Here is a 178,622-nt window from a genome sequence, read left to right as displayed (position 1 = left end):
GGGTCGGCCCCCGGCATCCAACCTCGCGCGTGACCGCCGCCCCGCGCGCTGCGGGTCCATCGGCCTTCCCTCGCTCCACGGGCCGCGCGCCCGTCGCGCCGTTCTTCGTCGACTTGCGCCCAATGCCGGCGACACGCCGAGCGCGAGCGACAAAGGCCGCAAGTCAACGAACGGGGTCGGCCCCCGGCATCCAACCTCGCGCGTGACCGCCGCCCCGCGCGCTGCGGGTCCATCGGCCTTCCCTCGCTCCACGGGCCGCGCGCCCGTCGCTCCGTTCCTTCGTCGACTTGCGCCCAATGCCGGCGACACGCCGCGCGCGAGCGACAAAGGCCGCAAGTCAACGAACGGGGTCGGGCCCCGACGAAACCCGGGCCCGGCGAAACCACGGCCCGACGAAACCACGGAGCGGCGAAGAGCGGATGCCGGGAGGTCAGACCCCGTACACGGTGTGGTCGACGACGTGCATCGCGCGCGCGGCATCCGTGATGCTGCCCGACAGCGACGGGTACACCGTGAACACGCGCGAGACCTGGTCGATCGTCAGGCGGCGCTCGACGGCGATCGCGATCGGGTAGATGAGCTCGGATGCCCGGGGTCCGACGATCACGCCGCCCACCACGCTGCCCGACCCCTGGCGTGCGATGAGCTTGACGAAGCCGTCCTTGATGCCCATCATCTTCGCCCGCGGGTTCGCGGCGAGCGGCAGCTTGTGCACGACGGCGGCGATGCGTCCGTCGATGATGTCCTTCTCCTGCCACCCGACCGTCGCGATCTCGGGCGCGGTGAAGATGTTCGAGGCGATCCGGCGACGCTCCAACGGGATCACGACGTCGCCGAGGGCGTGGAAGACCGCCGTCCGGCCCTGCATCGAGGCGACCGAGGCGAGCGGCACGAACGTCGTGCAGTCCCCCGCGGCGTAGATGTTCGGCACCGAGGTGCGCGCGACGCGGTTGACCTGGATGTGCCCCGAATCGGTCATCTGCACGCCGGCCTGCTCGAGTCCGATGCCCGCGGTGTTGGGCACCGACCCGACCGCCATGAGGCAGTGGCTGCCCTCGACGGTGCGTCCGTCGCTGAGGGTCACGACGACGCGGTCGCCGAGGTTCTCGACCCGGTCGGCGCGGGACTTCGACAGCAGCGTCATTCCGCCCCGCTTGAACACGCGCTCGAGCACCGCCGCGGCATCCGTGTCCTCACCGGGAAGAACCTGGTCGCGACTCGAGACGAGCGTGACCTCGGCCCCGAGGTTCATGTACGCACCGGCGAACTCGGCGCCGGTGACCCCCGAGCCGACGACGATGAGGTGCTCGGGCAGCGCCTTCATGTCGTACAGCTGCGTCCACGTCAGGATCCGCTCGCCATCGGGCTTGGCGTTCGGCAGCTCGCGCGGCGACGCTCCCACCGAGACGACGAGCGTGTCGGCCTCGATGCGGTCGAAGTCGGTGCCGTCGCGATCGGTCGACACGATCACGGCGTTCTCGCCCTCGAGGCGGCCGTGCCCCGAGATGAGGCGCACGCCCGCTTCGACGAGCGCGGCGCGCATGTCGTCGGACTGTTGCCGTGCGAGCGACAGCAACCGCTTGTTGACGGCGCGCATGTTGATCGCGATCTCGGGCTTGAGCGGTCTGCCGTCGCCGCCTTTGGCGAACAGCTGCACCCCGAGGTCGCTCGCTCCGGCGATCGCGACGGCGGCGTCGGCGGTCGCGATGAGCGACTTCGACGGCACGACGTCGGTGATGACGGCCGACCCGCCGATGCCCGCGCGTTCGACGAGGGTCACCTGGGCGCCGAGCTGCGCCGCGGCGAGCGCCGCCTCATATCCCCCGGGGCCGCCGCCGATGATCGCGACGGACTGGGTGCGCTCGAAGCTCAAGGACATGGCATCCATTCTTCCCGACGGATGCCGCCCCCACGACCGGGGCGACACTCCGGCCGCATTCGTGTATGGCGACCACGCGCTCGCGTTCCTAGAGTGGGGGCATGTCAGAGACCACCGCCAATCCCCTCGACGACCCGACGGCCGACCCGTTCGCCGTCGCCGCCGAGGCAGCCGCAGACATCGCCCGGATCACCGGCGTCGAGCGGCACGACATCGCCCTGACGCTCGGAAGCGGCTGGGGCAAGGCCGCCGAACTCATCGGCGAGACGACGGCCACCTTCCCCGCGACCGAGGTGACGGGCTTCAGCAGGCCGGCACTCGAGGGGCACGTGGGCACCCTCCGCAGCGTCCGCACCGCGAAGGGCCGCAACGTGCTCGTGATCGGCGCGCGCACCCATTTCTACGAGGGACACGGCGTGCGCCGCGTCGTGCACAGCGTGCGCACGGCGGCGGCGACGGGCGCGCACACGATGGTGCTCACCAACGGCGCGGGCGGCATCCGCCACACGTGGACCCCGGGCCAGCCCGTGCTCATCAGCGACCACATCAACCTCACGGGCGCCTCGCCGCTCGAGGGGGCGACCTTCATCGACCTGACCGACCTGTATTCGATGCGCCTGCGCGACCTCGCGCTCTCGGTCGACCCGGCGCTCGACGAGGGCGTGTACTGCCAGTTCGGCGGGCCGCAGTACGAGACACCCGCCGAAGTGCGCATGGCCAAGACGATCGGCGGACACATCGTCGGCATGTCGACGGCGCTCGAGGCGATCGCGGCGCGGCAGGCGGGCATGGAGATCCTCGGCCTCTCGCTCATCACGAACATGGCGGCCGGCATCCAGACCACCCCGCTCAGCCATCAGGAGGTCATCGAGGCCGGCCGTGCGGCCGAACCCGTCATCTCGTCGCTGCTGGCCCGTATCGTCGGGGCGCTGTGAGCGGCGCGGAACCCGACCTGGTCGCCTCACAGGCGGCGGGGACGGATGCCGCACCCGGCCTCGACGACGCGCTCCGCGCGCGTGCCGCCTCCTGGCTCGCGCAGGATCCCGACGGCGAGACCCGCGGCGAGCTGCGGGCGCTCCTGGCCGCCGCGGACGAGGGTGACCCGGCCGCCGCGGCGTCGCTCACGGACCGGTTCTCGACGCGCCTGGCCTTCGGCACGGCGGGTCTGCGCGGCCGGCTGGGCGCGGGCAGCAACCGCATGAACCGCGTGCTCGTGGGGCAGGCGGCCGCCGGGTTCGCGGCGTACCTGCGCGAGAAGGCCGGCGCCGACGACACGCCGACGGTCGTCATCGGCTACGACGGGCGGCGCAATTCCGATGTGTTCGCGCGCGATTCCGCCGAGATCTTCGCCGGCGCCGGTCTGCGGGTCATCCTGCTGCCCCGGCTGCTGCCGACCCCCGTGCTGGCGTTCGCCGTGCGGTACTTCGACGCGGCGGCGGGCGTCATGGTGACGGCATCCCACAACCCGCCCGATGACAACGGCTACAAGGTGTACCTCGGCGGTGCTGACGGCGGGTCGCAGATCGTCGCGCCCGCCGACGCCGAGATCGCCGCGCACATCCAGCGCGTCGCCGACGAGGGCGATCTCGCCGCGATCCCCCGCTCGCTCGCCTACGCGACGGCGCCCGAGGCGGTCATCGACGAGTACGTCGCCGCGACGGCGGCGGTCGCCCCCGCGGGGCCGGGCGCCGACGGGTTCTCGTGGGTGTACACCGCGATGCACGGCGTCGGATGGCAGACCTTCGCGCGCGTCCTCGGCGATGCCGGATACCCCCTGCCGACGCTCGTCGAGGCCCAGACCGAGCCCGACGGCGCGTTCCCGACCGTGTCGTTCCCCAACCCCGAAGAGCCCGGCGCGATGGACCTCGCGTTCGAGACCGCCCGCGCTGCGGGTGCCGAGCTCGTGGTCGCGAACGACCCCGACGCCGACCGACTCGCGGTCGCGATCCCGGATGCTGCGGCCGAAGGCGGCTGGCGGCGCTTGAGCGGGAACCAGGTCGGACTGCTGCTGGGGTGGCGCGCCGCGCGGCTCGCGGCGGGCACCGACGGTGCATCCCTCGCCTGCTCGCTCGTGTCGTCGCCCGGGCTCGCGGCGGTCGCCGAGCACTACGGGCTCGACTTTCACGCGACCCTGACGGGGTTCAAGTGGATCTCGCGCGCGCCGGGCATGGTCTTCGGGTTCGAGGAGGCGCTCGGGTACCTCGTCAACCCCGAGACGGTGCGCGACAAGGACGGCATCTCGGCCGCCGTCGCGATCCTGGGGCTCGCGACCGACGCGCGCGAGGAGGGTCGCTCGCTGGTCGACCTGCTCGACGAGTTCGACGCGACCTTCGGGTCGTTCGCGAGCGACCAGATCGCCGTGCGCGTGGACGACGTGTCCACGATCGCGCGCATCATGGGCGCGCTGCGGACGGAGCATCCGGCCGCGATCGGCGACGTCGCCGTGGAGCGCATCGACGACCTGCTCGCGGGCGTGGACGGACTGCCCCCGGGCGACGTGCTGCGCCTGTGGCTGACCGACGGCTCGCGCGTGCTCGTGCGCCCGAGCGGCACCGAGCCCAAGCTCAAGCTCTACCTCGACGTGCGCGGCGATTCGCCCGACGACGCGCGGGCCCGCATCGCGGCCCTCGCCGCGGGCGCGCGCACCCTGCTCGACGCCCTCGACTGATCGCGCGGGTTCTGGGCGCTGCGCGCCGCGCGCCGCGCGCCCGCCGGCGTCAGCGCGGGCGCCTGCGCGCCCGTCGGCGTCAGCGCGGACTCCGGCGCGCCCGTCGGCGTTCGCGCGGGCTTCTGGGCGCCCGTCGGCGCACTCCCCCTTCGTCGACTTGCGCCCAATGCCGACGACACGCCGGGCGCGAGCGACAAACGCCGCAAGTCAACGGAGGGGCTCGGGCCGCGACGACCTTGGATGGGCGAAGAGCGGATGCCGGCACGGCCCACCCCGCGCGGCCCACTTTGACCGCGAGACCGCAACGGCGCGCCGAGACTGTGGGGTTCAACCGCAGTCTCGGCGGTCGGGTGCAGTCTCGCGGCCAAAAGCGGATGCTGCGTGTCCGGAGTGCGTGTTATCGTGCCACCCGGTCTGCACGCGAGGCTGCGACGAGGAGGCACCGGATGAGCGACGACATGACGACGTCGGACGCGCCCGCGGCATCCGATCATCCACGCTGGCTGCGCAACGTCATCCTGTTCCTCGGCGGGCAGACCTTCAGCCTGTTCGGCTCGATGCTCGTGCAGTACACCGTCTTCTGGTACCTGACGATCACATACCAGTCCGGGCTCATCATGACCCTCGCGGCGGTGTTCGGCTTTCTGCCGCAGGCGGTCGTGTCGATCTTCGGCGGCGTCTGGGCCGACCGTCACAACCGCAAGTTCCTCATCATGGGCGCCGACGGCGCCATCGCCCTGTCGACGCTCGCGCTCGCCCTCATCATGTTGAGCGGCTACGACGCGGTGTGGCTGATCTTCCTCACGATGGCGATCCGTTCGGCGGGCGCCGGCATCCAGACGCCGGCCGTGTCGGCGCTGATCCCCCAGATCGTGCCGATGCGCAACCTGATGCGGGTGAACGGCATCAACGGGTCGATCCAGTCGGCGATGGCGCTGCTCGCCCCGGCGGTCGGCGGCGCGCTGTACGCGTGGGCGTCGGTCGTCTACGGAGGCACGGCGGCATCGCTCATCCCGATCTTCTTCATCGACGTCGTGACGGCCGCCCTCGGCATCGGGCTGCTCGCGTTCATCCCGGTGAAGGCCGTGCGCCGCGCCGCCGACGCGAACACCGGATACTTCGCCGATCTCGCCGACGGCGTGCGCTACATCGCGCATCACGCCTTCGTGCGCTGGCTGCTCATCGTCTTCGCGATCATCTTCCTGCTCACCGTCGCTCCCTCCAACCTCACGCCGCTCATGCTCGTGCGCTCGTTCCCCGCGGGCGAAGCGCAGGACGTCGTCAACCTCGCGATCCTCGAAGTGTCGTTCAGCGTGGGGATGGTGCTGGGCGGCATCGTCGTCGCCTCGTTCTTCGCCCACCGCAGTCGGATCGGGATGATCGTCGTCTCGTCGCTCGTCTTCGGGGCGCTGTCGATCGGACTCGGCCTGTCGTTCAACATCTGGCTGTTCTTCGGCTTCATGTTCCTCGTCGGACTCGCCGTGCCGTTCTTCTCGACCCCGTCCATGACGCTGCTGCAAGAGACCGTCGAGCCGGAGCGTCAAGGCCGCGTATTCGGGTTCGTCGGCATCGTCATGGCCGTGGCGATGCCGCTCGGCATGGTCGTGTTCGGCCCCCTGGCCGACATCATGCCGATCGAGACGCTGCTCGTCGTCGCGGGCGTACTGACCTTCATCGTGATCGGGCTCGCGATCGGCCTGCCCGCGGGGCAGCGGGCCATCCAGGCCGCACGCCAAGCGGCCGGCGCCGGCTCTCCCGCCGCGGGGGCCGCCGCTGTCGACGCCGCCATGCACGACGACGAGGGCTGAGCTCGTCCCGTTCCACCCCGGGGTTCGGGGCGGATTCTCTCCGCGACATGCCGACGACGGCGGCGCGTCACGACCGGGATGCGCCCCAAACCGGGGAGCGCCGCCGCGGTGCGGCATCCGGTTATCCACAGGGGATCAGAGACGGACGCGAGTTCGCGCATGCTGATGCGGTGGACGAAGACATCGCACTGATGCGATCCGACGAACTCGCAGCCCAAGGATTCGGGCCCGCGCGGCGCCGAGACCTGCTGCAGGACGACATCATCATGCGCGTGCGCAGCGGGGTCTTCACTTTTACTGAGCAATGGGATGCCGCGTGGCCCGAGCAACGGATCCTGATGCGAGCCCGTGCTCTCGCGCTGACCTCGAAGCGTCCGCCCGTCTTTTCGCATGAGACGGCTGCGGCGATGCACGGTCTTCCGCTGTACTCACCGGATGCAACGCGCGTGCACGTGATCGCGCCGTCCGAGCGACCGGGTGCGGCCCGCGATGTCGTGCGCCATCGCGGTGATCTGCGCGACGACGAGATCGTCGAGGTCGGAGAGTTGCGATGTACTTCGCTGGTGCGGACCGTGGCGGACGTGGCACGCACCGCATCGTTCGAAGCCGCGGTGACCGTCACGGACGCCGCGCTGCGACTGGCGGTCGCCGAGGACCCACTCGCTGAAGCCGAGGCCCGCACGCTCATCCGCGAAACGTTCCGCCGCAGCGCGCACGGGCAATCGCGCGCCGAACGCGTTCTGCGCTTCGCTGATCCGCGCGCTCAGCGCCCCGGCGAGAGCGTCAGCCGCATTCGACTCGTCGAACTCGGATTCGCCGTTCCCGATCTGCAGGTGGCGATACCTGGACCGCACAGCGACAGCACCTACTACGTCGACTTCGGTCTCGATGATGTGAATGCCCTCGGAGAGTTCGACGGGCGGATCAAGTATGTCGATGGGCGTTTCACTCTCGGCCGGAACCCCGCCGAGGTCCTCGAAGAGGAGAAGCAACGCGAGGACTGGATCCGCGGCATCCGGCAGTGTCCCTTCGTGCGCTGGGGCTGGCCACACATCGGCTCGGCCCCGAAGCTCGGGTCGCGGCTCGCTTCGTTCGGCGTTCATCCTCCGCGCTGAGCTCGAGTCGCGGCATCCGTCGGCGCGCTGTCGGGGACAGCGCGGCGGACGCGAGCAGGCGAGGCCTCGGCTGCCCGCGCCGCCGGGCGCGCCGCCGGGCGCGGGTTTGGGGCGCATTCCCACCGCGACACGCCGGACACCCCGGCGTGTCGACACCACAACCCGCCCCAAACCCGACCGACAACGCCGCTGCCGACCGCCCCCGCACCCCCGGCCCCACCCCGCACCACCACCGGGCGCGGGTTTGGGGCGCATTCCCACCGCGACACGCCGGACGCCCCGGCGTGTCGTCACCACAACCCGCCCCAAACCCGAAGTGGCCACGCAAAGGAGCGGGCGCGGGCCCTCACAGCCCGAAGCACGCGCGGGTCACCCGCACACGACGGCGACCAGCTCGTCGAAGAAGGGCCACCCACCCACGACGGCGACCGGCTCGTCGAGGAAGGGTCACCCACCCACGACCGCGAGCAACCCGACGAACCCACCCTCACCCGTCGACGACGGCGACCAGCTCGTCGAGGAACGCGGCGAAGTCGGTGCTGCGGCGCACGATGCGCTGCACCGACTCGCGCTCGCTGAACACCTCGACGAACTGCTCGAACACCGTCTGGAACGCCTCGCGGTCGGTCTCGGAGAACGCCACGAGGGCGACGACCTGCACGCGGCCTTCGCCCCACGGGATCGACGGGTCGGCGATGCCGATCGCGATCGCCGTGCGCGTCGCGGTCATCCCCAGCGCGTGGGGTACCGCGAGTGCGTCGGTGAACGCCGTCGACGAGAGCTCCTCGCGCTGGATCGCCCGCTCGACGTAGTCGTCGTCGATGACGCCCTGGTGCACGAGCAGTGACCCCAGCCGCCGGATCACCGAGTCCGAGGACCCGCCCTCGAGCCCGTGCACGAACGCCTCGGGCGAGAAGTACCGCGACAGCTCCTCCCGCAGCCGGGCGAGCCGGCGCCCCCGCCGGATCCGCCCCGCGGCCGCCTGCACGCGCTCGACGTCGGCGCCCGTGAGGAAGGGCTGGATCCGTACGACGCGGTCCCCCAGGGCCGGCGAGTCGATCGTCGTGAGCACGAGGTCGGTGTCGATCGAGGCCCAATCCGGGTCGACGCGCGTCTCGACGCCGACGACCTCGATCGCCTGCCCCAGGGAGCGGTCCACCGACGAGCGCAGCAGTTCGTGCAGCTCGTAATAGCCGGGGCACACGATCGTCGCCGTCAGCAGCTGATCGGCACGGCGGCTGCGCTCGAGGCGCCCGCCGACGTGCATCGCGATGTAGGCGATCTCGTCGTCGAGCAGCGGGATGTCCAGGCGCTCGTGCAGCCCCGACGCGATGTAGACGGCGACCTCGAAGATCATCGGATACGTCGACTTCAGCGACCGCGTGAGCGGATTGCGCGACCACGCCTGCTCGCGCGCGCGGTGTCGCAGGTTCTGCACGTGCAGCGCGAGCCGCAGGATGAAGTCCTCGTGCGCGATGTCGACGAGGAATTCGGATGCCGCAGCCTCGACCACCGCCCGCACGGCTTCCTCGACCTCGGGCTCGAGGCGCGAGCGCGCCTCCGCACCCGGCTCACCCGCACCGGGCGCGACGACGCGCGTGAGCACGAGGGTCGCGAGGTGCTGCACGTCGCCCGCGCCGAGCGTCACGCCGAGGTGCTGTTCGGACAGCGCCGCCAGGATGTCCGCGACCTCCTGCTGCGCGGGGCGCTCCCCCACCCCGCCCTCGAGTCCGCGGTCGCGCGAGACGCGGTCGGCGGCGATCGCGATGTGCATGACGACGTCGGCGATGCCGAACTCGTTGACGAAGTAGCCCAGCGCGCCGAGCCGCGTGACGAGCTCGGTCTTGAACGGGCCGAACGCGCGCGCGCCGACGGAGCCCTCGCCGAGGGTGCGCCGCAGGGCTTCGAGGTCGAACGACCCCGCCTCCATCTCATCGTGCGCGAGCCGCGACAGCAGGCGCCGCTGCGCCATCTCGGTGCCCCGCAGTCGCGCCTGCGACGCCGAGCGCTCGAGCGTCAGCTCGGTGCCGCCGAGCAGTCCGCGCACGCGCGCGAGGTCGGCATCGAGGGTCGCGGGGCTCACGTGCAGCGCGTCGGCGGTCGCGAAGACCTCGATCCCGTCCGATGAATCCAGCAGCGCCCGCACGAGCGTGTGCAGCCGGTCGCGGGGCGCGTCGACGCCACCCGTCGCGCGCAGTGCGGTTGCGGCATCCGGTCCCGCGCGATACCCGTGCGGCCCCGATTCGACGGCGGCGCCCACGGGCACGCGCGCGTTGAGCGCCGTGACGTACGAACGGATGCTGCGCGGGGTGACCCCGAGCGCATCGGCGAGGCTCGCGGCGGTCGCCCACTCGCCGTCGCGCGCGAGCAGACCGAGCAGGCGATCCTGTCGCGCTCTGGTCACGGTGCTCCTTCGATGGGCGGTCCGCGCCCAGTCAACCACGCGCCCCGTGGCTCGTTTCCGCCCCCGCGGAAGAACGAGTGGTTGTCGCTTCCCAGCGTTTTCACAAGAATGGCGTCAGGGAGGGCGGGTCGATGAGGATCCTCGTGGTCTGCGGTGCGGGTGCGTCGAGCACCTTCGTCGCGCAACGGCTGAGGCACGCCGCACACGACCGCGGCTTCGATTTCACCGCCTTCGCGGGCACCGAGCAATCGCTGCCGATCGATCTCGACGCCGCCGACGTCGTGCTCGTGGGCCCGCACCTCGAGCACGACCTCGATCGCATCGAGATGGATGCCGCCTACCGCGGAACCACCGTCGTGCTGCTGCCGTCGGACATCTTCACCGATCTCGACGGCACACGCACGCTGCAGATCGTCCGTGCCGCGGTCGGAGACTCCGGGGGGAACGTCTCCGACCGCGGGCAGCTGCCCGCACCCATCGCACCGCACGAGAGAGAAGAGAGACAGACCATGCCATCCATCACCAGGACGGTCCGAATCGGGTCGTCGCACGGACTTCACGCTCGTCCGGCGAAGATGTTCGCGCAAGCGGCGAAGGACGCGGGGATCCCCATCACGATCGCGAAGGATGCCGGGGGCCCGGTCAACGCCGCGAGCATCCTCGGCGTCATCGCCCTGGGCATCGAACAGGGCGACTACATCACCCTCACCGCCGACGGCGACAACGCCGAATCCACCCTCGATCGGCTCGCCGAGCTGCTCGCGACCGACCACGACGCGGAGTAGGACCATGGCAGAACTTCGCGGAGTGGGAATCGGGCTGGGCGTCGCCCAGGGGATCGTCGCGCGCATGGCGGAGCCGTCACCCGCGCCGAGCGACGCCCCCAGCGAGCGCAGCACCGAAGAAGAGACGACACGCGTACGAGAAGCCGTCGCGGCCGTCGCGCGCGAGCTCGAGGCACGCGGCGCGCAGGCGGGCGGCGCGGCGCAGGACGTGCTCGAGGCGCAGGCGATGATGGCGGAGGACCCGACGCTCGAGTCCGAGATCGACGCGCGGATCGCCGACGGCAAGACGAGCGAATTCGCCGTGCACGACGCGTTCGCGTCGTTCCGCGACCAGCTCGTCGCGATGGGCGGCTACCTCGGCGAGCGTGCCGCCGACCTCGACGACGTCGCGCAGCGCGTCATCGCGCGGCTGCGCGGCGTGCCCGCGCCGGGTGTGCCCGACCCGGGGCATCCGTTCGTGCTCGTGGCGAAAGACCTCGCGCCGGCCGACACGGCCCTGCTCGACCTCGACAAGGTGCTCGCCCTCATCACGACCGAGGGCGGACCGACCTCGCACACCGCGATCCTCGCCCGCGAGAAGTCGATCGTCGCGATCGTCGGCGCCGTGGGCGCGAAGGACCTCGCCGACGGCGAGACGGTGATCGTGGATGCCGCCGCCGGCGTCGTCACGACGGATCCGACCGGCGACGAGCTCGTGCGGGCGCAGCATCGAGCTGACGCGCGTGCCGCGGCGGCATCCGCCCCCATCACCGACGGAGCCCTCGCCGACGGCACCGCGATCCCACTCCTCGCGAACCTCGGCAACCCCGAGGGCGCGGCCGAGGCCGTCGCGCTCGGCGCCGAGGGCGTGGGACTCTTCCGCACCGAGTTCCTGTTCCTGAGCTCGAACCAGGCGCCGACGGTCGGGCAGCAGCGCGAGGCGTACACGAAGCTCCTGGCGGGCTTCCCGGGCAAGAAGGTCGTCGTCCGCGTGCTCGACGCGGGCGCCGACAAGCCGCTCGCGTTCCTCAACGACGCGCACGAAGACAACCCCGCCCTCGGCCTGCGCGGCATCCGCGCGCTCCGCGCGAGCGAGGACATCCTGCGCGAGCAGCTGACCGCCCTGGCCGAAGCGGATGCCGCCACCGACGCCGACCTGTGGGTCATGGCGCCCATGATCGCGACCGTCGAGGAGACGCGGTACTTCGTCGACGTCGCCCGCGACTACGGCATCAAGACGGCGGGCGTCATGGTCGAGGTGCCGTCGTCGGCGCTGCTGGCCGACCGGGTGCTCGCCCACGCCGACTTCGCCTCGATCGGCACGAACGACCTGACGCAGTACACCCTGGCGGCCGACCGCCTGCTCGGCTCGGTCGCGGCGTTCCAGGACCCGTGGCATCCGGCTGTGCTGCGGCTCATCCGCGAGGTCGGCGACGCCGGCCGGATGACCGGCAAGCCCGTCGGGATCTGCGGCGAGGCCGCCGCCGACCCGCTGCTGGCCGTCGTGCTCGTCGGTCTCGGCGCGACATCGCTGTCGATGGCTCCGACCGCGCTCGCGGATGTGCGCGCGGCGCTGCTGCAGTACACGTCGGACGATGCCCGCGACATCGCCGAATCCGCCCTCGCCGCAAGCGACGCGGCATCCGCACGAACCGCGGCCCAGACGGCCGCGACCCGGAAGAAGGAGACACAGTCATGACAACGGCGTCGACGCCTGCAAAGGCTGCCGGGGGCGCACGCGTAGGCGTGCAGCGCTTCGGCACGTTCCTGTCCGGCATGATCATGCCGAACATCCCGGCCCTGATCGCGTGGGGCATCTTCACGATGTTCTTCATCGAGAAGGGATTCACCCCCAATGCCGACCTGGCGACGATCGTCGGGCCGTTCATCCACTACCTGCTGCCGCTGGTCATCGGCTACACGGGCGGCTACATCGTCTACAAGCAGCGCGGCGGCGTCGTCGGCATCATTGCGACGATGGGTGCGATCGCCGGCTCCGACCTGCTGATCGCCCAGATCAACGCCGACCTTCCCGCCGACAACCAGCTCGGCCAGGTGCACATGTTCATCGGCGCGATGATCATGGGGCCGCTCGCCGCCTTCACGATGCGCTGGCTGGACAGCCTGTGGGACGGCAAGATCCGCTCGGGCTTCGAGATGCTCGTCAACATGTTCTCCGCGGGCATCTGGGGCTTCGTCATGGCCATCGTCGGGTTCTACCCGATCGCGTGGATGGTCAACGGCCTCATGACGGTGCTGAGCAATGCGGTCAACTGGCTCGTCGAACTGAACCTGCTGCCGCTCACGAGCATCCTGATCGAACCGGCGAAGGTGCTGTTCCTCAACAACGCCATCAACCACGGCGTGCTCACCCCGCTCGGCATCACCGAGTCCGAAGCCGACGGCAAGTCGATCCTGTTCCTGCTCGAGGCCAATCCCGGTCCGGGACTCGGACTGCTGCTGGCCTTCGCGTTCTTCGGCCTGGGCGCGGCTCGTGCCTCGGCGCCCGGTGCGGCGATCATCCAGTTCGCCGGTGGCATCCACGAGGTGTACTTCCCGTACGCCCTGATGAAGCCGACCCTCATCCTGGCGCTCATCGCCGGCGGTGCCACGGGTGTCACGACGAACATGCTCCTCGGCGGCGGGTTGGTCTTCCCAGCCGCACCGGGCAGCATCTTCGCCGTCAGCGCGGCCGCCGTCGGTGCGGGCGTGCCGAACCTGCTCGTCGTGCTGCTGTCCGTGCTGCTGGCAGCGACGGTCACCTTCCTCGTGGCATCCGTCATCCTGCGGGCGTCGCGCAAGCGGGACCTGCTCGCCGAGGCGGACCAGTTCTCGACGGCGGTGTCCAAGACGGCGGCGAACAAGGGCAAGTCCTCCGCCGCACTCGATGCCCTGCGCGCATCGGACGGCAAGGACCCCGAGACGATCCGCGACGCGCAGGAAGCCGTGGACAAGCTCGAGACCGAGGCCGAGACGGGCGGACAGCTCGATGGCGGCGTCGTCGCGACGAAGCCGGTCACGAGCATCGTCTTCGCATGCGACGCGGGCATGGGCTCGTCGGCGATGGGCGCGAGCGTACTGCGCAACAAGATGAAGAAGGCCGGGGTCGAGGGCATCACCGTCGTCAACAAGGCGATCGCGAACCTCGACGACAGCGCCGACCTCGTCATCACGCAGAACCAGCTGACCGAGCGTGCGCGCAAGCAGGTGCCGGACGCGATGCACGTGTCGGTCGACAACTTCATGAACTCCCCCAAGTACGACGAAGTCGTGGACCTGGTGCGCGACCAGCATCAGGATGGGGAGTAACCGCTGAGACCGCTGCAGGATCGGGCCGGCGCGATGCCCCCGGTCCTGCAGCCTCGGCGCGCGGCATCCGTCAATCGAAGAAGGGCAAGCGAAATGGCACGTGACGTACTGAGCCTCGGCCAGGTCAGGATCCACACCGGCAGCGCGACGCGCGAAGAGGCGATGAAGGAAGCCGCCGACATCCTCGAGTCGGCGGGTGCCGTCACCGGCGCCTACTTCGACGCGATGCAGCAGCGCGAGCAGACGGTGTCGACCTACATGGGCAACGAGCTCGCGATCCCGCACGGCACGAACGAGACGAAGGACGAGATCCTCGATTCGGCCCTGTCGGTCGTGCGCTACGACGGTGGCGTCGACTGGGGCGGCGAGCCCGTGACGTTCGTCGTGGGCATCGCCGGCAAGGGCGACGAGCACCTCGAGATCCTGTCGCAGATCGCGATCCTGTTCTCCGAAGAGGACGACGTCGCCAAGCTCCGGGCCGCGCAGACACCCGAGGAGCTCTACGCCCTCGTGTCGGCGGCGGGCGTGTGATGAAGGCCGTCCACTTCGGAGCGGGCAACATCGGGCGCGGCTTCATCGGCCTGCTGATGCACGAGGCGGGGTACGAGCTGGTGTTCTCCGACGTCGCCGCGCCGCTCGTCGACGCGATCAACGCCGTCTCGGAGTACACCGTGCACGAGGCCGGCGACGGCGGGCGGGACACCGTCGTGACGGGGTTCCGTGCGGTCAACAGCGCGGAGCACGCCGACGAGGTCATCGAGGAGATCGCCGGTGCGAACATCGTCACGACGGCCGTCGGGCCGAACGTGCTGAAATTCGTCGCGCCGCTCGTGCTGTCCGGACTCGCGCTGCGCGATCCGTCGTCGCCGCCGCTGCAGATCATGGCGTGCGAGAACGCGATCAACGCGACCGACATCCTGCGCGACGAGATCCGCGAGCAGGCGGGCGACGCGTGGGATGCCATCTCCGGCCGCGCCGTGTTCGCCAACACGGCGGTCGACCGCATCGTCCCCGGACAGGCCGCGGGCACCGGCGTCAACGTGACGGTCGAGCCGTTCTTCGAGTGGGCGATCGAGCGTCCGCCGTTCGGTGACGCCGTGCCGGACATCCCGGGGGCGCATTTCGTCGACGACCTCACGCCGTACATCGAGCGCAAGCTGTTCACGGTCAACACCGGGCACGCCACGACGGCGTACTTCGGCGCGCAGGCCGGGGTCGAGAAGATCTCGGACGCCCTGGCCGACCCCGGGATCGCCGCGAAGGTCGAAGCGGCGCTCGAAGAGACGTCGGCGCTCCTGGTCGACAAGCACGGCCTCGATCCGGCGGTGCAGGCCCAGTACCGTGCGACGATCCTCGGGCGGTTCCGCAACCCCGCCCTGCCCGACACCGTGTGGCGCGTCGGCCGCCAGCCGCTGCGCAAGCTGTCCCGGCACGAGCGGTTCGTGGGACCGGCGGCCGAGGCCGCCGAGCGCGGTCTCGCCGTCGACGCGCTGGTCGCCGCGATGGGGGCGGCGCTCGAGTTCGACGATGCCGAAGACGCGCAGTCGGTCGATCTGCAGCGCCGGCTGCGCGAGCAGGATGCCGCGACCGTCACCGCGTCGGTCACGGGCCTCGAGCCGCAGCATCCGCTCTTCGCGCGCGTGCAGGAGGTCGTCGCGGCGCGCCAGGCCGACCTCACCTGACCCGCTCTCTCCTCGCGCGGGCCCGCACGGTCCCCCCGCGCGCGCTGTCGCGCGCCCTCCCCCGCTTCCGTTTCCCGTTTCCGTTTCCCGTTGACGTTTCCCGTTGACTTTTCCCGTTGACTTTTCCCGTTGACGTTTCCCGTTGACTTGCGCCCTCTGCGCGCGGCACGCCGCGCGCTTCGCGCACAAGGCGCAAGTCGGCGGGAAGACGCACGCCACCACCGCGCACGCCACAAGGCGCTAGCGACAACGGCGGACGCCACAGGGCGCTACCACCTCGGCGCACCCCACAGGGCGCCACTTGCGGCCTGTGCACGCGACACGCCGGGCGTTTCGCGCACAAGGCGCAAGTCGGCGGGAGGAGGGCCGAGGCACCGGCGGGAGGAGGGCCGAGGTACCGGCGGGACGACGGCCGAGGGACGGGCGCGGAGCGGCGCGAAGCGGTCACCCGCGGAACGTAGACTTCTCCGCCGTGACCTTCGTCCTCGCGTGCGCCGCGGCATTCGTCGCCGCCGTCATCCAACGCATCACGGGGCTGGGGTTCGTCCTCGTGCTCATCGGTCCCATCGTGCTCGTCTACGGCCCGGTCGAAGGCGTCACGATCGGCGTGCTGCTCGCGCTCGTGGCATCCCTCAGCGCCGTGCCGATCGTGTGGCGGCAGGTGCAGTGGCGACGCACGTGGTGGCTCATCTGGCCGGGCCTTCTCATGGCTCCGCTCGGGGCCTTCCTCGTCCTGGCGCTCCCTGAGCCGGCTCTGCTCCTGCTCATCGCGGCGATGGCGTACTTCGCCCTCATCGCGGGATGGATCCCCGCGCTGTCGGCATCGCTGCGCGGCCGCAGCGGCGCCGCCGTCGCAGGAGCCGCGGGCGGTTTCATGCACGTCGCGAGCGGGCTGTCCGGTCCCGCCCTGGCCGCCTACGCCGTCGGCGACAAATGGCCCCAGCGCAGCTTCTCGGCGAGCGTGCAGGTCGTCTTCGTCGCGTTCAGCGCTGTTTCCGTCATGCTCCGCGGCATCCCGGTCTCTCCTCTTTCCGAGGTCGGGCTGCTCGTCGTGGCGACGGTCGCCGGCATCCTGGCGGGCACCGTGCTCACGCGCTTCGTGCCGCCGCGCCCCGCGCGGATCGCGATGCTCGCGATCGCCTGGGCGGGCGCGACGGTCGTACTGGTTCGCGGGGTGCTGTCGCTCATGAGCGGGATGCCCGGCTGACAGCACCCACCCTTCCTCGCGCGACTTGCGCCCAATGCGCGACGCGCCAGGCGTGTCGCGCGCACAGGGCGCAAGTCAACAGGAGGACGGACGAGCGCGGCGAGAGCGGCGAGAGCGAGAGCGGCGAGAGCGAGAGCGGCGAGAGCGAGAGCGGCGAGAGCGAGAGCGGCGAGAGCGGCGAGAGCGAGAGCGGCGAGCGCGGCGAGCGCGGCGAGCGCGGCGAGCGCGGCGAGAGCGCGGCCTCCTCGCGCGACTTGCGCCCAATGCGCGACGCGCCAGGCGTGTCCCGCGCACAGGGCGCAAGTCAACGGGCGGACGGCGAGCGCGGCGAGAGCACGGGCGGACGGCAAGCGCGGCGAGAGCACGGGCGGACGGATAAGCGCGGGCGGACGGACGAGCCCGACGAGCCCGACGCGACGACCGAGCCCCGTCAGAGGCCCTGCCAGGCGGGCTTGTTCGCCCACGCGGAGCGGTAGTACTCGGCGAAGCGCAACCCGGCCGCGGCGGCCTCGTCGACGATGATCGTCGTGTGACCGTGCACCTGCACGGCAGAGGCGGGGTTGCTCGCCGACACGGGGCCCTCGACGGCACCGGCGACCGCCTCGGCCTTCGCCTCGCCGAACGCGAGCAGGAACAGGTGCCGCGCATCGAGGATCGTGCCGATGCCCTGCGTGATGCAATGAAGGGGCACGTCGTCGGGCGAGTCGAAGAAGCGCGCATTGTCGGCGCGCGTCGCCGCTGTCAGCGTCTTGATGCGGGTGCGGGATGCCAGCGAGCTGCCCGGCTCGTTGAAGCCGATGTGCCCCGTGCGCCCGATGCCGAGGATCTGCACGTCGACGCCCCCGGCCGCCGCGATCGCGGCGTCGTACTCGTGCCCCGCCGCCTGGGTGCTGGACGCACCGTCCCCCGGCACGACGACGAGCTCGGGAGTCAGGCCGAGCGGCCCGACGACCTCGCGCGTGATGACGGCGCGGTAGCTCTCGGGATGCCCTGGCGGCAATCCGACGTACTCGTCCAGCGCGAAACCGCGCACCCGGGTGACGTCGATGCCCTCCTCGGCGATGATCCGTGCCAGCGCCCCGTAGACGGCCAGCGGCGTGGAGCCCGTCGCGAGCCCCAGCACGGCGTCGGGCTTCGACGCGATCAGGTCCGCGATCGCGCGCGCGACGATCTCGCCCGCGTGCTGCTGCGACGGGACGATGAGTACCTCAGCCATGTCAAATCTCCATGTGAGGGCGCGCCACACGCCCGGTCGTCCTCTCGGGCCGAAGCCCGCACCATCCGCGACAGACCGCCTCGAAACCCGAAGAGCGGATGCCGCGGGCCGGTCAGCGGCTGAAGCCCTCGCCGATGATCTCGATGAGCTCCTCGCGCTCTTCGACGGCGAGGAAGGCCGCCGCGGCGGCGTTCAGCTGGAAAGCCTCGACGTCTTCGAGGGAGTACTCGAAGGTCTCTACGAGGTGCGCGAGCTCGCGCGTGAGCGACGTGCCGCTCATCGTGCGGTTGTCGACGTTGACCGTCACGGCGAAGCCGAGCTGGTAGAGCAGATCGAACGGGTGGTCCTCGAGGCTGCGGCCCCACGCCGCGCTCGCCCCCGTCTGCAGGTTCGACGACGGGGACAGTTCGAGCGGGATCTCGCGATCGCGCACCCAGCGCGCGAGGTCGCCGAAGCGCACGAACACCTCGTCGCCCTCGCTCGAGACGAGCTCGAGGTCTTCGGCGATCCGCACGCCGTGGCCGAGCCGCAGCGCCCGTCCGTCGAGCAGCGCACCGCGGATCGAGTCGAGACCTGCCGCTTCGCCCGCGTGCACCGTGACAGGGAAGAACTCCCCCGCGAGATAGTCGAACGCGGCGCGGTGGCCCGATGCCGGGTAGCCGTCTTCGGGGCCGGCCATGTCGAAGCCGACGACTCCGCGCTCGCGCCAGCGCACCGCGAGTTCGGCGGTCTCGAGCGAACGGTCGTTCTGGCGCATCGCGCTGAGCAGCTGGCCGACGCGGATGTCGTGACCGCGGCCCTCGGCGGCATCCTCACCCTCTTCGATGCCCTCCTGCACGGCAGACACGGCCTCGTCGGGCGTGAGCCCACGGGCGAGGTGCTGCTCGGGCGCCCAGCGCATCTCGCCGTACACGACGCCGTCCGAGGCGAGGTCCTCGACGAACTCCCGCGCGACGCGGGTCAGCCCTTCGCGCGTCTGCATGACCGCGGTCGTCACCTCGAACATCTTGAGGTACTCCACGAGCGAACCGGCCTCACTGCGCGCGGCGAACCACTCCGCGAGATCGCCGGCGTCGGTCTCGGGCACGTCGATCCCGTGCTCATCGGCGAGGTCGACGATCGTCGCGGCCCGGACGCCCCCGTCGAGGTGGTCGTGCAGCGACACCTTCGGCAGGCGGCGGATCGAGACGCCCTGGACGACGGCGTCGCCGTTCTGGTCGATGGGCATGGCGTGGACTCCTCGGGTCGTGCGGCGGGTTCGGTTCGGATCGGGATGCCGGTGGCTCACGCCGTGATGCGCTCGAAGACGAGCGGCGTGCGCGCGGGGGGTTCGAGCGCGATCTGCCAGGCTCCGTCGACGGCTTCGAGCGCGCGGTCGAAGCGCGACGCGTCGTGGCCCAGCAGCGTGAAGAGGGGCTGGCCGGCGGCGACCTCATCGCCGGGCTTGACGTGCAGGTCGATGCCCGCCGCGTGCAGCACGGGGTCCTCGGCGCGCGCGCGACCGGCGCCGAGCCGCCACGCGGCGATCCCGAACGGCAGCGCCTCGATGCGCGCGACGAAGCCGGCCTCGGGAGCGGTGACGGTGTGCGTCTCGTTCGGCTGCGGCAGCGCGGCATCCGGATCGCCGTCCTGTGCGCGGATCATGGCGCGCCACGTGTCCATCGCACGGCCGTCCTGCAGCGCCCGCTCGACGTCGGCGTCGGGCTGTCCGGCGAGGGCGAGCATCTCGCGCGCGAGCGCCACCGTGAGCTCGACGACATCGGCGGGACCGCCGCCGGCGAGCACCTCGACCGATTCGCGCACTTCGTTGGCGTTGCCGATCGCGAGGCCGAGGGGCGTGTTCATGTCGGTCAGCAGCGCCGTCGTCGCAACGCCCGAGTCGGTGCCGAGCGCGACCATCGTGCGGGCGAGCTCGCGCGCCCGATCGACGTCGCGCATGAACGCGCCCGAGCCGAACTTGACGTCGAGCACGAGCGAATCGGTGCCCTCGGCGATCTTCTTCGACATGATGCTCGACGCGATGAGCGGGATCGCCTCGACCGTGCCGGTGACATCGCGGAGCGCGTAGAGCTTCTTGTCGGCGGGGGCGAGACCCGACCCGGCGGCGCAGATGACGGCGCCGACGTCGGCGAGCTGCGCGAGCATCTCTTCGTTCGAGAGCGCCGCACGCCATCCCGGAATGGACTCGAGCTTGTCGAGCGTGCCGCCCGTGTGGCCGAGGCCGCGGCCGGACAGCTGCGGGACGGCGACGCCGAACGACGCCACGAGCGGAGCGAGCGGCAGCGTGATCTTGTCGCCGACACCGCCCGTCGAGTGCTTGTCGACCGTGGGCTTTCCGAGGCCCGCGAAGCTCATGCGCTCACCGGAGTCGATCATGGCGTCGGTGAGCACGCGGATCTCGTCGCGCGTCATGCCGTTGAGCAGGATCGCCATCGCGAACGACGCCATCTGCGCATCGGCGACGTAGCCGCGCGTGTACGCGTCGACCATCCAGCGCAGCGCGTCTTCGGGCACAGCGCCGCCGTCGCGCTTGGCCCGGATGACGTCGACCGCGTCGTGCGCCTCGACTGCGGGGCGCGACCCTTCGACAGGCTCAGGGACCGAGGCGGCAGGCTCAGGGACCGAGGCGACAGCCTCAGGGACCGCGGGGGTGGGGGTCATCGGGCCACCGCCTCGAGGTCGCGGGGGCCGAACGCGTCGGGCAGCACTTCGTCGATCGTGCGGATGCCGGACACCGTCTCCAGCAGCATCCCGGGAAGGGCGAATTCGTACAGCAGCTGCCGGCAGCGTCCGCACGGCATGATCGTCTCGCCCTCGCCGTTGACGCACACGAAGGCGACGAGCTGGCCGCCGCCGGACATCTGCAAGTCGCTCACGAGTCCGCACTCGGCGCACAGGCCCACGCCGTACGACGCGTTCTCGACGTTGCATCCCTGCACGATGCGGCCGTCCGACACGAGCGCCGCCGCCCCCACCTTGTAGCGGGAGTAGGGCGCGTAGGCCCGCTGCATCGCCTCGGTCGCGACGGCGCGCAGTTCGTCCCAGTCGATATCGGTCACGTGTGTCTCATCCCTTGATGTACGGTTTGCCCGCCGCGGCGGGGCCTCGGATCTGTCCCGCGAACCCGGCGACCGCGAGGATCGTCACGAGGTAGGGCAGCATGAGCATGAACTCGCTCGGGATCGGGGTCTTCAGCACGGTCAGCAGGTTCTGCAGGTTCGTCGCGAATCCGAACAGCAGCGCGGCGAGCGTCGCGCGGATCGGATCCCACCGTCCGAAGATGACGGCCGCGAGGGCGATGAAGCCCAGGCCCGCCGTCATCTCCTTGCCGAACTGCGGCACCGAGACGAGCGTGAAGTACGCGCCGCCGATGCCGGCGATCGCGCCCGCGAGCGTGAGGTTCCAGAACCGCGACGGGTTGACCTTGATGCCGACCGTGTCGGCCGCCTGCGGGTGCTCGCCGACCGCGCGCAGGCGCAGTCCCCACCGCGTGCGGTACATGGCCCACGCGACGAGGGCGACGACGACGTACATGAGGTAGACGATGAACGTCTGGTTGAACAGGACCGGTCCGATGATGGGGATCTCGCTGAGGAGCGGGATCTCGATGCGTGTGAACCGGATCGGCGTGTTGAGCGCGGCGGTGTTCGGCACGAGCAGGACGCCGTACAGGAACCCGGTCAGTCCCGTCACGAGCACGTTCAGCACGACGCCGACGATGACCTGCTCGACGAGGTACTTGATGGCGAAGGCGCCGAGCACGGCCGCGACGAGCATGCCGCCGATCATCGCGCCGATCAGGCCCACGAAGGGGTTGCCGGTCATGCTCGACAGCAGAGCCGCGCTGAACGCGCCGAGCAGCAGCTGTGCCTCGATCGCGACGTTGACGACGCCGACGCGCTCTCCGATGACGCCGCCGAGGGCGCCGAAGACGAGCGGCACCGAGAGCGACACGGCGCCGAACAGCAGCCCGGTCACGGGCACGAGCCCGCCCGCCGACGCCCAGGTCAGGAAGGCGAACACGGCGAGCACGCCGTAGGCGATGGCCAGCCACACGCTCGAGCGCCGGTAGCCGTAGGCGTCCCAGATCGACCAGAGCGTCAGCAGCACGAGCACGACGAACACGCCCCAGCACGTCGCCGCCGTCGGCACGCCCACGTTGGGCAGCGCGATCGACGAGCCCGGGTCGCCGAGGCGGAAGGTGCTCGTCCCGTCACGGGGAACGAGGAGGAACAGCAGACCGAGCAGCACCGTGACGGTCACGAGTGTGATGGCGAACTTCCGGTGCCGCACGCGCACGCTGGTGAGCTCGATCGTGCCGCCGGCGAGATCCGGCGTCGTCGCGGTCATGCCGTCACCGCCTTCTTGGCCGCCTTGGCTCTCGCCTTCGCGGCCTTTTCGGCGTCGGTCTTGGGGAGGAAGAAGATCGTGCGGATCAGCGGCGGGGCCGCGATGAACAGCACGATGAGCGACTGCACGACCAGCACGATGTCGACGGGGATGCCCTGCGAGGCCTGCATCGTGAAGCTGCCCGCCTTCAGCGCTCCGAACAGGATGCCGGCGGCGAAGACCCCCCACGCACGGCTGCGGCCGAGGAGGGCGACCGTGATGGCGTCGAAGCCGATGCCCGCGTCGATCAGACCGTCGAAGCCGCTCGTCACGGCCCCCTGGATCTGGTTCATGCCGGCAAGGCCCGCGAGACCGCCCGCGAAGAGCATCGCGTAGATGTACATGCGCTGCACCGAGATGCCCGATGCGAGCGCCGCGTGCGGGTTCTCGCCGACGGCGCGCAGGCGGAAGCCGAGCGATGACCGCTCGACGAGCCACCACACGAACGCCGTCGCGGCGATCACGATGACGAAGCCCCAGTCCAGCAGCGGGAACCGCGGCCCGAGCAGTTCGGGGAACTGGGCCGTGACCGGCGTCGGGTCCGAGATCGGCTGATCTCCGGCCGCGCGCTGCAGCACGCCCGGCGTGCGGACCATCCACGTCACGAGATAGAACGCGACGTAGTTGAGCATGATCGTGAGGATGACCTCGTGCGCGCCCGTCTTGGCCTTCAGGATGCCGACGATGCCACCCCAGATCGCGCCACCGGCGATACCCGCCGCGAGCGTCAGCGGGATGTGCACGGCCGCCGGCAGGTCGAGGTGGAAGGTCAGCAGCGCCGCCGTCGCCGCACCGATGAGGATCTGACCGCGGCCGCCGATGTTGAACAGGCCGACCCGGAACGCCAGGGCGACCCCGAGCCCCGCCGCGATGAGCGGCGCGGCGAACCCGAGGGTGTTCGTGAGCGGCCGGATCGCGGTCAGGAAGTCGTCGGCGCGCGCGTTGTAGATCGATCCGCGGAAGAGCGCCTCGTACCCGCCGTACACGGAGTTCCACACCGCGGCGAGCATGTCACCGGGGCGGGCGAAGAAGTAGCCGGCCGTGGCCTGCACCTCGCGGTTCGTGACCGCCATGAGGATGCCGCCGACGATCATCGCGACGACGATCGCGAGGATCGTGGTGACGGCGCTGCCGCGCAGCAGCTCTTTGATGAAGACGTTCTGCCTCGGCGGCGGCTCGATCTCGGGGGTTCCCGTGAGAGGACCGGATGCCGCGGGCAACTGCTCCGCCGGCATCCCCTTGAGCTGCTCGGGGCCCGATCCCGGGGTCTGACCGGTCATGCCGCCACCCCCTCGGGCATCTCGCCCGCCATCATGAGCCCCAGCACGTCGCGCGGTGTGTCACCGGGCACGATGCCGATGATGCGCCCGCGGTACATCACCGCGATGCGGTCGGCGAGGGCTGCGACCTCGTCGAGCTCGGTCGAGACGACGACGACCGGGATCCCGGCATCCCTCGTCTCGACGATGCGCCGGTGGATGAACTCGATCGAGCCGACGTCGACGCCGCGCGTGGGCTGTGCCGCGATCAGCAGCGACAGCTCGCGGCTCATCTCGCGCGCGATGACGACCTTCTGCTGGTTGCCGCCCGAGAGCGTTCCGGCGGGAGTGTGGGTGCCCTGGGTGCGGATGTCGTACTCGGTGATGCGCGCGCGGGCGAAGTCGTCGAGCACCCCCCGGCGGATCGTGCCTGCCGAGACGAACTCGGGATCGCTCGACCGGTCGAGGATGAGGTTCTCGGCGACCGAGAACGTGCCGACGAGGCCGTCTTCCGTGCGATCCTCGGGCACGAAGCCCACACCCTGATCCAGGATGCCGCGCACGCTCTTGCCCGCCAGTTCCGTGCCGTTCAGGGTGATCGAACCGGTCACGCCGGGAGCCAGGCCCACGAGGGCCTCGATCAGCTCGGTCTGGCCGTTGCCCTGCACACCGGCGATCGCGAGGATCTCGCCGGGCCGCGCGTGGAAGCTCACATCGTCGACGACGACGGTGCCGTCTGGCGTCACGACCCGCAGATCCCGCACGTTCAGGCCGCCGTCGCCGATCCGGGGCGGATCCTTCTGGACCGTGAGCTCGACGGCGCGGCCGACCATGAGCGAGGCGAGCTCGGCGTTGGTCGCCGTCGGCGACGCTTCGCCGACGACCTTGCCGAGGCGGATGACGGTGATGCGATCCGCGACGGCGCGCACTTCGCGCAGCTTGTGGGTGATGAACACGATCGACGTGCCCTCGTCGCGCAGCTGCCGCATGATCGCCATGAGCTCGTCGGTCTCCTGCGGCGTGAGCACGGCCGTGGGCTCGTCGAACACGAGTACGCGCGCGTCGCGCGAGAGAGCTTTGATGAGCTCGACACGCTGCTGGACGCCGACCGGCAGGTCGCCCACGAGCGCATCGGGATCGACGTCGAACCCGAAACGCGCGGCGACGTCGCGCACGTGCTGACGAGCCTTGTTCAGATCGAGCGCGCCGACCCTGTTGGTGTTCTCGTGTCCGAGCATGACGTTCTCGGCGACGGTGAAGACGGGGATGAGCATGAAGTGCTGGTGGACCATGCCGATGCCGGCCGCCATCGCGTCGCCCGGTCCCCGGAAGTGCTGCACGACGTCATCGAGCAGGATCTCGCCCTCGTCGGCCTGATAGAGGCCGTACAGCACGTTCATCAGGGTGGACTTGCCGGCCCCGTTCTCACCGAGGAGCGCGTGGATCTCGCCGGGCTCGACCACGAGATCGATGTGGTCGTTCGCGACGAGGCTGCCGAACCGCTTGGTGATGCCGCGGAGTTCGAGCTTCATACTGTGCACCTTATCTAGTCGTCCCGCCGGCCTGGAAGAAGCGCCCGGAAAGAACAGCGGCCGGGTGGACGAAGCATCCACCCGGCCGCTGTGCGGTACTGGCGTGCGCTCAGCCGCCGATGGGCGACGCGGGCGAGGTCACCTCGAGCTCACCCGAGATGATCTGCTCGCGCAGCGCGTCGAGCTCGTCGAGCAGGCCGTCGGGCAGCTGCGACTCGAACGAGCCGAAGCCGGACAGGCCCACGCCCTCGTTCTCGAGCGTTCCCACGTAGGGGGTGGCGTCGAAGTCGCCGGCTGCCGCCTGGATCGTGGCGTCGTACACCGACTGGTCGATGCGCTTGAGGATCGACACGAGCACCATGTCGGCGACGCTCGGGTCGGCGACCGCGAGGTCGGAGTCGACACCGAGCATGACGACGTCGCCGCCGCCGTCGCTGATGGCCGCTGCCGCGCTCTGATAGACGGGGCCGCCGACCGGCAGGATCACATCGACGCCCTGGTCGAGGATGCCCTGAGCGGTCTGCTTCGCGCCGTCGTTCGCGGCGAAGCCGCCCGTGAACGCGCCGTCCTGCGCTGCGACGTCCCACCCGAAGGTCGCGACATCGACGCTCTTGTCCTCGTTGTACTTCTCGACGCCGTCGACGAAGCCGTCCATGAAGATCGTGACGGGCGGGATCGGGATGCCGCCGAACGTGCCGACCTTGTCGACGCCCGCGGCGTTCGACCACGCCGCTGCGGCGTAGCCGCCGAGGTACGCGGCCTGGACCGTGTCGAACAGGAGGGGCTTGATGTTGGGGGCGTCGGTCGTGCCGTCGCCGTCCGCGTCGGCCCAGTCGTCGATGATGGCGTACTCGAGGTCGGGGTTCGCCGTCGCCGAGGCGATCGTGTCGGCCGACAGCTTGAAGCCCACGGACACGATGAAGGTGCAGCCTTCCGCGACGAGGTTCTCGAGGTTCGGGGCGTAGTCGTTGGCGGAGTTGGACTCGACCTCGATCGCCTCGACGCCGAGTTCGGCCGCGGCGCGGTCCATGCCCTCCTTGGCCGACTGGTTGAACGACTTGTCGTTCCAGCCGCCTTCGTCGGAGATGAGGCAGGGCGTGAAGCCCTCGGTGGCCTCGGGGGCTTCCGTGCCGTCTCCCCCGGCTTCGGGCGCGGCGCCGCAACCGGCGAGGACGAGGGCGATGCCGGCTGCTGCAGCGAGGCCGCCCAGCTTCTTGGTGCGTGAGATGGTCAACTCAGCCTCCACATCCTTAGCCCCGCGTCTCTCGCGGGGACGGTAAAGATTACCCACGCCGACAGCGCCCTCGTACACCCCACGAGACGGTTGACGCCGAAAGGTTATGAAGACGCAACCCGGCGAGGTCAGAGGACGTCGCCGCGGCCGGTCAGTTTCAGGGCGTCGACGACACCCTTGACGCGCTGCGCGTGCTCGGTCGTGGTGACCAGGAGCGCGTCTTCGGTGTCGACGATGACGATGTCCTTCACTCCGATCACGCTGATGACACGGGGCGTCTGGCTCACGACGATTCCGCTCGAGGTGTCCGACAGGATCCGCGCGTTCTCGCCGAGGATCGCGAGGTTGTCTTTGCGCCCGCCCGAGTTGAGCTTGGACAGGCTCGCGAAGTCGCCCACGTCATCCCAGTCGAAATGGCCGGGGATGACGGCGAGCCGCCCCTTGGCGGCGGCGGGCTCGGCGACGGCGTAGTCGATCGCGATCTTCTCGAGGGTCGGCCACACGCGGTCGACGACGGGGCCGCGCGCATCGCGGTCGTCCCACGCCTCGGCGAGTTCGAGAAGTCCCGCGTGCAGGGCCGGGCGGTTCGCCTCGATCTCGGCCAGCAGGACATCGGCGCGCGTGATGAACATGCCCGCGTTCCACAGGTACGAGCGCTCGGCGAAGTACTGCTTGGCCGTCTCGAGATCGGGCTTCTCGACGAAGCTGTCCACGAGTGCAGCCTCGGGCGCGCCGTCGATGATGAGCCCGTCGCCCTTCTTTATATAGCCGAAGCCCACCGACGGCTCGCTGGGCTGGATGCCGATCGTCGCGATGTATCCCTCGCGTGCCGTCGCGACCGCCTGGCGCACCGCCCAGTCGAACAGGTGCGGCACTCGGATGACGTGATCGGCGGCGAACGATCCGATCAGCACATCGGGCTCACGGCGGGCCAGCACGGCGGCGGCCAGCCCGATCGCGGCGGTGGAATCGCGCGGCTCGGATTCGAGGAAGACGTTTCGATCCGGGATGCCGGGAAGGTCGGCCTCGACGGCCGCGCGGTGCGCGCGTCCTGTCACGACCGCGATCCGGTCGGCGCCGGCGATCGGCTCGAGCCGGTCCCACGTCGCCCGCAGCAGCGAGTGCCCCGCGCCGGTGAGGTCGTGCAGGAACTTCGGCGCCTCGGCACGAGACAGCGGCCACAGCCTGCTGCCGATGCCGCCGGCGGGGATCACGGCGTAGAAGTCGGCGATGGGCTCCGTCATGCGCTCCAGGCTATCCGGGTCGCGGGCTAAGGGTGTCCTACGTCGCCACCTCCTCTCGAGCGGCAATAGGATGGTCGGAGCGCCCGCGTGACGCCGGTGATCCGTTCGGCAGCGAAGGATCATCCGGGGCATCGATTCCGCCCCCACTCGAGATCGATCCAGGGAGGACGGCCGTGTCGGCACCAGCCCGCGAGACACCGTCGATATCAGAGACGACTTCTCGCGTCCCACGGGGGACGCTCTACCGAGGCAACGAGGGCATGTGGTCCTGGGTGCTTCACCGCATCACCGGCATCGCACTGTTCTTCTTCCTGCTCGTGCACGTGCTCGACACCGCGCTCATCCGCGTGTCGCCCGACGCGTACGACGCCGTCATCGGCACCTATAAGAACCCGGTCATGGCACTCGGCGAGGTCGCCCTCGTCGGCGCCGTCGCCTATCACGCCTACAACGGCCTGCGCATCATCCTCGTCGACTTCTGGTCGTGGGCGACGCGCCACCAGCGTCAGCTGTGGTGGGGCGTCCTCGGGCTCTGGCTCGTCACGATGCTCGGCTTCACACCGCGACACCTCATGCTCGCGTTCGGAGGGGGGCACTGATGACCACCGCAATCGCCGACCCTCGCGCACCGCGCGCCGCCGTCCGCCGCAAGGGGCCGAACCTCGAGAAGGCCGGCTGGATCTACATGCGCGTCTCGGGCGTGCTGCTCGTCGTCCTGATCTTCGGGCACCTGTTCGTCAACCTCATGCTCGGCGAGGGCATCCACGGGCTCGACTTCGCGTTCATCGCGGGCAAGTTCGCCACGCCGTTCTGGCAGTGGTGGGATGTCCTGATGCTGTGGCTCGCGCTCATCCACGGCGCGAACGGCATGCGCACGATCGTCAACGACTACGTGACCCATCAGACGACCCGTCGCGTGCTCGTGTGGGCGCTGTGGCTGTCGGCGGGATTCCTCATCGTCCTCGGCACGCTCGTCGTGTTCACGTTCGACCCGTGCATCCCCAACCTGAGCGACGGAAGCGTGCTCGCAGAGTTCTGCAGCACCCAGCCCTGAGCCGGCTGCACCCGTTCTCCACGCATCCAGACAGCAGAGGCATCCATCACGTGAGTACCCAGACCACTGACAGCTACGTCAAGGACGGCGTCCACTACCACGAGTTCGACATCGTGATCGTGGGCGCGGGCGGCGCCGGCATGCGCGCCGCCATCGAAGCGGGCCCGGGTGCCCGCACGGCGGTCATCACGAAGCTGTACCCGACGCGTTCGCACACCGGCGCGGCGCAGGGCGGCATGGCCGCGGCGCTCGCGAACGTCGAAGAGGACTCGTGGGAGTGGCACACATTCGACACCGTCAAGGGCGGCGACTACCTCGTCGACCAGGACGCCGCCGAGATCCTCGCGAAAGAGGCCATCGACGCCGTCATCGACCTCGAGAACATGGGCCTGCCGTTCAACCGCACCCCCGAGGGCAAGATCGACCAGCGCCGATTCGGCGGTCACACGGCCGACCACGGTAAGACCCCCGTGCGCCGCGCGTGCTACGCCGCCGACCGCACGGGCCACATGATCCTGCAGACGCTCTTCCAGAACTGCGTCAGGCTCGGCATCAACTTCTTCAACGAGTTCTACGTCCTCGACCTGATCACGGTGAAGGATGCCGCCGGCGCGACGCAGATCGCCGGTGTCGTAGCATACGACCTCGCTACGGGTGAACTGCACGTCTTCCACACGAAGGCGGTCATCTTCGCGACGGGCGGCTTCGGCAAGATCTTCAAGACGACCTCCAACGCCCACACCCTCACGGGCGACGGCGTCGGGATCGTCTGGCGCAAGGGCCTCCCGCTGGAGGACATGGAGTTCTTCCAGTTCCACCCGACGGGCCTGGCCGGTCTCGGCATCCTGCTCACCGAGGGCGCGCGCGGCGAGGGCGCGATCCTGCGCAACGCGTCGGGCGAGCGGTTCATGGAGCGCTACGCCCCGACCATCAAGGACCTGGCCCCCCGCGACATCGTCAGCCGCTGCATGGTGCAAGAGGTCGCCGAAGGCCGCGGGGCAGGACCCGAGAAGGATTACGTGCTGCTGGACTGCACGCACCTGGGCGCCGAGGTCCTCGAGACGAAGCTTCCCGACATCACCGAGTTCGCCCGCACCTACCTCGGCGTCGATCCCGTCGTCGAGCCCGTGCCCGTCATGCCGACGGCGCACTACGCGATGGGCGGCATCCCGACGAACGTCGATGCCGAGGTGCTCAGCGACAACACGACGGTCGTCCCCGGCCTCTATGCCGCGGGCGAGTGCGCGTGCGTCTCGGTGCACGGCTCCAACCGTCTCGGGACGAACTCGCTGCTCGACATCAACGTCTTCGGCAAGCGCGCCGGCCGCAACGCCGTCGAGTACGTCAAGTCCGCTGAATTCGTGCCGATGCCCGAGGACCCGGCGAAGGAGGTCCGCGAGATGATCGAGGGCCTGCGCAACAACCCCGGAACCGAGCGCATCGCGGTGCTCCGCCGCACGCTGCAGGAGGAGATGGACCGCAAGGCCCAGGTCTTCCGCACCGAGGAGTCCCTCACCGAGGTTCTCGGCACGATCGAGGAGCTGCGCGAGCGCTACCGGAACATCCACGTCGACGACAAGGGCAAGCGGTTCAACACCGACCTGCTCGAGGCCGTCGAGCTCGGCTTCCTCCTCGACATCGCCGAGGTCGTCGTCGTGACCGCGCGCAACCGCAAGGAGAGCCGCGGCGGACACATGCGCGACGACTACCCGAAGCGCGACGACGAGAACTACATGCAGCACACGATGTCGTACCTGACGGGCGACCCGCACTCGTCGAACGCCGACGACCACATCACGTTGGATTGGAAGCCGGTCGTGATCACCCGGTACCAGCCGATGGAGAGGAAGTACTGACGTGACCAGCGCCACTGACGTCATCGAACGCACCGATGCCGACGCGCAGGAGATCGCGCAGAACGCGGCCGAGGACACCGGCATCCAGTCGTTCCTGGTGACCTTCATCATCCGCCGCTTCGATCCCGAGGTCGACGAAGAGCCGCGCTGGGTGGATTACGACGTCGAGCTGTACTCGACCGACCGCGTGCTCGACGCCCTGCACAAGATCAAGTGGGAGGTCGACGGTTCGCTGACCTTCCGCCGCTCGTGCGCGCACGGGATCTGCGGGTCCGACGCGATGCGCATCAACGGGCGCAACCGGCTCGCGTGCAAGACCCTCATCAAGGACCTCGACATCTCGCAGCCGATCTATGTCGAGGCGATCAAGGGCCTGCCGCTCGAGAAGGACCTCATCGTCGACATGGAGCCGTTCTTCGCGTCGTACCGCGAAGTGCAGCCGTTCCTCATCCCGGGCACGAAGGCCGAGCCCGGCAAGGAGCGCATCCAGTCGATCGTGGACCGTGAAGTGTTCGACGACACCACCAAGTGCATCCTGTGCGCCGCGTGCACGTCCTCGTGCCCCGTCTTCTGGACCGACGGGCAGTACTTCGGGCCGGCTGCGATCGTCAACGCGCACCGCTTCATCTTCGACTCGCGCGACGACGCGGGCGACGTGCGCCTGGACATCCTCAACGACAAGGAGGGCGTGTGGCGGTGCCGCACGACCTTCAACTGCACCGAGGCGTGCCCTCGCGGCATCGAGGTCACCAAGGCGATCGCCGAGGTCAAGCAGGCCGTCCTGCGCGGCGGTTCCTGAGCAGATCCCGCGTGCGACCGCATCGAGAGCGAACCGTAGCCCGCGCATGCCCTCGCTAAGGTGATGAGGGTGTCTTCGAGTCACCCGCAGCCGTCCGCCGACGACGACGTGCGCGCCGCCGAGGAGTCGCTGCGCGAGCGGTGGGAGGCGACGCAGGAGAATCTGCGCGAGCGCTTCGACACGCCGATCAACAAGGCGACGGCGATCACGAGACGCACGCTCGGCTGGTTCCCCGTGCGGGTGTGGCGGCACTTCCTGCAGCACAACGGCTTCGTCCTCGCGGCGGGCGTGAGCTATCAGGCGCTGTTCGCGATCTTCGCCGCGATCTATGTCGCCTTCGCGATCACCGGACTGTGGCTCGGCGCGAGCGAAGCGGCCATCAACGGCCTCATCGCCGTCATCAACGGCTACATCCCCGGTCTCATCTCGGACACCCCGGACCGGGGCCTGTTCACGACCGCTCAGGTCACCGAGATCGCCAGGACGAGCGCGAGCGTGCTCGGCGTCACCGGACTCATCGCCCTCGGCGCCCTCATCTGGACCGCGATCGGCTTCGTCACGTTCGCCCGCCGCGCCGTGCGCGACATCTTCGGCATCCGCCCCGACAGCCGGAACTACGCGCTGCTGAAGGCCCGCGACCTGGTCGCGGCGGTCATCTTCGGGGTGGCGCTCCTGCTCGGATCCGCGGCGACGTCGATCGGCACCTGGGCGCTCAGCCTCGTCTTCGACCTGTTCGGGGTCGGCACCCACACGATCTGGTACCAGCTCGGCGTGCGGCTCGCCTCGATCGTCGTCTCGTTCGTGCTCTACACCGGCGCGCTCGCCGCACTCGTGAAGTTCCTCACGGGGACGTCGCTGCGCTGGCGGCAGATCTGGCCCGGCGCTCTGCTCGGCGGCGGCGCCGTGACGCTGCTCCAGGTGGGCGCCGGACTGCTGCTGAGCTATACGCCGCGCAACCCGCTGCTGGCGACCTTCGCCATCTTCGTGGGTCTGCTGCTGTGGTTCCGCATCATCGGCGCGATCATCCTCGTCGCGTCGGCCTGGATGGCGGTCTCGGCGAAGGACGAGAACGAGCCGCTGCTGCACCAGACCGAGGCGGAGCGCCTCGTCGAGGAGCACCGCGCCCTCCTCATCGCCGCGCGGGTGCAGCTGCGCTCGGCGCGGGAGGCCCGGACGGGAGCTCCCTGGTACCGCGCCTGGATCGCGGACCGCGCCGTGCGCGAGGCGAAGACGAAGCTCGCGGAACTCGAAGCCTCCCCTCCCCCGGCACCGCGACGGGGCTCGCTGTTCGAGTGACGGGCGTGTCCGCGCCCGCGGATAGGCTGGCGGGCGTGCCTCGCCGAATCCGCATCGCCTCTGTCAACGTCAACGGGATCCGCGCGGCGGCGCGCAAGGGGATGCTCGAATGGCTCGATCGGGCCGATGTCGACATCATGGCGCTGCAAGAGGTCCGGGCGCCCCGCGAAGAGCTCGTGAAGGCCTTGCCCGGCTGGCGCATCGTCAACGACGAAGCGCTCGCGAAGGGTCGCGCCGGCGTCGCCGTGGCATCCCGCACCGACGCGGTCGATGTGCGCCGCGTGCTCGGCGACGACCCCTTGCTCGATTCGGCCGGCCGCTGGATCGAGGTCGACTTCGACGTCGACGGCGAGCGCCTCGCCGTCGTGAGCGCCTATGTGCCGACGGGTGAGGCCGAGACCCCGAAGCAGGATGCCAAGTGGGCGTTCCTCGACGCGATGGAACGCCGGCTGCCCCGTCTCGCCGCCGAGACCCCGCTCGCGCTCATCATGGGCGACCTGAACGTCGGCCACCGCGAGTTCGACATCCGCAACTGGCGCGGCAACGTCAAGAAGTCCGGCTTCCTGCCGCGCGAGCGCGCGTACTTCGACCGCTTCCTGGGCGAGGTCGGTGCCGATGTGACCGGCGTGGACGGGTCGGCGGGCACGGGGCTCGGCTGGGTCGACATCGGCCGGCGCGCCGCCGGCGACGTCGACGGGCCGTACACGTGGTGGTCGAACCGCGGCAAGGCCTTCGACAACGACACCGGCTGGCGCATCGACTACCACCTCGCGACGCCGGGCCTCGCCGAACGCGTCAGCGACTATCACGTCGTGCGCGCCCCCTCCTGGGACACGCGCTGGAGCGACCACGCCCCCGTCGTCGCCGACTACGCGCTGGGGCGCTGACCCGCCAGGCGCATCCAGGTCTCGACGACCGTGTCGGGATTGAGCGACATCGACTCGATCCCCTGGTCGAGCAGCCACTCCGCGAGGTCGGGGTGATCCGACGGCCCCTGCCCGCAGATGCCGATGTACTTGCCGCGGCGCGTGCACGCCTCGATCGCCATCGCGAGCATCTTGCGCACGGCCGGGTCGCGCTCGTCGAACGTGCTCGCGATGAGCGACGAGTCGCGGTCGAGCCCCAGCGTGAGCTGCGTCATGTCGTTGGAGCCGATCGAGAAGCCGTCGAAGACGTCGAGGAACTCATCGGCCAGCAGTGCGTTCGACGGAACTTCGCACATCATGACGACCTCGAGGCCGTTCTGCCCCCGCACGAGACCGTTCTCGGCGAGCAGGTCGACGACCGCCTGCCCTTCGGTGACGGTCCGCACGAACGGGATCATGAGCTTGACGTTCGTCAGCCCCATCTCGTCGCGCACGTAGCGCATCGCCTCGCACTCCATGTCGAAGCACTCCCGGAAGTCCGGCGAGACGTAGCGGGACGCCCCGCGCCACCCGAGCATCGGGTTCTCCTCGTGCGGCTCGAAGCGCTCCCCGCCGATGAGGTTGGCGTACTCGTTCGACTTGAAGTCGCTCATCCGCACGATGACCGGTTCGGGAGCGAACGCCGCCGCGATCATCGCGACGCCCTCGGCGACGCGCTCGACGAAGAAGTCCCTCGGTGAGGGGTAGGCCGCGATGCGGTCGCCGATCTCGGTCTTGAGGTCGGCGGGAAGCGACTCGTACTCGAGCAGCGCGCGCGGGTGGATGCCGATCTGCCGGTTGATGATGAACTCGAGCCGGGCGAGCCCGACGCCCCGGTTCGGGAGCTTCGCGAACGAGAACGCCTGATCGGGCGTGCCCACGTTCATCATGATCTTGACGGGCAGCTCGGGCATCGCGTCGAGGTGGGTCTCCTCCTCATCGAACGCGAGAGCACCCTCGTACACGAAGCCGTCGTCGCCCTCGGCGCACGACACCGTGACGGATGCACCGTCGGCGAGCCGCCGTGTCGCATCGCCCGCGCCGACGACGGCGGGGATCCCCAGCTCGCGCGCGATGATCGCGGCGTGGCACGTGCGTCCGCCCCGGTCCGTCACGATCGCCGAGGCCTTCTTCATGATCGGCTCCCAGTCCGGGTCGGTCATGTCTGCCACGAGCACGTCGCCGGCCTGGAACTGCTCCATGTGCGCGATGTCGCGGAGCACCCGCACGGGGCCGGCGCCGATCTTCTGCCCGATCGCGCGACCGGTCACGATCACGTCCGAGCGCTCGCGCAGCACGAATCGGCGCATGACGTTGCCGTCGGCGCGTGAGACGACCGTCTCAGGCCGCGCCTGCACGATGAACAGCTCACCGGTGATGCCGTCCTTGGCCCACTCGATGTCCATCGGACGGCCGTAGTGCTCTTCGATCGTGAGGGCCTGGCGGCCGAGCTCTTCGACCTCGGCGTCGGTGAGGCACAGGCGCCGGCGGTCGGCTTCGGGCACGTTCTCGAAAGCCGTCGTGCCGCCGACCTCGGTGCCCGAGGTGTAGCGCATCGCAATCGCCTTCTCGCCGACCTGTCGCTTGAGGATCGCGGGGCGCCCGGCCCGCAGGGCGGGCTTGTAGACGTAGAACTCGTCGGGGTTGACGGCCCCCTGCACCACGGCCTCGCCGAGCCCGTAGGCGCCCGTGACGAAGACGGCACGGTCGAAGCCCGACTCGGTGTCGACCGTGAACATCACGCCCGACGCCGCGACGTCGGAGCGGACCATGCGCTGCACCCCGGCCGACAGCGCCACGTCGTGATGGTCGAAGCCGTGGTGCACGCGGTACGCGATCGCGCGGTCGTTGTACAGCGACGCGAACACGTGCGAGATGGCCGTGAGCACGTTGTCGATGCCCCCGATGTTGAGGAAGGTCTCCTGCTGGCCCGCGAACGAGGCATCCGGAAGATCCTCGGCCGTCGCACTGGAGCGCACCGCCCACGTGACGCGGTCGGGCTCGGGGTCGCCCGCGAGCAGCTGGTCGTAGGCGGCACGGATGTCGCGCTCGAGGTCGGCCGGGAACGGCTGCGCCTCGATCCAGCTGCGCACCTCGGATCCGACGCGGGAGAGCCCCGCGACATCGTCGACGTCGACCGCCTCGACGGCGGTGCGGATGCGGTCGGCCAGACCGTCGTGCGCGAGGAAGGCGCGATACGCGTCGGAGGTCGTCGCGAACCCGCCGGGAACCTTGACGCCCGCCTCGGACAGGTGCGACACCATCTCGCCGAGCGAGGCGTTCTTGCCGCCGACCTGCGGCAGGTCGGACATGCCGATGTCTTGGAACCAGAGGATGCTGCTCATTCGATGACCTCTCGGGGTTTGTCAGGCACCACGCAGTCTCATGGTCTGCATGATGACGGCGGACATCTCCTCGACGCTCTTCGTCGCGGAGTTGAGGAAGGGGACGCGATTGCGTCGGTACAGGTCTTCGGCGCGGCGCAGCTCGAGCGTGCACTGCTCGAGGCTCGCGTAGTGCGAGCCGGGACGACGCTCGTGCCGCACCTGGCTGAGCCGCAGCGGCGTCGTCGTGAGCCCGAAGCACCGCTCGGCGTAGGGCGCGACGGTGCGCGGAAGGCCCTCGGTCGGGTAGTCGTCGTCGGTGATCGGGTAGTTCGCGACGAGCAGGCCGTACTGCAGCGCGAGGTACATCGTGGTGGGGGTCTTGCCGCACCGGCTGGGCGCGATGAGGATGACGTCGGCCAGATCGAGCGCCCGCATCGACTGCCCGTCGTCGTGCTCGATCGCGTATTCGACGGCGCGCATGCGCGCGAAGTACCGGTGCATGTCGCCGACCGCGTGGTACTGGCCGAGCTGCTCGGACGCCGTCGTTCCCAGGGCGCGCTCGAGCTCGGTCAGATGCCCCGCGAGCAGGTCGATCATGACGGCCCGGGCCTCGGCGAGCACGGCGCGCAGCGGCGCCTGCTTGACCGTCGTGAACAGCAGCGGCGAGGCGCCGCGTTCGGCCGCGGCGTCGATGTCGGCGGCGACGGCGCGGGCGCCCTCGAGGGTGTCGACGAACGGGATGGTGTGCCGCTCGAACTCGACGCCGGGGAAGTTGGCGAGCAGGGCGCTGCCGACCGTCTCGGCCGTGATGCCCGTCGAGTCCGAGACGAAGTAGACGGCGCGCCGCGCGAGCGGCACGGGGCCGGTCGTCGGCGCGATGGACGCTGCCGGGTCGATGATGTCGGGGTCGATCACGCTGCTCCTCTGCGCGCGGACAGGGCCGACGCGGGCGCCGACGGGCCCAGCGTAGGGGTCGGACCAGCGGATTCGGCGGACTTTCCGGCATCCGCTCCGTCAAGAACCTCGCTTCTTTCCTCACCCTCAAGAACCGCTGCCGCTACCCCGCCACCCCTGGCGTTTGGGGCGGATTCCCACGGCGACGCGCCGAAGGGTGCGGCGTGTCTCCAGGGAAATCCGCCCCAAACCCTTCGAGAGCACGACGAGGGGCGGCGCCAAGGAGGGGGCGGCACCAGGGAGGGGGCGGCACCGGGGGTGCAGGGGGTCGGCACCAGGGAGGGGGCGGCGCCGGGCGTGCAGGGGGTCGGCACCAGGGAGAGGGCGGCACCGGGGAGAGCGGCGCCGGGCGTGCAGGGGGTGCCGCCGGGGGCCGGGGGCGCCGAGTGGGCCGGGGGGCCGAGCGTGCACGGGGGGCACCAGGGAGGGGGCGGCACCAGGGAGGGGGCGGCCCCGGGGAGGGGGCGGCGCCGGGCGCCCGGGGGGCACCGCCGCGGGGCCGGGGCGCGGCATCCGTTCGCCGTAGGATCGAGGGATGAGCAAACCGCGCCTGTATTCCGGCATGCAGCCCTCCGCCGACTCCCTGCAGATCGGCAACTACATCGGGGCCCTCATGCAATGGCGCGACCTGCAGGAGTCGTACGACGCGGTGTTCTCGGTCGTCGACCTGCACGCCCTGACGCAGCCCAACGATCCGGCCGAGCTGCGCGAGAAGACCCGGCGCACGGCCGCCCAGTACATCGCCGCCGGTATCGAGCCGTCCAAGTCGACGCTGTATGTGCAGTCGCAGGTCCCGGCGCACGCCGAGCTGCAGTGGGTGCTGTCGACGATCACGGGGTTCGGCGAGGCCGGGCGCATGACGCAGTTCAAGGACAAGACCTCACGCTACGGCTCGGACGCGACCTCGGTCGGACTCTTCACCTACCCCGTGCTGATGGCCGCCGACATCCTGCTCTACCAGACCGACATCGTGCCCGTCGGCGACGACCAGAAGCAGCACGTCGAGCTCACCCGCGACCTCGCCGAGCGATTCAACGCGCGCTTCGGCGAGACCTTCCGCGTGCCGGTGCCGGTCATCCAGCGCGACACCGCGCGGATTTACGACCTGCAGAACCCGACCGCGAAGATGTCCAAGTCGGCCGAGTCGGATGCCGGTGTCCTGTGGCTGCTGGATGACCCGGCGGCATCCGCGAAGAAGATCATGCGGGCGGTGACTGACTCCGAAGGGTCGGTCCGCTACGACCGCGAGAACAAGCCGGGGGTGTCGAATCTGCTCGTCATCTACGCCGCGCTGACGGGCCGTCAGATCCCGGCGATCGAGGACGAGTACGCCGGCCGCGGCTACGGCGACTTCAAGAAAGGCCTCGCCGAGGTCGTCGTCGGTGAGTTCGGCCCCGTGCGGCAGCGTGCGCTCGACCTGCTCGCCGACCCCGCCGAACTCGACCGCGTGCTCGCCGCCAACGCCGCGAAGGCCGAGACCGTCGCGAACGCGACGCTCGACACCGTGTACGACCGCGTGGGCCTGCTCCGCCGCCGCTGAGCGGGTTCGGGGCTGGGCCGCCGCTGCCTGCCGGGGTCTGACCGTGGGGTGGGCCGTGCACAACTCCTCATAGGAAGTGCCGCGAGGCCCCTGAAGCGGCCGAACCGGATTTCCGTGAGGAGTTGTGCACAGTTGGGCGTCCGCTGAGCGCGCCGCGAAGCGCGGACATGACCTCGTCGGGCCGGTACATGATGTCCTCGGCCAGGAGTCGGAGCGTGACGTAGCCGGCCTGAGCCGCCGCGAAGTCGCGGCGGCGGTCATCGCGCTGCTGCTTCCAGCTCGAGTGGAAGGCTTTGCTGTCGCACTCGACGATGAGCCATCCGTCGACGAGCAGATCGACGCGGTGGATCTCGACCTGCGCGACACACGAGCTGCCGAGCCGGCGCAGCATGAGCCGCACGAGTGTCTCCGGCCCCGACTCCGCCAGGGGGTCAAGGAACGGGCGGATCGCGCGATACCGCGCGGGCAGAAGACTGAGCACGTCGGCGATCTCCGCCTCCTCCACGAGGCCGAGGTGCCACGCGCTGTCGAGCGTCGCGATAGCGGCGGGGATGGGCTGGCACCGGCAGGCCTGTGCGAGCGCCCCGACGACGACCGGGTTGGCGACGACATCGTCGTCGAGCGACCGCCAGTGCCGGACAACCCCTTTCGGCACGGTGCCGAGCCGACTGGATCCCACCGGTACGACGATGTGCAGCGCAGGACGCTCGAGCACGAACACACCCAGATCGGCCAGGAGCGAGATGCAGTCGGGCTTTCCGCCCAGGCGTGCGGCGCGGACGACGTCGGATGCGGCGTGCGACTCGAGGTAGCGCCCCTTGCGGACGCGGATCAGGTCACCGGCGCGCACAGCGCGGTCGATGCCGCGTCGGGTCATGCCCGACGCGCGCAGTTCGGCGTAGGTGTGCTGTTGTGGATCCATGCCGACCACCGTCGTCCGTCCGCGGCGCGCCCGAGGCCCGCACCCGGATTCTCTGGACAACCCGAGCGGCAGCGGGCCTGAGGAGGAAGCGTGCACAACTCCTCTTGAGCGAACGACCAGGCAGTCAAACCGAGCATGCCGACGCCGCCGTGAGGAGTTGTGCACGCGGCCGCGCGCGTAGGAAGAACGTGCACGCGGCCGCGCGCGTAGGAACAGCGCGCACGCGGCCGCGCGCGTCGGAAGAACGTGCACGCGGCCGCACGCGTAGGAAGAACGTGCACGCGACCGCGCGCGTCGGAAGAACGTGCACAACTCCTCCTGAGCGGACGACCAGGCAGTCAAACCGGGCAGACCGGCGCCGCCGTGAGGAGTTGTGCACGCGGCCGCGCGGGTAAGGTAACCGGGTGGAACCCGTCGTCCTTCACACCGCGCGGCTCGAGCTGTCGCTGCCGACGCCCGACGACGTCGACGCCATCTACGAGGCCTGCCAGGACCTGGACACGCAGCGGTACACCACGGTTCCCTCTCCGTACGAGCGCCGCCACGCCGAGGAGTTCGTCCCGCGCGTCGCCGCGGACTGGGCCGGCGGCGCGCACGTCACCTGGGCGATGCGCGAGGGTGCGACGCTCGCCGGCATGATCGGGCTCTACCGCCTCGACGGCAAGGGCAACGGTGAGCTCGGCTACTGGGTGTCGCCAGGGTCGCGCGGCCGGGGGCTCCTCACCGAAGCCGCCCGCGCCGTCATCGACTGGGGATTCGCGCCCGGCGGTGCCGGACTCGTGCGCATCGAATGGAACGCCGCCGTCGGCAACATCGGCTCCGCACGCGCGGCCCGCACGCTCGGCTTCCGCTACGAGGGCCTACGCCGACGCGCGCTGGTCAACTCCCTCGGCCGCGACGACGGGTGGATGGCCGGGCTCCTCGTCGACGACGACCGCGCTCCGCAGCCCTGGCGGATCCTCGACGGTGTCGGCGGTGCGTGACAGGATGTCGGCATGCCCGAGATGCCCGAGGTGCAGGGGCTCGTCGACTTTCTGCGCGACCGCCTGACCGGACGCACGATCACGAAGGCCACCGTCGCGAACATCGCGGCGCTCAAAACGTACGATCCGCCGATCACGGCGCTCGTCACCGGCGAAGTGACGGATGCCGCACGTCACGGCAAGTTCATCGATCTGTCGACGTCGGGCCCGCACCTGGTGTTCCATCTCGCGAAGGCCGGCTGGCTGCGCTGGTACGACGCACTGCCGGGCACCGTCGTCCGCCCGGGCAAGACGCCCATCGCGCTGCGCGTCGGGTTCGACGACGGGTCGGGCTTCGACCTCACCGAGGCGGGCACGAAGAAGTCCCTCGCCGTTTACGTCGTGCGCGACCCGGCCGACGTGCCGGGCATCGCACGGCTCGGCCCCGACCCGCTCGATCCCGGCTTCGATCGCGCGACGTTCGGCGCACTGCTCGAGGGGCGCCGCACGCAGATCAAGGGCCTGCTGCGCGACCAGTCGGTCATCGCCGGAGTCGGCAACGCGTACTCCGACGAGATTCTGCACGCGGCGCGCATGTCGCCGTACGCTCTCGCCTCGAACCTCACACCCGATGACATCGACCGTCTTTTCGGCGCGATGCAGTCAACCCTCGCCGACGCGCTGGCCGAAGCGTCGGGCAAGCCGCCCGCCGACCTGAAAGACGCCAAGCGACGCGGGATGCACGTGCACGGCCGCCGCGGAGAGCGCTGCCCCGTCTGCGGCGACGAGGTGCGCAGCGTCTTCTTCGCCGACAACTCGCTCGAATACTGCGCGACGTGTCAGACCGGCGGCAAGATCCTCGCCGACCGTCGGCTCTCCCGCTTGCTGAAGTAGACGCGACCCGGGTCAATGCTGCGCAGCAGCGTTGAGGCGGGTCGCGTCTAGGTCGAGTAGACCGCCGCAGGCGGTCGTATCGAGACCTCAGCCGCCCCGCGTCTCGATACGCCGCTCCGCGGCTACTCGACGAACGGAACGGCACGGCGCTCGCGTCTCGATACGCCGCTCAGCGATTCCTCGACGACCGGGAACGGCGCGGCGACCACGTCTCGATACGCCGCTGCGCGGCTACTCGACGACCGGAAAGGAACGACGCGGCGACCACGTCTCGATACGCCGCTCCGCGGCTACTCGACGACCGGAAAGGAACGACGCGGCGACCACGTCTCGATACGCCGCTCCGCGGCTACTCGACGACCGGAAGGGAACGGCGCTCGCGTCTCGATACGCCGCTCCGCGGCTACTCGACGACCGGAAGGGAACGGCGCTCGCGTCTCGATACGCCGCTTCGCGGCTACTCGACGACCGGAAAGCCACGACGCTCCCCTCGAGATACGCCGCGTCGCGGCTCCTCCACGGCCGGGAAAGGCGGCGCCTCAGCCCGCGGTCGTGCCCATCAGCACGCGCGCGTCGTCGTCGACCCACTCGAGCGACTTCGTCACGGCCTTCTTCCATTGGCGGTAGCGACGGCGGCGTTCGTCCTCGCCCATGCGCGGCTCGAACCGGGCGTCCTCGCGCCAGTGTGCGCGCAGCTCGTCGCGCGACGACCACACGCCCGTCGCGAGGCCTGCCGCGTAGGCAGCGCCGAGCGCGGTCGTCTCGATGACCTCGGGCCTGACCACCGGCATCCCGAGGATGTCGGCCTGGAACTGCATGAGCATGTCGTTTCGGGTCATGCCGCCGTCCACGCGCAACTCCGTCAGCTGTCGTCCTGCATCGGCCACGACCGCCTCGATCACGTCGCGCGACTGGAATGCCGTCGACTCGAGCGCCGCGCGGGCGATGTGGGCCTTGTCGACGTAGCGCGTGAGACCGACGAGGGCCCCGCGCGCATCGGGCCGCCAGTACGGGGCGAACAACCCCGAGAACGCCGGCACGAAATAGGCACCGCCGTTGTCGTCGACCGTGCTCGCGAGCGTCTCGATCTCTTCGGAGCGGCGGATGATCCCGAGGTTGTCGCGCAGCCACTGCACGAGCGACCCGGTCACGGCGATCGATCCCTCGAGTGCGTAGCGCGCCGGCTCGTCGCCGCACCGGTAGGCGACCGTCGTGATCAGGCCATGGCGCGAACGCACGATGTCGGTGCCCGTGCTGACGAGCAGGAAGTTCCCCGTGCCGTACGTGTTCTTCGACTCGCCCGCGTCGAACGCGGTCTGCCCGAACGTCGCCGCCTGCTGGTCGCCGAGGATCCCCGCAATCGGGATGCCGCGGGCCACACCGGGCAGCCGCACCTCGCCGACGACCTCGGACGACGAGCGGATCTCGGGCATCATCGCCCGCGGAATCCCCCACACGGCGAGCATGTCGTCGGACCAGTCCAGGGTGCGCAGGTCCATGAGCAGCGTGCGGCTCGCGTTCGTGACGTCGGTCACGTGGATCGCACCGCCGTCGCTGCCGCCCGTGAGGTTCCAGATGACCCACGTATCGGGGGTGCCGAAGAGCAGATGCCCCGCTTCCGCTGCTTCGCGCGCTCCCGCGACGTTGTCGAGGATCCACGCGATCTTCGACGCCGAGAAGTAGGTCGCCAGCGGCAGTCCCGTGACATCGGAGAACCGATCGATCCCGCCGTCGGCGGCGAAAGCGTCGACGCGCGGCTGCGTGCGGGTGTCCTGCCAGACGAGCGCGTTGTGCACGGGGCGGCCGGTGCGCCGATCCCACACGATCGCCGTCTCACGCTGGTTCGTGACCCCGACCCCCGCGACGTCGACCGCGGCTTCGGCGAGCGCGGCCGAGACCACCCACTCCGTGTTGATCCAGATCTCCACGGGGTCGTGCTCGACGCGGCCCGCGCGCGGCAGGATCTGCTCGTGCTCACGCTGCGCGGTCGAGACGATGCGGCCCTCATCGTCGAACACGATGGCACGCGTCGAGGTCGTGCCCTGATCGATCGCCAGGATGTGGCGGCTCACGTCGTCCTCCTCGTCACGTGCGTCCGCCCGCGGACGCACGGCTCAGGGTATCGCGGCACGCGATCAGGTCCGCGCGGGGGAAGAAGAGGGATGCCACGTCGGATCGGCCGCGTGCACGCGCGCGAGCGCGCGGTCGATCTCGCCACGCCGGGTCGCGGCATCCCACCCGAGAACAGGGGCGATGGCATCGGCGATCTCGGTCGCTGACGCCTCGGTCACCGCGCCCGTGAAGGCGAGGCTCGTGCGGCGCTGCAGCACGTCGTCGAGGTGCGTGACCTGCTCGCTGCGGACGAGGTGCCGCAGCTCGCCCGTGCTGTAGCCCGCGGCGGTCTCGAGGGGCCGGTCATCGGGGTCGGACACGATCGCCTCGATGACGTCGGCGGCGACCGTGCCGTAACGGTCGAGCAGCACGGCGGCTCGGGCTGTGCCGAGCCCCGATTCGTTGAGCTCGATCCACTGGTGCCGCGCGCGTTCGGTCGTCGGGAAGTTGCGTCCGCCGCCGATCGGCCGCCCCTTCGTCGAGCGCCGGCGAGGGTGCGCGAGCAGTTCGAGCGCGCGGTCGGCGAGGTGCTCCGCCGAGGCGCGGAACGTCGTCCACTTTCCGCCGACGAGGCTGAGGACGCGCGGCCCGGCGTCGCCCGCGAGCGGGGCCGACTCGATGCGGTAGTCGCGCGACACGAAGCCGGGAGCGAGGTCGCCGTGCCCGGGCAGCGGTCGCACCCCCGAGAACCGGTACACAATGGCCGACCGGTCGACGGTGACGCCCGGAAGCACGTGTGCGATGAGGTCGAAGAAGTAGTCGACCTCCTCTTCCGTGCACACGATCGGGTCGGCCATGTCGTGCTCGAGGTCGGTCGTGCCGACGAGCACGCGCCCCTTGAGGGGGTAGATGAGCACGATCCGGCCGTCGCTGTGCTCGAAGAAGAGTTCGCGCCCACCGGTCGCGGCGAGCAGCTCCGGGTCGTCGATCACGATGTGCGAGCCCTTCGTGCCGCCCATGTAGGTCGTCGGGTCGCCCAGCGCGAGGTTGGTGATGTCGGTCCACGGTCCGGACGCGTTCACGATGACGGATGCCGCGAACGCGACCTCGTCGCCGGATTCGACGTCGCGCAACACGACCCGCTCACCGTCGGCGCCGACGGCCGCGGTGTAGTTCGCGGAGCGGGCCCGGTCGCCCCCGGCGTCGCGTCCGTCGCGGAGCAGGTCGAGGGCGAGCCGCTCGGGGTCGTGCAGCGACGCGTCCCAGTAGGTCGCCGTGTAGCGCACGTCGGGATTGAGCTGCGGCAGTTCGGCCAGCGAGCGCTTCCGGCCCCGGAAGGTGTGACGCGGGACGCGTCCGCCGCTGCGCGAGAACGAGTCGTAGATGACGAGTCCGATCTTGATGAGCACGGCTCCGCGCTCGCTCGCCTTGCCGGCGCCGTGCCGCAGGAATCGCAGCGGCGCGCTCAGGATGCCGGAGAACGTCGAGTAGATCGGGATCGTGGTCTGCAGCGGTCGGACGTAGTGCGGCGCAATGCGCAGGAGGGCGTTGCGCTCGGTGACGGCTTCGTGCACGAGCCGGAACTCGCCGTTCTCGAGGTACCGGATGCCGCCGTGGATCATGTGCGACGAGGCCGCGGAGGCGCCGCTGACGAAATCGCCGCGGTCGACGAGGGCGACATCGACCCCCTGCAGCGCGAGGTCTCGGAACGTCGCGATCCCGTTCACGCCGCCGCCGATGATGAGGACGTCGGCGTACGGCCGCTCGGCCAGCTCGTCGAATCCGCGCTGCTGCATGATCCCTCCCGTGCCCTGTGTGGCCTCCATCCTCCCACCGCTGAGCGTTGTTGCATCCGGATTGCACACACGTGCACAATCGGGGGATGGACGATCCCGCCGACTCTCGTACGGCGCAGCGCGCGCTCACCGCCGCGCACCTCTACTACGTGCAGCACCGCACCATGGAGGCCATCGCCACGGAGCTGGCGACCTCGCGCTCCACGGTGTCGCGTCTGCTCTCGCACGCGCGCGCGACGGGCATCGTCGACATCCGCATCCGCTCCCCCTTCGCCGCGCCGAGGCTGCTCGAAGAGCACCTCGCCGAGCGCTACGGCATCGTCGCCCACGTCGTGCCGGTTCCCGATGACGCGAGCGACGTCGAGCGGCTCGAGCGGGTCGCGGTCGCCGGCGCGCACCTGGTCGGCGAGCTCGTCCAGCCCGATATGACGATCGGGGTCGCGTGGGGTGCGACGACGGCGGCGATGAGCCGCCGGCTCGTGCGCAAGGGCGTGCACGGCACGACGTTCGTCCAGCTGAACGGGTCGGGCAACACCCACACGACCGGCCTGCTGTACGCGAGCGAGATCCTCAGCCGGTTCGCGGCGGCCTACGGCGGCAACGCCCAGCAGTTCCCCGTGCCGGCGTTCTTCGACGAAGCCGCGACGAAGCGCGCCATGTGGCGAGAGCGCAGCACCCGCCGCATCCTCGCGATCCAAGCCGCCATGGACCTCATCGTCTTCAGCACCGGGTCAGCCGACTCGCGCGTGCCGAGTCACGTGTACTCGGGCGGCTATCTCGAGCCCGACGATCTGACCGAGCTCGAGACGGAGCGGGTGGCCGGCGACGTCGCCACGGTGTTCTTCCGTGCCGACGGCTCGAGCGACCGCATCGCGCTCAACGACCGGGCGACGGGGCCGCCCCTCGACGTGCTGCGGCGCATCAAGCGGCGCCTGTGCGTCGCGTCGGGCGAGTCCAAGCTCGCCAGCATCCGTGGTGCGCTCGCCGCGCACCTCGTGACGGACCTCGTGATCGACGAGGCGACGGCACGGGCGCTCGCGGGCTGATGGAGGCACCGGGAATGGATGGGTGCCCGTGGCGTTGACTACACTCGTGAGCATCGACGTGCTCCGGGGTCGGTGAGAATCCGAACCGGCGGTGACAGTCCGCGAGTCGTGGCTCGCATCCGTGAGGATGCCGCGCCACGGCCGATCCGGTGGAAATCCGGAACCGACGGTGATGCGGGGAAACCCGCTAGTCCGGATGGGAGGCAGCACGTGAGGTGAACCGGTATCCGGTACGCCTCGCCTACCCGTCTATCTGGGACCCGTCGATCAGAAACCCTGACGAGCGGTGGGACGGATGACGGCGAACGACGCGGAGCGCGCGGCCATGAGGCGGGCCCTCGAGCTCGCGCTGCGCGGCCCCCGCGGGATCAACCCGCAGGTGGGGGCCGTGATCCTGTCGCCGGTGGGCGATGTGCTCTCGGAGGGATTCCACGACGGGGCCGGTACGCGTCACGCCGAAGTCGACGCGCTCGCCGCGCTCGCTCCCGGTGCCGCGAGCGGTGCGACCGCCGTCGTGACCCTCGAGCCGTGCAATCACACCGGACGCACCGGACCGTGCGCGCAGGCCCTCATCGACGCCGGTGTCTCACGCGTCGTCTACGCCGTCGCCGATCCGGGCGAGATGTCCGGGGGCGGCGCCGAACGGCTGCGCGCGGCGGGCGTCGACGTCGGCGCGGGGCTGCTCGCCGACGAGGCGACGCGGCTGCTCGAGTCGTGGCTGACGACGCAGCGTCTCGGCCGCCCGCACGTGACGGTGAAGTGGGCGCAGAGCCTCGACGGCCGCGCGGCGGCCGACGACGGCACGAGCCAGTGGATCACGGGCCCGGACGCACGCGCCGACGTGCACGCGCGCCGGTCCCACGCCGACGCGATCGTCGTCGGAACCGGCACGGCCCTCGCCGACGACCCCGCACTCACCGCCCGGCGGCGTGACGGTTCCCTCTACGAACACCAGCCGCGTCCCGTCGTGCTCGGCACGCGCGCCATCCCGGCGCAGGCGGCCGTGCACCGGCATCCGCTCCCGGTCCTGCAGCGCGACGGCCGCGACCTCGGCGACGTGCTCGCCGAACTGCGCGAACTCGGCGTGCACCGTGTCTTCGTCGAGGGCGGCCCCACACTCGCGAGCGCCTTCGTGCGGGCGGGCCTGGCCGACGAGATCCTCGCCTACATCGCGCCGGTGCTGCTGGGCGGCGGGCGACTCGCGCTCGGCGACATCGGCGTTGCGACGATCGCCGACGCGCGACGACTCACGGTCCACTCGGTCGAGACCCTCGGCGACGATCTGCTCGTCGTCGCGGCCCTCCGGCAGGTTCCGGGGCCCACCCCGACAGGAAAGCACGAAGAAGGAGACAGCTGATGTTCACGGGAATCGTCGAAGAGATCGGCGAGGTCACGGCGGTCACGCCCTCGGGAGACGGCGTGCGCCTCACGGTCCGCGGTCCCCAGAGCGTGTCGGATGCCGAGCACGGCGACTCGATCGCGGTGAGCGGCGTATGCCTCACGGTCATCGACCAGGGTGAGGACTGGTTCACGGCGGACGTCATGAAGCAGACGCTCGACATGTCCACGCTCGACGGCGTCGCCCCGGGCAGGACCGTCAACCTCGAGCGCGCGACCGCCGCGGGCGGCCGACTGGGCGGCCACATCGTGCAGGGTCACATCGACGGCACGGGCGACGTGCTCGAGGTGCGGCCGGGCGAGCAGTGGCGCGTCGTGCGGATCGGGCTGCCTGCCCATCTCGCTGCGCTCGTCGTCGACAAGGGGTCGATCGCGGTCGACGGCATCTCGCTCACGGTGAGCGGGGCGTCCGACCCTTCGGCAGGCTCAGGGACCGGTGCGGGCTCAGGGACCGGTGCGGGCTCAGGGACCGGTGCGGGCTCAGGGACCGGGCACTGGTTCGAGGTGTCGCTCATTCCCGAGACGCTCGCGGCGACGACGCTCGGCGAGCGCGTCGCGGGCGACCGCGTCAACCTCGAGACCGACATCCTGGCCCGCCACGTGCAGCGCCTACTCGCTTTCGCCGCTCCGACTCCCGGCGCCGCTCCGACGGAAGGAGGCTCGCTGTGAGCCTGTCCACGATCCCCGACGCCCTCGCCGCTCTCGCGAAGGGCCGCCCCGTCATCGTCGCCGACGATGAGAATCGCGAGAACGAGGGCGACATCGTACTGTCGGCCGAACTGGCCACCCCCGAATGGCTCGCCTGGACGGTGCGCTGGTCGAGCGGGTTCATCTGCGCGCCGATGCCCACCGAGTGGGCCGACCGGCTCGACCTGCCGCCCATGGTCGCCGTGAACGAGGACTCGCGCTCCACGGCCTACACCGTGAGCGTCGACGCCGCCGATCGCGTATCCACCGGGATCAGCGCCACCGACCGCGCGCACACCCTCAATGTGCTCGCCGATCCGGAGTCTCAGCCCTCGAGCGTCATCCGGCCGGGGCACATCCTGCCGCTGCGCGCCGTGGACGGCGGAGTCCGCGAGCGCGCGGGACACACCGAAGCGGCCGTCGAGCTCATGCGGCTCGCCGGTCTGCAGCCGGTCGGAGCGATCGGCGAGGTCGTCGCCGAAGACGGCAGCATGATGCGCCTTCCGGAGCTCATCGAGCTCGGCGCGCGCGACGACGTGCCGGTCGTCACGATCGAGCAGCTCATCGACTATCTGAACGAGCACGAACCGCTCGATCCCGAGGCGCCGGTCGTCCACCGCCGCCGGGTCAGCCTGCGTGCCGAGTCGCACGTGCCGACCTCGCACGGCGACCTGCGCTTCCTCGCATACAAGGACCGGACGACCGGCACCGACCACATCGCGGTCGTCTCGGGCGACCTGACCGAAGCCGCACCGCTCGTGCGCGTGCACTCCGAATGCCTGACCGGTGAGGCGTTCGGCTCGCTCAAGTGCGAATGCGGCCCCCAGCTGTCGGCCGCTCTCGGCATGATCGCGAAGGACGGCGGCGTCGTCGTCTACATGCGCGGGCATGAGGGTCGCGGCATCGGCCTCATCAACAAGCTGCGCGCCTACAGCCTGCAGGAGGGCGGCATGGACACCGTCGACGCCAATCTGGCCCTGGGTCTGCCCGCCGATGCGCGCGACTACGCCGCGGCCGCCGGCATCCTGGCCGACCTGGGGGTCGACAAGGTCCGCCTGCTGACGAACAACATCGACAAGACCGCGCAGCTGCGCGCGCTCGGCCTCGACGTCGTCGAGCAGGTGCCGCTCATCGTCGGCGTCGGACCGAACAACCACCAGTACCTCGAGACGAAACGAGACCGCATGGGTCACATCATCGACGACACCGAACTGCGAGAGGCGCTCGCCGACCTGCACGACGGGTCCGACCGATGAGCCGCGAGGGCGCCCCGCAGACGAGCGAGCCGATCGACGCGCGCGGGCTCGAGGTCGTCGTCGTCGCGGGAACGTGGCATGAGGTCATCAGCGAGGGACTCATCGCCGGTGCGCAGCGTCTGCTCGAGGCATCCGGTGCGACGTGGCGACTCGTGCGGGTGCCGGGCTCGTTCGAACTGCCCGTCACGGCGAAGGCCGCTCTGGACGCCGGCGCCGACGCCGTCGTCGCGCTCGGTGTGATCATCCGCGGGGGCACGCCCCACTTCGAGTACGTCTCGGCTGCGGCGACCGACGGGCTGACGCGCGTCGCGCTGGACACGGGAAAGCCCGTCGGGTTCGGGCTGCTGACCCTCGACGACGAGCAGCAGGGCCTGGATCGCGCGGGGCTCGAGGGCTCGCGAGAGGACAAGGGCCACGAAGCGGCCGACGCGGCCCTGCGCACGGCGCTCGTGCTGCGCGCACTTCGACAGACTCAGTGACCGGAAGCGGCACGGCGACCGACAGCCACGCAGTGACCGGAAGCGGCTCGGCGACCGCCACGAAGTGAGGCCGTCCTTGCTGGCGCGACACGCCCGGGAGCCCTAGCGTGTCGGCATGGAGACCCTCCGCCTCATCGTCTTGTTCCTGCACATCACCGGCTTCGCCCTGATCTTCGGAGGGTGGGCCGTCGAAGCGTTCTCGCGACGTTTCCAGATCAACCGGGTCATGAACATCGGTCTGATCCTGGCCGCCCTCGCGGGCCTCGCCCTCGCCGCCCCGTGGGGCCTCTCGTACGACCTGAACTACACGAAGATCGGCATCAAGCTGGTCGTGCTCCTCGTCGTCGGAGCGCTCATGGGCATCGGTGGCGCCCGGGCGCGCAAGGGCAAGGGCTCGGTTGCGCCCGGCCTGTTCTGGGCGATCGGCATCCTCACTCTCGCGAACGCCGCCATCGCCGTCATCTGGCGCTGACACACCGGACGATTTCGGATGCCGCGGGCTCGAGCCCGCGGCATCCGTCGTTTCCGGCGTGACGCACGGGGCAGAAGCGGCGCGAACCGACCTCGGATGACCGGTCGATCCTGCACACCGCACACGCAGTGACCTGAACCGCCTCTCGCACGAAGTACGGTCGAAGGTGACCGCATCACGAACGAGGTAGACGCATGTCCTCCGACGCACCTTCACGCCGCGCGCGTCCGACGCGCCGCTCACTCCGCGTGAAAGACGACGGCCCGCGCGCCAGCTTCGGGCAGCTGCTCCCCTACCTCTTCGAGCACAAGCACACCCTCATCGTCGTGTCGATCCTGAGCGTCTTCGGCTCGGGCACGATGCTCGTGCAGCCGCTGCTGGTCGGGCAGGTCATCGACCGCGTGCAGCGCAGCCTCGACCTCGGCGTGCTGCTGTGGGCGCTCGTCGGCTTCGTCGTCGTGTCGTCGCTCATCACGGCTTGGCAGCACTACCTGCTGCAGCGCACGGGCACCGCCGTCGTCTACTCCAGTCGACGCAAGCTCATCGCGCGCATCTTCCACCTGCCGATCAGCGAGTTCGACGCCCGTCGCACGGGCGATCTCGTCTCGCGCGTCGGCAGCGACACGACGCTGCTCTACGCCGCGCTCACCCAGGGCCTCGCCGATGCGATCGGCAACGCTCTGCTCTTCGCCGGCGCCCTCATCGCGATGGCCGTCATCGACGTCGTGCTGCTGGCGATCATCGTGGTCGTCATCGGCGTCTCGGTCATCGGCGTCGTGGCCCTCAGCGGCAAGATCCGCACGGCTTCGACCGAGCAGCAGGAGAAGGTCGGCGAGCTCGCATCGGGAGTCGAACGAGCCGTGGGTTCGATCCGCACGGTGCGTGCGTCGGGTGCGACCGACCGCGAGGTGGCATCCGTCTCGGAACGTGCGTCGGACGCCTACCGCGTCGGCGTCCGCATCGCGAAGATCTCCGCCCTCGTCGTGCCGATCGCCGGCATCGCCCTGCAGGTCTCGCTGCTCGTCGTGATCGGGTTCGGCGGGTTCCGTGTCGCGACGGGCGCGATCACCATCGCGAGCCTCGTGATGTTCATCATGTTCCTGTTCATGCTGATCGCTCCGCTCGGGTCGTTCTTCGGCGCGATCACCTCGGTCAACCAGGCCCTGGGCGCGCTCGGTCGCATCCAGGAGGTGCTCGAGCTGCCGATCGAATCGCAGCACGACGCCGAGATCGCGGCGCGAGTGCCCCACACAGCCGCACCCCGCACCTCGGCGGCGATCGAATTCCGCGACGTGCACTTCCGCTACCCCGAGGCCGTCGTCCAGGCCCGGCGCAAGGCCGAGTCCGAGGCCATCGCCGTGCTCGAGAGCGCGCACGTCGACACCTCGGTGCTCGCAGAGTCCGAGACGACGGATGCCGCGGGCGATGTGCTGCGCGGAGTCTCGTTCTCGGTGCCGCGCGGCGCGCGTGTCGCCCTCGTGGGGCCATCGGGTGCAGGCAAGAGCACGACGCTGGCGCTCATCGAGCGGTTCTACGACCCCACCGCCGGCGCCATCCTGCTCGACGGCGTCGACGTGCGCGAGATCGACCGCGACGCCCTGCGCGCGCAGCTCGGCTACGTCGAGCAGGATGCACCGACCCTCGCCGGCACGATCGGCGACAACCTGCGTCTGGCCTCACCCGACGCAACCGACGCGGCGTGCGAAGCGGTGCTGCGCGCCGTGAACCTCGGCGACGTGCTCGACCGCAATCCGCTCGGACTCGACGCGCCCGTTGGCGAAGCGGGCGTCATGCTCTCGGGCGGCGAGCGCCAGCGCCTCGCGATCGCGCGCGCGCTGCTCGCCGCTCCCCCCATCCTGCTGCTCGACGAGTCGACGTCCTCGCTCGACGGGCTCAACGAGCAGCGCATGCGCGAGGCGATCGACGCCGTCGCACAGGACCGCACGCTCATCGTCATCGCCCACCGTCTGTCGACGGTCGTGGACAGCGACCACATCGTCGTGCTCGAGCACGGTCGCGTGGTCGGCCAGGGCACGCACTCCGAGCTCGTCGCCTCGACACCGCTGTACCGCGACCTCGCGAAGCACCAGCTGCTCGTGTGACGCGACGCGCGCTTCTCGGCGCCCGCGTTCAAGCCCAACCGGGGTTTGGGGCGCATTCCGTCAACGACACGCCACGCAGCCCGGCGTGTCGCGGCAGCATCCCGCCCCAAACCGCCGCGGCGAGCTCCCGGCGACGCCCACCAGGGGATTTGGGGCGCATTCCGTCAACGACAAGCCACGCAGCCCGGCGTGTCGCGGCAGCATCCCGCCCCAAACCGCCGCAGTGAGTCCCGCGACGCCCGTCAACGACACGCCACGCAGCCCGGCGTGTCGCGGCAGCATCCCGCCCCAAACCGCCGCGGTGAGTCCCGCGACGCCCACCAGCGGGGTTTGGGGCGCATTCCGTCAACGACACGCCACCCCGCCCGGGGTGTCGCGGCAGCATCCCGCCCCAAACCGCCGCAGTGAGTCCCGCGACGCCCACCAGGGGGTTTGGGGCGTAATCCGTCGACGACACGCCACGCAGCCCGGGGTGTCGCGGCAGCATCCCGCCCCAAACCGCCGCAGTGAGTCCCGCGACGCCCACCAGCGGGGTTTGGGGCGTAATCCGTCGACGACACGCCACGCAGCCCGGGGTGTCGCGAGAGGAATCCGCCCCGAACTCGCAAGAGGCACCTGCACCGAGCGTCGGAGAGCGGATGCCGCGTCCCGATGTCGCGGACACAGAACGCATCGCGCACGGCGGCGCATCGAAACGTCGCCACACCCCGGCCCTGCGCTCGCTCGCCTCATTCTGCTCGGTTCAGCTCGCGCGGCGCGCAGAGTGAGTCACATGAACGAATGACGTCGCCCGCTGAGGCGCGTCACGTCGAGGAGGGGGTCTCCCCGCTCGCCCCGACCAGACATAGACAGACGGATGCCCCGACCCCCGCGGCGCGGGCGTGTCGGGGCATCCGTCAGGTTGGTCAGGCGCGCTGCAGGCGGTAGCGCAGCGCGGCGAGCTCTGCCCACAGCGGCGCGGGCACCCGGCCCTCGAAGGTCTGGTAGAACTCCTCGGTGAGGTCGGCCTCCTTCGCCCACGACGCGCGGTCGATCGCGAAGAGCTCGTCGAGGTCTTCCTGCGGCACGTCGATGCCGTCGAGGTTGAGATCCGACGTGCGCGGAAGGCGCCCGATCGGGCTGTCGACGGCGGGGACGTCGCCTTCGATGCGGCGGATGATCCAGTCGATGACGCGGGAGTTGTCGCCGAAACCGGGCCACAGGAAGCGCCCGTCCGAGCCCTTGCGGAACCAGTTCACCTGGAAGATCCGCGGCGCGCGGTCGAAGCGCAGCTTCTGCCCGACCTTGAGCCAGTGTCCGAAGTAGTCGGCCATGTTGTAGCCGCAGAACGGCAGCATGGCGAACGGGTCGCGGCGCAGCTCGCCGACCGTGCCCTCGGCGGCCGCCGTGCGCTCGGACGACACGTTCGAGCCCATGAAGACGCCGTGCGTCCAGTCGGTCGCCTCGACGACGAGCGGCACGTTCGTCGCGCGGCGCCCGCCGAACAGGATCGCATCCAGCGGCACACCCTCGGGTGCATCCCAGTCCGAGGCGATCTGCGGGCACTGGGCCGCCGCCACGGTGAAGCGCGAGTTGGGGTGGGCGGCGGGACGACCGGATGCCGGTGTCCAGGGCTCGCCCTGCCAGTCGGTCAGCTCGGCGGGAGCCTCGTCGGTCAGACCCTCCCACCAGACGTCGCCGTCGGGCCGCAGCGCGACGTTCGTGAAGATCGTGTTGCCCCACAGCGTCTCGACGGCGGTGACGTTGGTCGACTCGCCCGTGCCCGGTGCGACGCCGAAGAAGCCGGCCTCGGGGTTGATCGCCCACAGACGCCCGTCCTCACCGGGACGCAGCCATGCGATGTCGTCGCCGAGAGTCTCGACGCGCCAGCCCGGGATCGTGGGGCGCAGCATCGCGAGGTTGGTCTTGCCGCACGCCGACGGGAACGCCGCCGCGACGTGGTACGCCTTGCCCTCGGGCGAGATGACGCGGATGAGCAGCATGTGCTCGGCGAGCCAGCCCTCGTCGCGGCCGATGACCGAGGCGATGCGCAGCGCGAAGCACTTCTTCGCCAGGATCGCGTTGCCGCCGTATCCCGAGCCGAACGACCACACCTCGAGCGTGTCGGGGAAGTGCACGATGTACTTCTCGTCGTTGCAGGGCCACGCGACGTCCTGCTCACCCTCCGCGAGCGGGGCGCCGACCGTGTGTACGGTCTTGACCCACGGCGCGCCGTTCGCGATCTCGCGCAGCACGTCGTCGCCGACGCGGGTCATGATCTCGATGGATGCCACGGCATAGGCGCTGTCGGTGACCTGAACGCCGATGTGCGACAGCGGACCGCCGACCGCGCCCATCGAGAACGGCACGACGTACATCGTGCGACCGGTCATCGAGCCGTCGAAGAGGGGGGTGATCGTCGCGCGGATCTCGTCGGGGGCGGCCCAGTTGTTGGTCGGGCCGGCGTCTTCCTCGCGCTCGGAGGCGATGAAGGTGCGCCCCTCGGTGCGGGCGACGTCGCTCGGGTGCGACCGGGCGAGGTACGATCCGGGACGCCATTCCGGGTTGAGCTTGATGAGCTGACCGTCGTCGACCATCTTCCGCAGCAGCGCGTCGTTCTCGGACCGCGAGCCGTCGACCCAGTGGATGCGGTCGGGCTTCGTCAGAGCCGCGATCTCGTCGACCCACGCCTCGAGGTCGGCCATACCCGGTCCGGACACCGCCGGGCGAGCGCCGGAGCCCGATTCGGGGGCGGCGACGGTGCGGATGCTGCCGGTGGCGGGTCGCGTGGAGATGTCGGCCAGAGCCATGGGGAGGTCCTCTCGGTCGGCGGCACGGGAAAACGCGTGCACGACCACTCTCGTCGTATTCGCGCGCACTTTCCGCGTTCCAGGCTGACAAATTCTGCGATTCTTTCGATACCATCAAGGAATGGCGCCCTCCCCTCTCGAACTGTCCACCCTCGGTCATCGCATCCGCCACCAGCGGGTGAGCGAGGGACTCACGCTCGACGAACTGGGCGAGATCGTCGGGATCGCCGGGAGCCAGCTCAGCCTCATCGAGAACGGCAAACGCGAGCCGAAGCTGTCCGTGCTGCAGGCCATCGCATCCGCGACCCAGGTCGAGGTCGCCGACCTGCTCTCGAACGAGCCGCCCAACCGGCGTGCGGCCCTCGAGATCGAGCTCGACCGCGCTCAGTCCAGTTCGGTGTTCCGCCAGCTCGGCGTCGCCCCCGTCAAAGTGACGAAGGGCATGGCCGACGAGACGATCGAATCGGTCCTCGGCCTCCACCGCGAACTGCAGCGTCGTGAGAGCGAGGCGATCGCGACACCCGAAGAGGCCCGACGCGCCAACACCGAACTGCGCTTGAAGATGCGGCGGATCGACAACTACCTGCCCGACATCGAGAAGCTCGCCGAGAAGCAGCTGCGGGCCGCGGGGCACGTCTCCGGCGCCCTGACACACCGCACGGTCAGCCTCATGGCCGAAAGGCTCGGTTTCGAGCTCATCTACGTCAACGATCTGCCGCACTCCGCGCGCTCGGTCACCGATCTCGAGAACGGGCGCATCTACCTGCCGCCCGCATCGATCCCCGGCGGGCACGGCCTGCGCTCGATGGCGCTGCAGGCGATGGCGCATCGACTGCTCGGTCACGTGCGCCCCACCGACTACGCCGACTTCCTGCAGCAGCGACTCGAGATCAACTACTACGCGGCCTGCTGCCTCATGCCCGAAACGGCATCGGTCGCGTTCCTGCAGCAGGCCAAGAAAGACCGAAACCTCGCCGTCGAGGACTTCCGCGACGCGTTCGGTGTGACCCACGAAGCGGCCGGGATGCGGCTCACCAACCTCGCGACCCACCATCTGGGCATCAAGCTGCATTTCCTGCGCGTCGACGGGGTGGGCACGATCTCGCGCGTCTACGAGAACGACGATCTGCCGCTGCCCATGGACGTCACCGGCGCCGTCGACGGCCAGATCGCGTGCCGCAAGTTCTCGGCGCGCGCCGCCTTCTCGGAGCAGAACCGCACGACCGAGCACTACCAGTACACCGACACCCCCGCCGGCACCTACTGGTGCTCGACTCAGATCGGCTCGACGTCCGACGGCGAGTTCTCGATCACGGTCGGCGTGCCCTTCGACGACGCGCGCTGGTTCCGGGGGCGTGAGACCCAGAAGCGTGGTGTGTCGACGTGCCCGGGCGAGTCCTGCTGCCGCCGCGCGCCGGCGGATGTCGCCGAGCGGTGGGCGGGCAAGGCCTGGCCGAGCGCGCGCGTGCACATGCAGATGTTCTCGCCGCTCCCCCGCGGAGCCTTCCCCGGAGTCGACGACAACGAGGTGTACGCCTTCCTCGATCGGCACGCCTGAGCCGCGGCATCCGGCACCGCGCCGCGGCGCGTGCGACGGTGCTCGGATGCGCGGGCGCGCTCAGCTCTCGACGGTGACCTCGACGCGGGGCGGGAGCACCGTGGGGTGGGTTCCGGCCATCTGCTCGACGACGCGCACGACCTGCGTCGAGTAGCCGAACTCGTTGTCGTACCAGACATAGAGGATGAGGTTCGTCTCGTCGGCGATCGTCGCGAGCCCGTCGACGATGCCCGCACGGTGCGACCCGACGAAGTCGGTCGACACGACCTCGGGCGACTCGACGTAGTCGATCTGCTGGCGCAGCTTGGAGTGCAGCGACGCGCGGCGCAGGTAGTCGTTGACCTCGTCCTTGTTCGTGGGGCGCTCGAGCGTCAGGTTGAGCACGGCGAGCGAGACGTTGGGGGTGGGCACGCGGATCGCCGAGCCGGTGAGCTTGCCCTCGAGCTGCGGCAGCGCCTTCGCGACGGCCTTGGCTGCGCCGGTCTCGGTGATGACCATGTTGAGCACGGCCGAGCGTCCGCGGCGGTCGCCCTTGTGGAAGTTGTCGATGAGGTTCTGGTCGTTCGTGAACGAGTGCACCGTCTCGACGTGTCCGCGCACGACGCCGTAGGCCTCATCGATCGCCTTGAGGACGGGGGTGATCGCGTTCGTCGTGCACGACGCGGCCGACAGGATGCGGTCCTCGGCGGTCATCGTGTCGTTGTTGATGCCGTAGACGATGTTCTTGATCGGGGTCTTGCCCGGTGCCGTCAGCAGGACGCGCGCGACGCCGGTCGAGCGCAGGTGCTGCGAGAGGCCCTCTTCGTCGCGCCAGCGTCCGGTGTTGTCGACGACGATCGCGTCACGGATGCCGTACGAGGTGTAGTCGATCGCGGCGGGGTCATCGGCGTAGATGACCTGGATGCGCGTGCCGTTCGCGATGATCTGCTGCGCGTCTTCGTCGACCGTGACGGTGCCGTCGAACGGCCCGTGCACGGAGTCGCGCAGCAGCAGGCTCGCGCGCTTGACGAGGTCATTCGAGCCGCCCTTGCGCACGACGACGGCGCGCAGGCGCAGGCCCCGTCCGCCGCCCTGGTGCGCGACGAGGATGCGCGCGAGCAGGCGCCCGATACGGCCGAACCCGTACAGGACGACGTCGGTGCCGCCGGCCGGGTAGGCATCGGCGTCGAGCACGTCGGCGAGCTCACCGGCCAGGTACTCCTCGAGGTCGACGCCCGATTCGTCGTGTCCGACGATGAGGCGCGCGACGTCGAGCGACGCGGGGCCAGGCGCGACCGCGCGCAGGCCCTCGAGCACGCGCAGCGTCTCGTCGAGGGGGATGGCGGCGTGGCCCAGCTGCTCGACACGCTCGTGCGCCTCGATGATGCCGGTGACCGACAGGTTGATGAGACGGTGTCCGTGCAGAGACGTCACGACGCCTCGATCGCGGTAGAGCGCGCCGATGTGCGGGATCATCCGCTCGGCGACCTGCTCGAGCGCGACCCAGGCCGCGCGGTCTTCGTCGTACGTGGGCATGCGTGCTCCTCTGCGCGCCGGGGCTGTGGCGCCCCGCGGCGCTGCGTCTGGGGGAAGTGGGCGGTCGAGTCGACCGCGACCATTCTAGGAGGCCGCCGTGAAGGAATCCCGGGGCTCGAGCCGTTGCGGCGCGTCAAGATCTGCCCTTCTTTCCGCGCCGTCAACGTCGCGGGATCAGAACGAGCCGACCACCAACGCCACGACGTCAGAACGGGTTGGGCGTCAGCGTGTACTTCGTCTGCAGGTACTCGTGGATGCCCTCGGCACCGCCCTCGCGCCCCAGGCCCGACATCTTCCAGCCTCCGAACGGCGCCGCGGCATTCGACACGACACCGACGTTGAGCCCCATCATGCCGGTCTCCAGACGCTCGATCATGCGCTGGCCGCGGGCGAGATTCTCGGTGAAGACGTACGAGACGAGTCCGTATTCGGTGTCGTTCGCGAGCCGCACGGCGTCGTCCTCCGTGTCGAACGGGATGATCGCGAGCACAGGTCCGAAGATCTCCTCACGCAGGATCTCGCTGCCCGCCTGCACGTCGCTGATGACGGTCGGCTGGTAGAAGGTTCCGTCGCCGTCGATCCGCGCGCCGCCGGTACGCAGCGTCGCTCCTCGGCCGACGGCATCCGTCACGAGCTCTTCCGCCTTCGCGACAGCCTTGTCGTCGATGAGCGGACCGATCTGGACGCCCTCCTCGGTGCCGCGCCCGATCGTCATGCCCTGCACGCGCTCGGTGACCCGCGCGGCGAACTCGTCGGCGATCGAGCGGTGCACGATGAAGCGGTTCGCGGCCGTGCAGGCCTGGCCGATGTTGCGGAACTTCGCCAGGAGCGCTCCTTCGACCGCCTTGTCGAGGTCGGCGTCGTCGAACACGACGAAGGGGGCGTTGCCGCCGAGCTCCATCGACGTGCGCAGCACGCCTTCGGCCGCCTGCTCGAGCAGGCGCTGGCCGACCGGGGTCGATCCCGTGAACGACAGCTTGCGCAAGCGCGGGTCGCGGATGATGGGTTCCGAGACAGCCCCGGACGACGCCGTCGCAATGACGTTGACCACTCCCGCGGGCACGCCGGCGTCTTCGAGCAGCTGCGCGAAGTAGAGGGTCGTGAGCGGCGTGAGCGCGGCGGGCTTGATGACGACGGTGCAGCCGGCGGCGAGCGCGGGCGCGATCTTGCGCGTCGCCATCGCGAGAGGGAAGTTCCACGGCGTGATGAGGTAGCAGGGGCCGACGGGATGCTGCGACACGATCATGCGGCCCGTGCCCTCGGGGTTCGCCCCGTAACGGCCCTGCACGCGCACGGTCTCCTCGCTGAACCAGCGCAGGAACTCACCGCCGTATGCGACCTCTCCGCGGGCCTCGGCGAGCGGCTTGCCCATCTCGATCGTCATGAGCAGCGCGAACTCTTCCTTGCGCTCCTGCAGCAGGTCGAACGCGCGCCGCAGGATCTCGGCGCGTTCCCGCGACGGGGTCGCCGCCCAGGCGGGGAACGCATCGACCGCTGCGTCGAGCGCGGCCATGCCGTCGGCGGCTCCCGCACTCGCGATCGTCTTGACGACGTCGCCGGTCGCGGGGTCGAACACGTCGAGCGTGCGCCCGTCCGCAGCCGCACGCCACTCTCCCCCGATGAACAGTCCGTCCTCGACGGATGCCAGCAGCTCGGTCTCGCGGTTCTCGCTCACGGGGACTCCCTCGTCATGTCCGGGATGCCGCAGCACGCAGCATCCTCAAATCGTATACGATCCTGGGGTTTGCTGTCCTATTGTCACCCGGACGGGTGGGTGAGGGCGATGTCCTGCGTGTACAGAACCCGGAGGAGACCCTCCGCCGGGGCGAATCCGTCAGAAGCTCTCGACGAAGCGCACATCCATGCCGGTGAGCCGGTCGGGGACGCCGTCGAAGGCGGCCGCGCGGGCATCGGAGGCACGGTACTCCGTCTCGAGTGCGAGGAAGGCCGCTTCGTCGCCCTCGGCGCTGACCGCCCAGATGAACTCGTTCGTCTCGCGGATGCCGTAGGCGAACTCGATCGTGAACCCCGCCGCGGGGCGCACGACCTTCATCGTCGCCTGCCACCACGCGACGAAGTCGTCGTACTGTCCGTCGACAAGGGAGTACCGGCGCAACTGGGTCGTCTTCATCCCTCCATCATGCCCGCGCCGTGCCCGCGCGACTGCCGCCATGACCGCACCCTGCCCGCGCGACTGCCGCGATGACCGCGCCATTGGCCGCGAGACTGCAACGGGGCGCCGAAACAGCGGGGTGACCCCGCAGTCTCGGCAAGCCGTTGCAGTCTCGCGGTCGAAGGGTGCGTCGCGCGGTCGAAGGGTGCGTCGCGCGGTCGAAGGGTGCGTCGCGCGGGCGAAGGGTGCGTCGAGCGGGCGGAGGGAGCCGGCGGGAGCGACCTATACTCGAACCGTCCGGCGGCGTCGCAGCCGCCCGGTGCTCGAAAAATGAGCACGCAGCCGTCCCGGCAGGGTCTGGGCGCGCGAGACACATACGGCCTCGATCCGTCGTCCCTGCTCTCGGGAGTTCTCATGCCCACCGTCTCCGCCCATGTCGCCGTGACCCTCGCCCGCCACATCGATCACGTCTTCGGTGTCATGGGCAATGGAAACGCCTGGTTCCTCGACGCCCTCGTGTGCGACACCCCCGCCGGATATACGGCCGTCCGCCACGAAGCGGGTGCGGTCGTCGCCGCGGATGCATTCCACCGCGCGTCCGGTCGCCTCGCCGCCGCGACCGCGACGTACGGCGCCGGCTTCACCAACACGCTGACGGCGCTCGCCGAAGCCGTGCAGGCCCACGTGCCGCTCGTGCTCGTGGTCGGCGACGAGCCGACGTCGGGCCCGCGCCCGTGGGACGTCGACCAGATCGCCCTCGCCTCGGCGGTCGGCGCGCGCACGTACACGGTCGGCAGAGCGGATGCCGCCGCCACGACCGTCATCGCGATCGAGCACGCCCTCACCTATCGCGTGCCGACCGTGCTCGCGATCCCCTACGACGTCGCGACTCTCGACGCGGGGCCTGTGCCCGACACCCTCGATCCGCGCCTGCCCGAGCCCCTGCAGCCGAGCCCTTTCGCGCGCGAGAGCGTCATCGAGCTCGCGCGCGCTCTCGCCGCTGCGCGCCGACCGTTCCTGCTCGCCGGGCGCGGGGCGTGGGTCTCGGGAGCGGGCGACGCCCTCGGCGCGCTCGCCGAGGCCACGGGAGCGATCACGGCCGGCACGGCGCTCGGACGCGGAGTGTTCCCCGCCACGGAGTTCGACCTCGGCGTGACGGGCGGCTTCGGCGCCGAGGGGGCCATGGAGCTCATCCGCGATGCCGACGTCGCCGTCGTGTTCGGTGCATCCCTCAATCAGTTCACGATGCGCTTCGGCGAGCTCTTCTCACCCGCCACGCGCGTCGTGCAGGTCGACGTCGCGCCCACCGCGACGCATCCGCACGTCGGCGGATACATCCGAGGAGACGCCCGCGTCGTCGCCGAGGCGCTCAACACCGAGCTCGCCGCGCTCGCTGCGACGTCGTCGGGGTGGCGCGAATCGGTCGACATCGCCCGGCTGCGCACGCAGGAGCCCGGCGACGGCGTCGCGGCGGACGGCCGCCTCGACCCGCGCAGCGTCGCGGCCCGTATCGGCGAGCTGCTGCCCGAGGATCGGGTCGTCGTCTCGGACGGCGGGCACTTCATCGGGTGGGCGAACATGTACTGGCCCGTCGCCTCACCCGACCGGATGATGATGGTCGGCACGGCGTACCAGTCGATCGGCCTCGGCTTCCCCTCGGTTCCGGGGGCGGCGCTGGCCCGGCCCGAGGCGACCGTCGTGCTCACGACGGGCGACGGAGGCGGGCTCATGGCACTCGCCGACCTCGAGTCGGCCGTGCGCGTCGCGGGCGGGCGCGGCCTCACGGTCGTGTGGAACGACGCCGCGTACGGCGCCGAGGTGAATCTGTACGGCCTCAAGGGGGTCGCGACGGGTCCCATGATGATCCCCGACGTCGACTTCGCCGGTCTGGCCCGCGCCGTCGGCGCCGAGGGCGTCGTGGTGCGCGAACTCGCGGATCTCGACCGCCTCGCCTCGTGGACCGCCGAGGACCCCGCGACCCGCCCCCACCTGCTGCTGGACGTGCGCATCTCGGGCGCCGTCGTCGCCCCGTACCAGCAGGAGATCATCCGCGTGAACTCCTGACCCCCGCGCCGACTCCTGACCCGCGCCGACTCCTGACCCCCGCGTGAACTTGACGCCGCACGGTCATGACCCCCGCGCGGCCATGACCGCGAGACTGCAACGGCACGCCGAGACCGTGGGGTTCGCCCGCTCTTTCGACCTCCCGTTGCAGTCTCGCGGTCAGAGGGAGAGTGAGGCGGATGCCGCGGCGCGGCGCAGATCGCGGATGGCCGAGCGGGTGTCGGTGCGGCGCGTGCAGAGGTACACGTGGCACTCGCCCGCGTCGACGATGGGACGGTACACGACCCCCGGATGCTGCAGGCGAGTCGCCACGGACGCGGCGGTCATCAGCAGGTGCCCCTCGAAAGCGACCTGGTTGAGTGCTTCCTCCATCGTCTCGACCCAGGCGCCGTAGCGCACCGGCACGCCGCTCGGCCGAGGATCGACGACCCAGAACCGCGTCCACTCGCGCGCCGCGCCGGAGGCGCCGAGAAGGGAATAGCCGTCGAGATCGGCGAGGGTGACCTGGGCGAGGTGCGCCAGCGGCGAATCGACGGGAACCCCCACGACGCGCGGCTCGACGTGCACGGGGATCATGTCGAGCCCGTCCGTGCCGGCATACGGCGGACGGGCGAGTGAGGCATCGAGATCGCCCGCGACGAGGCGACTCACCTGCTCGCCCCACCCGACCTGCAGGAGGCGGATGCGGATGTCCGGGCGTGCCCGGCGATACGTCCCGAGGAACCCCGCGTCGGGCCCTGCGGGGTAGCCGTTGATGAAGCCGATGCGCAGCTCGGGATCCACCGTCTCGCCCATCGCGAGGCGAGCATGGGTGAGCGAGACGGAGGCATGCTCCATGAACCGCTCCCCCGCCGCCGTGAGCCGCACGGGCTTCGTGCCGCGCTCGACGAGTACGAGACCGACGGCGCTCTCCAGTCGCTGGATCTGCTGAGTCATCGCGGGCGGCGTGATGTGCAGGCGTTCCGCGGCGCGCGTGAACGTCCCCTCCTCCATCAGCACGGAGAGAGAGTGCACGAGGTTGAGATTCAAGAACTCCGTCATTGCAGCCTTCCGGACCCACGGCATGAAGGTCGGGCTTAATCCGGGGTCGGACTCACCAATGTACAGCTCGGCGCACCTCTGAAAAGGTCGGATTCACGGCGACGATGCCGGGATCTCCCTCGTCGCTTCGTCCAGCGAAAGGGATCAGATGATTTCGTCCACCACGAGGCCTGCAGCGGCTGTCGTCACCGGCGCCGCCTCGGGAATCGGCCGCGCGATCGCCGACCTCGTCATCGAGCGCGGCGGCCGCGTACTCGGCTTCGACACCGATGCGGCCGGGCTCGACGCGGCGGCCGCCGCCCACGGCGACTCCTTCGTGCCGTTCACTGGCAGCGTCGCCTCGGCGGCCGACAGCGAGGCGGCGATCGAGCGGGCCGAAGCCGCCTTCGGCGAGATCGACAGCCTCTTCAACGTCGCCGGCACGATCCGCGCGGCAGCGATCGTCGACCTCGCCGAGCCCGAATGGGACATGACCGTCGACGTCGTCCTGCGCGGCACGTTCCTGTGCACGAAGTTCGCCGCGCGCAGCATGATCAGGGCGGAGCGCGGCGGGGCCATCGTCAACATCTCGTCTGTCAACGCGCACCTGCCGATCTGGGGCGGCAGCGCCTATGCCGCCGCGAAGTCGGGGGTCGAGATGTTCGGGCGCAACGCGGCGCTCGAACTGGGACGTTACGGCATCCGAGTCAACACGATCCTTCCTGGCCTCGTCGATACGCCGATGGCGGCGTTCATCACCCAGAACGAGGGCATCATGACCGAGTTCGATGCGAACGCAATCCTCAAGCGACCCGCCCAGCCGCGCGAGCTCGCCGAGCCCGCCGTCTTCCTCGCGAGCGATGCCGCGAGCTATGTCACCGGTGCGACCCTGACGGTCGACGGCGGCTACGAGATCGGCGGCTATCCCGACCTCAGCGCACACCTGGGCTGAACTTCACCACCCACCCGAAAGGAAACGCAATGACGATCACCACCCCACCCGCCGCCGAACCGCGCACCTCGTACGAATTCGAATTCGCACACCAGATGGATGACATCGACGCGCTCATCGAGACCGAGACGAACCCCGCCCGCCGCCGCATCCTCATCAACTACCGCCGTCACGGGATGCTGGAGGTCTCCGGCCGCTACGACGAGCTGCTCGCCGAGAACATGACCGTCCGCCACCCGAAGTACCGCATCTTCGAAGGCGGTGCGGGCGTCATCCTGGACGGGATGCAGCAGGTGCGCGACTTCTACGCGATGCTCGCCGACATGGACATGCTCGTCATGTGGACCGGCCGGCAGAAGATGGCCGTGGCCGAGTGGGGCTTCGCGGGCGAAGCGGAGTTCAGCCAGTTCGTGCCGGGCAAGCTGCTCGGCGACAACGTGTTCGCCTCGGCCGGCGACGAGTCGGCCGCGAGCTCGGAGTACGACCCCGACGGCTGGTATCTCGTGCGCCGAACGCTCGCATTCGCGTGGATGTACGACGAGAATCAGCTCATGATCGGCGAGCACGTCTACGAGGACACGGAGTCGAAGGTCGTCACCCAGGTGTCGGCCGACGAGGTCATCACGGCCGCGCGCGCCGCCGAACTGCTGGCCGGGATCATCGACAAGTACCCGCTGGGCGGATGACCTCGAACCGGTGGGCCCCGCGGATGACCGGGGTCCACCGGTTTCCTCTGAGAAACGGAACCCGATGTCGACGACGACAACGATGCATCCCGAGACCGACGCCCTCGACCCCGAGGAGCGGATGTCACGGGAGGAGATCCAGGAGCTGCAGCTCGCACGGCTGCAGGAGACCGTGCGCCACGCCTACGCGAACGTCCCCCTCTACACCCGCAAGCTCGACGGAGTGGGGGTGAGCCCCGACGACATCCGGTCGCTCGACGACCTCGCGCGCCTGCCCTTCACGACGAAGGAGGATCTGCGGGAGACCTACCCCTTCGGCATGTTCGCCGTTCCGATGGCCGAGGTGCGCCGCATCCATGCATCATCGGGAACGACGGGGCGGCCGACGGTCGTCGGATACACGCAGCGCGACCTCGACCACTGGGCGACCCTCGTCGCGCGCTCGCTGCGGGCGAGCGGTGTGCGGGCCGGGATGAAGGTGCACAACGCGTACGGGTACGGCCTGTTCACGGGCGGGCTCGGTGCGCATGCCGGCATCGAGCGGCTCGGGGCGACGGTCATCCCGATGTCGGGCGGTCAGACGGCGCGTCAGGTGCAGCTCATCCGCGACTTCGAGCCCGACGCGATCATGTGCACACCGAGCTATCTGCTCACGATCGCCGACGCGATGGAGGCGGCGGGCATCGATCCGCGCGCGACGAGCCTGCGCGTGGCGATCCTCGGCGCCGAGCCGTGGACGAACGAGATGCGTGTCGAGCTCGAACGCCGCCTCGACCTCGACGCGGTCGACATCTACGGACTCAGCGAGGTCATGGGACCGGGTGTCGGCAACGAATGCGTCGAGACGAAGGACGGCCCACACCTGTGGGAGGACCACTTCATCCCCGAGATCATCGACCCGGAGGGTGCGCCGCTCGCCGACGGCGAACGGGGCGAGCTCGTCTTCACGTCGCTCACGAAAGAGGCCTTCCCCGTGCTGCGCTACCGCACGCGCGACCTGACGCGCCTGCTTCCCGGGACGGCCCGGCCCGGAATGCGCCGGATGGAGAAGATCACCGGGCGCAACGACGACATGATCATCCTGCGCGGCGTCAACATCTTCCCGACGCAGATCGAGGAACTCGTGCTCGGCATCGAGACGCTCACGCCGCACTTCATCATCGAACTGACCAGGGAAGGGCGACTCGATGCCATGACGGTGCGCATCGAGCGATCGCCGCACCTGGAGCGGGCCGTCTGCGAAGCGGCGGCGGAAGTTCTCGCGGAGCGCATCAAGATCCACATCGGGTCGAGCGTCGCCGTCCGGCTCGAAGAGCCCGGCGCGTTGCCGCGCAGCGAGGGCAAGTACCAGCGCGTCTACGACAACCGTTGACGCGCCGCCCGCCGGCCGACCCGCGGGTCACGCGCACGGACCGGCGAGACTGCAACGGGAGGCCGAGACAGCGGGGTTAACCCACGGTCTCGGCCTCCCGTTGCAGTCTCGCGGTCAGGAGCGGTCAGGCGCGGTCAGGACATCGAGCGGGCGAAGAACGCGGCGAGCTCGGAGGTCGCGGTGAGCGGAAGCACGGCGGCGACGTACTGGTCGGGGCGCACCACGACCACGACGCCGTCGCGCGAGAGACCGCGCTCGGCGAAGATGTCGACGGTGTTCCACCGGGCGGGCCCGGCGGCGAACACCTTCTCCCAGTCGGTCAGCGCGAGCGGACCCGACTGCGGACGGAAGATCCCCGGCACGGTCGACAGGTCGACCTCGTCGTAGGACTGCGGGTAGATCGCCTTGACGTCGAAGACCGCGTCGAGGTCGGCACCCTCGGGCGTGTGCCGCCGCACGGGCGAGTCCTCGGCCGTGGCCATCCACTCACCCCATTCGGCGAGCGCCGTGCCCGCGGCATCCGCGAAGGCGTACACGCGCCAGCGACCGTCGGCCGTCGCGTGGTGCCCGAGGTGCACGGCGTTGCCGTCGCACACGAGCGTTACGGGAGCGGACTTGAAGCGCTTGCCGAGCGGGAAACCCGTCGCGAGCCCCTGGTGCGCGGCATCCCCGACGATCGAGGACTCGTCGTACTGCGTCATGAACCCCGACGGGAACTCCGCCGTCGCGAGGTAGTGGGTCGCCAGGTCCTGAGGGTCGGAGATCTCCTCGGGCTTGCGCGCCATGAGCGCCGACCACTCGCGGTCGAAGTCGATGAGCTGCTGGGCGACGGGCTGACGCTCGGCCGAGTACGTCGACAGCAGATCGACGCCGCTGCGGCCCGTGAGCACCGAGCCGAGCTTCCAGCCGAGGTTGAAGCCGTCCTGCATCGAGACGTTCATGCCCTGGCCGGCCTTCGCGCTGTGCGTGTGGCACGCGTCGCCCGTGAGGAAGACCCGGGGTGCGCGATCGGAGCCCACCTCGACGTCGTCGAACTTGTCGGTCACGCGGTGCCCGACCTCGTAGACGCTCGACCAGGCGACCTCTTTCACGTCGAGCGTGTAGGGGTGCAGGATGTCGTTCGCCCGCTGGATGACCTCTTCGACGGGCGTCTGGCGCACGCGGTGGTTGTCGTCTTCGGCGACCTCACCGAGGTCGACGTAGATGCGGCTCAGGTAACCGCCCTCGCGCGGGATGTGCAGGATGTTGCCGGCGGCCGAGTTGATCGCGCACTTCGTGCGCCAGTCGGGGAAGTCGGTGTTCACGAGCACATCCATGACACCCCACGCGTGGGCGGAGATGCCGCCGATGTGCTTGCGCCCGATCGCCTCGCGCACCCCGCTGCGCGCGCCGTCGCTGCCGACGACGTATTTCGCACGGATCGTGCGCTCCTGCCCCGCGCGCTCACCCCCGACGAACTTCACGCGCACCTCGACGGGGTACTCCCCCTCGTCGTGCACCGTGAGACCGAGGAACTCGACGCCGTAGTCGGGCACGATGCGCCCTGGACCGTGCGCCGCCGCTTCGGCGAAGTAGTCCAGCACGCGCGCCTGGTTGACGATGAGGTGCGGGAACTCGCTGATGTCGTACGCGTAGTCCTCGGTCCGCGACGTGCGGATGATGTTCTTCGGGTTCTCGGGATCGGCGTTCCAGAAGTTCATGTAGCCGATGTTGTACGCCTCGGCGATGATCCGCTCGGCGAAGCCGAACGCCTGGAACGTCTCGACGCTCCGCGGCTGGATGCCGTCGGCCTGACCGAGCGGCAGCCTCCCTTCGCGGCGCTCGATGATGCGCGTCGCGACGTCGGGGAACTGCGACATCTGCGCCGCCAGGAGCATTCCGGCCGGGCCCGACCCGACGATGAGCACATCCATCTCGTCGGGAAGGTCGGCCGGTCGGTCGAGGCCGATCCCGGCGGCCGGCTGCACGCGCGGATCCTTCGAGACATAGCCGTGGTGATGGAACTGCATGGGTCCTCCTCGCTGTCGTCAGGCTACGGGTCGGCTCACGCCTTGGACAGCCCGTAGATCGGGCTGACCGACTGCTCTTCCTCGTGGTCGGGTCCGAGCGGAATGCCCGAGCGGTCGCGCAGCAGCAGCGTCGCGATGAGCCCGATGACCGTCATGCCGGCCAGGTACCAGGTGACCGAGTCTGTCGTGCCGGTCGTCTGCACGAGCCACTGGGCGATCGTCGGTGCGAAGGCGCCACCGGCGATCGCGCCGATCGCGTACGAGATCGACACACCCGAGAAGCGGATGCTGGCGGGGAAGAGCTCGGAGTAGAGAGCCGCCTGCGGGCCATAGGTGAAGCCGAGGCCGATCGTGAGGATCGCCAGGCCCGCGAAGAGCAGTCCGACGTTGCCCGTGTTGACGAGCGGGAAGAGCGCGAACACGCCGCCCAGCTGCAGGACCCAGCCGATGAGGTACGTCGTGCGGCGGCCGATCTTGTCGGCGATCCAGCCGGCGAACAGCGTCGAGAGCAGCCACGTGACGGCCGAGCCGGTGACAGCCCACAGCACGGGACCGCGCTCGAGCTGCAGCGGACCCTCGGGGTTCGTCGCGTAGCCCTGGATGTAGCCGCCGGTCGTCATGTAGCCGACGGCGTTGTTGCCCGCGAAGACGAGTGCGGCGATGATCACGAGCAGCAGGTGGCGCTTGAACAGCTGCACGATCGGCATCTGCGCCTTCTCCTTGCGCTCGGCGAGCTCGGTGAACACCGGGCTCTCCTCGACCTTGCGACGCACGTAGTAGCCGATGACGATCAGCACGATGCTGAGCAGGAACGGGATGCGCCATCCCCACTCGAGGAACGCGTCACCGGGCGCGATGATCGCCATGAGCGCCATGATGCCCGAGGCCAGCAGGAGGCCGAGCGGCACGCCGATCTGCGGAGCGGCGCCGAAGATGCCACGACGGGTCCGGGGTGCGTGCTCGACCGCCATGAGCACGGCACCGCCCCACTCGCCACCGGCCGAGATTCCCTGCAGGATGCGCAGCAGGATGAGCAGGATCGGAGCGGCGATGCCGATCATCTCGAACGTGGGAAGGACACCGATCAGGGTCGTCGCCGCGCCCATCAGGATGAGGGTGACCATCAGCACGAACTTGCGGCCGTACTTGTCGCCGAAGTGTCCCGCGAGGAACGCGCCGAGCGGGCGGAACAAGAAGCTCACGCCGACGGTCGCGAACGAGATCAGCAGGCTGTTCGCACCGAGGCCCTCGAAGAAGAGCTGGCCGAAGACGAGGCCCGCCGCCGAGGCGTAGACGAAGAAGTCGTACCACTCGACGGTCGTGCCGACGACCGTCGCGAAGACGACGCGTCGGCGGTCTTTGTGTGACGCGATGGTGCCGGTGGGGGTGAAGCCCCCGGCGCGGTCCTGTTCTGGTGTGCTCATCGTCGATGCTCCCGTGTGACGTCGATGTCGGGCAAGGATCCTCGCTTGCCCCTTTCCGACGAATCATATACGATTTCGGATACGACGCAAGAGCGAGGGAGCTCATGACTGACAACATCGCACGCGGAACCCGGAACGAAGACCCCCGGTTCGCCGCGTTGCCCGTCCGCCCGGGCAAGATCATCGCCATTCACCTCAGCTACGCCTCACGCGCGGATCAGCGGGGTCGGCGCCCCGCGCACCCGTCCTATTTCTTCAAGGCGTCCAGCTCGGTCGCCGCGAGCGGCGGCACGGTCGAGCGCCCCGCGGGCACGGAGCTGCTCGCGTTCGAGGCTGAGATCGCGCTCGTGATCGGCGCCCCCGCGCGTCGCGTCTCGATCGACGAGGCCTGGGACCACGTCGCCTTCGTCACGGCGGCCAACGACCTCGGCGTCTACGACCTGCGCGCGAACGACAAGGGCTCCAACGTCCGCTCGAAGGGCGGCGACGGCTTCACGCCCATCGGTCCCGACCGGATCGACGCGCGCGCCGTGACGCCCGATGCCCTCCGTGTCCGCGCGTGGGTCAACGGCGAGATCGCGCAGGATGACACGAGCGCCGGGATGATCTTCCCCCTGACGCAGCTCGTCGCCGACCTGTCGCAGCACTTCACGCTCGAAACGGGCGATGTCATCCTGACCGGAACGCCGGCCGGATCTTCCGTCATCGAGCCCGGCGACGTCGTCGAGATCGAGGTGGACGCGCCCGACGCGGGGCTCACGACCGGTCGCCTGGTCACGACGGTCGTCGCGGGTGACATGCCGTTCGACGCCGAGCTCGGTTCGCTGCCGGCCGTCGACGACACGCAGCGCGCCGAGGCGTGGGGTTCGCGCGAAGCCGCGGGCCTGCCGCCCGCCGATGCCCCCACCCTCTCGCCCGAACTCCGCGCCAAGCTCGAGCGCGTGCCCGTCGCGGGCCTCTCGCAGCAGCTGCGCAAGCGTGGGCTCAACAACGTCACGATCGACGGCGTGCGGCCCCTGCATCCCGAGGCCAAGATCGTCGGCACGGCCAAGACCCTGCGGTTCGTCCCGAGCCGCGAAGACCTCTTCAAGAGCCACGGCGGCGGATACAACGCGCAGAAGCGCACGTTCGACGCCGTCCGTGACGGCGAGGTCATCGTCATCGAGGCGCGCGGCGAGAGCGGCTCGGGCACACTCGGCGACATCCTCGCGATCCGCGCCCATGCCCAAGGGGCAGCCGGCATCGTGACCGACGGCGGCGTGCGCGACATCGACGCCGTCACGGCGGTCGGCATCCCCGTCTACACGACCGGCGCGCACCCGGCCGTGCTCGGCCGCAAGCACGTGCCGTGGGACCACGACATCACGATCGGATGCGGCGGCACGACCGTGCAGCCGGGCGATGTCATCGTCGGCGACGCGGACGGAGTCATCGTGATCCCTCCCGCCCTGGCCGAAGAGGTCGCCGACGCGGCGCTCGCGCAGGAGGACGAAGATGCGTGGGTCGCCGCGCGCGTCGCGGAGGGACACCCCATTGAGGGCCTCTTCCCGATGAACGCCGAGTGGCGCGCACGGTACGACGCGGCGGTGAGCGGATCGTGACGCTCCGAGAGGCGTCGGCGAGCCGTCAGGAGACGACGGGGCTGCAGGAAGCGCAGCCCAGCAAGTCGCAGCTGGCGTACCGGTGGATCAAGGAGCGCATCGCCAGCCAGGAGTTCACGCCCGGCTACCGCCTCGTGCTCAGCACGATCGCCGGTGAGCTGGACATGAGCGTCGTGCCCGTGCGCGAGGCGATCCGCCACCTCGAGGCCGAGGGCCTCGTGATGTTCGAGCGCAACGTCGGCGCACGCGTCTCGATGGTCGACGACTCGCAGTACCGGTACAGCATGCACGCGCTGTCGATCCTCGAGGGTGCGGCGACGGCGTTGTCGGCACGCAGCCTGAGTGTCCAGGACATCCGCCAGGCACGGTCGATCAACGAGCTCATGATCGAGACGCTCGACCATTTCGATCCGCGCGCCTTCACGCGACTCAACCAGGATTTCCACACCGTCCTGTTCTCGACGTGCCCCAATCCGCGCATGACCGATCTCGTGCGCGGCGAATGGGCGCGCCTGGGCCACCTGCGCGATTCGACGTTCAGCTTCGTCCCCGGCCGCGCGGCGCAATCCGTCCGCGAGCACGAGGACATCCTCCACCTCATCGAGACGGGTGCCCCGCTCGACGAGATCGAGAAGACCGCGCGGCGCCACCGCTCGGCCACCCTCGACGCATACATGACACACGAACACCCCGACGAGAGCCTCGGGCTCCCGGCATTCTGACCCCCTCCCGCGAAGGAGCAATCCCATGACCGACACCGTCACGCGCCACGTCCCCACCGACCTGCCCGACCGCATCCAGCACTACATCGACGGCGAGTTCGTCGACTCGGGAGACGGCGACACCTTCGATGTGCTCGACCCCGTCTCGAACGAGGTCTACGTGCAGGCCGCCTCGGGCAAGAAGGCCGACATCGACCGCGCCGTCGCCGCCGCCGACCGCGCATTCCGCGAAGGACCCTGGCCGCGGATGCTGCCGCGCGAGCGGTCGCGGATCCTGCACCGCATCGCCGACCTGGTCGAGTCCCGCGATGCGCGACTCGCCGAGCTGGAATCGTTCGACTCCGGGCTGCCGATCACGCAGGCCCTCGGACAGGCGAGGCGGGCGGCCGAGAACTTCCGGTTCTTCGCCGACCTGATCGTCGCGCAGGCCGACGACACCTACAAAATGCCGGGCCGCCAGATCAACTACGTCAACCGCAAGCCGATCGGCGTCGCGGGGCTCATCACCCCCTGGAACACGCCGTTCATGCTCGAGTCCTGGAAGCTGGGACCCGCTCTCGCCACCGGCAACACCGTCGTGCTGAAGCCCGCGGAGTTCACGCCCCTGTCGGCATCACTGTGGGCCGGAATCTTCGAAGAGGCCGGACTCCCGAAGGGCGTGTTCAACCTCGTCAACGGGCTCGGCGAAGAGGCCGGCGACGCGCTGGTGAAGCACCCCGACGTGCCGCTCATCTCGTTCACGGGCGAGAGCAGCACGGGGCAGCTGATCTTCGGCAACGCCGCGCCGTACCTCAAGGGGCTGTCGATGGAGCTGGGCGGCAAATCCCCCGCCGTGGTCTTCGCCGATGCCGACCTCGACGCCGCGATCGACGCGACGATCTTCGGTGTGTTCTCGCTCAACGGCGAGCGCTGCACGGCAGGCAGCCGCATCCTCGTGCAGCGCGAGGTGTACGACGAGTTCGTCGAGCGGTACGCCGCGCAGGCGAAGCGCGTCGTCGTGGGCTACCCGCACGAGCCCGAGACCGAGGTGGGGGCGCTCGTGCACCCCGAGCACTTCGACAAGGTCATGTCCTACATCGAGATCGGCAAGTCCGAGGGCCGGCTCGTCGCCGGCGGCGGCCGCCCCGAGGGCTTCGACACGGGCAACTTCGTCGCTCCGACGGTGTTCGCCGACGTGGCATCCGATGCCCGCATCTTCCAGGAGGAGATCTTCGGGCCGGTCGTCGCGATCACGCCGTTCGACACCGACGAGGAGGCGCTCGAACTCGCGAACGGTGTGAGGTACGGCCTCGCGGCCTACGTCTGGACGAACGACCTCAAGCGCGCACACAACTTCGCGCAGGCGATCGAGGCCGGCATGGTCTGGCTCAATTCCAACAACGTGCGGGATCTGCGCACGCCGTTCGGCGGCGTCAAAGCCTCGGGCCTCGGCCATGAAGGCGGCTACCGCTCGATCGATTTCTACACCGACCAGCAGGCCGTGCACATCACGCTCGGCAAGGTGCACAACCCGACGTTCGGCAAGCAGTCGCCGAAAGCCGAGATCACCGAGGCGTCCGAAGACGCCGAGTCCTGACATCCGACACGACAAGCAAGGAAGCTGACATGACCCACCGTGACGACATGACCCTGACCTCCTCGGGCTTCTTCGTGAGCCAGGAGGCGCCGATCCACTCCGACGATCCCGTCCCGACCCCCTCCGCGCCGGCGCCCGACATCCTGCGGTGCGCCTACATGGAGCTCGTCGTGACCGACCTCGCCGCTTCGCGCGACTTCTATGTCGACGTGCTCGGCCTCACCGTGACGGCCGAGGACGACGACGCCGTCTACCTGCGCTCGCTCGAGGAGTTCATCCACCACAACCTCGTGCTGCGCCAGGGCCCCGTCGCCGCCGTCGCCGCGTTCTCGTACCGCGTGCGCACGTCGGAGGACCTCGACAAGGCGGTCGCGTTCTACGAAGAGCTCGGCTGCGACGTGCGCCGCAATCCCGAGGGCTTCACGAAGGGCATCGGCGACTCCGTGCGGGTCACCGATCCGCTGGGCTTCCCGTACGAGTTCTTCCACGACGTCGAGCACGTCGAGCGGCTCGCCTGGCGCTACGACCTGTACACGCCCGGTGCGCTCGTGCGGCTGGACCACTTCAACCAGGTGACCCCCGACGTGCCGCGTGCTGTGAAGTTCATGCAGGACCTCGGCTTCCGCGTCACGGAGGACATCCAGGACGAAGAGGGCACGGTCTACGCGGCATGGATGCGTCGCAAGCCGACCGTGCACGACACCGCCATGACCGGCGGAGACGGCCCTCGCATGCACCACGTCGCCTTCTCGACGCACGAGAAGCACAACATCCTCGCCATCTGCGACAAGCTCGGCGCCCTGCGGCAGTCGGATCGCATCGAACGCGGCCCGGGCCGGCACGGAGTCTCGAACGCGTTCTACCTCTACCTGCGCGACCCCGACGGGCACCGCGTCGAGATCTACACGCAGGACTACTACACCGGCGACCCCGACAACCCCGTCGTGACGTGGGACGTGCACGACAACCAGCGTCGCGACTTCTGGGGCAACCCCGTCGTTCCGTCGTGGTACACCGAGGCGTCGCTCGTGCTCGACCTCGACGGCAATCCGCAGCCGCTGGTCGCGCGCGAGGAGGAGAGCGAGATGGCAGCGACGATCGGCGCCGACGGGTTCTCCTACACGCGCCGCGACGAGGGCGAGGAATCGATGCCCGATTACAAGAAGGGCGAGTTCAAGCTGGGCAACCAGCTCTGAGCCCCCACCCGTCCGGTCGCTGAGCTTGCCGAAGCGTCGACCCTTCGGCAAGCTCAGGGACCACCCTTCGGCAAGCTCAGGGACCACCAAGCTCAGGGACCGGTGGAGAGACCAGTGGACGCGATGAACACCAAGGAGGACGGATGCTGGACCCAGAAGTGATCGCCGCGATCGCGGACGAACTCGCCGAAGCAGATCGCACGCACGGCGTGATCCCGCGGATCACGGCGCGCTACCCCGACGCGACGATCGAGGATTCCTACGCGATCCAGGGCGTGTGGCGTGACAAGAGCATCGCGGCCGGGCGCCGCCTCGTGGGCCGCAAGATCGGACTGACGTCGAAGGCCATGCAGGATGCCACCGGCATCACCGAGCCCGATTACGGCGTCATGTTCGACGACACCGTGTATGCGACGGGCGCGGACATCCCCGCTGACCACTTCTCGAACATCCGCATCGAGGTCGAGCTCGCGTTCGTGCTGAAAGAGCCGCTCGCGGGCCCGGACTGCACGCTCGAGGACGCCCTCGCTGCGATCGATTACGCCGTGCCCGCCCTCGAGGTGCTGAACTCGCACATCGAGATGGAGGGGCGCACGATCGTCGATACGATCGCCGACAACGCCGCGTACGGCGCCATGGTGCTCGGCGACGTGCACAAGCGCCCCGACGAGATCGACCTGCGCTGGGTGCCGGGCGTGCTCGCGCGCAACGGCGAGATCATCGAGACGGGTGTCGCGATGGGCGTGCTCGGGCACCCCGCGACGGGCGTCGCGTGGCTCGCGAACAAGTTCCACCAGCACGGCGCGCGTCTCGAGGCGGGCGAGCTTATCCTCGCGGGATCGTTCACGCGCCCGATGTGGGTTTCGCGCGGCGACGAGGTGCGCTGCGACTTCGGACCGATGGGAGTGATCGAATGCCGCTTCGTCTGACGCCGACCTTCCGCGACCGGCTCGGCGAAGCCACGCGCCCGCTCGCGGGCATGTGGATCTGCTCGGGCTCGCCGCTGGTCGCCGAGATCGGCGCCGGCTCTGGCCTGGACTGGCTGCTGATCGACATGGAGCATTCCCCCAACGGGCTCGAATCCGTACTCGCGCAGCTGCATGCCGTGTCGGCGTACCCGGCGACTCCCGTCGTGCGGGTGCCGATCGGCGACGTCGTGACGATCAAGCAGGTGCTCGACCTCGGTGCGCAGAACCTTCTGGTGCCGATGATCTCGTCGGCCGACGAAGCCCGCGAGGTCGTCGAGGCCGTGCGGTATCCGCCACGCGGCCGACGGGGCGTCGGGTCGGCGCTCGCGCGCTCGGCCCGCTGGAACCGCATCGACGACTACCTCGCGAACGCTGACGACCACGTCTCGCTGTACGTGCAGATCGAGACGGCGGCCGGTGTCGACGCCGCTGCCGAGATCGCGGCGGTCGACGGGGTGGACGGCGTCTTCGTGGGCCCGAGCGACCTCGCGGCATCCATGGGTCTTCTCGGACAGCAGACGCATCCCGACGTCGTCGCCGGTGTGCACCGCGCGTTCGAGGCGGTGAACGCCGCCGGAAAGCCCGTCGGCGTCAACGCCTTCGACCCGGGCGCCGCCCAGTCCTACCTCGATGCGGGCGCCGCTTTCGTGTTGGTCGGCGCCGACGTGGCGCTGCTCGCTCGCGGATCCGAAGCCCTCGCCGCACGGTGGAGCGCGGGCGGCGAAGGGGAGCGCGCCTCGTACTGAAGCCTCTTCCACTGACCCCACGGTTCCGATATCGTCCGGGGCATGACGCCCGCCATCGGTGTTGACGGTCCGGCTTCCGACGCTCTGCTGAAGGTCGGCAGGTTCTTCACGCGGTGGGAGGAGACATCCGACGGGCGTGCCGTGTTCCGTGAGGGCGGGCGCGAAGGAGACGCGTTCTACCGCGAGCGCTGGAGCCACGACAAGGTCGTCCGTTCGACGCACGGCGTCAACTGCACGGGCTCGTGCTCGTGGAAGGTCTACGTCAAAGACGGCATCATCACGTGGGAGGCGCAGCAGACCGACTACCCGTCGGTCGGCCCCGATCGCCCTGAATACGAGCCCCGCGGTTGCCCCCGCGGGGCTGCTTTTTCGTGGTACACCTACTCGCCGACGCGCGTGCGCTACCCGTACGTGCGCGGTGTTCTGCTCGAGGAGTACCGCAGAGCGAAGGCGCGCACGGGCGATCCCGTCCTCGCCTTCGGCGAAGTGACGAAAGATCCCGAGACCCGGCAGGAGTACCAGCGCGCGCGGGGCAAGGGCGGTCTCGTACGGGCATCGTGGCGCGAGGCGGTCGAGCTCGTGGCGGCCGGTTACGTCCACACGATCAAGGAGTACGGTCCCGACCGGGTCGCCGGGTTCTCGCCGATCCCCGCCATGTCGATGGTGTCGCACTGCATCGGCACGCGATTCACCCAGCTCGTCGGCGGCGTCATGACGTCGTTCTACGACTGGTACGCCGATCTGCCGGTCGCCAGCCCCCAGGTGTTCGGCGACCAGACCGACGTGCCCGAGTCGGGTGACTGGTGGGATGCCACCTACCTCATGATGTGGGGCTCGAACGTGCCCGTCACGCGCACCCCCGACGCGCACTGGATGGCCGAAGTGCGCTACCGCGGCACGAAGGTCGTGACGGTCTCGCCCGACTACGCCGACAACACGAAGTTCGCCGACGAGTGGCTGCCCTGCCAGGCGGGCACCGACGCGGCGCTGGCGATGGCGATGGGGCACGTGATCCTCAAGGAGCGCTACGTCGACCAGCGCGTGCCGTTCTTCGTCGACTTCGCCCGCACCTACACCGACCTGCCGCACCTCATCACGCTCGTGCCGCACGCGAGCGGCGGTCTCGTGCCCGGCAAGTTCCTCACGGCCGCCGACCTCGGCGAGACGGCGCCCGAGGACGCCTGGAAGACGGTCGTGCTGGATGCCGCGTTGGGCGAGCCGCGCGTGCCGAACGGCTCGCTGGGGTTCCGCTATGCCGAGTCGGGCGAAGGCCGGTGGAACCTCGACCTCGGCGACGTGCTGCCGGCGCTGTCGGTGCGCGACGCGAAGGTCGCGGAAGAGCCCACCGAGGTGCTCTTCCCCCGGTTCGACGCCCCCGACGGCTCGGGCGACGTGCTGCGCCGCGGAGTGCCGGCGACCCGGGTGAACGGCGTGCTCGTGACGACGGTGCTCGACCTCATGCTCGGGCAGTACGGCGTCGGCCGCGACGGGCTGCCGGGCGACTGGCCGACGGGCTACGACGACGCCTCGACCCCCTACACCCCCGCGTGGCAGGAGGACATCACGGGCGTTCCCGCCGAGGCGTGCACGCGCATCGCGCGCGAGCTCGCGCAGAACTCGGCCGAGTCCAACGGCCGCACGATGATCATCATGGGCGCCGGGATCTGCCAGTGGTTCCACGGCGACGCGACGTATCGGTCGATCCTCGCGCTGCTGATCCTCACCGGCGCGATGGGGCGCAACGGCGGCGGATGGGCCCACTACGTCGGCCAGGAGAAGTGCCGCCCCATCACGGGCTGGCTGTCGCTCGCGAACGCCCTGGACTGGGCGCGCCCGCCGCGCACGATGATCGGCACGGCCTACTGGTACATGCACACCGACCAGTGGCGCTTCGACGGATACGCCGCGGATGCGCTGGCCTCACCGCTGCACGAGGGCAACCTCACCGGCATGCACACCGCGGACACGATCGCGCAGTCCGCGCGCCTGGGGTGGATGCCGTTCTATCCGCAGTACGACGCGAACCCGCTCGATCTGGCCGATGAGGCCGCTGCCGCCGTCGATGCGGGCGAAGCGAAGGATGCCGCATCCTATGTCTCGTCGCGGCTCGTCGACGGCACCCTCAAGACCGCGATCTCCGACATCGACGCGCCCTCGTCATGGCCCCGTCTGCTCACCCTGTGGCGGTCGAACCTGATGGGCTCATCGGCCAAGGGCAACGAGTACTTCCTCAAGCACCTGCTCGGCACCCACCACAACGTGATGGGCGCCGAAGAGGCGACCATCCGGCCGCAAGAGGTGGCCTGGCGCGACGAGGCCCCCGAGGGCAAGCTCGATCTGCTCGTCTCGGCCGACTTCCGCATGACGTCGACGACGCTGCTCTCCGACGTCGTCTTTCCCGCCGCCACCTGGTACGAGAAGCACGACCTGTCGTCGACCGACATGCACCCCTTCGTGCACGCCTTCACCCCCGCGATCGACCCGCCCTGGGAGGCGCGCAGCGACTTCGACCTGTTCCACGCGGTCGCGCGCGAATTCTCCGAGATGGCCAAGACGCACCTCGGTGTGCGCCGCGACATCGTGTCGGTGCCCGTCCAGCACGACACCCCCGGAGAGACGGCGCAGCCCGGTGGCGTCGTGCGCGATTGGGCGCGCGGTGAGGTTCCGCCGATCCCGGGCACGACGATGCCGGCGCTGGCTGTCGTCGAGCGCGACTACACGGCGGTCGCCGACAAGCTCGCGACGGTCGGACCGCTCGCCGACAGCGCCGGGTTCACGATCAAGAACGTCACCTACGACGTGTCGGCCGAGGTCGGACTCCTGGCGCAGAAGAACGGGGTCATGCTCGGCGGCGCGGGCGACGGGCGGCCCGCGATCGACACCGACGTCAAGATGGCCGAGGCGATCCTGGCATTCTCGGGCACGACCAACGGCGAACTCGCGGTGCAGGGCTTCACGACGCTCGAGAAGCGGGTCGGCAAGAAGCTGCACGATCTCGCCGAGGGGTCGGAGGAGAAGCGCATCACCTTCGCGATGACGCAGGCCGCTCCCATGCCCGTCATCACCTCACCGGAATGGTCGGGGTCCGAGACCGGCGGCCGGCGCTACGCCCCCTTCACCGTCAACATCGAGCGGCTCAAGCCCTTCCACACCCTGACGGGACGCATGCACTTCTACCTCGACCACGACTGGATGCGCGATCTCGGCGAAGCCCTGCCGATCTACCGACCACCGCTGGACATGCACCGCCTGTTCGGCGAGCCCAAGCTCGGGCCCGACGGACGTCAGCAGGTGGTCGTGCGCTATCTCACGCCGCACTCGAAGTGGTCGATCCATTCGGAGTACCAGGACAACCTGTTCATGCTGTCGCTCTCGCGCGGCGGGCCGACCGTGTGGATGAGCCCCGCGGATGCCGCGGCGATCGGCGCCGCCGACAACGAATGGGTCGAGTGCGTCAACTCCAACGGCGTTCTCGTCGCCCGCGCGATCGTCTCGCACCGAATGCCCGAAGGCGTCGTCTACGTGCATCACGCGCAGGAGCGCACGATCGACGTGCCGAAATCCGAGGCGACGGGCCGGCGCGGCGGCATCCACAATTCGGTGACGCGTTTGCTCGTGAAGCCGACGCACCTCATCGGCGCATACGCGCAGCTCTCGTACGCGTTCAACTACCTGGGCCCGACGGGCAACCAGCGCGACATGACGGCGACGATCCGCCGTCGCAGCCAGGAGGTGACCTACTGATGCGTGTCATGGCCCAGATGGGCATGGTGATGAACCTCGACAAGTGCATCGGATGCCACACCTGCTCGGTCACGTGCAAACAGGCCTGGACCAACCGGGCCGGCACCGAGTACGTGTGGTTCAACAACGTCGAGACCCGACCGGGGCAGGGGTATCCGCGACGGTACGAGGACCAGGAGACCTGGCGCGGCGGGTGGACCGTCACCAAGCGCGGACGCCTCAAGCTGCGCACGGGTTCCCGGCTCAGCCGGCTGCTCACGATCTTCTCGTCGCCCGTGCAGCCCAAGCTCGAGGACTACTACGAACCCTGGACGTACGACTACCGCACCCTCATCGATGCGCCGCTCGGCGACGATTTTCCCGTCGCGCGGCCGAAGTCTCTCATCACGGGCGAAGACACCCAGATAACGTGGTCGGCCAACTGGGACGACGACCTCGGCGGCGCGACCGAGATGGGCCATCTCGATCCGATGGTCGAGAAGGTGCGGCGCGAGTCCGAGGACAAGATCAAGTTCCAGTTCGAGCAGACGTTCATGTTCTACCTGCCGCGAATCTGCGAGCACTGTCTCAACCCGTCGTGCATGGCGTCGTGCCCGTCGGGGGCGATCTACAAGCGCAGCGAAGACGGCATCGTGCTCGTCGATCAGGACCGCTGCCGCGGCTGGCGCATGTGCATCACGGGCTGCCCGTACAAGAAGATCTACTTCAACCACAAGACCGGCAAAGCCGAGAAGTGCACCCTGTGCTATCCGCGGCTCGAGGTGGGCCTGCCGACGGTGTGCTCCGAGACGTGCGTGGGGCGCCTGCGATACCTCGGGCTCTTCCTCTACGACGCCGACCGGGTCACCGCCGCCGCCGCGACCCCCGACGAACGCGACCTGTACGAAGCGCAGCTCGATCTCATACTCGACCCCGACGACCCCGAGGTCATCGCGCAGGCTCGCGCAGACGGGATCCCCGACGACTGGATGGATGCCGCGCGCCGATCCCCCGTCTACATCCTCGCCAAGAAGCACAAGGTCGCGCTGCCCCTTCACCCCGAGTACCGCACGATGCCGATGGTCTGGTACATCCCGCCGCTGTCGCCCATCGTCGACCTGCTGAGCGAGCAGGGCCACGACGCCGAGTCGGCCGGCACCCTGTTCGGCGCGATCGAGGCGCTGCGGATCCCGGTCGAATACCTCGCCGAGATGTTCACCGCCGGCGACACCGCCGTCGTGACGGAGGTGCTGCGCAAGCTCGCCGCGATGCGCGCGTACCTGCGCGACATGACGCTCGAGCGCGAACTCGACGAGTCGATCCCCGCGTCGGTCGGCATGGACGGCGAATCGATCTACGCGATGTACCGGCTGCTGGCGATCGCGAAATACGAGGACCGGTACGTCATTCCCACGGCCCACTACGAGCAGGCGCACGAGCTCGAGGAGCTCGGCTGCTCGCTCGACTTCGACGGCGGCCCGTACGAGAGCGCGTCGGGACCGTTCGGCGAGGCGAGCGGCCTGCCGACCCCCGTCGCGGTCGAGACCTTCCAGGCGCTGCAGGAGCGACAGACCTCCGGCGCGATGGCCAGCGGCGAACAGCTGCGCGGTCGCGTCAACCTGCTCAACTGGGACGGCAACGGCAGCCCCGACGGGCTGTTCCCCGAGCGCGGCGCCGACGGCGGGACGCCGACATGAATCGCGCCGTCGTCTATCAGGCCGCCTCGATCGTGCTGAGCTATCCCGACGACGACATCCTCGCCCTGCGGGAGGTCGTGCGCCGCGCGCTCGACGAGTCGGCGCGGGGTGCATCCGCCTCCTTCGCTCCCCTGCTGGAGTGGTGGGATGCCTCGACGCCCGAGGCCGTGCAGACCTCCTATGTCGACACGTTCGACATGTCCAAGCGGCACGCGCTGTACCTGTCGTACTGGACCGACGGCGACACGCGTCGGCGCGGACAGGTTCTCGCCGACCTCAAGCGCCGCTTCCGTGAGCAGGGCCTGGAGATCTCGGGCACGGGCGAGCTGCCCGATCACGTGCCCCTCGTGCTGGAATTCGCCGGCAGCAGGCCCGAAGCGGGGGCAGCGCTTCTGCAGGAGTACCGCGCGAGCCTCGAGCTCATCCGCCTCGCCCTCGCCGAGCGCGCATCACCGTATGCGGGCGTCGTCGCGGCGGTCTGCGCGACGCTGCCCGGACGGTCGCCGCAGGACCGGCAGCAGGCGATGGCGATGGCCGCCCAGGGCCCGCCGACGGAGACCGTGGGCTTGGACGCGTACGACCCGAGACTCCTGCCGATGGCGAGCGGAGGGCGCTGATGGATCTGTTCCTGTGGGGCATCCTGCCGTACATCATGGTGGCGATCCTCGTCGGCGGCCTGATCTGGCGCTACCGCTACGACCAGTTCGGCTGGACGACCCGCTCCTCGGAGCTGTACGAATCGCGGCTGCTGCGAATCGGGTCGCCGCTGTTCCACTTCGGCATCCTCGTCGTCGTGATCGGCCACGTGATCGGGCTGGTCATCCCCGAGTCCTGGACAGCGGCGGCCGGCGTGACCGAGGACACGTACCACGTCGTCGCCCTCAGTCTGGGCGGCGTCGCGGGCTTCGCGACGTTCGTGGGCATCGGCATCCTCATCTACCGGCGCCGCACGACGGGGCCCGTCTTCATGGCCACGACGAAGAACGACAAGCTGATGTACGTCGTGCTCCTCGCGGCGATCGTCGCCGGGCTCGCGACGACCGTCATCAGCGTCTTCGACCCGCATCCCGACCAGAACTACCGCGAGACGGTGTCGCCCTGGTTCCGGTCGCTGTTCGTCTTCCAACCGCAGATCGAGGCGATGGCGGCTGCGCCCTTCGCGTTCCACCTGCACACGCTCATCGGCATGGCGCTGTTCATCATCTGGCCCTTCACGCGGCTCGTGCACGCCTTCACCGCACCCGTGCACTATCTCTTCCGCCCCTACATCGTCTACCGCTCCCGAGATGCACGCCCGACGACCGCGGGCGCGACGAAACGCGCCTGGGCGCCCATCGGGACCCCCGATCGCGGCGAGCGCCGACCGAGCCGACGGAGACGTCGATGAGCGCCCCGGCGCCCGCCGCCGACGCGCTGCCCGGCCGCGGGCGCAACCTGGGACTGGCGCTGCTGGCCTTCACGATGACCTTCTGGGCCTGGAACATCATCGGCCCGCTCGGGGTGAGGTACGCCGACGAGCTCGACCTCACCCCGACGCAGCTGTCGGTCCTCATCGCGACCCCCGTGCTCGTCGGGTCGCTGGGGCGCATCGTCACGGGTGCTCTGACCGATCGCTTCGGCGGCCGCGCCATGTTCACGATCTTCACCGCGATCTCGGCCGTCCCCGTGCTGCTGGTGCTGTGGGCGGGCGAGTCCGGCTCGTACGCCCTGCTCATCGTCGTCGGCTTCGTGCTCGGCATCGCCGGGACCACGTTCGCGATCGGCATCCCGTTCGTCAACGCGTGGTATCCGCCCGCCAAACGCGGCTACGCGACGGGCCTGTTCGGCGCGGGAATGGGCGGCACGGCCCTGTCGGCGTTCTTCACACCGCGGATGGTGCAGTGGTGGGGATACACCGCGACGCACATCGCGATCGCGGGCGCGCTGCTCGTCGTCGCCGTCATCGTGTGGTTCGGGATGAAGGACTCCCCCGCGTGGAAACCCAATCGCGACCGCGTCGTGCCCAAGCTCGCGGGTGCCGGCAAGCTCGCCGTCACCTGGCAGATGGCCTTCCTGTACGCCGTGACGTTCGGCGGCTTCGTCGCCTTCTCGACCTATCTGCCGACCTACCTCAAAGAGGTGTACGGCTTCGACCTCGCCGACGCGGGTGCGCGCACGGCGGGATTCGCGATCGCCGCCGTCGTCGCGCGTCCCATCGGCGGATGGCTCTCGGACCGGATCGGTCCCGCCACGATCCTGGGCATCTCGCTCGGCGGCGCGGCCGTCATGGCGGTCGTCATCTCGCTCAAACCTCCTCCCGAGCTGCTCGCCGGGGCGACCTTCGTCGGGATGGCGGTCTTCCTGGGGCTGGGGACCGGAGCCGTGTTCACGTGGGTCGCGCAGCGGGCTCCCGCCGAGCGCGTCGGATCCGTGACCGGCATCGTCGGGGCGGCGGGCGGCCTCGGCGGCTACTTCCCGCCGCTGGTGATGGGTGCGACGTACGACACGGCGACGCACAGCTATACGACGGGACTCCTGCTGCTGTGCGCGACGGCGATCGTGGCGCTCGCCTTCACGATCTTCCTCGGAGCCCGCTCGCGGCAGCGTCGTCCCTGAGCGATCGGCGTCAACGGCCGAGCATGCGCAGTTGCAGCATCGCGGTGAACCGCGCATCAGCGTCGCCGAGGTCGAGCCGGCCGACCTCGGCAGCCTTGCGCAGCCGGTAGCGGAACGTGTTGGGATGCACGAACATCGTCGCCGCCGCACGCCCGACGTCACCGAAGTGGTCCAGCCACGCACTCAGGGTCGCGACGAGGTGGCCGCCCGCGCGATCATCGTGCTCGACCAGGCGCGCGACGGCGCCCGTCACGACGTCACCGCGCGCCGCGACGAGATCCCTCAACTCCAAGAGCAGCGATTCGGTCAGCACATCCGCCATGCGCGCGACGAGGCGCACGGGGCGGTCATCGGACGGCGGATGCTGCTCGCGGAGCACCCGCAGCACGCGCTGTGCCGCGGCGCGCGACCGCGCGACACCGGCGATGTCGTCGGCGCACGGGCCGACGGCGATGACGGCCGGCATGCGCGTGCCCACGCGCTCGAGGAAATCCCGGGCGATCCGCACGGCGCGCACCTGGTCGTCATCGCCCGCGACGGGGAGCAGACCGTAGACGGTGTCGCCCACGAGCGCCGCGGCCGAGCCCGGCCGCACCGCCGACAGGTGCACGGCGAGCGCATCGGCGAAGCGCTCCCGGTCGGCGAGGAGCTGCTGGTCATCCCGTGACGCCCCGTTCGGCGTCGCCGCCGTGAGGGATGCCGCCACGACGCTGACCGGCTCGCCCGCCAGACTCAAGCGCGCGAGGGCGTCACGCGCACCGGCGCCGCCCTCGAGCGCCGTGCTCACGAGCTCGGCGCGCAGGCGCCGCTGCACGTCGGCGCCCGCGCGCACGCGCAGCAGATGGAGCGCCACGAGCTTCGCCGCATCGCGCAGGGTCGCGACGCGCTCGTCGGTGAGCGGCCCGTCCATCGCCGCCCAGATCGAGCCGAGCATCTCATCGCCCGCGCGCACGGCGATCGCGACGCGCTGCGTCGTGACGCCCTCTCCGAGCTGGATCGGATCGATCACGACGGGATGGTCGTGACGGTACAGCTCGCGGAACACCCCGAGCTCGGTCAGCGTCCGGGCGTAGCGCTCGGGCACCTGGCGCCCGATGATCGTCTCGGCGCGCGAGGGGTCGGCCTCGTCCTGTCGTCCCGAGAAGGCGAGCACACGCGATGAGCGGTCTTCGATCGTGATGGGGGCGTCGAGCAGTGCCGCGATGGCGTTCGCGACCGCGAAGAGGTCCCCTGAAGGAAGCCCGCCAAGCGATTCGATCTGCTCTTCGCCGACGTCGTCTTCGGCCAGGAGCGACCGCAGCAGGGCCGCGAGCTGCGTCCAGGTCGCACCGCGCGCCAATCCGAGCAGCGTGACGCCCCGTCGATCCGCCGCGGCGCGCACGGCGTCGGTCACCGGAACGGGTGAACGCACGACGACGGCCGCGATCGAGCGCGGCGCGAGGTCGTCGAGCAGCGCCGTCAGGCCCGCGGCATCCTGGATACCGATCCCCAGAACGATCGCGTGCTCGGGGTAGACGGGTTCGTCGGCGGGGTCATGGATGACGACACCTCCGACGAGCCGCGCCGCGTCGATGCCGCCGTGCGCGATCTCGAGCAGCGTGATGCCGAGGTCGTCGTAGATGCGGCCGAGACTGGACCGCGCGAAGCCGTGCTCCGGAGCGGATGTCATGAGCGGGAGCATATCCGTCTCAGAGGGGAAGCCACTCCGTGTGGGTCGTGAGCTCGTCGAGCACGTCGGTCAGCGGGGCGACGCCGAGACCCGGCCCGTCGGGCACCGCGAGGTGCCCATCCTGCATGACGAACGGCTCGGTGATGTCGGTCCGGTAGAACCGGTCGCTCGCCGAGACATCACCGGGAAGCGTGAAGCCCGGCAGCGACGCGAGCGCGATGTTCGCTGCGCGCCCGAGACCCGATTCGACCATGCCGCCGCACCAGACCGGCACGCCGTGAGCCGCCGCCAGATCGTGGATGCGGCGCGCCTCGAGGTAGCCTCCAACACGGCCGGGCTTGATGTTGATGATGCTCGTCGCGCCGAGCCGGATCGCCGCCGCCGCGGTCTGCGCCGACGTGATCGACTCGTCGAGACAGATCGGGGTGCGCACGATCTTCGCGAGGTCGGCGTGGCCCAGCACGTCTTCCTCTTCGAGCGGCTGCTCGATCAGCAGCAGGTCGAAGTCGTCGAGCTTCGCGAGGTGGCGTGCGTCGCGCAGGGTGTACGCCGTGTTGGCGTCGACCTGCAGCAGCACGTCGTCGCCGAACCTCTCGCGCACGGCACGCACGACGTCGACGTCCCACCCCGGCTCGATCTTGAGCTTGATCCGCACGTACCCCTCGTCGAGGTACCCGCCGACCGCTTCGAGCAACTCGGGAGTGGAGTCCATGATCCCCACCGACACCCCGCACGGCACCGTGTCGGTGATCGAGCCGAGCTCGCGGGCGAAGGACCGACCCTCGCCGCGCAGCTCGGCATCGAGCACGGCCATCTCGATCGCGGCCTTCGCCATGCGGTGACCCTTGAAGCGGTGCAGCGCCGCCGCGACGCCGTTCGCATCGCGGACGCGCGCGACAGCGGGCAGGAAGAACCGCTTCATGACGTCGACGGCACCCTCGGTGTACTCGGGCGAGTACACGGGGTCGGGAAGCGTGACGCATTCGCCCCATCCCTCGGCGGCATCCGTCACGGCCCGCACGAGCAGGATGTCGCGCTCGGTCTGCGTTCCGAAGGACGTGCGGAACGGCGAGACGAGCGGCATCGCGACGCGTCTCAGCTCGAAGCCCTCGATCTTCATCGGCTGTCTCCTTCTTTCACGATGTAGCCCGCCGCCCGGTCGTAGCCGACGATGCGTCCTCCTGCGGCGAGCAGCCCGGACAGCTGCTCCCGCACGTCTCGGCGCCACACGCGGGCCCGCGCCGGGTCGCTCGATCGCAGCTGCTCGATCCGCTCCGGCAGCGCCACGCTGACGTGCCCCGGTGCGCGCGGATCGATGCGCCGAGCGGATCCGGATGCCGCGGCCCGCACGACGTCGTCGTTCAGCTCCCACCGCACGAGCAGACGGTCGGTCTCGTCGTCGCCGTTGATGGCATCGGACATCGCCCCGTAGAAGTTCGGAAGGTACTCGAGGGGTCGCGCGCGCAGCTTCTCGACGTTGAAGTACGCGTTGCGCGAGATGAGCGGATCGAAGGTCCACTCGATCGCCTCGATGTCGCGCTCGAGCGCCCAGCCGCGCTGATGCAGTTTGAGCGCGAACCCGACCGAGCGACCGCCGTGCGGATCCCGCACGCCCGCGATGTGACTGTGCATCGCGTGCCGGTCGGGCGAGGCATGGAAGGCGACGGCCGCACCGATCAGCTCGTCGCCGTCGAACGCCCCGCCGATGTAGTTCCCCGCCTTCGCGAAGGCGCGCAGCAGCTCGGGCGCCATCGGCGGATTCTCGGCGCTTCGACCCCAGATGCCGCAGAGCAGTTCGACCACGGCGTGCTCCTCGGCGATGTTCGAGATCTCGCGCACCGTGACCCCCGCTGCCCGGGCGGCGGTGTGTGCCGCCGCCCGGGCGTCGCCCACGGTGTCATCGGCGTGCAGCAGATCGGTCACGATGGGCCCTCTTCCGTGTCCGAACGCAGCTCCTCGACGAGCTCGGCGAGCAGCAGGGTGCGCGGCACGAGGTCGGCGATCTGCACGTGCTCGTGCTCGGCGTGCGCTCCGCCGCCGACGGCGCCGAGACCGTCGAGGGTCGGCACGCCGACACCCGCGGTGAAGTTGCCGTCGCTGGCCCCTCCCACGGCGACCCCTTCGAGGGGCGCCAGGCCGAGGCGCTCGGCGGTCGCCTGCGCGAGCGCGAACAGACGAGCGGATGCCGCAGCCTCGAGCGGCGGACGGTTGATGCCGCCGTGCACCTGGACGTGCGCGCCCGGGACCGTCGGCACGAGCGCGCGCAGCGCAGCATCCACCCGTTCCTGCTCGAGAGCCGTTTGCGCACGGACATCGATCCAGAACGAGGCCCGAGCGGGCACCGTGTTGGTGGTCGTGCCGGAACCCGCGACCGTCGGGGTCACCGAGGTGCCGGCGGTCGCGTCGCCGAGGGCGGCGACGGCGAGCACCTGATGGGCGAGCTCGATCGTGGCGTTGACGCCCTTCTCGGGCTCGAGGCCCGCGTGGGCGCCGAGCCCGTCGACGGCGATCTCGTAGAGCGAGACGCCCTTGCGTGCGATCTTGAGGGCGCCGCCGTCGGCGGAGGCCTCGAGAACGAGCGCGGCGTGCGCGCCGACAGCGGATTCCTCGATGAGGCCGCGCGAGGTCGGCGAACCGAGCTCTTCGTCGCCCGTCACGAGCAGCGTCACGCCATCGCGATCGTCGAGGGCGGCCAGGGCGTGCAGTGCCATCGCGAGGCCCGTCTTCATGTCGAAGCATCCGGGTCCGCGCATCACTCCGTCGATCACCGAGAACGGCAGGCGTTCGAGCGTGCCGATCGGCCAGACCGTGTCGTGGTGCGCGACGACGAGCACGCGGGTCGAGTCGCCGAAGCGCCAGCGCACGTGCGTCACACCGTCGATCACGATCCGCTCCGCGGGAACGCCGAGGAGCTCTTCACCCACGGCGGCGACGACGTCGGCCGAGCGGGCGACGGCGGCGAGGTCGGCCGAGGGCGACTCGCACTCGACGAGTCGGCGGATCGAGGCGACGAGCGTGTCGACGTCGGCGGGGGCGGTGATCATGCCTGTGTCCCGACCTTCTCACGGACCTCGGCGGACGCGGCCGGGGCGACGTCGCTCGAGACCTTCGGCGTCGCGCGCGCGCCGAAGTGCACGTACTCCTCACCCGTGGGCAGGGCATAGAAGGTCAGCGTCATCCAGGTCTGCGTCCCGGGTGCCCGCACGGCCCACAGTCGGTCGTCGAGTCCGACGAGGTCGTATTCCTCGACGGGGTCGGGCATCATCTCGGCGAGCGGACCGAGGGTCGTCGTGCGCAGCTTGGCACCGCCGTCGGCCTCGAGGATCTCCATGCGCACCGACGCCCGCTCGTACGTGCCGACGAGCGGGGTGATGTCGATGTCGAGCGGCTCGTCGGGCACCGACACGGGCGCCTTCATCTGCAGCCCCGAGAGTTCGGCGAAGATCTCGCGGTAGAGGTCCTCATAGAGGTCTCGCGTGTTGCCGCCGTTCGTGAGCAGCGTCACGGCGACGCCGGACTCGGGATGGATGCGCAGGAACGCCGCCTGTCCGAGCGTGTTGCCGTCGTGGCCGTAGAGACGCTCGCCGTTCCACTCGAAGCGGATCCAGCCGAGGCCCCACGAATCGCCGAGCACATGCTTGTCGGGCACCTCGGCGTGGAACTCGTTCATCGCGGCGACCGTGCGCTCGTCGAGCAGCCGCGTGCCGTCGGCGGCGAGGCCGCCCGCGAGGTGCAGGCGCGCGAAGGCGAGGACGTCCTCAGCACGTGCCGTGATGAGTCCGGCGGGGCCGACCGAACGCGGCAGCAGGAAGGCGGGCGTCACGATCTGCTCGCCGCCCGCGTCGACGTGGCCGACGGCGGCGCCGTAGAGGATCGCATCCTCGGGCAGCGTCACCGTGTGGGTGAGGCCGAGGGGCTCGTAGAGCAGCTCGCTGAGGGCCGCATCCCACGTCTTGCCCGTCACGACCTCGATGATCCGGCCGAGGATCGAGTACCCCGAGTTGCAGTACGACCAGGTCACGCCGAGGGGGTGGTTGCGGCCGGCCGTGTCGAGCGAGTCGACATACTTCTCGACGGCGTCGTCGCCGCGACCGGTGTCGGTGAAGATGTCGCCGTCGATGCCGCTCGTGTGAGTGAGCAGATGCCGGACGGTGACGCCGTCGGTCGTCTCGTCGTCGACGAGACGCACACCGGGAAGGATGTCGGCGACCTTCGTGTCGAGGTCGATCCTGCCCTCGTCGACGAGGCGCATGACGACGGTCGCCGTCCACACCTTCGAGATCGAGCCGATCTGGAAGATCGAGTCCTTCGTGACGGGTGCGACCTCGAGGTTCTTGTTGAGCGTGCCGTGCACGGCCGTGACGACCTCGTCGGCCCGGCCCTCGTGCATCCGCAGAATGCCCAGCTGCGCGCCGGGCACGTTGTGGCGCTTCGCGAGGGCGGTCAGCCGTCGTTCCCAGTGCCCCGCGTCGATCGCAGCCGGGCGGGGACCTGCGGCATCGCCGGCGTAGCGCTCGACCCAGTCGACGACACGCTCGTTGTAGTCGATGCGGTGGCTCGGACGCCCGAGGATCGGGAAGATGTGGCTGCCGCCGGGATAGAGCACGAGACGGGTCGGGATGCCGCGCTCGCGCAGCGCCGTGTGCCACTGGCGCGCCTGGCCGACGGGGCAGCGCAGGTCGTCATCGCCGTGCAGCACGAGCGTCGGCGTCGTGACGTTCTCGACCTGCGAGTAGGGCGACATCTCGGCGAGACGTTCGCGATCCGCGCTGCTCCACGGCATCGCCCCGATCTCGAAGACGTTGAGCAGGTGCGCGTCGTCGCTCGTTCCCCCCATACTCACGAGGTCGCTCACGACACCGCCCGCGACGGCGGCGGCGAAGCGGTCGTCGCGGCTCGTGAGATAGCACGTCATGAAGCCGCCGTAGCTGTAGCCGGTCACCGCGAGCCGCGCCGCGTCGACGACGCCCTCGGCGACGAGCTGGTCGATCGGCTCGAGGAAGTCGTTCGCGTCGCTCACGCCCCACGCGTCGTTGACGGCCGTGAAGAACTCCTCGCCGTACCCGTCGCTGCCGCGCGGATTGAGCATCAGGATGGTCCAGCCGCGTGCGGCGAGCACCTGGTGATACAGGTGCATGTCGTCGACGGCACCGTTCCACGCGTTGTGGGGGCCACCGTGCACGTCGACGAGGAGCGGCGTGGCACCGGACACCTCGGGGTCGCGCAGGATCCACCCCTGCACCCTCACGCCGTCGCCGATCTCGAACTCACGCGACTCCCGCACGAACAGCTCGACGCCCTCGGGTGCCGAGCCCTGCGCCGTCACGATCTCGTGCGTGCCGGTGGTGACCTCGAGCCGCACGATCTCGCCGAACGAGGCGGGCCCCGAGGCGGCGAAGGCCGCGACATCGCCGGCGACCGACAGACCCGCCACGACGATGCCGTCGCCGCCGTGGACGAGTCGGGGCTCACCACCCGTGAGCGCAACGGCATACAGGTGCGAGCATCCGCGGTCGCGCACGGCGAAGAGCACATCGCCCGATGCGGTCACCTGCGGAATCGCGCCGGGATACGCGGGGGCACCGGGCATGACGTTGCGATCGAGGGATGCCGCGAGTTCGACGGCATCGCCCGTGACGGCGTCCACGCGGTACAGCCGCGCGATGCCGACGGGCTCGGCCGCCCAGCCCACGACGACGAACTGCTCGCCGTCCGGCGTGTAGGAGACCGTCATGGCGCAGCCCTCGGCGAACCCGACGACCTTCGGCGCGGCGGCGGGGTCGGCCGGGTCGATGACGTGCACCGCCGCGCGGAAGACGAGGTCGCCCGCCCCTTCGGACGCCGCCGTGTACGCGATCCGCGAGCCGTCGGGCGACCACGCGGGGCTCATCGCCTGGGCGTCGGCCGATGTGAGCTGCCGCACATCGCCCGAGGCGAGGTCGAGAACGTGCACCTGCATCCGCATGCCGCGGAGGAATCCGGTGCCGTCGACCTCGTAGCCGACGCCGTCCGTCACGATGGGACTCGTCGAGCGCTCAGCGCGGTCGTCATCGGTCTCATCGCCGTGCGCCTCGAGCTCGACCGGCGCCACGAAAGCGATGCGGGTGCTGTCGGGCGAGAACACCGCGGAGCCGGCGCCGAGCGGCAGGTGCGTGCGCTGCTGCCCCTCTCCGCCGGCGACCGGCAGCGTCCACAGCTGGCCGTCGCGCAGGAAGGCGAGGGTCTGTCCGTCGGGCGAGAACACCGGCGCCGAGTCGGACGAGCCCTGCGTGAGGCGGCGGGCCGCGCCCGCGGCATCCGTCATCCACAGCGTCGTCGTCGGCCGGTCGGTGTCGCCGTCGACACCGGCGAGGACATAGGCGATGCGGTCGCCGCCGGGTGCGAGAGCGGGCTGGCTCGGGATGGTGAGGTCGAGCAAGTCGTCGATGCGGAGTCTGCGGGTCACGGGGTGCTCCTCGAAGGGTCGGGATGGGAACGGACTCGGCCGGGGATGGCGGCCAGAAGCTCGCGCGTGTACTCGTCGCGGGGGTGGGAGAGGACCTCAGCGGCCGGCCCCTCTTCGACGATACGGCCGCCGTGCATGACCGCGACGCGCGAGGCGACGTAGCGGACGACCGCGAGGTTGTGCGAGATGAACAGCATCGACAGCCCGAGCTCGGCCTGCAGTTCGCGGACGAGGTTCAGGATGGCGCCCTGGATCGAGACGTCCAGGGCCGAGGTGATCTCGTCGGCGATCAGCACGTCGGGTCGCCCCGCGAGGGCGCGCCCGATCGCGACGCGCTGCCGCTGGCCGCCGGACAGCTGCGACGGATAGGCACCGGCACGGGCGGGGTCGAGGTGCACGAGCTCGAGCAGTCGCTCCACCTCGAGACGCTGCGCCGCACGGGTCAGACCCCTCGGCAGGGTCTCGGCGATGCTCGCGCCGATCGTCATGCGGGGATCGAGCGACGAATAGGGATCCTGGAACACCATCTGCAGGGGCCGGCGGCCGCGGCGGACGTCGATCGGCCGTCCGTCGAGCAGGATGCGCCCCGCGTGCAGCGGGGTGAGACCCACCGACGCACGGGCGAGCGTGGATTTGCCCGAACCGGATTCGCCCACGAGGCCGAGCACTTCGCCGTCGGGCACCGTGAGGCTGACGTCGTCGACGGCGGTCGTCGCACCGCGGCCCGACCCGAAGCGCACCGAGACGGCGTCGAAGCGCAGCTCGCTCATACGACCGCCTCCTCGGCGTCGCGCACGGGATCCGTCACGACCGGCAGCGGCTCCCCGGCATGCCAGCACGCGACGCGGCGACCCGCCGCATCCGTCACGAGGTCGGGGTCGACCTCGCGACAGTGGTCGTCGGCCAAGGGGCATCGGGCGGCGAAGGCGCAGCCGGCAGGCACGAGCGCGGGGTCGACGGGTCGGCCGGCGACCGTCGCGAGAGGGCGATCGAGGTCGGTCTGCATGTCGGGGACGGCCGCGAGGAGGGCCCGCGTGTAGGGATGCTGCGCGTGCGACAGCTGCGCGGCGGGCAGGTCCTCGACGATGCGGCCGGCGTACATGACCAGCACGCGATCGCAGATCTCGGCGACGACCGACACGTCGTGGCTGATGAGCAGGATCGCGACGTCGTCGTCGTCCCGGATCGCGCGGAGCAGATCGAGCACCTGCCGCTGCACCGTCACGTCGAGGGCCGTGGTCGGCTCGTCCGCGATGATGAGCCGCGGACTGCCCATGAGTCCCATGCCGATCATCGCGCGCTGACGCATGCCACCGGAGAACTCATGAGGGTACTGGCGGGCGCGGTGCTCCGGGTCGGCGATCCGCACGGCACCCAGGCGGTCGACGGCGCGAGCGTGCGCTTCGCGGCGCGTCATGCCGTGGTGCTGCGTCGACAGTTCGGCGAGCTGACCGCCCATGCGCTTGGTCGGGTTGAAGCTCGTCATGGGGTCTTGGAAGACCATCGCGAGCGACGTGCCGAGCAGGCGTCGGTGATCGGCCGGTGCGCCGTCGAGCAGGTCCGCTCCGATGAACCGCAGAACGTCGGCGTCGACGACTCCGGGCGACTCGACCAGCTGCGCGATCGACAGTGCCGTCAGCGACTTGCCCGAGCCGGATTCGCCGACGATGCCGACGACCTCGCCCGCGCGCAGCGAGAAGGTGATGCCGCGCACGGGTCGGACGAGCCCGTGCTCGCCCGGGAACGTCACCGTGAGGTCGCGGACGGTGAGCACGTCGTCGGCCGGGACGGAGGCGGACGTCGCGGGCTTCGCGCGCCGCGGCTGCACGCTCGCGAGTTGCGCGACGATCCCCGAGGACTGGATACCGAGTGCACGCGCCGCCGCTTCACCCACGAGGTTGAACGCGAGGCCCGCGATCACGACAGCGAGGCCGGGCGCGAGCGCCGCGAGCGGATTGATGTAGATGCCCGACAGGCCCTCCATCATGAGCCGGCCCCAGTCGTACTCGGGCGGCTGGACGCCGAGGCCGAGGAAGGAGAGCCCGGCGAAGGCCAGCAGGCTTCCGCCGGCGCCGATCGTCGCGTTGACGATGAGCGGCTCGCCGATGTTGGGGAGGATGTGGCGGAAGAGCACGCGCACGCGACCGACCCCGCCGATGCGCGCCGCCGCGACGAAGTCGCGCGCCGCGATGCCCGCGACGAGCGTGTGGCACAGGCGCGCGAACGCCGGCGCCCCGGCCAGACCGATCGCGAGCGTGGCCCCGAACCATCCGGTGCCGAAGATGACGGCGAAGAAGAGCGCGAGGAGAAGACCCGGGAAGGCCACCGCGATGCCGACGAACCACGTCACGGCGCGCCCCGCACGGCCGAGGAGGAACGGCGCGACGCCCAGCAGAACGCCCGCCGTGACCGCGACGACGGTCGCCGTCAGGGCGAGCAGCACCGACAGCTGCGTCGCGACGAGCACGCGCAGCAGCAGGTCGCGACCGAGTCCGTCGGTTCCGATGGGATGCTGCGCCGACGGCCCCGCGAGGATGTTGTCGGTGTTCGTCACGTCGGCCTGCGCACCCCACAGCACGGGTGCGAGCACGGCGGTGAGCAGCACGACCGCGAGGAGGATCGCGGCCGTGAGGCCTAGGGGCGTGCCGAGCGTGCGGCGGACGGCGCGCATCAGTGCTCCGCCACCGTCGTGCGCGGGTCGAGCACCGCGAGGATCGCGTCGACGACCGTGTTGATGATGAGGACCCCCGCGCCGTAGACGAGCACCGTCGCCTGCACGACGGGGTAGTCCTTCATCTGGATGGACGACACGATCGTCGAGCCGAGACCCGGCCACGCGAAGACGTTCTCGACGAGAACCGTGCCGACGACGAGCGTGCCGAGCAGGAGGCCCGCGAGCGTGAGGGCAGCCGTCACGGCGTTCGGCAGCGCGTGACTGAGATAGATCCGCCACGCCGGCAGGCGCTTCGCCCGCGCCGTGCGGACGAAGTCCGCCTCGAGCACGCCGAGCATCTCGACGCGCACGATGCGCGCGAGCACGGCGGCGGGTCCGAGAGCCAGGGCGATGACGGGCAGGATGTAGGACTCGGGGCCCGTGCGGCCCGCGATCGGCAGCCAGCCGAGCGACACGCCGAAGACCGCGACGAGAGCGACGCCCAGGAGGAAGTCGGGGATCGCCGAGACGAAGACGCTCCCGGACGCGAAGCCCAGCTCGAGCTTGCGTCCGCGCCCGCGACGCGTCGCGACGGCCACCGCGACGCCGATCGGGATCGAAATGACGAGGGCGAAGAGGAACGCGAGGACGGCGAGGCTCGCGGTCGCCGGCAGACGCTGCGCGATGACGTCGACGACGGGGACGTTCGTCTGGATCGAGGTGCCGAAGTCGCCCGTGAAGACACCGCGGAAGTAGTTGACGTATTGCACGAGGAGCGGGTCGTTGAGCCCGAGCGCCTCACGACGGGCGGCGACGAGCTCGGCCGAGGCCGTCGGGCCGAGCGCAGCGCGCACCGGATCGCCGGGGATGAGGTGCACCATGAGGAACGCCGCCGTCATGAGCACCCACAGCGACACCACCAGTCGCCCCGTCCGGCGCAGGATGAACCGGAGCCAGCGATGATCGCGGGCTGGGCGCACCTCTGCGGCGGGCGGGGCGACGGCGGTGGTCATGCGGAGGGGTCCTTTCCGCGCCCGACCGGGTCCGACGCGTTCACGGGTTGATGTCAGCCGGCCAGCATCCGGATGCTGGTGGGGATGATCGTGTCGAGCTGATCGAACTGCACGCTCTTCCCGAAGGTCTTCACGACACTGTTCGCGAACGGCACGACATCGGCCGCACGATAGAGCTCGGCCTCGGCCTCGGCCCATGTGTCGCACCCGTCGATGCCCGGGATCGTCATCGCCTCGGCGACGCCCGCTTCGTACGCGTCGTTCTGGATGCCGGCGAAGTTGGTGCCCTCGGGAGCAGCCGGGCCCGACACGAAGCCGACGACCTGGTCGGGATTGTTGACGTTGAGCGGCACCCACGCGATGTCCCACGCGCCCGTGCCGAAGATCGCGTTCGTGAGGGTCGTCGAGTCATTCTGGGTCGGGCTGGCCTTGACGCCGATCTCTTCCCACGCCTTCGCCGCGAGCTCAGCGGCCGACGTGCCGCCCGTGCCCAGCGTGTTGGCGTAGAGGAAGGTGAACTCGAGTCGCTGACCATCCTTCTCACGCACGCCGTCGGACCCGAGTGTCCAGCCCGCGTCGTCGAGCATCGCGTTCGCCGCATCGACGTCGGTCTCGGGCAGGTTCCCCGTCACGGCGTCATATGTGCACGCCGAGGGAGCGACGATCGTGAGGCGCTTCGCGGGAGCGCCGGTGCCCCCGGTCAGCACTTTCTGCAGTTCAGCGAAATCGAGCGCCTGCGTGAGGGCCATCCGCACGGCGGGGTCGCTCGTCGCGTGCGCCTCGCCCTGGTTGTACCACTGCTCGCCGGTCAGGGCTTCGATGCTCGTCGAGAAGAGGTCTGCCGCCTCGAGGCGCTGCATGTCGGGGCCGACGATCTGCGCGGCGTTGATCTCGCCGGACATCACGAGGTTCGCCGCCGTCGTCTCGTTGGGGATGATGCGCGAGGTCACTGTCGCGGGCATCCCCAGCTCGGCTGTCGTCGCGCCCCCGGGACCCCACGTGTACCCCTCGCGGAGCTCATACGTGTAGTGATCGTTCGGCACCGCCTCGGTGAGCACGTATGGCCCGGTGCCGAACGTCTGCGTCGCGAGCTGACTGCGATCGGCCATGCCGGCATCGCAGACCATCGGCACGTTCGACAGCCCCTGCAGCACGAAGGGCGTCGATCCCGCCAGCGTCAGGGTCACGGTGCTGCCCTCGGCTTCGGCCGTCGACCCCGGAGGGTAGAACGACCCGAGGAACGGGCTCTGGTTCTCGGGGTCCGAGATCCAGTCCAGGTTCGCCACGACGGTGTCCGCGGTGAAGTCCGCGCCGTCCGCGCAGGTGATGCCGTCGTTCATGACGAAGGTCACCGTCTGGCCGTCGACATTCCATTCCTTCGCGAGCTGGCTGCCCACCGTGCCATCGGCGTCGACCGAGACCAGACTGTCGTAGGCGAAGACGCTCAGCTGGAACAGCGAGCTGACGGCGGATGCCTGCGGGTCGAGCGCGCCGGGATCGGCGACCTGCGCGAGGGTGAACGATGCTCCGTCGACGTACTCGCCTCCGTCGCTGGGCTGTCCCCCGCCCCCGCCCGAGCAGGCGGTGAGGGCGGCGACGGCGAGTAGTGCTGTGGCGGCGGTCAGCGCCGGCCTGGTGAAGGCGGTCATGCGGTTCTCCTGGAGTGTCGGGCGGTGTCGTGCTTTCGGTGTCAGTCCGCGCGGCTCATCGCGCGGCCGTAGTGCAGGTACTTCCGGCGACCTGAGCCGTCATCGCCGAGGAACGTGTAGACCATGTGCATGTCCTTCATCGCGGGCTCGAGCGCGATGAGCGAATTGGCGGCGAGCCCGACGATCTCGACGCGCTGGGGCTTCTCACCCATCTCGGCGGCGAGCCCCTTGGGCGTCGTGTCCATCCACAGGCGGCCGTCGTCGTCGACGCTCACGCTCATGTCGAACGTCGAGTTCGAGAAGGCGCCGACGAACGGGGCGGGATCGACGGCCAGCGGCTCGGCGGGCGGCAGCGGGAACCCGTGCAGCTCAGCGCCCGCGGCATCCTTCACGATGCGTCCCACGACCGCGTTGAACAGTCCCATCACGTCGCCGCCGTTGGTGAGCAGCGCCACGGCGATCCCCGCCTCGGGCAAGACGCGCAGGAACGATGATTGGCCGATCGTGCCACCGTCGTGGCCGACGATGCGCGGTGCCCTGTCGGCGAAGATCTCCCAGCCGAGCCCCCACGCGTCGCCCATGCCGGTGACGAGCGGAAGGTCGACGTGCGTGTCCTGCATGGCGCGGACGGATGCCTCGGCCAGCACGCGCGTGCCGTCTGCGGCGGCCCCGCCCTCGATGTGCATACGCGCGAACGCCACGAGGTCGCGCGCCCGCATCGCGAGCATCGATCCCGCCGGCTCGTTCGACTTCGCGAGGGCCCACACCGGCGCGGGCGTCTCGACGCCGTCCTCGCCCGGACCGACGTGACCGACGGCGACGCGGTGCAGGATCGCCTCGTACGCGCTCGGCGCCGTGTGAGTGAGACCCAGCGGCGCCACGAGGTGCTGCATGAGCGCGGCCTCCCAGGTCGTCTCGCGCAGCACCTCGATGAGGCGGCCGAGCACGATGTAGCCGGCGTTGTTGTAGGCGAAGAGCTCCCCGGGAGCGAAGACCTGCGGCAGCTCGGCGAGCGTCGCGACGTACTTCTCGATCGCGTCGTCTCCGCGGCCGGTGTCGGTGAAGACGTCACCCTCGAAGCCCGCCTGATGGCTCAGAAGCTGCCGCGTCGTGATCGCCGAGGCCGCGCCCTCGTCAGCGATCCGGAAGTCGGGCAGATAGTCGCGCACCGGGGCGTCGAGGTCGACAAGCCCCTCGTCCACGAGTTGCATGACGAGCGTCGCCGTCCACACCTTCGTGATCGATCCGATCTGGAAGACGGAGTCGGACGTCGCTTCGACACCCGTCGCCGTGCTCAGCACGCCGGCTGCGGCATCGATCACCTCGCCGTCCTTCAGCACGGCGACGGCGGCACCGGGCACTCCGTGCTCTGCCACGAGGCGAGCGAAGTCGGTGCGGAGGAAATCGGCGACATCGGCGATGTTCTGCATCCCCTCACCATAAGAACCGAAGCCGTCGCAGTTTTTGTTCAATCGGATGAAACTGACGCGGAGGATTGGTCCAGCTCACCCAAAGTCACGCAACGCGTCGACGGCCAGACGCGCAGCGACGCCGATCGCACGATCCACCTCGGGGCGATGACCCTCGAGCGAGTCCGCACGGGTGAACACGGCCACGGCGTAGACCCGGCCATCGGGGTACGTCACGGCTCCCACCTCGTTGCGGATCGCCGGAAGCGTGCCGGTCTTGCCTGCGACGCGCACGCCCGCCGGAAAGCCCGACGACAGTCGGTGGGGCCAGACCCGCTGCGCCATCGCGGCGCGCACGCGAGCGCACGCGTCGGGAGGTGCGGCGCGGTCGGTCCAGAGGGCGTCGATGAGCGTCGTCATCTCGCGCGGGGTCGACGATGTCGATCGCGTGGGATCGAGCGCCGAGAGGGCCCAGAGTCGCTCGGCGGGCTGCCGGCCCAGCGCCGCGTCGATGTCGGGGACGTCGCGCGGGATGCCCAGCTCGTCGACCATCGAGTCGATGATGTCCTCGCAGCATCCGTCGATCCGCGTGCCGGCCAGGCCGAGATCGGCGAGCACCCGATCGACGGCGGCCTGGCCGACACGATGGAAGAGAGCATCGGTGGCGGCGTTGTCGCTGAGGGTCAGCATGAGATGCGCCAGGTCGCGCCAGGTCAGTACGGCGTCGTCGCGGAGCCCGGCGAGCCCGACACCGCCACGGCGATAACGTGCGGTGATCGTCGTCTGCTCGTGCGGCAACAGCTCGCCCGCCGACACCGCGCGTTCGACCGCGACGGCGACGGGGATCTTGAACACCGACGCCAGCACGACTCGCGCGTCGGCCGAAACGTCGACCTCGGCTCCCGCACGGCTGCCCACGGGACGCGCGTGGAGGAAGCCCGAGACCCCCGCTTCGTCGAAAACGGTCCGGATGTCATCCTCGACGGTCATCGCTGCGCACCCGCGGGCGACTCCGTCCGCCGCAGCGTGCGGCCCTGCGTCTTCAGGCGGACGACGGCACCGTCTGCGCCGCGCTCGAACCGCCCGAAGACCGTCTGCGGCGCTTCGGGACGCACCACTTCGTCGCGCACCCCCGTGAACGCCAGGCGCAGCGGCGGCGGGAGCACCCGCTGCTCGTCGTCGGACGGCGAGGTGAAGAAGAACGTCGCGCGCAGCATTCCCTCGTCGGCGATGAGGTCGATCCCCCAGGTGCCTGCATCGAACCGTCCGCAGTAGGGCGCCAGCTCGCGCGGTTCTTGCGAGACCGCGGCGCGGGGCTCATCGGGCACGCGCCCGAGCAACGTGCGGAAGCACCATTCATCGACCGCGGCACCGAGCGCGCCGCCCGCCCCCGAGTTCGCGAGCACCGTGACGCCCAGCCCCTCGTCGGGAACGAGCGTCATCGTGGAGCGCTGGATGCCCGCGACGTTGCCGCCGTGGGTGACGGCGGTCGTGCCGTACTCCCGCACGAGGAGCCACGGGAGCCCCACCGCGTCGAACGGCACGGCGGCATCGGCCTGCGCCGTCTGCATCAAGCGACGCCGTTCCGGCGAGACGGGCGCCGAGACGGCGGCGGTGCCGTCGAGGTGGAACCGGAGGTATCGCGCCTGGTCGGCGATCGATGAGACGAGGCCGCCCTCGGGGAGCGCGGACCGGCCGAGACCCCACGTGTGCACGACGGTCGAGGCGCCGTCGGGTCCCACCTCGTGTCCGGCGACGTGGGGCCGGGAAAAGACATCCCACGGCAGGAACAGGCTCGATCCCATGCCGAGGGGCTCGAGCACGCGGCGGCGCACCACGATGTCGTAGTCGTCGCCGTCGACCACCTCGAGCAGACGACCGAGCAGCCGGAACCCGGCGTTGCTGTACGAGAAGCTCTCCCCCGGCGGCGCGTACTGCGGCAGTTCCCCGTACTGGGCGATGCTGCGCTCGAGAGCCGCACGCGACCAGTCGGACTCGTCGTCGGCGATGTCACCCTCGAAGCCGCCCGTGTGGGTGAGGAGGTGCCGCGGCGTCAGTGCCGCGAGTGCGCGCGAGCTGCTGAGCCGCAGCTCGGGCAGAAGGTCGGCGACGGGCCGGTCGAGGTCGAGACGCCCTTCCTCGACGAGAGCGAGCACCGTCGTCGCCGTCACCGTCTTGGTGGTCGAACCCGTCATGAAGAGCGTGTCGATCGTGACCGGAGCGGGGGCCGCGACGCTGGCGACGCCGGTCGTGAACAGTCGTTCGACACCGTCGTGCACCACCGCGACCGCCGCGCCGGGGATTCCGGCATCCTCGGCCGTGCGATCGATGAGCTCCTGGAGCGCCGCGAACGTGGCATCCATTGCATACACCTCGTATCCATTGTTGGAATCTGCCTCTTGATCAAGACTTGATCATGTCGATACAGTCTGTATCGAGGAGGCAAACCTTGGCAAGAGATCCCCGCGATGTGACTCGCGCACGAATACTCGAAGCGGCACGGCGCCTGTTTCTGGCACGCGGGTTCACCCGTGTGGCCATAGAGGATGTCGCGGCGAAGGCCGGCTACACGCGAGGAGCGGTCTACTCGAACTTCGCGAACAAGGGCGAGCTCTTCCTCGCGCTCGTGGACGAGCGGTTCGACAGGCAGCAGGACCGCTCGTCTTTCGTCGCACCCGCCACCGCGACGGCCGCACAGCGCGTGGACCTGCTGGCGCGCTGGCTCGCGGCGGAAGCATCGCAGACGCGCGAATGGCTGTCGGCCGAGGTCGAGTTCACCGCCTTCGCGTCCACCGATCCGGCGCTCAGCGTCCGGGTGATGCAGGCCCAGCGGGCGGGTCGCAGCGCTCTGGCCGAGCTGCTTGCCGAGCAGTGTCGCCTGATCGGCGTGACGCCGCCCCTCGCGGCCGACGATCTCGCCGCCGTCGTCACGAGCCTCATCCGAGGACTCACGATCGAATACCTCGTCGACCTGCACACCGACGTCGGGGGCCTGCTGGCAGCGACACTGCGCCGACTGCTGGGGGTGCCCGACGATTCCCCTGCCCCACCGAGAAAGGACTCCCCCGATGACCATCGACCGTGACGCCTGGCAGGCCAGGCTCGACGATCTCGCCTCCCCCGATTCCTTGCCCGGCCTGTCGCTCGGCATCCTGAGCGACGGCGAGGTGCACACGTTCGCCTCCGGGGTGCTCAACCTCGCGACCGCCGTCGACGCGACGCCCGACTCGGTCTTCCAGATCGGCTCGGTCACGAAGGCGTACACGGCGACGCTGCTGCTGATGCTCGCCGACGACGGCCTGCTGGACCTCGACGCACCGCTCGTGTCGGTCATGCCCGAGCTCGCCTGGGGCGATGCCGCCGCGCGAGAAGCGGTGACCGCCCGACACCTGCTCACGCATACGAGCGGCATCGACGGCGATCACTTCCTCGACCTCGGACGCGGCGAAGACGTGCTCGAGCGCTACGTCGCCACCTGCGGCGAACTCGCCCAGGTCTTCGCGCCGGGCGCGGCCTGGTCGTACAGCAACACCGGGTTCGCGATCGCGGGCCGACTCATCGAGAGGGTGACCGGCCTCACGTACGACGAGGCACTCGCCCAACGACTGCTGCGCCCTCTGGGGATGACGCACTCGTGCACGCTGCCCGAAGAGGCGCTGCGGCATCGAGCGGCGTTCGGCCACGTTCCGGGTGCCGACGGCCTCGAGCTGGCTCCCCTGGTCGCGACACCGCGGACCATGGGCTCGGCCGGAGGCCTCGCTGCATCCGCGGCCGACGTGCTCGCGTTCGCGCGCCTCTACCTCGACGGCGGCACGGGACCGGGCGGCGGGCGGCTGTTGTCCGAGAGCGCTGTCGCGGCGGCGTTCGCGCCCGCGGTGCGCGTGCCGGACCCGTCGCTCGCCGACGACTGGGGGCTCGGGTTCATGCTGCGCACGTGGGACGGCACCCGGATCACTGGCCACGACGGTGGCACGGTCGGACAGGGCGCGTCGCTGCGGATCCTGCCCGACCACGGCACCGCCGTCGTCGTGCTCGGAAACGGTCCGGGCCTCGGCGCCGCGATGGAGTCGCTGACCGCCACGGCGATCGAGGAGATCTGCGGCATCCGCCCTCCGGCACCGCTCGAGCCGAGCACCGGCGCGGCTGATGTGAGCGAATGGGCAGGTGTCTACGAGCGGGTCAACATGCGCATCGCCGTGTCGGATGCCCCATCGGGCGCCCCCGCGGTGCAGATCGACATCGGCGGGCTCGCGGCGGAGAGCCTCGGGCGCGACAGCTTCTCGGGCACGATCCGGCAGGCGGCCGACGGCACCTTCCTGACCGACGCCCTCGGCGCCTTCATGCCTATCGTGCCGTTCTCGCTCTCCGACGGCACACGCTGCCTGCACTTCGCGGGACGCGCGCAGCCCGAGGTGCGCTGACAACGACGACTCGACATGCCACGCTGGGGCCATGAAGGCCTGGCTCGTGCGTTTCGTGTCGCTCTACGTGTTCAACGTCGTCGTGCTGCTCATCGTCGGCATGCTGCTGTCCTCGGTGCGCGTCGGGTGGGCGGCCCTGTGGGCGGGCGTCGTGCTGACGGCCGCGACGATCTGGCTCAAACCCCTCGTCGGTCGGATGTTCCGCGGCGCCGCGGCGAAGTCGGCCGGTCAGCGCACGCGGCTCGGCGAGAAGCTCGTGCAGTTCGGGCTCGTGTTCGTCGTCGAGCTCATCGTGTGGATCCTCGTCGTCGTCCTCTCGGGCGTCAACGTGTCGGGCTGGTTCTGGGGCTGGGTCATCCCGCCCCTCGCCCTGCTGCTCGCCTGGGTCATCTACGACGCCGTCGACGACAAGATCGAGGCGCGCGCGGGGGCTCTCTACGACCGTGCGACCGGGGGTCGGGTCCGGTCAGCGGACGCGACCCCCGAAACGCCCGCCTCGGCGGCAGGCCGCCGCGAACTGAACGACGGCCTCACCGACGAGCAGCGGAAGATGCTCGACGGGCTCTGAATCGCCGCGGCGCCGCGGGTGCGGCCACGGGGTGGCGGGATCCGCTGGTCTGCTCTCGCGTCGTGGGCGGCGGGTGGCGGCCACGGGGTGCGGCATCCGCTGGTCTGCTCTCGCGCCGTGGGCGGCGGGTGGCGGCATCCGCTCGTGTCGACCTCGGAGAACCGCGCCAAGCTCGGACCCGCAAGCCCGTCCAGCCCGAACCCCGCGCGAGCCTCCGAACCCCGCGCGAACCTCCGAACTTCGCGAAGCCCCCACCCGACTCCACATCCCAGCCCCGGAGAATCGCGCCGCGGGCGGCAGGTGGCGGCATCCGCTCGTGTCGACCTCGGAGAACCGCGCCAAGCTCGGACCCGCAAGCCCGTCCAGTCCGAACTCGACGCGAGCCTCCGAACCCCGCGCCAACCTCCGAACTTCGCGTGACGCGCGACGCCTGACGCGCACGGTTGCGCATCTCGACCTCGGAGGTCGGCGCGAAGCTCGGACTCGCGCGGCCATCCCATCCGGACTCCGCGCGAAAGTCCGAACTTCGCGCGAAGCTCCGAACTTCGCGACCCGCACGCCGCGCGGTCAGGCCAGGGAGCGTTCGGCGGCCTCGACGACGTTCGTCATGAGCAGGGCGACCGTCATGGGCCCCACGCCCCCGGGGTTGGGTGAGAGGTAGCCGGCGACCTCGGCGACATCGGGATGCACATCGCCGTGGACCGTGCTCTTGCCCGTCTCGGGGTCGGTCTCCCGCGTCACGCCGACATCGAGCACGGCGGCCCCGGGCCTGACGTGCTCGGGCCGCACGATGTGCTTGACCCCCGCTGCCGCGACGATGACGTCGGCCTCGCGCAGGTGGCGGTCGAGGTCGGTCGTGCCGGTGTGGGTCAGGGTCACGGTCGCGTTGATGTCCCGGCGCGTCAGCAGCAGGCCGATCGAACGGCCGATCGTGACGCCGCGTCCGACGACGACGACGTGCTTGCCGTTCAGGTCGTAGTCGTTGCGCAGCAGCAGCTCGATGACGCCGCGGGGCGTGCACGGCAGGGGGGTCGTGATGGGCTTGTTGACGTTCAAGACGAGGCGCCCGAGGTTGGTCGGGTGCAGTCCGTCGGCGTCCTTCGCGGGGTCGATCCGCTCCAGGATCGCGTCGGTGTCGATGTGCTTCGGCAGCGGCAGCTGCACGATGTAGCCGTGGCACGCGGCATCCGCATTGAGGTCGTCGATGACGGCTTCGACGTCGGCCTGCGACGCGTCGGCGGGAAGCTCGATCTGGATCGAGTTCATGCCGATCGCCTCGGACTGACGGTGCTTCATGCCCACGTAGAGCTGCGACGCGGGGTCGGCGCCGACGAGCACGGTCGCGATGCCGGGCACGACGCCGCGCTCGCGCAACGCGTCGACGCGGCCCCTCAGCTCGTCCTTGATCGCCGCCGCCGCGGCCTTCCCGTCGAGTGTGTTCGCGGTCACTTCTGCGTCTCCATCAGGTCGAATTCGGCTCGCCCGCTCCGAGGATCGCCTCGAACCGTACCTTTCGCGGCGAACCCGACGCCCTCGACGTCTGTCTCGACGGAAAGGGTACGGTTCGGCGAAAGGCGCGGCGCCGGGCGGCTCCGGGCGGCTCCGGGCTACTGCTGCAGGTCGGGGTAGAGCGGGAACGCGGCGGTGAGGGCGGCGACGCGGGCGCGCAGCGCCTCGGTGTCGGCGTCCGGCAGCAGCGCGAGCGCGATGATGTCGGCGACCTCGGTGAACTCCGCATCGCCGAACCCGCGCGTCGCGAGCGCGGGCGTGCCGATGCGCAGACCCGACGTCACCATCGGCGGACGCGGGTCGTTCGGGACGGCGTTGCGGTTCACCGTGATGTGGATGTCGTGGAGCAGGTCTTCGGCCTGCTTGCCGTCGATCGCGGCGTCGCGCAGGTCGACGAGGACGAGGTGCACGTCGGTGCCGTCCGAGCGCAGCGTGATGCCGGCATCGGCGACGTCCTGCTGCATGAGCCGGTCGGCGAGGATCGCGGCCCCGCGCAGCACGCGCTCCTGACGCTCGGCGAACTCGGGGGTGCGGGCGAGCTTGAACGCCGTCGCCTTCGCGGCGATGACGTGCATGAGCGGACCGCCCTGCTGACCGGGGAAGACCGCCGAGTTGATCTTCTTCGCGATGTCGGGGTCGTTCGTGAGGATGAAGCCCGAGCGCGGACCGCCGATCGTCTTGTGCACGGTCGACGAGACGACGTGCGCGTGCGGCACGGGGTTCGGGTGAAGGCCCGCCGCGACGAGCCCCGCGAAGTGCGCCATGTCGACCCACAGGAGCGCCCCGACCTCGTCGGCGATCGCGCGGAACGCGGCGAAGTCGAGCTGGCGGGGGTAGGCCGACCAGCCCGCGATGATGACCTTCGGCTTGTGCTCGAGGGCGAGGCGGCGCACCTCGTCCATGTCGACGACGGACGTCTCGGGGTCGACGCCGTACGCGACGATGTTGTAGAGCCGGCCCGAGAAGTTGATCTTCATCCCGTGCGTCAGATGACCGCCGTGATCGAGCGACAGCCCGAGCAGCGTGTCGCCGGGGCGCGCGATCGCGTGCAGCACGGCGGCGTTCGCCGACGCGCCCGAGTGCGGCTGGACGTTGGCGAACTCCGAGCCGAACAGCTCCTTCGCCCGCTGGATCGCGAGCTCTTCGGCGACGTCGACCTCTTCGCATCCGCCGTAGTAGCGCCGGCCGGGGTACCCCTCGGCGTACTTGTTGGTGAGCACTGACCCCTGCGACTGGAGCACCGAGACGGGAACGAAGTTCTCGGATGCGATCATCTCGAGGTACCCGCGCTGTCGCTCGAGTTCGCGCTCGAGCACCTGCGCGATCTCGGGATCGACCTCGGCGAGCGGGGCGTTGAAGAACTGGTCGGTCATGACGGTCTCCTTGACTGCGGCAATCGGAGGGTTCGAAAGGTCACACATCGGCCCAGGCGTGCGGTCGAATGCCGTCGTCAGCCGCTCCCCGGTGGTGACCCACCTCAACGCCAGTCGCGACGCTCCGAGCATAACGGATGCCGCCGCCCGGCTTCATCGATCTGCACACGCACGGCGGCGGGGGCGCCGCGCACGAGGACGGGCCCGACGCGATCCGTGCCGCACGCCGGTTCCATCTCGGCCACGGCACGACGCGCGCCGTCGTCTCGCTCGTGACGGCTCCGCTCGATCGGATCGCCGAGCGGGCGGCCGTCGTCGCCGACCTGACCGGCTCGGAGCCGACCGTGCTGGGTGCGCACCTCGAGGGGCCGTTCCTCGCCCCCGACCACAAGGGCGCGCACGACGGGGCGCAGCTGCGGCATCCCGATGCGGACTCGGTCGCGCGCCTGCTCGATGCGGGGCGCGGCACGGTGCGCCAGGTGACGCTCGCCCCCGAGCTGCCGGGCGGTCTCGACGCCGTGCGCGCCGTCGTCGCCGCGGGCGCCGTGGCCGCCGTCGGGCACACGGGCGCCGATCTCGATCGCACCGCAGCGGCCTTCGCCGCGGGGGCGACGCTCCTCACCCACGCCTTCAACGCGATGCCGGGCCTGCACCACCGCGCGCCCGGTCCGGTCGGCGCCGCGACCCTCGATCCCCGCGTGACCCTCGAGCTGGTCGTCGACGGCCTGCACGTGCATGCCGAGGTCGTGCGCATCGCGTTCGCCGCGGCGCCGGGGCGCATCGCTCTCGTGACGGACGCCATGGCGGCGGCAGGGCAGCCCGATGGGCGCTACGAGATCGGCTCTCTCGCCGTCGACGTCGTCGGCGGCGCGGCCCGGCTCACCCGCGGCGGAGCGATCGCGGGTTCGACGCTCACCCAGGATGCCGCCTTGCGGCGCACGGTCGCCGCGGGCGTGCGCCTCGGAGACGCCGTCGCGGCTCTCACCACGACACCCGCACGCGTGCTCGGCCGCGACGACCTCGGTGCGCTCGAACCCGACCGGCTCGCCGATGCCGTGCTGCTCACGGGCGACTTCGAGGTCCGTGGCGTGTGGCTCGGCGGCCAGCGCGTCGAGACCGAGGAATGAGGCGGCCGCTGCATCCCCATGTGCAGCGGCCGCGACTCCCCCTGGCGAGACATCCGGCGGACTCGGAACCCCTCCCCCGAGCGGTTCTCCGAGTCCGCCTCCGGCTGCTCCGGACGGTTCGCCCATCGCGCCGTGCCCGGCTCCTGCCCCCCGACGGGAGTGCGGGCAATGTCTCTCACACCATGAGACGGGGGTCATGCCGATCTATTACGCGGGTTCCGGGAAATTCTTCTCCGCACCCGTCAGAAGGCTCATCCGGCGGCCGGAGAACAGGAGACAAACGGCCGTAGGGCGAGCAGAATGGGAAAGTCGCGTGATGATTCCCGTCTTCGCGCGTCTCATGAGTGGAAGGTGCTCGACCTTCCCTCAGCCACGTGGAGTCCGCATGACGATGAACGACACGCCCGGCGCCACCGAGCTCGGCGACGCCGACCTCGTGCTGCGCGCACGCTCGGGCGATGCGTCCGCGTTCGGCGAGCTGTGGCGGCGCCACTACCGGTCCGGTGTGACGGTCGCGCGTTCGGTCTCGTCGTCGCTCGATGCCGACGACCTCGTGCAAGAGGCCTACACGCGGATCTATCAGTCGATCCAGAAGGGCGGCGGACCGACCGGCTCGTTCCGCGCCTACCTGTTCACGAGCATCCGCAACACGGCGGCCGGTTGGGGACGCGCCCGCAAGGACACCGCCGTCGACGTCCTCGACACGGTCGAGGATCCGGCGACGACCGAGCAGGCGACGGATGAGGCCCTCGATCGCGGGCTCACGCACCAGGCATTCCGGAGCCTGCCGACGCGCTGGCAGGAGGTGCTCTGGTACTCCGAGATCGAGGGCATGAAACCCGCCGAGATCGCGCCGCTGCTCGGGTTGAAGGCGACCGCCGTCGCACAGCTGACGTTCCGTGCGCGCGAAGGCCTGCGCGAAGCCTGGATCCAAGCTCACCTGCGCTCGGTCACCGACGGCTCCCCCTGCCAGTGGACGATCGAGCGTCTCGGCGCGTACGCCCGCAGCAATCTGGGGCGCCGCGACCACGGCAAGCTCGAGTCGCACCTGGCGGAGTGCACGCGCTGCACGATCGTCGCGAGCGAGGCGAAAGAGGTGGGCAGTCGCCTGGCGCTCGTCCTGCTGCCGCTCACGATCGGCACCGCGGGTGCGGCCGGATACCTCGCCTCGCTGCAGGGCGGCGGTGCACCTCTCGTCGCCCTCGCCGCCATGCCCTCCACCGTCGTCGAAGGAGCCGTGACGATCGGCGGCTCGGGTGCCGCGACCCTCGCCCCCGCGGGATCGGCCGCCGGCAGCGGCGGGGCGCAGTCCCTGCTCGTGCCCGTCGGGCCGGCGAGCTCGGCAGCTTCGCTCGGCGGCTCGGCGTCGACGACGGCGGCAGTGACCTCGGGTGGCGCGGCAGCGGGAGTCGCCGGCGCGACGGTCACGGGCGGCGCCCTGTCCGGCATCGGCGCGATCACGGGGATCGCCGCCGCGAGCCTGCTCGTCGCAGGGTCGGTCGTGACGGCAGCCGTCATCGTGCCCGCCCTCACCTCGTCGCCCGTCTCGGCGCAGAATGCGATCGTGGAGACCGTCGCCGAAGCACCCGTCGACACCGACGAGCCCCTCGTGATCTCCACGCCCGCCCCCACTCCGTCCGCGCCGCTCACCGAGCCGACACCGCCCGCCGCGACCGTGCCGTCGCCGGATCCGCGCGAGACGGCACCGCGTCCGAGCGCTCCGCCCGTCCCGGCTCCGACGCCGCCCGCCGCGGACCCCGCGACGCCCACGCCGACACCGGCGCCGGATCCCGACCCCACCCCGACCCCGGATCCCGAACCGACCCCGACGCCGGATCCCGAGCCCACGCCCGATCCCGATCCCACGCCCGATCCCGAGCCGACCGACCCGCCCGAGCCCGTCCTTCCCGAGGGAACACCCGCGATCGACGACGTCTCGACGTGGTTCGAGGGCACGCGTCTGACGATCGGGTTCGACGTCACAGGAGACCCGGGCACGCAGGTGCACGTCACCTACAGCGGTGCGGATCGCGGCATCCTGACCCTCGACGGGGCCGGCGCCGCGCCCATGATCCTCCGCCCGACGGTCCTCGACCTGCTCATCGGTGCACGGCTCCAGCTCCAGTACATCGCGGGAGATCAGACCGGCCTCGTGCAGTCGTACAACGTGCAGGATCTCGTGTCGCTCGGCGACGGGCTCTGACCCGGCGAAGACAGCGCGGAGGACACCCGAGCGTAGACTGGAGCCCATGGCCGAGACCCCGTACGTGACGCCTCAGACGCCCGCCGCACCGGCGGCCGGAATGCGCACCCCGCTCTCCGGAATCGACGTGCTCGCGTTCCTCTGCCAGATCCTCGCGTTCGGCTCGCTCGCGTTCTGGGGCTTCGTCGCGTGGCCCTTCCCGTGGAACATCGTCGCCGGCATCGGCGCCCCCGCCCTCGCGATCCTCGTCTGGGCGTTGTTCGTCTCACCGCGCGCCGTCTTCGCCGTGCATCCCTTCGTGCGCGCCGTCGTCGAACTGCTCGTCTATGTCGCCGCGACGATCGCCTGGTGGAGCATGGACATGGCCTGGGTCGGCCTCGCCTTCGGCGTCGTCGCCGTCACGGTGGGCGTCTTCGCGGGCCGGCGGCGCTTGGCGTGACCGACCGCGCCGGTGTGCTCGCGCAGTTGCGCGCGGTGCTCGGCGATCGAGTCGACACGACGGATGCCGCGCGCGAAGCCGCGCGCGCCGACAAGTCCGGCCACGTGGCATCCGGAACGCCCCTCGCGGTCGTCCACGCGCGCAGCGTCGACGATGTGCAGCAGACCATGCGGATCGCGAACGCGACGGGCACGCCCGTCGTGACGCGCGGGGCCGGCACGGGACTCGCGGGCGCCGCGAACACGGGCGACGGTGAGATCGCGCTGTCCGTGCGCGGCATGGGACGCATCCTCGAAGTGCGCCCCGACGACCTCGTCGCCGTCGTCGAGCCGGGCATCCTCAACGCCGACCTCAACGACGCCCTCGCCGTCGAGGGACTGTGGTGGGCACCGGATCCGGCGAGCCGCGCGATCTCGACGGTCGGCGGCAACATCGCCACCGGCGCGGGCGGGCTTCTCTGCGCGAAGTACGGCGTCGTGCGCGATGCGGTCCTCGGTGTCGACGTCGTCCTCGCCGATGGGCGCTTCCTGCGGCTCGGACGACGCACCGTCAAGGGCGTCACGGGCCTCGACCTGACCTCGCTCATGATCGGGTCCGAGGGCACGCTCGGCGTCATCGTCGGTGCGACGCTCAAGCTGCGCCGTCTCGTGCCCGGCGAGGTGCGCACGATCGCCGCGACCTTCCCCGACGTGCGCGCCGCCGCGACGGCGTCGTCCGCCGTGACGGCCGCGGGACTGCAGCCTTCGATCATGGAGCTGATGGATGCCGCATCCCTCGCCGCCGTCCACGCGCTGCTGGCCCTCGCCGCGCCGACCCCCGGCGCCGCGCAGCTGACGATCCAGACCGACGGACCCGCGAGCGGCGATGAAGCCGCCGCCATCGCCGACGTACTGCGCGCCGCGGGCGGAGCCGTCGTGGTCTCCCGCGACCCCGAAGAGGGCGAGCGGCTGCTCGCGATCCGCCGCTCGATGCACCCCGCCATGGAGACGCTGGGCACGACGCTCATCGAGGACATCGCGGTTCCGCGCAGCGCCATGCCGGCGATGTTCGACGAGATCGCCCGTGTCGAGCGCGAGCACGGCGTCTCGATCCCGACGGTCGCCCACGCGGGCGACGGCAACCTGCACCCGAACTTCGTGTTCGACGGCCGACCCGACGAACACGGCATCGTCGAAGCCCCGCCCTCTATCTGGGATGCCGCCGACGACCTGTTCCGCGCGGCTCTGCGGCTCGGGGGCACGCTGACCGGCGAACACGGGGTGGGGGTGCTCAAGCGCCGCTGGCTCGCCGACGAACTCGGCGATGACCAGTGGCAGCTGCAGCGCGAGATCGCCCGCGTGTTCGATCCGCACGGCATCCTCAACCCCGGAAAGGTGTTCGACAGCTGAGCCGTCCACGGGCGTTTACCGAAACGTTAACGTCGTGGCGATCGGACCGCGCCCCGCGCGCCTGACACGCTCGGATACGATAGGGGGATATATCCGTTCAAGCCGGGGGGTTTCTGCGTGACGGATCTCGCGATCAAGCCTGGAGCCGAAGAGCCGACCAGCGCCGACGGCACGTCCGTCGATCCAGCTGAGTCGACGACCGCGGCGATTCCGCGCGCCGATGCCTCCGACCAGCCCGAGTGGGCTCCGCGCGACCCCGCGCCCAAGAAGAAGCACACGGGCATCTGGATCGGCGCCGGAGCCGGCACCCTCGCGGTCGCCCTCGTCGCGACGTCGCTCGTGCTCATCGCCCCGGGCACCTCCGTCGCGGGTGTGCCCGTCGGACTGCTCACATCGGGCGCGGCGACGGATGCCATCAACGAACGACTGGCCGAGACCGACGTGGTCCTGACCGGGGCCGGCGGCGACGTCGCGGTCAACGCACTGGATCTGGGCGCCACGGTCGAGGCCCGCGCTCTCGCCGACACGGCGTTCGCGGCGAGCCCGATGTGGAACGTCACGCAGTGGTTCCCCGAACCGATCGAGGCGTCGATCAGCATCGACCCCGAGATCGCGACGGCTGCGCTGCGCGCTGCGGCACCCGACCTCTACGTCGACCCGGTCGACGCGACACTCGCCTATGACGCCGAGAGCGTCAGCTTCATCACGACTCCCGCCGTCGAGGGCACCGGCGTCGACCTCGTCGAGCTCGGCGCGAGCCTCAACGCCGCGTTCGCCGAGGGTGAGACGACGGTCGCATTCGACCCGGTCGCCGCCCCCGTCGTCGCCGGCACCCCGACGTTCGTCGCCGAATCCGCCGCCGTCAAGCTCAACGGCGTCCTCGACACGGCCGGCTTCTACATCGGCGACGAGCGCACCGTGCCGATCACCCGCGAGCAGGTCGCCTCATGGCTCACCGTGACTCCGGGGCCGCGCGGCACGTTCGAGGTCGGTGTCGACGAGGCCGCCATCCAGGCCGTCGTCGATACGCTCCCCGCCGCGGTCAACCGCGAGGCGGCGAACGCGACGGTCGTCACCGATTCGGGGGGCGGCGTGCTCAATGAGCTGGCCACGGGCGTCGTGGGCCGCGAACTGGGCGATACGTCCGGCATCGCGGCGGCGTACGCCGAGCAGCTCGCGGCCGGCGAAGCCGCATTCGCCCTGCCGGTCACCGAGGTGCCGTTCGCGACGACGACACTCGCCCGCAACGTCGTGGTCGATCTCGGCGATCTGCGCACCTACCTCTACGAGAACGGCAACCTCGTCAACTCGTATCCCATCTCGGCCGGCAAGTCCTCGACGCCGACGTTCACCGGGTCGTTCCGCATCAACTGGAAGCGCAATATCCAGGACATGGGATGCTTCCCCGGAGCGCCGTACTGCACCGAGAACGTTCCGTGGGTGGCGTACTTCAACGGCGACCAGGCGTTCCACGGCGCCTACTGGCACAACAGCTTCGGTGCCGCGCACATCAGCAGCGGCTGCGTGAACATGCCCGTCGGCGCTGCCAAGTTCCTCTTCGACTGGGCGCCCGTGGGCACCGAGGTGCAGGTCCGCGCCTGACCGCCCCCGCATACGCCCCTGCCACGCGGCATCCGGTGTGAACGACGAAGGCCCTGCCCGCTGAGCGGACAGGGCCTTCGTGATCGGGCGGGTCAGATCCCGTCGATGATCGCGTTGAGCGTCGCAGACGGCCGCATGATGGCGGTCACGAGCTCGGTGTCGGGGCGGTAGTAGCCGCCGATCTCGGCGGGCGCGCCCTGCACGGCGAGCAGCTCCGCGACGATATCGTCTTCGGCCGACGCGAGTGCGTCGGCGACGGGTGCGAAGGCCGCGGCGAGCTCAGGGTCCGCCTGCTGGTTCGCGAGCTCCTGTGCCCAGTACAGCGCGAGGTAGAAGTGGCTGCCCCGGTTGTCGGTCGTGCCGAGCGCACGGCCCGGCGACTTGTCGTTCTCGAGGAAGGTCCCCGTCGCGGCGTCGAGCGTATCGGCGAGGACCTGCGCCTTGACGTTGCCCGTCACGGTCGCGAGGTGCTCGAGCGAGGCCGCGAGAGCGAAGAACTCGCCCAGCGAATCCCAGCGCAGGTAGTTCTCGGCCAGCAGCTGCTGCACGTGCTTGGGCGCCGATCCGCCGGCACCGGTCTCGAAGAGGCCGCCGCCCGCGAGGAGCGGCACGATCGAGAGCATCTTGGCGCTCGTGCCGACCTCGAGGATCGGGAAGAGGTCCGTGAGGTAGTCGCGCAGCACGTTGCCGGTCACCGAGATGGTGTCCTCGCCCTTGCGCAGCCGGTCCAGCGAATACCGGGTCGCCTCGGCGGGCGCGAGGATCTCGATCGTGAGGCCCGTCGTGTCGTGATCGGCGAGGTAGGTCTTCACCTTCTCGATGAGCGCGGCGTCGTGTGCGCGGTTCTCATCGAGCCAGAACACGGCCGGCGAGCCGGTCGCCCGCGCGCGCGTGACGGCGAGCTTGACCCAGTCGCGGATCGCGATGTCCTTCGTCTGCGTCGCGCGCCAGATGTCGCCCGCCTCGACCTCGTGCGAGAGCAGCACCTCGCCGGTGCCGCTGAGCACCTGGACCACGCCGGGCGCCTCGATCTCGAACGTCTTGTCGTGGCTGCCGTACTCCTCGGCCGCCTGGGCCATGAGACCGACGTTGGGCACCGTGCCGATCGTCGCGGGGTCGAGCGGGCCGCGCGCGATGACGTCTTCGATGACGGTCTGGTAGACCCCCGCGTAGGACGAGTCGGGGATGACCGCGAGCGTGTCCGCTTCGCCGCCGTCGGCGCCCCACAGCTTTCCTCCGTTGCGCACGAGCGCCGGCATCGACGCGTCGACGATGACGTCGGAGGGCACGTGCAGGTTCGTGATGCCCTTGTCGGAGTTGACGTAGGACAGCCGCGGGCCGTTCTCGAGGTCGGCCTTGACGGCGGCGGCGATCTCCTCGCCGCGCTCGAGGGCCGGCAGACCCGCGAGGATCGCACCGAGGCCGTCGTTCGGGCTCAACCCCGCCTGGGCGAGCTCGGCACCGTAGCGCTCGAAGACGTCGTCGAAGTAGGCCTTCACGACGTGGCCGAAGATGATCGGGTCGCTGACCTTCATCATCGTGGCCTTCAGGTGCACCGAGTAGAGCACGTCGTCGGCCTTGGCCGTCTCGAGCGTCTCGGCGAGGAAGGCGTCGAGCGCCTTGGCCGACAGGAAGGTCGCGTCGACGATCTCGCCGGGGAGCACCTTCAGGCCGGTCTTGAGCGGGGTCACGCTGCCGTCGGCGGCGACGTGCTGGATCGACAGCACATCGTCGGCTTCGATGAGGACCGACGTCTCGTTCGCCTTGAAGTCGTCGTGGCCGAGCGTCGCGACGCGCGTCTTGGATCCCTCGGCGAACGGCTTGTTGCGGTGCGGGTGCTTGCGCGCGTAGTTCTTCACCGACAGCGGCGCACGACGGTCGCTGTTGCCCTCGCGAAGCACGGGGTTCACCGCCGAGCCCTTGATGCGGTCGTACCGCGCGCGGACGTCCTTCTCTTCGAGCGTCGTGGCCTCGTCGGGGTAATCCGGGACGTCGTAGCCCTGGGCCTGGAGCTCGGCGATCGCGGCCTTCAGCTGCGGGATGGACGCCGAGATGTTCGGGAGCTTGATGATGTTGGCCTCGGGCAGCGTCGCGAGGCCACCGAGCTCGGCCAGGGCGTCACCGACCTGCTGCTCGGGCGCGAGCGCCTGCGGGAACGCCGCCAGGACACGGCCTGCCAGAGAGATGTCGCGCGTTTCGACGTCGACGCCCGCCCGGCCGGTGACGGCCTTGACGATCGGCAGGAACGATGCCGTCGCGAGCGCCGGAGCCTCGTCGGTGTAGGTGTAGATGATGGTCGAATCTGTCACCGGTCACGTCTTTCGTTCAGTCGGGATTCAGGTCTTCAGTCAAGATTCCAGGCTACCTCAAACCATCGAGATATCTCGATATCAAGATAATCTGCGCCGTCTTCGCACGGATGTGACGACGGATGCGTGACCCGCGACCGAGAATGCGGTTAGCCTGTCGTCTATGGGTGATCTGCGATTGGTCGAACTGTCAGCGGCGACGATCGTCGCCGTCAACAACATGTCCCTCAAGCCCGGCCAGGAGCAGTTCCTCGCGCCGGTGAGCTACGGGATCGCAGCGACCGTCGTGAATCCGCAGACGACGTGGCAGCGCGTCGTCCTCGACGGCGACGACGACGAGGTCGTCGGCTTCGTCAGCGCGAGCTTCGACCCCGAGGCGCCCATCGAGCACTTCCAGTCGATCCTGTGGCGCATCAACGTCGACGCCGATGACCAGGGCCGCGGCGTCGGCCGGTTCGCCGTCGAGCAGCTCCTCGAAGAGGCGCGCTCCCGCGGCATGGGCCGCGTCACGGTGATCTACGAAGCCGGCGAGGGCGGCCCCGAGGCGTTCTTCCGCCGCGTCGGCTTCACGCCCGTGGGCGAGACGGAGTACGGCGAGGTCATCGCCGAATTCGGCCTCTAGACCCGGCATCCCCCACTTCGCGAGACGGTCGTCGTCCGCGATCCTTTCGAGGACCCTTTCGGATGCCGGCACCCGGCCGCATCCGCCCGCCTCGGCGTGCCCCGATGTCCGCGCATACAAGACGAGGACGGGCCCCGGAGCATGTGCTCCGGGGCCCGTCCGTTGGGGGGATCCGCTCAGATGAGCGTGAGCGTCAGCACACCGGCGTAGGTGCCGGCACGCGTCGACCCGGGGACGCCGAGGGTGAGGTCGGCGCCACAGACGAACGCACCTGCGCTGTTGCCCGCGGGCGACTCGCAGAGCGTGGAGGGAACGCCGATGCCCGAACCGGGGACGGCGACGTTTCCGGGCGTGACCTTGCTCGACTGGCCGGGGGCCTGCGGCAGGTCGCCTTCGACGGCCTCCGCGCGCGGCGCCCAGCCGAGGTTCTCCGCCACGATGAGGCCGGAGCCGCTCGTGAAGTCCGACACCTCGCCGGTCAGGTCCCAGCCCGCAGCGGTACCGCGCGAGTCGCGGACCGCGACGTCGTGCAGAGCACCGGTCGCCGTCTGGTCCGCACCGTTCAGCGCGACACCGTCGAGCACGACGGGCTCGTCGCTCGCGATCGCGAGCGACAGGGCGCCGCCGGTGACCTCGGTCGTGATGACCTGACGGTTGTCGGCGTCATCGCCACCGAGAACCGTGACGGTGAACGCCTTCACGGGGCCGATGTTGCCCGACGCGTCGGTCGCGCGGTACTCGACACGGTGCGTGCCGTAGCCCGGCTCGGTCTCCTGGAACGGCGAGTGCGACATGCCGGCCGAACCGAGGCTGCCGTAGATGAGGTCGTCGACGTTCGTGCCGGTGGGCGTGAAGACGAACGGGTCCTCGGGGTTGGTCGGCGAACCGTAGTAGTTGTGCCAGCCGTCGCCGTTCAGGCGGAACTCCGAGATGAGCGCACCCTCGCGGTCGTCGGTCGCGACGAGCTTCATCCCGAACGACTCGTTCACGATGTAGTGCGGCTCGCCGTTGGCGCCGGTCGTGGTCGAGATCGGAGCCGTCACGGTCGCCTCGACCGTCGGGCCCGATGCGTCGACGTCCCACTCCTGCACGACGCGTCCGGCACCGGAGTTGCCCGGGTCGGAGACGGTCGCCGAGACCTCGTGCGCACCGCTCAGGTTGAGCGCGCCCAGGTCGAACGTGTTCTTGCCGGCGGGCGTCGCGACGACCTCGCCGTCGACGCGCCACGTGATGTCGAACGCGCGGTCGGTGCGGTGCGTCGTGTTGACGTACAGGATGTCGTCCGCACCGGCGGGCTTGAACGTCGGGAACGCCTCGGTGATGCCGGGGCGGACCGTGCCGCCGTTGGCGGTGCCCGAGCCCACGGTCCAGGTGCGCGTCTGCGTCATCGACGACTTGGCGCGGATCGCGGGGTCGCGGATGAACTCGGTGTTGTCGACGACGGTCGCCGTCACGGTGTCGCCGGCCTTCACGCCGAGCTTGCCGAGGTCGAGCGTGCGCAGGTTCGCGGGGTTGTCGACCGCTTCGCCGTTGACCGCCCAGGTGACGTCGTTCTCGTGGTAGACCGGGTGGGACGTCTCGACATACAGCACCTGGTTGGGCGCGACGGCGGCGTCGGTGGAGGTGGACGCGGGCACGAGCGGCGCGCGGCCGGCGACCTTCTCGGTCATGATCTCGCGGCTGACCTGGTCCATCTGGTAGCCCAGCGACTTCATCATCGAGTGCTGGCTGGGACGGTAGATGCCCGTCGAGTAGTACATGCCGCCCTCGTAGACGTCGATGATGCCACCCGACTCGCTCTCCTCGCCGAGCCAGCGCCACCACTTCGTCTTCTGCTCGGCCATCTGCTCGGCCGTCTGGAGCGTGTGGTGCGCCGAGCTCGGCTCGCGGCCGGTGTAGTCACCGGTCGTGATGCCGCGCGTGTAGTAGTCGTACTCGTCCTGCAGACCACCGAGCGAGTGGGCGATCTCGTGGGGCGAGATGAGCGCCGACAGCGGGTTCCCACCGCTGGCCGTCGCGTAGGCGCCGCCCGCGCCGCCGTAGGTGTCGCTGTTGGCGAGCGCGAGGATCTGGTCGACCTTCGGCGCCTGCGCGGCGTACCGCTGCGCCGCCGAGTTGTTCATCGTGATGAGGCGCTCGACGCTCGAGGCGCGGCATCCGCCCCAGAACGACATGCCGAGCGGCGTGTTGCGGCGCGGGGCGTCGAGGGTGCGGTCGCAGCTGATGCCCGACTCGCCCGAGACGATGCCGATCGCGTAGACGTTGAAGTGGTTGCGGTAGCTCTTGAAGGGCTCGATGCTCCACATCGTCTCGAGGTGCACCTCGACCTCGTCGTAGAACTTCTGCTGCTCGTCGGCGGTGTAGCCGTCACCCATGATCACCAGCGAGAAGCGCTCTGCATCATCACCGGTGATCTGCATGGGCACGACGGTCGATGAGCCCACCTCGGACTCGGCCGCCAGGGCGACGGCGGGGGGCGCGAGGGCCACGAGGGACGCCGCCAGGGTCGATGCGGTGAGCATCGCCCCCCAGCGCCGCCTCGGAGCGACCGCAGTTCGGGTACTGGTCATGGTCTCCACTTTCGGCTCGAATGGGCTGTGACCCGCACGCGCCATGGCATGACACCTTCGTCGGAGCGGTCGACTCACGGGTGAGAGCCTAGGGAGCAGGTCCAGCCGAATCACGGTGCGCGCGTCTCGCGTCTGACAGCACCCGCGCGACGTTTGTCGGATGCCGAGGTTCACGCGCGACGGCCGGGTCGCGGCATCCGCTCTCAGACGAGGGATTCGCGCCACGCGGCGTGCAGCTGCGCGAACTTGCCCGTGCCCGCGATGAGGTCATCGGGGGTGCCGTCTTCGATGATGCGGCCGTGCTCCATGACGAGCACGCGGTCGGCGATCGCGACGGTCGACAAGCGGTGCGCGATGATGATCGCGGTGCGATCGGCGAGGAGCGTCTGCAGGGCGTCCTGGATCATCCGCTCCGAGGGGATGTCGAGCGACGCGGTGGCCTCGTCGAGGATCAGCACGGCGGGGTCGGCGAGGAACGCGCGGGCGAACGAGATGAGCTGGCGCTGTCCGGCCGACACCCGTCCCCCGCGCTTGTTGACGTCGGTCGCATAGCCGTCGGGCAGCTTCTCGATGAAGGCGTCCGCGCCGACCGCGCGGGCCGCCGCCCGGATCTCGTCGAGCGTCGCGTCGGGCTTTCCGAGTGCGATGTTGTCGGCGACGGTGCCGCTGAAGAGGTACGCCTCCTGCGTGACCATGACGATCGCCCGGCGCAGGTCCTTCGGATGCAGCGAGCGCAGGTCCACCCCGTCGAGCGTGACGCGTCCGCGCGTCGGATCGTAGAACCGCGAGACGAGCTTGGCGAGCGTGGACTTGCCCGCGCCCGTCGTGCCGACCAGGGCGACCGTCTGCCCGCCCGGGATGTCGAGCGAGAAGCCGGGGAGGATGGTGCGCTCACCGGAATACCCGAACACGACGTCGTCGAACCGCACGTGGCCGCGCGACTCCCACAGGTCGACCGGCTGCGTCGGGTCGGGGACCGTCGGCTCCTCTTCGAGCACGCCGGAGACCTTCTCGAGGGCCGCCGTGGCCGACTGGTAGGAGTTGAGGAAGAACGCCACCTCCTGCAGCGGCGCGAAGAAGTTGCGCACGTACAGCACGGCTGCCAGCAGCGTGCCGACGAGGAGGGTGCCGTCGACGATGCGGAACCCGCCCCACGCGACGACGACGGCGAGCGTGACGGATGCCACCGCCATGAGCGCCGGCTCGAAGGTGCCGAAGAGGCGGATCGAGCGCATGTTGATCTCGCGATAGTCGCCGGACAGCTCGCCGAACTCGTCGTCGTTGCGCACCTCTTTGCGGAACGCCTTGACGGCGCGGATGCCGGTCATCGTCTCGACGAACTTCACGATGACCTTCGCGCTGATGACGCGCGACTGGCGATAGACCCGCTGCGAGCGCAGGTAGAACCAGCGCATCAGGAGATACAGCGGAATGCCCATGACGACCAGGATCAGCCCGGACTGCCAGTCCCAGATGAGCAGCATGACGAGTGTGAAGGCACCGTACAGGATGCCCGAGACGAGCTCGTTGAGCCCGCCGTCGAGCAGTTCGCGGATCGTGTCGAGGTCGCTCGTCTGCCGGGAGATGATGCGGCCCGACGTGTACGACTCGTGGAACTCGAGGCTGAGCTTCTGCGTGTGCAGGAAAATCCGCTTGCGCAGATCCAGCATGATCGCCTGCGTCAGCCGTGCCGTCACGACGACGTACCAGCCGATGAGCGCCGCACCGCCGATCGCGGTGACGAGGTACACGAGCACGACGAGGACCGTCGGCATCCAGTCCATCCGGTCGACGGCGGCGGGCAGGGCGCTGTCGACCCCGACCGCGATGAGGGCGGGACCCGCGACGCGCAGCGCGGTCGAGATGACCAGCACGACCGCCGCGAGCACGAGCTGTCCGCGCACGGGCAGCACGAGCGAACCGAGCAGGCGCAGCGAGCGGCGGCGCACAGCGCGGCTCTCTTCGCGCGTGTAATCGGAGCGGTCTTCGCCGCTCGTTCCGACGACGGTGCTCACGCGTTCGCCTCCGGTTCCTGGCCCGAGCCGTACGGTTCGAACCTGAGCTCGCGCAGCTGCGTCTGTTCGTCTTCGAGGCTCGAGATGACGTGGCGGTAATGGTCGTTCGCACGCAGCAGGTCGGAGTGGGTCCCGACGGCGGTGATGCGGCCCGCCTCGAGCAGGGCGACCCGGTCGGCGAGCATGACGGTCGAGGGGCGGTGCGCGACCACGAGAGTCGTCGTGTCGTGCATGATCTCGCGCAGCGCGTCTTCGACGAGCGCCTCGGTGTCGACATCGAGCGCCGAGAGGGGATCGTCCAGAACCAGCACGGCGGGCCGTGCCGCGACGGCACGCGCGAGCGCGAGTCGCTGGCGCTGCCCGCCCGAGAGGGACAGCCCCTCTTCGCCGACGACCGTGTCGACGCCGTCGGGAAGGTCCTCGACGAAGCCGGCCTGCGCCACCCCGAGCGCTTCGCGCAGGACGCGCTCGGCCTCGGGCGACCCGGGTGCGAGGTCTTCGCGTCCGAGCAGCACGTTGTCGCGCACCGACTGCGAGAACAGCGTCGCGTCTTCGAAGGCCATGCCGATGCTCCGCCGCAGGTCGACCAGGCTGAGGTCGCGCACGTCGATCCCGTCGAGGGTCACGCGCCCCGCCGTCACGTCATACAGGCGCGCGGGCAGGGTCGTGAGGGTCGTCTTGCCTGACCCCGTGAGCCCGACGAGGGCCATCGTCTCGCCGGGGCGCAGCACGAGATCGATGCCGTCGAGCAGGTCGCGCTCGTGGGCTGCGGCATCCTGATACCGGAAGTGCGCACCCTCGAAGGCGAGCTCGCCCCGCGGCTCGGCGATCGCGACGGGCGCAGCCGGATCGACGATCGGATTCGGCTCGTCGAACACCTCGAAGATGCGATCGGTGGCGGTGCGCGCGTCGAGCAGGAACGAGAAGAGGAAGCCGACGGACTCCATCGGCCAGCGCAGCACGGTCGCCATCGCGAAGAACGCGAAGAGCTCGGCGACCTGCAGCTCGCCGAGCTGCGTCAGGTAGATGCCCGCCCCCAGGCACAGGGCGAACGCGATATCGGGCAGCAGCACGAGCCAGAACCAGATCCAGCCGACGGACCGCGCCTTGCTCATCTCGGTCTCGCGCAGGCTCTCGGCCTGCCGCGTGAATTTCACGAGCGCGTGCTTTCCCCGGCCGAAGGCCTTCAGCACGCGGATGCCGTGCACGCTCTCTTCGACCGAGGTCGCGAGATCTCCGGCCTGGTCTTGGCTCTGCCGCGTGAGCGTGCCGTAGGTCTTCTCGAACCGGTACCCGGCATACCAGAGCGGGGCCGAGCAGACGATGAAGATGACGCCGAGGATCCAGTGCCAGCGGAACAGCAGCACGATGCCCACGACGATCGTGATGGCGTTGACGACGAGCAGCACGAGGCCGAACGCGAGCCAGCGTCGCAGCATGCTGATGTCCTGCATCATGCGGCTCAGCAGCTGGCCGGACTGCCAGCGGTCGTGGAACGAGACCGGCAGACGCTGCAGACGCTCGTAGAAGCCCGTGCGCAGGTCGTACTCGACCTGCGTCGCGGGCGCCAGCACGAACCAGCGTCGCGCCCAGACCATGAGGGCTTCGAACAGACCGAGCGCGAGGATGGCCGCGGCACCCCAGATGATCTGGGTGATGTCACCTGTCGAGATGGGACCCTCGACGACGACCTCGAGCACGAGCGGGATCGCGAGGGCCAGCAGGCTCGCGATGAGCGCGCTGACGGCGCCCAGCACGAGGCGAGGGAGCACGGGCCGGGCGAACGGCACGAGCCGCGCGAGCGCCTTCGCGGTGGACAGGTCCGACCGTCGGGGATCAGCGGTGATGGTCATGTTCCTCAGGGGTGGTGCCGCGAACGAGACAGCCCACCAGCTTAGAACGGGGTGTTCACTGCTGCAAGCTCGCTTCGCGGTCGAGCAGCGCCCGCTTGACGTCGACGCCCCACGCGAACCCGCCCATGGCGCCGCCCGTGCGCAGCACGCGGTGACAGGGCACGAACAGCGCCGGTGCGTTTCGGGCGCAGATGGATGCCGCGGCGCGGACGGCGCCTGCAGAGCCGAGCACGCGGGCGAATTCCGCGTAGGTGAGCGGACGACCGGGCGCGATGGCGCGCAGCGCCTTCCATCCCGCCTGCTGCATCGGCGTGCCGTGCTGCCGCACCTCGACGGTGTCCACGGCGGCGAGGTCGCCGTCGTAGTAGGCGACGACGGCTTCCCCCGCCGCTGTGCGGCCCGTGCCGAACGACGCGGGGCGGGCGGACGGGCGCAGTCGGTCGAGGATCTGCGCGGACACGGCCGTCCATCCGGAGGCGAGCACCCGGCCGTCGTCGTCGGCGAGCAGCGTGAAGGGGCCGTCGGGGGTCTCCAGGGTCTGCATCGTCGTCATGAGCGGGGTCCTTCCGTGCGATGTGCAGGATCGGGTGTGACGGATGTCGTCTCGATCGGCCCTGTCGCCCTGTTCCGGCTCGTGCGTCCTGCAGATCGCACGGGGCGGGGTGGAACAGCACGCCACAGGTGCGCCGTGAGGTAGCTGCGCCACGGCGCGGCGCGGGCGGCCCAGGCCGTGAGCGCCGGCGCATCGGAGGGGAGGCCGGTCGCGGCGGCGCCCGCTCGCACGGCGACGTCGCCCGGCAGGAAGACGTCGGGGTCGCCGAGCACCCTCATGCGCACGTAGTCGGCGGTCCACGGCCCGATGCCCGGCATGGCGAGCAGCGCGGCGCGCTGTTCGCCGGCGTCGTCACCCGCCGTGAGTGTGAGCGATCCGTCGGCGAGGGCGGCCGCCGCGGTCGTCACGGCCCGGATGCGCGACGCCGGTCCGCGCAGCACATCGGCCCCGTGCTCGGCGATCGCGGCCATCGTGGGGAACAGACGCGTCGCCGGCCCGACGCCGTCGATCGGGTCGCCGATCTCGGCGGTCAGCCGCGACAGCACGGTACGGGCCGCGGCGACCGAGATCTGCTGGCCGATCATGGCGCGCACGAGCATCTCGTGCGGGTCGGCGGCACCGGGCACGCGGATGCCGGGAAGACCCGCGACCAGCGATGACAGTTCCGGATGCCGCGCGAGCGCCTCGTCGACGGCGACCGGGTCGGCGTCGAGGTCGAACAGCCGACGCGCGCGGGCCACGAGCGACGGCAGATCGGACAGCTGCGTCAGCCGCGCGCGCAGCCGCACACGCCCCGCACCGTCGATGTCCAGCTCGAACCACGCCGGCCCGCCCGCGAGGCGCACCGCGCGGCCGAACGACGTCGCCGTCGCCACCTCGACGCCGTCGACGGCACGGGCGGCCATCCAGGAGAAGAGCCCCGGCGCGTCGAGTTCCCCGCGGTGCGGCAGCACGAGCTCGATGACCCCGAGCACGTCCGAAGCGGAACCCTCGTCCGTCCCCATCCCCTCGGGCCGCGCCCCCGCTCCCTGAGCTCGTCCCCGCGCTCCCTGAGCTTGTCCCACCGCTCCCTGAGCTTGTCGAAGGGAGCGCCGCCGCGCACGCAGAGCGAGCGGCGGCATCCCGAACACTTCGCGGATCGTGTCGTTGAACTGCCGCACGCTCGCAAAGCCCGCGGAGAGGGCGACATCGGATGCCGGCATATCGGTGCCGACGAGGAGCATCCGCGCCGTCTGCGCGCGATGCGCGCGACTGAGGGCGAGGGGTCCGGCGCCGAGCTCGGCCGCCAGGAGCCGGGTCAGGTGGCGCGGCGAATAGCCGAGCCGATGCGCGAGGCCCGGCACGCCCTCGCGTTCCACGACGCCGTCGGCGATGAGCCGCATCGCGCGGCCCGCAACGTCGCCGCGCAGATCCCATCGCGGCGAGCCCGGCGCCGCCTCGGGAAGGCACCGCTTGCACGCCCGATATCCCGCTTCGTGCGCGGCCGCGCTGGTCGGGTAGAACGTCACGTTCTCGGGTTTCGGTGTGCGCGCGGGACAGCTCGGCCGGCAGTAGATCCCGGTCGAGCGCACGGCCGTGACGAACTGGCCGTCGAACCGCGCATCGCGCGAATCGATCGCGCGATACCGTTCGTCGAACGTCATGGCCGGGATGCTCACACCCCTAGCCTGACACGCTCCCGGACACCCGGCTCGCGGAAATCGGACACGATGGTCCGGTCCGCGACTCAGTGGAAGAAGTGGCGCTCCCCCGTGAAGAACATCGTGACTCCGGCTGCCCGTGCCGCGTCGACGACCTCTTCATCGCGCACCGATCCCCCGGGCTGCACGATCGTGCTGATCCCGGCGTCGATGAGAACCTGGGGCCCATCGGCGAACGGGAAGAAGGCATCGGATGCCGCCACCGAACCGGCTGCGCGGTCGCCGGCGCGTTCGACCGCGAGACGGCACGAGTCGACACGGTTCACCTGGCCCATCCCGATGCCCACCGTCGCGGAGTTCTTCGCCAGCACGATGGCGTTCGACTTCACGGCGCGGCACGCCTTCCAGGCGAAGATGAGGTTGGTCATCTCCTCGTCGTCGGGCCGCTCGCCCGAGACGAGCTCCCAGTTCGCGGCGACCGAGTCGATGTCGTCGGGGAACCGGTCGGCGTCCTGCAGCAGCAATCCTCCCGAGACGAGCCGCACATCCATGCGCTCCTGCTGCCAGTCGGCGGGCAGCTGCAGCACGCGCAGGTTCTTCTTGAGCCGGAACACCTCGAGCGCCTCGGGCTCGAAGTCGGGCGCGATGATGACCTCGGTGAAGATGTCGCGCAGGTTCTCGGCCATCTTCAGCGTGACCGTGCGGTTGGCCGCGATGACCCCGCCGAACGCGGACACGGGGTCGCATTCATGCGCACGCAGGTGGGCGCTCGCGATGGGGTCGAGCGCCTGGGGCGCCGCGATCGCGATTCCGCACGGGTTCGCGTGCTTGATGATCGCGACGGCCGGCTTGACCATGTCGAACGCGGCCCGCAGGGCGGCATCCGCGTCGACATAGTTGTTGTAGGACATCTCCTTGCCCTGCAGCTGCGTCGCCTGCGCGATCCCGTGCCCGCCGACACGCGTGTAGATCGCGGCGCGCTGGTGCGAGTTCTCGCCGTAGCGCAGCGACGCGAGGCGTTCGGCCTTGATCGTGAGGTGCTGCGGCAGGGTCTCCTCGTCGGCGAGGGTCGCCTCGGCGAACCACTGCGCGACGGCGCGGTCATAGGCGGCGGTGTGCGCGAAGGCGCGCGCCGCGAGGTCGCGGCGATGCGCGAGGGTGGTCCCCGCCGCCCCGGCGGCCTCGATGACCGCGGGGTACGACTCGGGTGAGACGACGATGGCGACATTGGCGAAGTTCTTGGCGGATGCCCGCACCATGGCGGGGCCTCCGATGTCGATCTGCTCGACCACGTCGACCGCCGACGCACCCGAGGCGACGGTCTCGACGAACGGGTACAGATTGACCACGACGAGCTCGAACGGGGCGATGTCGAGCTCGTCGAGCTGGCGCTCGTGGTCCTCGAGGCGCATGTCGGCGAGGAGGCCCGCGTGCACGCCGGGGTGGAGGGTCTTCACCCGGCCGTCGAGCGACTCGGGGAACCCCGTGATGGCCGACACGTCGGTCACGGCGTAGCCCGCGTCGCGGATGAGCGAGGCGGAGCCGCCCGTCGAGACCATCTCGACTCCCGCCGACGAGAGCGCCTCGGCGAGTTCGAGCAGCCCCGTCTTGTCGCTCACGGAGATGAGGGCGCGACGGATCGGCACGACGTCGCGTTCGCGGTAGAGAGCGGGATCGTGGCTCGGGCCGGCCATGGGGACTCCTCGGTGGTCGTCAGGGGGTGGATTCGGCGGTGCGCCGCACGGCGGCGAGATCGAGGTCGCCCGCAGCGATGCGGCGCACGACGTCGATGAGCAGCCGCCGTTCGACGGGCTTGATGCGTTCGTGGAGCGCGTGCTCATCGTCGCCGTCGAGGACGGGAACGCGCTCCTGCGCGAGGATCGGTCCGGTGTCGATGCCCGTGTCGACGACGATGACGCTCGCGCCGGTCTGCGCGACTCCGGCGGCCAGCGCATCGCGCACGCCGTGCGCACCGGGGAACTCGGGCAGGTGCGCGGGGTGGGTGTTGAGGATGCGCGGCTCCCACGCGTCGACGAGCGAGGCGGGCAGCAGCCGCATGAGACCGCTCAGCACGATGAGATCGGGCTTCCAGATCGACAGCTGCTCGCCGAGCGCTGCTCCCCACGCTTCGCGTGTGTCGTAGCTCTCCCAGGGCACGAGGAAGGTCGGGATGCCGTACTGCTCGGCATGTGCGAACCCCGCTGCTTCGCGATCGGCGCCGACGGCGACGATCGAGGCGGGGAAACCGGGTTCGGCGGCGGCATCGAGCAGCGCACGCAGGTTGGACCCCGTGCCCGAGATGAGGACGGCGACCGTGAGCACGCCGTCAGTCTACCGGCGGTCGTTCGGGCAGCCGGTCCAGCGGCTCGGTCACGGATTCCTCCGCACCCCCGCCCCCTGCCTCACCTTCGGCCCCTGAGCCTGCCGCGGCCCCTGAGCCGCTCGCGGTCCCTGAGCCGCCCCCGGTCCCTGAGCCCGCCGAAGGGTCGCCCCCGGTCCCTGAGCCCGCCGAAGGGTCGTCGGCGAACATCGCCTCGCGATACGCCTGATCCTCCGCACGCGCGGGTCCACGAACGGTGTCGGGTTCGCCGGTTCGGCTCCGCGGCAGACGGGGTCGGGGCGAGAGCAGCAGGATGCCGGCGCCCAGCGCCGTCTCGAGCCCGATCGCCAGCGCGAGCGGACCCGGTTCGGGACCGGCGTACGCGAGTGTGCCGGGGCCGATCGAGCCCGATGCCAGCGTGGCGAGCAGTGCGGCGATCGCGGCCGCGCCGACCGCGATGCCCGCCGCGACGACGAGTCTCGCCCCGAGCGGGTCGTGTGCGTCGTCGGGTCGCCGGGCTGCCCCTGCCGCCGCGAGCCGGGAGCGGGCGATCCAGCCCGCGAACGCACCGAGGCCGACCGGCAGCAGCGCGAGCAGCAGCAGCCACGTCGTCGTGGATTCGGGAACGGCGCCGAGCACGGGGATGCCGGGCAGGATTCCGGCCTGCGTGCCGGCGGGGCCCACGACGGTGTCCATCCCGACCGAGAAACCGGGACCGGCCACGAACGACATCGCCCACACGATGAGAGTGGGCAGGTACGCCAGCTGGGCGAGCATCATGACGGTCGCGCCGAACGCGTCGACGTGCGACGCCTCGAAGAGCGCGACGATCTCGCCCCCGCCCAGCGCCACGGCGACGGCCGTGGCGAGGGCGCCGAGCCCGACCAGGCCCGTGCACACGATCGCCGTGCCGCGCGCGATCGAGCCGGGCACCTCGCTCCAGCCGTCCGAGAGCATCTCGACGCGGTCGCGCAGCCGCGCCACGACGCCGTCGCCGGCTTCGCTCCACTCCGTCACGAGGGCGCCGAGAAGCGCGGGCACGATGAAGACGAGCGAGGGGAAGAGCACGGCCTGCCACGTCTCGACCTCGGCGAGCGCGAGATGACCCGTCAGGGCGATGAGCACGGCGGCGGCGACGAAGACGATGATCCCCGTCGCGACACCGGTGATCCACGCGCCCGCCTGCGAGGCCCGGCGCCCTGAGCGCGCGGCGAAGATGGCGGTGAACGCCGTGAAGGCGAGCGGGGCGAGCGAGATCGTGAACGCGGCGGCCGCGGCGTCGATGCCCGTCTCGGCGAGGTAGTCGTCGGCCAGGAGCACGTCGACGGGCACGGCGTGACCGAGCTGCCAGATCGTCGCGCTCGCGGGCCAGAGCGCGCCCCAGTCGGCCCCCGTCCCGATTCCGACGGCCCACAGGAGGGTCAGCGAAGCAAGGAGGACGGCGAGGCCGACGGCGACCGCGATGAGGGCGTCGACGGCGGCGAGGATGACGACGATGAGGCGATGCATGCGCTGTCGACCCTACCTACGGCAGCCCTGTGCGTTCGGTCGGCACGCCCGCCGCGGCATCCGGATATGCGGTTGTCGTGCGAGTGCCGATATCTTGTCCGAGGAGGTCCCCGACATGACATCAGCCCCCTCGTCCGCGCCCGAAATCACGGACTCGACTCCGAAGAACGGTTTCGACCGGTTCTTCGAGATCACGAAGCGTCGCTCGACGCTCGGAGCCGAGATCCGCGGCGGCGTCGTGACGTTCGTCGCGATGGCGTACATCGTGATCCTGAACCCGATCATCCTGTCCGGTTCGCCGGACGTCGTGGGGGACGAACTCGGATTCACGCAGGTCGCCGCGACGACGGCCCTGACGGCGGGCGTCATGACGATCCTGTTCGGTCTCGTCACGCGTCTGCCGTTCGCGTTCGCGGCCGGGCTCGGCATCAACTCGTTCCTCGCGGTGTCGGTCGTCGGGCAGGTGACATGGGCCGAGGCGATGGGACTCGTCGTCATCAACGGCCTGATCATCGTGCTGCTGGCGGCGACGGGACTGCGCCGCATGATCTTCGATGCCGTGCCGATCCAGCTGAAGCTCGCGATCACGGTCGGGATCGGCCTGTTCATCGCCTTCATCGGCTTCGTCAACGCCGGATTCGTCACGGCGACCGGCACGTCGTCGCCGCCTGTCGGCCTGGGTGTCGACGGGTCGGTCACGACCGTGCCGACGCTCATCTTCGTCATCACACTGCTGCTGACCGGCATCCTCGTCGCACGCAGGGTGAAGGGCGGCATCCTGATCGGGCTCGTCACGGGCACCGTCGTCGCCGTCATCGTCGAGGCGATCTGGAAGATCGGCCCCATGTTCGGCGACGACGGCGTCAACCCGGGCGGCTGGAGCCTGTCGGTCCCCGAGCTGCCGGGGGCCATCGTCAGCATGCCCGACCTGTCGCTGCTCGGACAGGTCGGGTTCGACGCGTTCGCCGGCTCGTTCGAGCGCATCGGCGTGCTCGCGGCCCTCATGCTCGTCTTCACCCTCGTGTTCACGAACTTCTTCGACGCCATGGGCACGATGACGGGGCTGTCCAAAGAGGCGAACCTCGCCGATGCGAAGGGCGACTTCCCGCGCATCAAGTCGGCGCTCGTCGTCGAGGGCATCGGCGCCGTCGCGGGTGGCCTCACGTCGAGTTCGTCGAACACGGTGTTCATCGAATCCGGTGCCGGCATCGGCGAAGGTGCCCGCACGGGCTTCGCGAACGTCGTCACGGGCGTGCTCTTCCTCGTCGCGATGTTCCTGACCCCGCTCGTGTCGATCGTGCCGACCGAGGTCGCCTCGGCCGCGCTCGTCATCGTCGGCGCGCTGATGATGTCGCAGATCCGCTTCATCGACTTCTCGGAGTTCTCGGTGCTCCTGCCGGTTTTCCTCGCCGTGACCGTCATGCCGCTGACCTACTCGATCGCGAACGGCATCGGCGCGGGCTTCGTCGGCTGGGTCATCGTGCGATCGCTCTCGGGCAAGGCCAAGCAGATCAGCCCGCTGCTGTGGATCGTCGCGGCCGGCTTCCTGGTGTACTTCGCACGCGGCCCCGTCGAGGCGATCCTCGGCGGCTGATCCCCCGCTGACGCGACGCGCGTGGCGCCGGGTGCGGCCCGAACTTCGGAGAGTCGCGCGAAGTACGGAGGCCAGGCGGCATCGGGTCCGAACCCCGCGCGAAACCCCGAACCCCGCGCCAAATTCCGAACCTCGGAAGGCAGCGCGACGCGCGTGGCGCTGGGTGGCCTCTCGGTGCGACGCGCGACGCACGTGGCGCTGAGTGCGGGCCCGAACTTCGGAGAGTCGCGCGAGGTACGGAGGCTTGGCCGCATCGAGTCCGAACCCCGCGCGTAACCCCGAACCCCGCGCCAAACTCCGAACCTCGGAAGGCAGCGCAAAGTACGGAAGGCAGTGCGAGGTACGGAGACTCGGCCGCATCGGGTCCGAGCATCGCGCGAAGCTCCGAGTTACGCGCGAAGCTCCGAGTTACGCGCGAAGCTCCGAGTTACGCACGTAGCTCCGAGTTACGCGCGAACCTCCGAGTTCGGCGCGAAGTCCGACGCACATAGCCGACGAGAGCAGCTGGCGGCAGTCGCAGCGGGTCAGCCGGCGCGGCTCCACGCACCGGAGGCGGGAAGAGTCCCACCGAACAGCTGAGAGACGGTGACGAGCGAGAACCCGCGGTCGAGCAGTCCCGCGACGACGGCCGGGGCGACCCGCACGGACCGCTCGTGGATGTCGTGGAAGAGGATGATCCCGCCCGGCGACGCACCGTCGACCGCCGTCGCCTCGAGCACGTCGTCGGCGGGGCCCGCCCAGTCGCGCGTGTCGACGCTCCACAGGATCGCGGGCTGCTGTGCCACGTCGAGCACCCGCTGGTCGTATTCGCCGTAGGGCGGGCGGAAGCTCGCGACGGCCTGCCCGCTGATCCCGCGCAGCAGATCCCCCGTGCGGACGATCTGAGCGGCGACCTGTTCGTCGTCGAGCTCGGGCAGCTGCGGGTGGCTCCACGTGTGGTTGCCGATCAGATGACCCTCGGATGCCACGCGCCGGACGGTGTCCTCGCGCGAGGCCGCAGACGGGCCGAGCATGTAGAAGCTCGCCGCGACGCGCGCCTCGGCGAGAACGTCGAGCAGCGTCGGTGTGAGGCTCGAGGGCCCGTCGTCGTAGGTGAGGGCGATGCACGGGACGAGCGTGCAGTCGACGCGATCGAACCCCGCGGGACCCGACGGGCCGGTGTAGGGCTCGCCGGCGGACCCGAGCAGACGCGCGCCGAACGGCGTCACGAGATCGGCGACGATCGCGGCGGGTACGCCGATCGTGAGCGGCTCGGCCGTCGCGTCGACGCCGAGGGCGCGCAGCGCGGGCGCTTCGAAGCCCGCCGCGATCGTGAAGACGAGGCCGCCGTCCCCCGCGGGCACGGTCGTCGAGAGGGCGGCTTCGATCGCCGCGAGCTGCGCGTCGTCGCCGGCCGCGGCCGGGGCGAGGGTGAGGGCGCCGGCGTCGCGGCGCAGCGCATCGACGACGTCGGCGCTGAGGCGCGCGGCGGCGTCATCGGCCCACAGCTGCGCCGCTGTCACGACCTCGCCCGACGCCGTGTCGGCATAGAACGTCGTCGTGGCATCGGAGCGGGGTGCGTCGGGCCCACCCGCGACGACCCGCACCCGCTCGCCGAAGAAGGGGCCCGCCGCGGCGACGATGTCGCACACGACGGCGGAGCCGCTCGCGCCCACCTCGGCGAGGATCTCGTCCGCCGTCCACGCCGTCGAGCCCGTGATGCACGCGCGGTCGGCGAGTCCCGCGCCCGTCGCCGGCGCGTAGGCGACGCCCGAGGCGGCGGACTGCGTCGCGACGGCATCGCGCACGAGGTCGCCGATCACGGCGTTGAACGCGTCGACGCCCCCGCCCGTCCCGGGCAGCAGGGCGAAGCGCGCCTCGACGCCCACGGCGGCGTTGTGCAGCCGGTACGACGTGACGGATGCCGCGAGCGCGGTCTGCGCCGCGAGGTCGAGGGCCGCGGGCGGGCGGGCGACCGTGATCTCCTCCTCCGCCCAGGACGGCGGTTCCCACGCGGCATCCGTCACGGGCGCACACGCGCCGAGCACGAGCGCCGCCCCGAGCACGACAGCTGCCGCCGCGACTCGCCTCACGGTGCGATCCCTTCGAGCAGCTCGGCCAGGGCCGGCCGGTAGGCCGCCATCGTCCGCCCTTCGGCCGCGGTCGCCGTCACCCGCACGCTGCCGCCGTCCGCGCCGAGGCCCACCGCCGCGACGACGCCGTCGGGCGCCACGTCGACGTGCACGACATCGCGGCCCGTCGTCAGCTGTTCGCCGCGCACGGGCGACGCGATGTCCGGCGTGGCTCGGATCGCGGCATCCGCGGTCTGATCGATCAGCTCGAGCTGCGCCGTCATGCCGCCGTCGGGCGTGCGCACCGTGACGGCCGCGGACGATTCCCGCACGATCGTCCAGCCATCCGGCACGATGATCCCGGCGTCGACGCGATCGGTCTCGAGGGGCGTGGGCGTCACGCCGTCGGACGACGAGCTCGCGAGGTTGGCGATCGACGGCGGGACGGCGGTGAGCAGCGCGAACGCGACGACGGCGATCGCGGCGAAAGCGGCGACGATCGAGAGCAGGACGGCGGTGCGCTGAGACGGGCGGACCCCGCCCGGGGACGCCTTCATCGAGCCGCGAGGGCTCGGGGAGGAACGGGGGGCATGGGCGGATGCCGCCGAATCAGGCCGTCATCGGGTCGAGGACGAAGACGGCGATCACGCGATCGGTCTTCTCCTGGTAGTCGGCATACGCGGGGAACGCCGCGACGGCCCGCTCCCACCACTGGGCGCGCTCGTCGCCGCTGAGCTCGCGGGCGCGGTAGTCGCGCGTGACGGCGCCGTCCTGCAGTTCGACGTGATCGTGGGCGCGCATGTTGCCCGCCCACGCCGGCTCCTTCGGCGCACCGCCCATCGAGGCGACGGCGAGGTAACGGCCCTCGTGCTCGACGCGCATGAGCGCGGTCTTGCGCAGGGCCCCCGTCTTACGGCCGACCGTCGTCAGCACGATGATGGGCATGCCGCGGAGCTCGTTCGCTTCGGTGCCCCCGCTCGCTTCGAACGCCTCGGCCTGTTCACGTGCCCACTCCGAGGTGGACGGCTTGTATTCTCCGGTCAGTGGCATGCCTTCAGGGTATCTGCGTTCCCCTCCCAGGAGCCGTCGCTGTCACGCCCGGCGGCGGAGATTGAGCAGCGCGCCGCCGGCCAGCAACAGCAGACCCAGGAGCAGCCACCCCGTGAGGTCGGCGCCGCCCGTCTTGGGGAGGCGGTCGCCCGCGCTCGCGGCCGCGGGGCCGCCGTCGGTGTCGCCGCCGTCGCCACCCGGGTCGACCGGGTCGACCGGGTCGACGGGATCGACGGGATCGACCGGATCGACGGGGTCGACGCCGCGGATGGCATTGATGTAGACGTTGCGCGCGGTCGCATGGTCGTAGAGGGGGTCGTCGCTCGAGACGGCGTGGCTCACGGTCTCGACGATCATGCCGGGGCCGGGCTCGGCCGACGGCACGGCCGCGAGGGTCTGGAACGGATGCGGGTCGATCGTCGGCACGAGCCGCACGATGACCGTCTTCGGCCCGGTCTCGCCGATCTCGAAGATGAGGATGACCTGGTCGTGGAACGTCAGGCCGCCGTCGATCGAGATCTGCGCGTACGGGATGCCGCCGGCGTACGCCGCCGAGATCGTGATGTACACGCGTGAGGTGGGCGGAGTGCCGAGCTCGATCGTGTAGCTGTCGGTCTCCTTGACGCCGGTCTGCAGCGTCGTGGAGCCGTCCGTCTCGACGATGATGATCTCGCCCGCGCCGCCGTCACGCGGTGGGATCGGAACGACGATCGACACCGGCACCGCAGCATCCTCGCCGGGGATCCCGAGCGGCGCGGAAACGGCGAGCGCTCCCGCGAGCGTCGGCTCGGCGACCGAGTACAGGTCGACGTCGAGTCCGCCTCCCACGACGTCGAGCGGGTCGATGACGATGTCCTCCGCAGCGCCTGTCGTGTGGACCGTCACGGTCGACGCGTCGGCCCCGCCGTCGAGCGAGAGCAGACCGTGCGCGAGGTAGGTCCCGTCGAGCAGGCGCACCGCGAGGACGTCGAACACGTCGTCGCCCGTCGTCGCCTCGACGCGCAGTTCGGCGGTGTGTGCGGAGATGACGAACGTGTCGTCGCCCGCGCCGCCGTAGAGCACGGCGGGGAAGGTGAGTCCGCGGCTCACATGCCCGAACTCGGTCTCGATCGTCTCGAACGCGTCGCCGGGCTGCACGTCGGGCTCGACGCGCGGTGTCGCGAAGAACTGGCCGACGATGAACGTGTCGTCGCCGTCGCCGCCGTAGACGGTCGTGATGGCGCTGTTGTCGTCGAAGACGAACAGATCGTCGCCGCCGAGTCCGTCGACCGTGACCCGCTGGTTCACACCCTGGTCGTACGAGATGCGCTCGTGCGTGCCGGCCGCGGTGTTGACGTGGGCGACGAACGCCGGCCGCGTCGCGTCGGGGTGCTCGGCGATCGCCGACAGGCCGCGGAAGAGGAACACGTCCGCCGCATCGGTGCCGTCGATCCAAAGGGTGTTGAGACCGCCCTGCGCTCCCCCGCCCCGCACGATGATGCGGTAGTCGTGGCCGAGGAGCGCGTCGTCCTCGCCGCCCCACGTCAGCACACGGAACGCGTTGTCGCCCGAGAGGCCGAAGAGCACGAGTGCGTCGCGCACCTCGGTGCCCGCGAAGTCGTCGCCGACAGCGGCGAGGTGGGTGCCCGTCATGGACTGCAGTCGCACGACGAAGAACGTGTCGTCGCCGTCGTCGCCGGATGCCGTGCGCGCGGCCCCGCCGTAGACGATCGTGTGTCCGCCGAGCAGCGTCGAGTCGAAGGAGAAGACATCGTCTCCGCGGCCGCCGTAGATCTCGGTCGCGTGCCCCGTCACTTCGCCCGCGAAGTACAGCAGCGATCCACCCTGGCTCGCGAGCGTCTTGCCGAACGACGCGCGGATCGTGACGGTCTGTCCCGCGATGATCGTGCCGAGCGGCGCGATGACGTCCTGCCCGACGAGGAGCGTGACATGGCCGCCCGCGACGACACGACCCTCGGTCATGTCGATGAGGCCGTCGATCGTGCGTCCCTCGGTGAGGAGGAAGAGGCTCTCGTCGACGCCGCCGTCGACGAACGGCACGGTGACGCGGACATCTCCCTGGTCGGCTTCCGCGCGCAGGACCAGGAGCGATCCCGTCGCCTCCGTGACGAAAACGCCCGCGACACGGCCCTCGTACGAGTGCGCATACAGGCGTCCGCCGATCGCCGTGTCGATGACGAGGTCGAGCGACCGGTCGGGGCTGTCGGCACCGACCGTGCCGCCGACCGCGATGAGGTCGATGTCGCGCGCGATGACCCGCGCCGTCGTGCCGGCGGCATCCGAGAGGATGCTGCCGTCGCGGGTGCGCAGCGCGGCATCCCCGTTCAGAGACGTGACGAGCCGCACGAACAGGGATCCGTCGACCTGGTCGAGCAGGATGTCGCCGCCCGCCAACGCCGTGACGCGACCGCGCTCGGCCAGCGAGGAGCGGATCTCGAGGAAGTCGGGCACGTCCGCAGCCGGACCGCCGATGCGACCCGCGAGGAGCCCCGCGACCAGTGTGATGTCACGGCCGGCGACGCGCGGCGTGCCGTCGTCGATCGTGCCGTCGTCGAGGATCGACGCGTCCTGCGCCGTCTGCAGCCAGACGTCGCTGGCTGTGGAGGTGATCGTGCCGACGCGCAGGTCGCCGATCGTCTCGAGGTCCGAGATGTCGCCGTTCGTGAGCAGCGAGATCTCGCCGTCGCCGTCGCTCACCGAGTACGAGATCTCCGCGAAGCGCATGCTGACGAGCGTCGCATCGACGTCGGAGTAGACCTCGAACGAGATCGAGGTGGCCGTCGACGGATGCCGCACGACGATGTCGTTTCCGGCACTCAGGTCGCCGAACGTGTAGGCGCTGTCCTGCAGCGTGTTCACGGTGCCCCACGCGACCAGGACGGGGTCGCCGAAGCCCGCCCACGGCCCCGGGTCGGGATGGAAGTACGTGTGGTAGAGCCCCGAGGGCGGCACGTTCGTCGTGCTCGGCGGGACCGTGACGTCGACCTGCACGAGGTAGGACGTGAACGGGGGCACGTCGGATCCGAACGTGCTGTCGTGCACCAGGATGTCGATGTTGCGGCCCGCGTGGATGGGACCGAGGAGAGGCTGGAACATCGTTTCGGCGTAGGGCGAGCCCACCGGCATCCGTGCACTGTAGGTCACGTCGAGCACGACGTCGTCCCGCGCATCGGCGACGAGCTCGACCAGGCGCGTCGGGTCGACGTCGTCGATGAGGTAATCGCTCTGGACGAGCGTGATGCGGATGGGCTCGCGGAACGGAACGCCCACCAGTGTTCCGGCGGCCCCGATCGTGCCGCGCTCGGCGTACAGCTGGGCGATGTTCGTGCGGATCGAGCCGGCTTGCGACGCGCTGATGTCGCCGTTCTCGGCGATGATCCGGGTCGCGCCGATCGGGTTGTCGATGTGCCCGTGCAACTGCAGGTCGGCCGATCCCGGGTTCTGCCAGTTGGCGATGTCGACGAAGGTCGGGATGAAGATGGGTCGCCCGATGTGGAAGCGGAATGCCGTGCTGTTCTCGGCCGCGACATCGACCGTCGCGCCGACGTCGTCGAGGTTCGCGACGCTGATGTCCTGGATCCGCATGTCGCGGTTCGAGTGGTTGTGCAGCCGCACGAAGTCGAACGTGTTCTGCACCTGCAGGGTGCCCCGGTCCCCCGTCAGGATGCCGATCGGGGTGCCGGTGGTGTTGTTGATCTCGTAGCGGGCCGTGCCTCCGCCGGTGTTCTCGATCGGGTCGACGACGATCGTCTGGCCCGCGGGGATCACGCTGCCGACGTTGTAGACGACGCCGTTCAGATCGCGGACGGTGACCGCGTACTTCTTCACGATGCGGCCCGACGCGTCGATGATGAGCGTCGGATTCGGCGCGTGCAGCACGACATCGGCGTTCCACTCGATCGTGCGGTAGCGGAAGTTGTCGAGCTTGTTGTCCGAGCCGCCGAAGTCGATGAATCCGCCGCCGGTGGAGGCCTGCGGCGTCGTCGAGACGAGCTGGTGGAGCGCCTGGACGAGCAGCGCCGCGGTGCGGATCCGCACGCCCTCCTGCCCGACGACGCTCGAGCGTGCGTCGTAGAGGACGTAGGCGTACGCGTCGCTGTCGCCGCCGAAGCAGCCGCATGTGGCGCGCGCGTAGGCGCGGACCTCGACGCTGCGATGCTGCGCCGTGATCGTCACGCTCTGCCAGCCGACGATCTTCGCGGGGGCGTTGAGCTGCACGTGGACGACCGACGTCAAGCGGCTCTCGGACCGCGCGTCGGAGTCTTCGAACGCGCCCTTGCCGCTCGCGCGGTTCTCGACGTTGAGTCGGCTCGAGATCATCTCGGCGACGAGCCGCACGTTGTCGGCCTCGAGGTACGCACCGCCGCCCACCGTGAGGCTCGTCTCGTGGTTGTGCGCCTCGAGGTGGCAGTCCGTCGGACCGCATTCACCCGACGACGTGCTGCCCGCGAACGACGCTCCGGACGCGGAGGCGATCAGGTCGGCCTGCATCGCGCTCGTCGACCTCGCCTCGATGTCGTTCCACGCGACGATGCGCCCATCGAGGATCGTCTTGGCCGTGAGGTCGAGCGTGCCGCGCGTCTGGGAGTCGACGCCGTGTCCGAAGCCACCCGACTGCGACCGTGCGACCGCGCGCACGCTCGCGACGGTCATGGGCGCGACGCGCACGCTGCCTCTCGTCGACTGCACATCGGTGCCCTCTTGCAGCCAGACGGTCGTGTTCGCCGTCGCGTCGACGACGGCGCGCGATGCGCCGATCCCGACGAACCCGAGGCCTGCCGATGACGCATCGACGAAGGCGGATGCCGTCGATGCGGCGCCGATCGCGATGTCACCGGCGGCGTGGATGCGGGCGTTGCGCCCCAGGGTGAGCGCGAGGTTCGCTGTGAAGCTCGCCGTGGGCAGGCTGCTCGTCGACGAGATGAACCCGACGCCCGAGCCGTACACCTTAGCCTCGGTGAAGACACCGCCGCCGGGAAGCACCGGCGTGAGCGGCTGCGAGTGCAGCTGCTGCGGCCCCGCCCCCGTCGACGTCAGGTCGATCACGAGACCGTGCGACAGCAGGTCGGCGATGCTGTCGCGACCGAGGTCGACGACAGCCGGCACGAACCGGCTCGTGCCGACGCTGCCGCCGCCCGAGATCGCCACGGCGAACAGGCCCGAGAAGGGCCCCGGGACCGTCGACAGACGGAACGACGTCGCCGTGCGGTCGTAGATGTAGTAGCGCTCACCGTGTCGCAGGCCGTTGATGGGCTGCTGACCCGGCGCGTAGAGACCGTGCACGATGCTCATCGCCGCGGCATCGAAGCTGCCGGCGAGTCCGAGAGCCGACACCGGGATGAGCTGATCGGGGTCGTCGGGGTCGACGCACGTTCCCACCGCCTGGCACTGCGACGCGGCGAGCTGGATCTCGTGCGGGCCGACGACGATGACCCAGTAGGTCGCGCCGTTCACGAGTCCGCCGAGGGCTCCGCCGTTCGAGCGGTAGACGATCTGCTGTCCCGTCGTCAGTTCGTGGGCGCGCAGCGCGATGCGGTTGTTGTCCTCCGTCATGTAGGCGCTGCCGGGTCCGCTGACGTTGAGGGGCACGCCGTTCGCGTCGACGATGATGTCGACGCGGTTGCTGCCGAAGCTCGCGAGGGCGTCGGGCGCGAGGTACTGCACGGCCTGACCGTTGACGTAGTCGTTCACCGCCCAGATGCGGTCGTCGATCACGGCGCCGCCGGTGAACTCGACGAGTGTCTGCGAGGTCGCGGCGTCGATCAGCTGGATCCGGAACTCGTCGACCACCCGCACGAGGTAGGCACGCCCGTTCGTGAGGCCGACGGCGTCCACCCCCGGCGACGAGTAGATGACCCGCTGACCGTCGATGAAGTTGTGCGGCATCTCGGTGAACTCGCCGTCGATCGTGCGTCCGAAGGTGATGACATCGGATGCTGCGTCGATGAGCGCGCCCTGGAAGATCGACCCGAGCTGGATCGTATTCGGCGAGACGACGATGACGTTGTAGCGCGATCCCGGCTGCAGCCCGCCGACGGGAGTGCTCGTGCCCGGCGTGTAGGTCACGCTGCCGCCGGTCTGCAGACCGTGGGCGCCCGTGATCGTGATCGTCTCGTTCGCCGTGTCGACGCCCGTCACGGCATCGAAGACGAGTCCCGGCGGCACGACGGGGGTGAGCGAGTTCTGCAGCGCGTTGAGCGTCACGGTGCCACCGGCCCGCAGGTAGGTGCCGTCGGCGACGGTGAGTCGGACGGTCGGAGTCGTTTCGGCGCGTGCGTAGTTTTTCGAGATCGAGAGGGCACCCGCGGCGAACGTCTGCGCGTACGAACGCGACACCGGCTGCTCGGCGACGCCGATCGTGACGCTGCCCCCGACGACGATCGGCTGGGCGTTGCCGACGAGGGTCTCGGTCACGGGCGTGACGCGTGCCGTGGCGCGGCCCGTCGAGATCGAGATGGCGCTGCCGGTGCGGTTGACGAGCGATGCATCGGCCTGATTCGTCGCCGACGCGTCGACCGTCAGCGACGCGGCACCCGCACCGTCGGCACCCGATCCGCCGATCCAGGCCTGCATGTGCGCGTAGGTGCGCGTGTCGACCCACGCGAGGGGCTCGGCGTTCGTCGCGGCGAGGATGAGTCCCACGTTGATCCCGCCCGCTTCGGCCGTCGCAGAGTTCGCAGCCTTCGCCGTCACCGAGACTCCCGCCGCGGGCGCGGTGATCGTCGCGCCGGGGCGGATTCGGGCCTGCGTGACCGCGCCGCTCGTGATGAGCGCCTCACCCGACGAATGGGCGACCCCGATGAGCGAGAAGCCGATCGAGCCGGACGTCGTGGTGACGGCGCGGGTCGCGTCGGCGCGCACCGTGATCCCGGTGCCGCCGACCTGGCGAGCAGAGTAGTCGGCGGTGAGAGCGTTCGCGATGCGCGAGGTCGGCACCGAGACGGCGACGACGACCAGGCCGCCCGAAGCGAGGTCGGTGCTGGCGGTGGCGCGGTCGATGGTCGTCGCCGTGACGGCGACGGTTCCCGTCGTCATGAGAGCACCGGTGCCGAATCGAGCGGTGATCGCGGCCTGTTCGTAGATATCGGCCGAGACGACGCTTCCCGTGATGCTGCCGAGGCCGATCGATCCCGCCTGAATGGTCGCCGTCACGGTCGTTCCGCCCGCCGCGGTGACGACGACGCCGGTCGACGCCGCGAGCGTGCCGTCGAACGCCGCCGTGACGGCGGCGCGCGTCGAGGCGAATGCGGCGAAGATGCCCGCGTCGATGAGCCCGCCACCCCCGCTGACGATGGACGAGAGGGCGTGCGTCCCCGTGCGGTTGTCGGCGCGCACGGTGACGATGCCCGACGCGCGCAGCACAACGGTGGATGCGACGGTCGCCGATGTCAGCGCGGTCTGCTCGATCGTCGCCGACGCGACCGTACCGCGGACGCCGATGATCGCGAGCGAGCGCATGCGTGCCGTCGCGTCGACGGCGTTGGCCGATGACGCGCTCACGGTGAAGGATCCGGACTGCGCCGACGGTGTCGTGACCGTTGCTCGCGTCGACGCCTCGATGCGGGCGACGGGCAGCAGACCGCCGATCGTGAAGGCCCCCGCGGTCGACTTGCGCATGTCCGCCGATGCCGTGTGCGCCGACCACGCGGTCACCGCGACGGCGCCTGTGCCGGCGAGCACGGCCGCCGACCCCGTGTCGACGCGCGCCGTCACGGCCGCCGCTTCACGCACGACTGCCGTCGCCCCGCCGAGACCGCCGTCGATGAAGCCGATCGAGACGTAGTCGACGTCGGCGCGCGCCGTGTTGGTGCCGCGGGCGTCGACCGTGAGTCCGTTGCCGACGAGACCCGCGAGCAGCTCGGCGATCGTCGCGGCCGAGATCTCGGCCGTCGGGATCGTGATGCCCACGTTGATGAAGCCGATGCTGGCCGCATCCGTCTCGGCGGTCGCCGTGTTCGCGGCGACCGCGACGATCGTCGTCGCGCCGGTCGACCACACGGGCGAGAGGATCGCGGCGCGCGTGAGCGCGGACTGCCGCACGTCGGCGTTCACGACCGAGCCCGACACCTGGTAGTAGCCGATGCCCGCGGTCCAGGTCGCGGCGGCAGCATCCGCCTTCGAGTCGGCGCGCGCTTCGACGGCACCCGAGGCACCGACGACACTCGACAGGATCGCGGTCGTCGCGCCTTCGAGCACGGCACTCGCGACGTACACGCCGAGGGAGATGAGTCCGCCGGAGACACCGGTGGCGCCGGCGGTCGCGACGTTGCCCGCGCCGCCGTCCTGCAGGATCCGCGCGCGCACCGCGACGAGACCCGAGCTGAAGACGGTGCCCGTGTCGATCGTGGCGCGCACCGACGCGCTCTCGGTGACGATCGCGTCGACCGAGACGCCCTGCCCGCTGCCGAGGATGCCGATGCTCGCGACGAAGGCGTTCGCGCGCGCCTGGTTCTGTCCCTGCGCCTCGACGACGAGCGATCCGGATGCCGCGAGGTCGGCGGCGAATCGTGCGGTGGTGCCGCCCGTCACGCGGGCGACGGGGTTCATGAAGAGTGCCGCGACGCCCGCGGCGCTGCCCCCGCCCATGTCGGCGCTCGTGTGGCTGCGGCTCGTGGCGCGCAGGGCGACGGCGCCGCCCGCGGACAGCCAGGACCCGGGGGCGGCGAGCGCCGTCGTCGTGCGGGACACGGTCGCGCGGGCGAACGTGATGCCGACCGTGACGGCGCCGGTCTGGACGTTGAGGGTTTCGGTGTCGACCGTGTTGCGCGCGTCGGCGACGATCTGCACGGCCCCCGACACACGTGCCACACCGGCGAACTCGGCCGCCGTGCGACCCGAGATCGTGCCGGTCGCGCCGACACCGGTGAGGCTTCCGAGCACACCCCCCGAGACCGAGAAGGCCAGGACGGGAACATCGATGACGGACGTCGAGGTGACGGTCAGTCCGCCGACGGCGGCGGCGTCGCCGAGCCGCACGAGGCCGACGCGTGCGACCGTGTCGCCGTGCACGTCCGCGAGGGCGACGGCGGCGCCCGCCGCGCCGAGCGCGAGGGCGACGCCGATGACGGTCGGGGCGACCCGGCGGTCGGCCGAGGCCGTCACGGCGACCGTGCCGCCGGCCGTCGGGATCGCAGCGCCGTCGTCGATGTGCGCCGTCTGGCGGGCGTCGCTGTCGATGACGACGATCTGCCCCGCGATCGAGACGCCCGCGAGCTGCCCCGAGAAGGCGATCGCCTCGGTGCGCTCGCGCGCCTCGGCGCGCACCGCGATGCCGCCGCCGGCGCGGACGACGGCGTTGCGCTCGATGCCGGCGTCGACGATCGAGGTGAGGTTCGCGACGACGAGCGAGAGCCCGACGGCACCGATGCCACCCGAGGCGGATCCGGCGACGGCGAAGAAGCTGTCGCGGGCGACGGCGGTCACGGCGACCGATCCACCCGCCTCGACGATCGCGCCCACGCCGATGCGGCTCGCCGTGCCACGGGTCGTGGGGACGCTCGAGAAGCGCGTCGTGACGATGCCGGCACCGGGCGTCGCTGCGGTGACGCCTGCCTGTGCGTCCGCGAGACCCTTCTGCTTGCGGTCCGCGGTGCTCGTGCCCGACGAGTCCTGCGCACCGTTCAGGATCGACCCGTAGCCGTTGGCGCCGGTGCCCGACGCGTACTGGTCGGCCTGGCCCTGTGGCGTGCCCTCCGACGACGAGAGCCCGTCCTGCGAGCCGCCACCGTCGTCGTACGAGCCCGACGGCGTCACGCCGGCACCCCACACCGACACCGAGCCGGCGACGCCGACGGCGCCCGCCCCGAAGCTCAGGGCGAAGGTCTGGATGCTGCGGATCGACATCGCCTGGATCCGGATGTCGCCGCGAGCGTAGACGACGGCGAAGTCGCCGATGCCGGCGCCCGCCGAGACGTCGACGGCGCCGATGTCGACACCGCCCGCGACGCCGACGAAGCCCGCGCCGAGACCGCCGCCGAGCGTGAAGGTGTCGGTGCGGTCCGCGGCCGACACCGAGACGCCCTGGCCTGCACCCGCACCCGCACGGTCGGCGTTGATGATGCTGCGCGTGTCGATGAGGGCGACCGTCGTACCCGAGATGAGCGTGACGTTGACGGCGCCCGCGACGCCGACGAAGCCGCCGCCCGCCGCGAGGGCCATGCCGAACACGTCCTGCTCACTCGTCGCGACGACCGCGAGGCCCTGCTGCATCGACGTCGGGAAGCCGGCGTCCGTCGCCGTGCCGAGCGGGATCGCGCTCATGCTCCATCCGCCGCGTGCACGGGCGTCGATCACGTTGAACGCGCCGATCGAGGCGCGCGTGTCCTTCGTGAAGACGACGACCGCGATACCGGCGCCCCCTCCGACGAAGCCCACACCGACGCCGCCGGAGGCGATCGTGAGCGATGTCGCATCATCGGCGCGCACGAGCACGTTGTTGCCGGCGTCGATGATGACGCCCTGTCCTGTCCGCGCGTACGTGTGGCTGTCGACGACGATCGTCGCGACGGCGACGGCGATGCCCGCGACGCCGGCACCCGCCGATGCGGCGACCGCCACGACGTCCTGACCGCTGCGCGCAGTGAGCGAGACGTCACCGACCGCGCGCACGATCGCGCCGTCGCCGATCGTCGCGTCGACGTCGAGGTTCACGATGTCGACAGCCGCGTTGACGGCGATGCCCGCCATGCCTCCGCCGAGGCCGGCCGCGACCATGAGCTGACGGAAGTCGCCGGAGGCGGCGACCGTGACCGACTGCCACGGCGATGCACCCGTGTTGTCGTCGTTGATGCGCGCCTGACGGCCGATGAAGGCGTCGGTGTCGGCCGTCACGACGTTGACGTTGCCCGCCGCCCCGACACCGACCGTCGCCGCGACGGCGGCGCTGGCACCGACGGCGAGGATCTCGTCGCTGTTGTTGGCGATGACGGCGACGCCGAAGACGGCGCCGGGGCTCTGCGTGATGACGCGCTTGCCTGTGATGCGCGCGGGGTCACCGGGGGGCTGCATCCCCTGGCGGACGAAGCTGTGCGCCCGTCCCGTTGCGGCGGCCGGGGCGAGGTCGATCGTCGTGACGGCACCGCCGCTGCATCCGTCCGACGTGGGCAGCGCGCCGCACTTCGTGGCGGCGAGCCGGAAGCTGTCCGGACCCATCATGACGACGTAGTAGACGCGGCCGTCGACGAGACCGCCGATGGGGGTGCCGCCGTTCGCCGTGTAGACGACGGCATCGCCCGTCTGCAGGGGCGTTCCACCGCCGCTCGACGTCGAATCGGCATCGCCGTCGGGCATGTCGTACGGCAGGTGCACGATGTTCGCGCCGCCGTCGACGTCGATCGAGGGGGTGAAGTACGGAGCGAAGCGGCCGGGCACGGTCGCCTCGTCGGTCGCGAAGATGCGGTGCGACTGACCCGGGCGGGCGGGCGATGCCAGCGTGATCGGAGCCCCGCCCGACGTCGCCGCGAGACGCAGGCGCGTCGGGAACGCCGCATCGACGATCGCGACGTACGTGGCGCCGGGGGTGAGTCCGACGATGGGCTGTCCGCCGCCCGCGTCGTACGAGACGCGCTCGCCGTCGCGGATGCCGTGTGCATAGCCGAGGTCGATCTGGTTGCCGCCCGTGATCGCCGTCTGCGGGCTGAACCGTGTGTCGATGTAGTCGATCTGGAACGCCCCCGCGGCCGCGAGGCCTCCCCCGCCGCCGAGCGCCGTGACGCGCGACAGGTCGCCGATGAACGCGGTCGTCGTCTTCTTCAGCACGGGCACGGCGGCCGTCAGCCCGACCGACGCAGTGCCGGAGGCGGCGACCGACCCCGACACGATGTCCATCGTGAGGATCTCGTTCGCGGCGACCCGGGCGCTGCCACCCGCGAGGACGATCGCGCGCGACGAACCGCACGCGGCCTCCGTGACGGTCGCGGCGCCACACACCTCACCGATGAAGGCCTTCGTCGTGACCGTGTAGACCGACACGGTCGCGTTGGCCGAGACGGCAGCTGTGCCGCCGACGCTCGCACCGGCGGCGACGCTCGTGACGTCTTCGCCCGAGGTCGCATCGACGGTGACGTCGCCGTCGACCGTGACGAGCGTCTCGGGTGCGATCCAGGCTTCGGTCGACTTCGTGACGACCTGCACGTCGGCGCCGAGGCCGACACCGGCCGTGCCGCCGATCGCGAGCTGACCCGCGATGCCGCGCAGCGTCGTGTCGTCGGTCGCGGCGATGCGGGCGCCCGCCGATCCGCCACCGGCCGCGACGGCGTCGAGGGTGACGCCACGATCGAGGTGCGCATGGGTGCGGTTGTTCTGCACGCCGACGGTCGCCGCCCCCGCCACACCGGCCGTGCCGCCGACCGCACCACCGACGGCGACGAGCCACAGATCTTCGCTCTGCGTCGCCGTGAGGATGAGTCCCGTGCCGCCGCGCGCCCACAGGGTGGCATCGCGTCCCGCGTAGGCGTCGACGATGCCGTCGCGCACGAAGACGACCGACGACAACCCGACGCCCGCTGTGCTCGCCGCTCCCACCGCGCCCGCGAAGAGCATCGCGTCGACGGGGTCCGCGGCCATGATCGTCATGGCGCCGCGCGCCCGCACCGCGGTGGGCGTCTGCGCTGAGCTGTCGATGTAGGCGCGCGTTCCCGGGTCATCGCTGCCCTGGTTGACCACGAGCACGACGAACGATCCCGCGATGCCGGCATCCGATGCCGCGGCACCGCCCGCGACGATCTCGGTGAAGCTCTCCCCCGCCGTCGCGACGAGCCACACCGAGCCGCCGACGTCGGCCTGCACACCACGGCCGATGTACGCGCGGACGTCCTTGTTGTGCACGCCGACGACGAGTGCGAATCCGATGCCCGCACTGCCCGTCGACAGACCCAGAGCACCCGCGAGGTCGACGAACGTCGTCTGGTCCGAGGCCGTGAACGACAGGTCCTGGCCCGGCAGTGCGCCGATGGTCTGATTGAGGGATGCCGCGTCGCCGAGCCATGCGCGGGTCTCGCGGTTCACGACGTTGACGACGAGCGATCCGCCGACGCCCGCGTCGCCGCCGCCGAGCGCGGCGCCGAGCGCGACGCCCGTGAACGCGGGGAGCTCGATGAGCGGCACCTCGGGTGCGGCGAGCGGAGCGAGGGATGCCGCGGCGCGGCCGATGACGGCACCACCGGCGTCGATCGTGGTGGGCGCCGCGAAAGTCGAGTCGATGTGGGCGAGGGTCGACGTCGTGACGATCTGCACGACGATGCCGGCGCCGACGCCGCTGCCGTCGGTCGTGACGGCCCCGGATGCCGCGAGCGCCTGCAGCCCCATGGGGTTGCTCGCGTCGAGCGAGATGCCGCCCGCGACGACGAGCGTGGACCCCGCGCCGATGACGGCGTCGTTGACGAGGTCGATGATCTGCACGGCGACCGATCCTGCGACGGCCGCGTCGCCCTGGCCTGCCGCGGCGGCGATCGCCCACGCCTGCACGTCGTTCCGTGCGTTCGCGGGCGTGCGGCCCGCGACGGCGACGGAGCCCGCCGTGATCGTGGCGCCCGCGCCGACGGATCCGCGGTTCACGACATCGATGACGTTGAGGGCGACCGCGACGCCGACCGTGTTCGTGTCGCTCTCGATGCTCCACGATGTGCCGAGGGCCTTCGCCGCGGCATCCGTCTCGTTCGTCGCGAGCACCGCGAATACGCCGTCGACGGTGACCGTGAGTCCGGGTGCGAGGAGCGCCTGGCTGTCGACGAGGATCCAGTCCACCGCGACCGCCGCGCCGACCCCGACGCCGTCGCTCTGCTGGCCGCCCTCGCTCTGCGCCTGCCCGTTGCCCCGCGCGACACCGTCGCTCGACGACGGCAGCGTGCCGCCTCTGCCGCTCGTCGCGGGGGTGCTGTCGAGCTGCTGCTGCGCCTGCGCGTCGGCGTTCTCGGCGTCGTCCTCGCTCTCGGACCCGCCGAGCGTGCCGCGCGCACTCGCCTTCGCCGTCGCACTCGCGTGCAGCTCGGTCGTCGCGATGATCCACAGGGCCCCCGCCGTGACGTCCCGCTGCACTTCGGCGAGCACGTCGACGTCGACGACGTTCACGACGATGATCGCGCCGATCGCGACGCTCGAGCCCGCGGCATCCGCGTCGCCGGTCAGGGTGACGGTTCCCGTGTGCGTCGCGCGCACCGTGACGGGACCGCTCGCGACGAAGGCACGCGGACCGGGTGCGCCGAGGCGCGCGATGATCGTCGGCAGCATGAGGTTGATGCCGACGCCGGGGCTGACCGCCGTGCCGCCCTCGGATCCCGCGGTCACTTCGTTGACCACGGTGTCGGTGTGGTCCGCGCGCACCGTGACGTTCGCGCCGCCTGTGACATCGGCGCCGTCCATGATCTCGGCGCGCGTCGTGTCGTCGGCGATGACGTTGACGGCGACCGATGCGCCCACGCCCGTGCCGGAGCTGCCGCCGACGGCATCCGCCTTCGCCTTCGCCGTGTCGGTGCGGCGGTTCTCTGCGGCGATCGTGACGTCGCCCGTGCCGAAGTCGACGCGGGCGCTCGACGGGATCCACGCCTCGGTCGAGTTCGTGACGAGGTTGAGGGCGACGGCGCCGGCGACGCCGACGTCCTTCGAGCCCGCGCCTGCCTCCGCGACAGCCGAGAAGTCGTGCGCCCCGTGGTCGCCGATCGTGGTCATCGTGGCGGATGCGGCGAAGCCGTTCGCCGCGATGACGGTGTTCTCGCCGATCCACGCGCGGTTTTCGACGAAGGCGAGCGTGAGGGCGACCGCGACGCCGACACCGGCGTCTTCCGCGTCGAGGGCCGTGCCCGAGGCCGAGGTGACGGCGTCGACCTGAGCCGCCGTCAGGAGCCACACGTGTCCGCCCGCCGTGACGGACAGGTCATCGGGCAGCCACGCCGTGAACGATGCGTCGGCGAGCGTGAGGCCGACGGCGCCCGCGACGGATACACCGCCGTCGCTCGTCGAGGCCGAGGGGCTGTCGGTGTTCTGCACGCCGTCGCCGCCCTGCGCGATGCTCGCACCGTTCGCGTAGGCGCGCTGATCCTGCACTTGCGCGTCGACGTCACCCGAGGGCGCATCGGCGCTGTCCTCGCCCGGTGCGCCGCTCGCGGATGCGGCCGCGGTCGCGCCGTTGCGCGACGAGCCCGTCGCCGACAGGGTCGTCCAGCCGCCCGACACGATGCTGCGCCGGGTCGTCGCGTGGGTCTCGTCGAAGGCGAAGGTCAGGGCGATCGCGATGCCGATCGCGGCGTCGCCGCCCTCGGTCGCGACGGCACCGGCCGTCGTGTGCGCCGACGTGTGCTGCGTCGCCGAGAGCTGCACGTCGCCCGTCGCCCGGATGGGCGTCGTGCCGAGAGCACCGATGACGGCGCTCGTGCGGGCGTTCGAGATCGTGATCGCGATCGACGGCGTCACGGTGACGTTGCCGCCCTTCGCGCCCATCGAGGCTTCCGTCACGGTCGCGCTGGTCGTCGAGCCGACGAGGGCGATCCCGTTCGCGCCGGTCAGTGCCACTCCGTCGTCGAGTCGCGCGTGCGTGTCGACCGTGACGAGGGCGAGCGCGAAGGATGCACCGACGCCGGCGTCTCCCGTCGAGACGACGCCCTCGCCCGCCGCGAGCGCCTTGACGGTCGTCGCGAGCGCGCTGCCGGCGGCGAGCACGGCGTCTCCACCGGTCAGCTCGACGGTGCCCGACACGGCAGCGAGAGTGTCGATCGTCACGATGCCGATCGCGACGGATCCTGCGACCGACACGTTGCCGCCGCCCGCGCCCGACGAGGCGATCGCGCTCATCGTCGAGACGGCGTCGGCACCGTCGACCGTCATGGTCGCGAAGACCGTGAGGGCCTGAGCGCGCACGATCAGCGTGGCGGGCACCACCGAGCGGTTGACGACGTCGGCGTAGGTGATCGCGACGCCCGCACCGATCGCCGCGTCGCCGCCGCGCGCAGCGGTTCCATCGGCGCCGGAGGCGGCATCCGTGTTCTGCGACGACGACAGCGTCAGAGTGCCGCTCGCCGTGATCGTGCCGACCTCGGGCGCGACGATCGAGAGCGCGCGCACGGTCGAGATGACGATGCCGACCGCGGCGGCGACCGTGACGGGCCCGGCACTCGTCTCGGCGTTCGGGGTGTCCGCGCTGCCGGAGTCACCGACGCCGTTCGCGGCAGCGACCGAATCGAGGTGGCCGCGCTGGCCGCCGACCTGATCGTCGACGCTCGAGCCGGCCGTTCCGTCGGTGCCCGAGCCGTCGTCGGGCGCACCGGACGCCGACGCCGACGCGACGGCACCCGACCGCGACCAGCTGAACGCCTGCATCGTGACGTGGCGACCGGCCGTGACGACCCGGGCGAGCTCGGAGGTCACGGAGTGGTTGGCGATCGTGAGCGCGAGACCGACACCGACGGCCGCATCTTCCGTCGCGATCGCGGCAGCGCTCGCGGTGCCCGTCGCCGACGCGTGCTGCGTCGCACGGATGAGCACATCGCGCGTGGCGGACAGGGTTCCCGTGCCGATGCGCGCACGCGTCGTGATGTTCGAGAGCACGATCGCGACGGCGGGGGCGACGGCGACGCCGCCGCCTGCCGCGCCCATGCGGGCTTCCGTCGTCGTCGCATCGCGCGCATCGGCCGTGAGCGACACGTCGCGGGCGCCCGTCACCGAGACCAGGTCGTCGATGAGCGCCGTCGTCTCGTGCGTGTCGAGGGTGAGGGCGAACGCCGCGCCGATGCCGGCGTCGCCCGCCCCGGTCGTGCCCTCGCCCGTCGGAAGGGCCGTCGTGCTGCCCGCGACGGCGCTCTGCGCCGTGAGGCTCACATCGCCGCCGGTCAGCACGAGCGTGCCGTGCGTGGCCGCCGTCGTGCGGGTCGTCACGATCGCGATCGCGACCGAGCCCGCGACCGACACGTTGCCGCCCGCGGCCCCCGCGGATGCGGCCGCACCGAAGGTCGAGGTGACGTCGCCCGCATCGGCGGTCATGGTCGCCGACAGCGTGACGTCGCGTGCCGTGATCGTGAGGGTCGCGGGCACCGTCGCACGGTTGACGGTCGTCGCGAGGGTCAGGGCGACACCGGCGCCGATCGTCGCATCGCCGTCGCCCGCAGCGGAACCGTCGCCGCCCGAGCGCGCGTCGGTGTTGACGCTCGAGGCGAACGTCACCGTTCCTCCCGCGGTGATGCGGGTGACGACGGGATCGATGACCGTCTCGGCGCGCACGTTCACGACGACGATGCCGACCGCGGCGGCGACGCTCACGGGGCCGTCGCTCGTCTCGGCGCTCGGTGTGGCCTGTGTGCCGGAGTCCGCACCACCGTTGGCGGTCGCGACCCCGTCGGCGTGGGTGCGCTCGCGCTGCGCGAGTTGGTCGACGCCCGTTCCCGCGGCGCCGCCGGGGTTCTCGGGGTCGCCGGAGTCCTCGTTCGCGGGGGCACCGGCGGCGGAAGCCGTCGCGAGGCCGCTCGATGCCGAGACGCTCGACGCGCGCAGCGTCACCGAGACGCCGGCCGTGACGTTGCGGGCGAGCGTCGTGAGAGCGCCGTGGTTGGCGATCGTGAGGGCGAGCGCGACACCGATCGCGGCATCCGTCGCATCGAGCACGGCAGAGGACGCCGTCGTGGCGGCGGTCGCCTTCTCGATCGCCGCCATCTCGAGGGTGCCCGTGATCACGAGCACGCCCGTGCCGATGCGCGTCGTCGTCGTGACATTGGACAGGGTGACCGCGACGGCGGGGGCGATCGCGACGGATCCGCCCGCGGCGCCCATGCGGGCCTCGGTGACCGCCGTGTCGTGTGCCGTCGCGGTGAGGGTCACGTGGCGCGCACCCGTGAGGCTGACGCCGTCGGCGATGTCGGCCGTCGTGCTGTCGGTGATCAGGTTGAGGGCCACCGAGGCGCCGACGCCCGCGTCTCCCGTCGAGACGACGCCGGCTCCGTGCGGCAGGGCGGTCACGGTCGTGGCCACCCGGCTCGCGGCGGTGAGGGTCGCGTCGCCGCCCGTCAGCACGACGGTGCCGTCGATGCCCGCGCGGGTCGTGTGGTTGACGACGGCGAGGGCGAACGAGCCCGCGACCGAGATCTTGCCGCCACCCGCGCCCGAGACCGCTGCCGCACCCATCGTCGCGGTCGTGTCGGCGCCGTCCGCCGTGACCGTCGCCCTCACCGCGAGGTTCTGCGCGCGCACCGTGAGGTGTGCGGGCACCTCGGCGCTGTTGCGCACGTTCGCGAGGGTCAGAGCGACAGCGGCGCCGATCGTCGCATCGCCGTCGCCGGCGGCCGATCCGTCTGCCGACGACGCGGCGTCGGTGTTGGCGCTCGAGGCGAAGCGCACGCTGCCGCCCGCCGTGATGCTCGTCGACTCGACGATGGTCTGCGCGCGCACAGTGGCGAGGGTGATCGCGATGGCCGCGGCGACGTTGACCGAGCCGTCGCTGGACTCCGCCGTCGGGGCCGCCTGGTCGCCCGAGGTCTGTCCGCCGTTCGCCCCCGCGACGCCGTCGGCGTGCGCGCGCTCCCCCGCCGCGAGGTCATTGACGCCCGTACCGGCGCCGCCGCCCGGGTTCTCGGCGTCGCCCGAGTCGGCGTCGTTCTCGGGGGCTCCTGCCGCCGACGCGACGGCGTTCGACGTCGTCGACGAGATGCTCGATGCACCGAGCACGACATCGACGCCCGCCGTGACGGATCGGGCGAGAACGGATGTCACGGTGTGATTGGCGATCGTAAGCGCAAGGCTCACTCCGACGGCGGCGGTCGCGGCATCCTCGGTCGATGACGATGCCGTGGTCGACGCGGTCGCCTTCTGCGCCGCTGTCGCCGAGAGCGAGCCGGTCACGTTGAGCGTTCCGGTTCCGATGCGCGTCGTCGTCGTGACGTTCGACAGCGTGATCGCGACGGCGGGAGCGAGGGAGACGTCGCCGCCCGCAGCACCCATGCGGGCCTCGGTCACGGCGGTGTCCGTCGCCGTCGCCGTCAGGGTCACGTGGCGGGCGCCGGTCAGGGTCGAGCCGTCGGCGATCTCGCTCAGCGTGCGGTCGGTGATGATGGCGAGGGCGACGGATGCGCCGAAGCCGAAGTCACCGGCATCCGTCACGCCCGCGCCCGCGGGGAGCGCCGAGACCGTCGTCGATACCGAGCTCGCCGTCGTCAGCGTCGCATCGCCGCCCGTGAGGACGACGCCCCCATCGATCGCTGCCCGCGTCGTGTGGTTCACGACGGCGAGGGCGAACGACCCGGCGACCGAGACGCTGCCGCCACCGGCACCCGCGACGGACCGCGCCGAGAACGTCGACGTCGTATCCGCGGCATCCGTCGTCGTCGTCGACACGATCAGGTTCTGGGCACGGACCGTCACGCCGGCCGGGACCGAAGCCCGGTTGTTCACGTTCGCGAGGGTGATCGCGACCGCCGCGCCGATCGTCGCGTCGGCACCCTGCGACGCGGATCCATCAGCGCCGGCTTCGGCGTCGGTGTTCGCGCCCGTTGCGAGGGTCACCGTGCCGCCCGCCGTGATGGTGACGCCCGACGAGATCGCGGTCTCCGCGGTGACGGTCGCGAGCGTCACCGCGACGGCGGCCGCCGCATTGACGCCGCCCTGCGACGACTCCGCCGCGGGGGCGGCACCGCCGGCCGCACCCGCGCCGCCGTTCGCACTCGACGTCGACGACGCGAAGCCGCGCTCGGACTCGATGGCCTGATCGACGCCGGTGCCCGATCCTCCGCCGCTCGAGTCTCCGGGAGCGCCCGCCGCGGAGGCCGACGCCGTCGAGGACGATGACGAGACACCGCTCGCGCGCAGAGCGACATCGACGCCCGCGGTCACCGACCGGCCCAGTCGCGAAGCGACCGTGTGACCGGCGATCGTCAGGCCGAGACCGATGCCGATGCCCGCGTCGCCGGCACCCGTGACAGCAGCCGACGCGATCGACGACGCCGACGCCTTCTGCATCGCCGAGGCCGACAGCGAACCGGTCAGAGCGAGCACACCGCCCGTGCCGACACGGGTCGTCGTCTCAACGGTCGAGAGTGTCACCGCGACGGCGGGCGAGAGCGCGACGCCGCCACCCGCGGCACCCATCCGGGCTTCCGTCACAGCGGTGTCCGTCGCGGTCGCGGTGAGCGTCGCGTGACGAGCGCCGCCAAGACTCGCGCCGTCGCCGATCTCGGCGAGAGTGCGGTCGGTGATGAGGTTGAGAGCAACGGATGCACCGAAGCCGAAGTCACCGGCATCCGTCACCCCCGCTCCGGCGGGCAGAGCTCGCACGGTGCTGGCGATGGCGCTTGCCGCCGTGATCGTCGCATCGCCGCCCGTGAGGACGACGGTGCCGTCGACACCCGCCCGCGTCGTGTGATTGACGACGGCCAGGGCGAACGACCCGGCGATCGAGACGCTTCCGCCGCCGGCACCGGCGACGGACTGCGCCGAGAACGTCGATGTCGTATCGGCGGCATCCGTCGTCGTGGTCGAGGACACGATCAGGTTCTGGGCACGGACCGTCACGCCGGCGGGGACCGAGGCACGGTTCTGAACGTTCGCGAGGGTGATCGCGACCGCCGCGCCGATCGTCGCGTCGGTACCCTGCGACGCGGATCCATCAGCGCCGGCTTCGGCGTCGGTGTTCGCGCTCGTCGCGAGGGTCACCGTGCCGCCGGCCGTGATGGTGACGCCCGGCGAGATCGCGGTCTCCGCTGTGACGGTCGCGAGCGTCACTGCGACGGCGGCCGCCGCATTGACGCCGCCCTGCGACGACTCCGCCGCAGGGGCGGCACCGCCGGCCGCACCCGCGCCGCCGTTCGCGCTCGACGTCGACGACGCGTGACCGCGCTCCGCTTCGATGGCCTGGTCCACGCCCGTGCCGCCGGCCCCGCCACCCGAGTTCTCGGGAGCGCCGGCCGCGGAGGCCGACGCCGTCGACGCCGACGACGAGACACCGCTCGCGCGCAGGCTCACATCGACACCGGCCGTCACCGATCGGGCCAGCCGCGACGCGACCGTGTGACCGGCGATCGTCAGTCCGAGACCGACACCGACGCCCGCGTCGCCGGCACCCGTGACAGCAGCCGACGCGATCGACGACGCCGATGCCTTCTGCGTCGCCGACGCCGTCAGCGAACCGGACAGCGCAAGAACCCCGCCCGTGCCGATGCGGGTCGTGGTCTCGACCGTCGACAGCGTGACCGCGACGGCGGGCGAGAGCGCGACGCCGCCACCCGCGGCACCCATCCGGGCCTCGGTCGTCGCGGTGTCCGTGCTCGTGGCGGTGAGTGTGAAGTGGCGCGCACCCGTGACCGACCCGCCGTTCGTCAGGCGCGCGATCGTGCGGTCGGTGACGAGATTGAGAGCGACGGATGCACCGAAGCCGAAGTCACCGGCATCCGTCACGCCCGCCCCCGCGGGAAGAGCCGAGACGGTCGAGGTTGTGGCGCTTGTCGCTCCGATGGTCGCGTCACCGCCCGTGAGGGCGAGCGTGCCGTCGACGGCAGCGAGCGTCGTGGGGGTGACGACGGCGAGCGCGAACGATCCCGCGATCGAGACGTTGCCGCCGCCGGCGCCCGCGACGGAGCGAGCCGAGACGTCCGAGGCGCTGTCGTCATCGACGACGTGCACGCCCGCGACGACCGTCGCGTGCTGCGCCGCGATGCGGGCTCCCGTCGGAACGACGGCGCGGTTGACGAGGTCGGCGAAGGTGATGGCGACGGCGGCGCCGATCGTCGCGTCCGTCCCCTGAGATGCGGAGCCGTCGGCCGCGGACGCCGCGTCGGCGTTCGCAAGGCTGTCCAGGGCGACGCGGCCCGCGCTCGTCACGACGATGCCGCCCGTGAGCACCGACTCGGCCTGCACGGTCGACAGTGTGACGGCGACGGCCGCGGCCGCGTTGACGCCACCCTGCGACGACGACGCGCTCGGCGTCGCGGCGTCACCGCTCGTACCGCCGCCGTGCGCCGTCGCGACGCCGTCGGCGTGCGAGCGCTCGGCCGCGATCGCGCCGTCGACACCGGATCCGGCCGCGCCGCCCGTGTCGTCGCCGGGCGCGCCGGCGGCAGAGGCCGATGCGGTCGAGGTCGCGGTCGAGCGCACGAACGTCGAGAGCGTGATGTCGCCGGCCGCCGTGAGACTGCGGGCGAGCTCCGTGCGAGCGGTGTGGTTCGCGATGGCGAGTGCGACACCGATGCCGATGCCGGCGTCACCGGCGCCGAGAGTCGAGGACGACGCCGTCGAGGACGCCGACGAATCGAGCACGGCGTCGAGATCGATGACGCCCGTCGTCGAGATCAGTGCGCCCGTGCCGACACGAGCCGTCGCCGTGTCGGTCGACAGCGCGACAGCGACGGCGGGAGACAGAGCGACACCGCCGCCGGCTGCGCCCATCCGGGCTTCGACGGTCGTCACGGTGCGTCCCGTCGCGTGCAGCACGAGCGAGCCCGCACCCGCCACCGAGGCGCCGTTCCCGATCTCGGCGGTCGTGCGGTTCGTCACGATCGCGAGGGCGACGGATGCACCGAGGCCGAGGTCACCGGCATCCGTCACGCCGACTCCCGCGGGGAGCGCGCGGACCGTCGTCGTCGAGCGCGACACGGCGGTCGATGTCAGGGCGCCGCCCGTCAGCACGACGGTGCCGTCGACACCGGCGCGGGCCGTGCCGTCGACGATCGCGAGCGCGAACGAGCCGGCGACCGACACGCTGCCGCCGCCCGCGCCCGCGACGGAGGTCGCGGCGACCGTGGAGACCTCGTCCGCCCCGTCGAGCACGAAGGTCGCCGTGGCGGTGAGTGCCCGCGCGCGAACGGTCGCACCGACCGGCACGACGGCGCGGTTGACGGTGTCGGCGAGGGTGATCGCGACGGCGGCGCCGATCGTCGCGTCCGTTCCCTGCGATGCGGAGCCGTCGGCTGCCGACGTCGCATCGGCGTTGACGCCCGTCGCGAGCTGCACGGTGCCGGTCGCGACGAGCACGACGCCCGCTTCGATGACGGTCTCGGCGCGCACGGTCGAGATCGTGACGGCGACCGCCGCGGCGGCGTTGACACCGCCCTGCGACGATGTCGCGCTCGGCGCCGCCGACGTCGCGGCCGCGCCGCCGTGCGCCGCCGACGTGTCGGAGGCGTGCGCGCGCTCGGCTTCGACGGCGGCATCGACGCCGGGACCGGAGCCTCCGCCGTCGTCGTTGCCCGGTGCCCCGGCTGCCGACGCGGATGCCGTCGAGATCGCGGTGGAGATGTTCGTCGCCTGCAGCAGCACGTCGCCCGACGTCGTCAGACTGCGACCGAGCACCGCCGTGGACACGTGCGTCGCGAGAACGAGGGCGACGCCGAGCCCGAGGCCCGCGTCGGTCGCGGCGAGGGTCTGCGACGACGCGGTGGCCGTCGCCGTCACACGCTGGGCTGCGGTCACGGTGAGCGAACCGGCGAGGGTCGTCGCCGCGCCCGCGCCGATGCGGGCCGTCGTGGAGACATCCGAGAGGGTCACCGCGACAGCGGGCGACAGGGCCACCCCGCCGCCGCTCGCGCCCATGCGCGCTTCGCTGGCTGCCGCGCTCGTGCCGTCGGCGGTGAGGGTCAGTCCGTCGACGCCGGTCAGCATCGCGCCGTTCGCGATCTCTGCCGACGTCATCGCCGTCACGAGGGCGAGCGCGACGGACGCGCCGAAGCCGAGGTCGCCCGCGTCGGTCACGCCGATGCCCGCGGGAAGCGCGGCGACCGTCGTGCGGATCGACGACAGGGCGACGAGGGCGACGTCTCCGCCCGTGACGGTGCCGGCGATCGTCGCGCGCACGGCGTGGCCGACGATCGCCAGCGCGAACGAGCCCGCGACCGACACGGAGCCGCCACCGGCACCGGCGACGGAGCGCGCCTCGGCCGTCGAGACGCCGTCTCCTGTGGGCACGGTCTGGTCGGCGCGGACGGTGAGCGACGCGGCGCGCACCGTGGCGCCCGCCGCGAGTTCGGCGTCGGTCGCTCCTGTCGCGAGGGCCAGGGCGACAGCGGCGCCGATCGTGGCGTCCGCGCCCTGCGATGCCGAGCCGTCGGCGCGCGACGACGAGTCGGCGTCCGAGCGGGCCAACACCGTAACGATTCCGGATGCCACGACCGCGGCACCGGGCAGGATCGATGCCCGCGTCGCGATGTCGGTCATGGTCACGGCGACCGCGGCGGCCGCGTTGACTCCGCCCTGCGACGACGTCGCGCTCGGGGTCGCTGCGGTGCCCGATCCGGCGGCGCCGTGCGCCGCGGCGGTCTGATCGGCGTGGTCGCGCTCGGCACCGATCGCGGCGTCGACGCCGCCACCGGAACCCGGGTTCTCGGGAGCCCCTGACGTCGACGCCGTCGAGGTCGACGTGCTGTTCGCCAGCGTCCGCGCCTCGAGCGTGAGCGACGCGGCGGTGAGCGAACGGCCGAGGCCCGCCGTCGTGAGCACGTTCGCGATCGTGAGGGCGAGGGCGACGCCGATGCCCGCGTCACCGGCGCCGACGACGAGCGCGCCGGCGGTCGCGGTGGCCGTCGCCTGCTGGTCGGCGAGCACGGTCGCCCCGCCGTCGACCGAGAGGGCGCTGCCCGCACCGATCGTCGCGGCGACATCCGTCGTCTGCATGACGACCGCGACGGCGGGCGCGATCGCGACGCCGCCTCCCGAGGCCCCCATGCGCGCGTCGGCGGTCACGGTCGATGCACCGACCGCCGTGAGCGACAGTCCCGTCGCGCCCGTGACGGCGCCGTCGAGGGCGGCCGCGGTCGAGGCGGTGACGAGAGCGAGCGCGAAGGATGCTCCGATGCCGAGGTCACCGGCATCCGTCACGCCCGCACCCGAAGGAAGAGCCGACACCGTGATGACGTGAGCGGTGGATGCCGCGACGGCGAGCGCGCCGGTGAGCGATGCCGTTCCGGCGAGCGCGGCCGTCGTCTCGAGCGTCGCGATGACGATCGCGACCGACCCGGCGACCGAGACGTTGCCGCCGCCGGCGCCCGCGACGGAGTGCGCGTCGATGCGCGAGACGCCGTCGTCGGATCCGGTGACGGTGCGCGCCGTGAGCTCGAGCCCGGGTGCCGTGATGCTGACGAGCGCGGGAACGGTCGCGGTGTTCACGACGTCGGCGAGGACGAGGGCGACGGCGGCGCCGATCGTGGCGTCGGGGCCCTGTGAGGCCGAGCCGTCGGCGCGCGCGACGACATCGGTGTCCGCCGCACTGTCGAGGTGCACGACACCCGTCGAGACGATCGCGATGCCGGGCGCGAGATCGATCGACGATCGGATCGTCGCGAGCACGACCGCGACGGCTGCTGCCGCGTTGACCCCGCCCTGTGATGTCTCGGCGGCCGGCGTCGCGGCGGAGCCCGTTCCCGCGCCGCCGTGCGCCGTCGAGACGTCGTCGGCGTGACCGCGCTCGGCGGCGACCGCGGCGTCGACACCCGAGCCGGCACCACCGCCGGGGGCTGCGGGATCGGCGCCGGGGGCGTTCTCGGGGGCACCGGATGCGGAGGCGGTCGAGGTGGCCGTCGCGTCCGACGTATCGTGCGCCGCGAGGTGGACGCCCGTGGAGGTGACGCTGCGGGCGAGCGCGGCACGCGTCGTGTGGTCGGCGATCGTGAGCGCGACGGCGATGCCGACACCGGCATCGCCCGCACCGACGACGACGGCACCGGCCGTCGTCGAGGCGGACGCGGTCTGTCGCGCCGCGATCTGCAGGGCGCCGACGAGTGTCGAGGCGGCGCCCGATCCGACGCGCGCGCGGGTCGACACGGTCGAGAGGGCGAGCGCGACGACGGGCGTGATCGCGACGCCTCCGCCCGATGCGCCCATGCGAGCCTCGACCGTCGTCGTCACGGTCGTGTCGGCCGTGATCGTGACCTGGGTCGCGTCTGGCAGCGTCGCGCCGTCGGCGACCTCGGCGAGAACGCGGACCGTGACGAGCGACAGCGCAACCGACGCGCCGAGGCCGAGGTCACCGGCATCCGTCACGCCCTCGCCGGCGGGAAGAGCGGTCGTCGATGTCGTGACCGTCGCACCCGACCCGATCACGAGCGTGCCGCCGCCGGCGGAGCCCGCGAGCGTCGCCGCCGTCTCGACGTCGACGATCGTGAGCGCGAAGCTGCCGGCGACCGAAACGGCACCGCCGCCCGCACCGGAGGTCGCGTGCGCGCCGATCGATGAGCTCGTGTCGGCGCCGTCTGCGATCGTGCGCGCGACGAGGACGACAGCGGGCGCCGTGACGACAGCGCCCGTGTCGATGCGCGCACGGTGGGTGACCGTCGCGAGTGTGATCGCGACGGCCGCACCGATCGTCGCGTCCGTGCCCTGCGATGCGGATCCGTCGGCGGTCGCGGTCGCGGCGGTGTTCTCGCCGGAGTTCAGTGAGACGGACGTTCCCGCCGAGACGACGACGCCGTCGAGGAGGAGCGCCTGCACGTCGACGGTCACGATCGTGAGGGCGATCGCGGCGGCGGCGTTGATCTGACCCTGCGACGTCGACGCGCTCGGTGCCGCAGCCGACGAGCCGGCGGATCCGCCCGCCGCGGTCGACACCGCGGTCGCGTGGTCACGTGTCTGGGCGATCGTCTCGTCGACGCCGGGGCCCGCGCCACCCCCGGGGTTGGCGGGGTCGCCCGAATCGGCGGGGTTGTCGGGAGCCCCGCCGGCCGACGCGGCGGCGGTCGCCGTGGAGCGCGAGACGGACCCCGTGCTGAGCGATACGGTGCCGGCGACGGTCGCGCTGCGTCCGAGCTCGGCGCGCACCGTGTGCGTCGTGAGGGTGAGGGCGATCCCTGCTCCGACCGCGGTGCCCGTGTCGCTGCCGGTCGCGGCTCGGGCTTCGCTCGACGCGATCGCGCGCTGCCCCGACGTCAGTGACAGGCTGCCCGACAGCACGAGCGTCGCACCCGTGCCGATCGCGGCGCGCGTCGTGACGGTCGAGAGCGTGACGGCGGCGAACGGCGCGATCGCGGTGTCCCCGCCGCGCGCCGAGCCCTGCGCGACGGCGGTGGCAGCATCCGCCCCCGCCGCGGTGATCGCGATGTCGGTCGCGCCCGTCACGGTCGCGCCGGCGCCGATCGACGCGATCGTCACGTGGTCGACGCTCGTGAGGGCGAACGCCGCGCCGATGCCGGTCGTCGGCGCGCCGGCTCCCGCGTCGGAGAGGAGTGCGCGCGTCGTGGTCTGCGACGTCGACGTCGCCGAGATCGACAGGGCGCCGCCGCCCAGCACGACGATGGTGCCGGGGGCGAGTCCCGCTGTCGCGCGGAGGACGACGACCGAGATGGCGACGGATCCGGCGACCCCGAGGTCGCCTCCGGATCCCTGTCCGCCGGTGGCTGTCGTGGTGAAGCGGTGCGAGGCGTCGGGGATGCCTGCCGCGTTCTGCGGGGCGATGCCCGCGATGAGCTGGAACGAGTCTGCGGTGATGCGTGTGGAGGGGCCGGCCTCGGCGCGGACGGTGACGTCCGCCAGGGTGATCGCAACGGCCGCGGCGATCGTTGTGCCGCTCGGGGGGCCGCGCGTGGACGGAGCCCCGGTCGCGGTCGTCGTGACCGAGAGGTTGCCGAGCGACTCGAAGCGCACGGTCGGCGCGATGAGCGCGACGCCCGAGACCGACGTGTCGGCGGTGAGCTGGTGGATCGTGAGGGCGAAGGCGGCCGTCACGGTGACATCGCCCTGCGGCGTGCTCGGTGTCGGGATCGGCGTCGACCCGCTGCCGCCCGTGCCGCCGACCGCGGCTCCCTCTGCCGGTGCCGCCTGGTCGGCCCAGCCGCGCGCGTCGCCGGCTGCGGCCGCGGGCGTCTGCGCGGAGGGCGCTCCCTCGCCGGGTGCGCCGGTCGCCGAAGCGGATGCCGTCGTGGTCGACGACGCCATCCCCGTGGCGCGGAGCGTGATCGCGACGGCAGCGGTGAGATCGCGAGCGAGCTCGGAGCGCACGACGTGGTCGGCGAACGTGAGGGCGATGACGGCGGAGACGGCGGCGCCGCCCTCGGCGGACACATCACCGGCGGCGGTCGTCGTGACGGGTGCCATCTGGGTCGCGCTCGACGAATAGGCACCGGTCAGCACGAGAGGCGCGCCCGCTCCGAGACGTGCCCGCGTCCAGACGTTCGAGATCGTGACGGCGAGCACCGTCGAGATCGCGGCATCCGATGCGACACCGCCGCGCGCTTCGGCGAGTGCGGGTGCTGTCGTCTCGGCCACGAGAGTCAGGTCGCGCGCACCGGTCAGGACGGAACCGTCGGCGACCTCGGCGATCGCCGTGTCGTTCACGACGGTCAGCGCGATGCTCGCGCCGATTCCGGTGGTCGCTCCGGCCTGCGCACCCGGCAGGGCCTGCGCGACCGTGGCGTTGTCGGCGCGTGCCGTGAAGATGAGATTCGTCCCGGGAGCGGAGACGGTGACGCCGGGCTCGATCGCAGCGCGCGTGTGGAACGTCGCGACCGTGATCGCAAGAGCCCCGGCCGCCCCGACCGACGAGGCGCCGCCGGCGCCCGACGTCGACTGCGCGCGATACTCGTTCGCTTCGGCGGCCGTGCGAGGCGCGGCGACGGCGCTGACCGTGACGGTCGGCGCGACGATCGCGGTATTGCCGATGTGCGCGCGGGTGCGGGTGTGGGCGACCGTGATCGAGACGGCGACGCCGACGCCCGTCGCCGACGAGGCGACGGCGGACGCGTCCGCGTCGCTCGTCGCCGACCCCGACGCGGTCGCCGAGACGGTGACGCCACCGGGGGCGGTCACGGCGAGCGGTGCCGCACCGCCGAGCACGGCGGTCGCCTGCGCGTCGAGCTCGGTGAAGGCGAGTGCTCCCGCGACGCCGATCGTGCCGCCCGGCGCCGATGCGTATCCGTCGGGCTGCGTCGCGGTCGCGGTCGCGTCGCTCGGCGACGTGCCGTTGGCCGTCGCGCCGCCGGGGCTCGCGAGCGCGGCGGTCGTGAGCGTGTGCGTCGCGTCCGCCGCGACGGTGAGGATGCCGCCCGTGACGACGCCCTGCGCGGCGGTGGAGTCGATCGTCGCCGACGTACGGATCGTCGCGCGGGTCGTCGCGATGGCGGCACCGGCGCTCGCGCCCGTGGCATCCGCCGTCGTCGCCGCCGTCGTCACGGTCGTCGCGGTGAGACGCGCCGCGCCGCCCGCGAGGATCGACGAGGTGCCGCCGACGTGCGTCGTGGCCGCGTTGTCGATCGTCGCGACGGCGAGAGCGGCGTCGCTGTCGCTGCCGTCGCCCGTGCCGGTCGAGGTCGTCGTGAGGGCGACGGTCGACGTGCTCGCGAGCACGACGTCGACCGCGGCCTCGATGCGCGATGCGCCGTCGAGGCGGACGGTCGCCGCTGCTGCGCTCGAGCCGAGCGCGATGCCGTCGGTCGCCGTCGCGTCGACCGTGCTCGTCGCCGTCGCGGACGCGGTGACGGTTCCGCCGCGGACGATCGCGTCGGTGAGCAGCACCTCGGCGATCGCGGCCGTCGCATCGGCCGAGGCGGCGATCGCCGCGAGGGTCACGTCGGCGGTTCCCGCGTCGAGCGTCGCGCCGTCGAGCACGATGCGCGTCGCCTCGAAGCGGAACGTCACGCCGTGGAAGACGATGACGCCCGTGATCCGGATGACGGCGCCGGCGCCGGTCGTCGTGACCGTGAACGATCCGGTCGGCAGGACCGACTGCGCCGCGAACGCGTTCGTGAGGCTGCGCACGAGGATGTACCCGAGGTTGTCGGCGTCGGGTGCGACCTCGATCGTGTCGCCGTCGGTCGCGTCGTTGAGCGTGAAGTCGACGACGGGGTCCGCGGCCTGCGCGGCCGTGACGTCGGTGTGCGTCGCGTCGGTCTCGGTCGCGTCGGTGGATGCGGCATCCGCGGCGCCCGTCCCGGCATCGGCGTCGACCTCACCGGTCTCGCTGTGCGTCGCGTCCGTCGTGTCCGTCGCGACGGCCTGGGACGCAGCATCCGTCGCGTCCGTCTCGGACGCAGCATCCGTCGTGTTCATGTCCGCGGCGGCGTCCGTCGTCTCGGCGGCGTCCGTCGTCTCGGCGTCGCCCGGGATCGTCGCCGTCTCGGTGTCGTGCTCCGCGACCTCGGCATCGCCGATCACGATCTCGCCGTCGACGACCTCGAGCGAGCGCACCGACAGCATGGCGGGCGCGCCCTCGACGTCATCGGTCGGGGTGGGGTCGGGGGTCGGGGCCGGGTCGGGCGTCGGCACCGGATCCGGTGTCGGCACGGGGTCGGGCGTCGGGATCGGCGGCACGGGCGGGGTCGGCGGCTCGGGCGGCGTCGGCGGTGTCGGAAGGCCCGGGATCTCCGGCAGCGGCGGCGGCGTCGGGGCCGATCCGATCGTGCCGGGCCCGACCGTCCCGGGACCGCAGGTGAGGCTCGTGCTGCTCGTGCTCGTCGACGATTCGGAGGTGCCTGCGCCCGTCGGAGATCCCGTCGAGACCTGTCGGCAGTTGGGGCCGAACGGCGAGACGGGAGGGGCGGGGGCGGGGGCGGGGGCGATTGGCACGACATCGACGTAGACCAGCGTGCGAGCGCCGGAACGCGGCGCGGGAGCAGGTATCGGGGCGGGCTCTTCCGGCGCGGGCACGTCGACGACGACGGGTTCCGACGCCGGTTCGGCCTGCCGCTCGATGAGCGGAAGCGGGGGCGTCCAGGTCGAACGAGGCGTCTCGGCGACGGGCGTTTCGACAGCGGCGACGAGCGAGGCCCCGGCCACCTGGCCGAACGCGAGACCGACGCAGAGCGCGCCGACGAGGGCCGTGCGCCACGCCGACACACCGACCGACGCCACGCGCGCGCGGCGTCCCCTGCGTTCCCCTGTGAAAGGGGGTCTCTGACTCATGGGGCCCTTTCTGCCCAATCGTCCTGCTGAGATCCCCGTCCCCCATGCGAGCGTCGATCACCCACTCGCAGTCCGATTCGAACTGTAGGGGTCGGGGATGACCCTCCACAAGACCCAGAGTCCGATTCCTGTCCTGGAATACATCCGAACCTCGAAAAGGCGAACGAAAAAGCAGATGCCGGGACTCAGAGTCCCGGCATCCGCTTTCGTTCAGACGCTTACAGCGAATTGATGATGTCGCGCATGAGTGCGGCGGCTTCGGACGGCGTCTTGCCGACCTTGACGCCGGCGGCCTCGAGCGCTTCCTTCTTGGCCTGTGCCGTGCCCGCCGAGCCCGAGACGATCGCACCGGCGTGGCCCATCGTCTTGCCCTCGGGTGCCGTGAATCCCGCGACGTAGCCGACGACGGGCTTGGTGACGTTGGCCTTGATGAAGTCGGCCGCGCGCTCTTCGGCGTCGCCGCCGATCTCGCCGATCATGACGATCGCCTTCGTCTCGGGGTCGGCCTCGAAGGCCTCGAGCGCATCGATGTGCGTCGTGCCGATGATCGGGTCGCCGCCGATGCCGATGGCCGTCGAGAAGCCGATCTCGCGCAGCTCGTACATCATCTGGTAGGTCAGGGTGCCCGACTTCGACACGAGGCCGATCGGGCCCTTGCCCGTGATGTTGGCCGGCGTGATGCCGACGAGCGATTCGTCGGGCGTGATGATGCCGGGACAGTTCGGGCCGATGATGCGCGTCGTGTTGCCCTTGGACTGCGCGTACGCCCACGCTTCGGCGGTGTCGCCGACGGGCACGCCCTCGGTGATCACGACGAGGAGCGGGATCTCGGCATCGATGGCCTCGACCATCGCGTCCTTCGTGAAGGCGGGCGGCACGAACGCGATCGACACGTCGGCGCCGGTCTTCTCGATCGCCTCGGCGACGGAGCCGAAGACGGGCAGCTCGACGTCGGAGCCGTCCTTCGCCTTGTGCAGCACCGTCGTGCCGGCCTTACGGGCGTTGACGCCACCGACGACCTGCGTGCCGGCCTTGAGCATGAGGGCGGTGTGCTTCGTGCCCTCGCCGCCCGTGATGCCCTGGACGATGACCTTGGAGTCCTTGTTCAGAAAGATCGACATAGTAGTTCCTTTGGTTCCTGAGCTCGTCGAAGGGGTTACGCGTTCGCGAGCTCGGCGGCCTTGTCGGCGCCTTCGTCCATGGTTTCGGCGAGGGTCACGAGGGGGTGGTTCGCGTCGCGGAGGATCGCGCGTCCCTCGTCGACCTTGTTGCCGTCCAGGCGCACGACGAGCGGCTTCGAGGCGCTCGCGCCGAGCTCGGCGAGGGCACCGACGATGCCCTTGGCGACGGCGTCGCACGCCGTGATGCCGCCGAAGACGTTGACGAAGACGGACTTGACCTGCGGGTCGCCGAGGATGACGTCCAGGCCCGCGGCCATGACCTCGGCCGAGGCGCCGCCGCCGATGTCGAGGAAGTTCGCCGGCTTCACGCCGCCGTGGTTCTCACCGGCGTACGCGACGACGTCGAGCGTCGACATGACCAGGCCCGCGCCGTTGCCGATGACGCCCACGGCGCCGTCGAGCTTGACGTAGTTGAGGTCGTTCTCCTTCGCCTTGGCCTCGAGCGGGTCCGCGGCATCCTTGTCTTCGAGGAGCGCGTGACCGGGGTGACGGAACTCGGCGTTCTCGTCGAGCGAGACCTTGCCGTCGAGCGCGATGATGTCGCCCTCTTCGGAGAGGATCAGCGGGTTGACCTCGACGAGTGTCGCGTCCTCACCCGTGTAGACGTTGTAGAGCTTGACGAAGACGTCGCTGACCTTGTCGACGAGCTCGGGGGCGAAACCCGCCGCCTCGGCGATCTCGACGGCCTTCTGCTTGTCGATGCCCTGCTGCGGGTCGACCGCGATGCGCGCGAGCGCTTCGGGGCGCTCGACAGCGAGCTCTTCGATCTCCATGCCGCCCTCGACGCTCGCGAGCGACAGGTACGAGCGGTTCGCCCGGTCGAGCAGCACCGAGAAGTAGTACTCCTTGTCGATGCGCGCACCCTCGGCGACCATGACGCGCTTGACGACGTGGCCCTTGATGTCCAGGCCCAGGATCGCCTGCGCGGCCTCGAACGCCTCATCGGGGTTCTTGGCGACCTTGACGCCGCCGGCCTTGCCGCGGCCCCCGGTCTTGACCTGCGCCTTCACGACGACGACGCCGCCGATCTTCTCGGCCGCTGCGCGCACCTCCTCCGGAGTGTCCGCGACGATGCCGGCGAGCACCGGCACCTCGTACTTCTCGAAAAGGTCTCGTGCCTGGTACTCGTATAGATCCACAGTGCATTCCTTCGCAGGTGGCGAATGGGGAGGGGCGCGCTGGAAAAGCGCCTCGACGTCGAGAGAGATCGACCGACCCAGCGTACTACTGCGCGGCCGCGGCCTCGGACCCCGCCGGTTCGGACGGGACCCGCGGCAGGTGTTCGAGGTCGCGCACCGCGGGGCCCTCGAGCCGCGTGCCGTCGGGTCCGAAGCGCGAGGCGTGCAGCGGGCAGTCCCACGTGCATTCGGCTTCGTTCCACGACACGACTCCGCCGAGATGCGTGCACACGGCGCTCACGGCACGTGTGACGCCGTCCACCGTCGAGACGCCGATCGGCTTCCCGCCGCGGTGCGCGACGACGCCCTCGCCCTCCGCGGGACGCGGGACGGGCACCGCGGTGCGCTGCGCGTCGATCCAGCCGGATGCCGCCTCCCATCCGACCTTCACCGTCTCGACGCCGCCGCGGGCGAGGTCGGCGGGCACCGTGATCCGCCGCGCGATCGTGTTCATCCAGTCGGGGCGCTCGCGCCACGGTGTCCGTCGCACTTCGGCGGCGAGCCGCAGCGCCGCGGCGGGAGCGTTCGTGAGCCCCCACTTGGCGTACCCCGTCGCGAAGCGGATGCGCCCGAGACTGCGCGGCATCGCGCCGACGAAGGGGACGAGGTTGTGCGACTCGTAGTCCTGCGCAGACCACGCGTCGACCGGGCGCGCACCGGGGAAATGCCGCTGCGTCCAGTCGATGAGATCGTCGATCCGCTCCTGTTCGGCGCCCCCGCGCCCCACGGGATGGCCGTTCCCTCCGACGACGAGCTGCGCGCGTCCGGCAGGTCCGTCATCCACCGTCACGGACCGCAGCGATCGCGTCGGACCGTCGACCGACAGGAACAGTCCGTCGGGCACGTCGCCGTCGACCTCGAACGCGACGCAGTACGAGCGGAGGCCGTGGGTCTTCGCGAAGTAGAGTCCGCGATCCACGATCGGCGTGCCCGTCGCGAGCACGACGTGACCGGCCCGCATCGCGCCCGCGTCGGTCTCGACGACGGCCTCCGGCACGACGTGCGCGTGCCGGACGCGGGTGCCCAGGTGCAGTGCTCCGCCCGCGGCGACGAACGCCTCGGCGAGCGCGACGGTGAGCGCCTGCGGATCGATCGCCACCTGGCCCTCGAGGGCGACGGCGTCGACGATCGGGAACCCCCATTCGACCGCGTCCGCCGCGATCCGGTGAACGGCGAGCCCGGCTTCGGAGGCAGCTGCCGCCTCGGCGGCGACCGTCTCCACGCCCTCCTGCGTCTGCGCGTACGAATAGGCGGTGCGCCGCGAGAACGGCACCCCCGCCTCGGTGGCGAAGGCGGTGATCCACTCGGCGCCCGCGCGGTTGGCATCGACGTACGCGCGCGCGAGCGACGCAGGGTGATGCCGCCGCAGCGTCGACAGGACGCTGCCCTGCAGGAGCGACAGCTTGCCCGTGTTCCCGCCCGTCGTGAGCTCCCCCACGCCGCCCGACTCGACGACCGCGACGTCGAGCCCGTCGCGTGCGAGCAGAAGCGCCGTGCTGAGGCCGGTGATGCCGGCGCCGACCACGACGACGTCGCGGCGCGCACCCGATTCGAACGCGGTGCCCGTCGGCTCCGCCCGGTCGTGTTTCCACAGGGTGGTCATCACTTCAGTGAACGCCACGGTGCCCGCCGGGTCGACGGGCTTGACACGGGGGCCCGTGGCACCGAGAGGGTTAGGCTCGCTGCGAGATGTCCGACACCGCCACCACCCCCGCCGCTTCCCGCGCCGCCGTCGTCGCGGCGGCCCTCGAACTGTTCGCCGAGCAGGGTTTCGACCAGACATCCGTCGAGCAGATCGCCAAGGCCGCGGGCGTCTCCCGGTCCACCTTCTTCCGTCAGTTCGGGGGCAAGGACGATGTCGTCTTCGCCGATCACGAGCTGCTGCTCGACGAGTTGCGCCACGACCTCGCGCGGCCCCACGCGAACCCCTGGCGGGCGGTGTGCGAGGCATCCGTCCGCGTCTTCACCCATTTCGCCGCCGATCCCGAGCTCGCGCGGCGCCGATACGCGATCGTCCGCGGAGTGCCGGCTCTGCGCGACCGCGAGATCGTCACGGTCTTCCGTTATGAGCGGCTCTTCGACGAGTATCTCCGCGAGGCGCTTCCGGGGCTCGACCCGCTCGACGCGGTCGGCTTCTCGGCGCTCGTGACAGCCGTGCACAATCATGTGCTGCGCCAGCTGCTGCGCGGCCCCAAGCGCGTGCCCGTCTCGGTGCTGCGGCGCGCGCTGGACGGTGCGATGCGTCGCTTCGGAGTCCTCCCCGAGCGCGACGGGCAGGGTCCCGCCGACGACGATGTGGTCGTGGCGGTGTTCCCGCGCTCCATGCCGACCGTCGAGGTCGCCCGCCGGCTCCGGGAGCAGCTCGACGACTGACATCTGCGCCCGTATCGGCGAGCGGCACGAACCAATATTCTGTGCATGACGCAGGGGTCACGCTGCGCGGGACGGGGGTCGTTCGTGAGCGCACCGAAGACGACATCGGTGGAGGCACCGACCGCGTGGTGGTCGCTCGCGCCGGATGCCGTGGCGTCCGAGCTCGACACCGACGTCGTGACGGGGCTCGGTTCGGCGACCGCTGCGCAGCGACTCGCGGCGACCGGACCCAACGCGCTCGTGAGCGCCCCGCCGCCCAGCGCGATCAAGATCGCCCTCACGCAGCTCGTCGAGCTCATGACCCTCATGCTCATCGCCGTCGCCGTCGTGTCCCTGCTGATCGGTCAGATCAGCACGGCGATCATCGTCGGACTGCTCGTGGCGTTCAACGTGCTGCAGGGCACGCGGCAGGAGCTCAAGGCCCGCCGCAGCGTCGACGCGCTCGCGAAGCTCCAGAGTCCGCAGGCCCGCGTCGTGCGCGACGGATCGATCGAACTCGTGGATGCCACCGCGCTCGTTCCCGGCGACATCGTCGACCTCGAAGCGGGCGATCTCGTACCGGCGGACGGGCGCATCGTGCGCTCCGCGACCCTCGAGACGCAAGAGTCCGCGCTGACGGGCGAGTCCCTCCCGATCGAGAAGGGTCCCTCCGCGAACGAGCACGACGCGGCGCTCGCCGACCGCACGTCGATGCTGTTCCAGAACACGTCGGTCACGCGCGGCACGGCGCGGATGATCGTCGTGGAGACGGGGATGCGCACCGAGGTCGGGCGGATCGCGACGCTGCTGTCGACCGTCTCGAGTTCACGGTCTCCGCTGCAGCGAGAACTCGACGGACTGACCCGCGTCATCGGCATCGTCGCGTGGGTGGCCGTGGCGATCATCATCGTGATCGGCGCCCTGCGCGGTCAGGAGATCAGCGAGCTGCTGTTCCTGGGCACCGCCGTCGCGATCTCGGCGATCCCGACGGGGCTGCCCACCTTCGTGCAGAGCCTGCTGTCGTGGGGTGCGACGCATCTCGCCCAGGAGAAGGCGATCGTCGCGAGCCTCGCCGACGTCGAGACGCTCGGTGCGACCAGCGCCATCTGCTCGGACAAAACGGGCACCCTGACCCTCAACGAGATGACCGTACGCACCGTCTGGTTCGGCGGCGCGCACTACCAGGTGACCGGCGGCGGGTACTCGTTCGACGGCAAGCTCCTGCGCGCGGCAGGCGATGCCGTCGAGGCGACGCGTCTCGGGCTGGCCCTCTCGCTCCCGAACGACGCGACCGTGTCGGTCGACGGCGCCGTCGTGGGCGACCCGACAGAGGCGGCGCTCATCGTCCTCGCCGCCAAGCTCGGCGTCGACGCCGACGCGACCCGACGCGACCACCCGCGCATCGCGGAGGTGCCGTTCGACTCCGAGTACAAGTTCATGGCGACCTTCCACCGCCTCACGTGGAACGGGCAGGAGCGGATCGTCGAATTCGTCAAGGGCGCTCCCGACATCATCGTCGGCCGCTGCGCGAGGATGTACGACGAGGACGGCGGAACGGTCCCGATCGACCCGTCCGAGGTCACCGAGGAGCTCGAGTCGATGAGCCGGAGCGGTCTGCGCACGCTCGCGATCGGCGCACGTTTCCTGGATCCGCCCGACGAGACGGCGGTGGCCGCCGACCCGATGTCGTACGTCGGGGATCTCGATCTCATCGGCATCGTCGGAATCGTGGATCCCCTGCGCCCCTCCTCGAAGATCGCCGTCGAGATCGCGCAGCGCGCCGGCATCGAAGTGCGCATGATCACGGGCGACCACGCCGTGACGGCGGGCGCGATCGGCGCGGAACTGGGGCTCGGCGCGGGGGCCATCAGCGGAGCCGACCTGCACAAGCTCGACGACGCGGAGCTTCTGACCGACCTGCCCGACCTGCATGTGTTCGGCCGCGTCACACCGCAGGACAAGCTGCGCCTCGTGCAGCTGCTCCAGTCACAGGGCGAGATCGTCGCGATGACCGGCGATGCGGTGAACGATGCGGCCGCGATCAAACAGGCCGACGTCGGCGTCGCGATGGGCTCGGGTTCGGAGGTCACCAAGCAGGCGGCCAAGCTCGTCCTCACCGACGACAACTTCGCGACCCTCGTGCGCGCGGTCGAACTCGGCCGGATCGTCTACGACAAGATCACGTCGTACCTGCGCTTCCAGATGTCGCAGCTGGTGTCGCTGCTGCTGCTCTTCCTCGCGGCATCCGTCTTCGCCGTCGCGGACGGCGTCGCGCTCTTTCCCGGCATGGTGCTGTTCCTGAACTTCTTCGTGACGTTGTTCGCGGTCCTGGCGATCGCCGCGGACGCCCAGCCGCCCGGCATCATGGACCGTCCACCGCGCAACCCGAAGCTCGGGGTCGCCAACGGCGGCGCCCTCGCTGAGTGGGGGCTCTACGGCGCCGCGATCTTCCTCGCCTCGTGGGTGCCGCTCGTGTGGGGGCCCGACGAACCGAGCGCGACGGAGCCGTCCCATGCCATGACGATGGCCTACGTCGTGGTGGGCCTGGGTACGGTCATCAGCGCCGTGCTCATGCGACGCTCCCCCGAGACCGGTCTCACCGCACCGATCGCCGCGGTCGCGAAGCTCCTCGTCTGGCCCGTCGTCGTCATCGTGGCCTCGACCGAGATCTCGTTCCTGCAGAACATCGTCGGCGCGACCGCGCTCACCGGTTCGGAGTGGCTCGTGTGCCTGGGACTGCTCGTCCTCGTCACGGCGTTCGTCGAGGGACACAAGTGGATCCTCCGCCGCGTCCACCCGGCACGGAAGGTCACGGCCCCCTGATCCGGCGGGCGCTGTCGCACCGCAGACGCCCCGGGCAGGATGGGGGCATGCCGTACGACATCCCCGCGCCCATGCTCGCGAAGTCCGTCCCGGCCGTGCCCGACCCGGCGAAGACGCCCGGCGGGCTGAGCTTCGAGCCGAAGTGGGACGGCTTCCGCGCCCTCGTGTCGTGGGACGGCCACGACGTCGAGATCGGCTCGCGCGGCGCGAAGCCGCTCACCCGCTACTTCCCCGAACTGGTCGACGCGTTCCGGATGCTGCTTCCCGAGCCATGCCTCATCGACGGCGAGATCGTGGTCCCGACGGGGGCGCCGGGCGCGCAGCGGCTGGACTGGGAAGCCCTTTCGCAGCGCATCCACCCCGCCCAGTCGCGTGTCACGATGCTCGCGGCCGAAACGCCCGCCATGTTCATCGGGTTCGACCTGCTCGCGCGCGGCGATCAGGACCTGCAGCCCGAGCCGTTCGCGCTGCGGCGCGTCGCGCTCGAGAGCCTGCTGGGCGACGTGCCGCACCCCGTACACGTGACCCGGGCGACCCTCGACCGCGACGTCGCCGAGCGCTGGCTCGCCGAGTTCGAGGGCGCCGGTCTCGACGGCGTCGTGGCGAAGCCGCTCGCACAGCCGTACGCGCCGAACAAGCGGGCCATGTTCAAGATCAAGCATTCGCGCACCGCCGACGTCGTCGCGCTGGGCTATCGCGTGCACAAGTCGGGCAGCGGCGTCGGCTCGCTCCTGGTCGGGCTGTATACGGACGCCGGAACGCTCGTGTCGGTCGGCGGCGTCGCCGCGTGGAGCAACGCGCGCCGCCTCGAGCTCATCGACGAGCTCGCGCCGCTCGTCGAGCGCGACGACGACGGCTCCGCCGTGAAGGGAGAGACCGACCGGTCGCGCTTCTCGGCCTCGAAGGACGTGTCGTTCGTGCGGCTGCGTCCCGAGCTCGTGCTCGAGGTGCGCTACGACCAGCTCGAGGGGCAGCGGTTCCGCCACACGGTGCAGTTCGAGCGCTGGCGGCCCGACCGCGAACCGCGATCCTGCACGTACGACCAGCTCGAACACGTCTCGGCGTACGATCTCGGCGACGTCCTGGACTGACACGGGGCCCGGAGGAGCCCGGACGACATCGGGCTCGACGTGGCGTCGCTCAGTCCGTCTTCTTGGCCCGGCTCGGCTGCACGCGCGCCGGCTCACCCGGCATCTTGGGGAACTCCGGCGGGAACGGCAGCTCGCCGAGCCCGTCGGCGAGGTCGCGCTGCCACCACTGAAGCAGCGTGTCGATGCGCCCCGGGCTCTCCTGGATGCCCGCCCACGGATCGCCCACGTCGGCGAGCCGCTGCGGCATCGAGCGCACCGTGAACGCCGCGGGATCGGCATCGGCCAGCTCGTCCCACGTCAGCGGCGCCGAGACGGTCGCTCCCGGCAGCGCACGCGGACTGTAGGCCCCCGCCATCGTGCGGTCGCGATTGGCCTGGTTGAAGTCGAGGAAGATGCGCTCGCCGCGCTCCTCCTTCCACCAGTTCATCGTCACCGCGTCCGGCATCCGCCGTTCGAGTTCGCGCCCCGCCGCGATCACGGCATGCCGCACATCGAGGAACTCCCACTCCGGCTGGATGGGGCTGAAGACATGGATGCCGCGGTTTCCGCTCGTCTTGATGAACGCTTCGAGGCCCGCCTCGGCGAGCACCTCGCGCAGCACCGGCGCGACGGCGGCGGCGTCGGCGAAATCGGTGCCCGGCTGCGGGTCGAGGTCGATGCGCAGTTCGACGGGGTGGTCCGGATCCGAGGCGAGCGAGGCCCACGGGTGGAAGACGACGGTGTTCATCTGCGCCGCCCACACGATCGCGGCGGGTTCGGTGAGCACGATCTGAGGATGCCGCCGGCCGCTGTTGTACGTGACGGTGACGGTGTCGACGAAGTCGGGCGCCCCCTTGGGCGGGTTCTTGGAATAGAACCGCTCGCCGTCGACGCCCTCGGGAAAGCGCTCGAGCGACACGGGCCGATCGCCGTTCGCCGAGAGGAACGGCAGCGCGACGGCCAGGAGATAGTCGACGAGCTCGTGCTTCGTGATGCCCAGCTCGGGCCACAGCACACGGTGGGGGCTCGAGAGTCCTACTTCGTGGTCGCCGTCGGGGCCGGGGATCATGAGTGCGATGCGTTCGGACGCCATGCCTCGACGATAGGCCGGGACGCGGCATCCGTCACCCGGTTGCGTTACGGGGCGAGCGCGAGCACGGGCGCCAGGTCGCCGCGCGAGAGGCGGATCCACGGTCCGCGCGGGTCGATGATCGCGCCGGCGAGAGACTCGTCGGCGGCGAGCATCGCCGCCAGCTGCGGTGCCGTGAGCGGCGCCGCCTGGTCTCCGCGTCCGGTGGCGACGACTTCGAGCGGGTGCGAGTAGACCTCGACGTAGCGTGATCCGTCGGGCGCGCGACCCTCGGCGATGCCGACCGGCGCACCGTCTTCGGAGCGGTTGACCGCGACCCACATCGGCGCACGGGTCATCGCATCGGCGACGGCTGCGGGCGTGGCATCCGTGCGCTCGTCGGCGAGCAGCGTCTTGATCGCGAGCTTCTCGTCGACGGCGGCGAGCATGCGCTCGATGAGCGGACGCGGCAGCACGATACGGGCGGGCGCCGAAGCGGGATCGATCACGAGTCCCGCCGTGGTGCTCGCCAGCACATGACGCAGCACGACCATCGCGGGCTGTCCCATCGCCGACGTGTCGGCATCGCCGTCGGCGCGCACGCTCGCGGCCAGCCCCGCGCCACTCGAATACGCGATCGCGTACTGCCGGTCGCCGGCGTTGGCGATCGCGAGCGGCAGCTCCTTGCCTTCGGCGATGAGCGCGCGGGCATCGCCCTTGACGCGCAGGAAGAGGTGGCCCTGCAGCACCTGGCGGGCCAGGTCGAGCACCTGCTCGGGCGTCGGCTTCTCGGGCAGTCGCGCGAGGCTCTCGCGCAGCAGCACGTTGTCGCGCAGACCCGGGATCGTCTCGGCAGGACGCTGCGTCGCGGCGGCGGCGTCGGGCCCGGTCGGTCGCGCAGCGGCAGCCGGGGCGGGGGCCGGGTCGGGTGTGCCGAGGCCGCGGAACGCCGAGACCGAGATGCCGACGGATGCTGCGGCGTCGGTGCCCTCGGGCGTGACGTCGGCAGTCGTGCCCGGCGTCTCGACCTGGGGGGTCTCGGCGGGTTCGTCGGGCTGGCGCTTCGGGCGGCGCGAGAAGAGGGCCATGCGATCGAGCCTAGCCCGCGGGGCCGTCGCTACAGCTTCTCGATCGGGGCGATCTTGATGAGCAGCTTCTTGGCTCCGGCCGTGTCGAACCGCACGTGCGCGACGCGCTTGGCGCCCTCGCCCGTCACGAGATCGACCTTGCCGTCGCCGAAGTCCTCGTGGCGGATGCGGTCGCCGGGCGCGAGCTGCATGTCGCCGTTGTCGCGAACCTTCGCCGGGATGCGATTGGCGAACCGCTTGATCGACTCACCATCGCGGGCGGGCGCGTCACGCCGCGGCAGCGGCACGAGGTCGTCGCCGTACCGCTTCGAGCCGGCCGGTGCGCGCCCGTTGAGCGCGCGCGTGCGCGTGCCGCCGCGTGAATTGACGTCACCCGGCGACTGCCGCCAGTGCACGAGATCGGCGGGGATCTCCTGCAGGAACCGGCTCGGCATCGCGACGGTGACCTCACCGAACTGCGCGCGCGTCATGGCGAGCGACAGGTAGAGGCGCTTTCGGGCCCGCGTCACCCCCACGTAGAAGAGGCGACGCTCTTCCTGCGGGCCGCCGGGCTCTCCCGCCGAGATGCGGTGCGGGATGAGGTCCTCTTCGACACCGGTGAGGAAGACGGCGTCGAACTCGAGTCCCTTCGCGGTGTGCAGCGTCATGAGCGAGACCGAGCCCGCCGTGTCGTCGAGGTCGTCGGCGTCGGCGACGAGGGCGACCTCGCCGAGGAAGTCGATGACGGTGCCCTCGGGGTTGTTGCGCGCGAACTCGCGGGCGACGGCGACGAGCTCGTCGAGGTTCTCGAGGCGCGCCTCATCCTGCGGGTCGCGGCTTGCGCGCAGGGCATCCTGATAGCCGCTCTTCGCGAGCAAGAGCTGCAGCCCCGCGGCGACGGCCGTCGGCGGGGCGAGTTCGCCGCTCGCGGGCAGCATGAGAGCGGTCGCCTCGGCCAGCACGGCATCGAGCTGCGTGATCGCCGCCTGGATCTTGGGTCCGACGCCCAGCGCCGAGGCGTTGGCGAGCGCGTCGCGGAACGTGATGCCCTCGTCGGCGGCGTAGCGGCCGATCGCCGTCTCGGTCACGTCGCCGATCCCGCGGCGCGGACGGTTCAGGATGCGACGCACCGCCATCTCGTCGGCGGGGTTCGCGACGGCCACGAGATAGGCGAGGGCGTCCTTGATCTCCGCACGCTCGTAGAACTTCGTTCCGCCCATGATCTTGTAGGGCACGGCCGAGCGGATGAGGATCTCTTCCAGCGCACGGGACTGCGAGTTCGTACGGTAGAACACCGCCATCTGCGAGTAGTCCATGCCGCCGCGGCGCAGCACCTCGACCTCGTCGGCGACGAACTGCGCTTCATCGTGCTGCGAGTAGCCGGTGAATCCGACGATCTTCTCGCCCGCACCGGTGTCGGTCCACAGCTTCTTGTCCTTGCGGTCGAAGTTGTGGCCGATGACGGCGTTCGCCGCGCTCAGGATGTTCTGCGTCGACCGGTAGTTCTGCTCGAGGAGCACGACCTTGGCGCCCGGGAAGTCGCGTTCGAACTCGCTGATGTTGCGGATGTCGGCACCGCGGAACGCGTAGATCGACTGGTCGGAGTCGCCGACGACGGTGAGTGACGCGCCCTCGTCGTCGCGGCCTCCGGCCCCTGAGCTTGCACCGGCCCCTGAGCTTGTACCGGCCCCTGAGCTTGTCGAAGGGTCGAAGATCATCATCCCGTTCGACGCTTCGAATCCCCCGCCCCCGGTCCCTGAGCCTGTCGAAGGGTCGCCGCTCGGCGGCCGGGTCAGCTCGTGGATGAGTGAGTACTGCGCGTGGTTGGTGTCCTGGTACTCGTCGACGAGGATGTGGCGGAAGCGCCGCCGGTAGACGTCGGCGACGTGCGGGAACGCGCGGAAGAGGTAGACGACCTGCCCGATGAGGTCGTCGAAGTCGAACGCGTTCGCCTTCTGCAGGGCGCGCTGGTAGTCGGAGAAGAGCTCGACGAAGATGCGCTCCGCCGGGTCGCTGAGGTTCGCGGAGCGCGCGTAGGACTCGGCATCGGACAGCTCGTTCTTGAGTTTCGAGATGCGACTCTGCACCGCTGCCGGGGTCAGGCCGAAGGCATCCGCTTCGTGCTCTTTCACGAGCCGCTTGATGAGCGCTCGGGAGTCACCCGAGTCGTAGATCGTGAAGGCCTTGGTGAACCCGAACTGCTCGGCCTCGCGTCGGAGGATCCGCACGCACGCCGAGTGGAACGTCGAGATCCACATGCCCTGGGCGCGGTCGCCGATGAGCTGGCCGACGCGCTCGCGCATCTCGCCTGCGGCTTTGTTCGTGAACGTGATCGCGAGGATCTGGCTGGGCCACGCCTCGCGCCCGCGCAGGAGCGATGCGATGCGGCGCGTGAGCACGCTCGTCTTTCCGGAGCCGGCGCCCGCGACGATGAGCAGCGCGGGCCCGCGGTAGATCACCGCTTCGCGCTGCTGCGGGTTGAGACCGTGAAGGAGGTCTTCGTCGGGGCGGGCGTCGGGCGTCGCGGGTCCGCGATCGTCGCCGACGATGAGGGGCTGGAGGGGGTCAGACATTGCCAGCTAAGCCTAAACGTCCCCACCGACACCCACCCCCTGACCGCGAGACTGCAACCGGCCGCCGAGACTGCGGGGTTCACCCGCAGTCTCGGCGCCCCGGTGGAGTCTCTAGGGGCAGGGGGGGGCATCAGCCGGA

At 70.7% G+C, this 178,622-nt stretch carries 111 protein-coding genes, 1 pseudogene and 2 riboswitches; of the genes and pseudogenes, 56 read left to right on the top strand and 56 right to left on the bottom strand.

The annotated features are described in order from the left end of the window. Nucleotides 1–430: 430 nt before the first annotated feature. Nucleotides 431–1,879, bottom strand: a complete 1,449-nt coding sequence (locus ACWIBS_RS10570) for an NAD(P)H-quinone dehydrogenase (RefSeq protein ID WP_376126626.1) — start codon at nucleotides 1,877–1,879, stop codon at nucleotides 431–433. Nucleotides 1,880–1,980: 101 nt separating this feature from the next. On the opposite strand from ACWIBS_RS10570, the gene ACWIBS_RS10565 reads away from it, so the two are divergent. The 4 genes from ACWIBS_RS10565 (at nucleotide 1,981) to ACWIBS_RS10550 (ending at nucleotide 7,470) form a co-directional block, all read left to right on the top strand. Continuing rightward, nucleotides 1,981–2,814: a purine-nucleoside phosphorylase gene (locus ACWIBS_RS10565; protein WP_376126623.1), complete on the top strand. Its 834-nt coding sequence runs from the start codon at nucleotides 1,981–1,983 to the stop codon at nucleotides 2,812–2,814. A gap of 17 nt (nucleotides 2,815–2,831) precedes the next feature. After that, nucleotides 2,832–4,547: a phospho-sugar mutase gene (locus ACWIBS_RS10560; RefSeq protein ID WP_376126826.1), complete on the top strand. Its 1,716-nt coding sequence runs from the start codon at nucleotides 2,832–2,834 to the stop codon at nucleotides 4,545–4,547. A gap of 446 nt (nucleotides 4,548–4,993) precedes the next feature. After that, nucleotides 4,994–6,355 carry an MFS transporter gene (locus ACWIBS_RS10555; protein ID WP_376126620.1) on the top strand — a complete coding sequence of 454 codons (1,362 nt, stop codon included), beginning with the start codon at nucleotides 4,994–4,996 and terminating at the stop codon, nucleotides 6,353–6,355. 170 nt (nucleotides 6,356–6,525) lie between these two features. Further along, on the top strand, nucleotides 6,526–7,470 hold the full coding sequence (locus tag ACWIBS_RS10550) for a hypothetical protein (protein ID WP_376126618.1): 945 nt from the start codon (nucleotides 6,526–6,528) through the stop codon (nucleotides 7,468–7,470). Between the two features lie 487 nt (nucleotides 7,471–7,957). Here the strand turns inward: ACWIBS_RS10550 and ACWIBS_RS10545 are convergent, their stop codons facing one another. Continuing rightward, nucleotides 7,958–9,874 (bottom strand): BglG family transcription antiterminator, encoded by a 1,917-nt coding sequence (locus ACWIBS_RS10545; protein ID WP_376126616.1) that lies wholly within the window; start codon nucleotides 9,872–9,874, stop codon nucleotides 7,958–7,960. Nucleotides 9,875–10,005: 131 nt separating this feature from the next. Between ACWIBS_RS10545 and ACWIBS_RS10540 the strand changes: the two are divergent. From ACWIBS_RS10540 to ACWIBS_RS10510, 7 genes and pseudogenes are all read left to right on the top strand, one after another. Then, a pseudogene (locus ACWIBS_RS10540) lies at nucleotides 10,006–10,188 on the top strand (PTS sugar transporter); the annotation flags it as partial. A 195-nt stretch (nucleotides 10,189–10,383) separates the two neighbouring features. Next, nucleotides 10,384–10,659, top strand: a complete 276-nt coding sequence (locus ACWIBS_RS10535) for an HPr family phosphocarrier protein (protein WP_376126824.1) — start codon at nucleotides 10,384–10,386, stop codon at nucleotides 10,657–10,659. Nucleotides 10,660–10,663: 4 nt separating this feature from the next. Continuing rightward, nucleotides 10,664–12,337 carry a phosphoenolpyruvate--protein phosphotransferase gene (gene ptsP, locus ACWIBS_RS10530; RefSeq protein ID WP_376126613.1) on the top strand — a complete coding sequence of 558 codons (1,674 nt, stop codon included), beginning with the start codon at nucleotides 10,664–10,666 and terminating at the stop codon, nucleotides 12,335–12,337. Then, nucleotides 12,334–13,947: a PTS mannitol transporter subunit IICB gene (locus ACWIBS_RS10525; RefSeq protein WP_376126610.1), complete on the top strand. Its 1,614-nt coding sequence runs from the start codon at nucleotides 12,334–12,336 to the stop codon at nucleotides 13,945–13,947. The genes ptsP and ACWIBS_RS10525 overlap by 4 nt, the downstream gene beginning before the upstream one ends. A 93-nt stretch (nucleotides 13,948–14,040) precedes the next feature. After that, a complete protein-coding gene (locus ACWIBS_RS10520) occupies nucleotides 14,041–14,478 on the top strand; it encodes a PTS sugar transporter subunit IIA (RefSeq protein WP_376126608.1) in 438 nt (145 codons plus the stop codon). Continuing rightward, nucleotides 14,478–15,629, top strand: a complete 1,152-nt coding sequence (locus ACWIBS_RS10515; protein ID WP_376126821.1) for a mannitol-1-phosphate 5-dehydrogenase — start codon at nucleotides 14,478–14,480, stop codon at nucleotides 15,627–15,629. Before ACWIBS_RS10520 ends, ACWIBS_RS10515 begins: the two co-directional genes overlap by 1 nt. A 472-nt stretch (nucleotides 15,630–16,101) precedes the next feature. Further along, nucleotides 16,102–16,836 (top strand): TSUP family transporter, encoded by a 735-nt coding sequence (locus ACWIBS_RS10510; RefSeq protein ID WP_376126606.1) that lies wholly within the window; start codon nucleotides 16,102–16,104, stop codon nucleotides 16,834–16,836. Nucleotides 16,837–17,266: 430 nt separating this feature from the next. On the opposite strand, the gene ACWIBS_RS10505 is transcribed toward ACWIBS_RS10510, so the two are convergent. The 9 genes from ACWIBS_RS10505 to ACWIBS_RS10465 all read right to left on the bottom strand — a co-directional run bounded on the left by ACWIBS_RS10505 (nucleotide 17,267) and on the right by ACWIBS_RS10465 (nucleotide 27,710). Beyond that, the gene (locus ACWIBS_RS10505; protein WP_376126603.1) at nucleotides 17,267–18,052 is read right to left on the bottom strand and encodes a glucosamine-6-phosphate deaminase; all 786 of its coding nucleotides are present in this window, start codon (nucleotides 18,050–18,052) and stop codon (nucleotides 17,267–17,269) included. A gap of 112 nt (nucleotides 18,053–18,164) precedes the next feature. After that, nucleotides 18,165–19,280, bottom strand: coding sequence for an adenosine deaminase (locus tag ACWIBS_RS10500; protein ID WP_376126600.1), 1,116 nt, complete (start codon nucleotides 19,278–19,280; stop codon nucleotides 18,165–18,167). Nucleotides 19,281–19,336: 56 nt separating this feature from the next. Next, nucleotides 19,337–20,713 (bottom strand): thymidine phosphorylase, encoded by a 1,377-nt coding sequence (locus ACWIBS_RS10495; protein WP_376126598.1) that lies wholly within the window; start codon nucleotides 20,711–20,713, stop codon nucleotides 19,337–19,339. Next, complete coding sequence (locus ACWIBS_RS10490; RefSeq protein WP_376126596.1) at nucleotides 20,710–21,111, bottom strand: cytidine deaminase; 402 nt, start codon at nucleotides 21,109–21,111, stop codon at nucleotides 20,710–20,712. The genes ACWIBS_RS10495 and ACWIBS_RS10490 overlap by 4 nt, the downstream gene beginning before the upstream one ends. Nucleotides 21,112–21,118: 7 nt before the next feature. Then, on the bottom strand, nucleotides 21,119–22,402 hold the full coding sequence (locus ACWIBS_RS10485) for an ABC transporter permease (RefSeq protein ID WP_376126593.1): 1,284 nt from the start codon (nucleotides 22,400–22,402) through the stop codon (nucleotides 21,119–21,121). Then, nucleotides 22,399–23,721: an ABC transporter permease gene (locus ACWIBS_RS10480; RefSeq protein ID WP_376126591.1), complete on the bottom strand. Its 1,323-nt coding sequence runs from the start codon at nucleotides 23,719–23,721 to the stop codon at nucleotides 22,399–22,401. The genes ACWIBS_RS10485 and ACWIBS_RS10480 overlap by 4 nt, the downstream gene beginning before the upstream one ends. Further along, on the bottom strand, nucleotides 23,718–25,232 hold the full coding sequence (locus tag ACWIBS_RS10475) for an ABC transporter ATP-binding protein (RefSeq protein ID WP_376126588.1): 1,515 nt from the start codon (nucleotides 25,230–25,232) through the stop codon (nucleotides 23,718–23,720). Before ACWIBS_RS10475 ends, ACWIBS_RS10480 begins: the two co-directional genes overlap by 4 nt. A 109-nt stretch (nucleotides 25,233–25,341) precedes the next feature. After that, entirely contained in the window at nucleotides 25,342–26,466 is a 1,125-nt protein-coding gene (locus tag ACWIBS_RS10470) for a BMP family lipoprotein (RefSeq protein ID WP_376126585.1), read from the bottom strand. A gap of 128 nt (nucleotides 26,467–26,594) precedes the next feature. Further along, nucleotides 26,595–27,710, bottom strand: a complete 1,116-nt coding sequence (locus tag ACWIBS_RS10465) for a mannose-1-phosphate guanylyltransferase (protein WP_376126582.1) — start codon at nucleotides 27,708–27,710, stop codon at nucleotides 26,595–26,597. Nucleotides 27,711–27,883: 173 nt separating this feature from the next. Between ACWIBS_RS10465 and sdhC the strand changes: the two genes are divergently transcribed. The 6 genes from sdhC to ACWIBS_RS10435 all read left to right on the top strand — a co-directional run bounded on the left by sdhC (nucleotide 27,884) and on the right by ACWIBS_RS10435 (nucleotide 33,602). After that, nucleotides 27,884–28,309, top strand: coding sequence for a succinate dehydrogenase, cytochrome b556 subunit (sdhC, locus tag ACWIBS_RS10460; protein WP_376126579.1), 426 nt, complete (start codon nucleotides 27,884–27,886; stop codon nucleotides 28,307–28,309). Beyond that, nucleotides 28,309–28,764, top strand: coding sequence for a succinate dehydrogenase hydrophobic membrane anchor subunit (locus tag ACWIBS_RS10455; RefSeq protein ID WP_376126576.1), 456 nt, complete (start codon nucleotides 28,309–28,311; stop codon nucleotides 28,762–28,764). Before sdhC ends, ACWIBS_RS10455 begins: the two co-directional genes overlap by 1 nt. Nucleotides 28,765–28,814: 50 nt before the next feature. Next, a complete protein-coding gene (sdhA, locus tag ACWIBS_RS10450; RefSeq protein ID WP_376126573.1) occupies nucleotides 28,815–30,620 on the top strand; it encodes a succinate dehydrogenase flavoprotein subunit in 1,806 nt (601 codons plus the stop codon). A 52-nt stretch (nucleotides 30,621–30,672) separates the two neighbouring features. Next, the gene (locus tag ACWIBS_RS10445; RefSeq protein WP_376126819.1) at nucleotides 30,673–31,419 is read left to right on the top strand and encodes a succinate dehydrogenase iron-sulfur subunit; all 747 of its coding nucleotides are present in this window, start codon (nucleotides 30,673–30,675) and stop codon (nucleotides 31,417–31,419) included. A gap of 69 nt (nucleotides 31,420–31,488) precedes the next feature. Continuing rightward, entirely contained in the window at nucleotides 31,489–32,715 is a 1,227-nt protein-coding gene (locus ACWIBS_RS10440; protein ID WP_376126571.1) for a YihY/virulence factor BrkB family protein, read from the top strand. Between the two features lie 35 nt (nucleotides 32,716–32,750). Further along, a complete protein-coding gene (locus ACWIBS_RS10435; RefSeq protein WP_376126569.1) occupies nucleotides 32,751–33,602 on the top strand; it encodes an exodeoxyribonuclease III in 852 nt (283 codons plus the stop codon). Here ACWIBS_RS10435 and ppsA read toward each other — a convergent pair. Together ppsA and ACWIBS_RS10425 are read right to left on the bottom strand one after the other, a co-directional pair. Next, on the bottom strand, nucleotides 33,584–35,965 hold the full coding sequence (gene ppsA, locus ACWIBS_RS10430; protein WP_376126566.1) for a phosphoenolpyruvate synthase: 2,382 nt from the start codon (nucleotides 35,963–35,965) through the stop codon (nucleotides 33,584–33,586). The two genes, ACWIBS_RS10435 and ppsA, sit on opposite strands and share 19 nt — an antisense overlap. 21 nt (nucleotides 35,966–35,986) lie before the next feature. Next, nucleotides 35,987–36,862 carry a pyruvate, water dikinase regulatory protein gene (locus ACWIBS_RS10425; protein WP_376126563.1) on the bottom strand — a complete coding sequence of 292 codons (876 nt, stop codon included), beginning with the start codon at nucleotides 36,860–36,862 and terminating at the stop codon, nucleotides 35,987–35,989. Nucleotides 36,863–37,436: 574 nt separating this feature from the next. Here ACWIBS_RS10425 and trpS point away from each other — a divergent pair. Next, nucleotides 37,437–38,441, top strand: a complete 1,005-nt coding sequence (trpS, locus tag ACWIBS_RS10420) for a tryptophan--tRNA ligase (RefSeq protein WP_376126561.1) — start codon at nucleotides 37,437–37,439, stop codon at nucleotides 38,439–38,441. 67 nt (nucleotides 38,442–38,508) lie between these two features. Here the strand turns inward: trpS and ACWIBS_RS10415 are convergent, their stop codons facing one another. Beyond that, on the bottom strand, nucleotides 38,509–39,363 hold the full coding sequence (locus ACWIBS_RS10415) for a hypothetical protein (protein WP_376126559.1): 855 nt from the start codon (nucleotides 39,361–39,363) through the stop codon (nucleotides 38,509–38,511). A 404-nt stretch (nucleotides 39,364–39,767) separates the two neighbouring features. On the opposite strand from ACWIBS_RS10415, the gene ACWIBS_RS10410 reads away from it, so the two are divergent. Further along, nucleotides 39,768–40,346 carry a GNAT family N-acetyltransferase gene (locus ACWIBS_RS10410; protein ID WP_376126556.1) on the top strand — a complete coding sequence of 193 codons (579 nt, stop codon included), beginning with the start codon at nucleotides 39,768–39,770 and terminating at the stop codon, nucleotides 40,344–40,346. Between the two features lie 12 nt (nucleotides 40,347–40,358). Next, nucleotides 40,359–41,219: an Fpg/Nei family DNA glycosylase gene (locus tag ACWIBS_RS10405; protein WP_376126553.1), complete on the top strand. Its 861-nt coding sequence runs from the start codon at nucleotides 40,359–40,361 to the stop codon at nucleotides 41,217–41,219. Between the two features lie 539 nt (nucleotides 41,220–41,758). On the opposite strand, the gene glpK is transcribed toward ACWIBS_RS10405, so the two are convergent. Together glpK and ACWIBS_RS10395 are read right to left on the bottom strand one after the other, a co-directional pair. After that, nucleotides 41,759–43,291, bottom strand: a complete 1,533-nt coding sequence (glpK, locus tag ACWIBS_RS10400) for a glycerol kinase GlpK (RefSeq protein WP_376126550.1) — start codon at nucleotides 43,289–43,291, stop codon at nucleotides 41,759–41,761. Between the two features lie 63 nt (nucleotides 43,292–43,354). Then, complete coding sequence (locus ACWIBS_RS10395) at nucleotides 43,355–45,097, bottom strand: glycerol-3-phosphate dehydrogenase/oxidase (protein WP_376126547.1); 1,743 nt, start codon at nucleotides 45,095–45,097, stop codon at nucleotides 43,355–43,357. Nucleotides 45,098–45,153: 56 nt separating this feature from the next. On the opposite strand from ACWIBS_RS10395, the gene ACWIBS_RS10390 reads away from it, so the two are divergent. From ACWIBS_RS10390 to ACWIBS_RS10360, 7 genes are all read left to right on the top strand, one after another. Next, nucleotides 45,154–46,113, top strand: a complete 960-nt coding sequence (locus ACWIBS_RS10390; protein WP_376126544.1) for a sugar-binding transcriptional regulator — start codon at nucleotides 45,154–45,156, stop codon at nucleotides 46,111–46,113. Between the two features lie 54 nt (nucleotides 46,114–46,167). Next, nucleotides 46,168–46,327: riboswitch (FMN riboswitch) on the top strand. Nucleotides 46,328–46,408: 81 nt separating this feature from the next. Continuing rightward, the gene (gene ribD / locus ACWIBS_RS10385; RefSeq protein WP_376126542.1) at nucleotides 46,409–47,470 is read left to right on the top strand and encodes a bifunctional diaminohydroxyphosphoribosylaminopyrimidine deaminase/5-amino-6-(5-phosphoribosylamino)uracil reductase RibD; all 1,062 of its coding nucleotides are present in this window, start codon (nucleotides 46,409–46,411) and stop codon (nucleotides 47,468–47,470) included. Beyond that, nucleotides 47,470–48,180 carry a riboflavin synthase gene (locus ACWIBS_RS10380; RefSeq protein ID WP_376126540.1) on the top strand — a complete coding sequence of 237 codons (711 nt, stop codon included), beginning with the start codon at nucleotides 47,470–47,472 and terminating at the stop codon, nucleotides 48,178–48,180. Before ribD ends, ACWIBS_RS10380 begins: the two co-directional genes overlap by 1 nt. Beyond that, complete coding sequence (gene ribA, locus ACWIBS_RS10375) at nucleotides 48,177–49,454, top strand: GTP cyclohydrolase II (RefSeq protein WP_376126537.1); 1,278 nt, start codon at nucleotides 48,177–48,179, stop codon at nucleotides 49,452–49,454. The genes ACWIBS_RS10380 and ribA overlap by 4 nt, the downstream gene beginning before the upstream one ends. Further along, nucleotides 49,451–49,933, top strand: coding sequence for a 6,7-dimethyl-8-ribityllumazine synthase (ribH, locus tag ACWIBS_RS10370; RefSeq protein ID WP_376126534.1), 483 nt, complete (start codon nucleotides 49,451–49,453; stop codon nucleotides 49,931–49,933). The genes ribA and ribH overlap by 4 nt, the downstream gene beginning before the upstream one ends. A gap of 115 nt (nucleotides 49,934–50,048) precedes the next feature. Continuing rightward, a complete protein-coding gene (locus ACWIBS_RS10365; protein WP_376126531.1) occupies nucleotides 50,049–50,405 on the top strand; it encodes a Fe-S protein in 357 nt (118 codons plus the stop codon). 194 nt (nucleotides 50,406–50,599) lie between these two features. After that, nucleotides 50,600–52,507, top strand: coding sequence for an ABC transporter ATP-binding protein (locus ACWIBS_RS10360; RefSeq protein WP_376131110.1), 1,908 nt, complete (start codon nucleotides 50,600–50,602; stop codon nucleotides 52,505–52,507). Nucleotides 52,508–53,412: 905 nt separating this feature from the next. On the opposite strand, the gene ACWIBS_RS10355 is transcribed toward ACWIBS_RS10360, so the two are convergent. Then, on the bottom strand, nucleotides 53,413–55,296 hold the full coding sequence (locus tag ACWIBS_RS10355) for a phosphoenolpyruvate carboxykinase (GTP) (RefSeq protein ID WP_376131113.1): 1,884 nt from the start codon (nucleotides 55,294–55,296) through the stop codon (nucleotides 53,413–53,415). 121 nt (nucleotides 55,297–55,417) lie between these two features. Between ACWIBS_RS10355 and ACWIBS_RS10350 the strand changes: the two genes are divergently transcribed. Beyond that, complete coding sequence (locus ACWIBS_RS10350; protein WP_376131116.1) at nucleotides 55,418–56,854, top strand: helix-turn-helix domain-containing protein; 1,437 nt, start codon at nucleotides 55,418–55,420, stop codon at nucleotides 56,852–56,854. 60 nt (nucleotides 56,855–56,914) lie between these two features. Here ACWIBS_RS10350 and ACWIBS_RS10345 read toward each other — a convergent pair whose 3' ends face one another. The 3 genes from ACWIBS_RS10345 to ACWIBS_RS10335 form a co-directional block, all read right to left on the bottom strand. Continuing rightward, the gene (locus tag ACWIBS_RS10345) at nucleotides 56,915–58,369 is read right to left on the bottom strand and encodes a glyceraldehyde-3-phosphate dehydrogenase (RefSeq protein WP_376131118.1); all 1,455 of its coding nucleotides are present in this window, start codon (nucleotides 58,367–58,369) and stop codon (nucleotides 56,915–56,917) included. Nucleotides 58,370–58,574: 205 nt separating this feature from the next. Further along, nucleotides 58,575–60,044 (bottom strand): NAD-dependent succinate-semialdehyde dehydrogenase, encoded by a 1,470-nt coding sequence (locus tag ACWIBS_RS10340; RefSeq protein ID WP_376131121.1) that lies wholly within the window; start codon nucleotides 60,042–60,044, stop codon nucleotides 58,575–58,577. A 159-nt stretch (nucleotides 60,045–60,203) separates the two neighbouring features. Next, complete coding sequence (locus ACWIBS_RS10335; protein WP_376131123.1) at nucleotides 60,204–60,500, bottom strand: hypothetical protein; 297 nt, start codon at nucleotides 60,498–60,500, stop codon at nucleotides 60,204–60,206. A gap of 396 nt (nucleotides 60,501–60,896) precedes the next feature. On the opposite strand from ACWIBS_RS10335, the gene ACWIBS_RS10330 reads away from it, so the two are divergent. After that, on the top strand, nucleotides 60,897–62,546 hold the full coding sequence (locus ACWIBS_RS10330; RefSeq protein WP_376131126.1) for a thiamine pyrophosphate-binding protein: 1,650 nt from the start codon (nucleotides 60,897–60,899) through the stop codon (nucleotides 62,544–62,546). A gap of 159 nt (nucleotides 62,547–62,705) precedes the next feature. Here ACWIBS_RS10330 and ACWIBS_RS10325 read toward each other — a convergent pair whose 3' ends face one another. Further along, complete coding sequence (locus ACWIBS_RS10325; protein WP_376131129.1) at nucleotides 62,706–63,587, bottom strand: LysR family transcriptional regulator; 882 nt, start codon at nucleotides 63,585–63,587, stop codon at nucleotides 62,706–62,708. Nucleotides 63,588–63,735: 148 nt separating this feature from the next. Between ACWIBS_RS10325 and ACWIBS_RS10320 the strand changes: the two genes are divergently transcribed. The 3 genes from ACWIBS_RS10320 (at nucleotide 63,736) to paaK (ending at nucleotide 66,576) form a co-directional block, all read left to right on the top strand. Further along, nucleotides 63,736–64,518 carry an SDR family NAD(P)-dependent oxidoreductase gene (locus ACWIBS_RS10320; RefSeq protein ID WP_376131132.1) on the top strand — a complete coding sequence of 261 codons (783 nt, stop codon included), beginning with the start codon at nucleotides 63,736–63,738 and terminating at the stop codon, nucleotides 64,516–64,518. A gap of 29 nt (nucleotides 64,519–64,547) precedes the next feature. Beyond that, entirely contained in the window at nucleotides 64,548–65,204 is a 657-nt protein-coding gene (locus ACWIBS_RS10315; RefSeq protein WP_376131135.1) for a hypothetical protein, read from the top strand. A 64-nt stretch (nucleotides 65,205–65,268) separates the two neighbouring features. Beyond that, a complete protein-coding gene (gene paaK / locus ACWIBS_RS10310; RefSeq protein WP_376131138.1) occupies nucleotides 65,269–66,576 on the top strand; it encodes a phenylacetate--CoA ligase PaaK in 1,308 nt (435 codons plus the stop codon). Between the two features lie 134 nt (nucleotides 66,577–66,710). On the opposite strand, the gene ACWIBS_RS10305 is transcribed toward paaK, so the two are convergent. Both ACWIBS_RS10305 and ACWIBS_RS10300 read right to left on the bottom strand, forming a co-directional pair. Further along, entirely contained in the window at nucleotides 66,711–68,585 is a 1,875-nt protein-coding gene (locus ACWIBS_RS10305) for an FAD-dependent monooxygenase (RefSeq protein ID WP_376129210.1), read from the bottom strand. A gap of 35 nt (nucleotides 68,586–68,620) precedes the next feature. Then, nucleotides 68,621–70,009 carry an MFS transporter gene (locus ACWIBS_RS10300; RefSeq protein ID WP_376129209.1) on the bottom strand — a complete coding sequence of 463 codons (1,389 nt, stop codon included), beginning with the start codon at nucleotides 70,007–70,009 and terminating at the stop codon, nucleotides 68,621–68,623. Between the two features lie 104 nt (nucleotides 70,010–70,113). Here ACWIBS_RS10300 and ACWIBS_RS10295 point away from each other — a divergent pair, with 104 nt between their 5' ends. From ACWIBS_RS10295 to ACWIBS_RS10245, 11 genes are all read left to right on the top strand, one after another. Further along, the gene (locus ACWIBS_RS10295; protein ID WP_376129207.1) at nucleotides 70,114–71,610 is read left to right on the top strand and encodes a fumarylacetoacetate hydrolase family protein; all 1,497 of its coding nucleotides are present in this window, start codon (nucleotides 70,114–70,116) and stop codon (nucleotides 71,608–71,610) included. A gap of 41 nt (nucleotides 71,611–71,651) precedes the next feature. Continuing rightward, the gene (locus ACWIBS_RS10290) at nucleotides 71,652–72,332 is read left to right on the top strand and encodes a GntR family transcriptional regulator (protein WP_376129212.1); all 681 of its coding nucleotides are present in this window, start codon (nucleotides 71,652–71,654) and stop codon (nucleotides 72,330–72,332) included. 25 nt (nucleotides 72,333–72,357) lie between these two features. Beyond that, on the top strand, nucleotides 72,358–73,908 hold the full coding sequence (gene hpaE, locus ACWIBS_RS10285; protein ID WP_376129205.1) for a 5-carboxymethyl-2-hydroxymuconate semialdehyde dehydrogenase: 1,551 nt from the start codon (nucleotides 72,358–72,360) through the stop codon (nucleotides 73,906–73,908). Nucleotides 73,909–73,937: 29 nt separating this feature from the next. Further along, on the top strand, nucleotides 73,938–75,104 hold the full coding sequence (gene hpaD, locus ACWIBS_RS10280) for a 3,4-dihydroxyphenylacetate 2,3-dioxygenase (RefSeq protein ID WP_376129204.1): 1,167 nt from the start codon (nucleotides 73,938–73,940) through the stop codon (nucleotides 75,102–75,104). Between the two features lie 143 nt (nucleotides 75,105–75,247). Then, on the top strand, nucleotides 75,248–76,033 hold the full coding sequence (locus tag ACWIBS_RS10275) for a 2-keto-4-pentenoate hydratase (RefSeq protein ID WP_376129203.1): 786 nt from the start codon (nucleotides 75,248–75,250) through the stop codon (nucleotides 76,031–76,033). Continuing rightward, the gene (locus tag ACWIBS_RS10270; protein WP_376129201.1) at nucleotides 76,018–76,818 is read left to right on the top strand and encodes an HpcH/HpaI aldolase family protein; all 801 of its coding nucleotides are present in this window, start codon (nucleotides 76,018–76,020) and stop codon (nucleotides 76,816–76,818) included. The genes ACWIBS_RS10275 and ACWIBS_RS10270 overlap by 16 nt, the downstream gene beginning before the upstream one ends. A 42-nt stretch (nucleotides 76,819–76,860) precedes the next feature. Further along, nucleotides 76,861–80,562 (top strand): nitrate reductase subunit alpha, encoded by a 3,702-nt coding sequence (locus ACWIBS_RS10265; RefSeq protein ID WP_376129200.1) that lies wholly within the window; start codon nucleotides 76,861–76,863, stop codon nucleotides 80,560–80,562. Continuing rightward, a complete protein-coding gene (gene narH / locus ACWIBS_RS10260; protein WP_376129198.1) occupies nucleotides 80,562–82,238 on the top strand; it encodes a nitrate reductase subunit beta in 1,677 nt (558 codons plus the stop codon). Before ACWIBS_RS10265 ends, narH begins: the two co-directional genes overlap by 1 nt. Beyond that, nucleotides 82,235–82,855 (top strand): nitrate reductase molybdenum cofactor assembly chaperone, encoded by a 621-nt coding sequence (gene narJ, locus ACWIBS_RS10255; RefSeq protein ID WP_376129196.1) that lies wholly within the window; start codon nucleotides 82,235–82,237, stop codon nucleotides 82,853–82,855. The genes narH and narJ overlap by 4 nt, the downstream gene beginning before the upstream one ends. Beyond that, a complete protein-coding gene (narI, locus tag ACWIBS_RS10250; protein ID WP_376129195.1) occupies nucleotides 82,855–83,625 on the top strand; it encodes a respiratory nitrate reductase subunit gamma in 771 nt (256 codons plus the stop codon). Before narJ ends, narI begins: the two co-directional genes overlap by 1 nt. Next, nucleotides 83,622–84,833: a nitrate/nitrite transporter gene (locus ACWIBS_RS10245; protein WP_376129193.1), complete on the top strand. Its 1,212-nt coding sequence runs from the start codon at nucleotides 83,622–83,624 to the stop codon at nucleotides 84,831–84,833. Before narI ends, ACWIBS_RS10245 begins: the two co-directional genes overlap by 4 nt. 10 nt (nucleotides 84,834–84,843) lie before the next feature. Here the strand turns inward: ACWIBS_RS10245 and ACWIBS_RS10240 are convergent, their stop codons facing one another. The 12 genes from ACWIBS_RS10240 to ACWIBS_RS10185 form a co-directional block, all read right to left on the bottom strand. Beyond that, nucleotides 84,844–86,502, bottom strand: a complete 1,659-nt coding sequence (locus ACWIBS_RS10240; protein WP_376129192.1) for a PucR family transcriptional regulator — start codon at nucleotides 86,500–86,502, stop codon at nucleotides 84,844–84,846. Nucleotides 86,503–86,521: 19 nt separating this feature from the next. Continuing rightward, nucleotides 86,522–87,622 carry an o-succinylbenzoate synthase gene (menC, locus tag ACWIBS_RS10235; RefSeq protein WP_376129190.1) on the bottom strand — a complete coding sequence of 367 codons (1,101 nt, stop codon included), beginning with the start codon at nucleotides 87,620–87,622 and terminating at the stop codon, nucleotides 86,522–86,524. Next, the gene (locus ACWIBS_RS10230) at nucleotides 87,619–88,425 is read right to left on the bottom strand and encodes a GNAT family N-acetyltransferase (protein WP_376129189.1); all 807 of its coding nucleotides are present in this window, start codon (nucleotides 88,423–88,425) and stop codon (nucleotides 87,619–87,621) included. Before ACWIBS_RS10230 ends, menC begins: the two co-directional genes overlap by 4 nt. Beyond that, nucleotides 88,422–89,546 carry a M20 family metallopeptidase gene (locus tag ACWIBS_RS10225; RefSeq protein ID WP_376129187.1) on the bottom strand — a complete coding sequence of 375 codons (1,125 nt, stop codon included), beginning with the start codon at nucleotides 89,544–89,546 and terminating at the stop codon, nucleotides 88,422–88,424. Before ACWIBS_RS10225 ends, ACWIBS_RS10230 begins: the two co-directional genes overlap by 4 nt. Beyond that, entirely contained in the window at nucleotides 89,543–92,947 is a 3,405-nt protein-coding gene (locus tag ACWIBS_RS10220) for a serine hydrolase (protein ID WP_376129185.1), read from the bottom strand. The genes ACWIBS_RS10225 and ACWIBS_RS10220 overlap by 4 nt, the downstream gene beginning before the upstream one ends. Beyond that, nucleotides 92,944–93,717 (bottom strand): ABC transporter ATP-binding protein, encoded by a 774-nt coding sequence (locus tag ACWIBS_RS10215; protein WP_376129183.1) that lies wholly within the window; start codon nucleotides 93,715–93,717, stop codon nucleotides 92,944–92,946. Before ACWIBS_RS10215 ends, ACWIBS_RS10220 begins: the two co-directional genes overlap by 4 nt. Then, nucleotides 93,714–95,618 carry a dipeptide/oligopeptide/nickel ABC transporter permease/ATP-binding protein gene (locus ACWIBS_RS10210; RefSeq protein ID WP_376129182.1) on the bottom strand — a complete coding sequence of 635 codons (1,905 nt, stop codon included), beginning with the start codon at nucleotides 95,616–95,618 and terminating at the stop codon, nucleotides 93,714–93,716. Before ACWIBS_RS10210 ends, ACWIBS_RS10215 begins: the two co-directional genes overlap by 4 nt. Beyond that, complete coding sequence (locus tag ACWIBS_RS10205; RefSeq protein WP_376129180.1) at nucleotides 95,618–96,613, bottom strand: ABC transporter permease; 996 nt, start codon at nucleotides 96,611–96,613, stop codon at nucleotides 95,618–95,620. The genes ACWIBS_RS10210 and ACWIBS_RS10205 overlap by 1 nt, the downstream gene beginning before the upstream one ends. Nucleotides 96,614–96,666: 53 nt before the next feature. After that, the gene (locus ACWIBS_RS10200) at nucleotides 96,667–98,262 is read right to left on the bottom strand and encodes an ABC transporter substrate-binding protein (RefSeq protein ID WP_376129179.1); all 1,596 of its coding nucleotides are present in this window, start codon (nucleotides 98,260–98,262) and stop codon (nucleotides 96,667–96,669) included. Nucleotides 98,263–98,303: 41 nt separating this feature from the next. Beyond that, nucleotides 98,304–99,692 carry a serine hydrolase domain-containing protein gene (locus tag ACWIBS_RS10195; RefSeq protein WP_376129177.1) on the bottom strand — a complete coding sequence of 463 codons (1,389 nt, stop codon included), beginning with the start codon at nucleotides 99,690–99,692 and terminating at the stop codon, nucleotides 98,304–98,306. 75 nt (nucleotides 99,693–99,767) lie between these two features. Beyond that, a complete protein-coding gene (locus ACWIBS_RS10190) occupies nucleotides 99,768–100,661 on the bottom strand; it encodes a serine hydrolase (RefSeq protein ID WP_376129175.1) in 894 nt (297 codons plus the stop codon). After that, entirely contained in the window at nucleotides 100,658–102,034 is a 1,377-nt protein-coding gene (locus ACWIBS_RS10185; protein ID WP_376129173.1) for a serine hydrolase domain-containing protein, read from the bottom strand. Before ACWIBS_RS10185 ends, ACWIBS_RS10190 begins: the two co-directional genes overlap by 4 nt. 53 nt (nucleotides 102,035–102,087) lie before the next feature. On the opposite strand from ACWIBS_RS10185, the gene ACWIBS_RS10180 reads away from it, so the two are divergent. From ACWIBS_RS10180 to ACWIBS_RS10170, 3 genes are read left to right on the top strand one after another with little or no spacing between them, the layout of a single operon-like run. After that, entirely contained in the window at nucleotides 102,088–102,756 is a 669-nt protein-coding gene (locus ACWIBS_RS10180) for a TetR/AcrR family transcriptional regulator (protein WP_376129171.1), read from the top strand. Beyond that, nucleotides 102,740–104,092: a serine hydrolase domain-containing protein gene (locus ACWIBS_RS10175; RefSeq protein WP_376129169.1), complete on the top strand. Its 1,353-nt coding sequence runs from the start codon at nucleotides 102,740–102,742 to the stop codon at nucleotides 104,090–104,092. Before ACWIBS_RS10180 ends, ACWIBS_RS10175 begins: the two co-directional genes overlap by 17 nt. Nucleotides 104,093–104,123: 31 nt before the next feature. After that, the gene (locus ACWIBS_RS10170; protein ID WP_376129168.1) at nucleotides 104,124–104,660 is read left to right on the top strand and encodes a hypothetical protein; all 537 of its coding nucleotides are present in this window, start codon (nucleotides 104,124–104,126) and stop codon (nucleotides 104,658–104,660) included. 567 nt (nucleotides 104,661–105,227) lie between these two features. Here the strand turns inward: ACWIBS_RS10170 and ACWIBS_RS10165 are convergent. Further along, nucleotides 105,228–106,109 (bottom strand): bifunctional methylenetetrahydrofolate dehydrogenase/methenyltetrahydrofolate cyclohydrolase, encoded by an 882-nt coding sequence (locus ACWIBS_RS10165; protein ID WP_376129166.1) that lies wholly within the window; start codon nucleotides 106,107–106,109, stop codon nucleotides 105,228–105,230. A 158-nt stretch (nucleotides 106,110–106,267) separates the two neighbouring features. Beyond that, a complete protein-coding gene (gene glyA / locus ACWIBS_RS10160) occupies nucleotides 106,268–107,542 on the bottom strand; it encodes a serine hydroxymethyltransferase (RefSeq protein WP_376129164.1) in 1,275 nt (424 codons plus the stop codon). A 43-nt stretch (nucleotides 107,543–107,585) separates the two neighbouring features. Beyond that, a riboswitch (ZMP/ZTP riboswitch) is annotated at nucleotides 107,586–107,670 on the bottom strand. Between the two features lie 9 nt (nucleotides 107,671–107,679). On the opposite strand from glyA, the gene ACWIBS_RS10155 reads away from it, so the two are divergent. The 5 genes from ACWIBS_RS10155 to ACWIBS_RS10135 all read left to right on the top strand — a co-directional run bounded on the left by ACWIBS_RS10155 (nucleotide 107,680) and on the right by ACWIBS_RS10135 (nucleotide 114,301). Then, complete coding sequence (locus ACWIBS_RS10155) at nucleotides 107,680–108,669, top strand: N-acetylglucosamine-6-phosphate deacetylase (protein WP_376129162.1); 990 nt, start codon at nucleotides 107,680–107,682, stop codon at nucleotides 108,667–108,669. 385 nt (nucleotides 108,670–109,054) lie between these two features. After that, nucleotides 109,055–110,872 (top strand): sigma-70 family RNA polymerase sigma factor, encoded by a 1,818-nt coding sequence (locus ACWIBS_RS10150; RefSeq protein WP_376129160.1) that lies wholly within the window; start codon nucleotides 109,055–109,057, stop codon nucleotides 110,870–110,872. Nucleotides 110,873–110,918: 46 nt separating this feature from the next. Further along, a complete protein-coding gene (locus ACWIBS_RS10145; RefSeq protein WP_376129158.1) occupies nucleotides 110,919–111,311 on the top strand; it encodes a YrdB family protein in 393 nt (130 codons plus the stop codon). Then, nucleotides 111,308–112,699: an FAD-binding oxidoreductase gene (locus ACWIBS_RS10140; RefSeq protein ID WP_376129157.1), complete on the top strand. Its 1,392-nt coding sequence runs from the start codon at nucleotides 111,308–111,310 to the stop codon at nucleotides 112,697–112,699. The genes ACWIBS_RS10145 and ACWIBS_RS10140 overlap by 4 nt, the downstream gene beginning before the upstream one ends. 117 nt (nucleotides 112,700–112,816) lie before the next feature. Next, complete coding sequence (locus ACWIBS_RS10135) at nucleotides 112,817–114,301, top strand: L,D-transpeptidase family protein (protein ID WP_376129155.1); 1,485 nt, start codon at nucleotides 112,817–112,819, stop codon at nucleotides 114,299–114,301. Nucleotides 114,302–114,393: 92 nt separating this feature from the next. On the opposite strand, the gene ACWIBS_RS10130 is transcribed toward ACWIBS_RS10135, so the two are convergent. Further along, nucleotides 114,394–116,610 carry an NADP-dependent isocitrate dehydrogenase gene (locus tag ACWIBS_RS10130; RefSeq protein ID WP_376129153.1) on the bottom strand — a complete coding sequence of 739 codons (2,217 nt, stop codon included), beginning with the start codon at nucleotides 116,608–116,610 and terminating at the stop codon, nucleotides 114,394–114,396. A 163-nt stretch (nucleotides 116,611–116,773) separates the two neighbouring features. Between ACWIBS_RS10130 and ACWIBS_RS10125 the strand changes: the two genes are divergently transcribed. Then, nucleotides 116,774–117,232: a GNAT family N-acetyltransferase gene (locus ACWIBS_RS10125; RefSeq protein ID WP_376129151.1), complete on the top strand. Its 459-nt coding sequence runs from the start codon at nucleotides 116,774–116,776 to the stop codon at nucleotides 117,230–117,232. Between the two features lie 176 nt (nucleotides 117,233–117,408). On the opposite strand, the gene ACWIBS_RS10120 is transcribed toward ACWIBS_RS10125, so the two are convergent. The 8 genes from ACWIBS_RS10120 to ACWIBS_RS10085 form a co-directional block, all read right to left on the bottom strand. Then, on the bottom strand, nucleotides 117,409–119,802 hold the full coding sequence (locus ACWIBS_RS10120; protein WP_376128756.1) for a M64 family metallopeptidase: 2,394 nt from the start codon (nucleotides 119,800–119,802) through the stop codon (nucleotides 117,409–117,411). 203 nt (nucleotides 119,803–120,005) lie between these two features. Beyond that, on the bottom strand, nucleotides 120,006–121,817 hold the full coding sequence (locus tag ACWIBS_RS10115) for an ABC transporter ATP-binding protein (protein WP_376128757.1): 1,812 nt from the start codon (nucleotides 121,815–121,817) through the stop codon (nucleotides 120,006–120,008). Then, nucleotides 121,814–123,670, bottom strand: coding sequence for an ABC transporter ATP-binding protein (locus ACWIBS_RS10110; protein WP_376128759.1), 1,857 nt, complete (start codon nucleotides 123,668–123,670; stop codon nucleotides 121,814–121,816). Before ACWIBS_RS10110 ends, ACWIBS_RS10115 begins: the two co-directional genes overlap by 4 nt. 55 nt (nucleotides 123,671–123,725) lie before the next feature. After that, nucleotides 123,726–124,223 carry a methylated-DNA--[protein]-cysteine S-methyltransferase gene (locus tag ACWIBS_RS10105; RefSeq protein WP_376128761.1) on the bottom strand — a complete coding sequence of 166 codons (498 nt, stop codon included), beginning with the start codon at nucleotides 124,221–124,223 and terminating at the stop codon, nucleotides 123,726–123,728. Further along, nucleotides 124,220–125,866 carry an Ada metal-binding domain-containing protein gene (locus ACWIBS_RS10100; protein ID WP_376128763.1) on the bottom strand — a complete coding sequence of 549 codons (1,647 nt, stop codon included), beginning with the start codon at nucleotides 125,864–125,866 and terminating at the stop codon, nucleotides 124,220–124,222. The genes ACWIBS_RS10105 and ACWIBS_RS10100 overlap by 4 nt, the downstream gene beginning before the upstream one ends. Before the next feature lie 83 nt (nucleotides 125,867–125,949). Next, nucleotides 125,950–127,557 carry a bifunctional phosphoribosylaminoimidazolecarboxamide formyltransferase/IMP cyclohydrolase gene (gene purH / locus ACWIBS_RS10095; RefSeq protein WP_376128765.1) on the bottom strand — a complete coding sequence of 536 codons (1,608 nt, stop codon included), beginning with the start codon at nucleotides 127,555–127,557 and terminating at the stop codon, nucleotides 125,950–125,952. A gap of 19 nt (nucleotides 127,558–127,576) precedes the next feature. After that, the gene (purN, locus tag ACWIBS_RS10090; protein ID WP_376128767.1) at nucleotides 127,577–128,185 is read right to left on the bottom strand and encodes a phosphoribosylglycinamide formyltransferase; all 609 of its coding nucleotides are present in this window, start codon (nucleotides 128,183–128,185) and stop codon (nucleotides 127,577–127,579) included. A gap of 4 nt (nucleotides 128,186–128,189) precedes the next feature. Then, nucleotides 128,190–129,692, bottom strand: a complete 1,503-nt coding sequence (locus ACWIBS_RS10085; protein ID WP_376128768.1) for a cell division protein PerM — start codon at nucleotides 129,690–129,692, stop codon at nucleotides 128,190–128,192. Nucleotides 129,693–129,807: 115 nt separating this feature from the next. Here ACWIBS_RS10085 and ACWIBS_RS10080 point away from each other — a divergent pair, with 115 nt between their 5' ends. Next, nucleotides 129,808–131,286 (top strand): NCS2 family permease, encoded by a 1,479-nt coding sequence (locus ACWIBS_RS10080; protein ID WP_376128770.1) that lies wholly within the window; start codon nucleotides 129,808–129,810, stop codon nucleotides 131,284–131,286. Nucleotides 131,287–131,810: 524 nt separating this feature from the next. Here the strand turns inward: ACWIBS_RS10080 and ACWIBS_RS10075 are convergent. The 7 genes from ACWIBS_RS10075 to ACWIBS_RS10045 form a co-directional block, all read right to left on the bottom strand. After that, complete coding sequence (locus ACWIBS_RS10075; protein ID WP_376128772.1) at nucleotides 131,811–133,358, bottom strand: polysaccharide deacetylase family protein; 1,548 nt, start codon at nucleotides 133,356–133,358, stop codon at nucleotides 131,811–131,813. Further along, on the bottom strand, nucleotides 133,355–133,894 hold the full coding sequence (locus ACWIBS_RS10070; RefSeq protein WP_376128774.1) for a hypothetical protein: 540 nt from the start codon (nucleotides 133,892–133,894) through the stop codon (nucleotides 133,355–133,357). The genes ACWIBS_RS10075 and ACWIBS_RS10070 overlap by 4 nt, the downstream gene beginning before the upstream one ends. 52 nt (nucleotides 133,895–133,946) lie before the next feature. Beyond that, complete coding sequence (locus tag ACWIBS_RS10065; protein ID WP_376128776.1) at nucleotides 133,947–134,387, bottom strand: nitroreductase family deazaflavin-dependent oxidoreductase; 441 nt, start codon at nucleotides 134,385–134,387, stop codon at nucleotides 133,947–133,949. Nucleotides 134,388–134,429: 42 nt separating this feature from the next. Beyond that, nucleotides 134,430–165,170: an LPXTG cell wall anchor domain-containing protein gene (locus ACWIBS_RS10060; protein WP_376128778.1), complete on the bottom strand. Its 30,741-nt coding sequence runs from the start codon at nucleotides 165,168–165,170 to the stop codon at nucleotides 134,430–134,432. Nucleotides 165,171–165,388: 218 nt separating this feature from the next. Beyond that, on the bottom strand, nucleotides 165,389–166,291 hold the full coding sequence (gene sucD / locus ACWIBS_RS10055; RefSeq protein WP_376128780.1) for a succinate--CoA ligase subunit alpha: 903 nt from the start codon (nucleotides 166,289–166,291) through the stop codon (nucleotides 165,389–165,391). 35 nt (nucleotides 166,292–166,326) lie between these two features. Beyond that, nucleotides 166,327–167,490, bottom strand: a complete 1,164-nt coding sequence (sucC, locus tag ACWIBS_RS10050; protein ID WP_376128781.1) for an ADP-forming succinate--CoA ligase subunit beta — start codon at nucleotides 167,488–167,490, stop codon at nucleotides 166,327–166,329. A gap of 85 nt (nucleotides 167,491–167,575) precedes the next feature. Beyond that, nucleotides 167,576–169,132 (bottom strand): FAD-dependent oxidoreductase, encoded by a 1,557-nt coding sequence (locus tag ACWIBS_RS10045; RefSeq protein WP_376128783.1) that lies wholly within the window; start codon nucleotides 169,130–169,132, stop codon nucleotides 167,576–167,578. An 86-nt stretch (nucleotides 169,133–169,218) separates the two neighbouring features. Between ACWIBS_RS10045 and ACWIBS_RS10040 the strand changes: the two genes are divergently transcribed. The 3 genes from ACWIBS_RS10040 to ACWIBS_RS10030 all read left to right on the top strand — a co-directional run bounded on the left by ACWIBS_RS10040 (nucleotide 169,219) and on the right by ACWIBS_RS10030 (nucleotide 173,795). Beyond that, on the top strand, nucleotides 169,219–169,902 hold the full coding sequence (locus ACWIBS_RS10040) for a TetR family transcriptional regulator (protein WP_376128785.1): 684 nt from the start codon (nucleotides 169,219–169,221) through the stop codon (nucleotides 169,900–169,902). Nucleotides 169,903–170,010: 108 nt separating this feature from the next. Beyond that, nucleotides 170,011–172,704 (top strand): cation-translocating P-type ATPase, encoded by a 2,694-nt coding sequence (locus ACWIBS_RS10035; RefSeq protein ID WP_454136923.1) that lies wholly within the window; start codon nucleotides 170,011–170,013, stop codon nucleotides 172,702–172,704. Between the two features lie 47 nt (nucleotides 172,705–172,751). Continuing rightward, complete coding sequence (locus ACWIBS_RS10030) at nucleotides 172,752–173,795, top strand: ATP-dependent DNA ligase (protein WP_376128789.1); 1,044 nt, start codon at nucleotides 172,752–172,754, stop codon at nucleotides 173,793–173,795. Nucleotides 173,796–173,844: 49 nt separating this feature from the next. Here ACWIBS_RS10030 and ligD read toward each other — a convergent pair whose 3' ends face one another. From ligD to ACWIBS_RS10015, 3 genes are read right to left on the bottom strand one after another with little or no spacing between them, the layout of a single operon-like run. Continuing rightward, entirely contained in the window at nucleotides 173,845–174,867 is a 1,023-nt protein-coding gene (gene ligD, locus ACWIBS_RS10025) for a non-homologous end-joining DNA ligase (protein ID WP_376128790.1), read from the bottom strand. A gap of 44 nt (nucleotides 174,868–174,911) precedes the next feature. Further along, entirely contained in the window at nucleotides 174,912–175,931 is a 1,020-nt protein-coding gene (locus tag ACWIBS_RS10020) for an SseB family protein (protein ID WP_376128792.1), read from the bottom strand. A gap of 29 nt (nucleotides 175,932–175,960) precedes the next feature. Further along, nucleotides 175,961–178,483 (bottom strand): ATP-dependent helicase, encoded by a 2,523-nt coding sequence (locus ACWIBS_RS10015; protein WP_376128793.1) that lies wholly within the window; start codon nucleotides 178,481–178,483, stop codon nucleotides 175,961–175,963. Nucleotides 178,484–178,622 lie beyond the last annotated feature (139 nt).

It is taken from the genome of Microbacterium sp. NPDC055442 (assembly GCF_053644215.1).
The sequence above is the reverse complement of the archived record's forward strand: the minus strand, read 5'-3'. Positions and strand labels throughout refer to the sequence as shown.

Coding starts and splice junctions, on each gene's coding strand:
- ACWIBS_RS10570 (WP_376126626.1), bottom strand. CDS start 1,879: ATGTCCTTGAGCTTCGAGCGCACCCAGTCCGTCGCGATCATCGGCGGC.
- ACWIBS_RS10565 (WP_376126623.1), top strand. CDS start 1,981: ATGTCAGAGACCACCGCCAATCCCCTCGACGACCCGACGGCCGACCCG.
- ACWIBS_RS10555 (WP_376126620.1), top strand. CDS start 4,994: ATGAGCGACGACATGACGACGTCGGACGCGCCCGCGGCATCCGATCAT.
- ACWIBS_RS10535 (WP_376126824.1), top strand. CDS start 10,384: ATGCCATCCATCACCAGGACGGTCCGAATCGGGTCGTCGCACGGACTT.
- ptsP (WP_376126613.1), top strand. CDS start 10,664: ATGGCAGAACTTCGCGGAGTGGGAATCGGGCTGGGCGTCGCCCAGGGG.
- ACWIBS_RS10525 (WP_376126610.1), top strand. CDS start 12,334: ATGACAACGGCGTCGACGCCTGCAAAGGCTGCCGGGGGCGCACGCGTA.
- ACWIBS_RS10520 (WP_376126608.1), top strand. CDS start 14,041: ATGGCACGTGACGTACTGAGCCTCGGCCAGGTCAGGATCCACACCGGC.
- ACWIBS_RS10515 (WP_376126821.1), top strand. CDS start 14,478: ATGAAGGCCGTCCACTTCGGAGCGGGCAACATCGGGCGCGGCTTCATC.
- ACWIBS_RS10505 (WP_376126603.1), bottom strand. CDS start 18,052: ATGGCTGAGGTACTCATCGTCCCGTCGCAGCAGCACGCGGGCGAGATC.
- ACWIBS_RS10500 (WP_376126600.1), bottom strand. CDS start 19,280: ATGCCCATCGACCAGAACGGCGACGCCGTCGTCCAGGGCGTCTCGATC.
- ACWIBS_RS10495 (WP_376126598.1), bottom strand. CDS start 20,713: ATGACCCCCACCCCCGCGGTCCCTGAGGCTGTCGCCTCGGTCCCTGAG.
- ACWIBS_RS10485 (WP_376126593.1), bottom strand. CDS start 22,402: ATGACCGCGACGACGCCGGATCTCGCCGGCGGCACGATCGAGCTCACC.
- ACWIBS_RS10480 (WP_376126591.1), bottom strand. CDS start 23,721: ATGACCGGTCAGACCCCGGGATCGGGCCCCGAGCAGCTCAAGGGGATG.
- ACWIBS_RS10475 (WP_376126588.1), bottom strand. CDS start 25,232: ATGAAGCTCGAACTCCGCGGCATCACCAAGCGGTTCGGCAGCCTCGTC.
- ACWIBS_RS10465 (WP_376126582.1), bottom strand. CDS start 27,710: ATGACGGAGCCCATCGCCGACTTCTACGCCGTGATCCCCGCCGGCGGC.
- ACWIBS_RS10455 (WP_376126576.1), top strand. CDS start 28,309: ATGACCACCGCAATCGCCGACCCTCGCGCACCGCGCGCCGCCGTCCGC.
- ppsA (WP_376126566.1), bottom strand. CDS start 35,965: ATGAGCAGCATCCTCTGGTTCCAAGACATCGGCATGTCCGACCTGCCG.
- trpS (WP_376126561.1), top strand. CDS start 37,437: ATGAGCAAACCGCGCCTGTATTCCGGCATGCAGCCCTCCGCCGACTCC.
- ACWIBS_RS10415 (WP_376126559.1), bottom strand. CDS start 39,363: ATGGATCCACAACAGCACACCTACGCCGAACTGCGCGCGTCGGGCATG.
- ACWIBS_RS10405 (WP_376126553.1), top strand. CDS start 40,359: ATGCCCGAGATGCCCGAGGTGCAGGGGCTCGTCGACTTTCTGCGCGAC.
- ACWIBS_RS10395 (WP_376126547.1), bottom strand. CDS start 45,097: ATGGAGGCCACACAGGGCACGGGAGGGATCATGCAGCAGCGCGGATTC.
- ACWIBS_RS10390 (WP_376126544.1), top strand. CDS start 45,154: ATGGACGATCCCGCCGACTCTCGTACGGCGCAGCGCGCGCTCACCGCC.
- ribD (WP_376126542.1), top strand. CDS start 46,409: ATGACGGCGAACGACGCGGAGCGCGCGGCCATGAGGCGGGCCCTCGAG.
- ACWIBS_RS10380 (WP_376126540.1), top strand. CDS start 47,470: ATGTTCACGGGAATCGTCGAAGAGATCGGCGAGGTCACGGCGGTCACG.
- ribH (WP_376126534.1), top strand. CDS start 49,451: ATGAGCCGCGAGGGCGCCCCGCAGACGAGCGAGCCGATCGACGCGCGC.
- ACWIBS_RS10365 (WP_376126531.1), top strand. CDS start 50,049: ATGGAGACCCTCCGCCTCATCGTCTTGTTCCTGCACATCACCGGCTTC.
- ACWIBS_RS10360 (WP_376131110.1), top strand. CDS start 50,600: ATGTCCTCCGACGCACCTTCACGCCGCGCGCGTCCGACGCGCCGCTCA.
- ACWIBS_RS10355 (WP_376131113.1), bottom strand. CDS start 55,296: ATGGCTCTGGCCGACATCTCCACGCGACCCGCCACCGGCAGCATCCGC.
- ACWIBS_RS10350 (WP_376131116.1), top strand. CDS start 55,418: ATGGCGCCCTCCCCTCTCGAACTGTCCACCCTCGGTCATCGCATCCGC.
- ACWIBS_RS10345 (WP_376131118.1), bottom strand. CDS start 58,369: ATGCCCACGTACGACGAAGACCGCGCGGCCTGGGTCGCGCTCGAGCAG.
- ACWIBS_RS10335 (WP_376131123.1), bottom strand. CDS start 60,500: ATGAAGACGACCCAGTTGCGCCGGTACTCCCTTGTCGACGGACAGTAC.
- ACWIBS_RS10330 (WP_376131126.1), top strand. CDS start 60,897: ATGCCCACCGTCTCCGCCCATGTCGCCGTGACCCTCGCCCGCCACATC.
- ACWIBS_RS10325 (WP_376131129.1), bottom strand. CDS start 63,587: ATGACGGAGTTCTTGAATCTCAACCTCGTGCACTCTCTCTCCGTGCTG.
- ACWIBS_RS10320 (WP_376131132.1), top strand. CDS start 63,736: ATGATTTCGTCCACCACGAGGCCTGCAGCGGCTGTCGTCACCGGCGCC.
- ACWIBS_RS10315 (WP_376131135.1), top strand. CDS start 64,548: ATGACGATCACCACCCCACCCGCCGCCGAACCGCGCACCTCGTACGAA.
- paaK (WP_376131138.1), top strand. CDS start 65,269: ATGTCGACGACGACAACGATGCATCCCGAGACCGACGCCCTCGACCCC.
- ACWIBS_RS10305 (WP_376129210.1), bottom strand. CDS start 68,585: ATGCAGTTCCATCACCACGGCTATGTCTCGAAGGATCCGCGCGTGCAG.
- ACWIBS_RS10300 (WP_376129209.1), bottom strand. CDS start 70,009: ATGAGCACACCAGAACAGGACCGCGCCGGGGGCTTCACCCCCACCGGC.
- ACWIBS_RS10295 (WP_376129207.1), top strand. CDS start 70,114: ATGACTGACAACATCGCACGCGGAACCCGGAACGAAGACCCCCGGTTC.
- hpaE (WP_376129205.1), top strand. CDS start 72,358: ATGACCGACACCGTCACGCGCCACGTCCCCACCGACCTGCCCGACCGC.
- hpaD (WP_376129204.1), top strand. CDS start 73,938: ATGACCCACCGTGACGACATGACCCTGACCTCCTCGGGCTTCTTCGTG.
- ACWIBS_RS10275 (WP_376129203.1), top strand. CDS start 75,248: ATGCTGGACCCAGAAGTGATCGCCGCGATCGCGGACGAACTCGCCGAA.
- ACWIBS_RS10270 (WP_376129201.1), top strand. CDS start 76,018: ATGCCGCTTCGTCTGACGCCGACCTTCCGCGACCGGCTCGGCGAAGCC.
- ACWIBS_RS10265 (WP_376129200.1), top strand. CDS start 76,861: ATGACGCCCGCCATCGGTGTTGACGGTCCGGCTTCCGACGCTCTGCTG.
- narH (WP_376129198.1), top strand. CDS start 80,562: ATGCGTGTCATGGCCCAGATGGGCATGGTGATGAACCTCGACAAGTGC.
- narJ (WP_376129196.1), top strand. CDS start 82,235: ATGAATCGCGCCGTCGTCTATCAGGCCGCCTCGATCGTGCTGAGCTAT.
- narI (WP_376129195.1), top strand. CDS start 82,855: ATGGATCTGTTCCTGTGGGGCATCCTGCCGTACATCATGGTGGCGATC.
- ACWIBS_RS10245 (WP_376129193.1), top strand. CDS start 83,622: ATGAGCGCCCCGGCGCCCGCCGCCGACGCGCTGCCCGGCCGCGGGCGC.
- ACWIBS_RS10240 (WP_376129192.1), bottom strand. CDS start 86,502: ATGACATCCGCTCCGGAGCACGGCTTCGCGCGGTCCAGTCTCGGCCGC.
- menC (WP_376129190.1), bottom strand. CDS start 87,622: ATGAAGATCGAGGGCTTCGAGCTGAGACGCGTCGCGATGCCGCTCGTC.
- ACWIBS_RS10225 (WP_376129187.1), bottom strand. CDS start 89,546: ATGATCACCGCCCCCGCCGACGTCGACACGCTCGTCGCCTCGATCCGC.
- ACWIBS_RS10215 (WP_376129183.1), bottom strand. CDS start 93,717: ATGAGCGAGCTGCGCTTCGACGCCGTCTCGGTGCGCTTCGGGTCGGGC.
- ACWIBS_RS10210 (WP_376129182.1), bottom strand. CDS start 95,618: ATGCGCGCCGTCCGCCGCACGCTCGGCACGCCCCTAGGCCTCACGGCC.
- ACWIBS_RS10205 (WP_376129180.1), bottom strand. CDS start 96,613: ATGACCACCGCCGTCGCCCCGCCCGCCGCAGAGGTGCGCCCAGCCCGC.
- ACWIBS_RS10200 (WP_376129179.1), bottom strand. CDS start 98,262: ATGACCGCCTTCACCAGGCCGGCGCTGACCGCCGCCACAGCACTACTC.
- ACWIBS_RS10195 (WP_376129177.1), bottom strand. CDS start 99,692: ATGCAGAACATCGCCGATGTCGCCGATTTCCTCCGCACCGACTTCGCT.
- ACWIBS_RS10190 (WP_376129175.1), bottom strand. CDS start 100,661: ATGACCGTCGAGGATGACATCCGGACCGTTTTCGACGAAGCGGGGGTC.
- ACWIBS_RS10185 (WP_376129173.1), bottom strand. CDS start 102,034: ATGGATGCCACGTTCGCGGCGCTCCAGGAGCTCATCGATCGCACGGCC.
- ACWIBS_RS10180 (WP_376129171.1), top strand. CDS start 102,088: ATGTCGATACAGTCTGTATCGAGGAGGCAAACCTTGGCAAGAGATCCC.
- ACWIBS_RS10175 (WP_376129169.1), top strand. CDS start 102,740: ATGACCATCGACCGTGACGCCTGGCAGGCCAGGCTCGACGATCTCGCC.
- ACWIBS_RS10170 (WP_376129168.1), top strand. CDS start 104,124: ATGAAGGCCTGGCTCGTGCGTTTCGTGTCGCTCTACGTGTTCAACGTC.
- glyA (WP_376129164.1), bottom strand. CDS start 107,542: ATGACCGACCAGTTCTTCAACGCCCCGCTCGCCGAGGTCGATCCCGAG.
- ACWIBS_RS10155 (WP_376129162.1), top strand. CDS start 107,680: ATGCCGCCGCCCGGCTTCATCGATCTGCACACGCACGGCGGCGGGGGC.
- ACWIBS_RS10150 (WP_376129160.1), top strand. CDS start 109,055: ATGACGATGAACGACACGCCCGGCGCCACCGAGCTCGGCGACGCCGAC.
- ACWIBS_RS10145 (WP_376129158.1), top strand. CDS start 110,919: ATGGCCGAGACCCCGTACGTGACGCCTCAGACGCCCGCCGCACCGGCG.
- ACWIBS_RS10125 (WP_376129151.1), top strand. CDS start 116,774: ATGGGTGATCTGCGATTGGTCGAACTGTCAGCGGCGACGATCGTCGCC.
- ACWIBS_RS10120 (WP_376128756.1), bottom strand. CDS start 119,802: ATGACCAGTACCCGAACTGCGGTCGCTCCGAGGCGGCGCTGGGGGGCG.
- ACWIBS_RS10110 (WP_376128759.1), bottom strand. CDS start 123,670: ATGACCATCACCGCTGATCCCCGACGGTCGGACCTGTCCACCGCGAAG.
- ACWIBS_RS10105 (WP_376128761.1), bottom strand. CDS start 124,223: ATGACGACGATGCAGACCCTGGAGACCCCCGACGGCCCCTTCACGCTG.
- ACWIBS_RS10100 (WP_376128763.1), bottom strand. CDS start 125,866: ATGACGTTCGACGAACGGTATCGCGCGATCGATTCGCGCGATGCGCGG.
- purH (WP_376128765.1), bottom strand. CDS start 127,557: ATGGCCGGCCCGAGCCACGATCCCGCTCTCTACCGCGAACGCGACGTC.
- ACWIBS_RS10085 (WP_376128768.1), bottom strand. CDS start 129,692: ATGCATCGCCTCATCGTCGTCATCCTCGCCGCCGTCGACGCCCTCATC.
- ACWIBS_RS10080 (WP_376128770.1), top strand. CDS start 129,808: ATGACATCAGCCCCCTCGTCCGCGCCCGAAATCACGGACTCGACTCCG.
- ACWIBS_RS10070 (WP_376128774.1), bottom strand. CDS start 133,894: ATGAAGGCGTCCCCGGGCGGGGTCCGCCCGTCTCAGCGCACCGCCGTC.
- ACWIBS_RS10065 (WP_376128776.1), bottom strand. CDS start 134,387: ATGCCACTGACCGGAGAATACAAGCCGTCCACCTCGGAGTGGGCACGT.
- ACWIBS_RS10060 (WP_376128778.1), bottom strand. CDS start 165,170: ATGAGTCAGAGACCCCCTTTCACAGGGGAACGCAGGGGACGCCGCGCG.
- sucD (WP_376128780.1), bottom strand. CDS start 166,291: ATGTCGATCTTTCTGAACAAGGACTCCAAGGTCATCGTCCAGGGCATC.
- ACWIBS_RS10045 (WP_376128783.1), bottom strand. CDS start 169,132: ATGACCACCCTGTGGAAACACGACCGGGCGGAGCCGACGGGCACCGCG.
- ACWIBS_RS10040 (WP_376128785.1), top strand. CDS start 169,219: ATGTCCGACACCGCCACCACCCCCGCCGCTTCCCGCGCCGCCGTCGTC.
- ACWIBS_RS10030 (WP_376128789.1), top strand. CDS start 172,752: ATGCCGTACGACATCCCCGCGCCCATGCTCGCGAAGTCCGTCCCGGCC.
- ligD (WP_376128790.1), bottom strand. CDS start 174,867: ATGGCGTCCGAACGCATCGCACTCATGATCCCCGGCCCCGACGGCGAC.
- ACWIBS_RS10020 (WP_376128792.1), bottom strand. CDS start 175,931: ATGGCCCTCTTCTCGCGCCGCCCGAAGCGCCAGCCCGACGAACCCGCC.
- ACWIBS_RS10015 (WP_376128793.1), bottom strand. CDS start 178,483: ATGTCTGACCCCCTCCAGCCCCTCATCGTCGGCGACGATCGCGGACCC.